Raw genomic sequence first — 229,634 nt, 5'->3', positions numbered from 1 at the left:
GCGGCGCTGCTCGGCTGGGCGGTCAGCGGCGCCGGCATGCTGATGCTGGCCTTCGTGTTCCAGGCCCTGGCCAACCGCCGGCCGGATCTCGATACCGGCATCTACGCATACGCGCGCGAAGGCTTCGGCAACTACATCGGCTTCTCCGCCGCGTGGGGCTACTGGGTTGCCTCGGTGCTCGGCAACGCCAGCTTCTTCGTGCTGATCTTCAGTGGCCTCGGCCACTTCATGCCGGTCTTCGGTGAAGGCAATACCCCGGCCGCCGTGGCCGCTTCGTCGCTACTTCTCTGGACCGTGCACCTGCTGGTGCTGCGCGGCCTGCGCACCGCCGCCATCGTCAACGGCCTGGTAACGGTGGCCAAGCTGCTGCCTATCACGTTGTTCCTGATCCTGGCCGCCGGTGCCTTCCGCATGGATGTGTTCCGCGCCGATTTCCTGGGCGCGCCCGCACTCGGCGATCTCGGCCAGCAGCTGCGCGGCATGATGCTGGTGACCGTGTGGGTATTCATCGGCATCGAAGGTGCCAGCATCTACTCGCGGCGTGCGGCCCGTCGCGCCGATGTCGGCCGCGCCACGGTGATCGGCTTCCTCGGCGTCTGGCTGCTGCTGGTGCTGGTCAGCCTGCTGTCGATGGGCGTGCTGTCGCAGGCCGAACTGGCGGGGTTGCCCAATCCGTCGATGGCTTACATGCTGCGCGCCATCGTCGGCGAGTGGGGCGCGACGGTGATCATCGTCGGCTCGATCATTTCGGTACTCGGCGCGCTGCTGGCCTGGGTGCTGCTGTGTGCCGAAGTGCTGTACGCCGCCGCAGGCGACGGCACCATGCCGGCCTTCCTGGGACGCGAGAATGCGCGCGGCGTGCCCGCCAACGCGCTGTGGCTGAGCAATGGCTTGATCCAGCTGTTCCTGCTGCTGGTGCTGGTCAACTCCGGCAGCTACACGGGCCTGGTGCTGCTGGCGGCCTCGATGAGCCTGGTGCCCTACTTCCTGTCCACCGCGTTCGGCGTGCAGTTGGCGTGGCGCGGGGACGCCTATGCGGGTGAACCGGGCGTGCGCTGGCGTGACTTCGCGGTGGCGCTGCTGGCCAGTGCCTACGCGTTGTGGCTGGTGTATGCAGGAGGCCTCGACAACCTGCTGCTGTCGGTGCTGCTGTATGTGCCCGGCGTCGTGGTGTTCGCACTGACCCGGCTGCAACGCGGTGAGCAGGTATTCACGCGTTGGGAATGGGTGTTGTTCGGCGCCATTCTGGTGGTGGCCATCGCTACGCTGGTGGCGTTCTCCAGAGGTGAGCTGGCACTGTAGAGTCGAGTGCGGGCTCAGCTCTACAACAACGCAAAAAAAAGACCTGCATCTTGCGATGCAGGTCTCTTCAAGGTGGCGCCCGAAGTTGGACTCGAACCAACGACCCCCTGATTAACAGTCAAGTGCTCTAACCGGCTGAGCTATTCGGGCAGACGACTAGTATAACCACTCTTCACGCGCGATGGTAGGGGTGATTCGCAATCATTGCGGCGGCCCGGTACAACTGCTCGGCCACCACCAGGCGCACCAGCATGTGCGGCAGCGTCAATGGTCCAATCGACCACTTTTCGTCGGCCAGCGCGGAAACTTCCGGCGAATGCCCTTCCGGGCCACCGATCAGGAAGGCAAGGTCCCTGCCCTGCCCACGCCAATGCTCCAGCCGCTGCGCCAGCTGTTCGGAACTGAGCTGGCGGCCCGGCACATCCAGCGCCACCACATAGGCATTCTTCGGCAGTGCGGCGATCACGCGCTTGCCTTCGTCTTCGGTGGCGCGGCGCGCATCGCGGCCCTTGCCGCGCAGGCCGGGCTCGATTTCCACCAGATCGAACGGCAGCCAGTGCGACAGCCGCTTCTGATACTCGGCGAAGCCCTGCGCCACCCAGCTGGGTGCGCGTTCGCCGGTAGCAATCAGGCGGGCTTTCATCAACGGTCCTCCAAAACGTCGACGGCGCCATCGGCGCCGTCGAAGGGATGCATCAACGTGCGGCTCAGGCCACTTCGTCGTCGCTGGACGGCGGCTGGTCGCCAACGGTCCACAGGCGCTCCAGGGCATAGAACTCACGCACGCGCGGCAGCATCACATGCACGATCACGTCGCCCAGGTCGACCAGCACCCACTCGGCTTCGCGCTCGCCTTCAACACCCAGCGGCATCACGTCGAGATTCTTGGCAAAGCGCACGACTTCATCGGCGATCGACTTGACGTGGCGGGTCGAGGTGCCCGAAACGACGATCATGTAGTCGGCAACGCTGGACCGGCCGCGCACATCGATCTCGACCAGGTCCTTGGCCTTCAGGTCTTCGGTGGCTTGGCGGACGCTGGCCAGCAGTTCCGGCACGGACGGCGGCGGGCTGGGCAGATCGACCTTGATGGTCTGGGGCTGGGTCTGGTTGCTCAAAGTGGATCGACTCGATAAACGTGGGGCGATTATACGGGCAAGCCGGGGCGGCGGCATTCACGGCGTAGGGGAGCGGTACAGGCCATGGGCGGCCACATAGTCGGCCACGGCCGGCGGCAGCAGCGCCCGCCAGGGGCCGCCGGCGGCGATCTGCGCACGCACGGCACTGGCCGATTCCTCGCGCAGCGGATGATGCAGGCGCAGGATGCGCCCGGCCGGACTGGCGAACAGGGCCTGCTCGTTGTCGGCCCAGCGCCCTTCCAGGGCGCGGCCAAGTTCGCCATCCACCGAGGCCTGAAGGGGACTGCCCGGGCGCTCGGCCACCACGAAATGGGCCAGCCCGAACAGTGCCTCCCATTCATGCCAGCGGGTCAGGCCCAGCAGGCTGTCGGCCCCGACCAGCCAGGCCAATGGCCGGCTGGGGCCCAACTCGCCGCGCAGTTCGCGCAGGGTGTCGACGGTATAGGACGGGCGGCCGGGAAAGCGTATGGCGCGGTCCAGTTCACGATGGTCCAGCAGCAGGCCTGGCTCATCGCCGATGGCCAGCGAGAGCATGGTGAAGCGCTGGTCAGCGGTTGCGCCCGGCACCGCGCGATGCGGCGGATCAGCCGCTGGCAGCATGCGCACAGCGACCTGCAGTTCGTCACGGGCAGCACGCGCGATGGCGAGGTGCCCGAGGTGCACCGGATCGAAGGTGCCCCCGTAATAGATCCGCAGGCTCATCACTCAGGCCCGCGCCAGCAGGCGCACGGCACGCGGTTCGGCCACGGCCACCAGCAGGCGCTCCAGCGCCAGCCAGGCATCACCGTCGGCGCGCCCCTTGGCGATGCGGTCGACCAGTCCGGCCTCGGCCACGAAACGCTCCCAGCGCTTGCCCTCGGGGTGCCGCTGCAGCGCACGCTTGTAGGGCGCTTGCCGCGATTCCCAGATGCCGCGCGATTTCATTTCGGCGGCCAGATTGCCGCCACGCGCCTGTACCCGGGCCAGGCCGGCACCAGCCAACAGCTCGCGGATCACCATTGGCATCAGTGCGGCCACCGCCTCGCCTTCGCCGCGCAGGCCCGCCAGCATGCGCAGCACCGCCGGCGGCTGGCCGGAGAACGTGGCTTCCAGCAGCCGGAAAACGTCATAGCGGGCGGCGTCGGCCACCAGCGATTCCATCCGTTCCACGTCCAGCGGCTGGCCGTCGGCCAGCAACGCCAGCTTGTCGATTTCCTGCGCAGCGGCCAGCAGGTTGCCCTCGACCCGCTCGGCCAGGCGCTGCACGGCGGCCGGATCGGCACGCAGGCCCTTGCCACGCAGGCGGCGCTCGATCCAGTCCGGCAGTTCGTGCGGCTTGATCGCCCACGCCACCGACAGCACGCCGATGCGATTGACTGCCTCGGCCCACTTGCCCTGGTGGGCCTTGCTCCATTCGCTGGCGGTAATCATCAGCACCACGTCCGGCGCCGGGTTGGCGCAGAACTGGCTGATCACCTCGGCCCCGTCCTTGCCCGGCTTGCCGCTGGGCAGGCGCACCTCGACCAGGCGGCGGGCACTGAACAGGCTGGGCGCGTTGAAGCTGGCGTCGAGCTGGTTCCAGTCGAAATCACGCCCATCGGCGTCGAACACTTCCCGCTCGGCGATGCCGGCGGCGCGTGCGCGTGCACGGATGGCGTCGGCCGCCTCAAGCACGCGCAGGGTTTCCGGGCCGGCAATCAGGTAGACCGGCGCCAGCGGGGTGTCAGCGCCCTGGCTGGCCAGCTGCTCCGGACGCAGTTCCATCGTCGCGACTCAGTGCTTGGCTGCGGGAACCGGCTCGGCCGGCTCCGCCCCTTCGATCGGCTTGGCCTTCGGCGCCGTCAGGCTGCCGCCCTTCTCGATCTCGGCGCGCACCACGCTGTCGATGCGGCGGATGATCGACGCGGACATTTCCCGTCGCAGCTCATCGGCCAGGATTTCGCGTTCGGTGGTGGTACCGGTGGCGTCGGTCGGCGGCGACACGTAGTCGCGCGACAGTTCGATCACCTGCTGCGGCACCAGCTCGCTGCCATCCTCGCGACGGAAGATGAAGATCACCGCATAGCGCAGGCTGTACTCCTGCGCACGGCCCTGCGAGTCGATGGCGATCGGCAGGTCGCCCCAGCGTTCGGACAGCACCTGGAGCTGGGTACTGGGCCCCTTGCTGTCCTCGTCGGCCAGCTTGGCACCGGAAGCCAGCAGGCTGCGATTGAGCAGCTTGACCAGTTCGCTGTAAGGCGCGGTGGAGACCACCTTCACCGGCGCCGTGTCGGTCGGCAGCATCAGCTTGTTGCGCAGATGGAAACCGCAGCCGGCAAGGCCGAGGACAAGAACGAGGGCAAGCAGGATTCGGGTCATGGAGACAGTCTGGCGGAGCCGGGCGATCACGGCAACACACAGCCTGCCCGAAGCCGCGTGAATGCAGGGCCATCAAGTGCATGGCCCCGCACCGGGAAGGTACCGGCCACCGCGTGGGTGACCGGCCCAGGATGCATCAGGCAGCGACGATGTTCACGATCTTGCCCGGCACGATGATGATCTTGCGCACGGTCAGGCCTTCCATGAACTTGGCCGCATTCGGCTCGGCCAGAGCCAGTGCTTCGACCTGCTCGCGTGCAGCATCGGCGGCCACCTCGATGGTGCCACGCAGCTTGCCGTTGACCTGCACGGCCAGGGTCAGCGCGTCGCGCACCAGCGCACCGGCGTCGGCCTGCGGGAACGGCTGGTCTTCCAGCAGCGTCTCGCCATGGCCCAGCACCTGCCACAGGGCGTGGCTGGCATGCGGGGTGATCGGGTTCAGCAGCAGTACGATGGCCTGCAGCGCTTCCTGGCGCACCGCACGGCCCTGCTCGCTGCCGTCCTCGAACTTGGCCAGCGCGTTCATCAGTTCCATCACCGCCGCGATGGCGGTATTGAAGCTGTGGCGACGGCCATAGTCGTCACCGACCTTGCCGATGGTCTCGTGGGTCTTGCGGCGCAGTGCCTTCTGGTTGGCGTCCAGCGCGGCCACGTCCAGCGCCGGGGCGGCACCGTCGGCGGCGTGCTTCTGCACCTGGGCCCACAGGCGGCGCAGGAAGCGCGCCATGCCGTCCACGCCGGCTTCGTTCCACTCCAGCGACTGTTCCGGCGGGGCGGCGAACATCGAGAACAGGCGCACGGTGTCGGCACCGTACTTGTCGACCATCGCCTGCGGGTCCACGCCGTTGTTCTTCGACTTGGACATCTTTTCAGTGCCACCGACCACCACCGGCTGGCCGTCGGCGATCAGCGTGGCGCCAGTGATGCGGCCGCGCTCGTCGCGCTGCACTTCCACATCGGCCGGATTGATCCAGTCCTTCGAGCCGTCCGGGTTCGGGCGGTAGTAGGTCTCGGCGATCACCATGCCCTGGCACAGCAGGTTGCGTGCCGGTTCGTTGCTGTCCACCATCCGCGCGTCGCGCAGCAGCTTGTGGTAGAAGCGGAAATACATCAGGTGCAGGATCGCGTGCTCGATGCCGCCGATGTACTGGTCGACCGGCAACCAGTAATTGCCGCGCTTGTCGACCGCATCACGGGCACCCGGCGAGGTGTAGCGGGCGTAGTACCAGCTCGACTCCATGAAGGTGTCGAAGGTGTCGGTCTCGCGCTCGGCCGCGCCGCCGCATTCCGGGCAGGTGGTCTTGCGCCATTCCGGATCGGTCTTGATCGGCGAACCAGTCCCCGAGAACGCCACGTCCTCCGGCAGCACCACCGGCAGCTGCTCTTCCGGCACCGGCACCGCACCGCACTTGTCGCAGTAGATCACCGGAATCGGGCAACCCCAGTAGCGCTGGCGGCTCACGCCCCAGTCGCGCAGGCGATAGTTGACGCGGCGCTGGCCCTGGGCCTTGCGCTCGAAGCGTTCGGCCAGGGCTTCGAAGGCGCCCTGGAAATCCAGCCCATCGAATTCGGCCGAGTTGACCAGCTCGAAGGCACGGTTCTTGTCGCTGTACCAGTCCTGCCAGCGGGCACCATCCCAGGTGCGCTCGTCGTCGTTGCGCGGATCCTTCAGCGCGATCACCTGCTTGATCGGCAGGCCGTACTTGTTTGCCACTTCATTGTCGCGCTGGTCGTGGCCCGGAACAGCCATCACCGCACCGGTGCCGTAGCCCATCAGCACGAAGTTGGCGACCCACACCGGCACCTTTTCGCCGGTGACCGGATGGATGGCACGCAGGCCGGTGTCCATGCCGCGCTTTTCCTGGGTTTCCAGCTCGGCCTCGGACACGCCACCCTGCTTCATTTCCGACAGCAGCGCAGCCAGTTCCGGGTTGTTCTTCGCCGCATGCAGGGCCAGCGGATGTTCGGCGGCGATCGACACGAAGGTCACGCCCATCACGGTATCCGGACGGGTGGTGAACACGCGCAGCGGATCCAGCGCAGTGCCGTCGACATCACGCACGTCGAACTGGATTTCCAGGCCTTCGGAGCGGCCGATCCAGTTGCGCTGCATGGTCTTGACCGAATCCGGCCAGCCGTCCAGTTCATCCAGGCCGTCCAGCAGTTCCTGGGCGTAATCGGTGATGCGCAGGAACCACTGCGGGATCTCGCGCTTCTCGACCAGCGCACCGGAACGCCAACCACGGCCATCGATGACCTGCTCGTTGGCCAGCACGGTCTGGTCGACCGGATCCCAGTTCACCACCGCATTGCGGCGGTAGGCCAGGCCCTTGCGCATCAGGCGCGTGAACATGCGCTGTTCGTGGACATAGTAGTCCGGGCGGCAGGTGGCGAATTCGCGCGACCAGTCCACCGCATAGCCCATGGCCTTGAACTGGCCACGCATGTGCTCGATGTTCTTGTAGGTCCAGGCCGCCGGTGCGGTCCTGTTCTTGATTGCCGCGTTCTCCGCCGGCAGGCCGAACGCGTCCCAGCCCATCGGCTGCAGCACGTTGTGGCCGGTCATGCGCTTGTAGCGGCTGATCACGTCGCCGATGGTGTAATTGCGCACGTGGCCCATGTGCAGCGCACCGGACGGGTACGGAAGCATCGACAGGCAGTAGTACTTCGGCTTGTCCGAAGTCTCGTCGACTTCGAAGGCACGGGTGGCGTCCCAGTACTTCTGGGCGGCGGATTCAACCTGCTGCGGGTCGTAGGCGTTGGTTTCAGCGCTGGTCATGGAACACGCGGATGCGGCGGCAAAGCGGTACAGCGTACCGCAGTGCGGCAAACGTCTCCAATCCTGCCCGCCGACCGCCGGCGTCGCCAGCGCCCGGAGCCGATCTCAGCGCGGTCGCGACAGAGGCAGGGCCAGCGCCAGCCAGACCGCCCAGCAGGCGAATGCAAGCCGTTGTGCCAGCGGCGCCGGCAGCACGCCCTGCAGCGCAAAGGCAGCCAGCGCCGCCAGCACGCCACAGGCGAGCGCCACCCCGCCCAGGGCGCGGCCGTGCGTCTGGCGCAGCTGCGAGATGCCCAGCAACAGGGTGCCGGCGACGAAGCCCAGCACCCAGATCATCCAGGCACTGGCGTGCAGCTGGCTGGCCGGCCCGTGCAGATCGTCCACATCCAGCGGCATCAAGCCCATAGCGGTGAAGGCCAGTCCGCCCAGCAACAGCATCTGGCTGCCCACCCGCGGCGCCCAGCCAGCACTGGCCGGCAGCTGTCGGCGCAGGCACTCGGCCGCTACCACCGCCAACAGGCCCGGCAGTACGAAGCCCAGCAGATTGAAGGCCAACGCGTGCGGCACGCCGTGTGCGCCCAGCAGGGCCACCGGGTGACTGGCCTGTGCATAGCCGTCCAGGCCGGCGCCGAAGCCCAGCACCGCCAGCACGAACAGCAGTGCGGCGGCGGGGCCGGACAGACGCGACAGGGAAGACGGGGAGGTCATGCAGGCTCCAGGAGCAACGGCGGCGGGAACGACGCATTGTCGGGCATTTGCCGCAGTCCGGGTTGAGACTGGCATCGATCGTCACCATAGAATCGGTCTCCAGACGCCAATCGATGCCTCCCCCATGACCGAGACGACCTACGTATTCGACGCCACCACTGCGACCTTCGAGGCCGAAGTCCTGCAGAAGTCGCTGCAGACGCCGGTGCTGGTCGACTTCTGGGCCACGTGGTGCGGCCCCTGCAAGACCCTGGGGCCGATGCTGGAAAAGCTGGCCGCCGAATACAACGGCGCCTTCGAGCTGGCCAAGGTCGATGTCGACAAGGAACAGCAGATCGCTGCCGCCTTCCAGATCCGCTCGGTGCCGACCGTGTTCCTGGTCAAGGGCGGCCAGCTGGTGGACGGCTTCCCCGGCGCCATCCCGGAAGGCCAGCTGCGTGAGTTCCTGGCCCAGCACGGCATCGTGCCGGCCGACGTCGGCGACACTGCCGCCGACGACGAAGCGCCGTTGGATCCGCAGGCACAGGTGGATGTACTGCGTGCGCAGATCGCCGCCGAGCCGGACAAGGACGAGCTGAAGCTCGACCTGGCCCTGGCCCTGCTGCAGATCGGCGGCGTGGACGAAGCCGGTACGCTGATCGACGGCCTGCCCGCCAACCTGGCCACCGACGACCGCGCCGTGCGCGCCCGCGCCCGGCTGTCCTTTGCCGCTGCCCTGAAGGACGCCCCGGCCGCCGAGGTGCTGGACGCGCGCATCGCCGCCAACGGCAATGACCTCAAGGCCCGCCACCTGCGAGGCGTGCAGCTGCTGCTCGGCGGCCATGACGAAGCCGCGCTGGCGCAGTTCCTGGACATGCTGCGGATCGACCGGAGTTTCGAGGAAGGCCTGCCGCGCAAGGCGCTGATCGATGCCTTCAATGTGATCTCCGACGAGGACCTGGTCGGCCAGTACCGCCGCAGGATGGCCTCCCTGCTGTTCTGAACGGAAGCCGGGTTCGTTCAGAATCCCTGCACTGGACGCGGGCAATAATGCGCACGATGGCGGCCGTAGGGCCGCCACGATCCGTTCGGGGGGATGAGGTCGGGGCCATGGGGTCTTGCAGCTGCACCCCCGCATTGCCGGGATTGCAAAACTGTGACCTTCGTCCGCTCGCTGTTGTTTGCCATGCGCTTCCAGGGCGCCCTGCTCTGTGCCCTGCTTCTGCTGCCGGCCATCGCCGCCGCGCAGGACTGGAACTACCGGGTCCGCCCCGGCGACACCCTGTGGGATCTGGGTGGCGTGTATCTGAAACCCTCGGTGCGCTGGCAACAGCTCCAGCAGCACAACCGAATCGACAATCCCTACCGGCTGCCGCCCGGCCAGCTGCTGCGTTTCCCCATCAGCTGGCTGCGCATCGAACCGGCACCGGCGCGGGTGCTCTCGGTCCGCGGCAAAGTCGAACTGTCCAGTGGAGACGGCAGCGCCAGCCGCGCCATCCAGGCCGGCGAGCAGCTGCATATCGGAGACACCGTACAGACCGAGGGCGAATCCAGCGTCACGCTGGAATTTGCCGATGCGTCGCGCCTGCAGCTGCGTGAGTACTCGCGCCTGCGCCTGGACCAGCTCAGCCGCTATGGCCACACCGGCATGGTCGACACCCGCCTGCGCCTGCAGCAGGGCCGCGCCAGCAATCGGGTGACGCCCGCGCGCGGCCCGGCATCGCGCTACATCATCGATGCGCCCACCGCCACCAGCAGCGTGCGCGGCACCGTCTTCCGGGTCAGTGCCGGCGACGGTCGTGATGTCGCGGCCACCGAGGTCCTGCAGGGCAAGGTGCAGGTCGGCAACGCCCATGGCCAGCGCATGGTCCAGCCCGGACAGGCCACCCGCAGCGCCAGCGCAGACGCCGCTCCGGACGCAGTCTCCGTACTGCTGCCGGCACCGCAGCTGCGCAACGATGAACTGCGCCTGGCCCCGTTGCCGACGCTGCTGGCATGGACTCCGGTCGCCGGCGCCGCGCATTACCGCGTTGAAGTGGTGGAGGCAGCCACGCCGGAGATCCTGCTGTTCGCTGCCACCACCCCCGATACCCGCCTGGCCATCGGCGATCTGCCGCCGGGCCAGCTGCGCATCCTGCTGCGCGCGGTCGATGCGCAGGGTGTGGAAGGCATCGACGCCAGTGCCGACTTCGAACTCAGCGACCAGCCTCCACCGCCGCTGACCCTGGCCCCGCTGCATGGACAGACAATCAACAGCGACCGCCCGCGTTTCCGCTGGAGCCAAGCCCCCGGTGCGCGCAGCAGCGTGCTGCAGATCGCGGCTGATTCCACCTTCGTACAGCCACTGCAGGAACAGACCAGCACCGGCACCGACCTGCGCCTGGCGCAGCCATTGCCGCCGGGTCACTACTTCTGGCGGATCGCCTCCCGCAGCGCCGATGGGCACCAGGGGCGCTATGGCCAGGCCCTGCCACTGCAGCTGAGCAACGAGCCGGTGGATCCTGCGCTGCAACCGCCCGAGGCCGCGCACGGTGAGCTGACCCTGCGTTGGCAGGCCGGCAGCGAAGGCCAGCGCTATCGCGTGCAGGTCGACCGCCGCGGCGACTTCAAGGCACCCCTGGTCGACGAAACCGTGGCCGAACCGCAGGTCAGCTTCAAGCGTCCGTGGCGCGGCACCCTGCATGTGCGCGTGCAGTACATCGACGATGACGGCCATGCTGGCGAGTTCTCGCCTGCCCAGAAGATCGCCCTGCCGTGTCGCCTCTGCTATGGCACCGGCGGCGGTGCCCTGCTGCTGTGGCTGCTGTTGTGAGGCGTTCGCCGCTGCCGTGGTCGAAGCGGATCCTGCTGGCCATGCTGGCCGGGATACTGACCCTCGTCGCCAGCCAGGGCCAATGGCTGTGGCGGCAGGACGAGGCCACCTACGACGCGATGGTCGGCAACTGGGACTATCGACCCGACCCGAGCGTGCTGATCGTGGCCATCGACGAAGGCAGCCTGCAACGCATCGGCCAATGGCCGTGGCCGCGCTCGGTCCACGCCCGGTTGCTGGATCGCCTGACCGATGCCGGTGCCGAACGGGTCGCGCTGGATCTGATGCTGTCCGAGCCGGACCGCCGCGACAGCCGCCAGGATGAGGCGCTGGCCGCGGCCATCCGTCGCAATGGCCGGGTGGTGCTGCCGGTGCTGGCCGCACCGGCAGCCGGTGATCGCATGGCCGAGGAAATGCTGCCGGTTCCGCAGATCGCGGCCAGTGCCGCCGCCATCGGCCACACCGACGTTGAGGTGGACAGCGACGGCGTCGCCCGCGGCATCTACCTGCATGCGGGCATCGGCAAGGCGCATTGGCCGGCGCTCGGGCTGGCCCTGACCGGCCTGCCTGCGGGCGCGGTGCGCGGACTGCCCGACCCTGATCCCGAGGTGGGCTCGCCTTATCAATGGCGGCGCAACGACTACGTGCGGGTGCGCTATGCCGGACCTCCCGAGCAGTTGCCGCAGGTTTCCTACGCAGACGTACTCGATGGCCACGTGGACATGGCGATGCTGCATGGCCGCCGCATCATCGTCGGCATGACCGCCAGCGGCATCGCACCGCGCCTGCTGACCCCGACCACCCGCGAGTTCTGGATGAGCGGCAGCGAGTACCAGGCCAACATCGCCTCGATGCTGCTGCAGCACAAGCAGATCGAGGTGCTGCCCCGCTTCTGGCAGCACACCATCAGCGCGGTGCTGGTGGCGCTGTGTGTGATCCTGCTCGGCCTGCGCCTGCCGTGGCTGGCGGCGCTGTGTTCGCTGCCGCTTGCTCCTCTGCTGAGCTGGTTGCTGTTGCGCACCAGCAACCTCTGGTGGGCGCCAGCCACCGCCCTGCTGGGCGTCCTGCTGGTACTGCTGGCCTGGGCGATCTGGCGGATTTCGGCCTGGCACCGGCAGGCCAACCGCGACGCACTGACCGGCCTTGGCAATCGCCTGCGTTTCGAACAGGCGCTGCAGCAGGAATGCGACGCCGCACGACGCAACGGCAAGCCACTGAGCCTGGCGCTGATCGATGTCGACCACTTCAAGCGCCACAACGACCGCCATGGCCACCAGGTCGGCGACCGCGTGCTGCGGGACGTCGCCCGGTTGATCGGCGCGCATGCGCGGCGGCCGCGCGACATGGCCGCGCGTTACGGTGGCGATGAATTCGCACTGGTACTGCCCGATACCCCGGCCGAAGGCGCGCGGCTTGTCATCCAGGACCTGATCGACTGCGTACGTGCGTTGCCGGTACACGGTGACGGCAGCGACGACCGGGTGACGCTCACCATCGGCGTGTTCACCCGGGTACCGGAAGGCGAGCTGCAACCCCATCATTTCGTCGAAGGGGCCGACACCGCGCTGTACCAGGCCAAAGCGAATGGACGCGACGGGTATGTGATCGACGGCGGCGCGTGACCGGTGCCACCGGGTGCAACATACGCATGCGAATGGTTAGACTGGACACCTCGCCCAGCGCCCCCGGATCCGCATGAACGCCCGTCTGTTCCGCTTCGGCATCAACCTCTGGCCGCCCTTCCTGTTCACCGGCATCCACGTCACCCGCATCACCCCCGACTACCGGCAGATCGATGTCGAGCTGCGCCTGCGGCCATGGAACCGCAACTACGTCGGCACCCACTTCGGCGGCAGCCTGTTCGCGATGACCGATCCGTTCTGGATGCTCGGCCTGCTGCACATCCTCGGCCGCGACTACTACGTGTGGGACCGCGCCGGCGCCATCGACTTCCTCACGCCGGGCCGTGGCATCGTGCGGACGTCGTTCCGCATCGACGACGCGCTGCTGGATGAACTGCGCGCCGAAGCGGCCAGTGGCGAGAAGGTGCTGCGCTGGTTCAGCAACGACGTGATCGATGAAAGCGGCGAGGTGGTCGCACAGGTCCGCAAGCAGGTGTACCTGCGGTTGAAGCCACACGCACGCTGAGCGCACCTCAATCGCGCGCCAACGCAGTCGAAGCTGGCTCCGCCTGCAGCGGCACCGACAGCCACGGGCTTTCGTCGTTGCTGCGGGACGGCGAGCGGCGCGGCACCTGCAGATGGCGGCCATCCGCCGACAAGCGCGGCACCCGCACCGGCGAGGCGAACTGTGCCGGCAACCGCTGCAGGGCATCCACCGGATCCCCCGGCTGCTGCCGCAGCCAGCGCTGTGCACCCAGCAGGCGCAGCATCGCCGCGGCGTCCTGGGTGCGCGACGAATAGGCCGGATAGACCGGACCCGCAATGTCGGTCAACAGGCAACCCATGACGTTCGACAGGCAACCAAAGTCACGCTGCGGCGGCGCCGGTGCCGGCAACGGACGGTCCGCCTCCAGCGCAGCGGTCGCCGTCGCGCCACAGGCCCAACCGAGATTGCCGGCCGCACGGGCCAGGGTGCTGCTGCGGTCCAGTACCAGCGCGCCGCCGAATTCCCGCGCCGAGGTCTCGATCGCCACCCGGTTCATCGCATACTCGCCCTGCATCGCACGGCACAGGCTCTGCTCGTCGGCCCGCATCGGCTGCATGGCCTGTTCGCATTCGGCCGGCAGCGGGTGATCGGCAGGCAGTTCGACCAGCATGTCGGCCAGCAGCTGCGCGTTGGCCTGTACCAGGCTGGCGCCGATGATGCTTTCGACCAGATAGCTGCCACCGGGCACCAGCCGCCGGCCCAGCTGCACTCCCCGGCAGCTGCCGCGCAGGGCACCGTCGATGTCACCCTGTACGAACGCCAGCGCGCGTGCGCTGGTGGCATCGACCACCAGCCCGTAGGTCGGCATCGGCACCAGGATGCCCTCGCCCTTCGGCTGGAACGGCGATACGAAGTAGTCTGCTTCGGCCAGCTGATCCAGCCGCGCGTGCAACTGCTGGTGCCCGGCATGGGCCTCCACGAAGCGTTGCGGGTCCGCGCGGACCTGGGCGAGGCAGCCGCGGGCGGCCGGCCCGCAACTGGCACCGGGCCGCGAGCGCAGCTCGGCATGGTTGGCCACCAGGTGTGTCTGGCCGCCGCTGCTGCCCCGCAGGTCGGCCTCCCAACGGCGCACGTCCTCGGCCAACGCCTGCTCGCGCTGGCGAGCATCCAGATCGTCGAACGGCAGCGTCCACAACAGGGCATAACCGTTGCGCCCGCTCGCCGGCAGCCGCGCTTCCAGCCGTTGCTGCGCCTGCAACCGCGATTCCGGCACCGGCCACATGCGTGAGGCGCACCACACCACGATGGTCAACAGCAGCAGGCCCGCCAGGGTCCAGCCCAGTCCGCGCAGAATCTTCAACACAGCTTCCCTTCCATGGCTCGTTGCCGCAGTCGATCCACCAGCGTAATCGACCGGCAGTGACCGCTACAATGCGCACATGTCGCTCGAAGCCCCCGCCCTGGTCCCCCGCCCCTCCCTGCAGCGCCTGTTCCTGACCGGCCTGCTGACCCTGCTGCCGATCTGGCTGACCTGGGTCGTGGTCAAGTTCGTGTTCGTGTTGCTGTCGGGCATTTCCAGCCCGCTGGTGGTACCGCTGTCCGAGCAGATCGCGACAAGCTTCCCGCACTACCTCGGCTGGGTCCGCGCCGAATGGATCCAAGACACCATCGCCCTGCTGGCCACCCTGCTGGTGATCCTGGCGGTGGGCGTGGCCAGCCGCCGCGTGCTCGGCCAGCGCCTGCTGCGCTGGGTGGGCGCGGTCATCAAGCGCATTCCGCTGGCCAGCATCATCTACGACAGCGCAAAGAAGCTGCTGGACATGCTGCAGACCGAACCGGGCAGCACCCAGCGCGTGGTGCTGATCGACTTCCCGCACCGCGACATGAAATCGGTCGGACTGGTCACCCGCGTGATCAAGGAACACGGCACCGACCGTGAGCTGGCCGCGGTGTATGTACCGACCACGCCGAACCCGACCTCGGGCTACCTGGAAATCGTGCCGGTGGAACTGCTGACCCCGACTGACTGGACCGTCGACCAGGCCATGAGCTTCATCATTTCCGGCGGCGCCGTCGCACCGTCCAGCGTGCCGTTCACCCGCGCCGGCGAACGCACCGGCGAACGCACCGAATGACCCCGGCGCCGATCGAGCGCCCGCTGCAGGACCGCGCGGTCCTGCTGTTCATCGTGCTGGCCGCGTTCTTCTGCGGCAATGCGGTGCTGGCCGAGCTGATCGGGGTGAAGATCTTCGCGTTGGAAGACACCCTGGGCATCGCCCCGCTGAACTGGAACCTGTTCGGCCAGACCGGCTCGCTCAGCTTCACCGCCGGTACCCTGCTGTGGCCGGTGGTGTTCATCATGACCGACACCATCAACGAGTTTTTCGGCAAGCGCGGCGTGCGCTTCATCTCGTGGCTGGCGGTGGTGCTGATCGGCTACGGCTTCCTGTTCGCCTTCGCGGCCATTTCGCTGGCGCCGGCCAGCTGGTGGGTCACGTCGATGGATGGCCACGGTGTGCCCGACTACCAGGCCGCGTTCGCAGCCGTGTTCGGCCAGGGCATGTGGACCATCGCCGGTTCGCTGGTGGCCTTCCTGCTCGGCCAGCTGATCGACGTGGCGGTGTTCCATCGCATCCGCCAGGCCACCGGCGAACGCCACGTGTGGCTGCGTGCGACCGGATCGACCGCGATCTCGCAGGTGGTGGACAGCTTCGTGGTGATCTGGATCGCCTTCGTGCTGGGCCCGCAACACTGGCCGACCTCGTTGTTCCTTGCGGTCGCCAGCGTCAACTACGTGTACAAGATGGGCTTTGCGATTGCCCTGATTCCGTTGCTCTACCTGATGCGGCGTGCCATCACCCGCTATCTGGGCGCCGATCGCGCGGCGGCACTGCGCGCCGCCGCTGCGGCTGACTGAAGCCCCAGCGCCACCAAGCTGACTGCGTCTTCACGCTGGCCGTACGCGCGCGGATCGTGCAAGCTCCACGATCTGTGTTCCACGGAAGCTTCTTGATGCCGTATTCCCCCCGCGTCCTGGCCGCTGCCATTGCCGCGTTGTTCCTGTTCAGTGCCGTGCCGTCGGCCGAAGCAGCGAAGAAGAAGGCCAGCCGCCCTGCCGCTGCGCAGACCCGCCAGGCCGCCAAGCCCAAGGCCAGGCCCGCCCGGGCCACCGCACCGGCCCGTGGCAGTTCGGCGCGCCGCGCTGCGCCGCGTCCGGTCGCTCCGGCCCGTGCCGTGCCCAAGCAGGTGCAGCTGGAACGGCTGTACGACGAGTACTGGGATGCCTCGATGCGGTTGAACCCGCTGCAGGCCACGTTCCAGGGCGAACCGCGCTACAACGACCAGCTGCCCAACATCCTGTCCGCCGCCTGGCGCCAGCAGTCGCACGACTTCACCACGCAGTGGCTGGGCAAGGTCGAAAAACTCGGCAGCGATGGCCTGCAGGGCCAGGACCTGCTCAGTTACGAGATCTTCGTACGTGACGCGCGCGCCTCGCTGGCTGCCGAGCGCTACCCGAGCTGGATGATGCCGATCAGCCAGTACTACAACATCGGCAGCATCATGGCGATCCTCGGCTCCGGCGCGGGCGCGCAGCCGTTCAACACCGTGCAGGACTATGACACCTGGTCGCGCCGCTCGCTCGGCATTCCCGAACTGTTCGACCAGGCCATCGACAACATGCGCCAGGGCATGAAGGCCGACGTGGTGCAGCCGCGCGACCTGATGGAGAAGGTGCTGCCGCAGCTGGATGCAGTGATCAAGCCGACCGCTGAAGAGAGCATCTTCTGGTCGCCGATCCGCACCATGCCGAACACGATTGCGGCCGAAGACAAGGCGCGCATCAGTGCCGAGTACAAGCGCATGATCGAACTGCGCATCATGCCCGCCTACCGCGCCCTGCGCGGCTTCATCGCCACCGAGTACCTGCCGGCCACGCGCGCCAGCAGCGGCATGGGCGCGCTGCCCGACGGCCAGGCCTGGTACGCCAACCTGATCGTGCAGACCACCGCCAGCGACCAGACCGCCGCGCAGCTGCACGCGCTGGGCGAGCAACGCGTGCAGGAACTGCAGGCACAGATCGCCACGGTGATGAAGGACGCCAAGCTGCGTGGCACGCCGGCAAAGCTGCTGCGCAGCATGCGCAACGATCGCCAGTTCCAGTACAGCGATGCCAATGCACTGATCAGCCGCTACCGCCAGGTGCAGCAGCAGGTTAACGCGCGCCTGCCGCAGGTGCTCGATACGCTGCCGAAGTCCGCGCTGGAAGTACGCGCAGTGGAACCGGAACGGGCGCTGACCGCCGCCGCTGCCGCCTACCAGCCGTCGCCGCCCGGGCAGCCCGGCGTGCTGTACATCAACACCCGCGACCTGCCCAGCCGCAAGCGCTGGAGCGTGCCGGTGCAGTACCTGCATGAAGCGATTCCCGGCCATCACGTGCAACTGGGCCTGCAGCAGGAGCTGGCCAAGCTGCCACGCTTCCGTCGCCTCGGTGGCGATCTTGCGTTCGTCGAAGGCTGGGGCCTGTACGCCGAAACGCTGGGTGAAGACCTCGGCGTCTACACCGATCCCTACGACCGTATCGGCTACCTGTACTCACGCCTGTTGCGCGCCGCGCGCGTCGTCGCCGACACCGGCGTCAATGCACAGGGCTGGAGCAAGCAGCAGGCCGTGGCCTACCTGCAGAAGACGGTGGACATGAGCAGCGATGACGCCAACGCCGAAGTCGAGCGGATCATGGCCCAGCCCGGCCAGGCACTGTCGAACGTCGCCGGCCTGACCACCATCGTTGCCCTGCGCGACAAGGCCAAGGCACGCCAGGGCGCAGCCTTCGATCTGCGCCGCTTCCATGCAGAACTGCTGAAAGACGGCTCGATGCCTCTGGACGTGCTGGACCGCAAGATGGAGCGCTGGATGGCACAGCCGGCCAGCGCTGCGCCCACACCTTCGCCGTGACGCTTCCGGAGCCACCATGCGCCCTGCCGTCGCCCTGTTCGCCGCCGTGCTGGGCCTGCTGCCTCTGGCGGGCGCCGCCGCACCGGTGCTGACCCCACCGGATGCCGGTATCGACGGCCTGATGCAGGCCTACGATGGCCAGGTGCCCGGCGCCGCAGTGCTGGTGCTGCATGACGGGCAGCCGGTGTTCCGCCGTGGCTACGGCCTTGCGGTGGTCGAAGACGGCACCCCGGTCACAGCCGCCAGCAATTTCCGGCTGGCCTCGGTCAGCAAGCAGTTCACCGCTGCGGCGGTGCTGCTGCTGGTGGAAGACGGCCGGCTCGGGCTGGACCAGCCGGCCCGGCAGTGGCTGCCCGAGCTGCCACCGGCTGCAGCGGGCATCACCCTCCGCCACCTGCTCTCGCATACCAGCGGCCTGCTCGACTACGAAGACCTGATGGACCCGGCAGACACGCGGCAGGTACACGATGCCGATGTGCTGGCCCTGCTGTCGCGCCAGGACCGGCTGAACTTCGCGCCGGGCACGCAGTACCGCTACAGCAACAGCGGCTATGCACTGCTGGCACTGATCGTGGGCCGCGCATCCGGCCAGGATTTCGCCGCCTTCCTGCAACAACGCATCTTCCGCCCGCTGGGCATGACGCATACCGTGGCCCACCAGGACGGCGTGGACACGGTCGCCGCACGCGCCTATGGCTACAGCAGGATCGATGGCCGCTGGCAGCGCACCGACCAGAGCACTACCAGCGCCGTACTGGGAGACGGCGGGATCTACTCCTCGCTGGACGACCTGGCCCGCTGGGATGCGGCGCTGTACGACGACCGCCTGCTGTCGAAGGCCTCGCGCCGCGCGATGTTCAGCCCGGCGACGACCACATCGGAACCGGACGTGCCGCATTACGGCTTCGGCTGGCGGCTGAATGGTCCGGTGCAATGGCACAGCGGCGAGAGCATCGGCTTCCGCAACGTGATCGTGCGCCACCCGGAGAAGCACCTGACCGTGATCGTGCTGACCAACCGCAACGACCCCGAACCCTATCCGCTGGCGCAGAAGATCGCCCAGCGCTGGCTGGACACCCTGCAATGACCCCCGGTTCTGACGCCCTGCTGGGCATCCACCACGCCGCACTGATCTGCAGCGACTACGCACGCTCGAAGGACTTCTACGTGCGCATCCTCGGCCTGCGCGTGCTGGCGGAGAACCACCGCGCCGCACGCGATTCCTGGAAGCTGGACCTGGCCCTGCCCGACGGCGGCCAGCTGGAACTGTTCTCCTTCCCCTCGCCGCCGCCCCGTCCCAGCCGCCCAGAGGCCCAGGGTCTGCGCCACCTCGCGTTCCGGGTGGCTGCACTGGAACCCTTCATCCAGCGCCTGGCCGCGCATGGTGTCGCCTGCGAACCGATCCGCGTGGACGAATACACCGGCCGACGCTTCACCTTCTTCGCCGACCCCGACGACCTGCCGCTGGAGCTGTACGAGATCGCGTGAGCGATTTTCAATCGCGGAGGCCCATCCACGCATGGCGTGGATCTACGTGTCGACCAAGGTCGACACCCACCAAGAGCAGGCCGTGGCATTCCAACAGATCGCGGAGACCTGTCGAAGGCGGGGTGGGTCCGGTTGCGGGGGCGTGAGCCGCATGGGCCCGAGGCATGCCTCGGGCGGGTTGGGCAGGACGCCCAACCCCGGTCTTGCCGTGTGCGCAGGACTGCGCCCACGAGCAAGCGGCGACCGAGCTTACATGGGTGAGGGCGCTTTGCTTGCGAAGCACTGCTTCGCAAGCGCCCGAACGCACAGCCGCCAGCGGCTGGGCCGGGCCCCGGAGGGGGACTTGCAGCGCCCCCCGCAACCGGACCCACCCCGCCATCCCACGGATAGCCCGCTGTTGCTGTTGCTGTTGCTGTTGCAGTTGCAGTTGCTGTTGCCCCCGCGGGTGCAGGGCGCAGCCCTGCAAAGCCCCCCTTCCCCATACCCCGCCGAATGGGTATACAGTCGACCCGTACCGGCATCGTGCCGGAATGAACCCTGGGAGGGGACCATGCGCAAGACCTTCAAGACCCTGCTGCTGGCACTGCCGCTGTGCCTGGCCGCGCTCTCGGCGCAGGCCGCCGATGGCGCCGCCGGCCGCTGGAAGACCATCGACGACAAGACCGGCAAGGTGAAGTCGATCGTCGAGATCACCCAGGCCGCCAACGGCACCCTGATCGGCAAGGTGGTCGACATCCTGCACTCGGACAAGGGCCCCAACCCGGTCTGTGACGGCTGTGAAGGCGCCAACAGGAACAAGCCGGTGAAGGGCATGACCATCCTCTGGAACCTGAAGGCCGACGGCGCCAACAAGTGGTCCGGTGGCACCATCCTCGACCCGGCCAACGGCAAGACCTACAAGTCGAAGATGGAACTGCAGCCCGGCGGCACCCGGCTGGACGTGTCCGGCTGCATCGCCTTCATCTGCCGCGCGCAGACCTGGCAGCGCGAATAAGCGCCCCGGCCCCCGCTTCATCCCCGTGACCCGGCCTCGGCCGGGTCACCTCGTTGCGGGCATGCGATACTCTGCGGTTCCCCTCGGCTTCACCCCGCGACCATGACCCGTACCGCGCTCGTCACCACCGCCCTGCCCTACGCCAACGGCCCGCTGCACCTGGGCCACCTGGTCGGCTACATCCAGGCCGACATCTGGGTGCGTGCGCGGCGAATGAGTGGCGGCAAGGCCTGGTTTGTCTGCGCCGACGATACCCATGGCACGCCGATCATGCTGGCCGCGGAAAAGGCCGGGGTCACCCCGGAAACCTTCATCGCCAACATCCAGGCCAGCCACGAACGTGACTTCGCCGCCTTCGGCGTGGCCTTCGACCACTACGACTCGACCAATTCGGCGGCCAACAAGGCGCTGACCGAGCAGTTCTACCTGAAGCTGGAAGCGGCCGGCCACATCAGCCGCCGTTCGGTGGCGCAGTTCTACGACCCGGCCAAGGGCATGTTCCTGCCCGACCGCTACGTCAAGGGCATCTGCCCGAACTGCGGCAGCCCCGACCAATACGGCGACAACTGCGAAGTGTGCGGCGCTACCTATGCGCCGACCGATCTGAAGGAACCGCGTTCGGTCATCTCCGGTGCCACGCCGGAAATGCGCGATTCGGAGCACTTCTTCTTCGAGGTGGGCCACTTCGACGCGTTCCTGCGCGAATGGCTGGCCGGCGACGTCGCCCTGCCGGGCGTGAAGGCCAAGCTCGGCGAGTGGCTCAACGCCGAAGGTGGCCTGCGCGCGTGGGACATCTCGCGCGATGCGCCGTACTTCGGCTTCCAGATTCCCGGCCAGCCGGGCAAGTACTTCTACGTCTGGCTGGACGCGCCGATCGGCTACCTGTCCAGCTTCCAGACCCTGTGCGGCAGGATCGGCGAGGACTTCGAAGCGCACCTGCGCGCCGGTACCAGCACCGAGCTGCACCACTTCATCGGCAAGGACATCGTCAACTTCCACGGCCTGTTCTGGCCGGCGGTGCTGCACGGCACCGGTCACCGCGCGCCGACCCGCCTGCACGTCAACGGCTACCTGACCGTGGACGGCGCCAAGATGAGCAAGTCGCGCGGCACCTTCGTGATGGCGCGTACCTTCCTCGATGTCGGCCTGGAGCCGGAAGCGCTGCGCTACTACTACGCCGCCAAGTCCGGCGGTGGCGTCGACGATCTCGACCTGAACCTGGGTGACTTCATCGCCCGCGTCAACGCCGACCTGGTCGGCAAGTTCGTCAACCTGGCCAGCCGCTGCGCCGGCTTCATCAGCAAGCGCTTCGACGGGCAGCTGGCCGCGCAGCTGCCCGATGCGGCGCAGTACCAGCGCTTCGTCGATGGCCTGGCGCCGATCCGTGAAGCCTACGAGCGCAACGACCCGGCCGCGGCGATCCGCCTGACCATGACCCTGGCCGACGAAGCCAACCGCTACATCGACGACGTCAAGCCGTGGGTCATCGCCAAGCAGGAAGGCGCCGATGCGCAACTGCAGGCCGTATGCAGCCAGGGCCTGAACCTGTTCCGCGTGCTGGTCACCGCCCTGAAGCCGGTGCTGCCGGCCACCGCCGCGCAGGCCGAAGCCTTCCTGGCCGCGCCGGTGAACGACTGGACCGAACTGGCACAGCCGCTGCTGGGCCACCGCATCACCGACTACACCCCGCTGTTCACCCGTATCGACCCGAAGAAGATTGACGCCATGATCGACGCCTCCAAGGACACCCTGCAGCCGGCGGCTGCCGCTGCCCCCGCCGCCAAGCCGGCCGCCCCGGCCCCGGCCAAGGACGAAGCAAAGAGCGCCGACGCGCCGGCCTACATCGGCATCGACGATTTCGCCAAGCTCGACCTGCGCATCGGCAAGGTGCTGGTCTGCGAGTTCGTGGAAGGATCGGACAAGCTGCTGCGCTTCGAGCTGGATGCAGGTGAACTGGGCAAGCGCCAGATCTTCTCCGGTATCCGTGGCAGCTACGGCGAGCCGGAGAAGCTGGTCGGCCGCAGCGTGGTGTTCATCGCCAACCTGGCCCCGCGCAAGATGCGCTTCGGCCTGAGCGAAGGCATGATCCTGTCGGCCGGCTTCGACGGCGGTGCGCTGGCGTTGCTGGACGCCGACAGCGGCGCGCAGCCGGGCATGCCGGTCCGCTGATGCCCGCAGCGGGCGTGGCCTCGGCCGCGCCCGCCGGCAGCATTGGCCAGCGGAGGCAACGCGATGGGAGGCAACGGAATGGAACTGGCGCTGTTCGACTTCGACCACACCGTGACCACCTGCGATACCTATGGCCGTTTCCTGCGCCGCGTGGCCACCGCCGAACAGCTGGCGCAGGCGTGGTGGAAGGTCGGCCCGTGGCTGCTCGCGTACAAGCTGAAGCTGATCTCGGCCGAACGCATCCGCGCGCGCGTCACCCGCCTGACCTTCAGCGACCGCCACAGTGACGACATCGCCACCCTGGCCGCCGGCTTCTCGCGTGAGTTCCTGCCCGACGTGGTGCGCCCGGAAATGCTGGAGCAGATCCGCTGGCACAAGGAACAGCAGCACACCGTGGTGATCGTGTCCGGCTCGCTGGACCTGTACCTGCGGCCGTGGTGCGAGCAGCTGGGCCTGCAGTTGATCTGCAACCGGCTGGAATGTCAGGACGGACGCCTGACCGGCCGTTACGCCGGTGGCGACTGTGGCCCGCGCAAGGTCGAGCACATCCGTCGCCAGTTCGATCTGTCGCGTTACGTGCGCATCCATGCCTACGGTGACAGTTCCGAAGACAAGCCGATGCTGGCGCTGGCCCACGAGCGCTGGTTCCGCGGCAAACCCCTGAAGTAACCCGACGCGCAGCCTTCGCCACGCATGAGCCTGATCCCGCCCCTGACCGAACGCCTCGACCGCCTGCTGCCGCAGACCCAATGCGGGCAATGCGGCTACGACGGTTGCCGACCGTACGCGCAGGCGATGGCGCGCGGCGAGGCAGGCGTCGACCGCTGCCCACCCGGTGGCGATGCCGGTGCACGCGCGCTGGCCCAGGTTCTGCGCGTACCGGCGATTCCTTTTGATCGTTCGCGCGGCGAGCACAAGGCGCCGCAGGTGGCGTTGATCGTGGAAGCCGACTGCATCGGCTGCACCAAGTGCATCCAGGCCTGCCCGGTGGACGCCATCGTCGGCGGCGCCAAGTACATGCACACGGTGATCGCCGATCTGTGCACCGGCTGCGAGCTGTGCATCCCGCCGTGCCCGGTGGACTGCATCGAGCTGGTGCCGGCCTAGCCACCAGACCAACCGGCGGTGGAGCGGCGGGGTAGAGTCGGCTGTTAGTCGACTGCTCTTCGTTCCGGCGGCGCAAAACCCCGCGCTGCGCGCGACAGTCGACTCTACCCCCCCTCCACTGCTGGGAGGTGACCTTGCCGTTACGGCACTGCCGCCGTCACCACGATCTCGACCTTCCAGTCGGCGTGGGCCAGCTTGGCCTCGACCGTGGCGCGCGCCGGGGTCGCACCTTCCACCACCCACTCATCCCATGCCTTGTTCATACCGTCGAAATCGGCCATGTCGGCCAGGAACACTTCGGCGCGCAACACGTGCTGGCGATCACTGGCCACCAGCGCCAGCAGCTTGTCGATCTCGGCCAGCACCTGCCGGGTCTGCCCGGTGATGTCCTGGCTGGTGTCTTCCGGAATCTGGCCGGAAAGGTAGGCGACCTTGTTGTACACGGTCATTTCGGACATGCGCGGTCCGACGTCGTAACGCTCCATCATGGGCGTGGCTCCTGCGGGTGATCAGGCCTGCATTGTCCTCCAAACCGGTCAACGATGGGTGCAGGGCAGCCATCCACACACGGTCACTACCGGCTTCCGACAGCGACGCTGGTCAAATGCCAGCGACAGGCGCACGATGCGCCACGGCTGCATTGACACCGCCCTCGCCCTCCCTGACGCACCCTTGCGCCGATGACCGAAACCACCGACCCCGCCACCGCTCCCTCCACCCCGGCATGGAAGCGGGTCCTCACCATCGTCATCCCGCTGCTGATCCTTGCGTTGGCGCTGCACGGCCTGGCCAACGAGTTCGATGAGAACGGCTACCGCGCCATCCGCCATGCCTTCCACCAGCTCAGTGGCACGCAGATCGCGCTTACTGTCGTGCTGGGCCTGGCCAGCTATGCCTGCCTGATCGGCTTTGATGCCATCGGCCTGCGCCGCAGCGGCATCCGCGTGCATCCGGCGCGCATCGGCATCACCGCGTTCCTGGCACACACGCTCGGCCAGACCGTGGGCTTTGCCGCGCTCACCGGCGGTGCGGTGCGCCTGCGCGGCTACCGTACCGCCGGCCTCGACCTGGCGCAGATCGGCCAGGTCGTGCTGATGAGCACGCTCGGCTTCGTGTTCGGTGCGTGGCTGCTGATCAGCGTGGCGCTGTGCATGGAACCGGCGGCAGCGGCGCTTGCCCTGCCGCTGGACCCGGATGCGGTGCGCGTGGTCGGCATCGTCGCGCTGCTGGCCTATGCGGCCACCCTGCTACTGGTCGGCCGCGATGGACGCCAGTTCAGCGTGTTCGGCCATGCGCTGTGGCTGCCCGACCGGCGCACGATGATCGGGGTGACCGTGCTCAGCGTGATCGAGCTGGTGCTGGCCAGTGCCGCGTTCTATGTGCTGCTTCCGGACTCGACGCCGACCGGCCTGCCCGGCTTCGTCGGCCTGTACCTGGTCGCGGTGCTGGCCGGCCTGGTTTCGACCGTGCCCGCCGGCCTCGGCGTGTTCGAATGGAGCCTGCTGAAGCTGCTGCCACAGGTGGCACCGGCTGCGGTGCTGGCGGCGGCGTTGATCTACCGCGTCACCTACTACGTGCTGCCCCTGCTGCTGGCCACCCTGCTCGCGCTTGCACCCGCGCTGCGCCAGCCGCTGCAGGCCAGTGCCGGGGCAACCCGTGCCGGCTGGAACGCGCTGCGCCCATGGTTGCCGCAGATCATCGCGCTGGCGGTGTTCAGCATCGGTGCTGCGCTGGTCATCGACGGCACGTTGCCCACGCCGCGCCGTCACTTGGTCAACGCATCACTGCCGATCCTGGAAACGTCCCATCTGATCGGCAGCCTCAGCGGCGTCGCCCTGCTGCTGATCGGCCAGGGCCTGGCCCGGCGCAGCCATGCCGCATGGATGCTGGCGATGGCCGTGTGCGTGATCACCCCGTTGCCACTGTGGCTGCGCGGTGGCCAACCGTTGATCGCGGTCTCCGCCCTGCTGGTGGCGATGGCGCTGTGGGCCGCACGCCGCGAGTTCTACCGCCAGGGCGCGCTGCTGGATGAAGCATGGTCGTGGCCATGGCTGCGCAACCTCGGCCTGGTACTGGTGGCGGTCACCTGGCTGTTGTTCTTCACCTACAGCCATGTCGAGTACCAGAACGAGCTGTGGTGGCAGTTTGCGATATCCGGCAACGCACCGCGTGCGCTGCGTGCGCTGCTGGTGGTGGCGATCGCGCTGGTGATGTTCGGCCTGGCGCGGCTGCTGCACAGTACGCGCAGCCCGCTGCCAGCCGCCGACGAGGCCACGCTGCAATCATTGGCGCCGGTACTGGCCGGTGCCACCGATACCCAGGCCTGCCTGGTACTGACCGCCGACAAGGCGGTGCTGCGCGATGATGCGAAACAGGGCTTTGTGATGATGCAGCGCTACGGCGGTTCGCTGATCGCGATGGGCGATCCGGTCGGCCCGCCTGATGTGGCGCGCGCGCTGATATGGCGCTTCCGCGAGGAAGCTGACCGGCTCGGCCTGCGCCCGGTGTTCTACCAGGTGGGCGAGACCTACTGGCAGACCTATCTCGACCTGGGCCTGGGCCTGGTCAAGCTGGGCGAGGAAGCGATCGTGCCCTTGCACGACTTCGGCCTGGAAGGCCGCGAACGCGCCGATCTGCGCCAGGCCTGGAACCGTGGCAAGCGCGGGGGCCTTTCGTTCCGCGTGGCACCGGTGGAAGAGATTCCCAGCCTGCTTCCCCGCCTGCACGCGATCTCCAACGCGTGGCTGGAAGACAAGGCCGGCGACGAGAAGGGTTTCTCGCTGGGCAGCTACGATCCGGATTACCTGGCGCGCTTCCCGGTGGCGCTGGTCGAAGCCGAGGGCCAGATCGTGGCATTCGCCAACCTGTGGCAGGCACCGGCCGGTGCCGAGCTGTCGGTGGACCTCATGCGCCACGTCAACGAGGCACCGAAGGGCACGATGGACTTCCTGTTCATCGAGCTGTTCCTGTGGGGCCGCGCGCAGGGCTATGCGCGCTTCTCGCTGGGCATGGCGCCGCTGTCCGGGCTGGCCCAGCATCGCCTTGCTGGTCGCTGGAACCGACTGGCCGGCCTGCTCGCGCGGCATGGCGAACGCTTCTATGGCTTCAGTGGCCTGCGCCGCTTCAAGTCGAAGTTCGACCCGCAGTGGCGACCGCGCTATCTGGCAGCACCCGGCGGCATGCATCTGCCGGCCGCGTTGCTGGATGCCACGCGCCTGATCTCGCTGGACCCGCGGCGTAACTGAAGCCCTGAGCCGCCGGGCATGGCCCGGCGCTGCAAACCACCCGGTAGGTGTCGACCTTGGTCGACACGGCGGCGACAGCGTTCGGGCGTGGCCCGGCGCTACGCCCCGCCCTTGAGGATCACTTCGGCCAATCGGTCGTAATCACCATTGAAGTGATGGTCGCCCGGCAGCTTCACCTTCTGCACGCCGTCGTTGGCCGGCAGGCCGGGGCACAGCGCGTCGTCATCCTTGTCGCCATACACGCAGAGGGTCTTCGCCGCCGGCAGCTTCGCCACTTCCGGCGCGATCGGCAGACCATCGCCGCCACCACCCAGCCAGTTGCTGACGTGGAATTCAAAGTCGGCCTTCCTGCCTACCGACAACAGCACGATACGATCCAGCGCTGCGCGGGTATCGGCATCGAGCTGGTTGATGGTGGCCGGCAGCACGTCGGCACCCTGCGAGAAACCGATCAGCATCACCTTGTCGCGATGCCACTGCTGGCGGTAGTGATCGATGATCTTCTGCAGGTCAGTGGCAAATCCCTTCGGCGTGCGTTCGCTCCAGAAGTAGCGCAGTGAGTCGATGCCGACCACGGCCACGCCATGCTCGTTGAGCGACGATGCCACGTCCTTGTCCAGGCCGGCCCAGCCGCCATCGCCGGAAACGAACACGGCCAGCGTGTCGCCATTACCGGCAGCGGGTACTTCCACTATCGGCAGGCCCTTCAGCGCGGCTGGTGGCGGTGCCAGGCTGACGCCGGCCTGCGCGCCGATCACCCGCGCCGCCGCCACCAGGCCGGGTGAAGCATCACCGCGCGCGGTGCGCTTGAACTCGCGTGCCATCGCCACCTGCTGCACGAAGCGGCTGGCCTCGCCAACCTTGCAGCCATGGTCGCCGGCGGCGCTCAGCCACGGGGAATTCAACTCGGCAGGCTGCAGCTTGTTGTGCTTCACGCCATCGCCGCAGACCATGCGCTCGTGGCTGCGATCCGGGCAGAAGCCAGTGGTCAGCAGGCCGGCGAACACTTGGGTGTCGGCCTGTGCGGCCAGCGTGTAGGCCATCTCGGCGCCTTCACCATCACCACCGACCAGCGGCAGGTGGTAGCCAGGCAGGTGCAGGGAGGCCTGCAACCAGCGCGAGAAGTTCTCGACGTCGCCGGAACCGAACGAACAGGTCGGATTCCCCTCGCGCTTGAGCACGCTGCGCAGATGCGCGATGTCCACGGCAGCGACCATCGCGCCATCGGCACGCAGGGCCTCGATCGGAAGGCGGCTGGTATCACCACCGGCGGTGGGTTCATGGAACCAGATCACCACACGCTGCGGCGTGCCAGCCGGCATGTGCACCGGAATCTGCTCGAACCGCCCGTGGCTGAACTGCTGCACGTTGGCCGCCGCCATTGCCGGCAGTGCTGCCAACGCCAGAACCACACCCATTGCCCTGCCCAGCCCTGCACGCTTCATGTCGCATCCCCGATGGAATGCGCACACGATACGCCGCCGCCGCGTGCACGGCACGTACCGGCGCAGGCCGTTGGGGATTCAGTGGGCTACGGCCCGACGGCTGCGCCGGTACAGGGCCATCGCCAGATACAGCAGCCAGCCAACGATCACCGCGATCACCACTTTCTGTCCCAGCCCACGCGGTGGTCCACCACGCCACAGCACATGCAGCCACAGCAGCACGAAGGCCAGCCATGCCCAGCCCCAGAGCAGGCCCGCGGCGGACTGCCAACCCGGTTCGCGGCGCAGGTACCAGGCCTGCAGCAGCATGCCGACGCTGGCACACAGGAACGCGGTGTTGGCTGCCAGTCCATGGATGAACGGTGCAAGCAGCGGGGTCGCTTCAGGCAGCCAGCTGTCACCGATGGCGACCGTCGCCAGCCCCAGCGCAGAGACAGTGAACAACAGCGGCGCCGCCGCACTGCGGCGCGGCCCGATGCTGCCGCGATACAGCGCAATGCCAAGCGCCGCAATGGCCAGCGCCAGCAGGCAGTAGGCAGCGCGCAATGCCAGGCCCCACGGCCCGTGCAGGTACAGGCTCAAGGTTGCCCGCACCCAGTCCAGATCACTGCGCGCGACCTGGGTCCACAGCGCGGTGGTCACGAACAGCAGCAGCGCCACCAGTGCCAGCACCGCCGCCGGACGCGCACGGCTCATGGCGTTGCCTCCGGATGCCGCGTCTTCCACTCGGCCAGCGCCTTGCGATAGCGCTGCAGCTCATCGGCATACAGATCCAGCACGCACAGCGGACAGCCGCTGCCACAGCACTCGTTGGGACCGGGCTCTTCGGGGGGCAGCGGGCGGGGGTCGGGATCAGGGACGGACACAGTGGGAAGCGACAATCGGTGAGAGCAGGCCCAAGTGTACCGGTCCAGCTCAGCGGGCCAGCTGTCGACGCAGGTTTTCCCGAGCCGCCGCATCCAGGCGCTGGTGGAAGAAGTCACTGAGGAAGATGCGCGGCGCCCGCAGCAGCCCCTGCAGGAAACGGCGACGCCCGGCGCGGTACAGGAAGCCCGGCACGACCCCTTTGTACTCTTCGGCCACGCCACGATCGTAGGCGGCGAACACCGGCTCGGGCGCGGCCAGGATCGCCATGTCGCAGTCCAGGAACAGCGCGGCCTCGGCATCAACGTCGTCCGGGCCCAGATCGCCATGGCGGGCTGTCAGCAGGATCAACTGCTCGACCCGCGCGGCGTCGACGCCGGCCAGTTCCGGGGCCCGTGCGATTGCCTGCAGGGCCAGCGCCGCCGAACGCGCTTCGTTATCCTTGCGGCCCGCCACATAGATCGCGTCGTGGTAGAGCACGGCCAGGTACACCTCGGCGGGCCTCTGCCAGCCCGGGCCGTCAGCCACGTCCTGGCAGTGCTGCAGCACCGCGCGTACGTGTCCGAAGTGGTGGTAGGCGCGGGGCGGCGTTGCGTAGCTGTCCTGCAGCGCCTGCCACTGCGCAGGAGCCAGCGTCAGCGGAGAGAAATCCATACCCGGATCATCCCGCCTGCGCAGCCCCGCGGCAAGCTGATGGTTTTTTCACCACATACTCACAACGCTTGCCCGGTGAGGCCTGGACGCGGTTGTCCACAGCTTTGTCGAGCGCTGGTCCACATCGGTTGTGGATGAAACGCCGTACCGGCCACGCGCCGACCAACGGTCACTGCAGCGCGGCGCCGCCGGGTCTACACTCGCCGCAGGCGGGAGCGCCCGCCGCTGCCGGGAACTGTCATGTATCGCCCTGCCGCCCGCATCTTCGTCGTGGTCCTGGCCGCTTTGATGGCCGCGCCGCTCTGCGCACAGAACCACCCGCGCACCGATGCACTCCCGCCCATCGGCAGCGTCCCCCCGGTGGAGGTCCCCTCACCGGAACAGGTCTTCGCGATTCCTCCCGCAATGCGCGCGATGCTGCAGGCGCAGGTGATCGACCGCAGTTCATCGCGCGAGCAGCGGCTGCAGGCACTGGTGGAAATGATCTTCGGCCGCCAGGGGCTGGACCTGCAGTACGACGCGAACGCGACCTATACCGTGGACGAAGTCTGGCAGCAGCGCCGCGCCAACTGCCTCGCCTTCACGCTGATGTTCGTGGCACTGGCGCGCGAGGCTGGCATCCAGGCCCGCGTCCAGGAAGTCGGCCAGGTCGTGTCCTGGTACCAGGACCAGGACGCCGGCGTGGTCTACAGTGTGGGCCACGTCAACGCGGGCGTGGAGATCGCGGGGCGTTACGCCACGGTCGACCTCGATCGCAACGTACTCTACGACCGCCGCGGCCCGCAGCCGGTCAGCCGCGCGCGTGCACTGGCGCATTTCTACAACAATCGAGGTGCCGAACGCATGGCCGAAGGAGACCTCCTCGGCGCCCGCGCGTTCTTCGATGCCTCGGTCGTGCAGGACCGCGCGTTCCCCTCGGTCTGGAACAACCTGGGTGTGCTCGACAACCGTGAGGGCAACACCGGTGCGGCGCGGGAGGCACTGGACCGCGCCCTGCGCCTGGACGGCCGCCAGGATGCGGCGCTGACCAATGCCAGCGCGCTGTATCGGCAGCTTGGGCTGGATGCGCAGGCCAAGGCCCTGGAGCGACGCTTGAAGTCGGTGCAGCGTGAGGACCCGTTCGCGCAGTACATGCTGGGCACGCAGGCCGAGCAGGCCGGAAAGCTGGCCGAAGCCATCCGCTATTACCGGCAGGCCGTACGCCTGTATGACACCGCGCACCAGTTCCACTTCGGGCTGGCGCGCGTGTATTTCCTGTCCGGGCAGCTTGAACGCGCCGACCGTGAACTGACCCGCGCGCAGCTTCTGGGTGGTGCACCGGAGCAGGCACGCTACCAGGCCAAGCTCGACAGCCTGGCCCGCTGGCGCGCGCAGCAGCAGGCCAGGCGCTGAGACCGATCAGGCCTTCTTGAGGAAGCAGGTCTTCAGGACCAGGCCCTTGATCTTGTCCGAGTTGCCTTCGATGTGCTCGGCATCATCTTCGACCAGGCGGATGTTGCGGATCACGGTGCCCTGCTTCAGCGGGATCGAAGACCCCTTCACCTTCAGGTCCTTGATCACGGTGACGGTGTCGCCGGCCTGCAGGGTATTGCCGTTGCTGTCACGCACGACCAGGGTCGAACCGGCACTTTCCTCGGCGGTCCATTCGAAACCGCAATCGGCGCAGATCCACAGCGCGCCATCGGCATAGGTGTTTTCCAGGGTGCACTGCGGGCAGGCGGGAACAGACGACATCGGCAAGTACCTCAAAGTGAATCAACAGCCGCCATTGTAACCGCCCGGTCCGGGGCCCCGGCTCCCTGGCAGGTGCCCGGCCGCCGCCATGACCACGGCTGGAGCAGCCGCGACGCTGGAACTTGCAGTCGGCGGCGAACTGCAGCAGAGTGCGCGGCCCCTGACCGCCCCCGGAACTCCCCATGCGCCTCGGCATCGACTTCGGTACCAGCAATTCCGCCGCCGCCATCGTGCATGAGGGGAAACTGCTGCCGATCCGTTTCGGTGACGCCGAACAGTTCCGCACCAGCGTGTACTTCCCCGGCGTGGTGCCCGACCCGGACGACTTCCAGCTCGACGACGGCCAGGAACACCAGCTGCAGCAGATGATCGACAGCGCCGCGCGTGCAGCTCGTGCCGCCGGCCAGGAACGCACGCCGCAGGCGCTGCGCCGTGAAGCCCTGCGCGCCCTGCGCCGGGAATGGATGGAAGCCCGCGCCGGCAAGGAACGCAGTGCCAGCGACCTGCTGCAGAACGCGGTCTACGGCGACGACGCGCTGGAAGCCTATTTCGAGGAACACGAAGGCAACCTGGTGCAGAGCCCGAAGTCGATGCTGGGCTACAACCTGCACCCACGCGCGAAGCAGACCATCACCGGCATCGCCGCGCACATCCTCGAACACATCCGCCTGACCGCCAGCGCCCAGCTTGGCCAGCCGCTGCGTGCCGCTCTGCTCGGCCGCCCGGTGCAGTTCCGCAGCTCGATCGGCGCGGCCGGCAATGACCAGGCACTGGATATTCTGCGCGAGGCCGCCACCCAGGCCGGCTTCGACCAGATCGATTTCCTCGAAGAACCCGCCGCGGCGGCCATGCACTACCACGCCGAAAGCCGCGAGCGGCACCAGGCGGTGATCGTCGACATCGGCGGCGGTACCACCGATATCGCGCATGCCGAAGTCGGCGGCGACGACGCCCCGCGTATCCACCGCGCGTGGGGTATCGCCCGCGGCGGTACCGACATTGATCTGGCGCTGAGCCTGTCCAGCTACATGCCGCTGTTCGGCCGCGGCATCACCCGCGTGCCCGCCCACCACTATGTGGAAGCAGCCACCGTGCAGGACATGACGCGCCAGCGCGACTTCCGCCAGCACAAATACGATCACGTCGACGAGCCGTGGTGCGGGCGCCTGCAGGCCCTGCAGGACACCGGCAATACCGCCCGCCTGTACCGCGATGTCGAACGCGCCAAGATCGCCCTCAGCGCCGCCAGCGAGCACCGCAGCACGCTGGACTACATCGCCCGCGACCTGCATGCCGACAGCAGCGCCGATGGCCTGGCCGCCGCCGCCCACGGCTACCTGGAGCAGATCCGGGAACTGCTGGCCCAGGTCCGCAGCGACATCGGGGGCGACCCGGATGCGGTGTTCCTGACCGGGGGCATGTCCCGTGCCGGCTACCTGCGCCAGGCCGTGGCCGAGGCCTTCCCGGGGGCCCGCATGGTCCACGGCGAGCCCTCGCTGGGCGTGGTCCAGGGCCTGGCGTTGGCGGCAGCCAGCCAGGATTAACAAAACGTTACGCGGTCTAAGTTACTCTTGGTCGGCTAGAACCCCGCTGCACCTTCCACCGGCCACGCCGGTGTGTGTCCACGGTGCAGCCTGGCCCGCCCTGCGGGCCTAGCGGCCATGCCTTCCTGGCTCGTTCATGGTCCGCGCAGCACCTGAGCCGCCATCGAGACCCGCTTTGGGCACCCGCCAGGCCCCCGTGGCCTTACAACCTGACGCAGCACCTGCACCCATCGACTGCCGCCGTTGTGACGCGGTCTGTTGCCGGCTGCCCGTGCTGCTGCAGCCCGGCGACCACGTGCCTGGCCAGTTCCTGTCACGCGACACCCACGGCCGTGCCGTGATGGCGCGCAACGAGGAAGGCTGGTGCGCGGCGATCGATCCCTATCACCTGCGCTGCACGATCTATTCGCAGCGCCCGGCGATCTGCCGCCAGTTTTCGATGGGCGGCGATGACTGCCGCCGCGAGCGGCAGGACTACCTGCGCCAGGCCGACGCCTGGGCGCTTTCCTCCCCTTCCACCTGACAGGAGCAACCATGCCCCGCAAGGCAAAGACCCCCGCGAAGGCCAGCAACAGCATCCGCAGCGAACGCAAGGGCGCGGCCGCCAGCACCGTGGTCAGCAGCGATTCGATCGCTTCGGACCTGGCAGCGTTCCGCAAGGCCGGTGGCAAGATCGAAGTCCTCGGCACCACCTGGGCGCTGAAGAAAGCCAGCTGACCCAGTACCGACCGCGGCGGCGCTGCCGCCGCGGCCTGCCGGACCGTGCTCAGCGATCCAGGCGTACCCGCACACTGCCCGAATGCGACTGGATGCGGATGTCTCCATCACCGCCCCCCAGACGCGTATCGAGATGGCTGCCCGGCCCATAGCGCGGCCGCTCCACCTGACCGGCGTCGCTGTTGATCGAGCCGCTGAAGCTGTTCACCGACAGCTGTGCCGACACCGTGCGTGGCAGGCTCAGCGTGACCGAGGCACTGACCGATTCGACATTGATGCGGCCGCCGGGCGCCAGCCCGGCCGCTGCCAGATCGATGCTGCCAGAGACGGTTTCCACCGCCAGTCGCTGCACGCGCCCGGCGTCGACCTGGACCCGTCCGGACACCGTCTGCGCACCGATATCACCGGACACGCCGCCGCCGGCCTCGATGCGGCCACTGACGGTGTTCACATCCAGCTTCGGCGTCTGCAGGCGTGCGCTGACGCTGCCACTGACCGTGTTGAGCTTGCTGTCGCCACTGCGGCCAGCCGCGCTCAGGCTGCCGCTGACCGTGTCGGCCTGCAGCCGTCGCACATCGATACCACTGATGTCCTGGCTGGCGCTGACCGTGCTCAGCAGCAGCTCCACAGATCGCGGCACGTTCAGCACCAGCGTTGCACCGCCGTTGTTGCTGCGGCGCGGATATTCGATCTCCCAGCGCACACGGTTGGCGCTTTTTTCCTGACGCAACTGCAGGCCGTCGCTGAGCGTGCCTGTGAGCTGCACGTCATTGCGGTCCCAGCCACGCACGGTCACCTTGCCGGCCACGTTGCTCAGCTCGATGCGCCCCCCCGCAGCCAAGGTGTGGCGCTCGTCGATGCGGGTGTCGGCCAGCGCCACGGCAGGGGCCAACAGCAGCGCGACGCAACAGGAAATCAGGGTTCGGGTCATGGGGGTCTCCTCAGGTCGTCAAGCCGGACTCGGCGGCATAGGCCGCCTGCCGGGTCAGTTCCAGCCGCAGCGCATAGGTGCGCTTGAGCTGGCCAAGCAGGTGCGGCGCACGCGGGTCCTGCGCCAGGGCGGCACGGATCTGCGCCGCGCTTTCATCCAGTTCATGCAGGGCCGGCTGCCATTCCGGCGCCCGTCCATCGGGCAGCGCGGCCACGGCCTGCTGGTACTGCTCGGTCATCGCCGCGGCCTGCAGCTGCAGGGCGGACGGCGCCGGCGTATCCGGCTGCGCATGCCGCCACGGCGCCACCGCATACAGTGCCAGGCTGGCAGCCAGGGCAGCGCCGGCCGGCCACCACCAGCGGCGCCGCGAACGCACCGGCAGGACCACCACGTTGTCCGTTGGCGCGGGTGCTGCCTGCGATTCACGCGGCGGCAGCCGGGCGGACAGGCGTGCCCAGCCATCGGCGGGTACATCGCGCTCGTTCGGCAGCGCGCGCAGCCGGGCCAGCAGGTCGTGATCGGAATCGTGTTCGTGTGTACTCATGTCATGTCTCCCAGCCGTGCGCGCAACAGGCCGCGCGCACGATGCAGCTGTGCCTTGGAACTGCCGACAGCCATCTGCAGCTGCTCGGCGATTTCCTGGTGTTTCCAGCCTTCGATATCGTGCAGCACCAGTACCGCACGCGCCCGTGGTGGCAGTGTCGACAATGCGCGCTCCAGGTCACGCTCGGTACCCGCGCAACGGTCATGCACCGCCAGTTCCAGCAGGCCGCCATCGACATCCTCCAGACTGTCGTGATCCTGCCCTGCGGCGCGACCACGCAGTTCCATCAGTGCGGCGTTGACCCCCAGCCGATGCAGCCAGGTGGACAGGCTGCTCTCGAAACGGAACCCTGGCAGGGCTTTCCAGGCCTGCAGGAAGGCCTCCTGCAGCGCATCCTCGGCACGTGCCTGCTGGCCGCCACACAACCGCCACAGGACAGCGAATACACGCGGCGCGTGACGCCGGTACAGCAGTTCGTAGGCAGCGGTGTCGCCGGCGGCCGCCGCCCGTACCAGAGCGGGTTCGTCGACGGCGTCGTTGGCGGCGGGCGGCGCGGGCATGGTGGTGTCGAGCATATCGCTTGGATGCGGCGACCCGGGAAAAGGTTTAGAGCCGATCGACGGCCGATGCCATGCAACCTTTTCGACGGCTGCTGCATCCATGGAAGGTCCTTCGCGAATCTGCCGTCCGGGAGTCCTGCCATGTCCAGCCCTTCCTGCGCCGCCCTGCTGGTGATCGCTGCCTGCGTCCTGCTGCAGGCGCTGGGCCTGTCACTGCAGCTGCGCCCCGACAACGGCCGCGCCTGCCTGCAGCAGCACCGCCAGGAGCTGGTCTGCCTGGCCTGGACCCCGGCGGTCGAATCCCCCGCACGCGCCGGGTAACATCGAGGGCCGTTATTGCCACCCGTCGTCGCCCCCATGATGTTGTCGCTGAAGGATCACCTGCCGGCCTGGACCTACCCTTGGCTCCACGACGCGGGTATCGCCGTGAAGATCCTGCTCACCCTGCTGGCCGCGTGGCTGCTGCGAGTGCTGGCACGGCGCTTGATCCGCCGCTTCGCCGAGCACTACACGCTGCCACCGGAAATGGTGATGGGCGCGCGCCGGATCACCAGTTTCGTGGTCTATTTCAGCGCGGTCCTGTACATCCTCAGCCTGCTCGGCGCATCGCCGTCGGTACTGTGGACCGCGTTCACCGGCTTCGCGGCGGTGGGTGCGGTGGCCTTCTTCGCGGCCTGGAGCGTGCTCTCCAACATCTTCTGCACGCTGCTGATCTTCACCACGCGCCCGTTCCGCCTGCATGACTACATCGAGGTGCTGGAGAACGGCGAGAAACCGGGCCTGAAGGGGCGGGTGATCGACGTGAACCTGATCTACACCACGCTGCAGGAGACCGGCGACGGCCACGAGGGCACGGTGCTGCAGCTGCCGAACAACCTGTTCTTCCAGCGCACGGTGCGGCGCTGGCGCGACCCGGCACAGGCCCCCGGCAGCATCCAGGGCGACGGCTGAGGGAGGTTCTTCTTTGCAGGGCTGCACCCTGCACCTGCAGAGGCCGAAGCCGAAGCAAGATCAAGAGCGGCATTCCGTGGGATGGCGGGGCGGTGTGGGTGGTCAGGACACGCCGTAAACCCGTCCATGGGGGCTCGATGGCGCCATCCATGGCGCCAACGGTCCTGCCCACCCACACCGCCCCACCTCTGACAGATTCCGTGCGCTGTTGGTGGGTGCCGACCGTTGGTCGGCACATCTGTCAGATGTCGATAGTCAAAATTGAATCCGACCCCGTGCCGACCAACGGTCGGCATCAGCAGCGGGTTCCAACAGATCGCGGAAATCTGTCAGAGGCGGGGCGGTGTCGGAGTGCGGGGTGTCCGCGGCATGGATGCCGCGGCCAAGCCCCCATGGACGGGTTCACGGCGTCCCCGCACTCCGACATCGCCCTGCCAACCCACGGAATGCCAGCTTTTGCTGTTGCTGTTGCCTTGGCTTGAAGGCTTCGGCGGGTGCAGGGCGCAGCCCTGCCGAACAACCTTTACCTCAGCTGGCTGTCCTTGCTGCCACGCCGGTTGTAGCCGGCATGCGCCTGCTCTTCGTCGTCATGCGCCTGCTGGCACGCCACGCACAGCCGTACCCCAGGCACGGCCTGGCGCCGCGCCAACGGAATCGGTGCGTCGCATTCCTCACAGTGTTCCAGACCAGGGCCCTGCCGCAGCTGGCGCCGCGCGCGGGCAATCGCATCGTCGACGGTGGCGTCGATCTGGTCCTGGACCGCGCCGTCTCCCGCCCAACCGGTGGCCATGGCCATCCTCCGCAGGTGTGTCGCCTGATATGGGGACGATACACCCGCGCACAAAGGAGCGGACCTGTGTTGAGCCGAGCCATGCCCGGCTGATCTTCAGCAATCTGAGCAGAACGTGGAGGGCTTCAATCAGGTCGATCGCGACTTAATCCCCTCCGTCCCCTTTTCGCTTACCAGACCAGGTCGTCGGGCACCTGGAACTGCGCGTAGTAGGCGTCGTCCTCGGCGTTGCCGGTGGAGATCTCCGCGGTCGAGCCCGGCTGGCCGTGGTCGACGATGATCGCTTCCGGGGCGCGCTCACGCACCTTCTCGGCAGCAGCACGTGGCAGCAGCGCGTAACCGTCGCCGTGGGCAACGATGACCAGCACGCCCACCGACAGCGCCTTGCGCAGCTTGGGGTCGATCAGCAGGGTGCGGATCGCCGCGCCATCGCTGAAGCGGTACTCGTCATCGCCCTTGTGGGGCACGGCATGGGCCGCGATGATCTGCTTCGCCTGCGCCTTCTGTTCAGCCTGCCTGGCCTGCGCATTGCGCTCGGCGGCCAGCGCGCGGTCGCGCTCGACCTTCTCGGCACGGGCCCGTTCAGCCTCGCGCTGGACGTCGGCCGAGGTCGATTCGGCCTTGCCCTGCCGGGCCTTGGCCTGCTCGCGCGCGGCGGCGCTGGCCTGCGACTTCTTGGCCAGGCCGGCCTTGAGCAATTGTTCCTGCAGCGCGTTGGGCTTTGCCATGGTCGGTGCGTACCGCGTGTAATCTTGGATGCCCCATTCTACCGACGCCCCGCCGCCCCTGCATGGCAGTCCTGAAGTACCTCACCGGCTATCCCGAACCCCTGGTCGCCCAGGTCAGCGAACTGCTGGCGCAAGGCAAGCTCGGCCCCTGGCTGCAGCAGCGCTATCCCGACCCCCACGAGGTGCGCAGCGACCGCCAGCTGTACGACTACACCCAGGAGCTGAAGGACCGCTACCTGCGCAAGTCGGTGCCGCTCAACAAGGTCTGCTACGACAACACGCTGGAAGTGATCAAGCACGCGCTGGGCACTCATACCGCCATTTCCCGCGTGCACGGCGGCCGCCTCAAGGCCAGCCGCGAGATCCGCATCGCCACCGTGTTCCGCCAGGCACCAGCAGCGTTCCTGCGCATGATCGTGGTGCATGAGCTGGCCCACCTGAAGGAAGCCGACCACAACAAGGCCTTCTACCAGCTGTGCCAGCACATGGAGCCGGAGTACCTGCAGCTGGAGTTCGATACCCGTCTGTACCTGACGGAGCTGGCCAACCGCGGCCAGCGCTGACCGGCCGCAGCAGCTACACTGCGCGCCCCCTGCCCGACCTTTCCGCCATGGAACCGATCCGTCTCGACAAACGCCTGTCCGCCCTGCTCGGCATCCCGCGCGGCGAAGCGCGACGCTACATCGAAGGCGGCTGGGTCACGGTCAACGGCGACGTGGTGGAGCAGCCGCAGCGCCTGGTCGATGACAGCGCGGTGATCGTTGTGGCCGAGCAGGCCAGCGATGAAAAGGCCGAGCGGGTCAGCATGCTGTTGAACAAGCCGGCCGGTGTTGCCGCTGAGACCCTGTGCGCGCTGGTCAGCAGTGACAGCCGCAGCGAACTCGATGCCAGCGACATCCGTCCGCTGCAGCGTCACTTCCATGGCCTGCAGCTGGCCGCCTCGCTTCCGGCCAGCGACAGCGGCCTGGTGGTGGTCAGCCAGGATCCGGCCACGCTGGCCCATCTGCAGCGCAATCTTGGCCGCACCGAACAGGAATACCTGATCGAAGTGGCCGAAGGCGGCCCGGAGCGTGGGCCATGGCTGATGGCGCGTCTGCAGCAGGAGGCCGGCGGCGGCAAGGTCAGCTGGCAGAGCGAACAACGCCTGCGCTTTGCCGGCAAGGGGCTTACCGCCAAGGGCCTGCGTGCAGCGGTGACAGCCGCCGGGCTGCAGGTGACCGGGGTGCGCCGCCTGCGTATCGGACGCGTGGCGCTGGGGCCGCTGCCGCCGGGGCAGTGGCGCTACCTGGGCAGCGACGAGCGGTTCTGAGGTGTGCGGGTCAGAGCCCTTTCCTGTGGAAAGGGATCCGACCCCATCGGTGACGCCCCCTCGGGGTGGGATTCCGTGCCGAAGGCAAGGGCTCTGACCCCCTGTCGATCCTGCAGGCATTCCTTCACGCATGGCGTGGCTCTACCATCGGGGCATGAGCCTGCCCAAGCCGCTGTGGCGACGCCTGCTGCGTGTTGCTGCGATCATCCTCGCCGTGCTGGTGCTGCTGGTGCTGTCCGGCCTGCTGCTGGCCGACCACCTCACGCCGCAGGCACGGGGCACGCCTTCGCATGTGCTGCCACTGCAGCCGGCGCAGACCCGCATCGACCAGCAGATCGTGCCATTGCAGGAGGCCCATCCCGGCCAGTCCGGCGTGGCCTTCCTCAGTGATGGCATGGATGCCTTCGCCGCACGCGCGATGATCACCACGCACGCAGGCCGCAGCCTGGACCTGCAGTACTACATCTGGCACGACGACCTGATCGGCCACCTGATGGCCAAGGCGCTGTATGACGCCGCCGAGCGCGGCGTGCGCGTGCGCATCCTGCTTGATGACATGAATGCCAAGGACAAGGACGCGCTGATGATGGCGCTCGATGCGCATCCGAACATCGAGATCCGCCTGTACAACCCGTTCCGCAACCGGACCGGCATCCTGCGCATGGTGGAGATGGTGCAGCGCTTCTTCAGCGTGAACCACCGCATGCACAACAAGAGCTGGATCGCCGATGGCCGCGTCGCGATCGTCGGTGGCCGCAACATCGGCGAGGAGTATTTCAGCGCGCGCACCGATGTGAACTTCCAGGATCTGGACCTGCTGGTCGCCGGCCCCGCCGTGGAGCAGGCCAACCGCATCTTCGACGACTACTGGAACAGCGAAACCGCCATTCCGGTATCCGCGCTTGCCTTCCATACCGACGCACAGCTGCGCCTGCTGGTGCGCGAATCGGACCATGAGGCGCAGCGGGACGTGGCCCGGCCGTACCTGGCGCGCGTAGCCGAATCACGCAAGCGGCAGCGCCCGAGCCCCGAGCCGCTGCGCTGGAGCGGTGCAGTGCGCATCGTGTCCGACCCGCCGATGAAGCACCGCAAGGACGATCGCGCTGCCTGGCTGGTGTCGACCCTGATCAGCGAGCTGCAGGCCGCCAGGCACAAGGCCCTGTTGATCTCGCCCTACTTCGTTCCCGGCAACGAGGGCCTGGATGGCTTTTCGGCCATGTCCGGGCGGGGCGTGCAGGTCGGCGTGGTCACCAACTCACTGGCCGCCAATGACGTCGCCGCCGTGCATGGTGGCTACATGGGCTACCGCGTGCCGTTGCTCGAAGCCGGCGTCCACCTTTACGAATTGAAGGCACAAGGGCAGTCCGGCGATGCCGGCGTGTTCGGCAGCAGCGGCGCCAGCCTGCATACCAAGGCGTTCCTGGTCGATGACCGCCGCGGTTTTGTCGGTTCGTTCAACCTCGACCCGCGCTCGGCCTATCTGAACACCGAGATGGGCGTGCTGTTTGACGATCCGGTGCTGGGCGCGCAGCTGCGGGACGAGTACCTGCGCCTGGCTGATCCCAGGCACAGCTGGTGGCTGGCGCTGGATGACCGTCGCCGGTTGCGCTGGCTGGAGCGCGAACCGCCACCGCACTGGGTGGAGGAGGAGCCGGGGGCAACGGCGCGCAAACGCTGGTTGTCGCGGGTGATCAGCTGGCTGCCGGTCGAATCGCAGCTGTAGCGCTCAGGGCGTTGGACCCGCCTCTTCCTGTCCGGCCTCATCACGTGTTTCCACGCTGCGTCCATGCAGGCGCCGCCAGATCCAACGCAGGGCATGCGGCGGCGCTGAAGGCAACTGTTCGAGCAGGGCCAGCATGCGGCTCTGGCCGGCATGTCCATGCCGGCACAGCAGGCTGGCTGCCGCCGCAGCGCTGGCCAGACGCAGGCTGTCGGCGAGTGGGCCATCGGCCTCCGGCGCCAGTGCCTGGTGCACGGGCTCGGGCAGCTCCCAGGCTGCAGCCACGCGTTGTGCCAGCGGCAACGACCATTGTTGGAGCAGTTGCAGGGCCAGCGCCGGCTCCACGGTTTCGTCGCGTGCCTGCGCTTCCTGCAGCAGCTGGCGCATCACCAGCGCTGACCCCAGCCCCTGCACCAGGCCCAGCCACTGCGCAGCGAAGGCATCACCGAAGGTGACCGTGCGCGCATGATCGGCGGCCGCACGCGAAGCCAGCAGTGCGTGCTCCCAGATGATCGTGCTGAACTGCGGAAACATGCCGCACTGCACCTGCATCACCGGCTGCACCAGCACCGCGCTGATGATCTGGCGCACGCCCTCGGTACCGACCAGGGTCACCGCACGCTGCAGGCTTTCCACCGGCCGCTCATGCACCTTGTAGGCCGGGCTGTTGGCGATGCGCAGCAGATTTCCGGTCAGCACCGGGTCCTGGCCGATGATGGCCGCCATCACCCGTGCCGAGGCGGCATCGTCGTTGACGGTCTGGATCAGCTGCGGCAGCAGTTGCGGGCGCCGCGGCAGGTGCCGGGCGGCCCAGTCACGGTCCTGCAGCGCGCGCGCCACCGCTTCGCCCAGTGCCGGATCCTGCACGGGGGCAGGCTCGCCGGCCAGCCGTGGGTACAGGGCAAGTGCATGCAGGCCGCGCTGCAGGTGGGCGGCGATCTCACCGGCCTGCAGCGCCTCGCCCTGAAGGCTGGCTGCGGCAGCAGCGACCGCCTGTCGCGATACGGCCGCCAGGCGCAACGGAGCCGCCCCGGTCGAACGCGCCAGCCAGCCGCGCAGCGATCGCCACCAGGCCGGCGTCATCGCCGCCTGCCCTGTCGTTGTGGTGCCCTTGCCGTCACTGACCGCCCTGCCTCTTCACGCGAATCCGGCCACCCGCCGTCGTCGCAGCATCGGCCGCACTTTCATCTTCTTTAACCGGAAGGGCGCCGATGTCGACGGCAGCGACCGGGGGAATGGACTAGAATGGCGCCGCGCGACCCGTCCCCCTGCACTGACGACGTCGCTTTTTTTGTTTTTGGGACCCTACCGTTCACTGGCCGTTCGCTGCAGTTCGCCGCGGTTCGCGCCATCGGAGACGCCATGCTATTCGAAACCCTCGCCACCACCGGCCACGAACAAGTGGTGTTCTGCCACAACCACGATGCCGGCCTGAAGGCGATCATCGCCATCCACAACACCACCCTGGGCCCGGCCCTGGGCGGCGTGCGCATGCGCCCTTACGCCAGCACCGACGAGGCGCTGGCCGATGTGCTGCGGCTGAGCCGGACGATGACCTACAAGAATGCGCTGGCCGGGCTCAACGTGGGCGGCGGCAAGGCGGTGATCATCGGCGACCCGAAGACGGACAAGACCGAGGTACTGTTCCGCGCCTTCGGCCGCTACGTCGATTCGCTGGGCGGCCGCTACATCACCGCCGAGGACGTTGGCACCGACGTCAACGACATGGAGAACATCTACCTGGAGAGCCAGTTCGTGACCGGCGTGCACCAGGTCCATGGTGGCTCCGGCGATCCGGCGCCTTTCACGGCCTACGGCGCACTGCAGGCACTGATGGCGTCGATGCGCTTCAAGTTCGGCCATGAGGAAGTAGGCAAGACCAGCATCGCGGTGCAGGGCCTGGGCCACATCGGCATGGAACTGGTGAAACTGCTGCGTGACCGCGGTGCCAAACTGTATGTCACCGACCTGGACAGTGCCCTGGTTGATCGTGCAGTCAGCGATTTCGGCGCCGAGGCGGTCAAGCCGGACGAGATCCACGAAGTGAACGCCGATGTGTTCGCACCGTGTGCGCTGGAAGGCGCGATCAACGCCGATACGCTGCCGCGGATCAAGGCCAAGATCATCTGCGGCACTGCCAACAACCAGCTGTCGAGCCTGGAGATCGGCGACGAACTGCATGCGCGCGGCATCCTCTACGCCCCGGACTACGCTGTCAACGCCGGCGGTGTGATGAACGTGTCGCTGGAGATCGACGGCTACAACCGCGAACGCGCGATGCGCCTGATCCGCAGCATCTACCACAACCTCACCCGCATCTTCGAACTGTCGCAGCGCGAGAACATCGCGCCGCAGCGGGCCGCCGATCGCATTGCGGAAAGCCGCATCCTGTCGATCGGCAAGCTGAAGATGCCGCTGGGCCGCAGCACTCCGCGCCTGGGCAACCTGCGCGGCGGCTGAGGCTGCAGACGTCGCGCCGGGAGCCTTCCCGGCGCGACCGATTGCTCAGAACCCGGTGCTGTAGCGCAACGCAGCCTGCCGCGCGCCCTCGCCACCGATACGCTGGTCGAAACCCAGGCTCAAGCGGCCATTGCGGCCCCACCACGATTCCAGCGCGACGCCGATCAGCGCACTGCCGCGCGGCGCATTCCAGCCTGCCAGCGGCGCCCAGGCATCCACGCCGACAAAACTGGCCTGCCAATCGGCGTCACCGCCGTCCAGCCGCTGCTGCCACTCGGCGTGTCCGCGCAGGTTCCAACGCCCCCAGCCCCGCTCGCCACGGATGCCGGCCAGCATCTGGCTGCGCTGCGCGCGGGTGGCATCACCCCGCAGGCCGAAGCCGAAACCGCCCAGCTCATTGAACGCATCGGTATCGACACGCGTGGTGCTGGCACCGAGGTAGGGCGTCACCGAAGCCCCTGCGCGGCCCAGGCGATATCCGCCTTCCACGCTGGCGCTGCTGAAACGCCCGCCGTAACGCGCCGAGACACCATAGGCGCCCGCACCCAGCAGCAGCTGGCGATCCAGCGCGCGGGTGAACTGGCCACTGCCGAACTGGGCCAGCGCATAGCCACGCCCCAGGTTCCAGCCAGCGTACAACTGTGCCTGCGCCTGGCGATCACGCCCGCGATCGCCGCCGAAACTGCTGCCACCATTGCTGCGGGTCTCACCGAAGGCGACGCCCATCAGGCCGTTGCCGCCCAGCGGCAGATCCTGGCCGGCCATCCAGCCCCGGCTGTCGGCGGCGTTGCCGGCGAAGCTGCCCTGCCCCGCCTCACCCAGCGCGCTCTGCCAGCTCCCGCGCAGGCGCGGGGTGGCCTGTACACGATCGAAGCGCTCGGCAATCGCACGCCGCGACATGTCGATGCTGTCGAAGGTGGCGGCCTCGGCGCGGGCATGCGCCTGGCCGGACAGGCTCTGCAGGCTGTCGGCCAGGCCCTGCTGGCCGCCTCCGGCCCACTGCAGCGCACCGGCTGCCGCACCGAAGGGCGATCCCTGCAGGCCGGTGTTGCCGTCGAGCACTGCGAATGCGCCTTCCAGGCGCTGCGCTGCGGCCTGTGCGGAGGCGCTCAGGCCACTGGCTGCGGCGGTGACGCTGACCTGGTTCACGTTCAACCAGGCGTTGTTGCTGTCGTAGCCATACGTGGGTGCCACCAGGGTCAGCCCCTGCAGGCCGGTGGAAGTGGCTTGGGTACTGAAGGTGCCGTTCAGGCCACCCGCGGCGTGGATGAGGTCCTGGCGCGCTCCGTTCTGCGGCACATAGCCGGAGACGAAGCCGTGCACACGCACACCGCCATTGATCGTTGCGTTGCCGGTGACCTGAAGTGCGTTGGCACCGAGCGCGATCATCAGCTGCGCGCCGGGCTGCTGGGTGTAGTTGCCCTCGATGGTGCCGGTGGTGTTGCCGGTGGTGAGGAACACGCTGCCGCCGTTGACCACATTGCCGATCACCCGCGGCGTGCCACCGTTGAACTGCAGACCGGTGGAGTCCGGGTCGGGCTGGGCGAGGATCGTCACATTTGAACGGATCACGCCACCGTTCTGCAGCGTCAGGATGCCGCGCTCGATGCGGGTGGCGCCGGAATAGCTGTTGTTGCCGGCCAGTACCAGCTTGCCTCCGCCCTGCTTGACCAGGCCACCGCTGCCGGTGATGTCGTTGCTCCACATCGAGTTGGTCGAGCCGGCATCAACGTTGGCAACCACATCGCCCCAGTCGAAGCGGCCGGGACCGTTGATCGCGCGACCGATGTCGAGCAGGCCATAGCCGAACACTGGATCCACGCCGGGCGCACCGATGTCCTTGGCAGTGCCCAGCAGGGTCTGCCTCACCAGATCGTTGTTGAAGTAGGGGAAGCGCTGCCAGACCAGCGCCGCCGCACCGGAGACCAGCGGCGCGGCGAACGAGGTGCCGTAGTTCCAGTAGTAGCTGCCACCGTTGGCATCCGGGTAGACCGCGCTGCCCGGCGCCGCCAGGCAGTAGCGGGCCGCCTGGCCGCAGGCATTCGAATAGCTGGCCAGCGCGCCCGGCGTAAACGGGTCCACCGCCGTGGCCACCAGCCAGCCGCGCTCCAGATCGGCCGCCGGAAGCGTGCCTGCCACGCCCTTCTGGCTGGGCAGCGCGGCCAGGCTGCTCGGCTCGCTGCGGCCGTCATTGCCGGCGGCGAACACCACCAGGCCACCGTGGTTGATCACGAACGGCCGGTATTCGGCGGCTACCTGCGCGGTGGTCGGCAGGTCGGTCCAGTACAGGCCGCCCCACGAGTTGTTCATCACCTTCACGTTGTAGCTGATCAGGTCCTGGTGGACCTGGGCCACGCCCAGCGGCCCACTGAAGGCATTGCCCTGGCCACTGCCGTCATCGGTCGGCGGCTTGTCGGAAATGATCCTTGCCGAGACGATCTGGGCGCCTGGCGCGATACCGCCCGGCCAGGTCCCCACTGCTGCGCCGGCGGCGAGGCTGGCCACGGCGGTGCCATGCCCGACCACGTCATCAACCGCCAGGTTGTTCCTGGCGGGATCGATGTAATTGAAGTTGGCCAGCACGCGACCATTCAAGGCCACCGCGTTGCGCTGCACGCCCGAATCGACGATGCCGATGCGCACGCCCTGCCCGGTCAGGCCGGCGGCCTGTGCGGCACGCGCGTTGGTGACTGAAAGATGCGCATCAAAGGCCGGCTCCTGCGGCTTGGCCGGCGGTGGTGTCGTCGGCGGAGGCGTGGTTGGAGGCGTCGGCGTGGTCGGGGGCGGGTCGACGCGCACGTTGCTGCCGCCTCCGCCGCCTCCACCACAGGCCGTCAGCGCCATCGCCAGCGCGGTTGCCAGCACAGACCTCACCATCATCGTTCGCTCCATCGATTCCTTCCCGTGAACGTTGGCCTGCCTTCATCCCGGCAGGCGTTCGGCGCCGCACAGCGGCAGCCCTCCCCGACCCTCTATACTTGGGCCGACCCCCACGCAGTCTGCCGGGAAACCGGGGCGCATCCAACGGCCTCCGGTCTCCTTTCCGAACATTGCTTACGCATCAACGAGATTGCCATGTCCAACATCGTCATCGCCGCCGCCAAGCGCACCGCCATCGGCTCCTTCCTCGGCCAGTTCAACGGCGTGCCGACCCCGACCCTCGGCGCCGCAGCCATCGCCGCCGCCCTGGAACAATCGGGTGTCCCGGCCAGCGACGTTTCCGAAGTCCTGATGGGCTGCGTGCTGCCGGCCAACCTCGGCCAGGCGCCCGCCCGCCAGGCGGCGATCGCCGCCGGCATCCCGCTGTCGGCCGGTGCCACCACGCTGAACAAGGTGTGCGGCTCGGGCATGAAGACCATCATGCTCGGCCATGACCTGATCAAGGCCGGCTCGGCCAGCATCGTGGTCGCCGGCGGCATGGAATCGATGTCCAACGCCCCGCACATGCTGCCGAACTCCCGTACCGGCAACCGTTTCGGCAACTTCCAGGCGGTCGACCACATGGCCCACGATGGCCTGGTCAACGCCTATGACGGCAAGGCCATGGGCGAATTCGCCGAGTGCGCGGTGGACAAGTACCAGTTCAGCCGCGAAGAGCAGGACGCCTATGCGATCGAGTCGGTCAAGCGCGCGCAGGCTGCCCAGGCCAATGGTGCGTTTGCCGATGAGATCGTCGCGGTGAAGGTAGCCACCCGCAAGGGTGACGTCGAGGTCGCCATCGACGAGCAGCCGGGGCGCTCGGACATCGCCAAGATCCCGACCCTGCGCCCGGCCTTCAAGAAGGACGGCAGCGTGACCGCCGCCAGTTCCTCCAGCATCTCCGACGGCGCCGCCGCGGTGGTCCTGCTGACCGAGGAAGACGCGGCCGCACGTGGCATCACCCCGCTGGCCCGCATCGTCGGCCACGCCACCCACTCGCAGGAACCGGAGTGGTTCACCACCGCGCCGATCGGCGCGCTGCACAAGCTGCTGGGCAAGACCGGCTGGTCGCTGGACCAGGTCGATCTGTTCGAAATCAACGAAGCCTTTGCTGTGGTGGCGATGGCCCCGATGCGCGAACTGGGCATCCCTCACGACAAGCTCAACGTGAATGGCGGCGCCTGCGCACTGGGTCACCCCATCGGGGCCTCCGGCGCACGTCTTGTGGTGACCCTGGTCAACGCTCTGCGCACGCGTGGTGGCAAGCGCGGCATTGCCACCCTCTGCATCGGCGGCGGCGAAGCAACGGCAATCGCCATCGAATTGATTTAAAAAGATTTAACGATGATTTCGCAAAAATGAATGCGGGATCGCTTGACACCCAATCTTGGCTTGTCATCATGTTGTCGGCGCGCAGCATGCGCGTTGCCTAATTCTAACGACGAGGATTTACACAATGAGCATCAACAAGCTGCTGGTCGCGATGTCCCTGGCTCTGGCCCTGGCCGCCTGCTCGAAGCAGGAAGCTGCCCAGGACGCCGCTGCTTCGGCCAACGAAGCCGCCACCGAAGCCCAGGCTGCTGCCGACCAGGCCGCCGCTGCTGGCGCCCAGACCGCCGACGCTGCCCAGCAGGCCGCTGACACCGCCGCCACCGCTGCTGACGCCGCCACCGACGCCGCTGCCCAGACCGCCGGTGCTGCCACCGACGCTGCTGCCGGCGCTGCTGCTGACGCTGCCAAGGCTGCTGAAGGCACCGCTGAGAAGGCCAAGGACGCTGCTGAAGAAGCCAAGAAGTAATAACTTCTTTCTTCACGCTGTTCCGGAAAAGCCGCTGGTTCGCCAGCGGCTTTTTCTTTGCGTGGATGCCGGCGATCAAGCCCCTGCATCGCGACCCGGTCTTCACAACGGCATGAATAGGCTGGCGTCCCCATCCATTGCAGTGCCGGAGACCGCCATGAAGATTCGTCCGATCACCACCACCCTGCTGGCCGCCTCCCTGCTGCTGGCCCTGGCCGCCTGCAAGGGCCCGGAAGCCGAACAGGCCAAGCAGGACGCGCAGCAGGCGGCCGACAGCGCCGGCGCTGCCGCCCGCGACGCCGTCGACAAGGCTGCTGCCGCCACCCGCGAAGCCGCCGACAAGACCGCCGCCGCTTCCGAGCAGGCCGCCGCCGATACCCAGCAGGCGCTGGACAAGGCCGCAGACGCCACTGCCAACGCCGCCGATAAGGCCAAGGACGCCGCAACCGACGCCGCCGCGCACGCCAGCGACGCCACCGCCGACGCCGCGCAGAAGGTCGCCGACAAGGCCCGCGATGTCGCCAATGACGCCAAGGCCAACGCCGCCAAGGAAGAAGCCAAGCACTAAGCCCTACCGGCAGCCGAGCACCGGCTCGGTTCCACAGGAAAAGCCGCGGCACCGCCGCGGCTTTTCTGCTTTTCGCTCCCTGCTTCTTCTGTTGATTCCGTGGTGTGCGCCTACGGAAAGTGTCCAAGGACGCGCGGGCAGGTTGCGCAGGGGCGTAAGCGCGATGGATGGCGCGCCCGAGCCTTATCTGATGAAAATCTGTCAGCGTAGGTGTCGAGAGCCGGCGTGGGCCGCCGCTACGGCAGCGCGCGCGCCAGCATCGCCGTCAGCTCCAGCCCCGCCGGCAGCGTCCCGAACGCCAGCCCATGCTCCCCTTCCAGCCGGCTACGCACGAACGCCTCCGCCATCGGACTGCGCGCACGCAGCAGCAGCGCCGCCTGCAGCAGCAGCGCAGTGCGCTCGCAGAACAGCCGCGCCTGCGCTTCCTCCGGTGGCGGCGCCGCTGCCCAACGCTGCAATGCCGCTGCATAGCGCGCATCACGGTCAGCCACCGACGCCAGCTCACCGCGCAACGCCGCCATCGCCTCCGGTTCACGCGCCAGCGCACGCAGCACATCCAGGCACTGGATGTTGCCGCTGCCCTCCCAGATCGAATTCAACGGTGCCTGCCGGTACAGGCGGGGCAGCATCGACTCCTCCACGTAGCCGGCACCGCCCAGGCATTCCTGCGCTTCATTGACGAAGGCCGGCGCACGCTTGCACAGCCAGTACTTGCCCAGCGCCGTCCCCAACCGCGCCATCGCCGCTTCATTGGCATCCACACCGGCACGATCCACCGCGCGTGCGATGCGCATCGCCAACACCGTGGCCGCTTCCGACTCCAGCGCCAGATCAGCCAGCACGTTGGTCATCAGCGAGTGCTCCACCAGCAGCTTGCCGAAGGTGCGCCGATGGCGTGCATGATGCAGCGCCTGCGCCAGCGCCATGCGCATCTCCGCGGCCGCACCCAGCATGCAGTCCAGGCGGGTCATCATCACCATCCCGATGATGGTCGCCACGCCACGCCCTTCTTCGCCCACGCGCCATGCCTGCGCGCCACAGAACTCGACCTCGCTGGACGCATTGGACCAGTCACCCAGCTTGTCCTTCAGCCGCATCAGCCTGAATGCATTGCGGTCGCCATCGGCCAGCCGGCGCGGCATCAGCAGGCAGGTCAGCCCGCCCGGCGCCTGCGCCAGCACCAGGAAGCCATCGCACATCGGCGCGGAAAAGAACCACTTGTGCCCGACCAGGCGGTAACGTTCGCCATCGATCGGCTCGGCGCGCGTGCTGTTCGCACGTACATCCGAGCCGCCCTGCTTCTCGGTCATGCCCATGCCCAGCGTGATGCCGGTCTTGTCCGCCACCGGCACGTCGCGCGGGTCATAGACCGGCGCGGCGGCCTTGCGCGCCCATTCGGCCAGGTGCGGCTGCGACTGCAGCACTGCCACCGCCGCATGGGTCATGGTCAAGGGGCAACTGGTGCCGGCTTCGGCCTGGTGGTGCAGGTAGCTCAGCGCCGCACGCGCGACGTGTGCGCCGGGCTGCGGCTCGTGCCAGGACAGACCCGCCACGCCATGCTGCTTCGCTGCGGACATCAGCTGGTGGTACGCAGGGTGGAACTCGACCGTATCAATGCGGTGGCCCTGCGCATCGTGCGTACGCAGCCGCGGGCGATCACGGTTGGCATCGAAGCCGAGCCGGTACAGCTCGTCGCCGGCCAAGGCTCCGTACACGGCCAGGCGTGGCGCTAAGGCACCGGCACCCTCGCGATGCACCGCCTCCGCCAACGCCACATCGTCGGTCCACAGCTGGCGTCCCGCGAACGGTGGCGGCTGGTTCAGCACCACATGGGTTTCAAACGGCGCGTTGCTGCTGAAGCTGGGTCCACTCATCCGGTCCATCCTGGCGGCAAGAGGTATGCGGTCCGATTGTGCCGCATGCCCCGCCAAGCCCGTGTTCAGGCCGGTTCTCACCGCCTGCACGAAGCGCAGGCCACAGTGGCCGCATGGAAGGCAATGACGATCTGGTGGTGCTGCGTCCGGAGGGGCTGTACTGCGCTGCGGGAGATTTCCACATCGATCCCTGGCGCCCGGTGCCGCGCGCGGTCATCACCCATGGCCACGGCGACCACGCGCGCCCGGGCATGGGCGAATACCACTGCAGCGAAGGAAGCCTGCCGATCCTGCGCTGGCGGCTGGGCGATGTTGGCGTGCAGGCGCACGCCGAGGGGGTGCCGTTCCGCTTGGGCCGGGTGCAGGTATCGCTGCATCCGGCCGGTCATGTGCTCGGTTCGTCCCAGGTGCGCATCGACGATGGTGAACGGGTGTGGGTGGCGTCCGGCGACTACAAGCGCCAACCCGACCCGACCTGCACGCCCTTCGAAGTGGTGCCCTGCGATACGTTCATCACCGAAGCGACGTTCGCGCTGCCGATCTATCGCTGGCCGGACACCCCGGCGGTCGCCGCAGAGATCGTGGCGTGGCGCCGCGAATGCGAACAACGTGGCGAAGCGGCGATCCTGCTGTGCTATGCACTCGGCAAGGCGCAGCGGGTGCTGGCCGAGTTGTTGCCACTGGACGACCGCCCCGCGTGGCTGCACGGCGCCATCGCCAATGGCGTGTCGGTCTACCGGCAGGCCAACATCCCGATGCTGGAGACGCTCACCGTCGCCGAACAGGGGCGTCAACCCGATGCCGCCGGCCAGTTGATCCTGGCCCCACCCTCGGCCGCAGGCACGCCGTGGATGCGCCGCTTCGGACCGCATCAACTGGGGTTCGCCTCGGGGTGGATGCAACTGCGCGGCAACCGGCGGCGCCGCAACGTCGACCGGGGCTTCGTCATTTCCGATCACGCTGATTGGCCCGCGCTGCTGCAGACCATCGAACAGACCGGCGCGCAGCGGGTCATCGCCACCCATGGCAATACCGATGCATTGATTCCGTTCCTGCGCGAGCGCGGCGTGGCGGCTGAAGCCTTTCGCACCGACTTCGGGAGCGAGGAATGAAGGCGTTCGCCGCGCTCTACCAGCGCCTGGACCGCAGTACTGCGACGCTGGACAAGCGCGCCGCACTGGTCGACTACTTCCGCCACGCAGCGGCGCACGATGCGGCGTGGGCGCTGTACCTGCTCAGCGGCGGCAAGGTCGGCGGCGCACGCCGCAGGATCGCCGCCAGTGGTGAGCTGCGCAGCTGGATTGCCGAGGAATCCGGACTGCCCGCCTGGCTGGTGGAAGACAGCTACGCTCAGGTCGGCGATCTGGCCGAAACACTGACACTGCTGCTGGATGACCCCTTGCATCCCGCCGCCGACCGGCCGTTGTCGGACTGGATCGAACAGCATCTGCTGGCGGTGGCCAACCAGCCCGAAGTGGTGCGCCGTGCGGCGGTCGTCGCCGGCTGGCGGCAGCTGCGGAGCGGCGAGCGCCTGGTGTTCAACAAGCTGCTCACCGGCGCGCTGCGCGTGGGTGTCTCGCAACGGCTGGTGCAGCAGGCGCTGGCAGAATGGTCCGGCCTGGACATCGCGCGCATCGCCCAGCGCATGCTCGGCGAGTGGGTGCCCTCTCCCGGGTTGCTGGGGCAGCTGCTGTCGCCGGATGAACTGCCACTGGACCGGCAGCAGCCGTACCCGTTCTTCCTGGCCTCACCGCTGGAGGGCGAACCGGGCGAACGGCTGGGTCCGGTCGAAGACTGGCTGCTGGAGTGGAAATGGGATGGAATCCGTCTGCAGCTGCTGCGCCGACGCGGTGAAGTGGCGCTGTGGTCACGTGGCGAGGAACGGCTGGATGGCCGCTTCCCGGAAATTGAACAGGCCGCGATGGCGCTGCCCGACGGCTGCGTGCTGGACGGAGAACTGCTGGCCTGGGACGAGAGCGACGACCTGCCGCGCGCCTTCACCGCGCTGCAGACCCGCATCCAGCGTCGCAAGCCCGGTGCAGCGACCTTGCGCAACACCCCGGTACGCGTGCTTGCCTACGACCTGCTTGAACGCGATGGCGAGGATCTGCGCGGGCTGCCACTGCAGCAACGGCGTGCACAGTTGGCCGAGGTCATCGGTGCCCTGGGCGACACACGCATCCAGCTGTCGCCCGACGTACCCGCTGGAGACTGGCTGCAGGCGGCCACGTTGCGGGAGGCCGCCCATGAGCGGGGCGTGGAAGGGTTGATGCTGAAACGCCGGACGTCCGCCTACCAGTCAGGGCGACGGCGCGGCGACTGGTGGAAATGGAAGGTCGACCCCCTGACCATTGATGCCGTGCTGCTGTACGCGCAGGCCGGCCATGGACGGCGCAGCACGCTGTACACCGATTACACCTTCGGCGTCTGGGACGGCGATACGCTGGTGCCGGTGGCCAAGGCCTATTCGGGCCTGGATGACAAGGAAATCCTGGCCCTCGATCGCTGGATCCGCGCCAACACCCGTGAACGGTTTGGCCCGGTGCGCAGCGTGCGTGCCGAACAGGTGTTTGAACTGGGCTTCGAGGCAGTCAACCGCAGCAGCCGGCACAAATCCGGCATCGCCGTGCGCTTTCCCCGCATCCTGCGCTGGCGCCACGACAAGCCCGCCGCCGAAGCCGATCAGCTGGCCACGCTGCAGGCGCTGGCGCGATGAACCGCCGCCAGGCGTTGCGCCGGCTGGAAGACTGGTTCGCTGCGCGCGGCTGGCGCTCACTGCCGTTCCAGCGCGCGATGTGGCGGCACTATCTGGCAGGCGACTCCGGGCTGCTGCACACCCCCACCGGCAGCGGCAAGACGCTGGCCATGTTCGGCGGCCCGCTGCTGCAGGCGATGCTCGATCCACCGTCGGCACCGCGCCGGGCCAGCGCGGTGCGGCCGCTGCAGGTGCTGTGGGTGACGCCGCTGCGGGCATTGGCCAGTGATACCGCACGTGCACTGCAGGCAGTGGTCGACGGGCTGGGCTTGGGCTGGCGGGTCGGCCTTCGCAGCGGCGATGCCAGCAACCGCGAGCGCCGGCAGGCCCGCGAAGGCCGCGTCGACGTACTGGTGACCACGCCGGAATCGCTGGCACTGCTGCTGAGCTATCCCGACACACTGCCACGCATGCGCCAGCTGCGCTGCGTGGTGGTGGACGAATGGCATGAACTGCTGGGGAACAAGCGCGGCGTCCTGCTGCAGCTGAACCTGGCGGTGCTGCGCGACGCCGCCCCTTCCCTGCAGCTTTGGGGACTGTCGGCCACGCTGGGCAACCTGCCGCAGGCCCGCGACGTGCTGCTGCCTGGCCAACAGGATGCACCGATCGTACAGGGCGTTCGTCCGCGCGCGATCAGCGTGCGCAGCCTGCTGCCGGAACCGGGTGAACGTTTCCCTTGGGCGGGGCATCTCGGCCTGGCGCAGCTGCCGCGCGTGCTGGACGCGCTGATGGCCGTACGCAGCAGCCTGCTGTTCACCAACACCCGCGCGCAGGCCGAGCTGTGGCACCAGGCGCTGGCTGCGGTATGGCCGGAAGACGCGGACACGCTGGCACTACATCATGGCTCGCTGGATCCAGCACTGCGCCAGCAGGTGGAAGACGGCCTGCGCGCAGGCGCGTTGCGCTGCGTGGTGGCGACCTCCAGCCTCGACCTCGGTGTGGATTTCCCGGAGGTTGAACAGGTACTGCAGCTGGGCAGCCCCAAGGGCGTGGCGCGGCTGCGCCAGCGCGCCGGGCGCGCACGCCATCGCCCCGGCGCCGGGGGGGCCATCGTCTGCATACCCAGCCACGCACTGGAACTGGCCGAATATGCAGCGGTGCGCCGCGCACTGCACGAAGGCGTGGTCGAAGCGCGTCGACCGCCGACGTTGTCACTGGACGTGCTGGCACAGCATGCGGTCAGCCGCGCCCTCGCTGGGGGCTTTGACAGTGATGCGCTGCTGGCGCAGGTGCGTCGCACCCATGCCTTCGCCACGCTGGGCGATGAACAATGGCGGGCCGTGCTGGACTTCATCGTGCAGGGTGGGCAGGCGCTGGCGCAGTACCCCGATTTCCACAAGGTCGTGCGCGATGCCGATGGCAGCTACCGCATGCACGATCGCCGCCAGGCGCTGCGGCACCGCCTGTCGATCGGCACCATCAGCAGCGATGGCAGCGTGCGCGTGCAGTTCCTGCGCGGTGGCGGGCTTGGTGCAGTGGAGGAGCAGTTCGCCAGCCGCCTGCGTCGCGGCGACCGTTTCCAGTTCGCCGGGCGCCTGCTGGAACTGGTGCAGCTGCGCGACATGACCGCTTTCGTGCGGCTGGCACGAGGGCGCGGTGATGGTGTGGTGCCGCGCTGGCAGGGAGGCCAGTTGCCGCTGTCGATGCCACTCGGCCGTGAGCTGGAGTGGGTGCTGTCCGGCGCCGACGACAGTGCCGAATCCCGCTGGTTGTCACCGTTGCTGGCACTGCAGCAACAGCTGTCAGCGCTTCCCGGCCCAGAGCACCTGCTGGTGGAAGAGGTGCGGCGCCGCGAAGGCCAGTTCATGTTCGTCTACCCCTTTGCCGGCCGCCACGTACACGAGGCACTGGCCGCGCTGTTGGCGCTGCGCTGCACCCGCCAGCAACGCAACAGCATTGGCTATGCGGTGAACGATCATGGCCTGGTGCTGGCGCCGGCGCGGCCGATCGATCTGGATGAGGCGCAATGGCGTGCGTTGTTCGGCAATGACCGGTTGCTGGACGATCTGCGCGCTGCAGTGAACCTGGGCGAGCTGGCGCGACGTCAGTTCCGGGGCATCGCACGCGTAGCAGGCCTGCTGGTGCCCAGCCTGCCCGGTGGCATGCCACGGTCGCTGCGCCAGCTGCAGGCGTCCGCGGGCCTGCTGTTCGACGTGCTGCGCGAGCACGATCCGGAACACCTGCTGCTGGCGCTGGCGGAACATGAAGTGCTGTACGACAGCCTCGACCTGCCGGGGGTGCAGCAGGTACTGGAGCGGATCGGCACGCAGCAGCTGTCGCTGCAGCGACCGTCATCACTCACGCCGCTGGGCTTTCCATTGTGGGCCGAACGCCTGCGCGGTCAGTTCAGCAATGAAGACTGGCGTATGCGCGTGCAGCGCGCGGCCCAGCAACTGGAGCGCCGCCATGACCGATGAATTGCCGCTGCTGCTTGCTGGTGAGTCCGTGGTCCTGGTGGGCGCGCGTGCGCTGTACTGGCCCGCGCGGCAGGCACTGCTGATCGCAGACCTCCATCTGGGCAAGGCCGATGTGTTCCGTCGCGCCGGCATCGCGTTGCCCAGCGGCGGCACCGGCGAAGACCTGCAACGCTTGCAGCGGCTTCTGGACCTGCATGCCTGCCGCGAGCTGTGGATCCTGGGCGACATCCTGCATGGGCCGGCGCATCGCGCTGGGTGGTACCAGCAATGGCTGGGATGGCGTGAACGCAATGCTTCGCTGGACGTGCATGTCCTGCGCGGTAATCACGACCGCCAGCTGCCGCACGCGCAGTTGCAGGTCCAGATCCACGATGAAGTACGACTGCAGCCGTTCCTGCTTCGGCATGAGCCGATGCCCGATGCGGCGCTGCATGTGATCGCCGGGCATCTGCACCCGCAGGTTGCCTTGAGGCCACTGCGACGGCGCTTCCCCGCGTTCTGGCTGCGTGACCGGATGACGGTCCTGCCGGCCTTCTCCGCATTCACTGCAGGCATCGTGCCTGCCCCCGCCCGCGGCGAACAGATGATCGCCTGCGTGGAAAGCGGCCTGGTGGAACTGCCGGTCGCCTGACTCAGGCCGGGCCAATGCCCAGCTGCGGCATCAACTGGAAATCAGGGGTGTCATTCTCACGCCGCCGCGGCAAGGCCTGGATTGCCGCCAGCATCTCCTGCGCGCAGGTCCGGATGCGTGCGTGGTGTTCCGGCGACGCATGGCTGACCAGGCTGCCAACATGGAACTCGAATACATCCTCCAGTACGTCGGGCTGGTCCTCGTGCAGCATCTGCAGCAGTCCACGCAGCTTGCAGATTTCCGACTCCAGCTCCTCGACCGCGAACAACATGGCATCCTCCTCTTCAACATCAGGCGGCACGTCCGGGCCGCAACAGGCCGCAACGGCAGCGCCGCCCGGGCCACGCGCGATGTTGATCACGGAAAGGAAAACGGGCGACGCGCAGTCGCGTGCAACCTACTTCTCGCACATCCGCGGTGAGGCAACCGTTAATTCACGTGACGGCACGCTTCACGCGCCGGCCGTGATCGCGTTGCTGCGAGGTATTTCCATCGTCGTCGCCAATGCGTCGATGAAGGCCGGATCCAGCGTAAGCGAACCGAACCACCCCTGCTGCGTGCCGCTGAGCACGCGCAGCATGTGGCCACGGCCTCCCGGCAGGCGCCCCATCGGGCCCAGCAGCACGTCGCGCGTCTTCGCCCAGGCATCGCGATCGGACTGGAACAGCGGCGTCAGCCAGCGACTCCAGCGCTGGTAGACCGCCACGTGGGCCCTGCGTTGCGCCTGGTAGGCCTGCAATGCAGCGGCACCACCGCCATGCGTGCGCACCGCATCGCGCAGCGCCAGCGCATCGAGCAGCGCCATGTTCACCCCCTGTCCCAGCTGCGGGCTCATCGCGTGCGCCGCATCACCTGCCAGCACCATGCGGCCCTGGTGCCAGCGCGTCATCACTGCATCGCGATAGACCGCGCGCGCCAGCTGGCCGGCATCGCGCAGGTGGGCGAAGCGCGCACTGGCCTGCGGCCACAGCGCATGCAGCTCGTCCAGCCAGGGCGTCATGCCATCGGCCTGCCAGCGCTCGAAGTCGGTGCGTGGCAGGCTCCAGAAGAAACTCAGGCGCGGCGTGTCATCGCCGGGGCGCGTGCCGACCGGCAACAGGCCGATCATCTTGCGCGCGGCCACGTAGCGCTGCCGCAGCTCCTGCACATGCGGCCAGTCTTCGGCCGGCAACAGGCACCACAGCGCTCCCCACGGATACACGCGGTCCAGCCCGGCACCGCCGGCAATGGTGCTGCGCAGCGTAGAGGCCGCGCCATCGGCGGCCACCACCAGGTCGAACGGGCCATGCAGGCGCCCTTCGCTGTCGCGCAGGCGGCCCTGCTCGGCATCCACGGCGGCGATGGTGACGCCCGCATGCAGATTGCCTGCCCCCGCGCGCGCCTGGTCCAACAGCGAGAACAACGCCCCACGCTGCATGCCCAGGCCATGCAGGCGCGCATCCAGACCGTCGTAGCGCATGTCCATCACCGCGCGCTCGCATGGCGTGTCGCCATACAGGCGGTGCACCGGCGCGGCATGCGCGCGCACCGCATCCAGCAGGCCCATCTGCCACAGCACCTGCAGGCCGCTGGGCTGCAGCAGGAAACCGGCACCCACCGGTCCCGGCGTCGGCACGCGTTCGAATATCTCCACTTCGTGGCCGTCACGGGTGAGGAGGATGGACACCGCCTGTCCAGCGGTGCCGTAGCCGATCACGGCAATACGCAGTCGTTCCGTCATGGCCACATTGTGCCCGAGGCGGGTGGACCGCGAACCGGCCGCGGGCACGCCGCGCAAAAAAAAACCCCGCCGAAGCGGGGTTTTCAACGCACTGTCGAGTGGATCACTCGGCCGGCGTGATGTTCGAAGCCTGGGCACCCTTCGGGCCCTGGGTCACGTCATAGGTGACACGCTGGCCTTCCTGCAGGCTGCGGAAGCCCTTGGAGTTGATGGCGGAGAAGTGCGCGAACACGTCGGCGCTGCCATCCTCCGGCGAGATGAAGCCAAATCCCTTGGCGTCGTTGAACCACTTGACGGTACCGTTCGGCATGGTGATGCGAGACCTTATGCAATGAATGGGTGGTGTACGCTGAACCCGCGCACAAGCTGAGTATGCAAAGCTTGCTCGGGGAAGACAATCACCCCCGCGCCAATTCGCCCACCAGTTCCGGAAGTCCGTTGCTGGCCGCCTGTACGTTGGCCAGCACTTCGGCCATCGTAATCTCCTCGCCATCACCACAGCCGGCAGCCCAGTTGGCGATGATCGCCAGGCAGGCGTAATCCAGCCCCAGTTCGCGTGCCAGCGCGGCTTCCGGCATGCCGGTCATGCCCACCAGGTCGCAGCCGTCGCGGCGCATGCGGGCGATTTCAGCGATGGTTTCCAGGCGCGGGCCCTGCGTTGCGCCGTAGCAGCCACCGTCATGGACCGTGACGCCGGTCACTTTGGCCGCCGCCAGGATCTTGCTGCGCAGCATCGGCGTGTACGGGTGGCCGAAATCGACGTGGACCACATCGGTCCCCTCTTCTTCACAGATGGTGCTGATGCGGCCCCAGGTGTAGTCGATGATCTGGTCCGGGCAGGCCAGCACGCGCGGGCCGAAGTTCTCGGTGACGCCACCGACCGTGTTCAACGCCAACACGCGCTGCGCGCCCAGCTGCTGCAGCGCGGCCAGGTTGGCGCGGTAGTTGATCTTGTGCGGCGGCAGCGAGTGGCCTTCACCATGGCGCGCCAGGAACGCCACGCGATGGCCGAGCAGCGTACCGACGCGCACCGGGCCCGACGGACGGCCGAAGCGGGTGTCGACCTCGTGGGTCCGCACGTCGTCAAGCTTGGCCAGGTTGTAGACACCGGTACCGCCGATCACGGCCAGGGCGATCTGTTGCATTCGAAGCACTCCATGAAAAGACGAACGCCGGCACCCGAGGATGCCGGCGGCAGAAGAAGACGCGCCGCGGGCGGCTGCGCCGTTATTCCTTCATCGCGTAGATGGCCGGCACGCAGCGCAGGGTTTCGTTGACGTCCATGCCGAAGCCGAACACGTAGCGGTCCGGCAGTTCGATGCCGGCGTAGTCGGCGGTCACGTCCGGCAGCGCGCGGTCGTGCTTCTTCACCGTCATCGCGGCGATGCGCACGTCGGTTGCGCCCTGTTCCAGGCACCAGGTGCGCACGCCCTGCAGGGTGTAGCCCTCGTCAAGGATGTCGTCGACCAGCAGCACGCGGCGGCCGAACAGCGAGGTGGCCGGCTTGTGCTTCCAGACCAGGTCGCCGCCGGTGGTTTCACCGCGGTAACGGGTGGCGTGCAGGTAATCAAACTGCACGTCCTGGCCGCGCGCGCCCAGTTCCAGCGCCAGCTGGCCGGCGAACGGCAGCGCACCGTGCATGATGGACAGGAACAGCGGCACCTCGCCCTTGTAATCGCGCGCGATGGCGTCGGCGATACCAGCGATGGCCTTGTCGATGGTGGGGCGGTCGACCAGCAGGTCAGCCTGGGCCAGGGCCTGGGAAATGGTGAGGTTGGGCATCAGACGGTTCTTCCAAGGGTTTCAAGCAGACGGGTTTGGGTGTCGCCATGGCGGGCATCGGCCAGCAGGCCATCCCAGCCAAGCGCGCCGCGGCCGATCAGGCCCAGCAGCGCAGCGGTATTGAGGGAGCGCCCCTGCACCGCGTGCAGGGCTTCATCGACCAGCTCCGGGTGGCAGACGAGCACCACGTCGCAGCCGGCGTCCAGATGGGCGTGCACGCGCGCCGGCACGCCGCCGGCGCTGTGCGAGGCGGCCATGCCGATGTCGTCGGAGAACACCACGCCACGGAAGCCGAGCTCGCCGCGCAGGATGTCCTGGATCCAGCGCGGCGAGTAACCTGCCGGTTCAGGCGCAATCTGCGGGTAGATCACGTGTGCCATCATCACCGCATCGGCACCGGCGGCGATGCCGGCCTGGAACGGCACCAGGTCCTGCGCGCGCAGCTCGTCCAGCGCGCGCGGATCGATCGCAGTATCGACGTGGGTGTCTTCCAGCACGGTGCCGTGGCCGGGGAAATGCTTGAGCGTGGCGGCCATGCCGACCGAGTGCATGCCACGCACGTAGGCGGCGGTGAACGCGGCCACCACCTGCGGGTCTTCACTGAAGGCGCGGTTGCCGATGGCACGGTTGCCACGGCCAAGGTCGACCACCGGCGCGAAGCTCAGGTCCAGGCCGCTGGCGCGTACTTCGCTGGCCATCAGCCAGGCGTGCCGTTCGGCCAATGCCAAGGCCTGCTGCGGGTCGGTGGCATACAGGGCACCAATGTCCTGCAGTGGCGGCAGATCGCTGTAACCCTCGCGGAAACGCTGTACACGACCGCCTTCCTGGTCCACGCAGATCAGCTGCGGGCGCGGCGCGGCGGCGCGGATCGCCGCGCTAAGATCGGTCACCTGCTGGCGGGAGGCGAAGTTGCGCTTGAACAGCACCACCCCGGCCACGGCATCGTGCTGCAGCCAGTCACGTTCCTGGGCGGTCAGTTCGGTGCCGGCAACGCCGATCAGCAGCATGGTCGATCTCCACAACGCGCGCCCGCATGGCGCAGTGCCGCATTGTCGCAGAACCGGCCGACAGGCGCAGTGGTCAGAAAAAGGGGAGTGTGCGGTCAGAGCCCCTGCGGGGATCTGACCCCGGGGCCGGATCCCCGCAGGGGCTCTGACCCCGATCTGCTCAGACCTTGCAGCCGTCCGGGCCGCAGGCCTCGTCGTCGCCAGCCGGGGTGGCCGGGGCGCCCTGTTCGGCGGCAATCTGGCGCAGGGCGTTGGCGAAGGCCTCGGGGGGCTGCGCCCCGGAAATGGCCCACTTTCCATCGATGACGAAGGTCGGCACCGAGGAGATGCCCAGCGCATGCGCCTCCGCCAGCTTGGCTTCGACCTCGGCCAGGCCGCGGTCGGAGGCCAGCATCTGCGCGATTTCGCCGCCGTCCAGGCCGCCCGCCACACCGGCCTTGATCAGCACCGCGCTGTCCGCCAGGTTCTGGCCAAGCTCGAAGTGGGCGCGGAACAGCGCCTCCCCGACCGCGTCCTGCACGCCGTGCTGGCCGGCCAGCCACAGCACCCGATGTGCCGGCAGCGTGGTCACCCGCACCTGGCCCCGGCTGAAGTCCATCGGCAGGCCTTCCGCACGCGCCGTGGTCTGGGTCTGGCCGAGGATCTGCTCGGTGCGCTCGACGCCACCGAACTTGCGCACATAGGCCTCGCGCAGCGGCACCGGGGTGTCGTCCGCGTCCGGGTCCAGCTGGAACGGCTGCCAGTGGATATCGAGTTCAGGCGCATCGGCGCCCAGCAACTGCACGCCCTGCTGGAAACGATGCTTGCCGATCCAGCACCAGGGACAGACCACGTCGGAGTAGATGTCGATTCTCATCCCACCGACATGGGGCCCGCCCCCGCCGAAAAAAGGGGACGGAGGGGATTAAGTCGCTTTCCGCACAGGCGGGGTAAAGACGACTTAATCCCCTCCGTCCCCTTTTCAGGGTTTCACCACTGTGAATAGGGATGACTGGCGAGCGCGACGTTGTAGTAGCGGGCGTCGTCGGTGACTTCCGCGCCGGCCCAGTCCGGCAGCTCGATGGCCTGGTCGGCGCTGTCCAGTTCCACCTCAGCCACGACCAGGCCGGCGTTGTCGCCGAGGAACTCGTCCACTTCCCAGGTCAGGCCGGCGTGCTCGACCAGATGGCGACGCTTGTCGATCAGGCCACCCACGCACAGCGCCAGCAGCGCGCGCGCGTCCTCCACCGGAATCGGGTAATCGAATTCCTGTCGGGTGTGGCCGATGGTGCGCGACTTCAGGTTCAGCGCAGCATGGTCGCCCTCGATACGCACGCGCACCGAGGCGTTCTGGGTACCGCGATCCAGCGCGCCCATGTCGTTGATGTAGCCCTGCGCCATCGGGATCACCCGGTGCGCAGCGGATCGCCAGCCATCGTTGATGACCAGGAATTTGCGTTCGATTTCAATGCCCATGGCGCGATTATGCGCCATGGGTGATGACAGCCGCTCAGCGCTTCTCGAACACCGCGATGCTTTCCACGTGCGCGGTGTGCGGGAACATGTCCATCGCACCGGCACTGACCAGGGTGAAGCCCTGTTCGTTGACCAGATAGCCGGCATCGCGCGCCAGCGAACCCGGGTGGCAGCTGACGTAGACGATGCGCTTGAACTGCTTCAGCGGCAGCTGCTGCAGCACTTCGATGGCGCCCGAGCGCGGCGGGTCCAGCAGCAGCTTGTCGAAGCCCTGGCGCATCCACGGCGTGCTGCGCTGGTCCTGGGTCAGGTCGGCGCTGAAGAACTGGGCGTTGGCCAGCCCGTTGCGCACGGCATTCTCACGGGCACGCGCGACCAGGCCGGCATCGCCTTCCACACCCACCACTTCGCGCACTCGGCGGGCCAGCGGCAGGGTGAAGTTGCCCAGGCCGCAGAACAGGTCAAGCACGCGTTCGTCCTCGCCCGGCTCAAGCAGGTCCAGGGCGTGGGCGATCATCTTTTCGTTGAGCTTGGCGTTGACCTGGATGAAGTCCAGCGGGCGGAACGCCAGTTCCACGTCCCAAGGCGCCAACCGGAACGACAGCGGCACGCCCTGCCCGTCCAGCGGCTGCACGGTGTCCACGCCGCCGGATTGCAGGTAGATCACGAAACCATGCTGCTGGCCAAAGGCGGCCCAGGCGGCGCGGTCGGCATCGCTGAGCGGCTGCAGGTGACGTACGGTCAGCACCACCGCCTGATCGCCGGCGATGAACTCGATCTGCGGGATCTCGCGCTTGCCATCGAGCGAATCGATGAAGGTCGACAAGGCCTCGACCTTGGTACCGATCTCCGGGATCACGGTCAGGCACTGGCTGAGGTCGGCGACGAAACGCGGGTCCTGTTCACGGAAACCGACCAGGGTCTTGTCCTTCTTCTCGACCCGGCGCACCGAGAAGCGGCCCTTGCGGCGATAACCCCAGCTCTCGCCGACCAGCGGCGCCAGCACCGTGCCCGGCTTCACATGGCCGATCCGCTCAAGGTTGTCCATCAGCACGCGCTGCTTGGCGACGATCTGCTGGTCTTCGTCCAGGTGCTGCAGCACGCAGCCGGCGCAGGTACCGAAATGCGGGCACTTCGGGGTCACGCGCTGGGGCGATGCCTGCAGCACTTCCACCGTGCGTGCCTCGTCGAAATGGCGGCTGCGGGCGGTCTGTTCGGCCATGACCACCTCGCCCGGCAGGGCGCCGCTGACGAAGGTGACCTTGCCGCCCTCGCCTTCACGGCGGGCGACGCCGCGACCATCATGGCTGAGGTCGAGGATCTCGGTCTGGAACGGGGTACGGTCGATACGGGAGCGGGATCGGGCCACGTGGCAACAGGCTGCGGGCAAAAATGGGGGCACATTGTCGCAGATCCTGACTGGCAGGGTCCGGACCCGCTTGCGCCCGCCGCCGCCGTGCTTGATGATTGCAGCAGCTGACATGGAGGCAGCCCTGATGCAGATGACCCCGCAGGCCAGCCGGCCCCGCTTCCTGCTTGTCGAGGACGACATCATCAGCCGCGGTTTTTTCAAAGCGGCGTTGGAAACGTTACCGGCGGACGTGGACACCGCAGATTCATTGGCCAGCGCGCTGGCCAGCGCCGAGCCCGGCGCGCATGACCTGTGGCTGATCGACGTCAACCTGCCGGACGGCAATGGCGCGCAGCTGCTGCGTGAACTGCGCCGTTCACACCCCGATACCCCGGCATTGGCGCATACCGCCGATGGCGACACCTCCATCCATGCCCGCCTGCGCGAAGCTGGCTTCAGCGACACGCTGGTCAAGCCGCTGGGCCGCGACCAGTTGCTGAAGGCCGTGCGCCGGGCACTGGTGAACAGCCCGGCGGGGATCTCCGTTGCCCCGGCTCCGGCAGCGGTCGAGCTGCAGGTACAGGACTGGGACGAGACCGCGGCACTGGCCGCGCTCAATGGCCAGCGCAACCACTTGATCGCGCTGCGCGAGCTGTTCCTGGCCGAGTTGCCGGGCGTACGCGACGCGGTCGAGCAGGCCGTGGACCAGCACGACGAGCGCCAGCTGCGCAGCCAGCTGCACCGGTTGCAGGCGAGCTGTGGGTTTGTCGGCGCGGCACGGCTGGGACGGGCGGTGCGGCAGCTGCATCATGCGCCCGAGTCCGGGCAGGCCCAGGCGGGGTTCCGCGACGCGGTGGCGGCCCTGCTGCATTGAGGGTTTTCGGCAGGGCTGCGCCCTGCACCCGCAGAGGCTTCAGGCCAAGGCAACAGCAAAAGCAAAAGCTGGCATTCCGTGGGGTGGCGGGGCGGTATCGGAGTGCGGGGACGCCGTAAACCCGTCCATGGGGGCTTGGCAGCCGCATCCATGCGGCTGACACCCCGCCCTCCGACACCGCCCCACCTCTGACAGTTTTCCGCGATCGGGTAGATCCACGCCGTGCGTGGATGAATCTCTGTCAGATATCGAAATCAATCTGGGGTCGGATCCGTTTTCCTGTGGAAAACGGATCCGACCCCGTGCCGTCCCGACAGCTCGCGGAAAAACTGTCGAAGGCGGGGTGGGTCCGGTTGCGGAGGCGTGAGCCGCATGGGCCCGAGGCATGCCTCGGGCGGGTTGGGCAGGACGCCCAACCCCGGTCTTGCCGTGTGCGCAGGACAGCGCACACGAGCAAGCGGCGACCGAGCTTACATGGGTGAGGGCGCTTTGCTTGCGAAGCACTGCTTCGCAAGCGCCCGAACGCACAGCCGCCAGCGGCTGGGCCGGACCCCGGAGGGGGACTTGCAGCGCCCCCCACAACCGGACCCATCCCGCCATCCCACGGAATGCATGCTGTTGCTGTTGCTGTCGCTTTGGCCTCGGCAGGTGCAGGGCTGCAAGCCCTGCCCAACACCCCCTACCTGCGGGGCGCGAGCTGCTCGAGCATTTCCCAGGACTTCAGGCCGCGTGGCCCGAGGTGATGGGCCAGCACCCGCCGCATCGGCAGGCGCAGGCTGGCCAGGTCGGCGGCAGCGGGCTCTTCGTCGGCCGCCAACGCCAGCAGGGCCGAGCCAGTGGCCGCCGCCCGGCGCTCCCCACCGCGCTCACTGAGCAGGCGCTGCGCGCCTTCCTGTGGGTCCAGCTCGTAGCGCGCGGCCGGGTCGATCGGCTGGCCGTCGCTGGCACTGTCCAGTTCGAAACCCAGGCCCAGCGCGGTCAGCAGCTCGCGCTCGAAACGACGCAGCGTCCAGGCCAGGCCGGCACCGACCGCCAGCCGCGCGCGCGCTTCGCCATAGGCCAGATACAACTCAGGCAACGGATCCTGGCGAGGTGCCAGGCGCAGGGTCAGTTCACTCAGATAGAAGCCGGCCAGCATCGCCTGGCCGACCAGGCGCGGGGCCGCATCCAGCGCTTCAGCGCCGCGCAACTGGGCCAGTTCACCGCGCTGCTGGGCGCTGAAGCGGATCCACTGCAATGGCTGCAGGGCAGCGCGCAGCACCTGGCCCTTCGCGGTTGACACACCACGCGCGAGCAGGCCGACGCGGCCATGCTGCGCGCTCAACACCTCGACCAGCAGGCTGGTCTCGCGGTAGGCCCGCGCATGCAGCACGAAGCCGGTGTCGTCCTCGATCATCATCGAAGCGACCGCAACGGCTTACTCGTAACCGAAGGCCTTCAGCGCGGCCTCGTCATCGGACCAGCCTTCACGCACGCGCACCCAGGTCTCAAGGAACACCTTGGCCCCGAACAGACGCTCCATCTGCAGGCGGGACTTGGCGCCGATCTCCTTGAGGCGGGCGCCGCCCTTGCCGATCACGATGGCCTTCTGGCCTTCGCGCTCGACCCAGATCACCGCGCCGATGCGCAGCAGGTTGCCGTCCTCGGTGAAGCGCTCGATCTCAACGGTGGTGGCGTACGGCAGCTCCTCGCCGAGCTGGCGCATCAGCTGCTCGCGTACCAGCTCGCCGGCCAGGAAACGCTGGCTGCGGTCGGTGATCTCGTCCTCGCCGAACATCGGCGGCGCTTCCGGAAGCAGCTTCAGCACGTCGCGCACCAACGCTTCCAGGCCATTGCGCTTCTGCGCCGAGATCGGATGCACGGCAGCGAAATCACGGCCTTCGGTCACCTGCTGCAGGAACGGCAGCAGCGCGCCCTTTTCCTTCAGGCGATCGATCTTGTTGACCACCAGCACCACCGGAATGCCGGCATCGCGCAGCACATTGAAGGCCAGGCTGTCTTCTTCATCCCAGCGACCGGCCTCGATCACCAGCAGGCCGGCATCGACGCCCTCCAGCGAGCCGCGCGCGGCACGGTTCATCACCCGGTTCATCGCCCGCTTCTGCACCTTGTGCAGGCCGGGGGTATCAACCAGCACCAGCTGGCCTTCCGGGTAGGTGGCGATGCCCAGCAGGCGATGGCGCGTGGTCTGCGGACGGTTGGAAACGATGCTGACCTTCGCACCGACCAGGGCATTGGTCAGGGTCGACTTGCCCACGTTCGGGCGGCCGATGACGGCCACGCTGCCGCAATGATGAGGAGTTTGTTCGCTCACTTGGAATCCAGTTGTTCTAGGACGGCCGCAGCCGCCTGTTGTTCGGCAAGCCGCCGCGAGGCGCCTTCGCCCTCGGTGCTGGCGGCCGGGTCGGCTACGTTGCAGCGTACCCGGAAGTGCTTGGCATGGTCGTCACCGGATTCTGACACCAGTTCATACTGCGGCAACGCCTTCTGTCGGGCCTGCAGCCATTCCTGCAGGCGGGTCTTGGGGTCCTTCTCGGGACGGCCGGAGGCCGGCAGCGCCTCGATCGAAGCGCTGAACCAGGGCAGTACCACCGCCCGGCAGGCCTCGAAGCCGGCATCCAGGTAGATCGCCGCCACCACGGCTTCCACTGCGTCGGCCAGGATCGAGTCGCGGCGATGACCGCCGGACTTCATTTCGCCCGGACCCAGGGTCAGCCGCTCGCCCAACTGCAGGGTGCGCGCGATCACCGCCAACGCGCCTTCGCGCACCAGCTCGGCACGGGCACGGGTCATCGCCCCTTCGTCAGCCTTGGGCCAGCGTCGGTACAACGCCTCGGCCGCCATCATGTTGACGATGCTGTCGCCGAGGAACTCCAGGCGCTCGTTGTGCGGCGCACCGGCACTGCGATGCGTCAGCGCCTGCTTGAGCAGGGCCGGGTCGCTGAAGGCATGACCGATCAGGTCGCCACGTTGGATGAATTTACTGGGCACCGCTTCGTGTCAGGTCCTGGGAAGAATCGAATTTGCCAACCACATCGAGGTTGCCGATCAGCTGGCGACGCACTTCGTAGTTGACCTTGAGGGTCCAGCCATTGTCGCGACGGTCGAACTTCACGTTGGCCGGCTTCACATTGTCCGAGTAGTTGATGTACAGGCGCTTGAAGAACAGGTCCTGGATCCGCGACGGCTCCATGCTGCCCACGCCCGGCTCGTTGGCCAGGCTCTTCATCGCCGAGCGCACGGCGTAGTACTCCTGGTACATCGGGAACAGCTTCATGCCGATGTAGAGGAAGAAACCGACCACGATCAGGACCGTCAGGAACGAGGTCAGGGTCATGCCGCGCTGCGTGTTCATCGTCTTCATTGCGTTCTCCCCAGATACGCGTTGGATGTGAAGGTACTCAGTTGATGCCCGATCAGTTGATGCTCGAGCCGATCCGCGACGGCTCGAAGCCATCCTTGCAGAACCAGCCCTGGCAGTTCAGCCAGATCAGGAAGGCCTTGCCGCGCAGGTTCTCTTCCGGCAGCAGGCCCCAGAAACGGCCATCGTCGCTGTTGTCGCGGTTGTCGCCCATCACCAGGTACTTGCCGGCCGGCACCGTCCACTGGCCCTGGCCGCGCGGGTAGTCGGTCTCCAGCACGGTGTGGGTGCGGCCCGGCAGGTGCTCGACCAGCAGGTTGGCGCCTTCGCCCTGACCCTTGTGGCCGGCGTAGATGCCCTTGTTGTCGTACTTCAGCGGCTCGCCATTGAGGATCACGCCGTCGCCTTCGAAGACCACGGTGTCACCCGGCACGCCGATCACGCGCTTGATGAAGTTCTCGCCCTTGGCCGGGTCGTTGTCGCTGTGGCCGGGGAAGTGGAATACCACCACGTCGCCACGCGAGGGCTCGCCGAACGGCACGATCCTGGTGTTGCTGATCGGCAGGCGCAGGCCGTAGGAGAACTTGTTGACCAGGATGAAATCGCCGATCAGCAGGTTCGGCATCATCGAGCTGGACGGGATCTTGTACGGTTCGGCAATGAAGCTGCGCACGATCAGCACGATCGCCAGCACCGGGAAGAACGCACGCGAGTAATCCACCAGCACCGGCTCGGAATCGAGCAGGCCGGCGCGCTGGGCGCGACGCTTGGCGAGGTACAGCTTGTCCGCAAGCAGGATCAGGCCCGAGGCCAGGGTCAGCACGACCAGGAGGATCTCAAACAGTTTCATTCAGGGTCCTTTGCAACGTCACCGGACGACCGGCCCCGCAGGGCCGGTGCGGGATTACTTGTTGTCCATCTGCAGCACGGCCAGGAACGCTTCCTGCGGGATCTCCACGCGGCCGACCTGCTTCATGCGCTTCTTGCCTTCCTTCTGCTTTTCCAGAAGCTTCTTCTTGCGCGAAACGTCGCCACCATAGCACTTGGCCAGCACGTTCTTGCGCATGGCCTTGACCGTGGTACGGGCGATGATCTGCGAGCCGACCGCAGCCTGGATGGCGACGTCGAACATCTGGCGCGGAATCAGGTCCTTCATCTTCTCGCACAGCTCACGGCCACGACGGTCGGCATGGCTGCGGTGCACGATCAGCGACAGTGCGTCGACCTTGTCGCCGTTGATCAGCACGTCCACGCGCACGAACGGGCCGGCGTCGAAGCGGACGAAGTGGTAGTCCAGCGAGGCGTAGCCACGGCTGACCGACTTCAGCTTGTCGAAGAAGTCCAGCACTACCTCGGCCATCGGCAGCTCATAGCTGATCTGCACCTGGCTGCCCAGGTAGTTGATGCCGATCTGGCTGCCGCGCTTTTCTTCGCACAGCTTGATGATGTTGCCGATGTACTCCTCGGGAGTGAGCACGTTGGCACGGATGATCGGCTCGCGGATCTCCTCGACCTGGTTCACCGGCGGCAGCTTCGCCGGGTTGTCCATGTTGATGATCGAGCCATCGGTCTTCAGGACTTCATACACCACCGTCGGCGCGGTGCTGATCAGGTCCAGGTTGTACTCGCGCTCCAGGCGTTCCTGCACGATTTCCATGTGCAGCATGCCCAGGAAGCCGCAGCGGAAGCCGAAGCCCATCGCCTCGGAGCTTTCCGGCTCGAAACGCAGCGCGGCATCGTTCAGGCGCAGCTTGTCCAGCGCTTCGCGCAGGTCCGGGTAATCTTCGGCATCGACCGGGAACAGACCGGCGAACACGCGCGGCTGCATTTCCTGGAAGCCCGGCAGCGGCTTCGGTGCCGGGTCGCCGGCCAGGGTCAGGGTGTCGCCGACCGGCGCACCGTGCACGTCCTTGATGCTGGCGGTGACCCAGCCCACTTCACCGGCACGCAGCGCAGGCAGCACTTTCCGCTTCGGCGTGAACACGCCGACGTTGTCGACCTGGTGGTTGCGGCCGGTGGACATCACCTGCAGCTTGTCACCGGCCTTGATCTCGCCCTGCATCACGCGTACCAGCGAGACCACGCCCAGGTAGTTGTCGAACCAGGAGTCGATGATCAGCGCCTGCAGCTTCTCGGTGTCGCGCGGTGTCGGCGGCGGGATGCGATGCACGATCGCTTCCAGCACGTCCTGCACGTTCAGGCCGGTCTTGGCACTGACCGGCACGGCGTCGGAGGCGTCGATGCCGATCACGGCCTCGATCTCGGCCTTGGCGCGCTCGATGTCGGCGGTCGGCAGGTCGATCTTGTTGATCACCGGCACCACTTCCAGGCCCTGCTCCACTGCGGTGTAGCAGTTGGCCACCGACTGCGCTTCCACGCCCTGGGCCGCATCGACCACCAGCAGCGCGCCTTCGCAGGCGGCCAGCGAGCGACTGACTTCATAGGAGAAGTCGACGTGGCCGGGGGTGTCGATGAAGTTCAGATGGTAGGTCTGCCCGTCCTTGGCCAGGTACGGCAACGACACCGACTGCGCCTTGATCGTGATGCCGCGCTCGCGCTCGATCGGGTTGGAGTCGAGCACCTGCGCTTCCATCTCGCGGGCCTGCAGGCCACCACAGAGCTGGATGATGCGGTCGGCCAGCGTGGACTTGCCGTGGTCGACATGGGCGATGATGGAGAAGTTGCGGATGTTCCGCATCGAATCAGAAGACATAGGTGGCGGCGGCGCGCGGCGTCGTCAGGGTAACGGTCGATTATCGCATGCCCGGCGCCCCACCGCGAAAGCGGACTGCTCGGGCCCCGCCCGGAAAGGCCGAAGCCCCGCCAGAGCGGGGCTTCAGGGGAGAAACACGGGCCGCCGAAGCGGCCCCGGCAGGCCTTACTGGCCGGCCTTGACCGCCACGAAGGCGCTGTTGCCGTTGCCGGTGCGCACCAGCAGCATCACCACGTCGTCCTTCTTGTAGCTGGACAGCGCCCGGTTCAGGCTCTCCACGCTGCCGACCGGGGTGCGGCCGACCTGCAGGATCACCATGCCCGGAGACAGGCCGGCATCACGCGCCGCCTGGCCCTTGACTCCGGTGATGCGCACGCCTTCGTTGCCATCCAGGCCGAACTGCTTGCGCTGCGGTGCGGTCAGGTCGCTCACGTCCAGGCCCAGCAGGGCATTGGCGCCGGCCTGCGGTGCCGCATCGGGCCTGGCGGCAGACGCCGCACGGGCATTGCCCTGACCGTCTTCGCTCAGCGCCGTGAGCGTGGCGCTGAGGTCGCGCGGCTTGCCGTCGCGGATCACCCCCAGCGTGACCCGGCTGCCCGGTGCCATCGCACCGATCAGCGGCGGCAGGTCGGACCAGCTGTTGACCGGGCTGCCGTTGACCGAACGCACTACGTCGCCGATCTGCACACCGGCCTTCTCTGCGGCACTGCCGGCGACGATCTGGTTGACCAGCGCGCCACGACTGTCGGGCAGGCCCAGGCCCTGCGCCTTCAGCGCATCGATCGGCTCGACCACCGCACCCAGCTGGCCACGGGTGACCTTGCCACTCTTCTTGATCTGCTCGACCGCGCTCATCGCCAGGTCGATCGGGATCGCGAAGCTGATGCCCATGTAGCCGCCGGAGGCGGAGAAGATCTGCGAGTTGATGCCGACCACTTCGCCGCGGGTGTTCAACAACGGACCGCCGGAGTTGCCCTGGTTGATCGCCACGTCGGTCTGGATGAACGGCACGTAGCGCTGGTCGGCGCCACCCGTGCTACGTCCCAGTGCACTGACGATACCGGCGGTGACCGAATGGTCGAGACCGAACGGCGAGCCGATCGCGACAACCCACTGGCCGGGCTTCAGCGTATTGGAATCACCCACGCGCACGGTCGGCAGGTTCTTGCCATCGATCTTCAGCAGCGCCACGTCGTACTGCTGGTCGCTGCCCACCACCTTGGCGTTGAACTCACGGCTGTCGCCCAGCTTGACCTTCACGTCGCTGGCATCGGCCACCACGTGGTAGTTGGTCAGCACATAGCCATCGGGCGAAATGATGAAGCCCGAGCCCATGCCGCGGCCCTTGATGCTGGGGCCACCGTCCGGGCCGCCCGGGCCCTGCCCCGGCATCGGGAAGTCCGGGCCGAAGAAGCGACGGAAGAATTCCGGCATGTCGTCGTCACCGCCCATCGGGCCCCGCGAAGCCTGGCGGTTGGTGCGGACGATGGTGGTGTCGACGTTGACCACACCCGGCCCGACCTGTTCAACAAGGTTGGTGAAATCGGGCAGGCCGGTAACCAGCGGCTGTGCCGGTGCCCTTGGCGCGGTGGCTGGAGCAGCCTGGGTCGGGGCGGCCGGAGCCGGTGCCTGCGCGCAGGCCACCAGCGGCAGGGTCAGGGCCAACAGGCCCATGGCCTGCGTGCGGAGTCGGGGAGTCATCGGACGGCAACCTCCGGATCGGATGGAAAGAGGAATACGGGCCCCGCTGACGGCGGGGCGTGAAAGCGCCCGGCTCAGTCGCGCGGGCGCGGCGGCACCGGCAGGTCGTCCTGCAGGCGCGGCTCGAACGGGTAGAAGGCGGCGCCACCGGTATGGGCCGGGAAGCTGGCATTGAGCGCCCCGCCGGCGGCAGGCGCCAGGCTGGAACGCGGCCACGGCCGCGCCTGCAGCCCACCGACCTCGCCAAACGGCATGTTGCGGCTGCCATTGGCCGGTATGGTCGGGGTCAGCGGCGCCTGCGCAGCAGCCACCGCGCGTTGCGGCACGTCCTCACGCTGGGCGGCACGCGCGGCCTGCTGGCTGCGGGTGGCACTGGCGCGGCGGGTGTCCTGGCGGCGACCGGCAGTGGCCATCGCCAGGGCGGGAGCCGCCGCCACAGCCATCGCGGCCGTGTCTGCAGAGGCTTCGGTAACCGGGGCAGGATCGGTCGGCACGGTCGGCAGCTCCGCCTGGCTGGCGATCACCTGAGGTGCCAACGGCTCGCCCGGGGTGGCTTCCTTCAGCTTCTCACCGCCCATGAACAGCGCCACCGCTGCCACTGAAGCGGCCAGTGCGGCACCACCGCCCCAGGCCCGCCAGCCACTGCGACGCACCTGACGGCGCGGCTCGGCCTGCGGCGCAGGCTCGGCGGCGATGGCAGCAGCCACGGCGGAACTGAACCCGGCCGGGGCCAGTGCCGACGCCTGCCCACGCATCACGTCGCCCAGCAGCTGCCAGCGCTCCTGGCAGCCGGCCAGTTCGGGGTCATGCTCCATCCGCCGCAGCAGGAAGCGCGCTTCATCGGCGCCCAGCTCGCCATCGACCAGGGCCGACAGCTGCTCGCGATGGCGCTGGTCCAGGCGCTGCCCGGCGGGCGATTGATGGTTCTGCGATTCGTTGAACGGGTTACTGGTCATACGCGGCTCTTCTCACGGGTGGCGCTGCCGATGTCCAACAGCGGCCGGAGTTCGGTGTCGATCGCCTCGCGCGCCCGGAAGATCCGTGAACGCACGGTGCCGATCGGGCACCCCATTTTCTGCGCGATTTCCTCGTAGCTCAGGCCTTCCACCTCGCGCAGGGTGATCGCCGACCGGAGCTCTTCCGGCAGCGCGTTGACGGCCTTCATCACCGTCTGTTCCAGCTCCTGGCGCATCAACTCGCGTTCGGGCGTGTCGGTGTCGCGCAGGCGCGTACCACTGTCGAACTGTTCGGCATCGCCGATGTCGATGTCATCGGTCGGCGGCCGTCGATTGTGTGAAGCCAGGTAGTTTTTGGCGGTATTCACGGCGATTCGATGCAACCAGGTTGAGAACTGGGCGTCGCCACGGAAACTTCCGATCGCGCGATAGGCGCGGATGAAAGTGTCCTGGGCGACGTCCTGACATTCGCTCCAGTCGGCGATGTAGCGGCCGACAAGGGCCACCACGCGATGCTGGTACTTGCGCACCAGGACATCGAACGCGGCGCTCTCGCCGTGCTGCACGCGCCGGACCAGTTCCAGATCCAGCTCCTGTGGTGTATCAACCTCGGCCATGAGGGGCCGCACTCCTGTCAGCCCAACCGACGTCGGGCAATGAGACTGCCAATCCCGGGAAAAGTTCAGTCGCCGATCACCCGGCGCCGCACCAGCTTTTAACCAACGTTCCGTTAGCGTTCCGGTCCACGGCCATGGATCCGGGGTCGCCACTCCCCTGCTATTGGGATTTGACGCGGGGGAAACAACCTCTGGATCATAGCCGCTTCTCCATACACAACCGGATGGAACGTCCATGCTCTCAGGCTTCGATGGTCTCCGCTTCAGCCACTGGCACCCCGAGATCCGCGACGACGGCGTGGTGGTCCTCTCCCTGGATCGCCAGGACAGCAGCGTCAATGCCATGTCGCAGGATGTGCTGCTGGAGCTGGGTGACCTGCTTGAGCGCATTGCATTGGACCCGCCCAAGGGCGTGGTGATCCAGTCGCTGAAGAAAGCCGGCTTCATTGCCGGGGCGGACCTGAAGGAGTTCCAGGAGTTCGACCGTCGCGGCACCGTTAACGACGCCATCCGCCGCGGCCAGGCTACCTACCAGAAGCTGGCCGAGCTGCCCTGCCCCACCGTGGCGGCCATCCACGGCCATTGCCTGGGCGGCGGCACCGAGCTGGCGCTGGCCTGCCGCTATCGCGTGGCCTCCAATGACAGCAGCACCCGCATCGGCCTGCCGGAAACCCAGCTGGGCATCTTCCCGGGCTGGGGCGGCAGCGCGCGCCTGCCGCAGCTGGTCGGCGCGCCAGCGGCAATGGACATGATGCTGACCGGCCGTACGCTGTCGGCCTCGGCCGCGCGTGGCATCGGGCTGGTCGACAAGGTGGTGGCACCGGCCGTGGTGCTCGACACCGCCGTGGCGCTGGCGCTGTCCGGCACCACGCGCCCGTTCAAGCAGCGCGCAACGGCCTGGGCCACCAACACCTGGCTGGCACGCACGCTGCTGGCACCGCAGATGGTCAAGCAGGTCGCACGCAAGGCCAAGAAGGACCAGTATCCGGCGCCCTACGCGCTGATCAGCACCTGGCAGCGCAGTGGCGGCAAGCCGATCCAGGCGCGTCTGGACGCCGAGCGCCGCGCGGTGGTGAAGCTGGCCAGCACCCCGACCGCGCGCAACCTGATCCGCATTTTCTTCCTCACCGAACGCCTGAAGGGCCTCGGTGGTGGTGATTCCGGCATCCGCCACGTGCACGTGGTCGGCGCCGGCGTGATGGGCGGTGACATCGCCGCCTGGGCCGCCTACAAGGGCTTTGAAGTGACTCTCCAGGACCGCGAGCAGCGCTTCATCGACCCCGCCATGGAGCGCGCGCAGGCGCTGTTCGCCAAGAAGGTGCGCGACGAGAGCAAGCGCCCCGCCGTGGCCGCGCGCCTGCGTGCCGACCTGGAAGGCAACGGCGTGGCCGAGGCCGACCTGGTGATCGAAGCGATCATCGAGAACCCGGAAGCCAAGCGTGCGCTGTACCAGACGCTGGAACCGAAGATGAAGCTGGACGCGCTGCTGACCACCAACACCTCGTCAATTCCGCTGGTGGAACTGCGCGACCACATCCAGCGCCCGGCGCAGTTCGCTGGCCTGCACTACTTCAACCCGGTGGCGCAGATGCCACTGGTGGAGATCATTCACCACGACGGCATGGCGCCGGAGACCGAGCGCCGCCTGGCCGCGTTCTGCAAGGCGCTGGGCAAGTTCCCGGTACCGGTGGCCGGCAGCCCGGGCTTCCTGGTCAACCGCGTGCTGTTCCCTTACATGCTGGAAGCCGCCACCGCGTATGCCGAAGGCATTCCGGGCCCGGTGATCGACAGGGCCGCGGTGAAGTTCGGCATGCCGATGGGCCCGATCGAACTGATCGACACCGTCGGCCTGGACGTGGCCGCCGGCGTCGGCCGCGAACTGGCGCCGTTCCTCGGCCTGCAGATTCCGGCCGCGCTGCAGACGGTGGAACCGGACAAGCGCGGCAAGAAGGATAGCCAGGGCATCTACACCTGGGAGAACGGCAAGCCGAAGAAGCCGGACGTGGCCAGCGATTACCAGGCCCCGGCGGATCTTGAGGACCGCCTGATCCTGCCGCTGCTGAACGAAGCGGTGGCGTGCCTGCACGAAGGCGTGGTGGCCGATGCGGACCTGCTGGATGCCGGCGTGATCTTCGGTACCGGCTTTGCCCCGTTCCGCGGTGGTCCGATCCAGCACATCCGTGCGGTCGGTGCCGATGCGATCGTCGAGCGGCTGAAGGCACTGCAGCAGCGCCACGGCGACCGTTTCGCCCCGCGCCCGGGCTGGGACAACCCCACCCTGCGCGAACCAGTGGTTTGAGTTTATCGGCCGGGCCTGCGGCCCGGCACCCGCGGTAGTGCCGGCCGCTGGCCGGCAACCTCAAAAGCCAGAGCCAGAGCAACAGCCGGCTCTGGCTTTTCTGTTTGTTGGGCGGGGCGGTGTGGGCAGGCAGGACACGCCGTAAACCCATCCATGGGGGCTCGATGGCGCCATCCATGGCGCCAACGGTCCTGCCTGCCCACACCGCCCCACCCCTGACAGTTTCCCGGTGACGGTCGGTGAATCTCGATTCCGGTGTGGATCACTACGAACGGGTGGGTGGCTACCTGGGCCGCCACCAGGAGCGAAGCAACCAGCGTTTGATTTTGACTTTGATTTTCTTTTTTCTTCTCCGTGGCTGGACGCACACGGAAACTGTCAGAGGTCGGGCGGGGTGGATTCGCGGGGGTGTCCGCGGCATGGATGCCGCGGCCAAGCCTCCACGGACGGATTCACGGCGTCCCCCGCGAACCCACCCCGCCCGGCCAAGCGCGGCTTTTGCTTTACGCGACCAACCCCACAGCCACGAGGGGCTGCGCAGTTGGCTGGAACACCCTGTTACCCATACGGGGCATGTGCCCGTCACAGCTGCATGCGATGCTGACCGCCTGATCCCTGCCAGCGAGAACGCCCGCATGACCACCATCATCGCCCCGCGCGTGCACGACATCGGCGGCCTGGAAGTCCGTCGCGCCGTCCCCACCCTGCAGGCGCGCAGCATCGGCTCGTTCGTGTTCGTCGACCAGATGGGCCCGGCACTCATGCACCCCGGTACGGCCATCGACGTGCGCCCGCATCCGCATATCGGCCTGGCCACCGTCACCTATCTGTGGTCGGGCGCCATCGGCCATCGCGACACACTCGGTTCGGACCAGGTGATCCGACCCGGAGACGTCAACTGGATGACCGCTGGCCGCGGCATCGCCCATTCCGAGCGCACGCCGCAGCCGGACCGCGATCACGACAACCCGATCCACGGCATGCAGACCTGGGTGGCGCTGCCGAAGTCACATGAAGAGATCGAGCCGGCGTTCTACCACCACGCCGCGGCCACCCTGCCCGAGCAGCGCCGCAACGGTGCCTGGCTGCGCGTCATCGCCGGCCGCGCCTATGGCGAGGAATCGCCGGTGAAGGTGTTCGCCGACACCCTCAACGTGGCAATCGATCTCGACCCGGATGCGGAAATCGATATCGACGACGGCCACCGCGAGCGCGCGCTGTACATCCTCGAAGGCGACGCACAGCTGGATGGCGTGGACATCCCTGCACAGCATCTGGTGATTCCCGAAGCCGGCGCACGTGGCCGCCTGCGCGCGAAGACGCCGGTGAAGGCGATGCTGTTCGGTGGCGAGCCGCTGGATGGCCCGCGTCACCTGTGGTGGAACTTCGTGTCCAGCTCGAAGGAACGCATCGAGCAGGCCAAGCACGATTGGGAGGCCGGCCGCTTCGGCACCATTCCGGGCGACGACAAGGAATTCATCCCGCTGCCGCAGTACTGAACATCGCGTGTTGCACACATCCGAAGGTGTATGCCTGCACCCGGCGTTGACGCTACAGTCACCCGCTGATCATTGAAATGTGACATAAATCACACTTTCGACCGTCAAAGGAGTGCAACACATGAGCATGGGTAAACGCTTGTCCGCCGAATTCCTCGGCACGTTCTGGCTGGTTCTGGGTGGCTGCGGCAGTGCGGTGCTGGCCGCCAAGTTCGGCGGTGACAGCAATCCGCTGGGTATCGGGTTCCTCGGCGTGGCGCTCGCCTTCGGCCTGACCGTGGTGACCGGCGCCTATGCGTTCGGCCATATCTCCGGCGCGCACTTCAATCCGGCGGTCAGCGTCGGCCTGTGGGCCGGTGGCCGCTTCCCGACCAAGGACCTGATCCCCTACATCATCGCCCAGGTGGCTGGCGGCCTGCTGGCCGGCTTCATCCTGCTGCAGATTGCCTCCGGGGCCAGCGGCTTCGCCATCGACGGCAGCCAGGCCGGTGCGTTCGCCAGCAATGGTTATGGCGCGCTGTCGCCCGGCGGTTACAGCGTGGCGGCGGCCTTCCTGTGCGAAGTGGTGCTGACCGCCGTGTTCCTGATCGTGATCATGGGCGCCACCCACGGCAAGGCACCGGCTGGCTTCGCGCCGCTGGCGATCGGCCTGTCGCTGACCCTGATCCATCTGATCAGCATCCCGGTCACCAACACCTCGGTGAACCCGGCCCGCTCCACCGCCGTGGCCTTCTTCGCCGGCAGCGGGGCGGTCAGCCAGCTGTGGCTGTTCTGGGTCGCCCCGCTGCTGGGCGGTGCGATCGGCGGCATCATCTACAAGTGGCTCGGCAACGACCGCTGAGGCCTGTGCGGACCATTGCGGCTGACCTTCGGCCGCAATGGTTACGCTTGTAACCGCAATTTGTGCGATCGCTCACGTTCCGTTAAGCTTGAGTTGACCGTCCGTGCACATGCCGGCCGGCGGGGCATCCGGGGATGGGATGCCAAGGCCGCCGGTCCATCCGACGGAGCCACGACACACCACCTTGGGGGATGCATGAAGTTCGCGCCTGTAGTGTTGTCGAGCCTGCTTTTCGCTGCGGCCCAGGCCGCCGCGCAGGCTCCCACCGAATGTCCTTCATTGCCGGCCAACAGCGGCCTGCAGTGGCAACAGCAGGCACAGGCCGATTTCCTGGTCTGCCGCGCCAGCACCAGCGATGGCCGCGAGGTACTGAGCCTGATGCTCAGTGCACGCGATCCCAACCTTCCATTGAACCGCTCGCTGCGCCACGAAAAGGGCAGCTTCGGCGGTGAATCACTGTACTGGTACCAGCCCGATCTGGGAGGCCAGCAGCCGCCCGGTTATGCCGAGCGCCGCATCAGCGTGGTCAAGCTCGACAAAGGGCGTTACGCGCAGATTTCGCTGTATCCGGACAGCGCGCAGGAACTGGGTTCGCTGCAACAGCTGGCGCAGGGGATGAGCCTGACCCCGTCGGCCGTGGCTGCCGGGAACTGACGATGGCGGGGATGACTGCCTTGCAGCATCCCCGCAATGCGAGCCGACCTGACGGTAGTGCCGGCCGCTGGCCGGCACCTCGATCCGCCGTGACCGCAGGCAGTTGCCGGCCAGCGGCCGGCACCGCCTCAGAACTTGCCTTCCTGGAAATCGACGAAGGCCTGCATCAGTTCCTGCCGCGTGTTCATCACGAACGGGCCATGGCGCATCACCGGTTCTCGCAACGGACGACCAGCCACCAGGATCAGCCGCGCACCCTCGCTGCCGGCCGACAGATGCAGCTGCTCGCCCCCGCCCAGCACCGCCAGTTCCTGGCGGGCGACGTCGCGCGCCGCGTCCTGCTCACCCACCGTCACCGCACCTTCGAACACATACGCGAAGGCGTTGTGCCCTTCCGGCAAGGCATAGGTCCAGGCGCGATCCGGGGCCAGCGTGATGTCCAGGTACAGCGGATCGGTGGCCGGCTGCACGATCGGGCCCTGCGTGCCATCCACGTTGCCGGCGATCACCTTCACTTCCACGCCCGCGTCCGGCTGCACCACGGGAATGCGCTCGGGCGCGAACTCCTGGTACTTCGGCTCGGTCATCTTCTCTTTCGCCGGCAGGTTCACCCACAGCTGGAAGCCGCGCATCTGACCGCTTTCCTGCTCGGGCATTTCCGAATGCACCAGGCCACGGCCTGCGGTCATCCACTGCACGCTGCCCGGGGTAAGCAGGCCCTCGTTGCCGTGGTTGTCGCGATGCCGCATGCGCCCGTCGAGCATGTAGGTGACGGTCTCGAAACCGCGATGCGGATGCTCCGGGAAGCCGGCGATGTAGTCCTCGGCACGGTCGGTGCCGAATTCATCGAGCAGCAGGAACGGGTCCAGGTCAGGCAACGTCGGGCCGCCGATGACGCGGGTCAGGCGCACGCCGGCACCGTCGGAGGTGGGCATGCCACGGATGGTCCGCAGTACGCGGACCGGTTCGGGAAAGCTCATGGCGACTCCTGTTGGATGGATGCCACTGAAGATGGACGCCACATGGCCGCACGCCAATGGACGGCGCCGCAACCGATTGTTCCATCCCTGATGTTCGCTGCATGTCAGCACAACAAGCGTACGACCAAAGTACTACCGCCGATTCGTCCTGTGCCAATTGACCCTGCCGAGGGCACGCGGGACTCTTTGACTGTCTTTCCGGGAGAGAGCACCTCATGAAAGGGTTTTCCAAAATAGGCTGGGCGGTACTCGCCCTGCTCGGCGCCTTCTGTCTGGGCACCGTGGCCCTGCGCCGCGGCGAACACATCAATGCCCTGTGGATCGTCGTCGCCGCCGTTTCGCTGTACCTGGTGGCCTACCGCTTCTACAGCCTGTTCATCGCCAACAAGGTGATGCAGCTGGATCCGACCCGGGCCACCCCGGCGGTGATCAACAACGATGGCCTGGACTACGTGCCGACCAACAAGCACGTGCTGTTCGGTCACCATTTCGCCGCCATTGCCGGTGCCGGCCCGCTGGTGGGACCGGTGCTGGCCGCACAGATGGGCTACCTGCCCGGCCTGCTGTGGCTGGTGGTGGGCGTGGTGCTGGCCGGCGCGGTGCAGGACTTCATGGTCCTGTTCCTGTCCAGCCGCCGCAACGGCCGCTCCCTGGGCGATCTGGTGCGGGAAGAGATGGGCCAGGTGCCCGGCACCATCGCGTTGTTCGGTGCGTTCCTGATCATGATCATCATCCTGGCGGTGCTGGCGATGGTGGTGGTCAAGGCGCTGGCCGAAAGCCCGTGGGGCATGTTCACGGTGATCGCGACGATGCCCATCGCGATCCTGATGGGCGTGTACATGCGCTACATCCGCCCCGGCAGGATCGGCGAGATTTCGGTGGTCGGCCTGATCCTGCTGCTGGCCGCGATCTGGTACGGCGGCAAGGTCGCCGCCGATCCGGTCTGGGGCCCGGCCTTCACCTTCACCGGCACCCAGATCACCTGGATGCTGATCGGTTACGGCTTCGTTGCCTCGGTGCTGCCGGTGTGGCTGCTGCTGGCCCCCCGCGATTACCTGTCGACCTTCCTCAAGATCGGCACCATCATCGCGCTGGCCGTCGGCATCCTGATTGTGATGCCGGAACTGAAGATGCCGGCGCTGACCCAGTTCGCTGCCAGTGGTGATGGCCCGGTGTGGAAGGGCGGCATGTTCCCGTTCCTGTTCATCACCATCGCCTGCGGTGCGGTCTCCGGCTTCCACGCGTTGATTTCCTCCGGCACCACGCCGAAGCTGCTGGCCAATGAAGCGCACATGCGCTACATCGGCTACGGCGGCATGCTGATGGAATCGTTCGTGGCGGTGATGGCGCTGGTGGCGGCCTCGATCATCGATCCGGGCATCTACTTCGCGATGAACAGCCCGGCGGCGGTGATCGGTGCCGATGCGGCCTCGGCGGCGCACTACATCACCAACACCTGGGGCTTCACCATCACGCCCGAGCAGCTGACCGCGACCGCGGCGGCCATTGGTGAACCGACCATCCTGCATCGCGCAGGTGGCGCACCGACACTGGCGGTGGGCATCGCGCAGATCCTGCACGAAGCGATTCCCAGTGGCAGCGACGCGATGATGGCGTTCTGGTACCACTTCGCGATCCTGTTCGAAGCGTTGTTCATCCTCACGGCAGTCGACGCTGGCACCCGTGCCGGTCGCTTCATGCTGCAGGACCTGCTGGGCAACTTCGTGCCGGCCCTGAAGAAGACCGAATCGTGGACCGCCAACATCATCGGTACCGCCGGCTGCGTGGCGCTGTGGGGCTACCTGCTCTACACCGGCGTGGTCGATCCGTTCGGTGGCATCCAGACGCTGTGGCCGCTGTTCGGCATCTCCAACCAGATGCTGGCGGGTATCGCGCTGATGCTGGGCACGGTGGTGCTGTTCAAGATGAAGCGTGACCGCTATGCGTGGGTGACGGCCGTGCCGGCCATCTGGCTGCTGATCTGCACCACCTACGCCGGCTTCATCAAGATCTTCGACAGCAATCCGGCGCAGGGTTTCCTGGCCCAGGCACACAAGTTCCAGGCCGCCCTCGCCAGCGACACCATCACGGCACCGGCCAAATCGGTGGCGCAGATGAAGCAGATCGTGGTCAACGCCTACGTCAACACCGGCCTGACCGCGCTGTTCCTGCTGGTGGTGGGCGCAGTGCTGGTGTATTCGATCAAGACCATCCTGGCGGCCCGCCGCAATCCGCAGCGCAGCGACCGCGAGACCCCGTACGTGGCGCTGAAGCCGCATGAAATGGTGGATCTGTGATGAGCACGCAACTGGTTCCCGCCGGCCAGTACCAGGCACACCGCCGCATCTGGCGGCGCCTGGTGCAGACCGCCCGACTGTGCTGTGGCATTCCTGATTACGACAACTACGTCCGGCACATGCTGGAAAAGCATCCGGACCAGGAGCCGATGGATTACAAGACGTTCTTCCGCGAGCGCCAGGAAGCGCGCTACGGCGGACGCAACGGTGGTCGCTGCTGTTGAGGTTCCAGGGTGGGTGCCGGGCTTGCAGCCCGGCGCCCGCAGAGGCCGGAGCAACGGCAACAGCTGAGGCGTCGGCTCTGGGTTTCTGTGTGGTTGGCGGGGTGGTGTCGGATGGCGGGGACGCCGTAAATCCATCCCTGGGGGCTTGGCCGCGGCATCCATGCCGCGGACACCCCGCCATCCGACACCACCCCACCTTCGACAGATTTCCGGTGACGGCGAGATGCATCAGGGGTCAGATCCGTTTCCTCCGGGAAACGGATCTGACCCCTTCCATGTTCATGGAGGCCCATGAAATGCATCCACGCATGGCGTGGATCTACGCAAGCATGACGCCGGGGCGGCCCGGACTCAGCCGTTGGCCATCCACTTCAGGATCAGGCCAGTGACATAGGCCAGCCCGGTGCCGGTGGCGTAGCCCACCGTGCCCAGCAGCACGCCCACCGGAGCCAGCGTCGGATGGAACGCCGCGGCCACCACGGGGGCCGAAGCGGCTGCGCCGATGTTGCCCTGCGAACCGATCGCGAAGAAGAACAGCGGCGCGCGCAGCAGCTTGGCCACCACCCACAGCACCAGCACATGCGTGGCCATCCAGATCGCGCCGAGCAGGAACAGCCACGGCCGGTCCAGCAGCGACAGCAGGTTCATCTGCATGCCGATGCAGGCGATCAGGAAGTACAGGAACACCGTGCCCAGCCGCGAAGCGCCTGCGGCTTCCAGCCGGCGCGCACGAGTGAAGCTCAGGCCCAGGCCCATCGCTGTCGACAGCAGGATCACCCACACGAACTGGCTATCCAGGCTGAACTGGCTGGCCCAGCTGACATTGGTCTTGAACCAGCCCGCCAGCGGCGCGGCGATGGCATGGGCCAGGCCGACGCCGCCCAGTGCCACGCCGACGATCACCATCAGGTCGGTCATGCTGGGAATGCGCGCGTTCTGCGCCTCGTAGGCACTGATGCGCGCCTTCATCTCGTCGATGGCACGGGTATCGGCACCGTTGCGGGTATCGATCTGCTGCGCGCGGTTGGCCAGGAACAGCAGGATGGCCATCCACAGGCTGGCGCAGGCCACGTCGACCACCGCGAACTGGCCGAAGGTGGTGGCATCGGTGCCGAACACTTCGCGCATGGCCACCATGTTGGCGCCGCCGCCGATCCAGCTGCCGGCCAGCGCCGCCATGCCGGCCCAGGTATCACCGGCCACGGTTTCGGGGTGGATCAGCTTCATCAGCTGGAACGAGACGATGGCGCCGAGCATGATGCCGGCGGTACCGGCGCAGAACACGATCAGCAGTTTCGGGCCGAGCTTGGCAATACCCTTGAGGTCGATCGACAGGGTCAGCAGGACCAGCGCGGCCGGCAGCAGCACGTCACGCGCGACCGGGTTGTACAGCGAGGTGTTGTGGCCGTCGATGACACCGGCGGTGTTGTAGATGGCGGGGACGAAGTAGCACAGCAGCAGCGCCGGCACCCAGGCGAAGATCTTCTTCAACAACGGGGTCGGGCCACTGGCAGCCCAGAAGATCAGGGCCAGGGTGGCGGCAATCAGGCCCAGGCCAACGATGTCGTTGCTGATCAGGGCAGTAGCGGGTTCGGTCGGCATGGGATCCTCTGTCGATCGAAAGAGCGGGAAAAAAAAAGCGCCGCATGAAGCGGCGCACCCCGAGATTAACATTGTCTTCACGCCGGGTCATGCTGCAGTGCCGGCTGCCCTTTCCCGGAGCCACTCCCATGCAGCTCGGCGCCTTCTCCGTCAGCCTCTCGGTCAGGGACCTGGCGGCCTCCCGCAGCTTCTACGAAGCACTGGGCTTCTCGGTGACCGGTGGCGAGCCGGCGCAGAACTGGCTGGTGATGCGCAACAACGGCATTGTCATCGGCCTGTTCCAGGGCATGTTCGAGGGCAACCTGCTCACCTTCAACCCGGGCTGGGACCAGCACAAGCAGGAACTGCCCCACTTCCAGGATGTACGTGAACTGCAGGCGGAACTGGATGCGAAGGGCATTGAACTGGCGGTGCGTACCGACCCTCATGGGCGGGGCACCGGCTACCTGCAGTTGGCCGATCCCGACGGCAATGTGATCCTGATCGACCAGCATGTGGCGCGGCCGAACGGCTGGTAATGCGAACGGACATTGCGTGGGCAGGCGTCGACCTTGGTCGACGGGCAGCATGCCAACCAAGGTTGGCATCTACCAGGACGGCCGGTTCAGGCCGGACGTGAAGCGCTGAAATCGAGCGTGGCGCGCGTGCCACGCGGCTCGCAGGGCTGCAGCTGCAGGGTCCAGCCAAGGTGCTCGCAGAGCCGGGCGATCAGGTCCAGGCCGATGCCGCCGCCACGGTCGGCGCGCTCGCCACGGGCCATCCGCGCGTGGATCGCCGCAATCTCCTCCGGGCTCATGCCATGTCCCGGATCCTGCAGGGTCAGCACCGCCGACGAGCTCAGGCGCAACTCAATGTGGCCACGCCCGCTGTTCTCGATGGCATTGCGCAGCAGGTTGCCGATCGCGGCCTGCACGACGGCCAGCGGCGCGACAATATCCACCGGGGCCGCCTGGATGCCGATGCTCAGGTCCTTGTCACCGAGCAGGTGACGATGGTCGTCGACGATTTCCGGCAGCAGCTGGTCCAGGGCGATGCGCTCGGCGCGTGCGGCCAGGCGCGCCGGGTCACGCGCCAGCACCAGCAGCAGTTCGATCAGCTGCTCCACGCTCTGCGCGGTGCGCAGCACGCGTTGCATCTGCTGGCGCGCGCGCTCGGGCAGGCCCGGCTGTTCCAGTGCCAGCTCTGCGGCACCGGTCATCACCGCAATCGGCGTACGCAGCTCGTGGCTGGCGGTGCTGATGAACACCCGCTCGCGTTCGACAAACTGCTCGTTGCGGTCCAGATAGTCGTTCAGTGCATCGGCAATGGTATGCAGCTCGGAGCTGCCACGCGGGTCGACCTCGATGCGCTGGCCCTGGACACCCGGCCGCAGCGCCGCGATGTGCTGCGCCAGCAGGCTCAACGGGCGCACCATACGTTCCATGCCGAACGACGCCATCAGCACGGTGACGAAGATCATGATCACCCCGGCCAGCATCACCCAGCGCGTGGCGAACTGTTCCAGGTCATGGAAGTCGGAAATGTCCAGCGCCAGCGCCACCCGCCCCATCGAGCCGGTGTCACGCACCATCACCGCAGTCTGCCGCCCCTTGATCGGCACCCCGTCATGCAGCCCCGGGTGCAGCAGGCGCACGCTTTCCGGCATGTTGCCTTCATCGAAGCGGAACAGGCTGAGCGTGTCCGAGTCCTGCCAGCGATAGTGCGGCTCGTGCTCGGTGTGCTCGACGATGCTGTCCAGTTCGGAATTGAGCAGCGCGCGCCAGGCAGCGTGCTCCGCATGTTCATGCACGTAGTTGCCGACGCTGAACACCGCGATCGACAGCAGCGCCAGATAGCCCAGCAACCACCACACCACGCGCCGGTACAACGGCCCCGGCTTACTCGCCTTCATCATCATCCTTGCCGGCATCGCTGGGCGTGGTCACGGCCAAGCGGTAACCCACCCGCGGCAGGGTATGGATCAGTTTCTCGGCGAACGGTCCGTCCACACTGCGGCGCAGCTCGTAGACATGCGAACGCAGCAGGTCGCCATCCGGCGGTTCGTCGCCCCACAGAGCGAATTCCAGCTGCTGGCGGGTCACCGCGCCGGGGCTGGCGCGCATGAGCACTTCCAGCAGCTTGCGGCAGGCCGGGTACAGGTGCAGCACCTGGGTGCCGCGCTGGGCTTCCAGGGTGGCCAGATCCAGCACCAGATCGCCCACCTGCAGGCGCTTGCGCGGGTTGCGGCCCTGCGCACGCAGCAGCAGCGCTTCCAGCCGCACTTCCAGCTCCGGGAGTGCGAACGGCTTGGTCAGGTAGTCGTCGGCACCGGCGCGGAAGCCGGCAATCTTGTCCGGCAGCTCGTCACGCGCGGTCAGCATGATCACCGGCACTTCCGATGCATGCTCGGCGCGCAGCCGGCGCAGCACCTCCGGGCCCTCCATGCGCGGCAGCATCCAGTCCAGGATGACGGCGTCATACGGATGGCTCCCGGCCAGGTGCAGTCCGGTGATGCCATCCGGCGCCACGTCGAGCACGTGCCCGCGCGACTCGAAATAGTCGAACAGGTTGGCCACCAGCTGGCGGTTGTCCTCGATCACCAACAGACGCATGCACGAAACACCCACGGAAGTTCGTACCATGGTAGCGCCGCACATGTCGGAATGCGGTCGCCCCGGCGCCGCTCTGACGCTTTTCCCACCCCCGCCACCTCAGAATGGCCGTTTTGCTCCCGGAGCCTGCCGTGCCCGTAGCCCTGCCCCGCCGTTGGCGCCTGCCCCTGTTGTGGCTGCTGATCATTGCTGCGCTGGCAGCGGGGATCGGCCTTCGGCAGCCGCAGCCGCCGGACGAGCCGCGCTTCGTGCTGGCGGCCCGGACCATGGTCGAGAGCGGGCAATGGCTGCTGCCGCACCGTGGCGTGGAACTGTATGCGGAGAAGCCACCCGTCTTCATGTGGCTGCAGGCCGCCGCCTACGAGATCGTCGGCAGCTGGCAGTGGTCCTTCCTGCTGCCGTCGTTGCTGGGCGCCCTGCTCAGCCTGTGGCTGGTGTCGGACCTGGCGCGGCGGCTGTGGTCGCCACGACATTCCATCTACGCCCTCGCTGCGCTGTTCTGCACCCTGCAGTTCGGGCTGATGGCCAAGCGCGCGCAGATCGACATGGTGCTGGTGGGCATGACCACCGTGGCCCTCTGGGGCCTGATGCGTCATCTGTGTGAACGCCGCAACCTGCCTGCCCTGTGGCTGGCCGGCTTCGCCGCAGGCGTCGGCACGGTGACCAAGGGCGTGGGTTTCCTGCCGCTGCTGATGGTGCTGCCCTGGTTCGGCTGGTGGCTGTACCAGCGCCGCCGCGGACGCACGGTGGAGGGTCCGCATCCGGCAACCCTGCTGTGGCTGATCCCGGCCTTCCTGCTGGGTGTCGGGGTGTGGCTGGCGCCGCTGGGCTGGGCCCTGCTGCACACGCCCAGTGCCGAACTGCAGGCTTATGCGCACGAGCTGCTGTTCAAGCAGACCGGCACCCGTTATGCCAATGCGTGGCACCACCGGCAGCCCGCCTGGTATTACCTGCAGGTGATCCTTACCCTGTGGCTGCCGGGCAGCCTGCTGCTGCCGATGCTGTTCAAGCCCTGGTGGCGCCGTATCCGCCGTGGCGACCGCCGCCAGTGGCTGCTGCTGGGCTGGGCCGTGCTGGTGCTGGTGTTCTTCAGCGCCAGCCCGGGCAAGCGCGAGGTGTACCTGCTGCCGATGTTGCCGGCGATGGCGCTGGCCGTAGCCCCGCTGCTGCCCGGCCTGCTGCGCCGCCTGTGCGTTCGCCGCTACCTGTTCGGCTACAGCGTGGTGCTGATGCTGGCCACTGGCACGCTGGGCGTGATGCTGCTGACCGAACACGCTTGGGCGGTGGCCCAGCTGGAACGCCGCGCCATGCCCGATACCCTGCTGCCGGTGCTGGGCGATGGCCTGCTGACCTTCGCCATCGCGCTGGCCACGCTGATCGTGTGGCTGCGGGTGCGCCGCGCGGCGACGCTGGTGCTGCTGACCCACGGCATGCTGTGGATGCTCTACGGCCTGGTACTGATCCCGGCGCTGGATCCCTATGCATCGGCGTCAGCGCTGATGCGCCGGGTCGGCGCGCGGATCGGACCGGATACCGAACTGGCGCTGGTGGCCTGGCGCGAGCAGAACCTGCTGCAGGCCGACCGCCCGGTACGCGAATTCGGCTTCAAGCGGCCCTGGGCAGAGCAATGGCATGACGCCGGCCCTTGGCTCGCTGAGGCGCCGGACAAGCGCTGGCTGCTGGTGCTGGACGATGCGATGAGCCCCTGCGTGGATCCGGCCAAAGTGATCGACATCGGTGTTGCCAACAGGAATCGTTGGCAACTGCTTCCCGGTACCGCATGGAACCCGGAGTGCCACGCCGAGCGGACAGGATCGACTGCCGAAGAAGACTGAACGTTGACATGCGCCGAGGACTCATTAACCCGGCGCGAACGGGCGTCCGACCCTTCTCCGACATCCAGGTGACGAGCATGACTGCGGATTCCCGAACCGCCCCTTCCCAGCATGCCCGTCCGTCCCCTTGATTCGGTAGCGCCGCTTGCGACATCACCACTGGCGTCTCGATTTGCCGTAACTCACCTCTGGCTGCCTGTCGCAATCGGCCTGCCGTTGTTTACGCTGCTGATGGGCTTCGGCGGCGATCAATGGGTGGCCGATCACCTGTTCCGTCTTGAAGGCAGCCACTGGGCGCTGCAGGACGCCTGGATCACCCGCAGCGTCGTGCACAAGGCCGGCAAATGGTTGAGCACGGCGGCGGCGCTGGTCGTGATCCTGCTGTGCTTCCACCACTGGCGTAAGGGTCGCGATCGCACCCTGCAATGGGCGCTGCTTTATGTCGTAATTGCCATGGCACTGGGCACCGGCGTGATCTCCCTGCTGAAGTCGCTGGTGCCGATGGAATGCCCGTGGGACCTGCTGCGCTACGGTGGCCACCAGCCTTTCATCGGTCTGTTCACCCTGCGCCCGGAAGGCATGCCGGCACAGGCCTGCTTCCCGGCAGGCCACGCCAGCGCAGGCTATGCGTGGCTCTGCCTGTACTTCTTCGCGTTGCTGTGGCGGCCGTCCTGGCGGTGGACCGGGCTCTGGATCGGCCTCGGCACCGGCCTGGTGTTCGGGATCAGCCAGCAGTTGCGGGGCGCCCATTTCCTTTCGCATGACATTGCCACCGCGTTGATATGTTGGCTGCTTTCGTTGGGCCTGTATGTTCTGATCCACCGTCAGCTGGACCGTCCCCACCGCCAGGAGGCAAACGCATGAGTGCATCGGTCCAACGCCCCGCCCGCCTCCCCGCCCTTGCGGGTCTTCGCAACTGGCGGCCGCAGCTCTCCACGGAAGCACTGATCGCGCTGACCAGCCTGTTCTTCGCGGTGGCCGGCAACGGCCTGTTCTGGCACAGCGCGATGGCGAGCCATCCAGGCAGCCTGCGTTACGCGCTTTCACTGCTGCTGTTGCTGCTGGGTGCGCACGGCGTGCTGCTGGGCATCCTGGTCTGGCGCTGGAATGCCAAAGTGGTAATCGGCCTGTTGCTGCTGGTGACGGCGTTCGCTGCGCACTACATGAGCCGCTACCACATTTATCTGGATGCGGACATGCTGCGCAACGTGCTGGCGACCGACCCCAAGGAGAGCCGCGAGCTGATGACCGTATCGCTGCTGTGGCCGGTGCTGCTGCTGGCCGTGCTGCCGATGGTGGTGCTGTGGCGCGTGCAGCTGCGCCGACGCAGTTGGGGCCGCAGCCTGCTGTGGCGACTCGGCTTCCTGGTCGTGGCGGCGACGACCGCAGTTGGCGGTGCGCTGATCTCGTTCCAGGATGTCTCGGCGCTGATGCGCAACCAGCGCGAAGTACGCTATCTCGCCACCCCGGCCAACGTGCTGCTCGGTATGCCGCGCGCGCTGCGTGGCGACAACCCGGTGCAGCGCGCGCCGAAGCTGCCGATCGGCACCGACGCCAAGGCCACGCCACGCGCCCCGGCCAGCAAGCCGCGCCTGCTGGTGATCGTCATGGGCGAGACCGTGCGTGCACAGAACTGGGGGCTCAACGGTGGCCGTAACACCACCCCGGAGTTGGCCCAGGCACCGGTGATCAACTTCCCCGACATGCACTCCTGCGGCACCAGCACCGAAGTGTCGCTGCCGTGCCTGTTCTCGCCGTGGGGACGCCACGACTACGATGAAAAGAAGATCCGTGCACACCAGTCGCTGCTGCACGTGCTGAACCGCGCCGGCATCGCACCGTTGTGGCGTGACAACCAGTCCGGCTGCAAGGGCGTCTGCGAAGGGCTGGAGTTCCAGTCGCTGTCCGATGCGACCACGCCGGGGCTGTGCGCCGATGGCCGCTGCATGGACGAGATCCTGCTGCAGGACCTGGCCGCCCAGGTGCGTGCCAAGCCCGGCGACCGCGTGGTGGTGCTGCACCAGCTGGGCAACCACGGCCCGGCCTACTTCGAGCGTTACCCGGCAGCCTTCGCGCGCTTCAAGCCAACCTGCGACACCCGTGACATCGGCCGTTGCTCTCGCGAAGAGATCACCAACAGCTATGACAACGCGGTGTTGTACACCGATCATTTCCTGAGCAAGACCATCGGCACCCTGCAGGGCATGCAGGATTACGACACGGCGATGATCTACCTGTCCGATCATGGTGAATCGCTGGGCGAGAAGGGCCTGTTCCTGCATGGCGTGCCGTATGCGATCGCTCCGGCCGAGCAGACCCGCGTACCGATGACGATGTGGTTCTCGCCGGGCTTCGCCAGCAGCCGTGGGTTGGACCTGCAGTGCGTGCGCAAGCGTTCGGCGGCGTATACCGACCACGACAACCTGTTCCCGTCGGTGCTGGGCCTGATGCAGGTGAAGACCTCGCTGTACGAGCGCGATCGCGACCTGTTCGCCAACTGCGAAGGTTGAGGGTTGTTCGGCAGGGCTTGCAGCCCTGCACCTGCGGTAGTGCCGGCCGCTGGCCGGCAGCCTCGACAGCAACAGCAACAGCAACAGCAAAAGCAAAAGCAAAAGCAAAAGCTGGCATTCCGTGGATTGGCGGGGTGGGTCCGGTTGCGGGGGACGCTGCAAGTACGTCCATGTAAGCTCGGTCGCCGCATCCATGCGGCTCACGCCCCCGCAACCGGACCCACCCCGCCTTCGACAGATTTCCGCGATCTGTTGGAACGACCTTGGGGTCGGATCCGTTTTCCTGAGGAAAACGGATCCGACCCCATTTTGATTTTCGATACCTGACAGATGTGTCGACCAAGGTCGACACCCACCAACGGCCGCCGCGATCTGTCAGAGGTGGGGCGGTGTGGGCTTGCAGGACCGTTGGCGCCATGGATGGCGCCATCGAGCCCCCATGGATGGGTTTACGGCGTGTCCTGCAAGCCCACACCGCCCCGCCATCCCACGGATAGCCCGCTTCTGCTGTTGCTTTGGCCGTTGCCGTTGCTTCTGCGGGTGCAGGGCGCAGCCCTGCCGAACCCTACCGACTTCCGCCACTTGCGGTGGCAGCGACGGCCCACTAGCCTTCGGCCGTCGTTCACCACCCAAGGACCGCCCGTGAAACACCGTCATCTCCTGCTGGCCTCGGCAATCGCCGCCGCCACGCTGGCCCTGGCCGCCTGCAAGAAGGAAGCTGCCCCAGGCACCGATACCGCCAGCAGCAGCGCCCCGGCCGGCGAAACCGCCGACCAGTTCGTGGCCCGCATCAATGCCGAATTCAAGGCCGCCTACCCGGAGATGACCTCGGCGCAGTGGCTGTCTTCCACCTACATCAACAGTGATTCGGAACGCATCGCGGCCAAGGCCAACGAGCGCTCGCTGACCCAGCTCAACAGCTGGATCGAGCAGGCCGCCAAATTCGATGGCAAGCCGATGAGCGAGGACAGCAAGCGTGCGATCCACCTGCTGAAACTGATGTCCTCGATGCCGGCGCCGCGCGATCCGGCCAAGCTGGCCGAGCTGACCCAGATCGCCACCCGCATGGAAGGCAGCTACGGCGCCGGCAAGTACTGCACCGACGCCAACGATCCGAACTCCTGCCGCCAGCTGGGCGAGCTGGAACAGGTACTGGCGCGCAGCCGCGACTACGACAATCAGCTTGACGCCTGGCAGGGCTGGCACAGCACCACCAAGAGCATGCGCGGCGACTACCAGAAGTTCGTCGGCCTGGTGAACGAAGGCGCCAAGGGCATGGGTTTCACCGATGCCGGCCAGATGTGGCGCAGCGGCTACGACATGCCGCCGGAGCAGATCGGCCCGGAAACCGACCGCCTGTGGGAACAGGTCAAGCCGATGTACGAGCAGCTGCACTGCTACGCGCGCGGCAAGCTGGACAAGACCTATGGCAAGGACAAGGCCGAAGTGGGGAATGGCCTGATCGCCGCGCACCTGCTGGGCAACATGTGGCAGCAGGACTGGTCGAACCTGTGGGACCAGCTGGAACCGTACCCGGGCGCCGGCAGCCTGGACATCACCGCGGCGCTGGAAAAGCAGTACCAGACCAACCTGAGCGCGGCGCTGGCCAAGGCCGGCAAGGATGCGAACGTGGCCGCGCAGTACAAGGCGCAGCGCGAGGCCGAACTGCGTACCGCCAAGCAGATGACCGAGCGCGCGCAGGACTTCTACGTGTCGCTGGGCATGCCGTCGCTGCCGCAGTCCTACTGGGAAAAAACCCAGTTCATCAAGCCTGACGACCGCGACGTGGTCTGCCACGCCAGCGCCTGGGACATGAACATGGAAGGCGACGTGCGCACCAAGATGTGCATCAAGCCGAACGAAGAGAACTTCACCACCATCTACCACGAGCTGGGCCACATCTATTACGACCTGGCCTACAACCCGCTGCCACCGCTGTTCCAGGGCGGTGCCAACGATGGCTTCCATGAAGCGATCGGCGACACCATCGTGCTGGCGATGACGCCCAAGTACCTCAGCTCGATCGGCCTGGTCGATGCGCCGACCGAAAGCCGCGAGGCGGTCATCAACAACCAGATGCGCATGGCGCTGTCAGGCGTGTCGTTCCTGCCGTTCGGGCTGATGATCGACCGCTGGCGCTGGGGCGTGTTCGATGGCTCGATTACTGCCGACAACTACAACAAGGCGTGGTGGGACCTGAAGGCCAAGTACCAGGGCGTGGCGCCGGCCAGCACCCGTGGCGAAGAGTTCTTCGATCCGGGCGCGAAGTACCACGTGCCGGGCAACACTCCGTACACCCGCTACTTCCTGGCGCGCATCCTGCAGTTCCAGTTCTACAAGGGCCTGTGCGACGCGTCCGGCTACAAGGGCCCGCTGCATGAGTGCACCTTCTACGGCAACAAGGAAGCCGGCCAGAAGTACTGGGCGATGCTGAGCAAGGGTGCCAGCCAGCCGTGGCAGGCCACGCTGAAGGAGCTGACCGGTACCGACAAGCTCGATGCCGGCCCGATGATCGAGTACTTCACCCCGGTCAACGAGTGGCTGAAGCAGCAGAACGAAGGCCAGATGTGCGGCTGGCAGGCCAACGCGGCTCCGGCGGCGAAATGAGAAAAGGGGCGGGTCCGCGAGGATCCGTCCCTTTCTGGTAGTGCCGGCCGCTGGCCGGCAACTGCACGGTGGAAATCCATCTGGCAGCCGGCCAGCGGCCGGCTCTACCGAAACAGCAGTCAAAGGCCAGATGTGCGGCTGGCAGGCCAACGCGGCCCCGACGGCGAAATGAAAAAAGGGGCGGGTCCGAAAGGATCCGCCCCTTTCCGGTAGTGCCGGCCGCTGGCCGGCAACTACGCGATGAAGACCCAACCGGCAGCCGGCCAGCGGCCGGCTCTACCGAAACAGCAGTCAAAGGCCAGATGTGCGGCTGGCAGGCCAACGCGGCCCCGGCGGCGAAATGAGAAAAGGGGCGGGTCCGCGAGAATCCGTCCCTTTCCGGTAGTGCCGGCCGCTGGCCGGCAACTGCACGGTGGAAATCCGTCTGGCAGCCGGCCAGCGGCCGGCTCTACCGCAACAGCGGTCAGCTGTTCTTCTTCGCGGCCATCGCTGCGGCCAGCTCGGCCTTGAATTCCTCGAAGGTCTGGCCCTTCTCCCTGGCTTCGGCCTGTGCGGCATCGCGCAGCGCGTCGGAGTACATCAGGCGCACCGGCGTGCCATTGCGTTCGTGCAGCTCACCGGCCTGCATGATCAGCGCCAGCACCTGTGCGGCGCTTTCGCTGTGGCCGGCAATGCGGCCATCCATGCCCAGCACCCATTCGCCGTCGCGGCGCACGACACCGGCCAGCAGGGTGCGCTGTGCATCGCGCAGTTCCGCATGCGGCTCCACCGGCGAGGCCTGCGCGGCGGCCTTGTTGGCGGCCTGCTTTTCCTGGCGACGGCGCTGGTCGCGGCGGGTCTTGGAGCTGGTGGACATGGTGCGGTACCGCTGCGAAGGGGGGCGCAAGGATAGCGCACCCCGCCCGCAGCACCGCTTCACACCCCTCAGTCCAGCACTTTGCCGTGCCGCCAGTAGCCCATGAAGGTGATCGCGCGGCGGTCCAGCCCGCAGTCGCGCACCAGATGGCGACGGATCGCCATCACGGCCCCCGCCTCGCCCGCCACCCAGGCATACAGCGGTCCGGCCACCCGGGTATCGGCCTGCTCCCAGAGGATCTGCGTATCGACGTCGATCTCCTCCAGCGCATCGCCGGCAGTCACGCCCAAGGTCGCTGCCAACCGCGCCTGGACCGCCTGCAGCAACCGCTGTCCGTAGGCGGCCTGCCCGCGCGGCAGCCAGACCAGCTCGGCGCTGGAGGGCGCCTTCAGGTGCACCGCATCACCGGCCTGCGCCACCTCCAGCAGCGCCAGCGTGCGCGGTGGGTCGACCATGGCCGCCAGCTCCTCGAGGATGCCGGCCACCGCAGGCAACGCGGTTTCATCGGCCACCAGCAGCACCTGGCCGACACCGGCCGGTGGCTTCCACTCCCAGCCCTCGCTGCTCCCGGCACAGTCGGCGTCCGGGGCCAGCAGCACCACGCGGTCGCCAGGGCGGGCGTGCATGGCCCAGCGCGAGGCGGGGCCGGTTTCGCCATGGATGACGAAATCGACGTCGACCTCGCCCTGCTCGGCGCGCAACTGGCGGATGGTGTAGGTACGCATCGGCGGGCGCTTGTCGTCCGGCAGGGCCCGGTAGCGTGGGTACCAGTCTTCACCGCTGGGGACCTGCGGCACCTCCTGGCCGGGCAAGGGGAAGAACACCTTGATGCGCTGGTCAGGGCCTTCGGTCTTCATCCGCGCCACGTCGGCACCGGTGAACACCATGCGGTCAAGGGAAGGGGAAAGAACGCGGCGCTCCTTCAGCGCCACCTCGAACAGGCGGTAGGTCTGCTGCGCAGCCATGGGGAACCTCATGCAACGACATCGGATTGGCTGGCTGTCGTGCATCCACGCACCGGCTGGCTGGAGTGCCCAGCCTAGTCCGGTCGTTCCTCTTCGCAAGCGTTGCGGGCAAAGCGGCCGGCCCTACCCCTGCGCGCTGCTCAATGGCCCGTGCAGGCCGCCTGTGCCGCGCGTTCACGCTGGTGTTCCCAGTACCAGAACACGAAGCCGGCGGCGAAGAACGCGGCCTGCCCCAGCGCCAGGTGCAGCGGGCTGGCGCTGAGCAGCGGCGACACCACGCCGGCCACCACCGTGCTGATCATCAGCTGCACGAAGGCCTGCAGCGACGAGGCCAGGCCGCGCTGGTGCGGGTACATGTCCAGCACCGCCAGCGCCAGGATCGGGAAGATCAGCGCCATGCCCATGCCACCCAGGAAGATCGGCAGCACCGCCCACGGCAGCACGAACTGCGGCGACAGCGCCACGTAGCCGACATTCAGCAGCACCGACAGCGCACACAGGCCGAAACCAATGGACACCTGGCGGGTGGGCGTGGTGTGCCCGGCCATGCGCCCGGACAGGAACGAGCCGGTGGTCATGCCGCCGATGGTGGGGATGAACAGCCAGGCAAAACCACCCTCGCCCAGATGCAGGTGCTGCATCACGAACACCGGCGCCGAGGAGATGTACAGGAAAATGCCGCCGAAACCGATGCTGCCGGCCAGCGCCAGGCGCAGGAACCGCGGGTTGAAACCGATGCGCACGTAATCACGCAGCAGCACGCGCGGCGACAACGGCACCCGTGCCTCCACCGGATGGGTTTCCGGCAGGTAGCGTGCGGTGGCCGCCAGCAGGAGCAGCGCAAACACCACCAGGAACCAGAAAATCAGTGGCCAGCCGGCGCCACTGAGCAGGATCCAGCCGCCAATGATCGGTGCGATGGCCGGAGCGATGCCGAACAGCATCGATACCTGGCTCATCAGGCGCTGCGCATCGTGGCCGTGGTACAGGTCGCGGATCACCGCGCGGCCGACGATCATGCCGACGCCTGCTGACAGGCCCTGCAGCGCACGGAACGCCAGCAGCGTGGTCAGGTCGGTGGACAGCGCGCAGCCGACCGAAGCGCCGACGAACACCACCAGGCCACCGAGGATCACCCGCTTGCGGCCCCAGGCGTCGGACAGCGGACCGTGCGCCAGGCTCATCAGGCCGTAGAACAGCAGGTACACGCTGATGGTCTGCTGCACCGCCACTTCGTCCACCGCCAGGCGCTGGGCCAGCTGCGGGAACGCGGGGAAGATGGTGTCGATCGAGAACGGACCGAACATGGCCAGGCCGGCGAGCAGCAGGGCCATGCGGCGGGTGGAGGGAGCAACAGCGGCGGTCATGGGAAAGGCGTCCGGCAGGGCCATGCGCGGCACGCACGGCGGGCGCCGGTCCCCTGCAGCAGGGACGGCGCCAGATGAATTCGGGTATCCGCCCATCATAGGTGGGGAATGCGCCTGATGCCATGCAGCAGTGCACAAAACGCACGGACGGGCCATCGGCCATTCAGGCGCGGCCGCCAGGTCCGAAGGCGGCCGCCGCGCCCGCAACGGGCTATAATCGGCGGGCAACACGGTGGGAGAAGCGGAACACCGCTGCCGAAGGCGCAACGCCCGTAATCGCTCAGGCCCGATACCACCCGTAACACAACTCTGGAGAGACCGGTTCGATCCGGCGCCGAAGGGGCACGAAGCTGCGGTCCGCCGCGCTTTTAAACTCTCAGGCAAAAGGACAGAGGGGCGCCCCGCAGACCGCCGACCGGCGGCTTGTGCCCGTGCGTGTGCCCTTTCCTGACGGATCCTTCGCCATGTCCCAGAACACCCCTTCCCTGCGTGAGCTCGAGCACCACAACGCGTTCGTCGAGCGCCACATCGGCCCCAACGACGCCGAGATCGCGCAGATGCTCGACGTCGTCGGCCACGCGTCGCTGGATGCGATGACCGACGCCATCGTGCCGGCCAAGATCAAGTCGCCGGCACCGCTGGCACTGCCGGAGTCGATGACCGAAGTGCAGGCACTGGCGAAGATCCGTGCGATCGCCGACAAGAACACCGTGCTGCGCAGCTTCATCGGCCAGGGTTACTACGGTACCCACACGCCGAACGTGATCCTGCGCAACATCCTGGAAAACCCGGCGTGGTACACCGCCTACACCCCGTACCAGGCGGAAATCTCGCAGGGCCGCATGGAAGCGCTGATCAACTTCCAGACCCTGTGCGCCGACCTGACCGGCATGGAAATCGCCAACGCCTCGCTGCTGGACGAAGCCACCGCCGCCGCCGAAGCGATGACCCTGGCCAAGCGTTCGGCCAAGTCGAAGTCGGACACCTTCTTCGTGCACGACGCCGTGCACCCGCAGACCCTGGAACTGCTGCGCACGCGCGCCGAGCCGATGGGCATCGTGCTGCGCGTCGGCACCCCGGCCGAAGCGCTGGAGTCGGAAGCCTTCGGCCTGCTGCTGCAGTACCCGGATACCTTCGGCCAGGTCGGCGACTACAAGGCGCTGGTCGACGCTGTGCACGCACGTGGCGGCCTGGTGGCCGTGGCCACCGACCTGTTGGCACTGACCCTGCTGGCCGCCCCGGGCGAATGGGGCGCGGACATCGTGGTCGGCAACAGCCAGCGTTTCGGCGTGCCGTTCGGCTTCGGTGGCCCGCACGCCGCCTTCATGGCCTGCCGTGACGCCTACAAGCGCTCGATGCCGGGCCGCCTGATCGGCGTTTCGATCGATGCCCAGGGCAACCCGGCCTACCGCCTGACCCTGCAGACCCGCGAACAGCACATCCGCCGCGAGAAGGCCACCTCCAACATCTGTACCGCGCAGGTGCTGCTGGCGGTGATGGCCTCGATGTACGCCGTTTACCACGGCCCGGAAGGCCTCACCCGCATTGCCCGCCGCACCCATCGACTGGCCTCGATCCTGGCCGCAGCGCTGCGCAATGCCGGCGTGAAGGTCGGTGGCGACTTCTTCGACACCCTGCACGTCACCGGCGTGCATGCCGATGAAATCCATGCCAAAGCACGCGCCACCGGTTACAACCTGCGCGCGATCGACAGCGACTCGGTCGGCATCAGCCTGGACGAGACCACCACCCGCGCCGACATCGTCGCCGTGGCTGCGGTGTTCGGTGCCTCGCTGGACGTCGACGCGCTGGATGCCAGCACCGCCGACGCGCTGCCGGCCGGCCTGCTGCGCCAGTCCGCGTTCCTGACCCACCCGGTGTTCAACACCCACCACAGCGAGCACGAACTGCTGCGCTACCTGCGTTCGCTGGCCGACAAGGACCTGGCGATGGACCGCACGATGATCCCGCTGGGTTCGTGCACCATGAAGCTCAACGCCACCGCCGAGATGATCCCGGTGACCTGGCCGGAGTTCTCGCAGATCCACCCGCTGGTGCCGGCCGACCAGGCGCTGGGCTACAAGGAACTGATCGACACGCTGGAAGCGATGCTGGTCGAATGCACCGGCTACGACGCGGTCAGCCTGCAGCCGAACTCCGGCGCACAGGGCGAGTACGCCGGCCTGCTGGCGATCCGCGCCTACCACCGCTCGCGCGGCGAAGGCCACCGCGACATCTGCCTGATCCCCGATTCGGCGCACGGCACCAACCCGGCCTCGGCGCAGATGTGCGGCATGAAGGTGGTGGTCACCAAGACCGATGCCAACGGCAATGTCGATGTTGAAGACATCCGCCTCAACGCCGAGAAGTACAGCGACCGCCTGGCCGCGATCATGATGACCTACCCGTCCACGCACGGCGTGTTCGAGGAAGAGGTGGTCGAGATCTGCGAGATCATCCACCAGCACGGCGGCCAGGTGTACACCGACGGCGCCAACATGAACGCCCTGGTCGGCGTGGCCAAGCCCGGCAAGTGGGGTTCGGACGTTTCGCACCTGAACCTGCACAAGACCTTCTGCATCCCGCACGGCGGCGGCGGCCCGGGCGTCGGCCCGTGCGCGGTCAAGGAACACCTGGCCCCGTTCCTGCCGGGCAAGCTGGGTGACAACGGCCCGGTCGGCATGGTCAGCGCCGCCAGCTTCGGCAGCGCCTCGATCCTGCCGATCAGCTGGATGTACATCGCGATGATGGGCCGCGAAGGCCTGCGCAAGGCCACCCAGGTCGCGCAGCTCAACGCCAACTACATCGCCAAGCGCCTGGCCCCGCACTTCAAGACCCTGTACACCGGCCGCAACGGCCTGGTGGCACACGAGTGCATCCTCGACGTACGCCCGCTGGAGAAGACCAGCGGCATCGGCGCCGAGGACGTCGCCAAGCGCCTGATCGACTTCGGCTTCCACGCCCCGACCCTGAGCTTCCCGGTGGCCGGCACGCTCATGGTCGAACCGACCGAGAGCGAATCGCTGCACGAGCTGGACCGCTTCATCGACGCGATGATCCAGATCCGCGAGGAGATCACCGCGATCGAAGACGGCCGCCTGGACCGCGAGGACAACCCGCTGAAGAACGCGCCGCACACCGCCACCGCGGTGACCGCCAGCGAGTGGACCCACGCCTACCCGCGCGAACTGGCTGCCTTCCCGCTGGCCAGCCTGAAGCAGAGCAAGTACTGGCCGCCGGTGGCGCGCGTCGACAACGTGTACGGCGACAAGAACGTGATGTGCGCCTGCATCCCGGTCGATGCCTACAAGGATGATGAAGTCGAGGCTTGATTCCTCGCGGCATCGGTAAAGAGAACGGCCCGCGCAAGCGGGCCGTTTTCATGAGGGCGGGTGGACCAGGGTCCACATCCACGGTAATCCCGATCACGGGTCCGGCATCTGCCCCAGGCTCAACTGCCACGACACGCCGAAGCGATCCTGCACCCAGCCGTAGCGGTTGCTGAAGTCATAGTCGCCCACCGGCATCAGCCAGTGGCCGCCCTCGCCCAGCACGCGCGCGGCGCGCTCGAACTGCTCGGCGCCGGAGCACTCGACGAACAGCGAGATCGACGGGCTGAAGGTGAAATCGTGCACGTCCAGGCTGTCAAAGCACAGGTAGTGGGTGCCACCGAGCAGGAAGATGGCCTGTCGGACCTGCCCGGGCACGCCGGCACCGGCGCCGTCCGGATGGCGCTGCATTGCCAGCAGGCTGAAATCGGCGAAGGCCTCGGCGTACAGGGCCAGCGCGGCCTCGGCCTGGCCGGTAAACATCAGGAAGGGGCGACTGCGCAGCATGCGGTACTCCCGGTCGACGGGCCGATGACGGCCCACACGATCAGGATGGCACGGCAGATGTGCAGCCCCCGTGGTAGTGCCGGCCGCTGGCCGGCAGCTCCAGTCACGCCTCGCGCATGCGCCGTGCGATGGCGCTGCCGGCGGCGATCGTGGCGGTCAGCGCCACCATCGACAGGAACTGCAGGCGGGTGTGCGACTCGCTCAGCAGCAGGCCGAAGATCAGCGCCAGGATCGCCAGCGCGCAGCAGGTCAGCCACGGGAAGCCCGCCATGCGGAACGGCAGCCGGGTACCCAGGCGATCTGCGCGGCGGCGCAACACCAGTTGCGAGACCAGCGACAGCGTCCACACCAGCAGGCAGGTGGAACCGACGATGTTCAGCAGCACCGGCAGCACCCGGTCCGGGAACAGCAGTTCCATCACCGTGGCGGCGAAACCGAACAGCACGCTGGCCAGCACGGCAATCACCGGCACCTGGCGCGGATCGGTCCAGCCCAGCACGGCCGGGGCTTCGCGGCGCTGCGCCAGTGAATACATCATGCGCGAGGCGCCGTAGAGGTTGGCATTGAGTGCCGACAGCAGCGCGATCACCGCGATCAGGGTGATGGCGGTGCCGGCGCCCGGAATACGGGCAATGTCCAGCACGGCGGCGAACGGCGACTTCAACGCTTCGCTGGTCCACGGCACGACGGCGATGATCACGCTCAGCGAGCCGATGTAGAACACCAGGATGCGCCACGCCACGGTGCGGATGGCACGGGCGATGCTGCGCTCCGGATCTTCGGTCTCCGCCGCCGCAACGGCCACGATCTCGGTGCCACCGAAGGCAAAAACGACAACCAGCAGTGCAGCGCCAATACCCGCCAGGCCCTTCGGCGCGAAGCCACCATGCTCGGTGAAGTTGCTCAGGCCCGGCGAGGTCACCTGCGGCAGCCAGCCCATCAGCAGCGCCACGCCGATGGCGATGAAGGCCAGGATCGCCGCCACCTTGAGGATGGCGAACCAGAATTCGAACTCGCCGAAGTTCTTCACCCCGAGCAGGTTGATCGCGGTGAAGAACAGCATGAAGGCCAGCGCCGCCATCGGTACAGGTACTGCTGGCCAGACCGTGGCCAGCAGCCCGGCCGCTCCCACCGCCTCGGCGGCGATCACGATCACCAGCTGCACCCACCACAACCAGCCGACGGTGGCACCGGCGGTGGCGCCCATGGCATCGGCGGCATAGACCGAGAACGCGCCACTGGTCGGTTTGGCCGCCGCCATTTCGCCCAGAGCGTTCATCACGATGATCACCAGCGCGCCGGCGACCAGATACGACACCAGGACCGCCGGACCGGCCGCCTGCACACCCACGCCCGAGCCGAGGAACAGGCCGGCGCCGATGGCGCTGCCCAGGCCCATCATGATCAGCTGGCGGGGCTTGAGCGAATGTCCGAGGCGGGACGGCGAAGCGGTCGGAATCGAGTTGGGCATCGGCAGGGCTGGCGGCGGGCTACAGGGGCGACACCTTACCCTGTCCCATGCCCGCGGGGATAGGCACAGCGCAGCAGGCGGCTCAGGCCAGTGCCGGCTCTCCGACACTGCCACCAATACGGGCGCGGTAGGCACGCGGCGAGAAACCGGTTTCAGCCTTGAACTTGCGGGTAAAGGCGCTCTGGTCGCTGAAACCGCAGGCCTGGCCGATGCTGGCGATGCTCTCGTCACCGTGCAGCAGGTGCATGGCCATCTGGATCCGCAGCCGGGTCAGCACCTGCTGCGGGGTCATCTGGAACACCTTGCGGAAGCTGCGCTCCAGCTTGGACAGCGAGAAGCCGGTGATGTCCAGCAGGGTCTGCATGCGCACGTTTTCGGCGTAGTGCGCGTTGAGGTGGGCCAGCGCCAGCCGCAGCTGCTCGTACTGGGTACCCAGGCTGTCCTTCTGGCCAAGGTCGCGGGAAATGCCGATCAGGCCCTCGATGGCCCCATCGACCACCAGCGGGCGCTTGCAGGTCAGGCACCAGCCCGGTTCGCGGTTGGCGAACAGGTGCAGCTCCATCAGGTTCTCGATCACCTCACCGGCCAGCACGCGGGCGTCCTGGTCCACGTAGTCGGCGCTCAGCCCGGTCGGGTAGATCTCCGCCGCGGTACGCCCGATCACGTCCTTGCGGGCGCGCAGGCCCAGCCGCCGCAGCATGGTCTGGTTGACGTGGGTGTAACGCCCCTGAAGGTCCTTGATGAAGAACAGCACATCCGGGATGGCGTCGAACAGGGCTTCGATGTCGGCGGGCTCGACTCGCATGGAGCAAGCATACCCGAGCCTGCTTTTGCCTGTACGTTCACCTTTGCCGGACCTCGGTTTAACGGGCCCGGTTCCAGTGTCGTGGTTCTCTTTGAGCATCCGGAGCCAACGTCAATGGCCGCCAGCAAGCCGACCGGCAAGCGCGCAACCACCCACGCCGAGAACCATCACCGCGGCAACGGCGATGAACTGCACCAGCAGGCCGGGGGCAGTCATCCGGCGATGACCACCGATCAGGGCATCCCGGTGGCAGACAACCAGAACTCCCTGCGGCAGGGACCTCGGGGGCCTACGCTGCTGGAGGACTTCATCCTGCGCGAGAAGATCACCCACTTCGACCATGAGCGCATTCCCGAGCGCATCGTGCACGCCCGCGGCAGCGCTGCGCATGGCTACTTCGAGTTGACCCGATCACTGAAGGCGCATACCCGCGCGCGCATCCTGACCGAGGTTGGCGTGAAAACACCCGTGTTCACCCGCTTCTCGACCGTGGCCGGTGGCGCAGGTTCAGTGGACACCCCGCGCGACGTGCGCGGCTTCGCGGTGAAGTTCTATACCAGGGAAGGCAACTGGGATCTGGTCGGCAACAACATCCCGGTGTTCTTCATCCAGGACGCCATGAAATTCCCGGACCTGGTGCACGCGGTGAAGATGGAACCGGACCGTGCCTTCCCGCAGGCCGCGTCGGCCCATGACACGTTCTGGGACTTCATTTCGCTGATGCCCGAATCGATGCACATGATCATGTGGGCGATGAGCGACCGCGCCATACCGCGTTCGCTGCGGATGATCGAAGGCTTCGGTGTGCACAGCTTCCGCCTGCTGAACGAGGCCGGCGAGTCAACGTTCGTCAAGTTCCACTGGCGGCCCAAGCTGGGTATCCAGTCCACGGTCTGGGACGAAGCGCTGAAGCTGCAGTCGGCCGACAATGACTTCCATCGCCGTGACCTGTTCGAGGCCATCCAGCGCGGCGACTTCCCGGAATGGGAACTGGCGGTGCAGTTGTTCACCGAAGAAGACGCCGACGCATTCCCGTTCGATCATCTGGACCCGACCAAGATCATTCCCGAATCGCTGGTGCCGTTGCAGGTCATCGGGCGCATGGTGCTGGACCGCTGGCCGGACAACTTCTTCGCCGAGACCGAGCAGGTGGCTTTCTGCCCGGCCAACGTGCCACCGGGCATCGACTTCAGCAACGACCCGCTGCTGCAGGGGCGCCTGTTCTCCTACCTGGACACCCAGCTGCTGCGCCTGGGCGGCCCGAACTTCCACCAGATCCCGGTGAATGCGCCCAAGTGCCCGTTTGCCAATCATCAGCGCGACGGCCACATGCAGATGCAGGTTCCCAAGGGTCGGGTGGCCTACGATCCCAGTTCGCTGCAGGAGGACACCCCGCGCGAGACGCCTGCCGGATTCCGCAGCCATGCCAGCGCCGACGATGGCCGCAAGGGTCGCACCCGCGCGGAGAGTTTCGCCGACCACTACAGCCAGGCCCGCATGTTCTTCCGCAGCCTCGAAAAGCCGGAGCAGGCGCACTTGGCATCGGCGCTGGTGTTCGAGTTGTCCAAGGTGGAAACGCTGAAGGTGCGGGTACGCACCGTCAGTCACCTGCGCAACATCGATGACTCACTGGCGCAGCGCGTGGCCGATGGTCTGGCGTTGCCTGCACTGCCCGACCCGGCGCCGACCGCTACCCCAGTGCGGGACATGCCCCCCGCCCCCGAAGTGCGGGTGATCGGTCGCAACAAACCCACCCTGCAAGGGCGCTGCATCGGCATCCTGTTCGATGAGGGTTCTGATGCCCGGATCATTGCCAGCCTGAGCAAGGCAGCCAGGAAAGCAGGTGCGGATGTGAAGCTGGTCGCCCCCAGAGTGGGTGGCGCCACGCTCAGCGATGGCGCGCTGCAGGCGGCGGATGGGCAACTGGCGGGCACCCCGTCGGCCGTGTTCGATGCAGTAGCCGTGGTGCTCAGCCCGGAAGCGGCGAAGGCCTTGTCGAAAGAGAGTGCAGCTATCGAATTCGTCAGCCAGGCGTGGGCGCACCTGAAGGCCATCGCCAGCGACGCGGGCGGCCAGGCGCTGCTGAAGGCGGCAAGGGTCGGCAACGACGCCGGCATCGTCGAAGCGGAAGACGCCAAGGCATTCCTGGCGGCGGCCGCCACCCGCCAGTGGGCGCGCGAACCCAAGCTGCGCCTGCTGGCCTGACTACAACAACAGGAGAACTGTCATGCCCCGTGGTGACAAATCCGCATATTCCGATAAACAGAAGCGCCAGGCCGAGCACATCGAGGAAAGCGAGCGCGAGCGCGGTGCCAGCGAAGGCACGGCCGAGCGCATTGCCTGGGCGACCGTGAACAAGCAGGATGGTGGTGGCAAGCGTAGCGGCAGCGCGCGCAAGGGTACGAAGAAGGCGACCAGCAAGAAGGCTGCCAAGAAGGCGCCTGCCAGGAAGTCGGGCACAAAGAAGGCCACGACCAAGGCGACGGCGGCGAAGAAGGCACCTGCGAAGAAGACGACAGCCAGGAAGGCGGCAAAGAAGGCACCGGCTCGCAAGACAGCCACAAAGAAAACCGCAAAGAAGACAGCGGCCAAGAAGGCCGGTACAGCCGCCTCGCGCAGTGCTGCAGCGAAGAAGGCGGCGAAGACACGTGCGGCGAAGAAGACCGTGCGCAAGGTGGCGGCGAAGAAGGCCGCGCGTATCCGCGCGCGCGGCTGAGTCCTTCGATCAGGGCGACAGCGTCCTCATCCACGCGGCAACTTCGGCTGCGGCTGCGTCAGCGCGTGCCTGCAGCAGCAGATGCGGCCCTTCCAGCGAAACATGCCGGGCATCCGGCAAAAGGGCCTGCAGTTCTGCCACGCTGGGCGGCCACAGCAGGCGGTCATGGCACGCGTGCAGGCACAGCGTCGGCACGTCGATTGCCGGCAGCAATGCGCGTATGTCGACGCGCAGGGTCGCTGCGGCGCGTTGCCGCAATGTGGCCGCCGGAATCCGGGCCAGCGCATCGCGCAGCATCGACAGGTGCTCGCGGGTGCGCCACCGCCCCAGCAGCAGGCGCGCCAGCAACGCCACGGGAGGCAGAGGCCAGGCCGGCGTCAGCAGGGCTGCGCTGGCTGCCGGCAATGGCACCGGTCGACGCGCAAAGGTCGCGGCAAGCACCAGTCCGCGCAGCCCGGCGGGCTGTCGCGTGGCCAGTTCAACCGCCAACGGGCCCGAGAAGGACTCGGCAAGCAGGATGAAGGGATGGCCGGGCAGCTGCGACCACAGCCGTTGGGCCAGCGTGGCGTGATCCTGCCCTCCCTGCGCAGGCAGCGTAATCGCCTGCGTCGTCAGCCCATGAGCCTGGAGTGCTGACAGAAACGGGATCGACAGCCTGCCGGAGCCATCCAGCCCGGGCAGCATCAGCACGTGCTGCGGCGTGGGTGATGCTGAATCACAGCCCGGCTTTTCCTCGCGCCCGATTCCCATGTCACCTCCTTTGCTGGCAAGCATCGCCCACATCGGCAGGCAGCGGAACCTTCGCTCCGGCTCTCCTGCTGCTTTGCCGGTCAAGGTTGAGCGATACTCCCCGCTCTGCTGCGGGACGCGGCTGCCAAGGAGAGCCTCTGATGCGATGGACCTACGCGCTGGCCATGATGGCCATGATGCTGCCACTGAACAGTTCCGCCAGCGATGGCTGGATAAACGGGGCAGGCAAGGCGATGCCGGAGACCGATGCCATGAAATCCAGCGGTGGCTTTGCGGCATCGCTGCTGGTCACCTCCGATGCCGACTGGCGGGCCAAGTGGGAAACCCCACCAGAGACCACTCCCGGTTTTACCCAGGCCGACGAAGTCCACCCGGGCGGTGAATTGTTCCTGCTGACATTCCTGTCCAACCCGCAACTAGATGAGAACCGCGTACCCAAGGTGCACTGCGATCTGCGCATGCTGCGCCCGGACGGCAGTACCAGCATCGACGAACGCGATGTTCCCTGTTTCACCGCTGCCCTGCCCGGCCCGCCAACCCTGTTGTACATGACCAACCTGCACCTGAAGTTCGTGGCCGAGGCCAGTGATCCGAAAGGCACGTGGACTGCGCAGGTGGTGGTCAGGGATCTGCTGCGGAATGTGAGCCTGCCTCTGCAGGCTCACTTCGACGTCCGTTGAACGGAGGCGTGCGGATGAAGATGCGGCGATTACTGAGCTGGACCGGTCTTGCGCTTTGCGTGGTCTACCTGCTGTTGACCGCATGGCTGGTTCACGGCGCGCAGTCGGATGCGGACCCGAAGGGGGCCTATATCCTGATGTCGCTCCCCATCACCCTGCAGTCTGCTGCACTCGATGCCATCGGCGCAGGCAGCCTGCTGTACGGCAAACCCTGGTCGACCGCGTATGCAGTACTGGTTCCGCCAACACTGCTGTTGCTGTACGCAGCCGGCTGGCTGATCGAACGCGCCGCGGGCGGCCGCTAGCCAGCGGCACCGACCGGTTGCGTGCATGCGGTGCCCTGCATGCGGGGCATCGCATGCAGGGCGTCATCCAACATCCAGTCGCAGGTTGCTTACGCCGCCTGCGCAGGCACGATGGGCATGCGCGCGCCCTGCTCCACCTTGAACACCGCCACCGACGTGGTCAACGCATGCGCCTGTTCTTCCAGCGCGCGGCTGGCGGCAGTGGCTTCTTCCACCAGCGCAGCGTTCTGCTGGGTCACCTGGTCCATCTGCACCACCACCTGGTTGACCTGCTCGATACCGGCGGCCTGTTCCTTGCTGGCCGCTGCGATGTCGCTCATCAGCTGCGTGGTGCGCGAGCTGGCCTGGGCCACGCGGGCGATCGCGGCTTCCGATTCAACGGTCACCGCCAGGCCGCTCTTCACCTTGGCAGCGGCGTCTTCGATCAGCTCCTTGATTTCCTTGGCGGCGACACCGGCACGCTGTGCGAGCGTGCGTACCTCGCTGGCGACCACGGCAAAACCACGGCCCTGCTCACCTGCACGCGCGGCTTCAACCGCAGCATTCAGCGCCAGGATGTTGGTCTGGAACGCGATGCCGTCGATCACGGTGGAGATTTCCGAGATGCGTGCCGAGGACTGATCGATCTCACCCATCACCGACGCCATCTGCGCCATCGCCTGCTCGGTTTCGCGTACGGCGGCACCGGCGGCATGCGCTTCACTGTCGGCCTGACGAGCGAGCTCGGCATTCTGGCGCACAGTCGAGGTCAGTTCCTCCATCGATGCGGCGGCTTCTTCCAGGTTGGCGGCCTGCTGCTCGGTGCGGCGCGACAGGTCGTTGTTGCCGGCGGCCAGTTCCTGCGCCGCGTTGTTGATGCTGTCGGCGGCAACCTGGATGCCACGCACGATGCCGGTCAGCTGCGCGGTGGTGGTGTTGGCGTCGTCACGCATGCGGGCGAATACACCGTCGTACTCGCCGTCCATGCGTGCAGTCAGGTCGCCGTGCGAGATCGCGCGTAGCACGTCGGAGACATCAGCTATGCTGGCCTGCGAACTGGCCATCATGCCGTTGAGGTGCTCGACCATCGCCTTGAACTGGAACTGGAACGCAGCGGCATCGCCACGCATGCTGAAATCACCGGCGCGCGCGGCCCGGGCCAGTGCATCGATCTGCGCGTTGATCGCCATCAGGCTCTGCTTCACTGCGGCCAGAGTGCGGGTCAGCGTGCCCTTCTCGCCCGGGTAGTCCGGCAGGTCGCGGCTGAGGTCACCGATGGCATAGCGCTGCATCACTTCGGCCATCAGCAGTTCCACCTGCACGTGCGATTCGACCAGGCTGTTGGTGGCCTGCACCATGCGGCCGAAATCGCCGGGGAAGGCGCTGGCGTCCATGCGGTAGCGGATCGCACCGGCCTCGTGCTGTTCGGCCATCTGCAGCTGCGCGCCGATCGCCGCCTGCACACTCTGGCGCACGCTGGCCATCGCCTCGCCCAACTGGGTCAGTTCGTCACGGCCGCCGAGGCGGAACTCCTGATCCAGCTGGCCCCTGGACAGGCGCTCGGCCAGGTTCACCGCGCGGGCCAGCGGGCCGGTCAGGCTGCGGCCGATCATCACCGAGGCACCGATGCCCACCAGCAGCGCGACGCCGCCCAGCACCAGCAGCTGCAGCAGGCTGCGCTCGCCCAAGCGGATCGCCTCGGCGGCCGCCTCACGGCTTTCCTTCTCCTCGAAGTCCACGCCATCGGACAGCGCCTTGTTCCAGCCGTTGGCGGCTTCCTGCACCGGGCCCAGGGTCAGCGCCACGGCGCCCGGGTAGTCGCCCTGCTCCATCAGTTCGCTGGTCTGCTTGTTGAGCGGACGCGCGATGGCACGCTTGGCGGCGATGGTTTCGGCAATGGCCTTGCCCTCGGCGTCGCTGGGCAGCGCCTGGTAGGCCGTCCAACTGGCCTCATAGCGCTTGACCAGATCGGCGATGCGCTGCTCATCATGGCCACGGTCATCGCCCTGGCGGATCAGCATCTCGCGGCGAACGACCATCATCTGGTTGTTGGCATCGAGCATCTGCGAGAGCAGGCGCACTTTGGCCACGCTGACATCGACCACCTGCTGCATCGCGCGCTTCTGCACGACACTGGCGGTGGCGCCGGTGGCCACCACGGCCGCAACCAACAGCAGCAACAGGCCAAAGCCCAGCCCAAGACGCCAGGCAACCCTGACATTCCTCAAGTAGTTCATCGGTACATCCAAAACGGGGGGATGTGGCGTTATCGGCGGCCCGCCAGGCAATCTTGATCGCCAACCGCCAATGGCGTGGGGCACCATTCACCTTGGTGAGCCCTTGGCCGGCGGCACCCGCGCGGGGACGGTGGCGCAACGACCCGACTGCTCATGCAGACGTCAGATCTCTTTCACGGTGGCTCGGCGCGGCCTGCAGGCAAGGTGGTGGCGTCATCTGCTGGAGTTCCCAATGCCATTACCCGTGTACCGATCCACCCTGCTCGCTCTCTCGCTGCTGGCATCGCCGGCGTTCGCGCAGGCACCGCCCCCTGGACTGCCCGCCCCCATTGCCGAGAAGGCCGGACCGGACACCGCAGCACGTTCCGCCCTGCATGCCCAGGTGCTGCTGGATCGTGCGAATTTCTCGCCCGGCCAGATCGACGGTGAAGTGGGCAGCAACCAGCGGCGCGCGGTGTCGGGTTTCCAGGCGGCGCACGGCCTGACCGTCACCGGTGAACTGGACGACGCGACCTGGCAGGCCCTGCGGGCCGATACGGTCCCCCCCCTGGCCAGCTACACGCTGACCGGCGAGGATGTCGCCGGGCCGTTCCAGGCGGTGCCAAAGGGCCCCGCCGCACAGGCCAAACTGAAATCGCTGGGCTTCAACAACGTCGAAGAGTCGCTGGGCGAACGCTTCCACGCATCCCCTGAGCTGTTGAAGCTGCTCAATCCGGGCGTGGATCTGAGCAAGGCGGGCAACCGCATCCAGGTGCCCAATGTCGCACCATCGCCGCTGCCGAAGGCGGCCAAGGTGGTCGTCGACAAGTCCGATTCCAGCCTGCAGCTGCTGGATGCGCAGGGCAAGGTGATCGCTCAGGTGCCGGTTTCCTCCGGCAGCCAGCATGATCCGCTGCCGATTGGCGAATGGAAGATCCTGGGCGTGTATCGCGACCCGCCGTTCCACTACAACCCCAAGCTGTTCTGGGATGCGCGCAAGGGCGAAAAGAAGGCGACACTGCCGCCGGGCCCGAACAATCCGGTCGGCCGGGTCTGGATCGACCTGTCCAAGCCACACTACGGCCTGCATGGCACGCCCGAGCCCGGCCATGTCGGCAAGACCGAGTCACATGGTTGCGTGCGCATGACCAACTGGGATGCGCTGCGCGTGGCCGATGCGGTGGATACCTCCGTCCCCGTGGTGATGCAGGAGTGAGCGGATGCGTCTTTCGCAGCTGATCGTGCTGGGTGTTCTGCTGGGACTGGGGGCAGGCTGGTGGCTGCGCCGCGATGCAGGCGAGCCGGTAGCCGCCTCGCTGCCGGAAGCACAACCGGCAGCAGCTGTGTCGCCGGCCAAGGGATCCCTAGCGCCGCTCGACACGGCCCCTGCCCCCGCCGCCACCGCACCGTCAGCCGCGCGGACTGCGGATGCGCCGTCGGGTCTGCTGCTGCCGGTACAGGGCGTCCTGGCCTCCCAGCTGCGCGACACGTTCACCGATGCGCGCAGCGAAGGCCGCGTGCACGATGCCATCGACATCATGGCCGATGCCGGTACGCCGGTGCTGGCAGTGGCCGATGGCACGGTGGAAAAACTGTTCGACAGCGAGCGCGGTGGACTGACGGTCTACCAGTTCGAGCCCAGCGGACGCTGGTGCTACTACTACGCGCACCTGCAGCGCTATGCCGACGGCCTGACCGAAAAGCAGGTGATCAGGCGCGGGGAGGTGATCGGTTACGTGGGCAGTACCGGCAACGCCAGCGCTGAGGCTCCGCATCTGCACTTTGAAGTGCACGTGCTGGGGCCGGAGAAGCAGTGGTGGAAGGGGGAATCGATCAATCCGTATCCACTGCTGAATCCGCCTGCTTCGAAGCCCGGTGCTGCCAGCGCCGCAAAGTGAACGTGAACACCGCCAAGGCAGCTCCTGGAATCAGCAGGAGCAGTGCCGCCACTTTCCAGAAGAAGAACGGCCACAACCAGACATAATCCAGGTCAGTCAGCTTCAACAGGTCCAGTGGCGGCTGCAGCTCGACGGTGGCCGCGCGATCGGCCAGCGCCGGGTCCACCTCCAGCACGGTTAGCCGCACCCATGAGCGGCCGCGTGGCAATGCATCGCCGCGACCATAGCCGAAGTAGGACGCCATGAGGCCGCTGGACTCAACCGAAGCCAGCCCACGATTGATGCCCTGTCCGGCCACTCCCGAACGCTCCCCTGCGCGGAAGTCTCCATGATCGGTCGGAGTTTCGATGCGCAGCAGCACCTCGGGGTCAGCGTCCGTACCGTCCGCGGCATAGCGCAGGCGCAGCCGCAGTTGATCATCGATGAGGCGGTAGACGGTGATCTGGGCGGTTGCGCCAGGGCTCAGCACCAACGGCACCGTCTGCGTGCGCGAAGCCAGGGTATTGGCTGCCGCGCCCAGCACCAGTACCAGGCAGGCGATGCCCCACAGGCTCCACAACACCCACAGGGTGATCCGCACGACCGTTTCGCCCTTCACGCTGACGTCCTGGTCATCGCTTTGCTTCCCCGCTGGCCCTGGCGACACAGTAACGAAAAAGCCCCGCTTGCGCGGGGCTTTTCATGTCACCTACGCCGGGCAGCGCCCGGCGTTATCTCAGGCAAACGGATCCTGCAGGACCATGGTGTGGTCGCGGTCCGGGCCGGTGGAGACGATGCTGATCGGGCAGCCGGCCAGCTCTTCCAGCGAACGCAGGTAGGCGCGCGCAGCCGGCGGCAGGTCGTCCCAGTTGGTGATGCCGTGGGTGTTCTCGCTCCAGCCCGGGAACTCCAGGTACACCGGCGTGCACTCTTCCCAGCCCTGCGCGTCCAGCGGCGCGTACTCGGTGCGCTTGCCGTTGTATTCGTAGGCGATGCAGACCTTCAGCTTTTCCATGCCGTCCAGCACGTCCAGCTTGGTGATGCACAGGCCGCTGATGCCGTTGATGGCCACGGCACGCTTCAGCGCGACGATGTCCATCCAGCCGCAACGACGCGGACGGCCGGTCGACGCACCGTACTCGGCGCCGCGGTCACGGATGCCCTGGCCGACTTCGTCGTCCAGCTCGGTCGGGAACGGGCCACCGCCGACGCGGGTGGCGTAGGCCTTGGCGATGCCCAGCACGTAGTCGATCGAATCGGCGCCGACGCCGGAACCGGCCAGCGCGCCACCGACGGTGGTGTTGGAGCTGGTGACGTACGGGTAGGTGCCGTGGTCGATGTCCAGCAGCGCGCCCTGTGCGCCTTCGAACAGCACGCGCTTACCCTGCTTGCGCAGGTCGTGCAGGATGCCGGCCACGTCGGACTTCATCGGCTGCACGTATTCGCCGAAGGCCAGCGCTTCGTCGAAGGTCTTCTGGAAGTCGACCGCATCGGTGTTCAGATACTTGGTCAGCACGAAGTTGTGGTAATCCAGCGCGGTGCGCAGCAGCTCTTCCAGCTGCTTCGGGTAATGCAGGTCGGCGATGCGGATGCCGCGACGCGCCACCTTGTCTTCGTAGGCCGGGCCGATGCCACGGCCGGTGGTGCCGATCGCCTTGCCACCGGCAGCGCGCTCGCGCGCCTGGTCCAGGGCGATGTGGTACGGCATGATCAGCGGCGCGGCCGGGGAGATCTTCAGGCGCGACCGCACTTCCACGCCGGAGGCTTCCAGCTCGGCGATTTCCTTCTGCAGCGCGGCCGGCGAGATCACCACGCCGTTGCCGATCAGGCACAGCGCGTCGTCACGCAGGATGCCCGACGGGATCAGGTGCAGGACGGTCTTCTTGCCGTTGATGACCAGGGTGTGGCCGGCGTTGTGGCCGCCCTGGAAGCGCACGACGGCGCCGATTTCCTCAGTGAGCAGATCGACGATCTTGCCCTTGCCTTCATCGCCCCACTGGGCACCCAACACTACGACAGACTGACCCATGACGGGCTCCTCGATTTGTTGCGGCCATCGGGGCCGCGGACGGGTAAACCGTGGCGGGGCTGGCCAGCACCTGCAAGGCGGCTCCAAACGGGGAGCGGCCGGCGATGGAAGGCCCAGACACGGAAAAAGCCGAACGGGGAGGCCCGTCCGGCTTTTGTGCATTATCCGGGTTTCCGGGGTCGGGTGCCACCTTTCCGACGGGCGGCTTTACCGGCCGGTCAGCCGCCCCGCCCGGTAGTGCCGGCCGCTGGCCGGCAACGCCAACCAAGGTTGGCATCCACCAGAGCCGGGCCATGCATGTGAACGCAGGCGGTAGTGCCGGCCGCTGGCCGGCAATCCCGGGTTGCCGGCCAGCGGCCGGCACTACCCTTTCAGTGGCGGGCCCACCACAGCAGGCTCAGGCCGGCCAGCAGCACCAGCCCACCGAAGCTGCGCAGGGCCGAGCTGGGCAGGTCCAGCAGACGTTCGGCCATGCGCTTCCAGGCGAACGGTGCGACGAACAGGAACAGGCCTTCCAGCACCGCGACCAGGCAGACAGCGGCAAACAGATCTTTCATGGGGGACTCCGGAAAAAGCACGGGGCCCGGCATCTGGCCGGGCCCCGTGGGGTACTGCCCTGCGACCTCAGCGGTCGTTCTTCAGGTACTGCAGGAACGGGTCGTTCTTGTCGAGCACGATCACGCCGTTGCCGTCGGTCATGGAGCCACGGTAGGCCTCCAGGCTGCGGTAGAACGCATAGAACGACGGATCGGCCGAGCCGGCCTTGCCGTAGATGCGCGCCGCCTCGGCATCGCCTTCACCGCGCAGGCGCTGGGCATCACGCTCGGCCTCGGCGATCAGCACGGTGCTGTCACGGTCGGCCTGGGCGCGGATGGTCAGCGACTGCTCCTCGCCCTCCGCGCGCAGCTTTGCGGCTTCCTGCTTACGCTGGGCACGCATGCGCTCGTACACATCGTTGATCACCTGGCTGTCGGTCGGCAGGTCCACCTGCTTGATGCGCAGGTCGATCATCTGCATGCCCAGGCCGGCCACCGCCTCGTTGATCCCCTTCAGCTGCTCGGCGATCAGCTCGCTGCGGTCGCCGGAGACCAGCTGCTGCAGGGTGCGCGAGTTGATCTGGTTGCGCAGCGAGTCGGTGATGATCGGTGCCAGGCGGGCGTTGGCGATGCGCGGATCGCCGCCGGTGGCACGGAAGTAGTCACCCACGTTGGAGATGTAGCCGATGGCGAAGAAGTCGACGCTGACGTCCTTCTGCTCGGCGGTGAAGTAGCGCGCCGGCGCGGTGTCGAGCACCTGGAAGCGGCGGTCGAAGACCTTCACCGTTTCCACCACCGGCACCTTGAAGTGCAGCCCCGGCTTGATGTCCGAACGCACCACCTTGCCCAGGTTCAGCACCATGGCGGTCTGGTCCTCACGGACCACGTACACCGAGCCGAGCAGGCCCAGCACCACCGCCACGATCACGGCGATCCAGATAGGACTCTTCATCGGCTGCCCTCCTCACGGCCGCTCGGTCGCCCGGTCGGGCGGCCCACCGGCCGGCCCGGATCACGGGAAGCTTCCGTCGCTGCACCCGGCAGCGACGGCATCACCACGTCCGGGTTGGCCACTGCGGCCGGAGCCGACGTGCTCGGACGGGTATCGCCGGTCATCGGCACGTAGATCAGCTGGCGGCCATCGCCACCGATCACCTTGCGGTTCTCGCTCAGTACCTGCTGCACGGTCTCCAGCCACAGGCGCTTGCGGGTCACTTCCGGGGCGTCCTTGTACTGGGCCTGCAACAGGCTGAAGCGCTGCGCGTCACCCTCGGCCTTGGACACCACGGCCTGCTTGTAGCCTTCAGCGGTGGTACGGGCGCGCGAGGCCTGGCCCCGGGCTTCCGGCACGACCTTGGCGGCGTAGGCCTGGGCTTCGTTGATCAGGCGTTCCTTGACCTGCTGGGCACCGTTGACCTCGTCGAAAGCCGGCTTCACTTCTTCCGGCGGACGGGCATCCTGCAGGGTCAGGCCGGTCACGGTCAGGCCGGTCTTGAACGCCTTCAGCAGCGCCTGCAGGCGCTCCTCGGCGGCCACGGCCAGCGGGCCACGGTTGTTCAGCACGGCGTTGAGATCAGCGCGGCCGACTTCCTCGCGTACGGCGCTCTGCGCCGACTGCTCCAGCACCTGGTTGGCATCGACGGTGCCGAACAGGTACTGCTGCGGGTCGTCGATGCGGTACTGGACGTTCAGCGAGACGTTGACGATGTTCTCGTCGCGGGTCAGCACCGGCACCTGGATCGAGAACGTCTTGATCTCGGTGGCGTTGACCTTGGTGACCGATTCGATCGGCCACGGCAGCTTGAAGTTCGGGCCGGGCTGCAGGATGCGCGAGAACTGGCCGAAGCGCAGCACCACGCCACGCTGCTGTTCGCCGATCAGCTGGAAGCTGGAGAACAGCACCAGCAGCACCACGGCTGCCACCACCCAACGCACGATGCCGCCGTCGAACAGGTCCTTCAGCGGCCCGGGCAACCCGCCCCAGCCACCACCATTGCCACCGCCGCGTGACCCGAACGGCCCGCGTCGATTGTCCTCGGGGCCTTGTCCGCCCTTGTTGCCGCCGGGTGTATTCCAGGCCATGCACGCTCCATCAAGATTTGGGCTGCGGCGCGGGCCCTTCCCGCACCGCCAGCCGTGAAACCATCACCGATCATACAAGATGGGGCGGATCGGCAGGATCGAAAGGGGGGCAACGGGGTAAGGTGGCGTTTTCCTCGAAGTCAGGCAACGCCGATGGCCCCCACCACCCCGTTCACCGCCTTCCGCATCGAAAACGACGACGCCGGCTACCGCAGCGGCCTGGTCCGGCTCGGGGTCGACGACCTCAACCCCGGCCAGGTGCTGATCCGCGCCCACTGGTCCTCGGTCAACTACAAGGACGCGCTGGCCGGTACTGGAAAAGGGAAGATCCTGCGCCGCTTCCCGCTGGTGGGCGGCATCGATGTGGCCGGCACCGTGGTCGCCAGCACCGACCCGGACTGGCGTGAAGGCGACGCGGTGCTGGCCACCGGCTGCGGCCTCAGCGAGACCCGCGACGGCGGCTACAGCCAGTACGTGCGGCTGGAATCGCGCGCGGTGATCGCCCAGCCGGCCGGGCTGACCCCACGCGAGGCGATGGTGCTGGGCACCGCCGGCTTCACTGCGGCGCTGGCCCTGCTGCGCATGCAGGACAACCGCCAGACCCCGGAACTCGGCCCGCTGGCGGTCACCGGTGCCAGCGGCGGTGTCGGTGCGCTGGCGCTGTCCATCTTCAGCCGTGCCGGCTACAGCGTGCACGCGGTCAGCGGCAAGCCGGACCAGGCAGGATTCCTGCGCAGCATCGGCGCCACCGAGGTACTGCCGCGCGACGCGCTGGCCGACACCGGCGCGCTGCAGTCGGCCCGCTTCGGGGGTGGCCTCGATAATGCCGGAGGCGACATGCTGGCCAGCCTGCTGGCGCAGACCGTGCCCTACGGCAGCGTGGTCAGTGCCGGCCTGGCTGCCAGTCCGACGCTGGACATGACGGTGATGCCGTTCATCCTGCGCGGTGTCTCGCTGCTGGGCGTGTCCTCGGCCAATGCGCCACGCGGACTGCGTGAGGAAGTGTGGTCGCGGCTGGGGAGTGACTGGAAGCCGCATCACCTGGACCGCATCTGCACCGCCGAAGTCGGCCTCGATGGCCTTCCTGCCGTATTCGAACGGATGCTGGCGGGCGGTTCGCTGGGTCGTACCGTGGTGCGGATCGACTGAACGTCGCAGGCAGGCGACGGACGGCAGACGCGGCCCTCCCGCCGGTAATGGGCCCGCACTACACTGCGGGCATTACATGGGGAACAACATGGCACGCATTCTGATCGTCGACGACTCACCGTCGCAGCTGTTGGGGATACAGCGCATCGTCGAAAAGCTCGGGCACCAGATCCTGACCGCCACCGATGGCGCCGCCGGGGTCGAAACCGCCAAGGCCGAGCTGCCCGACCTGGTCCTGATGGACGTGGTGATGCCCAACCTCAACGGCTTCCAGGCCACCCGTACCCTCGCCCGCGACGAGGCGACCCGGCATATCCCGGTGATCCTGGTGACCACCAAGGACCAGGACACCGACCGCATGTGGGGCATGCGCCAGGGCGCCAAGGCTTACATCACCAAGCCGTTCTCGGAGGACGAGCTGTCCGAGGTGCTGGAGCGCGTGTTCGCGGGCCAGGGCTGAGACGCGCGCGGTAGTGCCGGCCGCTGGCCGGCAACCACGCATCACCGTCCAGGGCAATGAAGTTGCCGGCCAGCGGCCGGCAGTACCTTCAAATGGTCTCGCCGAACGCCTTGGCCAGATTGCGGTACGCCTTCTTCTGCGCCTCATCGGTCGCAGCCGGGGCCACGATCTCGATCTCGACGATCTGGTCGCCATCCGGGTTGCCCGGCAGGCCACGCCCGCGCAGGCGCAGCTTGCGGCCGGCATCGGAATCGGCCGGAATCTTCAGTTCCACCGCGCCGCCCAGGGTCGGCACGCTGATGCTGGTGCCCAGCGCGGCCTGCCACGGCGTGAGCGGCAGCGTATAGAGGATGTTGCGGCCATCGACCTCGAACTGCGGGTGGGCGGCGTATTCCACTTCCAGCAGCAGGTTGCCGCCATGGTTGCCCTGCCCTGCCAGGCGGATCACCTGGCCCGGGCGGATGCCCTTGGGCACGCGCACGTCCAGCTGCTTGCCGTTGACGGTGATGCGCAGGCTGTCGCCGCTGTAGGCCGCTTCCAGTGGCACCGACAGCTTGGCGCGGGTATCGCGGTTGGGCGCATGGCCCTGGCTGCTGAAGCCCGGACCGGCCCCCGCGCCCGCTCCACCGCGCTGGCGCGCGAACAGGCTTTCGAAGAAGTCGCTGAAGCCGCCGTTGGGGCCGCCGCCACCGAACACTTCCTCGAAATTGAAACCACCGGCGCCGCCGTAGTTCGGCGGCACGTTGAACTCCTCGCCCGGGCGATAGCCCTGCGCGCGCAGCTGGTCGTAGGCCGCGCGCTTTTCCGGATCACGCAGCGCCTCGTAGGCCTCGTTGACCGCCTTGAACTTGTCTTCGGCCCCAGCCTCCTTGCTGACGTCCGGGTGGTACTTGCGTGCCAGCCGGCGGTAGGCGGTCTTGATCTCCGCCTCGCCCGCGCTCGGTTCCACCCCCAGGGTGGCGTAGTAATCCTTGAATTCCATCCAGCTACCTCGATTCGCTTCGGCCGCGCCGGTGGCGCCGCCCCGGGTTCATTCTACGCGCCTGCGAGGCTACGCCGCCCCTCGTGCGGCCCCGGTGAGGCCGACTGATCCTGCGCAATGCGGCTGCCATCCCCGTGCGCCACGCTGTGGCTGGAAGCCCCTGCCACAAAGCCGGAAGATGGGGCCTGCACACCGGGTTTCCAATGTCTTGACGCCCCTGTCCCATCCGGCCCACTAGCCTGCCCCAGCAAGGAGTTCCCATGACCATCCATGTCGGCGACCGCATTCCGGAAGTGACCCTCAAGCGCATCCGCGAGGGCATTGAAACGCTTGATACGCATTCGTTGTTCGATGCGCGCAAGGTGGTGCTGTTCGCCGTGCCCGGCGCGTTCACCCCGACGTGCTCGGCACGTCACCTTCCCGGCTACGTCGAAAAGTTCGAGGCCTTCCGCCAGCGCGGCATCGACGTCTACTGCATGGCCGTCAACGACCCGTTCGTGATGAAGGCCTGGGCCGCCGACCAGAGCGTGCCCGACGGCCTTCTGATGCTGTCCGACGGCAATGCCGAGCTGACCCGCGCCCTGGGTCTGGAGCTTGATGCGAGCGCGTCGGGCATGGGAATCCGCTCGCGTCGTTTTGCCCTGTACGTCGACGACGGCGTAGTTCGAGAGGCCTGGGTTGAACAGCCCGGCCAGTTCGAAGTGTCTTCGGCCGAGTACGTGCTGGAGCATCTCCCCACCTGATTCCCCACCGCAGAAGGAAACGGCCAGCCATGTCCAGCAAGCCAGCCAAAGCCAGCAAGCCCGCCGCGAACGTTCCTGGCATCAGCGCTCGCGCAACGCTGCGCGAGCGCGCCCGGCGCAACCTCGAAGACGGCGCGATCACAGACAGCTACAGCGCTGACCGCGAGGTGGTGATCAAGCTGCTCAACGACGCACTGGCCACCGAGTACGTCTGCGTTCTGCGCTACTACCGGCACTACTTCATGGCCAAGGGCATGCTGGCCGACGCGGTCAAGGCCGAGTTCCTGGAACATGCACAGCAGGAACAGGCGCACGCCGGCAAGCTGGCCGAGCGCATCGTCCAGCTGGGCGGCGAGCCCGACCTCAATCCGGATACGCTGACCGCGCGTTCGCACGCCGAATACAAGGAAGGCAGCGACCTGCGCGACATGGTGCGCGAGAACCTGGTGGCCGAGCGCATCGCCATCGACAGCTATCGCGAGATGATCAACTTCATCGGTGACCGCGATACCACCACCAAGCGCATCCTTGAAGAGATCCTGGCGCAGGAAGAAGAGCACGCCGACGAGTTCGCCGACCTGCTGGATGGGTGGATCGGGGAATAGCGGCCCCGCATACGCCTTGGTAGATGCCCACCCTGGTGGGCGCATTCATCGCGTGCCAACCAAGGTTGGCACCTACCGCAGGACGTTGAACCTTACCTGTGTCCAAGCGCCATCGGCCGCCAGCGCGGTCAAGGTGTGCGCGCCCGGCTCGGCGAACTCGCGCTGCATCAGCTGCGCACCGCGCGTCTGTGCGATCCAGCGTCCATCGAGCAACCAGTCCACCGCCTGCTCGCTGCCCAGCGCGCGCAGCTGCAGGCGTACGCCATGTTCCGAATTCGGCGCGCGCGCCAGCGTGGCGCCATCGTTGAGCCCATCGATGTGCAGCGCAACGCTGGCCTCGCGGCCATCATCACGGCAGTCCGGCGACAGCGCCGGCAGCTGCGAGGCTTCGCGCGTGGCCTTGGACAGCCACGGCGACAGCAACGCTGGCCAGCGCGCGATCTCGCGCGCGACTTCTTCGTGCGGCAAGCGGCAATCGGCTGACACGCGCAGACCGGTACGCGCATCGGCAAGGTAGCGCTGCCGACCCGGTTGCCAGCGCCGTGCCTCGCGTTCGGGGAAGGTCGGTGGTGCCGCGCCTTCCAGCAGATAGGCTGGCATCAGCCGCTGGCAGAGCGCAGCAGGCAGGCCTTCGGCACGCTCACCGGTCGGCCAGCAGATGTCTTCCTGGCTGACGCTGGCCGGCATCGGCGCAGCGGCCGAGTCACCGCGCTGGCGCGGCAGGCTGTCCACCACCTCGAACATCAGCGGCAGCGCGGTCACCGCGCCGTACTGGCCCGGTAGCGGTGTGCCGTCCGGCCGGCCCACCCACACGCCCACGGTGTAATGGCGGGTGCTGCCGATCGCCCACGCATCGCGGTACCCGTAACTGGTGCCGGTCTTCCACGCCACGCGCGGGCGGCCACCGACATCGAACGTCCCGACGCTATACCCCGGCCGCGGATTCGATTCCAGCATCTCGCGCACGATCCAGCTGGCGCCGGGCGAAGCGAGGCGCCGCTCGATCATCGGTTCGTCATCGGTGTAGCGCACGCGCCCGGCGATGCCGTTGCGGTTGAGCGCTGCGAACGCACCGACCAGATCTTCCAGCCGCGCACCGGTGCCGCCCAGGATCAGCGACAGGTTGGGCGTGCTGCCCGGCGGGAAGCGCAGCTGGATGCCGGAGTGCGACAGGCGCGCAGCAAAGCGCGCCGGACCGACCCGCTGCAACAGGTCCACCGAGGGCACGTTGAGTGACAGCCGCAGCGCGCTGGAGGCGCCGATCGGCCCATTGAAGGCCATGTCGAAGTTGCCGGGGCGGTAGCTGCCGAAACTCTGCGGCGCATCGACCAGCAGGCTTTCCGAATGGATCAGGCCATCGTCCAGCGCCATTGCATACAGGAACGGCTTGAGCGTGGAGCCCGGCGAACGCCAGGCCTGCACCATGTCCACGTGGCCGAGCCGCTGGCGGTCACCGAACGCCAGCGTGCCGACATAGGCACGCGCCTGCAGGGTCTGGTTGTCGACCACAAGCAGGGCCGCCGAAGTGCGCTCGGGCAGCGTGGAGAAGTAGCTGGCCACGCGTTCTTCCAGGGTGCGCTGCAGGCCGATGTCGATACTGCTCTGGATGCGTGCCTGGCCCGGATGCGCCGAGTGCAGGCGCTGCGCCAGCAACGCGGCATGCAGCGGCGGCCGCAGCGAGCGTGCAACCACGTTCTCGATGCGCGCATCTTCCACTTCTTCCGCTGTCCACGCGCCCAGCTCGGCCATGCGTGACAGCACCTTGTCGCGCGCCTTCTGAGCCGCTTCCGGATGGCGGTCCGGGCGCAGCCGGCTCGGCGCCTGCGGCAGCACCGCCAGCAACGCGGCCTCGGCATGCGACAGCTGCGCCGCCGGCTTGCCCAGGTAGGCCCAGCTGGCCGCTTCCACGCCCTCGATGGTGCCGCCGTAGGGTGCGCGCTCCAGGTACAGGGCCAGGATCTGCTGCTTGCTCAGGTGCACTTCCAGCTGCACCGCACGCAGCATCTGCTTGAGCTTGCCCCAGGGGGTGCGCGTATGCGGATCGAGGATGCGTGCGACCTGCATGGTCAGGGTCGAGCCACCGGACACGATGCGACCACCGCGCAACAGCTGGCCACTGGCACGCAGGATCGCCAGCGGGTTGATGCCCGGATGGCGCCAGAACCAGCGGTCTTCGTAGGTCAGCAGCGCCTGAAGGTACAGCGGCGAGACGCTGTCGGTCGATGCCGGATAACGCCACACGCCCTCGGCATCGGCGAACGCACGCAGCGGCGTGCCATCGGCAGCCACCACCAGGGTGCTGGTATCGCGCTGCTTCGGCAGCGGCGGCGGGAAGGCGAAATCCAGCACCAGCAGCAGTGCCAGCGTGGCGGCCGTACCCCAGCGCAGCCACGGCCACAGCGGCTGCAGCCGGCGGCGCAGGGCCGCCAGCCGGGCCGTCATCGTGTTCGTCATTGCAGCGTGCCGCATTGGAGCTTGCCAGCTGGACGGGCCGCACCGTCGCGGCCCGTCCGCGCGGTCACGGCTGTACCACCGTGATCGTGGTCGGGTTGCTGCGGCCGACGCCGCGCAGCTGCGGCCGGTACATGTCCTCCACCAGCGGCGGCGGCACCGAGTAGGTACCCGGGGTCACCGCGCGCACCAGGTAGAACACGTTGGCCTTGCTGCCACGCGAGAGCTTCAGCGCGGCCACGTAGCGGTCGTCGCGGAATTCCTCGTGCTTGGTATCGGCCGCTTCACCCCGGTCGCTGATGGTGATGCCATCGACCACCACGTCGGCCCACTGCTTGGCATCGCCCAGGTTGAAGTTCTCGATCTCCAGGCCGGCCGGCAGCAGGTCGGTCAGCAGTGCATCGGGCATCGTGGTGTCGGCAGCGACGGTGACGCGCACGATCAGGGCTTCGCCTTCCTTCAGCGGCCGCGGCGACCACGGCTTGCCATCGGTGCCGTAGTAGCTGCGCTCGACGCCCAGCACGCTGTTATCCGGTGCCGGCGCGCTACGCGGGATACCGGCCACGTCGATGCTGGCGAACATCGGCGGCTGGCCCTGCGGGGTGAAGCGCACGCCGCTGGCGAGTTCATTTGCACTGAAGTTGCGGCCGAACAGCTTGCGTTCGCCGATGGCTTCGGTGTTGCCACCGATCACCAGTTCACCGGCCACCAGCGCCTTCTGGTTGGCAGCAAGCGCCTTGCCAAGGCGGGCAATCGCTACCTGTTCCTGCGTGCTCAGCCACATCCAGCCGGCATTGCGGCGCGCATCCAGGCCACGGCCGAGGTCAACCGCACGTGCATCCCAGGCCGGCTTGGCCAGCTTGTTTTCGTGGGTCAGCGCGATCATCAGCGCGTCATCACGGATCGCACTGCCGTAGTCGCCGAAGTACGACGGGCGTTCGCTGCTGGACTTGGCGAAGGCCGCCGCCAGCGCGGCCTGGCCGCGCTTGGCATCGCCCTGCAACGACAGCGCCACGCCCAGGTGGACCAGCGACAGGCCGCCGACCGCCTTGCTGCGCTCGTTGTCGTACAGCGTGCGCAGGGTACCCAGCGGCGCACGGTTGACCCGGGCCAGCACGTAGCCCGAGTACGCCTGGTTGGCGAACTTCAGCTTCTCGCGGTCGTCCTGGCCATAGAACTGGTTGCCACCGGACAGCAGATCCTCGCTGAGGCGGTTGAGCGCCTTCTGCAGCACGTTGTCGGGCACGGCGAAGCCGGCGTCCTTGGCATCGAGCAGGAACTCGGTGATGTACGGGGTCAGCCACGGGTTCACGTAGCCGTCGTCACCCCACATCGAGAAGTTGCCATTGGCCACCTGCATCGACGCCAGGCGGCCAAACGCACCTTCCATGCGCTCGCGGCGGGTCTTGGCATCCAGCCCGTCGGCACCGAGCATCGACGATGTTGCCTGGTCCAGGATCAGCGCGGCGTAGCCCTTGCTGGTGGTCTGCTCGGCACAGCCATACGGGTAGTTCAATGCACCCTGCAGCGCACTGGCGAACGGGATCGGCGGCAGCGGGCTGACCAGCAGGCGGGCATTCACCGACTCGGCCATCAGGCCATCGGTCAGGCTGTTATCGAGGCTGACCGCGGCCAACGGATCAAGCGTGCGCACCTGCGAACGCAGCACCTGCGGCCACGCCGCACGCACCGGCAGGTCGTAACGGCGATCGGCCTTGAAGCCGTTGCCGTCCACCCGCACCCGCACCTTGGCCACGCTGTGGCCCTCGCGTGCCGAAAGCGGGAAGCTCAACGTGGTCTTGGCGTCGGCATTCAACTGCACGCTGCGGCTGCCCTCGCCCAGGTTCAGCGGGCCCTCGCTTTCCACCTTCACGTTGAACTGGCCCGGCTTGCCGGTGAAGTTCTGCACATCCAGGGTCACGGTGCTGCGGTCGCCCGGAGCGAGCACGCGCGGCATGCTGGCTTCGGCGAGGATCGGCGCACGCACCACGGTTTCCACGTCGCGCTTGCCGTACTGGTCATCGCTGTAGACCAGTGCCGACACCCGCAGGGTGCCGTTGAAGTCCGGCACCTTCAGGCGGATGCGGGCGATGCCCTTGGCATCGAGCTGCACCGGGCCAGAGAACAGGTCCACGGTCTGCACGCGCGCGGTCGGGCGCTTGGCCTGCGGCAACGCCTGCAGCGCCATGTCGCCACCGAACTTCAGCTTGCCGGCACCGCCGTCAAAGCTCTCGATCACCCGGCTGTAGATGTCGTAGGCATCAATGCCGAGACGACGCTGGGCGAAAAAGTGCGCACCGGCGTCGGGCACCGGGAAGCGGGTGATGTTGAGGATGCCCACGTCCACCGCCGAGACCGTGACGTGCGCCATTTTGCCGGCCAGCTGCGGTGCGCTGACCGTCACCGGCAGGTCCTGTTCCGGTCGCATCTGCTTAGGCGCTGCCAGGCCGACGGCCACGGTGCGCCCCTTGCGGTCCATCGGTACGTGCACCACGCCCACCGCACGGGCCGGGGTGATCTTGCTCGGCGCACTGCCGCCGCGGAACACCAGCGCGGTGATGTAGACGTCGTGGCGCTCCCAGTCAGCGGTGACCGGAATCTTGAAGGTCGAACCCGGCTTGGCGTCGATGTCCTGCACGTACAGCATGCGGTCGGTCTCGACCATCAGGATGCCCTTGCCGGCGTGCGGCGGGGTCACCGTCACCTCTAGCGTGTCGCCTGCCTTGTAGCCGGTCTTGTCCAGGCCCAGCTTGATCTTGTCAGGGCGCGCGTCCAGGCCGCGGTTGTCATCACCCCAGCTCCAGCCGGCGCGGAACGGGTAACGGCTGGTCAGGCCGGTGGACGGGTCGAACACGTCCACCCGGTACTCGCCCCACTCCACCGGGAAATCGAAGGCGACCGCACTGCTGCCGGCATCGACGGTGCGGGTTTCCTTGTTCTCGAAACGGCGGGTGAAATCGTAGTCCCAGCGATTGTCGTTGAAGGTCCAGTGGTAGTCGCGCAGCTCGCGCACCAGGGTGATCTTCAGGCCCTTGGCCGGCTGCGGCGTACCAGCAGCATCCACGCGCATCAATTCGAAGCGCGCGTTGCCGTTGGAATCGGCACCGTCCTCCGGGTTGAACAGCGGGCGTACACCAACCAGGGCGTTGGCCGGCCACATCACCCGCTTCAGGGTACGGGTGACCGTGCGGCCACCGGTTTCATACAGGCTGCCGGACAGCACTACGGCAATCGGCGCCTTGGCCTTGGCTGCCTCTTCCGGCAACACGACGTCCTCACGCAGCTGGCCGTTGCCCGGCAGCGTGGTATCGATCACGTCCTTGGCCTCGCGCGGCAGCTGCAGGGTCGGGTCACCGAAGAAATAGCCCGGCAGGCCTTCCACCGGCTTCTGCTCGGCGGCCACCGCCATGCGCGCGGTGAAGCGGTTGCCATCGGCCGGCGCGCCATACAGATAGGCGCCATTGGCCTGCAGGCGCAGGTCCTCACCCGGCTTCAGCGTCTTCTGCGCGCTGTCCAGGTCCAGCTTCATGCGCTCGGGCAGGAACTCCTCGATGCGCAGGGTCATGCCCTGGATCGCTTCCTTGCTGGCCGGGTCGGTGCGGAACTCGACCTGCCAGCGCCCGGTCGGCGCCTCGGCGGGAATGACCTGCTCGAAGTTGATGTAGCCCTGGTCGCCCGGCTGCAGGCGGGTCTCGCGGAAAGTCTTGCCGTCGGGCTGCTTCAGCCGCAGGAATACCGGCTGCGCCTTGACCGGCTTGCCGTCGTTGTCGCGCAGCAGGGCGGACAGGCGCACGGTCTCGCCCGGGCGGTACAGGTCGCGGCCGGACCAGGCGTAGACGTCGAACCACGCATTGTCACGGCCGGCCACGGCGAATTCGCTCAGATCCAGCGCCGGCTGGTTGAACGGCAGGAAGCTGGTGTCCTTGCCGGTGCTGGCGACCAGCACGTGGGTGGCATCCAGGGTGTAGTTCAACAGCGCGTTGCCATTGCCGTCGGTGCTGCCCTTCAGCACAACCTCGCCCTTGGCATCGAGCACGCGCAGGTCGATGCCCTTCAGCGGCGCGCCGTCCTTGAGGCCGGCGGTATGGACGAACAGCTTGTCCTTGTAGGCGCGGGTATGCAGGCCGATGTCGCTGACCGAGAAGAACGCGGTATCGAACTCGCCTTCGTAGTCACCGGTGCGCTTGAGCAGGGCGAAGTACAGGCCCGGCTCCTGCAGTTCCTTGATGTCCTGGGTCGGCAGGTAGGTCAGCACCCGCTCGTTCTTCTTGCCCCCCAGGATGAAGCGGTTGACGTAGACCGGCTCTGCCAGCTTGTTGATCGGGCTGCGCTCGTAGTCGCTGCTCAGCTCCCAGCTGCCGCGGCGGCCGCCGCGCTGGTACTGGCTGAAGAAGGTCGGCAGGTCCTTCTCGCGCACGCGCAGGAACTCGACATCGACCTCCGGCACGTTCACCGAGACCACCGGCAGGCCGCGGCTGTCCTTGGCCGGCAGCACGCTGCCCTGCGAGGCGAAACCGACCACCGGCTTCAGCTCGCCGCTGAACACCTTCTGCTTCAGTTCCTTGCCCAGGCGGCTGCCATCGGCGGCCAGCAGGTCCGGCGAGACCACCAGGCTGAACTCCTTGCCGGCCTCGACGAACGGGTAGCGCAGGGTCAGGCCGTCATCGGACAGCGTCCAACTGCTGTCGTCGGTGCCGACCTTCTCTTCGAAACGCACCAGCTTGTCGAAATCCTGGGTACCGACCAGCGGGCGCGAGAACTCCAGCGCCAGCGACAGGCCGTCATTCTTCTGGTCCGGGTAGGCACGCAGCAGGGTGAATTCCTTCACCTGCTCGGCCTTGGTGGTGATCGCCTCACCACTGGCCTTGGGCAGCTGCCCGCTGTCATTGCGGCAGCCGGCCAGCCCCAGCAACAGGCCTCCTGCCAGTACCGCCGCCGCCCATCCCCACCGCTTCCGCCGTGCCGGACCGCTCATGTCGTCACTCCTTGATCGAGGCGGCCATTATAGGCAGGCCGCGTCAAGGTGTTGACGCGATTTCGGCAATTGCCCCAAGTGCGGGTAGTGCCGGCCGCTGGCCGGCAACCGGCATGGCAGGTTGGATGGAATTGCCGGCCAGCGGCCGGCACTACCGATCGCCCTAGCCCGGCAGGTACAGGTCCACGTAGTCGGTCACCGGCATTGCCGCCAGCGCCACCGGGTCCAGCGATGCGGCCAGGATGCGCTGCTGCTGGCTGGTCGGGAAGCGGTGGGCCAAGTGCCGGCGGAACTTGTCCATCAGCAGCGGAATGCCTTCCTCGCGACGGCGGGCATGGCCGAGCGGGTACTCCACCAGCACCTCGGGCAGCTCGGTGCCATCGGTGAAGCGCACGCTCAGGCCGTTGGCGATGCTGCGCTTGTCAGGTTCCAGGTAATCGGCGCTGAGCTGCGGGTCTTCATGGCAGGTCATTTTCGCGCGCAGCGCATCGATGCGCGGATCCGCCGCCACATCGTCCTCGTAGTCCTCTGCCACCAGCCGCCCATGCAGCAATGCGATGGCGACCATGTACTGCACGCAGTGGTCGCGGTCGGCCGGGTTATGCAGTGGGCCCTGCTTGTCGATGATGCGGATGCAGGCTTCCTGGGTCCGGATCGCGATGTGCGCAATGTCCTCGACCCGCCGCCCCATCGCACGCAACTGCTGGTGCAGCATGACCGCGGCCTCCACTGCGGTCTGGCCGTGGAACTCGGCCGGGTAGCTGATCTTGAACAGCACGTTCTCCATCACATAGCTGCCTAACGGTCGCCCCAGCGTCAGTGCCTGACCGCGCATGGACACGGCCTCGAAGCCCCAGGTTGGCGCGCTGAGCACGCTGGGATAGCCCATCTCACCACTGGCCGCCATCAAGGCCAGGCGCACGCCACGGCTGGTCGCATCGCCGGCGGCCCAGCTCTTGCGCGAGCCGGTGTTGGGAGCGTGCCGGTAGGTGCGCAGCGCTTGGCCATCGACCCAGGCCAGCGACAGCGCATTGAGCATGCGCTCGCGGTCCAGCCCGAGCAGTTGGGCGACCACGGCAGTGGTGGCCACCTTGACCAGCACCACGTGGTCGAGCCCGACCCGGTTGAAGGAGTTCTGCAGCGCCATCACGCCCTGGATCTCGTGCGCCTTGATCATCGCCAGCAGCACATCGTGCACGGTCGGCGGCGGACGACGCAGGGCCTGCGCGTTGCGTCCCAGCCAATCGCAAACAGCCAAGATGCCGCCGAGATTGTCGGAAGGATGGCCCCACTCGGCAGCCAGCCAGGTGTCGTTGAAATCCAGCCAGCGCACCATTGCGCCGAGATTGAAGGCGGCCTGCACCGGGTCCAGCACGTAGTGCGTGCCCGGCACGCGCGCGCCGTTGACCACGCTGATGCCCGGCACCAGTGGACCGAGCAGCTTGCTGCAGGCCGGGAAAGAAAGTGCCTCCAGTCCGCACCCAAGCGTATCGAGCAGGCAGTGGTGCGCGGTCTGGAACGCCAGCGGTGAGTCGATGCGTGCGTCGCGCACGTAATCGACGATGTCCACCAGCAGCGCATCCCACGCTGCACGCTCGTTGGATGGGGTGTGGCTGTCGGACATCGTCAATCTCCTCGTTGCGGTGCACGGTTGCCCGTGCACCATGCCAACCAAGGTTGGCATCTACCAAAGCAATCGATCTCTGCGGCCCGGTAGTCGCCAACCTTGGTTGGCGTTTACCAACGCATCACTCGGCCGGTACCCGCACCTTGCCTTCCATCAATACGCGGGCGCTGCGGCTCATGATGGCCTTGGTCACTGTCCACTGGCCGTCAACGAGACCTGCCTGTGCACCCACGCGCAACGTGCCCGAGGGATGACCGAACGTCACCGCTTCGCGTTCGCCGCCGCCGGCGGCGCGATTGACCAGCGTGCCCGGGATCGCCGCCGCAGTGCCGATCGCTACGGCGGCGGTACCCATCATCGCGTGGTGCAGCTTGCCCATCGACAACGCGCGCGCATGCAGGTCGATCGCCGAGGCCGGGATGGCCTTGCCACTGGACGACACGTAGTCCTGTGCCGGTGCCACGAAGGCCACCTTCGGCGTGTGCTGGCGGGTCGCCGCGTCTTCCAGGCTCTTGATCAGCCCCATGCGCAAGGCGCCGTAGGCGCGGATCTTCTCGAAGCGCTCCAGTGCTCCCTTGTCCTCGTTGATCGCCGGCTGCAGCTCGGTGCCGGTGTAGCCCAGGTCGGCGGCGTTGAGGAAGATGGTCGGGATGCCGGCGGTGATCATGGTCACCTCGAAGCTGCCCACGCCGGGCACGTCCAATGTATCGACCAGATTGCCGGTCGGGAACATCGCGCCCGCATCACCGTCATCGGACGGATCGATGAATTCCAGCTGGATCTCGGCCGCCGGGAAGGTCACGCCATCCAGCTCGAAATCGCCGGTCTCCTGCACTTCGCCATCGCGCATCGGCACATGGGCGATGATGGTCTTGCCGATGTTGGCCTGCCAGATGCGTACGGTGCACAGGCCATCGCGCGGCACCCGGGCCGGATCGATCAGCCCATGGGCGATCGCAAACGGACCCACCGCGGTGCTGAGGTTGCCGCAATTGCCGCTCCAGTCGACGAAGGCGGTATCGATCGAGACCTGGCCGTACAGGTAGTCCACATCGTGGTCCGGCACAGAAGCAGTGGAGATGATCACGCACTTGCTAGTGCTGGAGGTGGCGCCGCCCATGCCGTCAGTCTGCTTGCCATACGGATCGGGCGAGCCGATCACGCGCATCAGCAGCGCATCGCGTGCTGCGCCCGGCACCCGCGCGGCCTCGGGCAGGTCCTGCAGGCGGAAGAACACACCCTTGCTGGTGCCACCGCGCATGTAGGTAGCGGGAATACGGAGTTGCGGGAGGAAGGTCATGGATCAGTATCCTGGATGCGACGAACCAATATCGGGGTTGAGCTTCTCGTCTTCGAACAGTGCTTCCATGCCCCGCGAAGCATTCCAGATGCGCACGATGGAAACGTGCGCAGGTAGCTCCACGTAGTAGACCAGGTAGCCGTCGAAGCGACGAACCGGATGAAAACGCAATGGCGCTGGCAGCGAGGGCAACAGATCCGCATGCAGTGCGGAACCAGCACCCGGGTGGGCCTCGATCAGCTTGACGACGGATTCCACCGCATCGATGAAGCCGATTTCCAGCACTTCTCCGCCCTGATCTGCATACCAAGCTGCTGCCTGGTCAAGATCTCGAACCGCTGCAGGGGACCAGTGCGAAGGTTTCACTTGCGGTTCCGTGCACGCTCACGGAGCTTGTCAAAGTGATCCGGCGCCAGAGGCGCCGAAGGTCCCGACGCCAGCCCCTCGGCAATCAGCTGCTTGAGCAGCTCTTCAGCCTTGCTGCGCTGGCGCTGGCGGATCAGGTCACGCACATAGTCTGACGTACTGGAGTAGCCGCCTTCGCGCACTTCTTCGTCCACGAACTGCTTGAGCGGATCGGTCAGCGAAATGTTCATGGTGGCCATGAAACCCTCCTTTGGCAGTTTTTGCCAAGCCAGTGTGCGCCCTGCCCTGGGGTCGGACAAGCCCGCCCCCGGCCTCCGGGGGCGGGCATTCAGCCGGCTATCACGCCACCTTGGCGCCTTCCAGGAAGTCCTGGGCGAAGCGCTGCAGCACGCCGCCGGCCTCGTAGATCGCCACTTCCTCGTCGCTGTCCAGGCGGCAGGTGACCGGCACCACCACGTCCTGGCCGTCACGGCGGTGGATGACCAGGGTCAGCTCGGCACGCGGGGTACGCTCGCCGATCACGTCAAAGGTCTCGGTGCCATCGATCCCCAGGGTCAGCCGGGTGGTGCCCGGCTTGAACTCCAGCGGCAGCACGCCCATGCCGATCAGGTTGGTGCGGTGGATGCGCTCGAAGCCCTCGGCCACGATCGCCTCCACGCCGGCCAGGCGCACGCCCTTGGCGGCCCAGTCACGCGAGCTGCCCTGGCCGTAGTCGGCACCGGCGATGATGATCAGCGGCTGCTTGCGCTGCATGTAGGTCTCGATCGCCTCCCACATGCGCATCACCTTGCCTTCCGGCTCCACGCGCGCCAGCGAACCCTGCTTCACGCTGCCGTCGTCATTGCGCACCATCTCGTTGAACAGCTTCGGATTGGCGAAGGTGGCGCGCTGCGCGGTCAGGTGGTCACCGCGATGCGTGGCGTAGGAATTGAAGTCCTCTTCCGGCAGGCCCATCTTCGCCAGGTATTCGCCGGCGGCACTGGACGCCAGGATCGCGTTGGACGGCGACAGGTGGTCGGTGGTGATGTTGTCCGGCAGCACCGCCAGCGCGCGCATGCCTGCCAGCGTGCGCTCGCCGGCCAGTGCGCCCTCCCAGTACGGAGGACGGCGGATGTAGGTGCTCTGCGGGCGCCAGTCGTACAGCGGGCTGACCGCGGCGCCGTGCTCCACGCGCACGTTGAACATCGGGTTGTAGACCTTGCGGAACTGCTCGGGCTTCACCGAGGCCTTCACCACCGCGTCGATCTCGGCATCGCTGGGCCAGATGTCCTTCAGGCGCACTTCGTTGCCGTCGGCGTCCACGCCCAGCACGTCCTTCTCGATATCGAAGCGGACGGTGCCGGCGATGGCATAGGCGATCACCAGCGGCGGCGAGGCCAGGAAGGCCTGCTTGGCGTACGGATGGATGCGGCCATCGAAGTTGCGGTTACCCGACAGCACGGCCGTGGAATACAGGTCACGGTCGATGATTTCCTGCTGGATCTTCGGATCCAGCGCACCACTCATGCCATTGCAGGTAGTGCACGCGAAGGCGACGATGCCGAAGCCGAGCTGCTCCAGGTCCGGCAGCAGGCCGGATTCTTCCAGGTACAGCTGGACGGCCTTGGAACCCGGCGCCAGCGACGACTTCACCCACGGCTTGCGCTGCAGGCCACGCGCTTTGGCGTTGCGCGCCAGCAGTGCGGCGGCGATCACGTTGCGCGGATTGGAGGTGTTGGTGCAGCTGGTGATGGCCGCGATGATCACCGCGCCATCGGGCATCAGGCCCTGCGCCTGCTCGGCCTTGCCCGCTTCCAGCTTGGCCTCGTCGGCGATGCCGCGCTCGGCCAGCTCGGCAGTGGCCACGCGCTTGTGCGGGTTAGACGGGCCAGCCATGTTGCGCACCACGCTGGACAGGTCGAAGTGCAGCACGCGCTCGTACTGCGCGGTCGCCAGATCGTCGGCCCACAGACCGGTGGTACGTGCGTAGTTTTCCACCAGCGCTACCTGCGACTCCTCGCGGCCGGTCAGGCGCAGGTAATCGATGGTCTGCCCGTCGATGTAGAACATCGCGGCGGTCGCGCCGTATTCCGGGCACATGTTGGAGATGGTGGCGCGGTCACCGATGGTCAGTGCCGCGGCACCCTCGCCGAAGAATTCAAGCCACGCGCCGACCACGCGCTCCTTGCGCAGGAACTCGGTCAGCGCCAGCACCACGTCGGTGGCGGTGATGCCCGGCTGCGGGCGGCCACTCAGTTCGACACCGACGGTGTCAGGCAGGCGCATCCACGACGCGCGGCCCAGCATCACGTTCTCCGCTTCCAGACCACCCACACCAATGGCGATCACACCCAGCGCATCCACGTGCGGGGTGTGGCTGTCGGTGCCCACGCAGGTATCCGGGAAGGCCACGCCGTCCTGCACGTAGATCACCGGAGACATCTTCTCCAGGTTGATCTGGTGCATGATGCCGTTGCCCGGCGGAATCACATCCACGTTCTGGAATGCCTGCTTGGTCCAGTCGATGAAGTGGAAACGGTCTTCATTGCGACGATCTTCGATCGCGCGGTTCTTCTCGAACGCCTGCGGATCGAAACCACCGCACTCCACCGCCAGCGAGTGATCGACGATCAGCTGCACCGGCACAACCGGGTTGACCTTGGCCGGGTCGCCACCCTTGTCGGCGATCGCATCACGCAGGCCGGCCAGGTCCACCAGCGCGGTCTGGCCGAGGATGTCGTGGCAGACCACGCGCGCCGGGAACCACGGGAAATCCAGGTCGCGACGGCGCTCGATCAGCTGCTTCAGCGAATCGCCGAGCGTGGCCGGATCGCAGCGACGCACCAGGTTCTCGGCCAGCACGCGCGAGGTGTACGGCAGGGTGGCGTAGGCGCCGGGCTGGATCGCATCGACAGCGGCACGCGCGTCGAAATAATCCAGCGCGCTGCCGGGGAGGTTCTTGCGGTAATCGGTATTCATGGGCTGGCGGAGTACTTGGGGCGGGCCGGGTGCCGGCGGTGCGGCGGCGAAAGCACCCGGCCGGCACGCGGCCGGCCGGATGGGTACGGCAGGTGGATCAGACGCGCTTGTCGATGGCGACGAAGTCGCGGTCTTCCGGACCGATGTAGTTGGCGCTCGGGCGGATGATCTTGCCGTCGATACGCTGCTCGACGATGTGCGCGCTCCAGCCGGCGGTGCGGGCGATCACGAACAGGGGAGTGAACATCGCGGTCGGCACGCCCATCATGTGGTAGCTGACGGCGCTGAACCAGTCCAGGTTCGGGAACATCTTCTTGATGTCCCACATCACCGATTCCAGGCGCTCGGCAATGTTGTACATCTTCATGCTCGACTGCTCTTCGGACAGCTCGCGGGCCACGTCCTTGATCACCTTGTTGCGCGGATCAGAGACGGTGTAGACCGGGTGGCCGAAACCGATCACCACTTCCTTGCGCTCGACGCGGGCCTTGATGTCTTCCTCGGCCTCATCGGGACTGTCGTAGCGCTTCTGCACTTCGAACGCCACTTCGTTGGCGCCGCCGTGCTTCGGACCGCGCAGCGCGCCGATGCCACCGCAGATCGCGCTGTACATGTCGCTGCCGGTGCCGGCGATGACGCGGCAGGTGAATGTCGAGGCGTTGAACTCGTGCTCCGCGTACAGGATCAGCGAGGTGTGCATCGCCTTCACCCACGATTCCTGCGGCTTCTCGCCGTGCAGCAGGTGCAGGAAGTGGCCGCCGATCGAGTCATCGTCGGTTTCCACGTCGATGGCACGGCCGTTGTGGCTCCAGTGGTACCAGTACAGCAGCATCGAACCGAGGCAGGCCATCAGCTTGTCGGCGATGTCACGCGCGCCCGGATGGTTGTGGTCGTCCTTCTCCGGCGCCACGCAGCCGAGCACGGACACGCCGGTACGCATCACGTCCATCGGGTGTGCCGACGGCGGAAGCTCTTCCAGCGCCGCCTTCACCGCAGCAGGAATGCCACGCAGCGACTTCAGTTTGGCCTTGTACGAAACCAGCTCGGCGCGGGTCGGCAGCTTGCCGTGCACCAGCAGGTAGGCGATTTCCTCGAACTCGCTGGTGTTGGCCAGGTCCAGGATGTCGTAGCCGCGGTAGTGCAGGTCGTTGCCGCTGCGGCCCACGCTGCACAGCGCGGTGTTGCCGGCGGCGGTGCCGGACAGGGCGACGGACTTCTTCGGCTTGAAGGTCGGGGTTGCGGTCGTATCGTTCATGTTTCCCTCCGAAAACTCGATGGTGCAGGGTACTGCTTATTTCTTGGCGGCGAACAGTGCATCGAGCTGCTGCTCGAAGGCGTGGTAGCCGATGCGGTCGTAGAGTTCTTCGCGGGTCTGCATGGTCTCCACCACGTTGCGCTGGTGGCCATCGCGGCGCACCGCCTGGTAGACGTTCTCGGCGGCCTTGTTGGCAGCGCGGAAGGCCGACAGCGGGAACAGCTGGATCGCAACGCCGGCAGAAGCCAGTTCATCGCGGCTGAACAGCGGGGTGGCGCCGAATTCGGTGATGTTGGCCAGCACCGGCACCTTCACCGCGTCGACGAAGCGGCGATAGGTGTCCAGGTCGTAGGCCGCCTCGGCGAAGATGCCGTCGGCACCGGCCTCGACACAGGCGATGGCGCGCTCGATGGCCTTGTCCACGCCGTCCACCTGGATGGCATCGGTACGCGCGATCAGGAAGAAGTCCGGATCGGTCTTGGCATCGGCAGCCGCCTTCACGCGGTCGACCATTTCACCCTGCGAGACGATTTCCTTGCCCGGGCGGTGACCGCAGCGCTTGGCGCCGACCTGGTCTTCGATGTGGCAGGCGGCCGCGCCGGCCTTGATCAGCGACTTCACGGTGCGCGCGATGTTGAACGCGCTCGGGCCGAAGCCGGTGTCGATGTCGACCATCAACGGCAGGTCGCAGACATCAGTGATGCGGCGCACGTCCACCAGCACGTCTTCCAGGGTGTTGATGCCCAGGTCCGGCAGGCCCAGCGAGCCCGCGGCAACACCGCCGCCGGACAGGTAGATGGCGCGGAAGCCGGCGCGCTTGGCCAGCAGGGCGTGGTTGGCGTTGATCGCGCCGATCACCTGCAGCGGCGATTCGGCAGCCAGCGCCTCACGGAAGCGGGCACCGGCGGAGAAAGGAGTGGAAGCGGTCATGCGGCAATCCAGGTTGAAGTACGGGAAAGAGAGCGCAAGCACCATGCCAAGCTGCAAGCCGTTGATTTCACGGGAATGACGCCCATGCAACAGCGAAACATATGAAACATTGAAACAGATGTATCATGAAACATCCCGTCCAACGCGCGCCGCCATGTACCTGCCCCGCTCGCCCCTGCGCCACGCCGATGCCGACCCCAGTCGGCCGGTGATCTGGACCGTCAGCGTCTCGCGGCTGACCGGTCTTCTCGGCGACGTCATTCCCGAGTTCGATCGCCGCGCGCGTATCGAGCAGATCAACCTCGGCTTCGAGGAAGCGGTGGACGTGATCGGCCAGCGCCTGCGCCGCGAGCACTGCGACGTGGTCATCGCCGGCGGCTCCAACGCGGCCTGGCTGCGCGGCCGGCTGGAGCTGCCGCTGGTGCCGATCCAGGCCAACGGCTTCGACCTGATGGAAGCCTTGGCGCGCGCACGGCGGATCGCCGGCCGTATCGGCCTGGTCACCCACGCCAGCGACGTGCCGGTGTTCAGCAACTTCCAGCAGAGCTTCGGCCTGGACATCGAGCATCGCCGCTTCGTCACCCGCGAGGACGCCCGCGACTGCATCGCCGACCTGCGCGCCAACGGCATCGAGGTGATCGTCGGCACCGGCATGGCCATCGACCACGCCGAACAGGCCGGCCTGCCCGGCGTGCTGCTGTACTCGGCAGATTCGGTACGGCAGGCGTTCGAGCACGCGTTGGAACTGACCCAGACCCTGGCCCGCTCCGGCGGCAGCCGGCCCGCGCCGCGCCGCCGCGCCGCACCGCGCAGCGATGCCCACGACCTGCTCGGCGACAGTGAGGCCATGGCACAGGTGCGCGCACAGATCGCGCTGTACGCCCCGCATGACAGCACCGTACTGGTCACCGGCGAAACCGGCACCGGCAAGGAACTGGTGGCGCGCCAGCTGCACGCCGCCAGCGGACGCCGTGGCCGCTTCGTGGCACTGAACTGTGGCGCGATCAGCGAATCGCTGCTGGAAGCGGAGCTGTTCGGCTACAGCGATGGCGCCTTCACCGGCGCACGCCGTGGCGGCCGCGTCGGCCTGGTCGAGGCCGCTGACGGCGGCACCCTGTTCCTGGATGAAATCGGCGAACTGCCGCTGCCACTGCAGACCCGCCTGCTGCGGGTGCTGGAAGAACGCGAGGTACTGCGTGTCGGTGCCACCGAGCCGACCCCGGTCGACCTTCGCGTGGTGGCCGCGACCCTGCAGTCGCTCGAGCAGCGCGTGGCGGCCGGCAGCTTCCGCCGCGACCTGTATTACCGCCTGGCGGCGCTGCGCATCGCCCTGCCCGCACTGCGTGCCCGGCGCGGTGACATCCCGCTGCTGGCGCAGCATTTCTTCCGCCAGCTGCGTGGTATCGACGCGCCACTGGATGCGGAGGCACTGGCGGTGCTGACCACCGCCGAGTGGCCAGGAAACGTGCGCGAATTGCGCAATCTGGTGGATCGGCTGCGCATCCATTGGCAACCCGGTGAAGGGCTGATTGATGCCGCGCGACTGCTGCAGCTGGCACCCGAACTGGTGAATGAGGGCGCCGCTGCGCTACCGGTGGAAAGCAACGGCAAGCGGCCGCCGCGTGCGCAGTTGGAAACGCTGTTGCAGGAACACCGCAATGACCGCGAGGGCATGGCACAGGCGCTGGGCGTATCACGCACCACGCTGTGGCGCTGGCTGCGCGCGGAGGGATTGTAACGTCCTGCCATCTGGCTGGTGCACACCGATCTCTGGCCGGGGCGAACCGATGCCGATGTCTGTTGAGGGCAACCCGATGCCTGGGCGGTGCGAAGCGATCCCCGGTGGGTGCGAACCTTGGTTCGCACCGCTTTTCCCAATCACCCCATCCACGCATGGCGTGGAACTACTGGAGCGTCCAGGCGCTACAGCACGCTCGTCGGCCGGGCGCCGAATAAAGTGCAATCAGCGTGTCCAACGCGCTTCGATCGCGAACCGTCCACTCCCCACTGCGGCAATCCACAACAGCAACACACCCAGCGGCACTTCGCTCAGGTAGAAGAACCAGCTCAACCAATCCGGCACGCTCAGTCCCGCAGGAATGCGCGCGATGCCATCGGTCAGCGCCGCCACCGCACAGATCCCCGCCAGCAGCAGGGCCGAAGGACGGCTGAGCAGGCCCAGCACCAGCAGGCCGCCCGCAATCCATTCAATGCCGCCGAGCACCGGCGCACTGAACACCGGGAACGGGATCCCCGCATCAACCAGCGTATGCACCATGCGTTCGCGGCCCGCATCGGTGAACACCTTGTTCCAGCCGGACACGCAGAACATCACCCCGGCGACGATGCGGGCGATCAACAGCAGGAACGCTTCCACGCCGTGACGCGGCGGCGGCACCGCAAACAGGCAACGCCAGGAGGGCATGGCAACTCCGGAAGTCGAGAACATCCGTCGGAGTGTGCCGGTTAAGGGCCTGCTCGCAGATGAAGCAAGCCGGTCCATTTGCGACAGCCTGCTCTTGTGGAGTCGAGCCCTGCTCGACTGCCTCATGCGTCGGAGCAGCAGCCGAGCAGGGCTCGACTCTACAAAAGGCGTGCGTCGGCCAGCAGAAGCTCGATCTCCTCCACCTGCACCACCGGCACCTGCCACGGATGATGCGGCACGATGCCCTGTTCGAAGATGCGCTGCAGCCGCTGCGGATCGCGCGGCAGGCAGAATTCCAAGCGTACGCTGTCGACCACTTCGGTGCGCCCCGCCTCACCCTGCACGGGCGACGCACCCACGCGCGGGCGGAACTGTTCGAACCCCGGCGCCGACCACCACATACCGTGCTCGTAGTCGCCGGCCGCCAGCGCGTCCACCGCCAGGATGCCCTGCTTCACCGCGCCCAGTGCTGCCGACGGCACGAACACCACCACGCGGTACAGCGCCACGCGATTCACGCCGATGGCTCCAGCGGCATGCGGAAATAGACGACCCGTTCGGTCTCTTCGAAGCCGCAGGCCCGATGCGCGGCGTGAGCCTGCACGTCTTCCACGCGACTGTCCGAAGCCAGTTCGCGGCAGCCCGCATCGCGCGTCCACGCCTGCACCGCCGCCAGCAGGGCGCGGCCGACGCCGCTGCCTTGCCACTGCGGCTGCACGTACCAGCCCTCCAGGAACCCCACCGGCGAAGACTCGGTACCGTTCACGTAGTCATGGCGCAGGCGCACTTCAGCGAAACCAACCGCCTCGCCATCCGCCGCACAGGCCAAGAACACAGCACCTTCGGCATCTGCCAGCGACTGCGCCAGTTCCTCCAGCGGATCATCGGCATCAGGCCACAGGCCGAGACGCAACTGCGCCCATGCGGCCGCATCGGCCGGCGTGGCCTGGCGGATCGTGGGCGCGCTGGCGATCACGGGTACAGCAGGCGCTTGCTCCAGCGCCCTTCGGCGCCGGCTTCATAGCACCAGCGTTCGTGCAGGCGGAACTGCGCGCCGTACCAGAACTCGATGCGGTCGGGCACCACGCGCAGGCCGCTCCAGCCCTCCGGGCGCGGCACGTCCTTGCCCTCGAAGCGGGCTTCGACCTCGGCCACGCGCGCATCGAATTCCTCGCGCGTTGCCAGCGTCTTCGACTGCTGCGAGGCCCACGCGCCAATCTGGCTCATGCGCGGGCGGCTGGCGAAATAGGCATCGGCTTCGGCATCGGCGACCTGCTCGACACGGCCTTCAATGCGCACCTGGATACCGGCTTCGCGCAGGCTGCGCCACAGGAACAACAGCGCGGCCTGCGGATTGGCCTGCAGCTCCTGGCCCTTATGGCTGTCCAGGTGGGTGTAGAACACGAAACCACGCTCATCGAACGCCTTCAGCAGCACGATACGTGCAGAGGGACGGCCGTGCGTATCGGCGGTGGCCACGGTCATCGCGTTCGGCTCGACCTCGCGGCTCTGTTTGGCCTCTTCGAACAGGCCGGCAAACGTGGACAGGGCTTCGGCGTACAGGTCGCTCATGATTGCGTTCTTCTCACACGGATTGGGCTATTGTGGCTGCATGGCCGCTGCTGCGTATATGCCCCAGGTGAAAGGATTCCCCGAAACATTGGCCGAACAGGTGCTGGACGATGCACTGGGCAACGCTGCAGCGGTTCCAGTATTGGCGATCAGCGGCCTGCAGGGGAGCGGCAAATCGACGCTGGCCGCGCAGGTGGTGGCGCGCGCCCAGTCGCGCGGCCTGAACGCCGCCACGCTGTCCATCGATGACGTCTACCTGACCCGCGCACAGCGGCAGCGGCTGGCCCGCCAGGTGCACCCGCTGCTGATCACCCGAGGCCCGCCGGGCACCCATGACCTGCCGTTGGCCCATGCAGTGCTGGACGCCGTGGCCACACGCCAGCCCTTCGCGATGCCGCGCTTCGACAAGCTGGCCGATGAACGCCTGCCCGAAGCGCACTGGCCGCGCCTGCAGCAACCGCTGGACCTGCTGGTCTTCGAAGGCTGGTTCCTTGGCACCCCCGCGCAGGATGACGACGCGCTGGACAGCCCGTTGAACGCACTGGAGCGCGAAGCCGACGCCGATGGTCGCTGGCGGCGCTGGTGCAACCAGGCGCTGGCCCGCGACTACCCGGCGCTGTGGCAGCGCTGCGACCGCCTGTGGTTCCTGCAGCCGCCGGATTTCTCGGTGGTACCGCGCTGGCGCTGGCAGCAGGAGCAGAACCTGCAGGCCGCGCAGCCCGGCCGGCACGGCATGAGCCGGCCACAGCTGGAGCGCTTCGTGCAGTACTACGAGCGGGTCAGCCGCCAGGCGCTGCATGCCCTGCCCGCCCTGGCCGACCACGTGGTGGTGCTGGACGGCCAGCGACAGGTGCAGGACGTGCGCTGAGCGCGCCTATTCCACCAGGAAGGTCACCCGCAGGTTGACCCGCCATTCGGTGATTTCGCCGCTGCCATTGGTCACCACCTTGGTCTCGTTCACCCAGGCGCCCTGGATGCCCTTGACCGTCTCGGAGACCTTCTTCAGACCGCTGCGCACGGCGTCCTCCACGCTCTTCGGCGAGGAGGCGGTGATTTCGATGACCTTCGCGACCGTCATGGCCTGTACTCCGGTTGGCGCGGGAAACCCCGCAGGAACGCCTACCCTGACGTGAAGGACGTAAAGGCCAGGGCACGGAGGTGTTAGCATCACAGGGCATGAATCCTGCTCCGAACCTGATCCTGATCGGCCCGATGGGCGCCGGCAAAACCTGCATCGGCCGCCGCCTGGCCGAGCGCTTCACGCTGGACTTCGTCGATGTCGACCAGGCCATCGTCGATGCCGCCGGCGCCAGCATCCCGACCATTTTCGAGCACTCCGGCGAAGCCGGCTTCCGCAGCCATGAACGCGAGGCGCTTGCCCGCGTGCTGGAAGGTCGCGGCCAGCTGGTCTCCACCGGCGGCGGCGCGGTGCTGGATCCTGGCAACCGTGCGTTGATCGCCCAGCGCGGCTTCGTGGTCTACCTGCGGGTCAGCGTGAACGCGCAGCTGGAACGCCTGGCCCGCGACAAAGGCAGGCCGCTGCTGCAGCGCCCGGACCGTGAGCAGGTGCTGCACGATCTGGCCGCGCACCGCGACCCGCTGTACCGCGAACTGGCCGACATCACCCTTAATACCGACCCGTACACCGCTGCCGACGCGACCGCCCACCTGGTGGTCAAGCTGGCCACGCAATGGCAGCGCCAGGACCTGACCCCATGACTTCCCCCGCCCTGCTTCAGGTCGCCGTCGGCGGCGACCATCCTTACTCCATCACCATCGGCGCCGGTGCGCAGGCCGACGGCACCGCGCTGGCCTCGCATGTGCGTGGCCGCCACGTGCTTTTGCTCAGCGACAGCGAAGTGGCCCCGCGCTATCTGGGTGCCGTGAAGCAGACCCTTCTGACCGCACGCCCCGACCTGATCGTCGGCGAGCATGTGCTGGCCGCGGGCGAAGCCTCCAAGACGCTGGCCGAATTCGGCCGTGCCATCGACGCCCTGGCCGCGCTCGGCGCCACCCGCGACGCCTGCGTGTTCGCCCTCGGCGGCGGCGTGGTCGGTGATCTCGCCGGCTTCGCCGCGGCCTGCTGGATGCGCGGCGTGGACTGCGTGCAGCTGCCGACCACCCTGTTGGCGATGGTCGATTCGTCGGTGGGCGGCAAGACGGCGGTCGACATCCCGGCCGGCAAGAACCTGGTCGGCGCGTTCCATCCGCCGCGCGCGGTGATCGCCGATACCCGTGTGCTGGCCACCCTGCCGCCGCGCGAGCTGCGTGCCGGCCTGGCCGAAGTGGTGAAGTACGGCGCGCTGGGTGATGCCGTGTTCTTCGAATGGCTGCAGCAGCATGCCGATGCGCTGCTGGCCGGCGAGGATGCGGTACTGGCCGAAGCCATCGCGCGCAGCTGCCGGCACAAGGCCGCCATCGTCGAGCGTGATCCGTTCGAGAAGGGCGAGCGCGCCCTGCTCAACCTCGGCCATACCTTCGGCCATGCCATCGAAACCGAGCAGGGCTACTCGGCCCCGGGCCGCGATGCGCTGAACCACGGCGAGGCGGTGGCGGTGGGCATGGTGCTGGCCGCGAAGCTGTCCACTCACCTGGGCCTGGCCGACGATGCCGATCGCGCACGCCTGCAGGCGCTGCTGGAACGGCTCGGCCTGCCGGTGTCGATCCCGGCCGGGCTGGACCCGCAGGCCCTGCTCGGCCGCATGCGGCTGGACAAGAAGAATGTGGCCGGCCGCCTGCGCCTGGTGCTGTGGCGCGGCGTGGGCCGCGCCGAAGTGGTGCCGAACGTGGATGAGGCGGCGGTGCTGAAGGTGCTGTCGGCCCGGTAGTCCGGCCGCTGGCCGGCAACGTCAGCAACGAGGAAGCCCGCCAGCCGCCGGCACGACCGCGTTGCGGCCGGGGTCACCCTGGCCCCGCTACAATCGGCCCATGCACGTCTACCTGCAACATCCCGACGCCGGTGCGCAGGCACCGCGCTTCCTGCGCCTGAGCCTGCAGCCGGACCTGTTCGGCGGCTGGGAGCTGCTGCGCGAGAGCGGCCGCGTCGGCAACCGCTCGCAGCTGCGGCGCGAGCTGTTCCTGCAGGCCGACGAAGCCCGTCATGCCTTCGAGAAGGCGCGCGATGCCGAACTGCATCGCGGCTTCCAGATCCTCTCGCACGGCGACTGACGCCGCTGCCAACTTTCGTCCAAGGAATGCCCATCGTGACCAGCCCTCTCCGCAACGATCGCCTGCTGCGCGCCCTGCGCCGCGAACCGGTGGACTGCACCCCCGTCTGGCTGATGCGCCAGGCCGGCCGTTACCTGCCGGAGTACCGCGCAACCCGGGCCAAGGCCGGCAGCTTCCTGGCCATGGCCAAGAACCCGGAGATCGCCTGCGAAGTCACGCTGCAGCCGCTGCGCCGATTCCCGCTGGACGCAGCCATCCTGTTCTCGGACATCCTCACCATTCCCGATGCGATGGGCCTGGAGCTCTACTTTGTTGAAGGCGAAGGCCCGAAGTTCCGTCATCCGGTGCGTGACGAAGCGGCCATCGCCCGGCTGGCGGTACCGGACATGGAGCAGGACCTGGGCTATGTGATGGACGCAGTGCGCCTGATCCGTCGGGAGCTGGACGGCCAGGTACCGTTGATCGGCTTCTCCGGCAGCCCCTGGACACTGGCCTGCTACATGGTGGAAGGCGGCGGCAGCAAGGATTTCGCGCGCATCAAGGCAATGGCGCTGAACCATCCGCAGGCCCTGCACTGCCTGCTGGAGGTCACCACCGACGCGGTGATTGCGTACCTGGGCGCGCAGCGCGCGGCCGGTGCGCAGGCGCTGCAGGTGTTCGACACCTGGGGCGGCGTGCTGTCGCCGGCAATGTACCGCGAGTTCTCGCTGCGCTACCTGCAGCGCATCGCCGAGGGCCTGGAGCGCGGCGCAGGCAGCGAGCGCACGCCGCTGATCCTGTTCGGCAAGGGTACCGGCCTGCACCTGGAAGCGCTGTCGCAGACCGGCGCCGATGCACTGGGCCTGGACTGGACGCTGGACCTGGACGAGGCGATGCGCCGCACCGGTGGCCGCGTCGCGCTGCAGGGCAACCTCGACCCGACCACGCTGTACGCCTCGCCGGATGCGATTGCCGCAGCCGCAGCGCGGGTGCTCGACACCTACGCCGCCGGCAATGGCGGTTCGCGCGAGGGCCACGTGTTCAACCTCGGCCACGGCATGTCGCCGGACATGGACCCGGCCCACGTGCAGGTGCTGGTCGACGCGGTGCACGCGCACAGCCAGCGCTGAGCATTCGGCATACGGTTGCGGCGCGATGTTGATCGCGCCGTGACCCACAGTGCGCGATCATGGCATCCCCCACGCTGCACCGGCCGCACCCCATGTCCACATCGCCATCGACCTACAACCGCCAGCGCCCCCTGCTGTGGCTGGTGTCCTTGGCGATCTTCATGCAGATGCTGGACTCGACCATCGTCAACACGGCATTGCCGGCGATGGCGGCCAGCCTGGGCGAAAGCCCGCTGCAGATGCAGTCGGTGGTGTTCAGCTACGCGCTGGCGGTGGCCACCTTCATTCCCGCCTCGGGCTGGATCGCTGACCGCTACGGCACCCGTCGCACCTTCCTGGTGGCGATCATTCTGTTCACCCTCGGCTCGCTGGCCTGCGCGCTGGCCCAGCACCTGCACCAGCTGGTCGGTGCGCGCGTGCTGCAGGGCATCGGCGGTGCCATGCTGCTGCCGGTCGGCCGGCTGGCAGTGATGCGATCAGTGCCGCGCGAGGATTTCCTGCGCGCGATGAGCTTCATCGCCATCCCGGCCCTGGTCGGCCCGCTGATCGGCCCCACGCTCGGCGGCTGGCTGGTGGAGATCGCCTCGTGGCACTGGGTGTTCCTGATCAACCTGCCGATCGGCGTGATCGGATTCATCGCCGCGATGAAGATCATGCCCGACCACTACGCCAGCCATCGCACCCGTTTCGACCTGCGTGGCTACATCATGCTGGCCTTCGCGATGGTGGTGCTGTCACTGGCGCTGGACGGCATCTCCGGACTGGGCACGCCACACGCGCTGGTGATGCTGATGACCGTTGCAGGGCTGGCGGCTCTGGTGGGTTACTGGCTGCACGCTGCCAATTCGACGGCGCCGTTGTTCTCGCTGGCGCTGTTCCGCGTACCCAGCTACCGCATCGGCATTCTCGGCAATCTTTTCTCGCGCATCGGCAGCAGCGCCATGCCGATGCTGATCCCGTTGCTGCTGCAGGTCGGCCTGGGCCTGGGCCCGATGAACGCCGGCCTGATGATGGTGCCGGTGGCAGCCGCCGGCATGGTCTCAAAGAAACTGGCGGTGAAGCTGGTGGAGCGCTACGGCTACCGCCGCGTGCTGATGGTCAACACCGTGCTGGTGGGCCTGGCGATGGCCAGCTTCATCCTGATGACACCCGGCCAGCACCTGGCCTGGCGCCTGCTGCAGCTGGCGTTCTTCGGCGCGGTCAATTCGCTGCAGTTCACCGTGATGAACACCGTGACCCTGCGCGATCTGGACCGTGAGTTCGCCAGTTCCGGCAACAGCCTGCTGTCGATGGTGATGATGCTCGCCGCCGGCTTTGGTGCTGCTGCGGCCGGCAGCCTGCTGGCCGCGTTCGGCAACCACCTGGACAGCAACAGCGCCACCGCCGCGTTGCACGCCACATTCCTGTGCGTGGGCGCGATCACCCTGACCTCGACGATGATCTTCTGGCAGCTGCCCGATACCAAGCCGGAGCCACGGCAGGTCGAGCACGTTGCGGAGTGAGGGTGGTTCGGCAGGGCCTGCGGCCCTGCACCTGCAGAGGCTTCAAGCCAAGGCAACAGCAACGGCAAAAGCAGGCATTCCGTGGGTGGTGGGGCGGTGTGGGCTTGCAGGACACGCCGTAAACCCGTCCCTGGGGGCTCGATGGCGCCATCCATGGCGCCAACGGTCCTGCAAGCCCACACCGCCCCACCTCTGACAGATTTTCGCGATCGGGTAGATCCACGCCATGCGTGGATGAATCTCCATCGAGATCGAATATGTCGAATTGAGATCGAAAACCATCCACGCATGGCGTGGATCTACTGCAGATCGCAGAATTCTGTCGAAGGCGGGGTGGTGTCGGAGTGCGGGGTGTCAGCCGCATGGATGCGGCTGCCAAGCCTACAAGGACGTACTTGCGGCGTCCCCGCACTCCGGCACCGCCCCGCCATCCCACGGGAAACCAGCTTTTGCTTCGGCTGTTGCTGTTGCTCCGGCTTGCAGCAGGTGCAGGGCTGCAAGCCCTGCAATAAACCCTACCTGCCCATGACCCTGGCGATCGCTTCCACCAGCAGCTCACCGGTCACCGGCTTGCGCAGGAAACCACCGATGCCGGCCGCTTCCACCTGCTGCTGCAGGTCTGGATCGGTCCGTGCCGTCACGGCGAGCAGTGGCAGCATGTAGCCCTGGTTGCGCAGGTGCTGGGCCAGCTCGAAGCCGCTCAGGCCCGGCAGGTCCAGATCCAGCAGGCCGACGTCGAAATCCCCTGCGCTGATCTCGCGCAGTGCCGCCAGCGCATGGCCCGCATGCACCACTTCATGGCCGCGCGCACTCAACAGCCCGCGCACCACATCAGCCACGGTTGCATCATCCTCGACCAGCAGCACGCGCAATGGCGGCATGTTGGCCGCATCCTCGCGGTGCACTTCGCCCTCGGACTCTGCATTGGCATCGACCACCAGCGGCAACGGCAGGGTCACGCCAAAACACGTGCCGCGGCCGAGCTGGCTCTCCACCTGGATACGCCCCTGCATCGCCTGCGCCAGTTCGCGGCAGATCGCCAGGCCCAGGCCGCTGCCGCCGTACTGCGCCGCGGTGCGGGCGCCATCGGCCTGCTCGAAGCGGCGGAACAGGCGCTGCTGCTGTTCCTGGCTGATGCCCGGCCCGGTGTCGCGCACTTCGAAATGCAACGCGCGCAGCTCGCCGTCGCTGCGCGCATGCAGGGTGATGGTTCCGCGGCTGGTGAACTTGACCGCGTTGGAGAGCAGGTTGAGCAGGATCTGCCTTACCCGCATCGCATCGCCGGTCGCCTGCAGGCCCGGCGGCAACTGGTTGTCGAGGGTGAAGCGCAGGCCCTTCTGCGCTGCCAGCGGTCCCATCAGCGCGGCCAGGTCCTGCAGCAGGCAGCTCAGCGCGAACGGCTTGGACTGCAGCTCCAGCCGTCCGGATTCGATCCGTGCCAGGTCCAGTGCATCGTTGACCAGGTGAAGCAGGTGTTCGCCGGCGTGCCGGATCGACTGCGTGTAGCCGCGCTGCTGCGGGTCCAGCGGCGAGGCCAGCAGCAGTTCGCTCATGCCGAGCACACCGGTCATCGGCGTGCGGATTTCGTGGCCGAGATTGGCCAGGAAGCGGGTCTTGGCCGCCGAGGCCTGTTCGGCCAGTTCCTGTTTATGCAGTGCCAGCTGATAGGCATGGCGCCGCTGCAGGCGACGGCGATACAACCAGGCAAACCAACTGGTCAGCAGAAGCGCGATCGAGGCCAGCACCAGCAGCCCGGACAGGCTGCGCCACCACGGTGGCTGTACACGGAATTCCAGGCTCTGCACCCGGGACCAGACATGGTCGGCCGAGCGCGCCTGTACCTCCAGGCGGTAGCTGCCCGGCGGCAGGCGCGAAAACAGGCGCTCACCGGCCGGCCCCACTTCCACCCAATCGGGGTCGTAGCCGGCCAGGCGGTAGCGGTAGCTGTTGGAGGCCGAATCGGCGAATGACAACAGTCGCGCGACGATGCGCAGGTCACGGTCACCATCGGCAATCTGCAAGGGCGTGTCGTGGGTCAGGTCGAGTACCTGCTCGTTGCGGCGGACTTCGACCCGTTCGATCACCAACGGCGCCCGCCGCACCGACGGCCGCACCTGTTCCGGGTCGAACACCACCACGCCGGCCGGGGTACCGGCCACCAGATGGCCATCGCCGGACATCGTCAACGTGTGCTCGCGGAACTCCTGGCTGGGCAGGCCGTCGTGGACGCCGTACAGGCGCACGCTCTGCCCGTCGGCGCCAACCCGGACCAGGCCGCGCGCACTGGTGGCCCAGGCCACCCCCTGTGCGTCGACCACCAGCCCGGAAGCGGAGATCGCCGGGTAGCCCTGCTCCGCGCCGACCACGGCCTGCCGTTCAAGCCGGCCCTGGCTCCAGCGGTAGCGCGACAGGCGGCCATCCTCCGACAGCCAGACCTGGCCATCGCGGCCCACGTGCAACGCATGGATCGCGGTCGCCGGCGCGCCCGGCACCGGCTGGAAGCGCTCGCTTTCCGGCAGCCACTGCAGCAGGCCACGGCTACTGGCCAGCCAGATGTGGTCCTGCGGCCCGCATTCCACATCCAGGTTGAGCTGGCCCTGCTGCAGGCCGCGCTGGCCGTTTTCCAGCTGGCGGCGCAGGCGACCGTCGAGGTCACGCTGCTGCAGGCCTGCAGGCAACATCAACCATAGACTGTCGCCGTCACAGGTCATCATCGACTCGATGACCCCTTCCATGGTCGCGTCGGCCCCGGCATCACGGCCCCAGCGACGTAGCTCACGTCGCTTCGGGTCATAGCGCAGCAACGCATCGGTCGAGCCGATCCAGACCTGGCCACGGCGATCCTCGCGTACCGAGGACAGCCAGTACATGCCATTGACCCAGGTGCGGTGCTGCTCGATCTTGCCCGTCCTGGGATCGAACCGGTCCAGCGCGCCGTGGCTGCCGACCGTCCATATGCCGCCATTGCTGGAAGGGCTGGTGCCGAGCACGAAGGCATTGCGCAGCGAACCGGTGTCGTCCTCCAATCGCGACAGCACCGAGAACTGCCACCAGCGCGGCAGCAGATGCCACAGGCCGGCATTGGTACTGGCCAACCAGATGCCGCCTTCGCGGTCCTCGTAGGCGCCCGTCCAGTTCGGCCGCACCGGCCCGCGCGCAACGGCGCTGTACAGCGGAACGGTCTGGTACTGCCCATCCACGGCCCGACCAAGCCCGGTACGGGTATCCAACCAATGCCCGCCCTGTTCATCGCGCAGCATCATGCCGAGCACCTGCTCGCCCGGCGGCAGTTTCCATGGCGGCGACTCAAAACGCCCGTCGGGGCGACGCACCGTGGCGCCGGCCATCGTACTGATCCACAGGCTGCCATCGGGTTCGCTGGTCAACCCATTGATCAGCAGGCTGGGAATGACGTCCGTACCGACCCGCTCGAAGTCGGTGCCGGTCCAGCGCGCCACGCCATGCTTTGTGCCGACCCACAGGCTGCCATCGGCCAGCGTGGCCAGGTACGGCACCGAGGCGGCAGGCAGGCTGCGGGGATTGTTGGCCTCGGGCAGGAAACGCTGCAGGCGGTCCTGGCTGTCCAGCCGGTACAGCCCACCTTCGTGGGTGCCGAACCAGATCGCACCGTCCGGCGTGGTCGCCAGGCTCCAGACCGTGTTGGTCCCCATCAACGGCTGGCTGCTGCGGTCGTAGAAATGCAGCTGGCGGCGGTCGGCCGACATCCGTACCAGGCCCGCGTTCTCGGTCCCGATCCAGAGCTGGTTGCGCGCATCGACCAGGACCGTCCAGATGCGGTTGTCGCGCAGGCCATCCTCAGAACGCCAGATCCGGTAGTTGCGCCCGTCGTAACGGGCCAGGCCGTCGTTGGTGGCGATCCACAGGTAGCCATAGCGGTCTTCGGCCATGCGGTTGACGGTATTGGACGGCAGGCCGTCGAATACCGTCACCTGGCGCGGGCTCGGTGGCACCGGCTGCGCGGCAGCGGGTGACAGGCCGCACAGGAGGATCAGCAGCAGCATTGCCGCCCGCAGATACACCACCGATTGCCTCCTCACGCTGCCTGATGATTCCCGCGCCGCGGGCGTCGGCATGGTAAACCGAAAGTCGCGCCGTTCACGCCCGGCGTCGACGTTTTCAAGTTGTGGTCTGTCGTTTGGCGCGAGCCTGGATGATCGCTGCCACCAGCATGTCGCCGGTCACCGGCTTGCGCAGGAAACCATCGAAACCGGCAGCGAGCACCTGCGATTCGGCATACGCATCGGAGCGGGCGGTCACCGCCACCAGTGGCAGTTCGTAGCCCAGGGTGCGCAGCTGGCGGGCGATCGCAGTGCCGTCCAGCGCAGGCAGGTCGAGATCGAGCAGGCCGACATCGAAGCCGTCGGTAGCGATCTCCGACAAAGCCCCCAGGCCATGCAGCACATGCACCACCTCATGGCCGCGGCTGCGCAGCAGGCCGGCGATGACCTCGGCCACGGTGGCATCGTCCTCCACCAGCAGGATGCGCAGTGGCGGCAGCATCGGCAGTGCCGGCGCTTCGCCCGTGGCGGCTGCCTGCCGGGTCCAGGGCAGCGGCAACCGCACCCGGAAACGCGCGCCCTTGCCTGGCTGGCTGTCCACTTCGATGCGCCCGCCCATCGCCACGGCCAGCTCCTGGCAGATCGCCAGGCCCAGCCCGCTTCCACCATAGCGCGAGGCCGTGCGCGGCCCCTCCGCCTGTTCGAATCGGTGGAACAGCCGCTCCTGCTGCTCGGCATTGATACCCGGACCACTGTCGTGCACTTCGAAGCAGAGACCGCCGCCGTTCTCTTCCAGGTGCACGGCCAGGCCGACATGACCGCGCTCGGTGAACTTGATGGCATTGCCCAGCAGGTTGAGCAGGATCTGCCGCACGCGCATCTCGTCGCCACTGATGCTGATCGGGCCGGGCGGATCGTCGCCACGCTGGAAATCCAGCTTGCGCTGTTTGGCCATGGGCTGCATCAGCGCCTGCACCTGGTCGAGCAGTCCGGCCAGGTCGAACGGACGCAGATCCAGCTCCAGTCGACCGGCTTCGATGCGCGCGAGGTCCAGCGCATCGTTGACCAACCGCAGCAGATGGCTGCCGGCCTGCTGGATGGAGCCGGCATAGCTGCGCTGCACCGGGTCCAGCGGTGTGGCCAGCAGCAACTCGCTCATGCCAAGCACGCCGGTCATCGGCGTGCGGACTTCATGCCCCAGCGTGGCCAGGAACCGGCTCTTGGCCTGCGAGGCCTGTTCGGCCAGCTCCTGCTTGTGCACGGTCAGCTGCCATTGCTGGCGACGGCGCAGGCGCGCACGGATCGACCAGACCAGGACGAGCAGCAGCAGCGAACCGATCAGGATGTAGCCGAAGATCGCCATGCCGCTGCGCCACCAGGGTGGCAGCACCTTCACCTGCAGCTGCTGCGAAGGCGTCCATGCACCATTGGCGGTGGCCGCCTGCACTTCGATGACGTAGCTGCCGGTCGGCAGTCGCGACAGCGTGCGCTGGCCGTCGCCGCCCTGCTCCACCCAGTTCTGGTCATACCCGCGTACCCGGAAGCGGTAGCGGTTGCCCTGGGGATTGGCATAAGACAACAACCGTGCATCGATCTGCAGGTCGCGATCATCCGGTCCCAGCAGCAGGGTGCCGGTGTTCGGCAGCGGCTGCCAGCCGCGTGCATCGTCGCGGCGCACGCGCACCTCGGCAATCACCAGCGACGACCCGGGCAGCACCACGTCGTCGGCATTCACGTCGAATGCAACCAGGCCGGTCTGGGCGACGGCCAGAACGCGACCATCGGCATTCACCGCTGGCGGCCGGCTGGTGAACTCGGCATCGGACAGGCCATCGCGTTCATTGAACAACTGCAGGCGTCGTGCTTTCGGGTCCCAGCGCAGCAGGCCGCGCGGCGTGGTCGCCCACACCCGGCCATTGTCGGCCAATGCCAGGCCCCCCATGCTGACCGGCGGCACACCGGCGCTTCCATCAATGCGCTGGATCAGGCGCAGGCTCATGCCATCCCACTGGTAGCGCTCCAGCGCGCCCTGGCGGGCCAGCCACAACTGCTGCGGATCCACCCACACCAGGTCGTAGATCAGCCCGCGCGAGACCCCCGGCACCGCTTCGAAGCGACCGGCCTGCTCACGCCAGATGCCCATGTCGCCCATCACCCATGCCTTGCCATGGGCATCGAAGCGGATCTGCTCGATGGGTGAGTCGGCCGCCTTGCGGAAATCGTCGAGAGGATAGCTGCGCAGCACCCGGCCCTCCGCACTGCGCTGCTGCAGGCCCAGGTTCATCACCGAAAGCCAGACCGTGCCATCGGGTGCCTGCCGCATCAGGTCGATGCGCTGGCGCAGATCGGCGCCTCCACCGATGTGCCAGTCGTGCAGCGCGCGGGTGGCCGGGTCATACACGCTGATGCGGCCGGCACGCCCCAGCCACAGGCGCCCGTCCGACCGCGGCAGTACCGACCACACCGCACCGCTGCCGATCTCGCGGTCGCTGGCCAGCAGGCGCAACGTGCCATGCGCGTCCAACTGATACACGCCGTGCGCCGAACCCACGTAGTAGTTCTGGCCATCACTGGCCGCACCCAGCAGGTACTGGCTGTCCAGCGGCTTGCCATCGAGCTGGTTCCAGATCGAGAAGCGGCGCCAATCCGGCGGGAGGTAGGCCAGTCCCTGGGTCAGCAGGGCGACCCACAATCCGCCCTCATGGTCCTGCAGCAGATCGAGCACACCGCTCTGTGCAGTGAGGAAACCACTGCCGCGGTCGCCGTCGAGCCGCCATAGCGCACTCGCGTCGCCACGCAGCAGGCCATCGGACGTGCCCGCCCAGTAGCCGCCCTGGCGATCGGCCAGCACCAGCGCCGAGCGCAGGCCGGCGCTGTCGCTCCAGCGCGGACGACTGACCCGGTCCTGCGCATCGATGCGGTACAGGCCATCGTTCTGGCTGCCGACCCAGATCGAGCCATCCGGATCGCGGCTCATCCGCAGCACGCTCAATGCGCCCAGCGCGTGCGGTGCCACGGGCTCGAAGTCACGGCCATTCCAGCGTGCGACGCCGGCCTCGGTACCGATCCACAGGCGCCCCCGCGCATCGACCAGGCTGCTGTAGATGGTGTTGCTGGGCAGGCCGTCGGCACGGGCCGGGTCGTGCTTGAAGAAGCGCAGGCTGCCGTCCTCCCCGAACCGGCAGATACCCTGGCTGCTGGTACCGATCCACAACGCATCCCCGGCGTAGGCCAGCGTCCAGAACTGGCCCAGGCACGGACCATTGACCGCATCGAAGGTCTTGAACCGCTCGCGGTCGGCATCCAGGCGGGCCACGCCCTTGCCATTGATGCCCACCCACACACGGTCCAGCGGATCGACCAGCAGGGTCTCGATCTCGTTGCCGGGCAACGAACCGGGCTGTTCCGGGTCATGTTCCCAGACCCGCAGCGAGCTGCCGTCGTAGCGCACCAGACCGCCATCGGTTGCGGCCCAGACATGGCCCTGGCGGTCCTCGGCCAGCGCCAGCACCATGCGCGAAGGCATGCCTTCGGCGGCACCGAAGCGCCGCAGGCGTGGTGTTTCTGCCATGTCCAGGGCTGCAGCCGCCGTGGCAGACGCCAACAGCAGCAGCCCCGTTGCCGCGATGCCCAGGCACCACAGGCGCCAGCTGCTCGTCATCCTGAACCCCCTGTCCTGTCCCGATTGTCACACAGGGCCGGGGTCATGGCTGCAACAGCCTGTTGCCGGGGCAGGACCACCACGAACTGTTGCAGCCATGCACGCATCCTTGGCAGGGGCCTGTGCGTATGATCACAGCGTCCCCCTTCCGGAGCCCGCCATCGATGCGTCCCTGCCTGGCCCTGCTGCCGATGCTGCTCGCCACCGCTCCCGCCTGGGCGGATGCAGATACCTATCGCCTCGATCCGGTGCACACGCGTGTGCTGTTCAGCATCGACCACGCGGGCTACTCGCAGGCGATGGGCACGGTCTCCGGCAGTGAGGGCCGGCTGCAGTTCGATCCCGACAACTGGCGCGAGGCCACACTGGATGTCGAGGTCCCCGTGTCGCGATTGGACCTTGGCGATGCCAAATGGAACCAGGCCACGCTGGCCCGCAGCCTTCTGGATGGCGAGCGTTTCCCGAAGGCACATTTCGTCTCCAGCCGGGTCGAACCGATCGATGCCAGGCGCGCCCGCGTGATCGGCACCCTGACCCTGCGCGGGGTCAGCCAGGAGATCACGCTGGACGTGACCCTCAACGCCATCAAGCGCTACCCCCTCCCCCCGTTCCGACGCACCGCCGGTTTTTCCGCCAGCACCACGCTGAGCCGGCGCGCGTTCGGCATCACCGCCTGGCCGGGCGTCATCGGTGATGCAGTACAGCTGAGGATCGAGGCTGAAGCCACCCTCGACCGCAGCGACGCCCCGGGAACTCCCGCTCCCGTTCCACACTCCGACCCCAAGACGGCCCCCTAGAGGACCCTTCATGACCGCCAAGAACACCCCCGCCGCCTGGGGGAGTGTCAGCCAGATCCTGCATTGGTTGATCGCATTGCTGATCCTCGCCCTGGGCGTGGTCGGCCTGACCATGGGCGAACTGCCCAAGACCCCCAAGTATTTCTGGGTCTATACCGCGCACAAGTCGATCGGCATCACCGTGCTGGCGCTCGTGCTCTTCCGCCTCGGCTGGCGCCTGTATGCCGGTGCCCCCAAGCCGGTGCCGGGCGTGCCCAGCTGGCAGGAACGCATCGCCAGTGCCACCCACGTGCTGCTGTATGTGCTGATGTTCGCCATCCCGCTGTCGGGCTGGCTGTACGACTCGGCCAGCGGCCTGCGCCCGTTCCGCTGGTTCGGCCTGGTCGACGTGCCCAAGCTGAGCGGTCCCGACCCGCAGGTGGTCGCGGTATCGCATGCCATCCACGAGTACGGCTTCTGGCTGTTGATCGCGGTGGTGCTGGCCCATGCCGGCGCTGCCTTCTACCACCACCTGTTCCAGCGCGATGCGACCTTGTCCCGCATGTTGCCGCGCGGCTGGCTCGCCTCCCCTCAGAAGGACTGACCGATGAACCTGAAACTGACCACTCCGGCCGCCGTGGCCGCCGCCCTGGCCGGCATGCTGGCCACCACCCCGGTGTTCGCCGCCGACTACGCACAGGCGCCCGGCGCCGGCTCGATCCTGGTGTTCGCCACCAAGTACGACGGCGAAGTGTTTACCGGCAGCTTCCCGGGCTTTGCCACCAAGCTCAGTTTCGACCCGGCCAATCCTGCGGCCGGTTCGCTGGACGTGGTGATCCCGCTGGCCGGCGCCAAGAGCGGCAACAGCGACCGTGACTCGACCCTGCAGACCGCCGACTTCTTCAATGTTGGCAAGTTCGCCACCGCACGCTACACCGCCAAGGGCTTCCGCGCGGTGGGCAATGACCAGTTCGCCGCCGATGGCACACTGGAGCTGCGAGGCGTCAGCAAGCCGGTCACCCTCACCTTCACCTGGAAGCCGGGCACCCAGCCGGTGCTGACCGGCAAGGCCACGGTCAAGCGCCTGGACTTCGGCGTCGGCGGCGGCGACTGGGCCGACACCAAGACCATCCCGGACGAAACCGCGATCAGCACGATCGTGAAGTTCGACGCGAAATAAACCGCCTCTGGTAGTGCCGGCCGCTGGCCGGCATCACCGGGCATCGCGGGGTTGCCGGCCAACGGCCGGCACTACCGATCGACGGCCAGCCAGGCCTGGACCGTGGCCGCGTCGAACGGCCAGTCCAGCTCACGGTCGCCGCGCTCGTCGCGCAGCACCGGCACCCGCGCGCCGTAGCGCGCTTCCAGCGCAGGCTGGTCATCCAGGAACACCGATTCGAACTCCGGTGCCCGCGCCTTGGCCAGCTCGGCCAGGGCCATGTCGCACAGGTGGCAGTCATCGCGCTGGAACAGGGTCAACACCGGTTTGCTCCCTTTGCCGAAATGCTGCGCCGCAGCCATGGAAGTGCGGCATGAACCGCTAGAATAGCGGTCTCCTCCGGTACCCGCAGTACGGCAACCATGGCTGTCAGCACGTTCGACGTTTTCAAGATCGGCATTGGCCCGAGCTCCTCGCACACCGTCGGGCCGATGAAGGCCGCCGAGCGATTCATCCATCGCTGGCTGCTTGACCCGGGTCGCCTGAACGAAGTCGCGCGCATCCGCGCCGATGTCTATGGCTCGCTGGCGCTGACCGGCCGCGGCCATGGCACCGACAAGGCGATCCTGCTGGGCCTGGAAGGCCAGCGGCCGAACCTGATCGACCCGGACATCATCCCGGCCACCCTGGAGCGTATCCGCAGCAGCAAGCGCATCCAACTGATGGGCCAGCACGAGATCGCCTTCGACGAGAAGCGCGACCTCGGCATGAACAAGCGCCAGAAGCTGCCGTACCACACCAACGGCATGCGCTTCACCGCGTACAACGCCGAGGACGAGGTGATCGCCACCCGCGACTATTACTCGGTCGGTGGCGGCTTCGTGGTCAACCAGGACGACGCGGCCGATGACCGCATCGTGCCCGACGAAACCCCGCTGCCCTACCCGTTCAAGAGCGGCGACGAGCTGCTGGCGCAGACCGCGCGCAGCGGCCTGAGCATTGCCCAGCTGATGTTCGAGAACGAGAAGTGCTGGCGCAGCGAAGACGAGATCCGCGCCAACCTGCGCGAGATCTGGAGTGCGATGCAGTCGTGCGTGGCGCGCGGCATCCGCGAGGAAGGCGTGCTGCCGGGTGGCCTGAAGGTCGGCCGTCGTGCACCGGCGCTGTACCGCGAGCTGTCGTCGAAGCCGGAAGCAGCGATGCGCGATCCGCTGACCACGCTGGACTGGGTCAACCTGTACGCGCTGGCGGTGAACGAAGAGAACGCCGCCGGTGGTCGCGTGGTGACTGCGCCGACCAACGGCGCTGCCGGCGTGCTGCCGGCGGTGCTGCATTACTTCGACCGTTTCTGCCCCGGCGCCAACGAACAGCGCGTATTCGACTTCCTGCTGACCTCGGCAGCGATCGGCATCCTGTACAAGGAAAACGCCTCGATCTCCGGCGCCGAAGTGGGCTGCCAGGGCGAAGTGGGCGTGGCCTGCTCGATGGCGGCCGGTGGCCTGGTCGCGGCGCTGGGTGGCAACCCGAGCCAGATCGAGAATGCCGCGGAAATCGGCATGGAACACAACCTCGGCCTGACCTGTGATCCGATCGGCGGGCTGGTGCAGATCCCCTGCATCGAACGCAATGCGATGGGCGCGGTGAAGGCGATCAATGCCTCGCGCATGGCGATGCGCGGCGACGGCAAGCACAAGGTGTCGCTGGACAAGGTGATCAAGACCATGCGCGATACCGGCCGCGACATGCAGGACAAGTACAAGGAAACCAGCCGTGGCGGCCTGGCGGTGAACGTCATCGAGTGTTGAGGTCGACCGGTCCCGGCGCGATGGCGCCGGGCCACAGGTAGAGTCGACCGTTGGTCGACTATCGCGCGCAGCGCGGGATTTTCGCTCGTTGTGGGGAAGGTAGTCGACTAACAGTCGACTCTACCCAGTCGACTCTACCCAGTCGCCCTTGCCCGGTCGGACGACACCGTCACTGCGTTCCGGTTAGGCTCGGGGCTCCCCTATCCAGGACCGCCCCATGCGCGTGATCGCTGCCGCCCTGCTTGCCTGCCTTCCACTGCCTGCGCTGGCCGCGCCCACTTACGGGCCGCGGCTGGAGGGTTTCGACTACGGCTATCCGGTGAAGACCTTCGCGCTGGAATCGCAGCGGCAGCCGCTGGAAATGGCCTACCTCGACATCGCGCCGAAGAAGGCACCCATCGGCGTGGTGGTGCTGCTGCACGGCAAGAACTTCTGTGCCGCCACCTGGAAGGAATCGATCAAGCCACTGGTTGCCGCCGGCTATCGGGTGATCGCCCCGGACCAGGTGGGCTTCTGCAAATCCAGCAAGCCCGAGCGTTACCAGTATTCGTTCGCGCAGCTGGCCGCCAACACCCATGCCCTGCTGCAACAGCTGCGACTGGGTGACGTCCCGGTGCACCTGGTCGGTCATTCGATGGGCGGCATGCTGGCGGTGCGCTACGCGCTGATGTTCCCGCAGGACCTGCGCAGCCTGTCACTGGTCAACCCGATCGGGCTGGAAGACTGGAAGGCGCTGGGTGTTCCCTGGCGCAGCGTGGACGCGTGGTACGCCGGCGAAATGAACATCAGCTATGACAGCATCCGCCGCTACCAGCTGGATGTGTACTACGACGGCAAATGGAAGCCGGCATATGAACCGTGGGCGCGGATGCAGTCGGGCATGTACGAAGGCCAGGGCAAGCAGGCCGTTGCATGGAGCCAGGCGCTGGCCTCGGACATGGTGTTCAACCAGCCGGTGGTCTACGAACTCAAGAATGTTCAGGTGCCGACCACGCTGTTCATCGGCCAGAAGGACCGCACCGCGATCGGTCGCGACCTGGCGCCACCAGCGGTGAAGGCGACGCTGGGCAACTATCCGGTGCTCGGGAAGGCGGCAGCCGCGGCGATTCCCGGCGCGACGCTGATCGAGTTCGCCGAACTGGGCCATTCGCCGCAGGTGCAGGACCCGAAGCAGTTCAACGCGGCGTTGCTGAAGGCATTGAAGGCGCATTGAACGGCAGCCCTCCCCTGTAGAGTCGAGCCATGCTCGGCTTATCCAGCAAGAGGGATCTCGCCAGTAGCAGCCGAGCATGGGCTCGGCTCTACAGAAGCAGTGCGATCAGCCGACGATCCGCAGCACGTCATCCAGCAGCGCGGCGGCGGTGACTTCCGCGCCCGCGCCCGGGCCCTGGATCAACAGCGGTTGGCGCCGATAGCGGTCACTGTGGATGGCCACGCGGTTGTCGGTGCCCGCGCCCTGCGCCAACGGGTGATCGGCAGGCAACTCACGCAGGCCCACCTGCGCACCCTCGCCATCGACACGGCCAACGAAACGCAGCACGCGGCCATTGTCATGCGCCTGCTGCCAGCGCGCCCGCAACGGCGCATCCAGCTGCTCGAGCGCCGCCACCGCATCCTCCAGCGGCAGCGCTGCCAGCGCTTCAGGCACCAGTGAATCCACCTGTACCTGCGACGCATCCAGCGCCAGCCCGCTGCTGCGCGCCAGGATCAGCAGCTTGCGGCGCACGTCTTCACCGGAAAGGTCCAGGCGCGGATCGGGCTCGGTGTAGCCGGCAGCCAGCGCCTCGCGCACCGCCGCCGAGAACGGCGACTGGCCGTCATAACGATGGAACAGCCACGCCAGCGAACCGGACAGCACGCCTTCGATGGCATGGATGTGATCGCCACCGGCCACCAGTGCACGCAGGCTGCTCAACAGCGGCAGGCCCGCGCCCACCGTCGCGCTGTCGCCATAGCGTGCGCCACTGTCGGCACAGCTTTCCGCAATGGCCTGCGCGCGGGCCAGCTGCGCACCACGTCCCAGCTTGTTGGCGGTCACCACATGCACGCCCCGCGCCAGCCACTGCACGTGGCGCGCGGCCACGTCTTCACTGGCGGTGGCGTCGACCACCACGTCGCCACGCTCCAGTCCTTCGGCACTCGCCCACGGTGGCGAACTCTGGCCATCGCGCGGTGCACGCCGTGCCAGTTCCAGCGGCAAGGCCAGGTCACGATCGATCTCCAGCGCAGTGCGTGAATTGGCCAGCCACTGCACGCTGGGCAGTTCCAGCCCACGCGCCCGCAATGCCTGGTAACGCTGTACGAAGGCCGAGCCGACCGTGCCGGTGCCCAGCAGCGCCAGGCGTCCCACGCCCAGAGCAGGAATTTCTGCGGCAAGCGCGCTCATGCATCCACCACCTGTTTGCGGCGCGCAGCCGCATCAATCACCGCTTCGGCACGCTGCAGCGCGGCGCCGAGATCGGCCAACAGGTCACGCTCGGCCTCGATGCCAACCGACAGGCGCAGCAGGCCTTCGCTGATGCCGGCCGCGGCACGCGCTTCGGCGGTCATCGCCGCATGGGTCATGGTGGCGGGGTGCGCGATCAGGCTTTCGACGCCGCCCAGCGATTCGGCCAGGGTGAAACAGCGCAGGCCATCGACGAACGCGCGCACCGCCGCGTGCGGATCATCACCCGCGCAGTGCGCCAGTTCGAACGACAGCATCGCGCCGAAGCCACTCTGCTGGCGAGCAGCGATGGAGTGGCCCGGGTGATCGGCCAGGCCCGGATAATAGACGCGGCCGACCGCCGGATGCTGGTCCAGCAGCGCAACGATCGACGTGGTGTTCTCCTGATGCACGCGCAGGCGCGCATCCAGCGTGCGCAGGCCGCGCAGGGTCAGGAAGGCATCAAACGGCGAACCCGTCAGGCCCAGCGCGTTGCCCCACCACACCAGCTGCTCATGCAGTGCCGGATCGCGCGCGACGACCGCACCACCCACCACGTCGCTGTGGCCGTTGATGTACTTGGTGGTGGAATGCAGCACCAGATCCGCCCCGAACGACAGTGGTTGCTGCAGGGCCGGCGACAGGAAGGTGTTGTCGACCACAACCAGAGCACCTGCCTTGTGCGCGGCATCGATGACGAAGCGCAGGTCGGTGATGCGCAGCAGCGGATTGGACGGCGTTTCCACCAGCACCAGCTTCGGCTGGGTGGCCAGCGCCTGCGACAGCGCGCGCGGATCGGTCAGGTCGGCGGTGACCAGTTCGAAATGGCCCTTCTTCGCCAGCGCATTGAACAGCCGCCAGCTGCCACCGTACGCGTCGTGCGGCACGACCAGGGTATCGCCCGGCTGAAGCAGCGCGTTCAGCACCAGGTTGATCGCGCCCATGCCGGTGGCGGTGATCACGCCGCCCGCACCGCCTTCCAGCTCGGCCAGCGCTTCACCCAACAGGTCGCGGGTCGGGTTGCCACTGCGCGTGTAGTCGTACTGGCGCTTGTTGCCGAAGCCTTCAAAACTGAAGTTCGACGACAGCACGATCGGCGGCGTGACCGCGCCATGCGCGGTGTCCCGATCGATGCCGGCACGGACGGCGGCAGTGGTGCGGCTACAGGACGGCTCGTTGGCGTGCAGGCTCATGCGGACTCTCCAGAGGTGCGGAAGGCGGTGGCGAGGATCGCGTCGATGCGATCGGTTTCTTTGAGGAAGGCGTCGTGGCCGTAGGGCGAGCGCAGCACGCGCAGGCTTCCGCGCGGCCCCAACCCCTCGACCAGGCCGACCAGGTCGGCCAGCGGCACCAGGCGGTCACCCTCCACCGCGACCACCACGGTCGGCGGCAGGATGGCGGCGGGGTCCACGCGGTGCAGGTCGATCGATTCGGACAGGCGCAGGTAGGCGGTCACCGGCGTGCGCGCGACGTACTGCGCGCCGGCGGCGTCGAGATAGTCCTCGGCGGCGACCCGCACGCGGCCGTTGATCACTTCCGGCGCGGCGTCGAAGCGCTCGCCGAACTCTTCCGGGGTGCGGTAGCTGAGCATGGCGAACTGCCGCGCCAGCGCCAGGCCGTGGTCTTCGCCGCACTGCAGTTGGCCGAGGGCGACGGCGCGGCGCTGCAGTGCGCGCCAGGCCGCGGCATACGGGTGCGGACGATGCGCGCCGCTGGCCAGCACCAGCTGGCGCACCCGGACTCGATGACGGATTGCGAACTGCTGGCCGACCAGCGCGCCATACGAGTAGCCGACGAAGGCCTTCAGCGTGCGGATACCCAGATGATCCAGCAGCAGTGCCAGCGCATCGGCCTGGTCAGCGGTATCGATCGGCACGTCCAACGCACCGTCGGCCCCGATGAAGTCGAACGCCAGTACGCGCAACTGCTGCGGATCCAGCGTGCGACCACTGCCGACCAGGTCTTCGGCCCAGCCCTTCTCGCTGAACTGTGCGTTGGACGCCACATGGCGATGGGCGGAAATGCCGCCGGCCAGCACCACAACCGGCGCATTGGCCGGGCCGACCCACTCATAGCGCAGGCGCACCGGGCTGGGGCCAGCGTGACGCATCGACAGCACCGCGGCGAACTCACCGCGCTCGGCATGCACGCGGTCTTCAACCGGCACGCTGACGGGGACAAAGGGTTCGGGGCGAACGGCGGTACTGGCAGCGAAGCTCATGGCGGGATCCGGTTGGGGAATCGGCCATCGAGCCTTCGCGGGGCTCGCGTTCGAGATGCACGTGCGGTGCATGGATCGAACCATCTTTCGGTGGACGCCACGGTCCCCGCAGGATTTGGCACCTACGCGGACGCTTTCGCATCCGCGGGCTGCCCCGGCTTCAAAGGGCCTGTCCCTCTGCCGGTCTCGATGGTGAGGCCACGATGCCAGCGCTTCCGGGCGCTGTCAATCCCTTCATGCGGATAAAGCGATGAATATTTTCGCGACAGGTATGCGAGAGGCGTCGCGGTCGCTCCGTTCAGGATCGGGTACAGTCCGGACGGTCCGTTTTCCTGAATCCGCTGATGCCACGCCTGCCCTTGACCTGCCTGCTCCTGCCGCTGCTGGCCAGCGCCTCTGCCGGCGCCAGCGACTGGCGCCAGGGCTGGGGGATGCTGCCGAAGGCGCCTGCCCCCGCCAGCGCGGAGGCGAAGGCCCCCCTTCCGATGGCCCAGCTGCGCCTGCAGTCGATCGGCGAACAGTGGCAGGCCCGGATCGACAACACCCTGGCCGGGCCGTTGCAGATCGAACTGCGCGCCGCCCCTGGGCACCTGGTCGACGGCTTGCCGGTGCAGTCACTGATACAGGGCGACAGCAGCCTGGTCGTCGGCCACCTCCCCGCGCCGGTCAATGGCCGGATGCTGGACCTGCGCCTGCAGTCGGTACCAGGCAACCCCGCCGCACAGGCCGAGGATGTGGCCTACCGCCTGCCCTTCGATGATGCACGCCCGCGCGTGGACCAGGCGCCGCAGGGCCGGTTCAGCCATGACGACGAGGAGAACCGCGACGCGGTCGACTTCGCACTGCCGGAGGGCACGCTGGTGCTGGCCGCGCGCGAGGGCACGGTGATGCAGATCCAGGATGGCTTCCGAGGCAACGGCCAGGACCGCGAACGTGATGGTGCCCGCGCCAACTTCATCCGCGTGCTGCACAGCGACGGCAGCATGGCCCTGTACGGCCACCTGCAGGCCGGCGGCATGCGCGTGCGTCGCGGCCAGGCAGTGGGCGCCGGGCAGCCCATCGGCCTGTCCGGCAACAGCGGCTTCAGCAGCGCACCGCACCTGCACTTCGTGGTACAGGTCAACCGCGGCATGGGCCTGCGTTCGGTGCCGGCACGCATCTTCGCCGAGCAGGGCCAGCTGCAGTTCGCCCGCCAGGGCGAGGCCGAGGGCGGCATCGGGCGCTGAACGGCCCCGGTCGGTATAATCGGGCGCTTATCTCTTTGAAAAGCGCCCCGGGCGGGCGCCACTGCCATGTCCGAAGTCGCCAACGAAGCGTCGCGTCGCCGCACCTTCGCCATCATTTCCCACCCTGACGCCGGCAAGACCACGCTGACCGAAAAGCTGCTGCTGTTCGGAGGCGCGATCCAGATGGCCGGTTCGGTCAAGGGCCGCAAGGCCGCCCGCCACGCCACCTCCGACTGGATGGCGTTGGAAAAGGAACGCGGCATCTCCGTCACCTCTTCGGTGATGCAGTTCCCGTACGAAGACAAGATCGTCAACCTGCTCGACACCCCCGGCCACGCCGACTTCGGCGAGGACACCTACCGCGTGCTGACTGCGGTGGACTCGGCGCTGATGGTGATCGACGTGGCCAAGGGCGTGGAAGAGCGCACCATCAAGCTGATGGAAGTGTGCCGCCTGCGCGATACCCCGATCATGACCTTCATCAACAAGCTCGACCGCGAGGGCAAGGACCCGATCGAGCTGCTGGATGAAGTGGAAACCGTGCTGGGCATCCAGTGCGCGCCGGTGACCTGGCCGATCGGCATGGGCCAGCGCCTGAAGGGCGTGGTCCACCTGCTGACCGGCGAAGTGCACCTGTACGAGCCGGGCCGCAACTTCACCCGCCAGGACTCGACCATCTTCCCGTCCATCGACGCCCCCGGCCTGGCCGAGAAGATCGGTGCACAGATGCTGGCCGACCTGCGCGACGAACTGGAACTGGTGCAGGGTGCCAGCCACCCGTTCGACCTGGAGGCCTACCGCGCCGGCAAGCAGACCCCGGTGTTCTTCGGCTCGGGCGTGAACAACTTCGGCGTGCAGCCGCTGCTGGACTTCTTCGTCGAGCATGCGCCGTCGCCGCAGGCACGCTCCACGACCGGCCGCGAGATCGCCCCGGAAGAAAACAAGCTGACCGGTTTCGTGTTCAAGATCCAGGCCAACATGGATCCGCAGCACCGTGACCGCGTGGCCTTCATGCGCGTCTGCTCCGGCCGTTTCAGCGCCGGCATGAAGACCTTCCACGTGCGCACCGGCAAGGAAATGAAGCTGGCCAACGCATTGACCTTCATGGCCAGCGACCGCGAGATCGCGGCCGAGGCGTGGCCGGGCGACGTGATCGGCATCCACAACCACGGCACCATTTCCATCGGCGATACCTTCACCGAAGGCGAAGCGGTCACCTTCACCGGCATCCCCAACTTCGCCCCGGAACTGTTCCGCCGCGCGCGCCTGCGCGATCCGCTCAAGCTCAAGCAGCTGCAGAAGGGACTGGCCCAGCTGTCCGAAGAAGGCGCGACCCAGTTCTTCCGCCCTCTCACCAGCAACGACCTGATCCTGGGCGCGGTGGGTGTGCTGCAGTTCGACGTGGCGGCCTATCGCCTGAAGGACGAGTATGGCGTGGAAGCCACCTTCGAGCCGGTCAGCGTGACCACCGCGCGTTGGGTCCACTGCAGCAACGAGAAGAAGCTGGAAGAGTTCCGCGAGAAGAATGCGCTGAACCTGGCACTGGATGCAGCCGGCCACCTGGTCTACCTGGCACCGACCCGGGTCAACCTGCAGCTGGCGCAGGAACGCTCGCCGGACGTGCGTTTCTCGGCCACCCGCGAAGCGGCCCATACCGTTTCGGTAGGCTGATGCCACGGGGTCGGATCCCTTTCCGGCAGGAAAGGGCTCTGACCCCAGCCAACGCAAGGCAGGCATTCACCCACCATACGGTGACAGGCGTGCACGCATCGCCCATCGCGGCGATGATAAGGGGGTGCGGGTCCCCCTCCCCGCGAACAATGCCTACGCCATGTCCACGACGTCCATTGCTTCGATCCGTGAAGAAATCGCCAGCGCCCTGACCCATGGCCTGGGCGCGGTATTCGCCCTGGCCGCCAGCGCGGTGTTGATCACCCTGGCTGCGATCTACGGCGACGGCTGGCAGCTGGCCAGCGCGATCGTGTTCGGTATCGCGCTGTTGCTGCTGTACACCGCCTCCACGCTGTACCACGCCATCCAGCATCCGGTCGCCAAGGGCCGGTTGAAGGTGTTCGACCACTGCGCGATCTATGTGCTGATCGCGGGCACCTATACCCCGTTCACGCTGATCGGCCTGCGCGGTCCGTGGGGCTGGGGCCTGTTCACCGCGATCTGGGCGCTGGCGCTGGGCGGCGTGGTGTTCAAGCTGTTCTACACCGGCCGTTTCAAGGTGCTCTCAACGGTGATCTACATCGCCATGGGCTGGCTGGTGGTCGTGGCGATCAAGCCGATGTGGGCCTCGATCGATGGCGGCACCCTCACCTGGCTGTTCGCCGGCGGCCTGTCGTATACGCTGGGGACCTACTTCTACCACCGTGAATCGATCCCGTACTCGCATGCCATCTGGCACCTGTTCGTGATCGGCGGCAGCGTCTGCCACTTCGTCGCGGTCACCATGCAGGTGCTGTAAACGGCCGCTCGAGGGCGGCGTGTGCACGCCATGCACATGGTCGCTTCGCGCCCTGTCCACGAACAGAGGGCAACCATGGCAGCGTGAATGCTGCCGCCTCCCCTGCCGCAAGGCGCACGCCCCGCTGGCGCCTCCGCCGCCCCGGCCCACGAGGCCGGCGCTGGCTCACGATCCTGGTTTTCCTGCTGGCGGCGATCCTGGTACTGCTCGCGTTGTGGGACTGGAACTGGTTCAAGGGACCGGTGGAGCGCGCGGTGCAGGCACGCACCGGCCGAGTGCTGCACATCGGGAACCTTGATGTCGACCTCGGCCGCACCAGCACGATCCGCGCCGATGCGATCACCTTCGCCAATGCCAGCTGGGCGAAACAACCTGAGATGGCCAGCGCAGACCGCGTCGAGATCGACGTGCGGGTCTGGCCCCTGCTGCGCGGCAGCGTGCAGCTGCCCGAGGTGCGCCTGACCCGGCCGGACGTGCTGCTGGAAACCGCCCCGCGCAAGGGCGAGCCGGGCAACTGGGACTTCCTCGGTGAGAGCGCCGGCGGCACAAGCCCGCAGCTCAAACGCCTGCGCATCGACGATGGTCGGCTGCAGTTCATCGATGCACTGGGCCGCACCGACATCCGCGTGGGCGTGCGCAGCGGTCAGCCGAAACAGGCCGATGCCTCGCCGCCGCTGCTGGTGCAGGGCAAAGGCCACTGGCAGGGCAACCCGTTCACCCTGCGCGGTGGAACCGAATCACCGCTGGAACTGACCGACAGCGACCACCCGTTCCGCATCCACCTCGACGGTCGCGCCGGCGCTACCCACGCGGTGGCCAGTGGCACGCTGACCAATCCGTTCCAGCTGCGGGTGTTCGACCTGCAGTTCGCACTCAGCGGGCAGGACCTGTCAGACCTGTACCCGCTGCTCGGCATTGCCATCCCGCCCTCACCGCCCTACGCCTTGGACGGACGGCTGAAGCGCGACCACAACGTCTGGCGCTACGACAGCTTCACCGGCAAGGTCGGTGACAGCGACCTCGCTGGCAACCTGCAGTTCGAGGTGGGACGCGACCGTCCACGGCTGACCGCGACACTGGAATCCAGGCGCCTGGACTTCGATGACCTGGCCGGCTTCGTGGGAGCGCCACCGAAGACCGGCGGCGGCGAAACCGCGAATGCGGAACAAAAGGCACAGGCCGCCCGTGTCGCCGCCAGCCGCCGGGTATTGCCCGACACGCCCTACAATCTGGGCAAACTGCGTGCGATGGATGCCGACGTGCGCTGGAAGGCCCACCGCATCAACGCGCCCTCGTTGCCACTGGACGACATGGACGCGCACCTGCTGCTGGATGACGGCGTGCTGCGGCTGGACCCGCTGAACTTCGGCGTGGCCGGCGGCGATATCCGCAGCACGATCCGCATGGATGCACGCCAGGCGCAGATTCGCACTGCGTTGAGGGCCAGCGTACGCGGCGTGCAGCTGGGCCAGCTTTTCCCGGATGCGAAGCTGGCCGAGCAGGCCAAGGGCGGCATCGGCGGCGAAGTGGACCTGAGCGGGCGCGGCAACTCGATCGCCGCCATGCTCGGCAGCAGCAGCGGCAAGGTCGGGCTGGCGATGGGCCGTGGCCATGTCGGCAACCTGGTGATGGAACTGGCCGGGCTGGATATCACCGAATCACTGAAGTTCCTGGTGACCGGTGACAAGCAGATTCCGCTGCGCTGCGCCTTCGCCGACTTCGGTGTGCAGGACGGTCTGATGACCAGCCAGGCACTGGCGGTGGACACCACCGATACCATCCTCATCGGCGAAGGCACGGTCAGCCTGCGCGACGAGACCCTGGACCTGCTGCTGAAACCGCGCCCGAAGGACAAGAGCATCCTGGTACTGCGGTCACCGTTGCATATCAGCGGCACGTTCAAGGACCCGTCGTTCCGCCCTGACTTCAAGGCGTTGGGTATTCGCGGCGCGGTGGCCCTGGCACTGGGCAGCATTGCCCCGCCGGCAGCGCTGCTGGCTACGATTGAACTGGGGCCGGGCAAGGATGCCAACTGCGGTGGGCAGTATGCGAAGTAGGGTTACAGCGTTGTTCGCGGCGCCTCCCTTCCCGCGCGTAGAGCCGGAGCAAGGCGACAGGCAGGACACGCCGTAAATACGTCCCTGTAGGCTCGGTCGGCGCATCCATGCGCCTCACGGTCCTGCCTGCCGCCTTGCTCCGGCTCCGGACAGTTTCCTGCGCGCGCGGAACGAGAGCGAAATTCAAAGTCAAAAAAAAAGCAAAGTCAAAAGCTGTTGCCAACCAAGGTTGGCATCTACCAGGAGCGGGGGATCGGCACTGAAACGCACCGCGCTCGCGGGAACGTGTCCAGAGGCGGAGGACCCTGCCCAGCCGCACCCTCCGCCTCCCAACGTATCAGGAAGGCGCTGCTTTGGCTTTGGCTTTGGCTTTGGCTTTGGCTTTAGCTTTGGCTTTGACTTTGGCTTTGAGCTTCGAAAAGCGGGCCGGCGGGCCGCAGGCCCGCCAGCGAAAAACTCATCCCGCCACGATGTACTGCTGCAGCTGATCCAGCTCCCAGCGCTGCGCATCGATCACCGACTTCACCAGGTCGCCAATGGAAATCACCCCCAGCACCTGCGCGCCCTCCACCACCGGCAGGTGGCGGATGCGGTAGTCGGTCACCAGCTGCAGGCAATGCTCCACCTGTTCGCCCGGCGACACCGTCACCACCTGCGTCGTCATGATCTCGGCCACCGCCGTATCGCGCGAAGAACGATCACGCAACACGATCTTGCGCGCGTAATCGCGCTCCGAAAGGATCCCGACCAACCGTGGCCCGTCCATCACCAGGACCGCGCCAATGCCCTTTTCCGCCATCAACCGGATCGCATCGATCACCGCCGCATCCGGCGCGACCGCATGTACTTCAGGAGACTTGCCGTCCAACAGTTGCCGTACCGTGGTCATCTGCCTGCCCTCCGAGGGTGGGTTGCAGGGCCGAGTCTGCCACGGCGGATGCTAGCCACGCGTCAACCAGGTACAACGGCCGCTGCTTGGACTCTTCGTACAGGCGCCCCAGGTACTCACCGATCAGGCCCAGCGCGATCAACTGCACCCCGCCCAGGAACAGGATCACCGCCATCATCGTCGGCCAGCCCGCCACCCGGTCGCCGTACAGCGCGGCCTTGACGATCACCCACATGCCGAACACGAAGGCCACCGCCGCGGTTGCCAGCCCCAGGTAGGTCGCCGCGCGCAGGGGCACGGTCGAGAACCCGGTAATGCCTTCCAGGGCGAAGTTCCACAGCCGCCACAGGCTGAACTTGCTGGTGCCGGCCACGCGTGCGTGGCGGTGATAGGGCACCGCCACGCGCTTGAAACCCACCCAGCTGAAAAGCCCCTTCATGAAACGATGGCGCTCACGCATCTCGCGCAGCGCACTCAGCGCGCGTGGTGACAGCAGGCGGAAATCCCCGGTATCGGCCGGGATCGGCGTACGCGAAAGGCGCCCCATCACGCGGTAGAAGATCGCCGCCGTGGCACGCTTGATCCAGGCCTCGCCATCGCGCGCCAGGCGCGTGCCATAGACGTTGTCATGGCCCTCGCGCCAGCGCGCGACGAACTGCGGCACAAGCTCCGGCGGGTCCTGGCCATCGGCATCCAGGATCATCGCCGCCCCTTCGCGCACCAGGTCCAGGCCAGCGGTCAGTGCGGCTTCCTTGCCGAAATTGCGCGACAGCTTCAGCGCGGAGACCCGCGCGTCGGATTGGGCCAGGCGGGCGATCACCTCCCAGGTCCCGTCATGGCTGCCGTCGTCCACGTACAGAATGTGGCCGTCGATGTCGGGCAGCGCGTCGAGCACCGCGCACAACCGCGGATGCAGCAACGGCAGTGCCAGGGCCTCGTTGTAGGCGGCGATGACGAAAGTGAGCCGTTCGCGGGTCATGCCCGGATTGTACGTTGCCGCCGCCCGTAGATCAGGCGGCGCGCGCTCACTCTTCCGAAAGGTACGCGGCCCCGCCCAGCTGCCGTGCCTGGCGCTGGATCCAGGCGGCGCGCCGCTGCACGTACGGCCCTGGCTTTGCGGCGTTGTAGCGCCGCGGTGCCGGCAGCACCGCCGCCAACCGCGCGCTATCGGCCGGGCTCAACCTGGCCGCGTCCTTGCCCCAGAACTTCTGCGCCGCCGCCTGAGCTCCGTACACGCCATCACCAAACTCGGCGATGTTGGCGTACATCTCCAGGATGCGCTCCTTTGGCCACAGCGCTTCGATCAGCACGGTGTACCAGACCTCCAGCCCCTTGCGGATCCAGCTGCGGCCCTGCCAGAGGAACAGGTTCTTGGCGACCTGCTGGCTGATCGTGCTGGCGCCACGCAGTCGCCCGCCCTTGGCATTGTGGTCGCGGGCCTTCTCGATCGCCTGCAGATCGAAGCCGTTGTGGTCGGGGAAACGCTGGTCCTCGGCGGCCACCAGCGAAATCGGCAGGCTCGGCGCCATCTGGTCAAGGTCGCGCCACTGGTAATGCAGGCGATAGGACCAATCGGCCTCGCCCACCGCCTCGCCATAGCGCCACAGCATCACCATGGACACGGGCGGGTCGATGAACCGCAGCACCAGGACCTGCAGGCAGCTGAAAGCGGCCAGCAGCACCGGCAGCCACAGCAGCCGTTTCCAGCGCCAGCGCCTGCGGCGCGGGCCTTCTACGACAGCTTCCACCTTGTGCTGCTCTCCCCCTGCCCCCATTACTGGTGCATCCTTCTTCTATCTGGTTGTCGGCGCATTATCCGGCAACTGCCCCCGTTTACGCGCGATGTGAGCCGATGACCGCCAACTCCGATTCCCTGATCCGCTTCCTGCTCCCCGACGCCGGCGTCCGCGGCGTCCACGTGCGCCTGCAGGCCACCTGGCAGGAGATCCTGTCCCACGCCGAGTACCCGGATACCGCCGCCGAACTGCTCGGCGAGGCCTGCGTGGCCTCGGCGCTGTTCACCGGCCATACCAAGATCGATGGACGCCTGTCGATCCAGCTGCGCAGCAGCACTGCCCTGCGCACCCTGTTCGCCGAATGCACCGCCGCCGGCACCCTGCGCGGCATCGCCCAGCTCAGCGAAGGCGGCGACGCGCCGCGCGACCTGTCCAGCCTGGGCGATGACGCGATCCTCGCCATCACCATCGAGAACCCCGGCCTGGATCCGCGTGAACCCCAGCGCTACCAGAGCCTGGTCGGACTGACCGCACCGGAGCTGGACGAGGCCTTCGAGGACTACTTCCGCCAGTCCGAGCAGCTGCCGACCCGCCTGCTGCTGGCGGCCGACCGCAATGGTGCCGCCGGCCTGCTGCTGCAGAAGCTGCCGGGCGACGAGGGCGACGAGGACGGCTGGGCACGCGCCAGCGCCCTGTTCGAAACCCTGGGCAAGGCCGAATTGCTGGCCACCCCGGCCGAGCAGCTGCTGCACCGCCTGTTCCACGAGGAGAAGCCGGCGCTGATGGGCGAAAAGCCGCTGTCCTTTGCCTGCTCCTGTTCCCGCGAGCGGGTGGCGGCGATGCTGCAGTCGCTGGGTGAGGAAGAGGCCCGTGCAGCGGCTGCAGACACCGGCGCCGTCGAGGTCCGTTGCGAATTCTGCGGGCGTGAGTATCACTTTCCATTGACGGAGTTCGGCATACTGTTCCACGGCGCCCAGGGGGCTGTACCGGCGCCTGAACGGCTTCAATGAACGGCAGTCTTGTACCTGGGGAGGATCAAGGCTTGTTAAGAATTCATAAACACCCTAGGATCAAGTTCCCGTCCCCACGGGAACTTCCGTTGTCCGTCCCTGTCTGAACTGGTCCGATGCGTACCTTCCTGCGTCTACCGCTGGCCATGATGATCGCCCTTGGCGCGATCACGGGCGTGCATGCGCAGAGCAAGGACACCCGCACCGTGCTGCCGGTATGGAACAAGGGCAGCGGCAAGGTCGAGGCCCTGCTGTACCTGGAGCCGACCGGTGAGCAGGCGGCCGGGGCGCGCTGGCATTTCGGCCGCAACTCGCTGGATGCGGCCTTTGGCCTGTCCTCCGGCGATTCACTGGGCCTGCTCTGCAGCAGCAGCGGGACCAGCATGAGCGGCCTGGCCAGCCACTGCATGCTGGCCAGCCTCGGCGACGAGGACGACCTCAACAGCCGGCGTTTCACCGGCACCGCCGCATTGAACCGTGGCAGCAGCCGCCTCGGCATCACCGCCGGCACCGGCCGTGAAACCCTGCCGGCATGGCTGGCAGGCCCGAACAAGACCCCTTCGCTGCGCGCCGAGCAGAATGACCTGACCGTGTTCGCGCAGAAGAACATCGGCCGCGAAGGCTTCGTGTCCATCGCCGGCACCTACGCCAAGGCCCGCCTGGTACCGCTGGCCGACGCCTCGCCGGCCATTGCCGACCGCTGGGACAGCAAGAGCCTGAGCATCGGCGCCGGCTACGGCAATTTCACCGGCAGCATCATCGGCCGCGTCATCGACGTGCCCGGCAAGCCCGGCAAGTGGGAAGGCCTGGGTATCGGCCTGACCTGGCGCACGCCATGGTCCGGCCAGCTCACCGTGGGCGCCGAGAACGTGATCAGCCGCGGCAAGAATCCGTTCTCGCCACGCAACGAAAGCAACGACGACGGCACCGTGCCGTACGTGCGCTACGAGCAGGACCTGTAAGCTCCCTGCCGCCTCACCGCGACGTTTCCGCGCGCGCTCCCTTCGCCCATCCCCGTAATGACACCTCGCCGCCACCACGCGGCGATGCGCAAGCGCCTGTGCGCGGCCTGGTCCAGCGCGGCTGCGTAGGGGTGCCTGCGCCATCAAGCCTGGCTGCCCCATGAAAAAAGCCACGCCCCTTTCGGGGCGTGGCCATGTCACACGTACATATTACGCCGCGATCAGAAGCGCTGGGTGTACTTCATGTACAGGAAGCGACCGATGTCGAAGCCACCGTAGTAGGAGACGTTCGCGCTCGGCTGGCTGTACATGGTCGGGCCCACGCGGCCGAACACGTTGTTGGCACCCACGGCCACGGTCGCATTCCACGGTGCGTTCCAGCGCAGCTGGACGTCGTTGAATACGGTCGCGCCACGCTGGTTGGTCGCGCTGCCCACCGCCACGCCCTGGTTGTTCGGCGAAGCGTAGTTCGGCAGGTTGCACTCTTCCGGGAACGTCACGGCGCTCAGGCACGATTCCTTCATGCCGGAGAAGTAACGGACGGTCCAGCTGGCGCCGAAGTCACCCATTTCCCAACCCAGGTTCAGGTTCGAACGCACGCGGAAGGCGCCGCCCGCCCAGCCCACGCCGGTGCGGGGATTCGGGTGGGTGACCGGGTTCTTGGTGGTGACCAGGTCATCACGCGAGGTGTAGGTGCTGGTCCACTGCGCGCTGAAGTTGCCGAAACGATCGGTCGGCAGGCGGTAGCTGACATCCAGGTCGAAGCCTTCCACCTCGCGGTAACCGGCGTTGATGCCGGTGCGCTTGAGGTTGTTGACGATGCCGGTCACCGGGTCACGCGTGAACGCCGAGCAGCGTGCCGCGATGTCGTTGATGTAGCAGTCGTTGAGGATCAGGTTGGCCGTGTCCGAGATGATGGTGTTCTCGACGCGGATTTCCCACCAGTCCAGCGACATGTTGAAGTTCTGGATGAAACCCGGGCTCCAGACGAAGCCCAGGGTCTTGGACGTCGAGGTTTCCGGGGTCAGCTGGTCGTTGGAGCCGGAGACGAAGGCCAGCGGGGTCTGCGACGATGCAGCGGTGGTCGGGGTGAAGCCCTGCTGCTGCTGGCGGAAGTTGGCTGCATTTACGCCGGCCGGCAGTGCGGCGGCGCAACGGGCACGCACCGCAGGATTGGTGCGCGCCGCACCGTAGACCGAATCGCACGGATCGGTGAAGAAGTCGAACGACTGCGAACCGCCGCTGTACAGGTCGGCGATGGTCGGGGCACGGAAGCCTTCCGCCCAGGTACCGCGGATGAGCAGCGAGTCGATCGGCTTCCACTTGAAGCCGAACTTGCTGTTCAGCGTGGTGCCGAAGGTGTCGTAGTCCGAATGGCGGGTGGCCGCGTTGAGGCTCAGCTCGCGGGCGCCCGGCAGGTCGGCCAGGATCGGCACGTTGAACTCGGCATAGACTTCGTCAACCTTGTAGCCACCACCGGTGGGGAAGTTGGCCAGGCCGGAGGTGTTGCCCGACTGCACCAGCGCGTCCGGGCTGAAGCTGCCGGTTTCCTTGCGGTGCTCGACACCCACGGCGAAGCCCAGGTCGCCGGCAGGCAGGGTGAACAGGCTGCCGGCCAGGTTGGCGGTGATGACCTTGGTGGTGGTCTCGGCGGTGGAGTGCGCGGACGGGAACAGCAGGTTCTGCAGGGCGGTGTTGCCGGTCAATGCGCCGTTGGCACCGTTGCTCTGGATGCCGGCGTGCAGGAACGGGTTGTACGGCACGCACTGGTTCAGCCCGATCGGGTTGGCCACGGTACCGCACTGCGCCACGCCGCTGCTGTTGATGAAGGACGGACCCACCGCCGCACGCAGCGCGGTCAGGTTGAGGTCGCCGGTGCTGGTCTGGACCAGCTTGTTGTTGTTGTACAGGTAGCCGACATCCCAGTCGAACAGGCGGTCGGAGAACTCGAAGCTGCCTTCCAGGCCGCCGCTGAAGCGGAAGGTGGTCAGCTCGGCGCGGGTGTTGCGCGGCACTTCCGAAGTACGACGCCACCAGTTGGCGATGTCAGCACCCAGCGGATTGAACACACTGCTGGCCGAAATCGGCGAACCGAAGGCCAGTGCGCCGTACGGGTAGCCGGCGATCTGGCGGTTCGAATCGCGGAAGCTGTACAGCATGTTGGTGCGCAGGCGCACGTTGTCGGTCAGGTCGTAGATGCCATCGACGAACACTGCACGGCGTTCCTGCGGGGTACGCAGGTCGGTCTGCAGGTTGGTGTTGGTCTTGTCCTTGGTGGAGAAGCTGTTGACGTTCTGCGCGACGTAGTCGGCCTTGTTGTTCGCGTTGCCACCCTCACGCAGGATCACGCGCACTTCGCGGTTCGGGTTGGATGCGCTGGCGGCCGGATAGGTGACGCCCGGCAGGCCATCGGCCGGACGGCTGACGAAACCGCCGAACTCACCCACGGTGGTCCAACCGAAGTCAGGGTGGTTGGAGCTGCGCGGGAACGCACCGTACGGACGATCGGCCGCCCGCACCTTGTCTTCCTTGGCGTACTCGGCACCGATGGTCAGCGAACCGCGCTCACCCTTCACGCCCATGGTGAAGTCCATGGTGCGGGTGGCACCGTCGCCTTCACTGTACTGGCCGTAGTAGACGCTGCCGGTGGCGCCTTCGAAGTTGGTACGGGTGATGATGTTGATGACGCCGGCGATGGCATCGGAACCGTAGATCGACGAAGCGCCGTCCTTCAGCACTTCGATGCGCTCGATGGCCGAGACCGGCACGGTCGAGATGTCCTGCAGGCCACCGGTTGTGATGCCCAGGCGCTTGCCGTTGAGCAGCACCAGGGTGCGGGTGGCGCCCAGGTCACGCAGGCTGATGTAGGTGCCGCCGACGGCTTCGCCCGAGGACAGCGGCTGGGCACGGCTGATCGGCGGCGTACCCACGGCGCTGATGTTCTGCAGGATGTCAGCGACCGACGAGAAGCCCTGCTTCTCGATGTCAGCGCGGTTGAGGGTCAGGACCGGCTGGGCGGTTTCGACGTCGACGGTACGGATGCGCGAACCGGTGACTTCGATGCGGTCCAGGTTGGTGGCGGTCTGGGCAGACGCCACCCCGGTACCGGCAACGGATGCGGCGCTGGCGGCCAGCGCAACGCACACTGCATCGCGCAGCTTGTTGCTGTTCAACTTCATGGGCTCTCTCTCCATGGATCTTGGGTTGTGTGCTGAGTCCAACCGACGTGCCCCAAAAGGGAGGCACAAAAAACGGCTGGTGACCCGATAGTAGCCACACTTGATCTGGAATTAAAGAGTCGTTAAGAAAATGCCCAAATCGCGTGAAACCAGCCTCACCACGACATACGTTGGCGCATTGAGGTCGCCTGCAAGGCGCATTCGGCACTTGCAGGGCGCCATTCTCCCATTCAGCTGGGAATGAGCGTCTCGATCAGATGCTCGACATAGGCCTCGAAATCCTCGCGGGCCTGCTTGGGTTGCTGCAGCTGCAGCGACAGCTGCAGGAAGCCGACGTAGGCGGCATAGGCCAGGCGCGCGCGATGCCGTGCATCGGTGGAGCTGAGCCCGGCCTGGCGGAACGAAGCAACCAAATAGTCGAGCCGGCGCTGCGAAACGCGGTCGATCACCGGGCGCACCATCGGGTGGTCCAGCGCCTTCAGCAGTTCGCTGTAGATGATGTGCGGCTGCACTTCGTGCGCGACCATCTGGAACAGCTGGCGCAGGCGCACGCGCGGATCCGGCACGTCCTCCAGGCTGCCGAACACCTGTTCCTGTTCGAACAGTTCCCAGCGTTCCAGCGCCGCCTGCAGCAGTGCATCACGCGAGGGGAAGTGCCAGTAGAAACTGCCCTTGGTCACACCCAGGCGCCGCGCCAACGGTTCCACCGCGACGGCCCCCACACCTTGTTCAGCAATCAGATCGAGAGCGGCCTGGGCCCAGTCTTCGGCACTCAGGCGGCTGTTGCGGCCGGCGCGCGGTTCGCCGGCGGAAGCGTCAGGTTGATTCATGGGCTGATTTAACCATACGCCGGGGTTCGTTGCAGTACGCGGTTGCGGCCGAAACCGTCGCGACGCCCGCCTGGGCACCTGCCGCAGCGCACCATACCGTGCAGTATTGACTTCCCTCACAAGCGATCCATACTAGCAAGTATGGTTACGTCCCCTACTCCCGCTGCGTTCCATGATCTTCGCCTGGAGGCCGCCCATGGCGCACGCCTGGCCGCAACCGCCAGCGACCACGGCCGCCGTGGCCGCGTGTTGTTCGCGCACGGCTTCGGCCAGACCCGGCACGCATGGAACGCCACCGCGCGGGCCCTGTCTGCGGCGGGGCTGCAGACGCTGGCCTACGACGCCCGTGGCCACGGCGATTCGGACTGGAATTCTGCCGAACTGCCCTATCACGGCGAGCAGTTCGCTGATGACCTGATCGTGCTGGCCGGGGAACAGCCACGCCCGCCGGTGCTGGTCGCAGCCTCGATGGGCGGCCTGTTCGGCCTGCTGGCCGAATCGCGCTGGCCGGGCCTGTTCTCGGCGATGGTGCTGGTGGACATCACCCCGCGTTGGGATACCGCCGGTGTTGAACGCATTCTGGCCTTCATGACCGCCCATCCCGACGGCTTTGCCTCGCTCACCCAGGCCGCCGATGTGATCTCGGCCTACATGCCGCACCGTCCGCGCAAATCCGAGCAGTCGCTGCGCGCACTGCTGCGCGAGGACGGCCACGGCCGCTGGCGTTGGCACTGGGACCCGCGCCTGGTGGCCGAACTGGCGCGCGACAGCGAGCAGCACCAGGATGCACTGGCCGAGGCCGCACGCCAGGTGAAGTGCCCGCTGCTGCTGGTCAGCGGCGGCCGAAGCGACCTGGTCACGCCACAGACCGTCGCCGAATTCCTGGCGTTGGCGCCGCACGCGCGTCATGTACAGCTGCCGCAGGCCACGCACATGGTCGCCGGCGATGACAACGACGCCTTTACCGCTACTGTGTTGGACTATCTGGACGTGTTGCCCGCAGCGGATGCTGCAGCTTCGTCCGCCACAAACGAGCACGTCACCGGAGCACGCTCATGAGCATCGTTCTTCCCTTCCTCGCCCTGCTGCTGGCAGGCGCGTTCGTCGCCTACCACCGCATGCGGCTGGTTACCTGGACGCTGATCAGCGTGGCCCTGCTGGTCGCCTGCTGGTTCATTCCCTACGTCAACCAGACCGCCACGATCGTGGCTGCCGCCATATTGGCCGTCATCGCCGTGCCGCTGCTGCTGCCGTTCATCCGCAAGCCGCTGCTGACCGGCCCGATGATGAAGGTGTTCCGCAAGGTGCTGCCGCCGCTGTCGCAGACCGAGCGCATCGCGCTGGAAACCGGCTCGGTTGGCTTCGAGGGCGAACTGTTCACCGGTGATCCGGACTGGAACATCCTGCTCAATTACCCCAAGCCGCAGCTGACCGCCGAAGAACAGGCCTTCCTCGATGGCCCGGTCGAAGAGCTGTGCACGATGGTCAACGACTGGGAAATCACCCACGTCCACGCTGACCTGCCGCCGGAGCTGTGGGCCTTCATCAAGAAGAACAAGTTCTTCGGCATGATCATCCCGAAGGAATATGGCGGCCTGGGCTTCTCTGCGCTGGCCCACCACAAGGTGATCCAGAAGCTGGCCTCGGTGTCCTCGGTGGTCAGCTCCACCGTCGGTGTGCCCAACTCGCTGGGCCCGGGTGAACTGCTGGTGCATTACGGCACCCAGGAACAGAAGGACCAGTACCTGCCGCGCCTGGCCGATGGCCGCGAAGTGCCCTGCTTCGGCCTGACCGGTCCGTTCGCCGGCTCCGACGCCACCTCGATTCCGGACTACGGCATCGTCTGCAGGGGCGAGTGGAACGGCGAGCAGGTGCTCGGCGTCAAGCTGACCTTCGACAAGCGTTACATCACCCTGGCCCCGGTCGCTTCGCTGATCGGCCTGGCCTTCCGCATGTACGACCCGGATGGCCTGATCGGCGACACCCGCGACATCGGCATCACCCTGGGCCTGCTGCCGCGCGACACCGCCGGCGTTGAAATCGGCCGTCGCCACTTCCCGCTGAACTCGACGTTCCAGAACGGCCCGATCCGCGGCAAGGACGTGTTCATTCCGCTGACCCAGCTGATCGGTGGCGCGGCCATGGCCGGCAAGGGCTGGAACATGCTCAACGAGTGCCTGGCCGTGGGCCGTTCGATCACCCTGCCGTCCACCGCCAGCGGCGGTGCCAAGGCCGGTGCCGCCGTGACCGGCGCCTATGCACGCATCCGCAAGCAGTTCGGTCTGTCGGTCGGCCGCTTCGAAGGCGTGGAAGAAGCGCTGGCCCGCATCGGCGGCAAGGCGTACAAGATCAGCGCGCTGTCGCAGGCCACCGCTGCTGCAGTCGACCGTGGTGACGTGCCGTCGGTACCGTCGGCCATCGCCAAGTACCACTGCACCACCATGAGCCGCGAAGTGATCTCGGACATGATGGACGTGATCGGCGGCAAGGGCATCATCCTGGGGCCGCGCAACTTCGCCGGCCGCAGCTGGCAGGCCGCGCCGATCGCGATCACCGTGGAAGGCGCCAACATCATGACCCGCAGCCTGCTGATCTTCGGCCAGGGTGCGATCCTCTGCCACCCGTGGGTGCTGAAGGAAATGAAGGCCGCGCAGGATCCGGATACCCGTGCCGGCCTGCAGGACTTCGACCGCAGCCTGTTCGGCCACATCCGCTATGGCATCTCCAATGCCGTGCGTTCGTTCTGGTTCGGCCTGACCGGGGCACGCTTCGGTGCCGCCCCGGGTGACGCCTACACCCGCCGCTACTTCCGCAAGCTGGACCGTTACTCGGCCAACCTGGCGCTGATGGCCGACATCTCGATGATGACCCTCGGCGGCAAGCTGAAGTTCAAGGAATCGCTGTCCGGCCGCCTGGGCGACGTGCTGAGCCACGTCTACATGACCAGCGCCATGCTCAAGCGCTACCACGACGAGGGCGCACCGCAGGCCGACCAGCCGCTGCTGGCCTGGGCCTTCCATGACAGCGTGCACAAGATCGAGGAATCGCTGTCGGCGGCCCTGCGCAACTTCCCGATCCGTCCGATCGGCTGGCTGATGTGGGCGCTGATCTTCCCGCTGGGCCGTCGTGCCGAGGCCCCGGGCGACCGCCTGAGCCGCCGCGTCGCCGCCCTGCTGATGGCGCCGAACGAAGCCCGCGACCGCCTGGCCAGTGGCGTGTTCCTGACCCCGTGCGAGAACAACCCGGGTGGCCGCATCAACAGCTACCTGAGCAAGGCGATCATGGCCGAGCCGGTGGAACGCAAGTTCCTGAAGGCGCTGAAGAGCAAGGGCATCGAGGCGCTGGACTTCAAGAGCCAGCTGGACGAAGCCGTGGCCGAGGGCGTGATCACCCAGGACGAGCGCAGCCTGCTGGAAGAGCTGCGCACGCTGACCCTGGACACGATCACCGTGGACGACTTCGACACCCACGAACTGCGCGCGGCCAGCTACTACGACCGCCAGCACAAGGATCCGCATTCGCAGGCCGCCTGATCGCCCGCGATACGCGTTGCCTTCGACGGCGGGCCTCGGCCCGCCGTCGCTCTATCCGACGACCGGAACACCGACCATGTCCACGCCCCTGCTCTCGCTCTACAACCGCCTGCAGCGCTGGCCCGCCGGCAACTGGCTGTTCTCGCGCGCGGTGTGTTTCAAGGCGCCCTACTTCGCCAGCATCGCGCCGCGCATCACCCGCCTGGAACACGGCCGCTGCGAAGGCACGCTGGCCGACCGCCGCAGGGTGCGCAACCACATCGGCACGGTGCACGCGATCGCGATGTGCAACCTGGCCGAACTGACCGCCGGGCTGATGGTCGACGCCTCGCTGCCGAAGGGCATGCGCTGGATTCCGAAGGGGATGCAGGTGCAGTACCTGGCCAAGGCACGGGGCATGCTGCAGGCGGTGGCATTGCCGGCCCAGCCGATCGTGGCCGCTGCCGAGGGCTATGCACTGCCGGTGACGGTGAGTGTGCGCGACCGCGCGGGGACGGAGGTGTTCAGCGCGGTCATCGACATGTGGATGTCGCCGGCGAAGTAGTGTTCCGGCGAACGGCGCAGCCCCTCGTGGGTGGACGGTTGATCGCGGAAAGCCTTGGTTTGGCTGGGGGCGGTGAGTTCGCGGGGGACGCCGTGAACCCGTCCTTGGGGGCTTGGCCGCGGCATCCATGCCGCGGACACCCCCGCGAACTCACCGCCCCCAGCCTCTGACAGATTTCTGCGGCGTCCACCCACGCAAGAAAAAAATAAGAACAAAAGCAAAAGCGGCCCACTGGCCGCTTTTTTCGTGCGCGCAGAACCCACGAGCGCAGCGACCCGCTGTTGCTCTTGATCTTCTTTTTCTTCTCCGTGGGCTGGCCGCACACGGAACCTGTCCGGGGTCGGGCGGATGGGCTGGGCAGGGGTGTCCGCGGCATGGATGCCGCGGCCAAGCCCCCAGGGACGGGTTTACGGCGTCCCCTGCCCAGCCCATCCGCCCGGCAAGATCCACGACCCGCATTCCGCGACCAACCCACGAGGGGCTGCGCCGTTGGCTGGAAACTACGCCAGCGCGCGAAACACCAACGCCAGGATCGCCGGCACCGCCTGGATCATGAAAATGCGCCGGCTCACGCTGTACGCGCCATAGCACCCCGCCACCATCACACAGGCCAGCGAGAACGTCACCAGCACCGGCTGCCCGATCACCAGCCCCACCACGATGCCTGCCGCCAGGAAGCCGTTGTACAAGCCCTGGTTGGCCGCCAGCACCCGCGTGGTCTCCGCCTTCTCCGGCGTGTTGCGGAAGGTCTTCAGGCCCAGCGGGCGGGTCCACAGGAACATCTCCAGCACCAGGAAATAGACGTGCAGCAGGGCGACGAGCAACGTCAGGGTGAGTGCGATCCAGTACATGGGCAGTTCCTTGGACAGGGATGGGGATCGGGCCCCGGAAAATCAGCGGTCGCGCGGCAGTTTCTTTTCTTCGCGCAGTACACCGAACGCGGCTGCGGTCATGCACGCGGCCACCAGCATGCCGCCGATGAACACCACGTGCGAGCCGAACAATGACAGGCCCTTGTGCACCCAGGCAAAGCTCAGGTCCGCACCGCGGTAGACCACGGTGTCGATCGCTGCGCCGGCCTTGTAGCGCCACTGCCGGTCCACGCGCGTGTAGATGGTCTCGCGCGCCGGCTTGGCCAGTGCAAATTCGCTGGCGCGGGTCATCACCTGCACCACCGCGACCATCAACGGCATCGGCGAGGCTGCCAGCACCGAGAAGCCGATCAGGATCGCGAAACCGGGAATCAGCAGCGCCGGCGCGATGCCGTGGCGCGACAGCAGCCAGCGGGTCAGGCCCACCTGCATCAGCAGCGCCAGCGCGTTCACCGCCAGGTCGATGCGCGAGAAGAACGCGGTACTGGCCGCCGGGTCAGTGAACGCCGCACGCACGATCGCGGCCTGCTGGTTGTAGAGCAGCGTCCCCACGCCCACGCCGAACACCACCATGATCGCCAGCCAGCGCAGCAACGGCTCGCGCACGATCAGTTTCAGGCCATCCAGCACGCTGCCGCCCATCGGCTTCTCACCCGATACCAACTGCTGCTCCTGCTCGCGCAGCACCGCCCAGTGCCGCAGGCGCCAGATGCAGAACAAGCAGATCGCCAGGAAACCGGCCGACACCAGCATCAGGTTGGCGATGCCCACACGCTGCACCAGCGCACTGGTGATGACCGGACCAAGGAACGCGCCGACGGTGCCCGCCGCGCCGATGTAGCCGTAGTACGCCCGCGCCTGCGCGTTGGAGAACACGTCGGCCATGAAACTCCAGAACACCGCCACCGCGAACAGGTTGAAGACGGTGATCCAGAAGAAGAAAGCCATGCCGCGGCCAGGCACGCCGCTGTCGAACATCATGTAGAAGCCAAGCAGGGTCACGATGAAGAAGCCATACACCGCCGGCAGGAACACCCGTCGCGGGAAGCGGCTGACCAGCCAGCCGTACACCGGCTGCAGCACCAGCATGATCACGAACACGCAGGAGAACAGGAACTGCAGGACGAAGTCCTTCAGCGCGATGCCGTGACCGGCGAACCAGGCAATCAGCGCGGGCGGGAACACCGTTTCCAGGTCCGCCGAGGCGGCCATGGCTTCACGCACCGGACGCAGCACGTAGTAGCCGCTGAGCAGGCAGAAGAAGTACAGGAACGACCACCACAGCGCCGGGGACTCGCGCAGTGCCGCCATCAGCCCCTGCAGCGGGCCCTTCCCTCGTACCGCGCTCACGCGGCGTCCCTCGCCAGATGACGGCGGTTGGACAGCGGCATGGCAGGCTCCGGGGCGGTGAAGCGCGTACGTTATCCAATGCACTGCAACATCGCCAGCAGGTAGCCGTTTGAAGGCCGCAACGCGGTGTCATGACCGGGTCCGGATGACACGTTCCGATACACGCTTTCGAGGCGTCAAAATCCCAACTTTTTCAACGAGATGCGCATTCATCTTCGCTTTGTTTGTGCACAGAGGAAAAGCGGCGCTAGAATCGCCATCAGCAGTCGCGCACGGGTCCCACCGATGAAAAAGAACAGCCTGCGTCGTCCGATCCGTTCGGCGGCCACCGGTTTGCTGGGCATGTTGATGCCCGTTGCCTTGTCCACCACCGCGCAGACCCCGCCGCCGTTGCCGCCGATGCCGGCCAACATCGAGTCCGCTGCGGCCACCGCCGTTGCCCACACCCAGCCGGCGGCCTACCGTACCGGGCTGGTGCCGCAGGTGCAGGCGCCCGCCGCAGGCTTCAACGTCGCCAATATCGAATCGATGGCGCAGCAGCTCACCTATGGCGAGCGCGTGCCCGGCATGGCCGTGGCCATCGTGCAGGGCGGCCGCATCCTCAGCGCGCGCGGCTATGGCGTTACCGACGTCAACAATCCGCTGCCGGTCGATGCGCACACCGTGTTCCGCCTGGCGTCGCTGTCCAAGGCCTTCGCCGGCACCATGGCCGGCCTGCTGGTCAACGACGGCACGCTGCGCTGGGACAGCAAGGTCACCGACTATGTGCCGGGCTTCCGTCTCAACTCGCCCGAAGCCACCGACCGCCTGACCGTGGCCGACGTGCTCAGCCATCGCGTCGGCCTGCCGTACAACGCCTACGACCGCGACATCGAAGGCAACGCCGAGTACTACGCGCTGACCCAGAAGCTGGCCAACACCAGCCTGAAGTGCCTGCCGGGCGACTGCTACGCCTACCAGAACGTGGCCTTCAGCCTGATCGGCGACGTCGTCTATGCCGCCTCCGGCAGCTTCTACGAGCAGTCGGTCGAGCGCCGCATCTTCAAGCCGCTGGGCATGAACGATGCCAGCCTCGGCCTGGCCGGCATCCAGGCCAGCTCGCGCTGGGCGCGCCCGCACGTGCGCAGCCGCAACGGCTGGGTGTCGCTGACACCGAAGCCGACCTACTACCGTGTTGCCCCGGCGGCTGGCGTCAACGCCAGCGCCAGCGACATGGCGCAGTGGCTCCTGGCGCACACCGGCCATCGCCCCGATGTGCTGCCGGCACCGTTGCTGGCTACCCTGCATTCGAGCCTGATCAACACCCCCGGCGAGATGCGTTCGGGCTGGCGCCGCGAGCGCCTGCACTCGGCCGGCTACGCGCTGGGCTGGCGCACCTTCGACTACGCCGGCCACGACGTGGTGTTCCATGCCGGTGCCGTACAGGGCTACCGCGGCCTGGTCGCGCTGGTCCCCGAACGCGATCTCGGCATCGCCATCATGTGGAATGGCGAGAGCGGCCTGCCCAGCGGCCTGCTGCCGACCGTGCTCGATTCCGCGCTCGGCCTGCCGGCACAGCGCTGGCTGGATGTGGACACCGACTTCGGCAGCGACAACCTGATGGCCGAAGGCGCGAGCCCGGCGCAGCAGGACAAGCGCAAGGGCAAGGGCGCTTCCAGCAACCGCGCGGTGGCGTCGCCGCGCTGATCAGGCGGGCGCGACCGTGAGCATGAAGGGCGGCCTGCGGGCCGCCCTTTTTGTTGGCTGTTGTGGAATCGAGCCGCGCTCGCCTCTACAAACGCAGCGCTAATGCGCGAAGTAGTGCATGCCGCCGTCCACCGGAATCACTGCACCGGTGATGTAACCGGCCAGCGGCGAGGCGAGAAATGCCACCAGCGGCGCCACTTCTTCCGGCTCACCGAAGCGCCCGATCGGGATGTTACTGGCGATGAACGCGCGTCGGCTTTCCTCGGTGGGATGCAGGCGGTCCAGGATCTGCGGGCTGTTGATCCGACCCGGCGCAATGGCATTCACCGTGATGCCCTGCCCGGCCACCTCCGACGACAGCCCCTTGCTCCACAGATGCAACGCTGCCTTCGCCGCGGTGGCGGCATTCACCGAACGTGGCTCCATCGAACCGCTGAAGTTGATCACCCGCCCCCATCCCTGCGCCTGCATCGCCGGCAGCAGTGCCTGGGTCAGCCGTCGTGCGGCAGAGAAGTTCAGCGCCAATGCCTCCTCCCAGATCGTGTCGGCTGCATCGACGGTCGTTGGCCGCGAACCGCCAGCCGCGTTGACCAGGATGTCCACCCGCTGCAACGCCGCCAGCGACGCGTCAGCAATGCGTCGCACGTCCCCGGCGTCAGTGACATCGCCCAGCAGGATGATCGGCGCGGGTGCGCCCGCCGCTTCGATCCCTGCCGCCAGCGCCTGCAGCGGTGCCTGCCGCCGTGACGAGATGGCAACACGTACGCCCTGCGCGGCCAGTTGCCTGGCGACAGCGCCACCGATGCCACTGCCCGCCCCGGTGACCAGCGCTGTGCGTCCCTCAAGATTCAAATCCATCGTGTTCTCCTTTCAGCACGGCCGGTGGATCCGGCCCCTGCAGTGCATGCTGTTTGATCACCCGTGATTGATAAACTCCGCAAAAGTTTCAGCATTCAACACCCGGAGTTTCAGATGAACCTGCTGGAAAGCATGCAGGTGTACGTGCTGATCGTGGACAAGGGCAGCCTCAGCGCTGCAGCGGCAGCACTGGCCATCTCCCCGACGATGGCCGGCAAGCACCTGCGTGCGTTGGAGGCGCGGCTGGGCATGCAGTTGCTCAGTCGTACCACCCGGCGCCAGCACATGACGCCGTTCGGGGAGGACTACTACGCCCGCTGCCGGGAGATCCTGCGGCTGGTGGAGGAAACCGATGCTCAGGCCCAGTACCAGCACCTGGCACCTGCAGGCACGCTGCGCATCAGCACGCCGGTGATCTTCGGCACGCATGCGCTGGTACCGGCGTTGGCCGATTACATGGCGCGCTACCCCGACGTGCGTGTCGACGCGGTGCTGACCGACCGCGTGGTCGACCTCGCAGAGGAGGGTTTCGAAGCAGCCCTGCGCATCGGCACGCTGGCCGACAGCAGCGTGCTGGTGGCGCGTGCATTGGCACCGTATCGCTTGATGATGTGCGCCTCGCCCGGATACCTCGCCCGGCACGGTACGCCCTCCGACCTGCTGGCGCTTGCCCGGCACCAATGCCTGTCCTTCGAACCCAGCGCGCTGGCGCAGTGGCTGCAGGCCGATGCTGGCGGGCTCGGCCATGTGCCCACAGGTCGACTGCAGATCAACAACGGCGAAGCGCTGCGTACAGCGGCGCTGCATGGGCTGGGCATCGTGCTGCAATCGGCACTGCTTCTGGCCGCGGATGTCGAGGCTGGGCGGTTGGTGCAGCTGTTTCCCGAACACGGCCACGCGGGGCGGCCGATGCACGTGGTCTACGCCCACGACAGCTACCCCTCGACCCGCCTGCGCAGCTTCATCGATTTCCTGGTGGAGCGCTTTCCACCGGCGCCGCACCGCTAGCATCGACCGTCAGCAAGGCGGTCGAGCATGGCTCGACGCTACCAATGGCCCCATAAAAAAACCCCCTCCCCGCTGGGCAGCCAGGGAAGGGGTTTCAGGATGCGGCTATCGGGAAGTACTTAGATCAGCGGCGCCGGGGTTGCCGGCAGAGCGACCGGAGCGGCCTTCTTCTTGCGGGCGGCCGGCTTGCGCTTGGCAACCTTCTTCGCCGCCTTCTTGGGGGCAGCCTTCTTGGTGGCCTTCTTCGCGGTCTTCTTCACTGCCTTCTTGGCGGTCTTCTTGACGGCCTTCTTGGCAGTCGCCTTCTTCGCGACCTTCTTGGCCGGCTTGCGGGCCGTTGCCTTCTTGGCAGTCTTCTTGGTGGCCTTCTTGGCTACCTTCTTGACGGCCTTCTTCGCGGTCTTCTTGGCAGGAGACTTCTTGGCTACCTTCTTCGCCGCCTTCTTCACTGCCTTCTTCGCAGTGGCCTTCTTGGCGACCTTCTTCGCAGCCTTCTTCACTGCCTTCTTGGCAGTCGCCTTCTTCGCGACCTTCTTCACTGCCTTCTTGGCAGCGGCCTTCTTCGCGACCTTCTTCACCGCCTTCTTGGCGGCGGGCTTTTTCTTCGCAGCTTTCTTGGTTGCCATGGGATGGCTCCTCGTCAGTGATAGGGAGTTGAAACGCCCAGGTGGATCAAACCCGCGGATGCTGCGTGCGGGGACCGCCGGCGCGTCAAGCGCGCCGTTACGGATGCGGCAATGCCCGCCTCGATCGGCGGAGCGGGCATCGGAACGGGAGGTGCCTTGCATTTCTCCGGGGGAAGCGGGGCCATGTCCACCGTCATCTGGGTCGCGGTGGTCTTGAAGGGGCTGCTTCGCATCGGACGATTGATTCTGCGCACTCGGTTTGGCAGGCAAGGTCTGCTGAGGCGAAACCTAATCACGGTTTTTTTTACTGTCAACAACCCCCGCGAAAAATTTTCACATCCGCGCCATCCGCGGTGTTGCCTGCACGGTCGCGACGCTCCGCCCTCGACGACCAACAAAGCACCACGCACGCGCGTTGCCTGCAGCAACAACAACGCAAGCGTTGAACAAAAACCACTTGAAATAGGCACTCTGCGCATATGCATGCATGTTGGCGGCCACTGCATGCACGCAACGCCGGCACCGGCCGGCGCCGGCATCAGCGCCAGCACAACGGCACCGCAACGGGGGGCGAAAAGTTTTCACATCCGGACGCGTCGGCGCGGGGCGGAAACGCGGATTTGCGCAAAACTGCGCACGCCCCTCGGTACCGTTCGCGGGTCTGCTGATGCCGCGTCGAGGGCGCGCAGCAAACCCTGCGTCATGAGCCGACGTACTCGCCAAAACAAAAACGGCCACCCGAAGGTGGCCGTTGCAGAACCCGGAAACGACGACTCAGTGGTCGTCGTTCTCCAGGGCTTCGGCGTACGCGTCCGGGTCCAGCAGCTCGTTGACCTCTTCAGCGTTGGTCAGTTCGACCACGAACATCCAACCTTCGCCGTAGGCATCTTCGTTGATGGTTTCCGGCTTGTCGGACAGGGCCGAGTTGACCTCGACAACCTTGCCGCTGATCGGGCTGTAGACGTCCGAGGCGGCCTTCACCGACTCGACGACGGCGATCTGTTCGCCGGCCTTGGCGTCGGCGCCGACTTCCGGCAGTTCGACGTAGACCAGGTCACCCAGCAGGCCCTGGGCATGGTCGGAAATACCGACGGTGACGCGGCCATTGCCTTCGACACGGGCCCACTCATGGGACTTGAGGAACTTGAGGTCGCCGGGGATCTCGCTCATGGGACTGCTCCAGAGATATGCAGGGGTGGAAAAAACGGGGCTAGTGTAACCAACCGGCCGCCACTGCTGTCAGTGACGACCGGCATGTCCGGATCAGGCGTCGGCGAGCACGCCTGGCTGGGCCTGGCCTTCGCGCACGAACGGGAACTTGACCACGCGCACCGGCACCTGCCGGCCGCGGATGTCGACGGTGACCTCGCCGAGTTCACCGGCGGGCACGCGGGCAAAAGCGATGCCCTTGACCAGGGTCGGCGAGAAGGTGCCGGACAGGATCTCGCCCTGGCCGCCAGCGGTGGTCACCGCCTGGCCGTGGCGCAGCACGCCCTTCTCGTCCATCACCAGGCCGATCATCTGGCGTGCTGTGCCGGCAGCCTTCTGCGCTTCCAGCGCGTCGCGACCGATGAAGTCGCGGCCTTCGTCCAGCGACACCGTCCAGGCCAGCGCCGCTTCGTACGGGCTGATCTCTTCGTCCATGTCCTGGCCGTACAGGTTCATGCCGGCTTCCAGGCGCAACGTGTCGCGTGCGCCGAGACCGGCAGGCTTCACGCCCGCCGCCAGCAGGCGGTTCCAGAACGCGACCACCGCGTCCTGCGGCAGCAGGATTTCGAAGCCGTCTTCGCCGGTGTAACCGGTGCGGGCGACGAACAGCTCGACGCCGTCGTCGGACTGCACCTGCAGGGCGGCGAAGCGGCCCAGCTTGGTCAGCGCCTCGCGCTCGGATTCGCGGGCCAGGCCGATCACGATCGCGCGCGCCTGCGGGCCCTGCACGGCCAGGATGGCCAGGTCCGGGCGCTGCTTGACGCTGACGCCGAACGGCGCGGCCTGCTCGCGCAGCCAGGCCAGGTCCTTTTCGCGGGTGGATGCGTTGACCACCATGCGGAAGAAATCGTCGCCCAGGTAGTAGACGATCAGATCGTCGATGACGCCGCCGCGCGGATTCAGCATGCACGAGTACAGCGCCTTGCCCGGCACCTTCAGCTTGTCGACCGAGTTGGCCAGCAGGCGGCGCAGGAACGGCTTGACCTGGTCACCGCGCAGGTCGACCACGGTCATGTGGCTGACGTCGAACACCCCGGACTCGCGACGCACCAGGTGGTGCTCGTCCAGCTGCGAGCCGTAGTGGATGGGCATGTCCCAACCCCCGAAATCGACCATCTTGGCGCCGAGGGCGCGGTGGGTATCGTTGAGCAGCGTCTTCTGGGTCATGACCGGGTCCGGCAGCAGAGGAAACAAGAATCCCCATTATCCCAGATCGGTCGCCCGCAGGCGTGCCGCAGCGCAGCGCCGGAGCTGCAGAGCCGAGCCCATGCTCGGCGGCTCTTCGTGTGCGCGCCGAGCGCGGGTCCGGCTCTACAGGGGGCGGTCTGCAGCCTCGACCCGTAGCGTGCTGCCCTGCACCGCCACCACCCGCACCAGGCTGCCGGCCTGCAGTTCCGGGCCGCTGACCTGCCAGTACGCGTCGTCGATGCTGACCCGGCCCTGCCCACCAACGATACCCTGCTGCAACGGCACCACCCGTCCGACCAGTTGTTCGGCGCGGCGGTTGAGCAACGGTGCATCGCTGGGTCGCGCCCTTGCCTTGCCCCAGCGCCGGTAGCACTGGATCGAGACAACGCTCAGCACGACGAAGGCAACGACCTGCCACAGCAATGGAATGCCGCTGAACACCGCAACCAGTACGAACACCGCCGCCGCGCCAATGCCGATCCACAGCATGAATGCCCCGGGCGCCAACGCCTCGGCGGCAAACAGCAGCAGCGCCAGCGCGCCCCAACCGACGACTTCCCAGCGCATGTCAGCCTCCGAGCGGCGGCGGCCGCTTGCCGGCGGCCTTGTTGTCCTGGCTGGCCAGCGCCTGCTTCGCCAGTTCGGCCACGCCGGCGATCGAACCGATCACGCCACTGGCCTCCATCGGCATCAGCACCAGCTTCTGGTTAGGCGAACTGGCCAGCTCCTTGAACGCTTCCACGTACTTCTGCGCAACGAAGTAGTTGATCGCCTGCACGTCGCCCTCGGCAATCGCCGCCGACACCACCTTGGTCGCCATCGCTTCGGCCTCGGCCAGGCGTTCGCGCGCCTCGGCATCGCGGAACGCAGCTTCGCGACGGCCTTCGGCCTCCAGCACGGTGGCCTGCTTTTCGCCATCGGCACGCAGGATCTCCGACTGGCGGGAACCCTCTGCCTCTAGAATCTGCGCGCGCTTCTCGCGCTCGGCCTTCATCTGCCGCGCCATCGCATCCAGCAGGTCGCGCGGCGGTTGGATGTCGCGGATCTCGATGCGGTTGACCTTCACGCCCCAGGGATTGGTGGCATGGTCGACCACGCTCAGCAGCTGGGCATTGATCACCTCGCGCTGGCTGAGCGATTCATCCAGGTCCATCGAACCGATCACGGTACGGATGTTGGTCTGCACCAGGGCGATCATCGCCACTTCCAGGTTGGCCACCTCATAGGCAGCCTTGGCGGCATCCAGGACCTGGAAGAACACCACGCCGTCCACCCGCACGGCGGCGTTGTCCTTGGTGATCACTTCCTGGCTGGGTACATCCAGCACCTGCTCCATCATGTTCACCTTGCGCCCGACCCCGTACACGATCGGAATCAGGAAGTGCAGGCCGGGGGTCATGGTGTGCGTGTAGCGCCCGAAGCGCTCGACGGTCCACTCGTAGCCCTGGGGCACCATCCGTACCGCCTTGAACAGGATCACCACGGCCACGAAGGCCAGCACCACGGTAAAGAACATGGTCGGGAACATCTTGCTTTCCTTATCTATGACGTCCAGGCCCCAGCATAGCGCGTGAAGGCCGCATGCACAGCGGAGCTACCAGGGCATGCGCCCGCGCAGGATGTCGGCGAACATCACCCAGTCGCCCATGAACGAGTACAGCGGGTGCTGGAATGTCGCCGGGCGGTTCTTCTCGAAAAAGAAGTGACCGACCCAGGCGAAGCCGTAACCGCAGAACAGGGCAGCCAGCAGCAGCACCGGCTGCCCACGCAGGATCGCCGCCACGACCAGCAGCAGTACGCCGCAGCTGCCGATGAAGTGCAGCCGGCGCGAGACCGGGTGGCGGTGCTCGCTGAGGTAGAACGGATAGAACTCGCGGAAGCTGGCGAAGCGGGACATGCGCGTGCTCCGGGGACCGGGGTCGTCGCCATCATGCACCATCGCTGACCTTGTGGCGCCGAGCGATGCCCGGCTTGCGCGCGCCAGCGCGGTCGGAAGGAGGCGCAGCCACGCATGGCCCGGCGCTACCCTGATGAGGTGCGCGGCCCGAACATGATCACCGCCATGCCGGCCAGGCACAGCGCAGCGCCCAGCAGGTCCCAGCGGCTGGGGCGGATGCCGTCGACCAACCACAACCAGAACAGCGCGGTGCCGATGTACACGCCACCGTAGGCCGCATAGACCCGCCCACTGGCGGTCGGGTGCAGGGTCAACAGCCACGCGAACAGGGCGAGGCTGGCCGCGGCCGGCAGCAGCAACCAGACGCTGCCTCCCTTGCGCAGCCACAACCATGGCAGGTAACAGCCGACGATCTCGGCCAGCGCGGTCAGCAGGAACAGGCCAAGCGTCTTCACGCTTTTTCTGCTGCCTTGGCGTGCTGCCACAGCGCTTCCTGCGCATCCAGGTCCATCGCAGCCAGCGCCCCACCCTGCGCGTCGGCCTGCGCTTCCATCGCGCGGAAGCGCCGCTCGAACTTGTGGTTGGCCCCGCGCAGCGCCGCACCCAGGTCGATGTCGGCATGGCGCGCCAGGTTGGCGCAGACGAACAGCAGGTCGCCCAGTTCTTCCTGCAGCCGCGCCTTGTTGCCGGCGATATCGCCGCGCTCGAACTCCTCGCGCAGTTCCTGCAGTTCCTCGGCCGCCTTGTCCAGCACCGGCAACGGGCCGGGCCAGTCGAAGCCGACCTTGGCCGCACGCGACTGCAGCTTCACCGCCCGCTGCCATTCCGGCAGCCCGCGCGAAATGCCGGCCAGCTCGGAGGTGTCCTGCTCGCCCTTGGCGGCACGCTCGGCACGCTTGATCGCGTCCCAGTTGCGCGTCACGCCGTCGGCATCGTCGACGCTCACGTCGGCGAACACGTGCGGGTGACGGCGCTGCATCTTGTCGCTGATCGCGCGTGCGACCTCGGCGAAGGCAAAGGCCCCCTGCTCTTCGGCCATGCGCGCATGGAACACCACCTGCAGCAGCAGGTCGCCCAGCTCGTCACAGAGATCGTCGAGATCGCCACGGTCGATCGCATCGGCCACCTCGTAGGCTTCCTCGATGGTGTACGGCGCGATGGTTGCGAAGTTCTGCTCCAGATCCCACGGGCAGCCGCCCTGCGGGTCGCGCAGGCGCGCCATGATCGCCAGCAGGCGCTCCAGCTCGTGGGCGGCGGCGCTGCCGGTGGTGGGGGTGTCGTGCGCGCTCATGCGGCCTCCAGGGTCAGTCGGACAACCAGTCGCGCCACGGCAGGCTGGTATCACCAAGGGCAATGAAATCGCCGTTCAACAGGGTTTCCCGGCGGTTGTAGCGGAACGGCTTGCCGGTCGCGGCCGACAGTACCGCACCGCCGGCGGCGTGCAGTACGCATTGGCCGGCAGCGGTATCCCATTCGGAGGTCGGGCCCAGCCGAGGGTAGACATCCAGGCCGCCTTCGGCGATCCGGCAGAATTTCAGCGACGAGCCCTGCGCGATGGTCTCGATGCGGCCCATGCGCGCCAGCAGCGCCTCGGTTTCCGGCGAGCGGTGCGAACGGCTGGCGGCAACGCGCAGCGGGGCGGTGGCCGGCGTGCGGGTGCGCAGCACGGTGTCGTGCAGGCCCTGCCGGCGATAGGCCAGCTCGCCACGCATGGCGTGCCAGACGATGCCGGTGACCGGCGCCAGCACCACGCCGAAAGCCGGTGCGCCCTGGTAGATCAGGGCGATGTTGACGCTGAACTCGCCATTGCGCTTGACGAACTCGCGGGTGCCGTCGAGCGGATCCACCAGCCAGTACGCGCCCCAGTGGCGGCGGTGCTCCCAAGGCACCTGCGCCGATTCCTCCGACAGGATCGGCAGGTCCGGGGTCAGCTGGCGCAGGCCCAGTTCGATGACCTGGTTGGCGGCCAGGTCGGCGGCGGTGACCGGGCTGTCGTCGTCCTTGATCTGCACCTCGAAGCCATCGGCGTACACCTGCATGATGGCCTGTCCGGCTTCCTGGGCGATGGCGATGGCGGTCTCGCGCAGGTCCGTGGTCAGTTTGATCATCGCGTTCCCTGCAGCCACTGGCGAGCGATGAACAGCGCCGCCAGCGAGCGTCCCTCGGAGAAGTCCTCGCGCAGCATCAGCTGGTCCAGTTCGGCCAGCTTCCACGGCACCACCTCCAGTTCTTCCGGCTCGTCGCCGGCCAGCTTTTCCGGATACAGGTCGCGTGCCACCACCAGCCACGACTGGTGGCTCATGTAGGTGGGGGCCAGGGTCATCGCGCGCAGCACGTCGACCCGGCGTGCACCGTACCCGGCCTCTTCCTTCAGCTCGCGGTCGGCGGCCTCCCCGGGGGTTTCGCCGGCGTCGATCCGGCCCTTGACCAGGCCCAGTTCATAGCGGTGCATGCCAGCGGCGTATTCACGAACCAGCAGCACCGTCTCGTCATCGAGCATCGGCACCACCACCACCGCACCATGGCCACGGCTGACCAGGCGTTCGAAGCGGCGGCGTTCACCGTTGGAGAACTCCAGGTCCAGGTGCTGGCGCTGGAAGGGGCCGTTCTCCTCATCGGTGATCCGATGGATGATCGGCAAGCGCCGGCCGGCACGGTCATCGTTCATGCGGAATCTCCGCGGCGGCCGGCGCCAGCGCCGGGGCCGATAGAATGTGCAGGCAGCAACATGTTCATGAGCCCGAAATGCTAGCAGACCCAACCCCCTCCCCGCTGGCCCAGCACTGGCGGCAACGCGACCTGCAGGTGCTGTGGCATCCGTGCACGCAGATGCGTGAGCACCCGCATACCCTGCCGCTGGTGCCGATCGCCCGTGGTGAAGGCGCATGGCTGATCGACCACGACGGCAACCGCTATCTGGACGCCGTCAGCAGCTGGTGGACCAATCTGTTCGGCCATGCCGAGCCGCGCATCGGCGGCGCCATCGCGGCGCAGGCCGGGCAGCTGGAACAGGTGATGCTGGCTGGCTTCGGCCATGAGCCGGCGATCACCCTGGCCGAGCGCCTGCTGGCGCTGGCGCCACGCCAGCCCGGCCGCGAGCCGCTGGCCAAGGTGTTCTACGCCGACAACGGCTCGGCCGGCGTTGAAGTCGCGCTGAAGATGGCCTTCCAGTATTTCCAGAACCGCGGCGAGCCACGGCGCACGCGCTTCATCGCGCTGGAGAACGGCTACCACGGCGAGACCCTTGGAGCGCTGGCGATGGCGGACATTCCGCTGTACCGCCGCGTCTACGCGCCGCTGCTGGCCGAAGGCCTGTTCGCGCCCTCGCCCGATGCCTACCTGGCCGAGCCGGGCCAGAGTGCGGCTGATCGCGCACGCCAGGCCGCTGATGGTCTGGCCACCCTGTTTGACCAGCATCCCGGCGAGATCTGCGCGGTGATCCTGGAGCCGCGCCTGCAGTGCGCCGGCGGCATGCGCATGCATGACCCGGTGTACCTGCAGCGGGTGCGCGAACTGTGTGATGCGCACGGCGCATTCATGATCGCCGACGAGATCGCCACCGGCTTCGGCCGCACCGGCACCCTGTTCGCCTGCGAGCAGGCCGGGGTGATGCCGGACCTGATGTGCCTGTCCAAGGGCCTGACCGGCGGCTTCCTGCCGCTTGCCGCGGTGCTGGCCACGCAGGCGCTGTACGACGCCTTCCTTGATGACTCTCGCGAGCGCGCCTTCCTGCATTCGCACAGTTACACCGGCAACCCGCTGGCCTGTGCGGCTGCGCTGGCGACGCTGGACATCTTCCGCGACGACGATGTGATCGCCCGCAACCGTGGCATCGCCTCGGTGATGGGCGCGCTGGCTGCGCCATTGAGCGACCATCCGCACGTGGCCGACGTCCGCCAGGCCGGCATGGTGGTGGCCTTCGAGCTGTCGCGGGATGGCAACAAGCGCACGCCGTTCGATCCGGCGCTGCGACTGGGCCTGCACGCCTACAAGGCTGCGCTGAAACGTGGCGTGGTGCTGCGTCCGCTGGGCGACGTGCTGTACTGGATGCCACCCTACTGCGTGGATGACGAACAACTGGAGCTGCTGGCACATACCACGCTGGCGGCGATTGACGAGGCGATTGCATGCGCGTGACCCGCTGCCCCATCGACCTGGCGCTGCACAGCGGCCAGACCGTGACCCTGCCGGAAGAGACGGCCAACCATCTGGTGCGGGTGATGCGCCTGCGCGAGGGTGATACCTGCGTGCTGTTCAACGGCGATGGCCACGACTACAGCGCCACGCTGACCGCCGCCGGCAAGCGCGAGGTGCAGGTGCGCATCGATGCGGTGCAGGCGGTGGACAACGAATCGCCGCTGGCGATCACTCTGCTGCAGGGCATTGCCCGAGGCGAGAAGATGGACCTGATCCTGCAGAAGGCCACCGAGCTGGGCGTGAGCGCCATCGTTCCGGTGAATGCCGAGCGCACCGAAGTGAAGCTGGATGCCGCGCGCGCGGAGAAGCGCGTAGCGCACTGGAACAACGTGGTGACCTCGGCCTGCGGCCAGTCCGGGCGCGCGCGCATTCCGCAGGTGGGCTCGCCGGTGTCATTGGCGCAGGCGGCGGCAACGCTGCCGGCCGATACGCTGCGGCTGACGCTGGACCCGCACGGTGCCCATCGCCTGTCGACGCTCGACGCGGCGCCGACGGGCGGCATCGTGATCGCGATCGGCCCGGAAGGCGGCTGGTCGCCGCGCGACCGGGATCAGCTGGCAGCGGCAGGATTCCAGGGCCTGCAGCTGGGGCCGCGCATCCTGCGCACGGAGACCGCCGGGCTGGCCGCGATCGCGGCATTGCAGGCGCGGTTGGGCGACCTGGGGTAAGGTTGATTGGTGGTAGTGCCGGCCGCTGGCCGGCATCCAAGGGATCACGAGGTTGCCGGCCAGCGCCCGGCACTACCGGGAACCCGACCGGCGGATTGCCGATCAGGCCGCCAGCGAATCCAGCGCGGCTTCCAGCGCATCCAGGTTCGGCAGCAGCGCGCTCTGCTCACCCAGCAGCACGCGCATGTGCACGATCTGCGGCAGGGTTTCCTCGGAAGCATCGGCCAGCAGGCCATCGCGCGGCACCGAGATCAACTGCGGGAAATTCTGCGTCAGCAGCGCGTAGTAGGGGCGCTGCGCGTTGCCGCTGAGGGCCTTCAGCACGACGACCTTGTTGTGGCCGCCCACGGCTTCCTCGCCCAGGCCGGAAAGGCGCGCGAACGACACCAGCGGCACCTGCCAGCCGTGCCAGCCGATTTCGCCGACCAGCCAGCGCGGGGCGTCGGAAACCGGCTGCACCGGCACCCGCGACATCATTTCGGCCACGGTGGCATTGGGCAGCAGCACGCGCTCGTTGCCGGCCTGGATCAGGACGCCGCGGATTTCGTCATTGCTGGCATAGCTCATGGTGCCTCTCCGTTATCGTTTTCCACGCCCCAGCGCGAGGCGATGGCCTGCGCCAGTTCCTGTGGCTCACCCGCCACCATGCCAGCGGCGACCACCGCCGTGGCTGCGGCAGGGTCATAGCAGCCCTCGCCGACCTGCCCGGCCACCCAGGCACCGGCGGCGGCCAGATCCAGCGCCGGACCCACATGCGCAAGGTCGGCGCCGCTGAGCAGGACCAGCGCAGTGTGGTCGGCCGGCAGCCCGGCAATCGAAATGCCTTGCGCGTCGCTGACGAAATGCAGGCCGTCGCTGGCGGCCTGCACGCCGATGTCATCGGCCAGCACGTGCACTTCACCGGGTGTTGCACGCTGGCCGGCTTCGGCCAGCTGCACCGGCAGCGGCGACACCCGTGCCATCTGCTTGACCAGGTTGCCGTAGCGGCCACCGTCCAGGCGCATGTGCACCAGCACCGGCACGCTCAGCGACGATGGCAGCGCACCGAGCAGGCGGCGCAGCGCATCCGGGCCGCCAATGCCGGCCAGCACCAGCAGCGAGCCGGCACGTGCGCCCGCAGGCGCCGCAGTGTCCAGGTCCACCAGGCTGAGGTGGTCGGTATCGAAGGACGGCAGCGGGGCTTCCATCGCGGCGCTGTACCCGGTGGCTGCGGGTGCGTCTGCTACGTCCTCGACCAGTGACCACGCGGTGTGGTCGAAGGACACCGGCGGCGTTGCCGGTGCGGCAACCGGCTGCATCGGCGCTGCCTCCAGCGGCTCCGGCACCACCGGCTGCAGCGCGGCCAGTGCCTGCTCCAGCGCGATCGGTTCGTGCAGGTGCGCCGGTGGCGCATACAGGCTGTCCGCCGGTACCTCGTCGGCCCAGCTCAATGCCTGGTCCAGATGCGGCTGGAGCGCTTCTTCCCGTGGTGCCGGCGGCGGTGCCGGGTGGCCCGGTTCCAGCTGCAGGGCGGGTTCGTCTTCCGCACCCGGCGGCAGCACCTGCTGGTGGCCGTGCAGCTTGGCGGCCAGGTGGCGGCCCCAGCGCTGTGCCTCCCAGCCATCACGGCGCGCCGCCAGCTCGGCTTCGTCGAAGACCAGGGTCAGGCCTGGTGCGGACAGCACCGCTTCAAGCCGCTCCAGAGCATCCTCGATGGCCGCTTCCAGCGCGATCACCACGAACTGTGGACGCGCGTCCTGCAGCAGCTGCGGCTCCAGGCCGTTGGGGTCGTCTTCCAGCACCAGCTGCACATCGGCATGCGACAACGCCTCGCGCAGGCGCTCGCGCGCTGCGCCAGGACGGGCCAGCAGGGCGACGGCCGGGGCCGCCTGGGCTTCACTCACGGACACGGGCGATCCCCAGCAGGTCGTACACGTTACGCATCAGGTCCAGCTCCTGGTACGGCTTGCCCAGGTAGCGCTGCACGCCGATCTCGAAGGCGCGCTGGCGGTGCTTGTCGCCGCTGCGCGAGGTGATCATCACGATCGGCACGTCCTTGTAGCGCGGGTCGGCGCGCATCGCGGTGGCCAGCTCGTAACCATCCATGCGCGGCATCTCGATGTCCAGCAGCATCAGGTCGGGCACGCGTTCTTCCAGGCGCTCCAGTGCTTCCACGCCGTCGCGGGCGACGCTGACCTCGAAGTTGTGGCGTTCGAGGATGCGCCCGGTCACCTTGCGCATGGTCAGCGAATCGTCCACCACCATCACCAGCGGCACCTGTCGCTCCTGGCGCGGTGCGTTGGCCAGCACAGGCAGCGTCGGGTTGGCGAGGAAGCGGCGCACCAGCGGCGCTACGTCCAGGATCACCACCACGCGGCCATCGCCGGTGATGGTTGCACCGTAGATGCCCGGCACCGACGCGATCTGCAGGCCGACCGGCTTGACCACGATTTCGCGGTTGCCCAGCACCTGGTCGATCGCCACGGCGGCACGCAGGTCACCAGCACGGACCAGCAGCAGCGGTACCTGGTCCTGGCCATCGGCACGCGCCGGGGCCTGCCCGACCAGGCTGCCGAGGTCGTACAGCGGATAGTCCTCGCCGCTGTAGCGATAGCTGCTGTCGGCCGCTTCGAAACGCTCGCGCGACAGGCGGCCGATGCCACTGACCGATGCGACCGGCACCGCAAAGGTGGTTTCGCCGATCTGCACGAACACCGCCTGGGTGACCGCCAGCGTCTGCGGCAGGCGCAGGGTGAAGCGCACGCCCTGGCCACGCACTGACTGGATATCGACCGAACCGCCCAGCTGGCGCACTTCGTTGCGTACCACGTCCATGCCCACGCCACGGCCGGCCAGCTGGCTGACCTGGTCGGCGGTGGTGAAACCAGAGGCGAAGATCAGGTTGTCCAGTTCCTGCTCGTTCGGCTGCGCATCGGCAGCCAGCAGGCCACGGTCGATGGCGCGGCGGCGGATCGCCTCGCGGTCCAGGCCGGCGCCGTCGTCGGCCACTTCCAGCACGATTTCCGAGCCTTCGCGGTGCAGCCGGATGGCGATCTCGCCCTCCTCCGGCTTGCCGGCGGCGCGGCGCTGTTCCGGCGCTTCCAGACCATGCGCCACGGAGTTGCGCAGCATGTGTTCCAGCGGCGCGACCATGCGGTCGAGGACGTTGCGGTCCAGTTCGCCGTGGGTACCTTCCAGGGTCAGGTGGACCTGCTTGCCGGTATCCATGCCGGACTGGCGGACCACGCGGCGCAGGCGCGGCACCAGACCGTCGAACGGCACCATGCGCGCGCGCATCAGGCCATCCTGCAGTTCCGAGCTTACGCGCGACTGCTGCTGCAGCAGGGAGTCGTACTGGCGCGACAGATCGTCCAGGACGCCCTGCAGGCCACCAAGGTCGGCGGCGGACTCGTTCAGCGCACGGCTGAGCTGCTGCAGGGTGGAGAAACGGTCCAGTTCCAGCGGATCGAACTTCTGGTCCGCCTGGTCCTGCTCGCGCTGGTAGCGGGCGACGATCTGCGCCTCGGTTTCCAGGTCAAGTCGGCGCAGCTGGTCGCGCAGTCGCGCATTGGTGCGCTCCAGTTCGGCCATGGCACCACGGAAGGCACCCAGCTGCTGTTCCAGACGCGAGCGATAGATCGCCACTTCACCGGCATGGTTGACCAGGCGGTCGAGCAGGTCGGCGCGCACCCGCACCTGCTCCTGCTGCGGACGCGCCAGCGGATCTTCGTCGGCCACGCCTTCGGCCGGCAGTGGTGCCGACAGCGGGGCATCGGCCGGCGTCGTCAGCGGGCCCACAGCCTGTGCCGGCACGGCCTCGGCCTCGCTGGCCGCACGCGGGGACGCAGCGGCCGCCGCGATATCGGTGGTGGTGCGGACCTCGAAGGCCTCCACCAGGTCCTGTGCAGGCGCCACCACGCGGTGGGCACCGGTCCGCGTCAGCAGCTGGTGCAGGCGGTCGAAGCCGCGCTCCAGCAGCTGCACGTCGCGGCGATCAATCTCGGTGCGGCCGGCCGCCACGGCTTCCAGCAGGGATTCGATGCTGTGGCCAAGGTCGCCGATGGCATTGATGCCGGCCATGCGTGCGCCACCCTTCAGGGTATGCAGGTCACGCTGCAGGCCGGCCAGCACCTCGCGATCCTGCGGCGCATTGCGAAGCTCGCTGATCAGGCCATCGCAGTGGTCGAGCAGGTCCTTGCCTTCCTCGACGAAGATGTCGACCAGTTCGCGGTCGTACACACTGAAGTCGAGCGCATCGGCGCCATCCGCGGTGTCTTCCAGGGTGGAGGCTTCATCGTGGAGCGGCGCCCGCTCCCCGGCGTCGGCCTCGGCAGGTTCGGCATCGGTGTTGGCCGTGCCCTGCCCCGGCGCTTCTTCCAGTTCGAAGAACCGCACCGGCTCGGCGGTGGCCTGCAGTGCTTCGGCAGCGCTCGCCTCGTTCACCGTCGCCGGGGACGGCTGATCGGCGCTCTCTCCTTCGCCGACCGCCGCCTCCCCGCCGACGTCCGCATCCTCGGCAAAGGCTTCCGCCTCGCCCGGCGCGAGTTCGCTGGCCTGGAGGCCGAGCACGGGCCATTGCCCGTCGTCGTCCAGGGTCTGCTCTTCTTCGATCACGTGCAGGCCGGCCTCGAGCGCGGCTGCCAGCGTGACCGGTTCTGCAAAACCCGGCGCAGCCATTTCATCCTGCAGGCTCGACAGCCCGCTGTCGAGTGGCAGTGCAGCAGCGGCGTCAATGACGCTGTCATCGCCACTGCCCGAATCAAAGGACAACGGCGTATTCAGGTCGATCGCGTCAACTTCCGCAGGCACCGGCCACTCTTCCGCGTCGCGGTCATCCACCGGCAGCGCACTGGCGTCGAGGTAGGGCGACAGATCGTCGGCCATGGTCAGATCAGCGTCGTCGACCGTCGCGATCGTGGGCACGGCATCTGCTTCGGCCACTTCGACAACAGGCGCACTCTCGACCGGCTGGATCGATTCAATCGCGCCGGTGTCCGCCACGGCAGGTTCACCTTCGCCCGGCACCGACGGCCAGCCGGCGTCGAAGTAACGCGAAAGATCGTCGCTGGCGGTCAGCTCGCCCACGTCCAGGCCGCTGTCGGCCGCGATGTCCAGCGTCTGCGGGTCGGTTGCAGCTGGAACCGGTTCCAGCGCATCTTCGGCAAGCGGCTGCGGCTCGGCAATGAGATCGGGCGCCACATCGAAAGCGGACGCCATGCTGGTTTCGTCCAGCGTGTCCAGCCCGGCCAGCGGCGCTTCGGCTTCGGATGCCCGCCCGACATCGGGCGCCAGCTCGATGCCCTCTTCATCCTCGTCCTCCAGCCCGACCATCGGCCAGCGCGCTTCCGGCAGTTCACCGGCCAGCGCCTGCAGGCGCTGTACCAGCGCTTCCTGTGGCGTGATGCGCGGCTGCTCGGCCTGCAGCGCTTCCATGGTCGCGGTGATCGCCTGCGCGGTCGCATCCAGCGCGGCCACGCCCTCGTCGCCCGGCACCACGTCTGCAGCCAGCGCGCGCTTGATGTAGGACTCGGCACCGCCGGTAACGGCAGTGATTTCCGGCACTTCGGTCATCGCGAAGGCGCCGTTCATGGTGTGCACCGCGCGCAACAGCGCGTCGCTGACCGGCTGCGGCGCCTGCTGTGCCAAGCGCAGCCAGTCCTGCAGGGTCGCCTGGTGGACTTCCACTTCGGCTTCCAGGATCTCGCGCAGCACGCTGTCGATGTTGGCCGGCGTGCCCAATGCTTCGGGCGCCGGGTCCGCATCGGCTTCAGCCTGCACCGACGCCATTGCTTCGGCTTCGAGGATGCGGCTGATCTCGTCCTCGCCATCGGCTTCGACCACCGGCGCGGCGGGAGCGGCCGCAACCGGCAGCGGTACGTAATAGGTTTCCTCACCCGCGCCGACGCGATCGGCAATGGCCTGCATCGCCTGCAGGTCCACGCTGATCCGCTGGCCATGACGCAACGCGGCGTTCAGCTGCGGCAGCGCGGCATGCGCGTTGTCGACCATGGCCAGCACGGCTGGCGTCGCCGGGCGGCTGCCGTCGAGCACGCGGTTGAGCATGCCCTCGATCTTCCACGCAAATTCGCCCAGGGTGCGTGCACCGACCAGTCGGCCACTGCCCTTGAGCGTATGGAAGATGCGGCGGATGGGACGCAGACGGTCCATGTTGTCCGGCTGCATGCGCCATGCCGGCAGCAACGTTCCGAGGTTGGCCAGTTCGTCGTCGAACTCTTCCAGGAACACCTCGCGGATGTCCTCGTCGATGTTCTCGGCATCGTCGTCGAAGCCGGCCTCGAAGCCGGCGTCTGCATCTTCCGCGCTGCCCACGGCGACTGGCGCTTCCGCATCGGCCGGCGTCGGGGTCGCCTGCGGATTGAAGTCTGCGGCGGCAGCGCTCAGCTCGGCAAAGAACTGCGCGTCGGCTTCGCTGAAATCAATCGGTGCGATGGTGTCGATGTCGATCATCGACACCGCCGCTGCCGGCACATCGGCAAGCGGTGCGGGCGCTTGCACCGGCACATCCACGGGGGTGATGTCCGTCTCTGCGGCAGCCGGGCTCTCTTCCACCACCGCAGGGGCAGCGGCATCGACGCTCTCCAGCGACGGATGCAGCCCGGCAGCGTCCTCCAGCGACAATGCCTCCATCGCATGCAGCGACAACACGTCGTCGGCATTGTCCAGCGCATCGGCATCGAAACGGAACACGACGTCGTCACTTGCAGAAACCGCGTCATGTTCGGCGGCCACCGGGTCGAACCCCGGTGCGGCATGCGCGCCGGTCTCGATGGACAGCGAGGCGTCGGCGGCGTCCTCTACGTCCAGGCCGGTTGTCGCATCGGACTGCACTGGCAGAGCCGCCTCCGACAGCGTCCAATGGGCGGCGGCGCCCTGCCCTGCATCGAGCTGTTCGAAACTGACCGGATCGAAGCTGGCAAACGTCGGACTGCGCTCATCGTCCGCTGGAGCGAGCGGATCGGCCTCAGGATGGAACGGTGCCAGATCCCATTGCGGGACCTCGGGTGCAGGTGCACTGGAGGCGGCAAAGACCAGCGGTGCATCCGACTCGTCACGCAGCGACAGCGGCGCGGAGGCGACGGATCCCAGCCCACCGAACATCAAGCTGTTGTCCGCCGCTGCCGGCGAAGGCGTGGCCGGTGGCGGATGGAAGGTGAAGTCCGGCAGCGGTACCGGCACCTCACCGGGTGCCGGCGCGGCCGACTGTACCGGGACCTCGATGTGCTCTGGCTGCAGTGCCTCGCCCTGCAGCACGACCGGCTCACGCTCGATCGACTGTGGCACGGACGCTGCCGGCTCAGCCGCATCGTGGTCCGGCAACGGCCAGTAGCGCAGCGCCTCAAGGCTGCTGCGGGTGATGTCGAGGATGTCCTCGCGACCCGGACGACGGTCGCGCAGGGCTTCCAGGTAGTACTCCAGGCTGGCCATGGCGTCGGCCAGCGTGTCCAGCTGGCGGCCACTCGGCACGCGCTGGCGACCGATCAGCTCGGCTTCGATGTACTGCTGCACACCGCGCAGGTAATCGGCGGCGGTACCCAGGTCGAGCATGCGCAGCGCACCGGACACATCGCCCAGCAGGCGCGGCACGTCGTGCAGCTCGGCATGGTTCCAGCTGGTTTCAATGAACGCGACGAAGTGCTCGCGCGCGGCGGCGAAGTTGGCGATGGCCTCGTGCGCCAGCACCTCTACCGTGCGCCGGTTCTCCACTGCGCTCGGATCGTCCTGGCCACTGCCGCCGGCGCCCAGATGGGCGACCTGGTCATCCAGCGACGCATCCACGTAGAGCAGCGCCCCGGCGATATCCAGCAGCAGGTTTTCGTCGATCTGCTGGCGGCCCTCGACCACGCCACGCAGGGCATCACGTTGCTGCACGACCACGCCGCGGGCCACGCCCAGGCCCATCATGCCCAGCGTATCGGCGACCGCACCGAGCTCGTTGGCCTGGGTCTGCAGCTGCTCCGGCGCACCGCCGGTACGCAGGTGCAGGTCCAGCGCATCCTTGATGCGCAGCAGTTCTTCCTTCACTGCACTGCCCACGGTATCGAGCAGCTCGCGGTTGCGCCCGCTCAGGCTGCCACGGGCATGGTCCAGCTCGGCCTCGGTGGCGGTGATGCTGTCCGGTGCGAATGCCAGCAGCACGCTGTCATGCACGCCCTCTTCGCCACGTGCGGCACGGATCTCGTTCAGCAGCGGCATCAGCACGATCGGGATGTCACGGTGACCGTTCTGCAGGCGCTCCAGGTAATCGGGCAGCAGCACGCTGCCACGCATCAGGGTCGCGCAGGCTTCATCCCGATCGGCCACGCCACCGGCGCCGATGGCATTGGCCAGCTGTTCCAGCTCCTCGGCCACCATGGCCGGGGCGTACAGCTCGACCATGCGCAGGGTGCCCTGTACCTGGTGCAGGTAGCCGGCGCAGATGCGCATGCGGCTGGCGTCGGTCGGGTCTTCCGCGTAGTACTCGACTTCGTTGCGCACCTGGCGCAGGGTCTCGTCCAGCTCGGGCTTGACCCAGCCCAGCGCTGCGTGGCTCATCGCATCGCGCAGACTGCTCATGGACGCGCTCCGTTCGCCGCCGCGCGGAAGCCGCGCGAGTTCTGGCGTGGGGAATGGAAATGCTTCATCGACTGGTTCCTTGCTCGCCGCCCTGCCCGCGTCACGCCGGCAGCTTGAAGTCGGCGACCGAACGACGCAGGTCGGCCGCCAGCTGCGCGAGGTGGCCGATCGATTCGGCGGTCTGCCCGGCACCCTGCGAGGTCTGGCCGGTGATCTGCCGGATCACGCCCATGGTGCGGGTGATGTCCGAGGCCGCAGCCGACTGCTGCTGGGCGGCGATGGAGATGTTCTTGATGAGGGTGTTCAGTGCATTGGACACGCGCTCGATCTCAGTCAGCGCGGTGCCGGCATCCTCGGCCAGGCGTGCACCGGACACCACTTCGGCGGTGGTCTGTTCCATCGAGGTGACCGCTTCGTTGGTATCGGCCTGAATGGCCTGCACCAGGTTCTCGATGCGTCGGGTCGCGCCGGAGGTACGTTCTGCCAGGCGCTGCACTTCGTCGGCCACGACCGCGAAACCGCGGCCCGCTTCACCTGCCGAGGCCGCCTGGACCGCTGCGTTCAACGCCAGGATGTTGGTCTGTTCGGAAATGTCGTTGATCAGTTCCACGATCGAGCCGATTTCCTGCGACGACTCACCCAGGCGCTTGATGCGCTTGGAGGTTTCCTGGATCTGGTCACGGATCTGGTCCATGCCCTGGATGGTCTCGCGCACCACGCCGGCACCTTCGGCGGCGATCACCACCGAACGTTGTGCCACGTCGGCCGACTCGGCCGAGTTGCGCGACACCTGTTCGATGCTCGCCGCGATTTCGCCGATGCGGTCCGACGCCGAGGTGATCTGGTTGGCCTGGTGGCCCGCCGCCTCTGCCAGCTGCATGGCGGTGGCCTGGGTTTCCTGGGTGGACAGCGCGACCTTGGCCGAGGTGTCGTTGATGGTGGTCACCAGGTGGCGCAGCTCGTCGACGGCGTAATTGATCGCGTCGGCGATGGCGCCGGTCATGTCCTCGGTCACCGAGGCCTTCACCGTCAGGTCGCCCTCACCCAGCGAGGAGATTTCGTCCAGCAGCCGCATGATCGCCTGCTGGTTGCGGCTGTTGAATTCCACCTGGGTCTGGTAACGCAGTTCCTGCTCGCGCGAGCGGCTGCGCACGTTGGTGGAAACGAAGCCGATGATCGCGATCAGCGACAGCGCACCGGACACCACACCGATCCAGAAGTTCGGGAACAGGCGGGTGTCCGACACCGAGCCGAACGAGGAGAACGCGTCGAACAGCTTGCGGCTGTCATCCAGCATGTGGGCCGAACCCTGGCCCAGCGCGGTGGCGGCGGACTGCGCCGCGAACAGCTGGCGCGAGCTGGCCAGGATCGCGTCAGCGTCCTGCTTCATCGCTTCCCACTTCTGCTGCGACTGCTCCAGTGCGGCGACGGCGGCGGCACCGCGCACGGCGGTGATACCCAGTTCCTCGTTGCCGTTGCGCAGGCCGTCGAGCACCTGCGAGAACACGGTGATGTCGCGTGCCAGTGCATCGCCGGACGTCGCTGCGGCGCTGCCACCGGCGCGCATTTCGGTCACGCGACGGGCCATGGAGCCGGCCACCACCACCTGCTGCAGGGCGCTGTACACCTGCGACGACGGCGCGCCGGAGGCCGACATCGCACGCACCAGCTCGTTCAGCTGGGCCTGCAGGCCCGGCACCGCACCGGTGAAGTTGTTGGCGTTGCCAGCCAGCGCCAGCACCGCCGGTTCACTGGCGACCAGCTGCCCGGCCTGCTTGCCCAGCGGCGCCCAGGTCTCGCCCAGGGTGGCGATGGCACCGGACACGCCCGGCTCCTTGCCGTAGCGCCCCTGCAGTGTCGACACGTTCTGTTCGATCGCGTTGCGGGTCGCCTTGAAAGCGGTGAACGCCTGCGCGTTGCCGCCCACCGCGTCACGGCCCTGGTTGGCCAGCTGCTGTGACAGCACCTGCAGGTCGGCCGCCTTGGAACCGGCATCGGCCAGGCGACTGCCCTGCCAGGTGGCGACGCCGGTGTTGACGCCGAACAGGATCATCGATGCCAGCAGCAGGAACAGCCAGAGGTTGCTGCCGCCCAGCCGCAGCTTGCCGGTCTTGGTGGCGTCCGAAGCAGTACTCATCGTTCAACCTCGATCTTCAATGCAGGGGGCGATGCCCGGCCTCAGGCCGCGGCTTGCCGGAATTCAGGGGTACGCGACAGCAGCGAGAGGGAGAACACGCCCCAGTCGTGGCCGTCGGCGTGGAAGGCGCGATCGACGAAGTGGCCGTAGCGCCCTTCGGCCAGCGTGCCGGCCGCGATCTGCTGGTCCAGTTCAAAGCTGCGCTGGCCGAACAGTTCATCGATGGTCAGGGCGACGTCGCCGCCGGCCTGGCGCATGATCAGCACGCGCTGGCCTTCCTGCTGCACGGTACGCGTGCCTTCCAGGAAGTACTTCAGGTCGACCACCGGGAACAGGTTGCCGCGCAGATTGCCCACGCCCAGCAGCCACGGCTGCGCGCACGGCACCGGGGTCACCGGCGGCATCGGCACGATTTCAACCACTTCGCGGAAATCGGACACCAGCCGGCGCTGGCCGACGCGGTAACCCACGCCACGCCAGAGGTCCTGGGCGAACTGCCGCTCGGGCAGCTGCACCGCGTGGGCCAGGCTGCGCCGTTCGTAGGCTTCGAGAATGTCGAAGGGCGAGCGCATCAGGCCACCAGTTCGTTGATCCGCGCGATCAGTTCATCCTCGCGCGGCGGCTTGACGATGTAATCGGCCGCGCCCTGGCGCAGGCCCCATGCCTTGTCGGTTTCCATCGCCTTGGTGCTGACGATGATCACCGGGATGTGCTTGATCGCCGCATCACGGGCCATCGCGCGGGTGGCCTGGAAGCCGCTCATGCCGGGCAGTACCACGTCCATCAGCACCAGCTGCGGCACCTGGTCGCGGACCAGCTGCAGTCCATCCTCGGCATTGTCCGCCTCCAGCACCTCGTGGCCGGCACGGCGCAGCCACTGGGTGAACACCGCGCGGTCGGTCGGTGAATCCTCGATCAGAACGATACGAGCCATTGTGCCTTTCCCCCCTGGTCAGGCGTTGACGTATGTGCGGATGGCACCCAGCAGTTCTTCACGCGTGAAAGGCTTCGTCAGGTACTGCTCCGAGCCGACGATGCGTCCCCGCGCCTTGTCGAACAGGCCATCCTTGGACGAGAGCATGATGACCGGGGTCGCCTTGAACAGCTGGTTGCCCTTGATCAGCGCACAGGTCTGGTACCCGTCCAGGCGCGGCATCATGATGTCGACGAAGATGATCTGCGGCTGCTGGTCTGCGATCTTCGCAAGCGCTTCGAAGCCGTCGGTGGCGGTGACCACCTCGCAGCCTTCGCGCTTGAGCAGCGTTTCCGCAGTCCTGCGGATGGTCTTCGAATCATCGATGACCATCACCCGGAGTCCTGCGAGTTCCCCGCCCGCAGTCGTGTTTTCAGTCATTGCCTATCCCCAAGCGCACGGCCCGATCTCTGGCGGGGGCCGCTACGAAAGCGTATCTATATCGCACTTTCCGCGCCCGCTTCAAGGCCGCCCCATGGCGCGGGGCATGGCACCCTCCTGAACGTGACGGGTTTCGCAATGCGTGCGCGACCGCCGGGCGGACGCTGCGTTGCAGGACGGCGGGGAGGCGCGCGAGCGGCGTTGCCGCTACCATCAACGCCTTGCCTGACAGGTGCGCCCATGCCGTTGAACGTCATCGTGGTGATGGATCCCATCGCCCACATCAAGATCGCCAAGGACACCACCTTCGCCATGCTGCTGGAAGCCCAGCGCCGCGGCCATGCCCTGCACTACGTGCGCCCGGGCGGCCTGGCCCTGGAGGGTGGCGTAGCGGTGGCCCAGACCGCGCCGCTGCAGGTGCGCGACGACCCGGCCGGCTGGTATGAGCTGGGCGCGTTCAGCCGCACCGAGTTCGGCCCCGGCCAGATCGTGCTGATGCGCAAGGACCCGCCGGTCGACGCCGAATACATCTACGACACCCAGGTGCTGGACGTGGCCGCAGCGGCTGGCGCCTGCGTGGTCAACAACCCGCAGGGCCTGCGCGACTACAACGAGAAGCTGGCCGCGCTGCTGTTCCCGCAGTGCTGTCCGCCGACCCTGGTCAGCCGCGACGCGAAGGTCTTGAAGGCCTTTGCGCTGGAGCACGGCCAGGCCGTGCTGAAGCCGCTGGACGGCATGGGCGGCCGCTCGATCTTCCGCAGCGGCCAGGGCGATCCGAATCTGAACGTGATCCTGGAAACCCTGACCGACGGCGGCCGCAAGCTGGCGCTGGCCCAGAAGTTCATTCCCGACATCACCGCCGGCGACAAGCGCATCCTGCTGGTCGATGGCGAACCGGTCGACTACTGCCTGGCGCGCATCCCGCAGGGTGATGAATTCCGTGGCAACCTGGCCGCCGGCGGCCGCGGCGAAGGCCGCCCGCTGAGCGAGCGCGACCGCTGGATCGCCGCCCAGGTCGGCCCGGAGATGAAGCGCCGCGGCATGCGCTTCGTCGGCCTGGACGTGATCGGCGATTACCTGACCGAGGTCAACGTGACCAGCCCGACCTGCGTGCGCGAACTGGACGCGCAGTACGGCCTGAACATCGCCGGCACCCTGTTCGACGCACTCGAGGCCGGCCTGCGCTGATGTCTGCCGCACCTGCCGTCCTGCCCCCGCCGCCGCGCGAAGCGCAACGGCTGGGGGCGACCATCGCGCTGTCGGTGCTGGTCCACGCCCTGCTGATCCTGGGCGTGGGCTTCGCCGTGAAGGGCGATGCGCCGCTGGTGCCGACACTGGAAGTCATCTTCAGCCAGACCCGCACCGCGCTGACCCCGAAGCAGGCCGATTTCCTGGCCGCGGCCAACCAGGAAGGCGGTGGCGAGCACGACCGCGCACAGCGTCCGCGCGACAGCCAGGCCGGCATCGTGCCGCAGGCCCAGTCCGGAATCAGCCCGGTTCCACAGCAGCAGCAATCGGCCGCGCCGGTTCCGCCGCCACAGGCACGGGTGGTCAGCAGCCGCAATGGCGAAGAGGTGGTGGCGCAGGCGCAGTCCCGCCCCACGCCGGATCAGCCCGAACCGGATGCGCCCTTGAGCGCACGCGAACAGCGCGACGTGGAGATGGCGCGGCTGGCTGCCGAAGTACATCTGCGCTCGGCGCAGTACGCCAAGCGCCCGAACCGCAAGTTCGTGTCGGCCAGCACGCGTGAGTATGCCTATGCCAATTACCTGCGCGCCTGGGTCGACCGTGCCGAGAAGGTAGGCAACCTGAATTACCCGGATGAGGCGCGGCAGCGCCGCCTCGGCGGCCAGGTAGTGATCAGCGTGGGCGTGCGCCGCGATGGCAGCGTGGAGAGCAGCCGGATCCTGCGTTCGAGCGGGACGCCATTGCTGGATGAGGCCGCCCTGCGGGTGGTGCAGCTGGCGCAGCCGTTCCCGCCGTTGCCGAAGACCGAGGATGAGATCGACATCCTGCAGGTTACCCGTACGTGGGTGTTCCTGCCGGGCGGCACCCTGCACGACGACCGGTAGGGTTTTGTTGCCCGGGCCTGCGGCCCGGGACCCGCTGGAAGGCTAGAGCAACGGCAACAGCGGCGGTTGGTGTACTGAAGCGTGGCGAGGCGGTGTCGGGCGGCGGGGACGCCGCAAGTACGTCCGTGTAGGCTTAGCCGCGGCATCCATGCCGCGGATACCCCGCCGCCCGGCACCGCCCCGCCTCTGACAGATCGCGGCGCACCATTGCTTTGGTAGGTGTCGACCTTGGTCGACACACATCCACGCCACGCGTGGATGCGAGCGAAGCGACCCGCTTTTGACTTTGACTTTTCTTTTCTTGATTTTCCGTGGCGGACGCACACGGAAACTGTCAGAGGCCGGGCGGGTGGGCTGCGCAGGGGCGTGAGCCGCATGGGCCCGAGGCATGCCTCGGGCGGGTTGGGCAGGACGCCCAACCCCGGTCTTGCTCGTGTGCGCAGGACTGCGCACACGAGCAAGCGGCGACCGAGCTTACAGGGACGTACTTGCAGCGCCCCCTGCGCAGCCCACCCGCCCGGCCAAACCACGGCTTTTGATCTACGCGACCAATCCCGCCACGAGGGGCTCAGCCGTTGGCCTTCGCCTTCGCCTCGCGCGCGGCCTGCTGCTCGACCAGGGTCAGTGCCACGTTGTCGCGCAGGTACGCCGGCTCGACCTTCTCCGGTGCAATGGCTTCGCCGCGAGCGAACGCCGGCACCGCCAGTGCCAATACATCCGATGCCCGCGGCAGCGCCGTCGCATCAAAGCCGCGCAGGCCGTTGCCCAGCTGGGTCACCAGTGCCCCCTCGGCTGCACCGAAACCGGTGCCGACACCGTAGGCCGACATCCCTTCCGGCAGCGCAACCGCAGCGGGTGCGCACACGCGCTCGGCATCGCGTGCCACCGGCAGGCCGTCTACACGTTCGAAGCGCGCGACATACAGCTCGCCCATCCGTGCATCGATCGCCGACAGGATCTGCGTTTCGTCCGCCGGTGCCCGCAGCGCCAGCACCTGCAGTGTCGAGACCGGCAGCAACGGCCGATCCAGTGCCAGCGCAATGCCTTGCGCGATGGCGATCGCCAGGCGCACGCCGGTGAACGCACCCGGGCCGCGGCTGAGCGCGATACCGTCCAGCTGGCGGCGGCTGATGCCTGCTTCGGCCAGCAGCGCCTCGGCCCACGGCAGGCTCAGTTCGGCATGCCGGCGTGGGGCGATCTCGAAGCGTTCCAGCACCTGCCCATCGACATGCAGGGCAACGGAACAGGCTTCGGTGGCGGTTTCAAAGGCGAGCAGTTTCATCGGATCGGGTCAGAACAGGGGGAACGTGGCACCGGGCGCCGGCTCGGGGCCGGTCGCAACGGCGGCCGGGGCAGCCGCATCATCGGCCACGGGCGCCCATTGTGGCGTAAAGAAGGCCTGCACATCGGCCAGACTGCGGGTACGGCGGAATGGCGGCAGTGAATCGAGAAAGACCCGGCCATAGCCACGGTTGAGCAGGCGCGGGTCGCACAATACCAACACACCACGGTCGCTCTCGCTGCGGATCAGGCGACCGACGCCCTGTTTCAGCGCAATCACCGCCTGCGGCAGCTGCTCATCGCGGAACGGATTGCCACCCTGGCTGCGGATCGCCTCCAGCCGTGCCTCGTACACCGGATCGTCCGGTGCCGCGAACGGCAGCTTGTCGATCATCACCACGCTCAGCGCCTCGCCCACCACGTCCACGCCCTCGCGGAAACTGGCCGAGCCCAGCAGCACGCCATTGCCCGATTCGCGGAAGCGCTGCAACAGCGTCGCGCGCGGCGCCTCGCCCTGCACGAACAACGGCCATGGCCCATCACGCAGTGCCTCGGCGGCCTCGCGCAATGCACGGTGCGAGGCAAACAACAGGAATGCCCTGCCCTGCGACGCCTGCAACACCGGCCGCAGGGTCTGGATCAACGCAGTACCGAAGCCCCGCGCAGCCGGATCAGGCAGGCCTTCGGGCAGGTAGCACAGCGCCTGCTCCGGCCAATTGAACGGGCTTGGCTGGACCAGCGTGTGCGGATCGTCCAGGCCCAGGCGGGTGGCGATGTGGTCGAAGCCACCGCCCACGGTCAGCGTCGCCGAGGTGAAGATCCATGCCGCGCGACTGCGTTCGCGATGCTCACGCAACGGGCCGGACACATCCATCGGCGTGCGCTGGCAGCGAAAACCACGTGGCGTGAGCTCGTACCAGAGCACATCAGCGGCAGTGGCGGTTTCCGCCGGGTCGGTATCGAAATCGAGGGCAGGTTCGTCATCGCCCAGCCAGCGGCTGAGCCGCGAGACCGCCTCGCGCGCCCGCGCATGGCAGGCATCCAGGCCCGCCCCGGCTTCGCGCAGCGGCTGCAGTGCCTGCTCCAGCGTCACCAACCCCGCCATCACCGTATCGAATCCGTCGCGCACCTGCGGCATCGCCAACGCGCGCCATTGCGTGCCACGCGGCGGCAGTCCGTCCATCGCCGAACGCAGGGCCAGCAGCGCCTGCTGCAACTGGTCGACCGGTTCCTGCAGCGCCGACTGCGCGCCGCCGACGCCACGCGCTTCGGCCAGGCAGTCGCGGCCCAGTTCCTGCCACGGGCGCATGCCGAAACCTTCGCCGAAGAACTGCGCGGCCAATTCGGGCAGCTGGTGTGCCTCGTCGATGACGAAGGCCTGCGCCCCCGGCAGCAATTCACCGAAGCCATCCTGCTTCAGAGCCAGATCGGCCAGCAGCAGATGATGGTTGACCACCACCACGTCGGCGGCCTGCGCACGCTGCCGCGCGCGCACCACGAAGCAGTCATCCCAGAACGGGCAGTCGGTACCCAGGCAGTTGTCGACCGTGGAAGTGACCATCGGCAGCAGCGGCGAGTCATCGGCCAGGCCTTCCAGTTCGGCGATGTCACCGAACTCCGAACGACCGGACCAGGCCAGGATGCGCTGGAACTGCGCCGCCTGTTCGGGGCTGGAAAAACGCGGCTCGCCACGCGCCTGCTGCAGGCGATAGCGGCACAGGTAGTTCGCGCGCCCCTTCAGCAGCGCACTGCGCAGGCCGACACCCAGCGCCTGACGCACCCGTGGCAGATCGCGGTGGTAGAGCTGGTCCTGCAGCGCGCGGGTTCCGGTGGAAATGATGGTACGCAGCCCGGACAGCAGCACCGGCACCAGATAGGCAAAGGTCTTGCCAGTGCCGGTACCGGCCTCGGCCAGCAGCAGGTCACGCTGCTGCAGCGCATCGGCGATGGCTTCGGTCAGGTGCAGCTGTGCCGGACGCGGGACGAAGGCATCCAGGTGCGAGGCGAGCGCGCCGCCGTCGCTGAGGGCTTCGCGGCTGGCATGGACAAGGTCGGACATCAGAGGGAAAGGATACCCGGCCGGGCGCTGCCCGGCACCCGTTTCAAGCCGGAGCACCAGCAACAGCAACAGCGGTGTTCATGGCTCTGGGTTGTACTGGGGACTGGCGGGGGACTGTGGGTTTGCGGGGACGCCGTAAACCCGTCCCTGGGGGCTTGGCCGCGGCATCCATGCCGCAGACACCCCGCAAACCCATAGTCCCCCGCCTTCGACAGTTTCCCGGTGACGGAGGGGACAGACTTCGCAAAGCCGAGCCTGCTCGACTGGCAGCTCAGAAGCGATGGGAGTAACGGGGAAAGAAGAAAAGAAATGGCAGCGAGCGCGCGCAGCGCGCGACCCGCTTTTGATTTTGATTTTGTTCTTGCCTGCGGCCCGCGCGATGTATGGCGGACCGGGTGGGTGGGGCGTGCAGGACCGTTGGCGCCATGGATGGCGCCATCGAGCCCCCAGGGATGGGTTTACGGCGTGTCCTGCACGCCCCACCCACACGGCCCATCACGACCATCCATCAGTGCGAGCGCTTGCCGCAGAGGGGGCAGCGCCCGATGGAGTGGAATACCTCAGTACCGCTTGATCCCCGGCACCGTGCAGCCCTCAATCTGCGCATGCGCCGACACCGCATTCTCCTTCTCGCCCCGCGCCAGGCGCGACTGCTCGATCGTCGCCCAATGCCGGCGGCACAGCGGCCCTGTCTTCGAGCCCAGGTCGACCGCCTTGCGCGCAAACGCCTCCGCCTGTGCCCACTGCCCCTGCAGCAGCGCCAGCTCGGCGCGCTCCTGCAGCACCGCCGGGTCACCGGCGACGATTTCCAGCGCGTGGTCCAGGCTGCTGGCGGCACCGGCCAGATCGTTGGCCTGGCGTTGTGCCTGCGCGGTCACCCGCAGATCTTCCACCTGCGAATCACGCAACGGCTGCACCGACAGCTCCTTGTCATCCGGGCCAGCGGCTGCGTCAACTGCGGCCAGGCGCTGCGCCGGCGTGGTGGTATCGACCGGTTTGACCACCGGCGGCGCACTGCTCACGCAGGCGGCCAGGGCCAGGCTGAGGCCGGTCAGGGCCAGGGGCTGCAGCAGGGATCGCATGTTCATCGGCATCATCGGCTCGGGGGAGGAGTGGCGGCGGCGGGCGTCGCGGCAGGTTCGGCAGGCGCTTCCGGCTTGCGGTCCAGGCCGAACCAGCTGCGCCAGCCGCCACCCTCGCCTTCGGCCTCGCCCTGCCCGTCCGGCGACACCGCCGGTGCACAGGGCGCATAGGCCGGCGCATAGCCGACCACGAACGGGAAGCGGCGCGCTCCCGGGCAGCCCTCGTCGGTCGTGTTGAGGCCGCTGGCGGCCACCGGCTGCCAGTCCAGGCCCTTGTTGCTGACCCGCAGCGGCGCACTGGGAAGACGCTGGAAGATGCCCGACCAGACCCGCATCGCGCCGGTGGCACCGTACAGGCCAGCCTGCTCGTTCTGGTCGTTGCCGATCCAGATCACCGCCAGGTGATCCCCGGTGTAACCGGCATACCAGCTGTCACGACCATCGTTGGTGGTACCGGTCTTGCCGGCCGGCTGCAGGCGGCTGAGGCCATCGGCGTTGAGCCGCTGCGCGGTGCCGCTGGCAACCACCTGCTGCAGGCCGACACTGATCAGGTTGGCGGCAATCGAATCGCCTTCCTGGGCCGGTGCCGGGGTCTTGTCGTAACGCTTGAGCAGCTTGCCCTGCGGATCGAGCACGCCACGCACCGCATGCAATGGCTGGATTTCGCCACCGGACGCGAGGAACTGGTACAGCTGTGCCATCGCGTAAGGGCTCTGGTCGGTCGAACCGAGGATCACCGCCGGATTCGCTTCGGCCTTGATGCCGGCCAGCACGTGGATCAGCTGGGTCACACGCTCGGGGCCGACCTGCATGCCCACGCGCACCGTGGCCTGGTTGTAGGAATGCGCCAGCGCGTCGATCAGGCGCACGGTGCCGTGGCTGCGGTTGTCCGCGTTGCCCGGGCTCCAGTTGCGGCCACGGCCGAGCTGCACCGTCACCGGCGAATCGTCGACCCAGCTGGCCAGCGAGTAGCGGTCCGGCTGCGCCAGCGCCAGCAGGTACACGAACGGCTTCAACAGCGAGCCGACCGGGCGCTGTGCTTCGATCGCTCGATTGAACCCCACCTCGGACACCTCACGGCTGCCGATCACCGCCAACACGTCACCGTTGTGCACGTCGGTCAGCACCATGCCGGCCTGCAGTTCGGGACGGCGCTTGCTTTCCAGCGACTTGATGGTGCGGGTCACCGCGCCTTCGGCATAGGCTTGCGCAGACGGCGACATGCCGGTCATCACGCTCAGGCCGGCGCCCTGCAGCGCCGATTCCGGATAGTCATGGCCGAGCTGGCGACGGACCAGGTCCACATAGGCCGGGAAGCGGTTGGCCGCCACCAGGCCCGGCGTTTTGGGCACGCCCAGCGGCGCCTTCAACGCACGCTGGTACTCGGCATCGTCGATCAGCGTCGCCTCATGCAGCTTGCCCAGCACGAAATTACGGCGATCCAGCGCGCGTTCCGGGTTGCGCCGCGGATCGTAGTAGGACGGGCCCTTGACCAGGCCGATCAGCAGCGCGATCTGCTCAGTTTCCAGCGATTGCAGGTCACGGCCGAACCAGAACTCGGCGCCGGAAGACATGCCGTGGATGGCCTGGCTGCCGCGCTGCCCCAGGTACACCTGGTTGAGATAGGCCTCGAAAATGGTGCGCTTGTCGTAGCGCGCCTCCATGATCAGCGCGTACAGCACTTCGTTGAATTTGCGGGTGACCGTCTGTTCCTTGCCGATCCCGAGCAGGCCGCTGCGGGCCAGCTGCTGGGTCAGCGTGGACGCCCCCTGGCGACTCTGGCCACCGGAACGGACCGTCACCCACACCGCGCGCGCGATGCCGGACAGATCGATGCCGTGGTGACGGTTGAAGTCCTTGTCCTCCACCGCCTGCAGGCCGGTTACCAGCAGGTCCGGCGCCTCGTCCATGCGGATCAGGCGGCGTTCTTCCTGCTTCTGCCCGTACAGGGTGGCAATACGTGCCGGGTCCAGGCGCGCAGCCTTCAGCGCCTTGCGGTTGTCGGCATCACGCAGCGACGCAACCGCACCGTCTGCCAGCGACAGTTCCAGCCGACGCGGTGCGACGCGGCCATCCACATCGTTGTAGCCACGGCTGGAAATGACAAAGCGCCCGCCATTCACCGCATAGGTCGCCGGCTCCTTGCCCTGCCCGTCATCGCGGTAGGCAGATGCGGCGAGTTCGGTCTTCAGGGTCGCCGCGTCCATCGCCTTGCCGGGCGTGAGCACCAGCGGCCGCGCATATACCCGGGTCGGGATCTGCCAACGCAGTTCACCGAAGCGCTGGGTCACCTGTTGGTTCAGGTACAGCGTATAAGGGATCAGGAAGCCCAATCCCAACGCGACCGCAGCCATGCTCCAGGTGATCAGGCGACGCCGCCACAGCGGGCTGTCGTCCTGCTGGTCGTCGTCGAAATCGTCGATGTCGTCGGAATCGTAGCGTCGGGGCACGGGCATGCAGGCAGGTAGGGTCTGGCGAGTCTAACGCAGGCGCCGCGGTGGCTGGCAGGCGATGGCCCGCGGTTTCACTGCAGTTCAAGCAGCGCGCGGCGCCCGCCACCCGGCCCACGCGCCCGCAAGCGCTGCCCAGCCCCCTTTCCAGCCGCCCCCCGCCAGGCAGACGTTGGCCAGGCGTGCGATCAACCGCGGCGCATCATGGGCGATCCAGCCTGCCGGCACATCCACACGGCGATACAGCTGCAGGCGCGACCAGGCCATGCGCCAGGCGAGCGCGTGAAGTCCCTGGAAGCGCTCCGGCGCCACCACCACGCCGCGCTGCCCCAGCAGATCGGCCAGGGCCAGCAGGCGCCCGGCCGTGCGCTGGCGCGCCTGTGAATCGAACAGATCGAGATGGCGCAGGCGTTGCAGGAAACCGCGGCGACTGGCACCGATCTGGTTGTTGCCATGCTGCCGGTAGTCGATGGTCGGTTCGGCCAGCATGTCCAATCCTCCACGCAGCGATGCGTGGACCGCCAGCCATTCGTCGTGGCTCCAGCCCGGCGGGACCGGCAGCGATCCGGCAAGCAGCCCGCGGCGCAGCGCGCAGGTGGCACCGGTGATGAAGTTGCGCAGCAGGATCGCGTCGATCGCAAGGCCCGAGCGTTCCAGCTCGACCTCGGCCGGATGGACCACCAGTACCTCCAGCAGCCGCTGGCCAAGCAGCGCGCCCTGCGCGTCCACCAGCCATGCATCGCTGTGCAGCAGCAACAGGCCCTGATCGGCGTGGAAGCGCTCCACGTAGCGGCGGACACGCCCCGGATGCCAGACATCATCCTGGTCGCACAGGAACAGGATGTCGGCCTGGCAACGCATCAGTGCATCGGCGAAATTGCGCACATAGCCGAGATTGCGCGCGTGCTGGACGATCTCGACACGGATGCCCAGCGCCTTTGCACGCGGCACGAAGGCCTGCAGCAGCTGCAGCGTCTGGTCGCTGGAACCGTCATCGCCGATCATGACTTCGTTCACCGGAAGATCCTGGTCGAGGATGCTGTCCAGCTGCGCCTGCAGGTAGCGCGCACCGTTGTAGGTGCACAGCGCGACGCCAATGCGCTCGGCAGGGGCCGATCGGGATGGCGCGTCAGGCATCGAACGTACTCGCGGAAACAAGGGCCGGGGGATGGTAGCAGAGCCCCCCAAGAGGATGGATATGGTGGCTGGCTAGCCGTTGCCGGGATACGCAGCGATCCGCTGCACGGCCTGGGCCGCGCTCATCGGTCGCCACGTGCCAGCGTCGGGCTGGAATGGCCGCGGATGTACGTCCAGCAGCGCCTGCAGCGGGCCATTGTCCGCAATCAGATCCTGCTGCAGGCGTGACACCGGACCACGCGCCCGCGGCAGCACCGCGGCCAGGCCCCGCAGTGCCGCGCCCGGCAACGGCAGCGCCAATGTCGGCTGTGCCAGACTGGCGTGCACGCGGCGGAACATCGCGTGATAGGGCAGGCGCTCGCCACCGCCGATTTCCAGCACCCGTGCCGACGCTGCACCGGTGGCGATGCAGGCCACCACGGCGCGGGCGATATCGTCGGCATGCACCGGTTGGCGCAGGCCTCCCACCAGCGGAATCGGAAACAGGCGCAGACGCAGCGCACGCTGCACGATCGGGGTGATGCTGCGGTCGATGCCGGCCCCATAGATCAGGGTCGGCCGCAGGATCGTCCAGCCCATGCCAAGACGCTCGGCCTGCGCGATCAGGCCCGCTTCGCCCCGCTGCAGCATCGCCACGACGTCCTGCTCGTCGGCCTGCTCGGAATTCTGCTTGCTCAGCACGCTCATCGAACTGGTGGCGATAACCTGCCGCGCGGGGGCCGCCGTCTGCCGCGACAACCACTGCGCCAATGCTTCAAGGGGGCCGAAGCTGGCAATCGCCTGCCAGTCCGGAGACGGCACGCTGTCCAGCGCAGCCGCCAGGTCCCCGCACAGCCACTGCACGCTGTCCTGTGCCGGTTGCGGTTGCCGGCTCACCGCCTGTACCCGCCCATGCGCCTGCACCAGGCGCGGCAGCAGGAACCGGCCGATCTGGCTGGTGGCTCCGGAAACGAGGACGGTCATCGGCACTCCGTGGGGATGTTGCGAGGGGTGGCTACTATAGCGGTCCCTCCGGCAGCGGCGGGCTCAGGGCGACGACACCCCGATGTCGCGCAGGCGCTGCCGCAACTGCTGGTACTCGCTGCTGGAAGGGCCGACGCCAAGCTCGCCCGCCTGCTGGAGCGCGCGTTCGGCAAAGGCGACATCTCCGTTGCCCAATCGTTCGCTGCCAATCGCAATCCAACGCTGCGCGAGGCGCTGGCGGGCCGCAGGCAGGCCGCCGGCGGTGGGAGCCAACGTCTGCCAGGCCTGCAGGCAGGCACCTGCAGCCTGCACCCGGTTCTGCCGGAGGTTGTCGTCGAAACAACGGCGACTGGCAGGCAGCAGGCGCGCGGCTGCGGCCTTCACCCGTGAATCGCGCGGTGCCAGCGCCTGTGCTTCGCGAAGGGCATCGAATGCGCTGTGCCCCGGAGGGCTGATCCATTGGCCTGCGCGCTCGGCGCGTTCGATCCGGCGCAGGTGATCGCGCAGTTCGCGTTCCCGCTGCGCGTTGCTCACTGCGGGCTGCTGCAGTGCCGCCCGGGCCTGCCGTGCACGCTGCAGGCGCTGCACCAGTTGCTGTCGTGCCGCCTGCGAAGCGCCCAGTGCATCGGCCAGCACGGCATCACGCTGCGCCGCCTCGAACTGGAAATCGTCGGCCTGGATCTGGCTTCGCGCCAGCACCGCCTGCAGCACCTGCTCGCGGCCCCGCTGGGCAGTGGGATCGTCCGGCGCCACCGCCAGCACGGCCAGGAACCCCTTTGCGGCACGTTCCAGCTGCTGTCGCTGAAGTGCGCGCTGTGCCTGCCGCAAGCGCTCGTCGACCGCCCGTGCCAGGGCCTCCTGGCTGGCGGGAAGATCGGCGTGGCCTGCATCGAACAGGCGCGCGCGCTGCAACGTCGCAGCGGCTTCAGCCAGTTCCCCGCGTCCGGCCAGCGCGCGCGCATGCTGCAGCAGATCGCTCAGTGCATCCTCGCGCCCCTCCAGAGCGGGCAGGTTCTCCGGCTGCAGTGCCAGGATGCGCTGGAACAGCGGCAACGCACTGCTGTCGCCATCGTCCAGCCGGCCGGCCGCGAACGCATTGCGGGCCTGGGCCAGCAACGCGCCGATACCGGCGCCGGCGCTACGCCGCGCCTGCAGTTGGCGGGCCACGGCGTCGGCGTCGCCCTGCGGCACCTGCAGCTCGCGGGCCAGCGCCAGTGACTGCGCGCTGCCCTCCAGATCGTCGCCCTGCAGCTTGTCGCGGGCCTGCTGCAGTGCTGCCGCGGCGGTTCGTGCAAGGCCCTGGCGCGCCTGCGGCCGATCGCCATCCAGTGCCAGCACCGCCTGGTAGCGCTCCCGCGCACCACTGCCGTCGGCCGCACTCAGCCGGCCGGCGGCGAGCGCGCGATCGCCTTCGACCAGCAGCTGTTCGATCTGCGGCTCGTCCCAGAACCAGTCGGCCAGCGGCTTGCGCAGCAGCACCAGCAGCACGAACACCGCCAGCGCCGCGACCAGCGCCCATCGCCAGACCCGCCGCGCATGACGTGCCTGCAGCCACCACCAGCGGCCTTCGCGGCGGACGCGATCCAGCGCAGGGTGTTCAGCGCCATGCGGGCGATGCGGGGGCTCGCGTTCCATGCGTGCAGGGTAGCCGGGGCGGCGTGAAGCTCAGCCGAGGCGACGCGCCTCGCTCACACCCGGCAGCGCGTCCAGCTTGCCCAGCAGGTTCGACAACTGGTCGTAGTCGCTGACCTTCAGCCTCAGGCGCAGATGGGCACGGCCACTGTTGCGCACGTTGTCACTGTGGATGTCGAGCACGTAGGCGTCTTCCTGGGCGATCAGGTTGGTGATGTCCTTCAGCAGCCAGCGGCGGTCGACCGCATTGACCACCACGTCCACCTCGTAGCCGCCCCCGGCCTGGCCCCATTCCACCGGCAGGATGCGCTGCGGGCTGGTGGCCGCCAGCCGGGCCAGCGCGGCACAGTCTGCCCGGTGCACGGTGACACCACGGCTACGGGTGAGGTAGCCGACGATCGGTTCGCCGGCCACCGGCTGGCAGCAGCGCGCCAGCTGCACCAGCAGATTGCCCACGCCCTGCACCGTGAACTTGGACTTGCCCAGGTTCTCGCGGCGGGCGGTCGGGCGCGGAAGCGCCGGCGCAGGGGCCGGCTGGCTGGCCGCGCGCTCTGCTTCCAGCAGCGTACGGCTGACCTGGTTCGGGCCGGTGTCGCCCAGCGCCACCTGGATGTAGAGGTCGTCAACGCTGTCGGCATGGAACTTCTTCGCCGCCACCGCCAGATCCGAATGCTGCAGCCCCAGGCGCTTCAGCTCGCGCTCGAGCAGTTCGCGCCCGGCCTGCACGTTGCGCGCGCGGTCCAGCTTGTGGAACCAGCTGCGTACCTTTTCGCGCGAGCGGTTGCTGGCCAGGAAGCCCAGCGCGGGCATCAGCCAGTCGCGGCGGGGGTCGGCCTCCTTGCCGGTGAGGATCTCGACACGGTCGCCGCTGCGCAGGCGATAGGTCAGCGGCACGATGCGGCCATTGACCTTGGCGCCGCGACAGCGGTGGCCCACCATCGTATGTACCTGGTAGGCGAAATCGAGCGGCGTGGCCCCCTGGGGCAGGTCCAGCACCTCGTCCTTCGGGCTGAGCGCATAGACCCGGTCCTCGGTCAGCTCGGCGTCGAGTGCCCCGGCCAGTTCATTGCCCTGCCCGTCCTGCGCCTGCTCCAGCAGCTGGCGCATCCAGGTGATCTTGCGATCGAACGACTTTTCCGCGCCCTTGCCGCCTTCCTTGTACTTCCAGTGCGCGGCCACGCCCAGCTCGGCCTGGGAATGCATCTCGTGGGTGCGGATCTGCACTTCGATCGTGCGCCCTTCCGGGCCGACCACGGCGGTGTGCAGCGAACGGTAGTCGTTGGCCTTCGGGCGTGCGATGTAATCGTCGAACTCGCTCGGCACCGGGGCCCACAGCGCATGCACCACACCCAGCGCGGCGTAGCAGGCGGCGACGTCGTCGACCATCACCCGCACCGCGCGGATGTCGTACAGCTGGTCGAACGCCAGCCGTTTCTTCTGCATCTTCCGCCAGATGCTGTAGATGTGCTTGGGGCGGCCACTCACTTCGGCATGGATGCCCTGTGCGGCCAGCTCGCGCGACAGCTGTTTCTTCACGTTCTGCACGTAGCGCTCGCGCGCCACGCGGGTTTCGTCCACTTCGCGCGCGATGCGGCGGTAGGTTTCCGGCTCCAGGTGGCGGAACGCCAGGTCCTCCAGCTCCCACTTCAGCTGCCAGATGCCCAACCGGTTGGCCAGCGGCGCGTGTATGTCGCGGGTCAGCTGCGCCAGCGCCCGGCGCTGCTCGTCGTCCAGCTTGTCGGCAGCGCGCATTCTCGCCAGCTGCCGGGCCAGCAGGATCGGCACCACGCGCAGGTCGCGGATGATCGCCAGCAGCAGGCGGCGCAGGCCCTCGCTGTTGCGCCCGGCCTCGCGGCCAGCATGCAGCGCCCAGACCGGATCGGCGGCGTCCTGGCCGTCGAGCAGGCCGATCACCGCCGCCTTGTGGTTGCCCAGCGGCAGCTGGTCCAGGCTGGCGCGCAGGCCGGGCAGGTCGAACAACAGCGCGGCAACCACCGCGCCTTCGTCGGCCGAGAGCATCGACAGTGCATCGAGGGTATCGCCCAGCACCGACCAGCTGGCGCGCATCTGGTGGTCGCACTCCGGTGCTTCCCAGTGTTCGCGCAGGGCTTGGCGCAGCGGAGCGGGCAGCACCGCGGCGGAGGGACGGTTCAACAAGGCATCCAGGCCGGGGACAGAAGCGCGGTTCACAGCATCGAGCAGGCAAGACAGAGGTTCCTACACTAGCGCCGGCGCCGTTCAGGGACAATCACCGCAGCCACCATCACCCGGCATGAAGACATGCCGCTACACTCGCCGGCAAACCCAGGAGAGTTCCGCCATGCCCTCGATCGCCCCACGTTTCCGTCCACGGCTGCTGGCCTGCGCCGCACTGCTGCTGTCCCTGTCGGCGCCTGCGCTGGCCCAGCGCGTGGTGGACGGTGACCTGCAGCAGCAGATGTCGCCGACCGAATTCAAGGCGGCCGGCCTGGACAAGCTGAGCGCGCAGGAACTGGCCACGCTCAACCGCTGGCTGCAGGGCAAGGTTGAAGCGGCGACGACCCAGGCTGTGGCAGCGGTACGCGAAGAAGCCCGCGAACAGGGCCGCCAGGAAGTGATCGTGAAGAACCGCGGGTTCTTCGATTTCGGCAGCAACGAGCCGATCACCGGCGTGCTGCAGGGCGAGTTCCGTGGCTTCGGCAAGGGCCGCGTCTACGTGCTGGACAACGGCCAGGAATGGGAGCAGACCGACAGCACCAGCGTGGTCGGCGTGCGCAAGCAATCGCCCAAGGTCAGCATCAAGCCCGGCGTGATGGGCGTGTGGTACATGAAGGTGGAAGGCGTGAACAGCCAGCCCAAGGTGCGCCGCTCCAAGTAGTGGATCCACGCCACGCGTGGATGACATCCCACCGTACCCCGCCGGTCATCGTCCGGCGGGGTCGGTCGGGGGTTACGAGGCCTGGCGCAGTGCCGTCACCCGCTGCGCCAGCTTCTTCGCCGAAATGCCGGTACGTGCCCCCAGCTCCTGCGCGAACAGTGACACCCGCAGCTCTTCCAGATCCCAGCGCAGCGCCTGCCATTGCGGGCGATCGCGCAGGCCCTGCTGCTCCGCCGTTTCCAGCGCTTCCAGGAACGGATGCAGTTCCAGCATGCGTGCCTGGTCACGTGGCGGATCACGCTTGGCGCGTTCGGTGCGCAGGATCATCGCCTTCAGGTAGCGCGGATACTGCGCCAGCGCGTCGGCCGGCGTATCGCGCAGGAAGCCGGGGTGGATCAGCCCGGACAGCTGCGCTTCCATGTCGTCCAGGTTGCCGCGCGCCCAACCCATCAACGGTGCTTCCAGCATCGGCTTCAGTTCCGCCACCAGCGCCAGGATGGTTTCGGCCAGTTTCAGCCGCGACATGGCCTCGCCGAACAGGGCCTTGGCCGCATGCTCACGGCGCTGTTCGAAGGCCGCCGCATCGCGGATGTCTTCCAGGCCCTCCGCCAACACCGCGTTCATCGCCGCATCCACCAGGTCACCACGCAGGCGCTCCTGCGACTCGATCGCCGCATACAACAGGCCGGTCTTGGCGCCCACCGGCAGCTGCTTGCGCGCCTGCTTGACCTTCTCGGCCAGGGCGATCTCCAGCAGCCGGCGCACGCCCAGCGGGTGAGCCTCCTGTGCCTGCTGCCGATCGGCGAAGATGCGCAGCGCCACGCTGTCACCCTCGTCCAGCAATGCCGGATAGGCCGGAACGCCGGCTTCACCGGGCACCTGCAGCGGTATCGGCGTGGCCGGGAACGTGCGCAGGCCATCGGCCGCCATCTCGCGGCCAGCGCGTGCAGCGAAGGCGTCGCCGGCACGACCGCCGAATTTCGCGCGCAGTGCGTCCAGATCACGCGAAGTGGCCAGCACCTTGCCCTGCTCGTCGCGCAGCCGCAGGTTCATGTGCAGATGCGGCTCGATCGAACCGGGCTCGAAATCGAGCGCGGTCACGGTGGCACCGGTTGCACGTGACAGGAAACGCGCCAGTTCGCCGGTGATGGCATCGGCGCTGGGCTGCGGAAACGCCTCGTAGAACGCGCGGCCGAAGTCCGGCGCCGGCACGTAGTTGCGGCGCATTGCCTTGGGCAGGCTGCGGATCAGTGCCGAGGCCTTGTCGGCGACGAAGCCCGGCGCCAGCCAGCCCAGCTGCACCGGGTCCAATGCATTGAGCAGGTGCAGCGGCACGTCCAGGGTCACGCCGTCATCGTCGGCACCCGGCTCGAAGCGGTAGTGCAGCGGCAACCGCGCCTGGCCCAGCGCCAGGTATTTCGGGTAGCGCTCCTGCTCACTGCCCTCGCCGGGCAGCAAGTCTGCGAGCGACCAATGCAGCGCCTTGCGCTGTTCCGGTGCCAGTCCCTTCCACCAGGTATCCAGGCCCGCAGCCGAATGGATCTGCGGCGGCACCCGGTCCAGGTACCAGCGCGCCTGCCAGTCCTCGTCGGCGACGATGCCGGCGCGACGCAGCTTGGCTTCCTCCTCGCGGGCGACCTCCAGCACTTTCTGGTTGTCGGCCACGAAACTGGCGCGGGTGTTGATCTCGCCGGTCACCAATGCCTGGCGCACGAAGATGTCATGTGCCTCGCCCGGCTCGATGCGGCCGTAATGCACCGGCTTCTTCGGCGCCAGCACCAGGCCGAACAGGCTGATCTGCTCGGAGGCCAGCACCTGTCCCTGCGCGCGCGACCAGTGCGGATCGAAGTGCTTGCGCAGCAGCAAGTGCGGCAGCTCGGCAATCACCCAGTCCGGTTCGATCGCGGCCAGGGTCATGCCCCACACCTTCTGCGTATCCAGCAGGTTGGCCACCAGCAGCCACGGCGGCGGCCGCTTGGACAGCGCCGAACCCGGGAACGGCAGGAACCGGCGCTGGCGTGGCGCCTGGAAATCGCCCTTCTCGGTGCGGTGGCCGATCTGCGTCGGCAGGCCCGCCACCAGCGCCCGGTGCAGGGTCTGGTAGGCGGCGGCGCGCACTCGTTCGCTGAAACCGCCGCCAACCGGCGCCTGTTCCTTCTGCGCGCGCACGGCCACCGGCGCCGGTGCGGCCTCGGCCTTGCCTTCGCGGGCCAGGCGCGCGGCGCGGTGCAGCTGGCCCCGGGTGGCTTTCACCGCCGCCGCGTCGTCACGCGCCGGTGCCGGCGCACTGCTGCCGGCCAGCAACGGCGCCATCGACGCCTCGCTGGCCTCTTCCTTCCAGCCCAGTTCCTCGCACAGCAGCCGCAGCTGGCGATGCAGCTCGCGCCACTCGCGCATGCGCAGGAAGCCGAGGAAATGACGTCCGCACCAGTCGCGCAGCTTGGACTGGGTCAGGTCTTCATGGGCCTGCCGGTAGGCATCCCACAGGCGCAGCACGCCAACGAACTCGGAGCGGCCATCGGCGAACTGCGCGTGCGCGCTGTCGGCCGCACCACGCGCTTCGGGTGGGCGTTCGCGCGGGTCCTGGATGCCCAGGAACGAGGCGATCACCAGCATCGGCCGCAGGCAGCCTGCGGCCTGCGCGGCCACCAGCATGCGCGCAAGCTTCACGTCCACCGGCAGGCGTGCCATCTGCTTGCCGATGGTGGTCATGCGCCGCTCGGCGTCGATCGCGCCCAGTTCGGTCAGTTGCTGCCAGCCATCGGCCACCGCACGCTCGTCCGGTGCCTCCAGGAACGGGAATTCCTCGATCCGGCCCAGGCCCAGCTGCAGCATGCGCAGGATCACCCCAGCCAGGCTGGAGCGGCGGATTTCCGGATCGGTGAATTCGGGCCGCGCCTGGAAATCGGCTTCGGCGTACAGGCGGTAACAGATGCCCTCGGCAATACGGCCACAGCGACCTTTGCGCTGGTTGGCGCTGGCCTGCGAGATCGGCTCGATGTGCAGGCGGTCCAGCTTGTTGCGCGGGCTGTAGCGCTTGACGCGGGCGAAGCCCGGATCGACCACGTAACGGATGCGCGGCACCGTCAGCGAGGTTTCCGCCACGTTGGTGGCCAGCACGATGCGCCGGTTCGGCCCGGGGTTGAACACCCGGTCCTGGTCCTGGTTGGACAGCCGCGCGTACAACGGCAGCACCTCGGTATTGCGGTACTTGCGCCGTTCCAGCGACTGGTGCGCATCGCGGATCTCGCGCTCGCCCGGCAGGAAGATCAGCACGTCGCCGCGCGCATCCAGGCGGGTGATCTCGTCGATGGCCGACACGATGGCGTCGTTGACGGTGCGTTCGCCCTGGTCTTCGCCCTCGCCTTCCAGCGCGCGGTAGCGCACTTCCACCGGATAGGTCCGGCCTTCGACGCTGATCACCGGCGCATTGTCGAAATGCTGGGCGAAGCGCTCAGTGTCGATGGTGGCCGAAGTGACGATCAGCTTCAGGTCCGGGCGCTTGCGCAGCAGCTGCTTCAGGTAGCCCAGCAGGAAATCGATGTTGAGGCTGCGTTCGTGCGCCTCGTCGACGATGATCGTGTCGTAGTTCGACAGCCAGCGGTCACTGGCGATCTCCGCCAGCAGGATGCCGTCGGTCATGAACTTGATGCGGCTGTCTTCGCTGACCTTGTCATTGAAGCGCACCTGGTAGCCGACCAGCTGGCCCAGTTCACTCTGCAGTTCCTGTGCCACGCGGCTGGCCACCGCACGTGCGGCAATCCGTCGCGGCTGGGTGCAGCCGATCATGCCGGCCTGGCCACGGCCGGCGGCCAAGCACAGTTTCGGCAGCTGGGTGGTCTTGCCCGAGCCGGTTTCACCGGCGATCACCACCACCTGATGTTCGCGGATCAGCGCGATGATGGCGTCGGCTTCACGCGCAATCGGCAGCTGCGGGTCCAGAGTAATGGACGGCTGCTGTTGCGCCCGCACCTGCCGGCGCTGCACCGACGCCTGCAAGGCCTGCTCGAAGGTGGCGGCCAGTGCCGCATCCTGTGGCTTGGCCTGGCAACGCGAGAGCATCCCCAGCAAACGGCCCCGGTCGCGGCTCATGGCGCCGTCGATGGCGGCACGCTGTTGGCGCAGGCGGGGCGATGGATTTTTATCGATAGAGTTCATCAATCGGTTCGTTCAAAACTTTGAAAGCGACCAGTCATCACGACCGGTTTATTGTGAAGGCCAACGATTCCACAAGGAGGAACCCCATGGCGAAGACCAAGAGCACGACCAAGGCCAAGACCGGCAAGCAGAAGCTTGCTGCGGCGGCACCGTCGGCACCGAACATCGATATCGGGATCACCCAGGGCGACCGCAAGAAGATCGCCGACGGTCTGTCGCGGTTCCAGGCCGATGCGTTCACGCTCTACCTGAAGACGCACAACTTCCACTGGAACGTGACCGGGTCGATGTTCAACTCGCTGCACACCATGTTCGAGACGCAGTACACCGAGCAGTGGGCGGCACTGGACGACGTGGCCGAGCGCATCCGCGCGCTGGGCTTCAATGCCCCGGGCTCCTACCGGGAATTCGCTGCGCTGACCTCGATCGCCGAGGAACCGGGCCTGACCGACAGTGCGGACTGGCGTGAAATGGTACGCCAGTTGGTGGTCGCCAACGAAGCGGTCTGCCGTACGGCACGTGAAGTGCTGGAGGTGGCGGCCAAGGGGGACGACGCCCCGACCGAGGATCTGATGACCCAGCGGCTGCAGACCCACGAGAAGTACGCCTGGATGCTGCGTTCCCTGCTCCAGTAAGGGTTGGGGGTGTTCGGCAGGGCTGCGCCCTGCACCCGCAAAGGCCTTAAATCAAAGGCCAGAGCCAGAGCAGAAGCTGGTTTCCTGAGGGTTGGCGGGGTGGATCCGGTGGCAGGGGACGCCGTAAACCCGTCCATGGGGGCTTGGCCGCGGCATCCATGCCGCGGACACCCCTGCCACCGGACCCACCCCGCCTTCGACAGATTTTCGCGATCTGCCGGCAAAGCCATTGGGGTCGGATCCGTTTTCCGTCGGAAAACGGATCCGACCCCATTTTGTTTGTCGATATCTGACAGATTTCATCCACGCATGGCGTGGATGGATCCACCGTCACCGGGAAACTGTCGGGGGTGGGGCGGTGTGGGCTTGCAGGACCGTTGGCGCCATGGATGGCGCCATCGAGCCCCCAAGGACGGGTTTACGGCGTGTCCTGCAAGCCCACACCGCCCCGCCCAGCCAGAAGACACCCCAGAGCCGGCTGTTGCCTTTGACGTTGCTCTGGCTTGTAGCAGGTGCAGGGCGCAGCCCTGCCGCCGCCTCCGGGAGGTAAACTAGCCGGATGCCTTCCCGTCCCGCGCACGACCTGCTCCAACGCGTCTTTGGTTACGACGATTTCCGTGGTCCGCAGCAGGACATCGTGGAGCAT

At 67.4% G+C, this 229,634-nt stretch carries 197 protein-coding genes, 1 tRNA gene and 2 riboswitches (2 of these 200 only partly in view); of the genes, 85 read left to right on the top strand and 113 right to left on the bottom strand.

Annotation, left to right across the window (positions count from 1 at the left end; all coding sequences use genetic code 11):
* A protein-coding gene (locus tag AC5P5X_RS02245) for a basic amino acid/polyamine antiporter (protein WP_329762636.1) crosses the window boundary here: on the top strand, positions 1–1,302 show its 3' portion. The gene continues 120 nt to the left of window position 1, outside the view; 1,302 of the gene's 1,422 nt are visible here — the last part of the coding sequence; its start codon lies beyond the left edge, outside the window; it ends in the stop codon at positions 1,300–1,302.
* Positions 1,303–1,375: 73 nt separating this feature from the next.
* On the opposite strand, the gene AC5P5X_RS02240 is transcribed toward AC5P5X_RS02245, so the two are convergent.
* The 8 genes from AC5P5X_RS02240 to AC5P5X_RS02205 form a co-directional block, all read right to left on the bottom strand.
* A tRNA-Asn gene (locus tag AC5P5X_RS02240) sits at positions 1,376–1,452 on the bottom strand.
* A gap of 22 nt (positions 1,453–1,474) precedes the next feature.
* A complete protein-coding gene (gene rlmH / locus AC5P5X_RS02235; RefSeq protein ID WP_062606137.1) occupies positions 1,475–1,945 on the bottom strand; it encodes a 23S rRNA (pseudouridine(1915)-N(3))-methyltransferase RlmH in 471 nt (156 codons plus the stop codon).
* A 64-nt stretch (positions 1,946–2,009) separates the two neighbouring features.
* The gene (gene rsfS, locus AC5P5X_RS02230; protein WP_005410536.1) at positions 2,010–2,420 is read right to left on the bottom strand and encodes a ribosome silencing factor; all 411 of its coding nucleotides are present in this window, start codon (positions 2,418–2,420) and stop codon (positions 2,010–2,012) included.
* Between the two features lie 57 nt (positions 2,421–2,477).
* On the bottom strand, positions 2,478–3,146 hold the full coding sequence (gene nadD, locus AC5P5X_RS02225; RefSeq protein WP_005410537.1) for a nicotinate-nucleotide adenylyltransferase: 669 nt from the start codon (positions 3,144–3,146) through the stop codon (positions 2,478–2,480).
* Positions 3,147–4,184: a DNA polymerase III subunit delta gene (gene holA / locus AC5P5X_RS02220; protein WP_012480930.1), complete on the bottom strand. Its 1,038-nt coding sequence runs from the start codon at positions 4,182–4,184 to the stop codon at positions 3,147–3,149.
* A 9-nt stretch (positions 4,185–4,193) separates the two neighbouring features.
* Positions 4,194–4,778 carry an LPS-assembly lipoprotein LptE gene (locus tag AC5P5X_RS02215; RefSeq protein ID WP_005410539.1) on the bottom strand — a complete coding sequence of 195 codons (585 nt, stop codon included), beginning with the start codon at positions 4,776–4,778 and terminating at the stop codon, positions 4,194–4,196.
* Positions 4,779–4,914: 136 nt separating this feature from the next.
* Entirely contained in the window at positions 4,915–7,557 is a 2,643-nt protein-coding gene (gene leuS, locus AC5P5X_RS02210; protein ID WP_111189442.1) for a leucine--tRNA ligase, read from the bottom strand.
* 105 nt (positions 7,558–7,662) lie between these two features.
* On the bottom strand, positions 7,663–8,265 hold the full coding sequence (locus AC5P5X_RS02205; RefSeq protein WP_111189439.1) for a DUF998 domain-containing protein: 603 nt from the start codon (positions 8,263–8,265) through the stop codon (positions 7,663–7,665).
* 124 nt (positions 8,266–8,389) lie between these two features.
* On the opposite strand from AC5P5X_RS02205, the gene trxA reads away from it, so the two are divergent.
* The 4 genes from trxA to AC5P5X_RS02185 all read left to right on the top strand — a co-directional run bounded on the left by trxA (position 8,390) and on the right by AC5P5X_RS02185 (position 13,204).
* Positions 8,390–9,247 (top strand): thioredoxin, encoded by an 858-nt coding sequence (gene trxA / locus AC5P5X_RS02200; RefSeq protein WP_012480933.1) that lies wholly within the window; start codon positions 8,390–8,392, stop codon positions 9,245–9,247.
* A gap of 153 nt (positions 9,248–9,400) precedes the next feature.
* A complete protein-coding gene (locus AC5P5X_RS02195; RefSeq protein ID WP_111189440.1) occupies positions 9,401–11,056 on the top strand; it encodes a FecR family protein in 1,656 nt (551 codons plus the stop codon).
* Entirely contained in the window at positions 11,053–12,678 is a 1,626-nt protein-coding gene (locus AC5P5X_RS02190) for a CHASE2 domain-containing protein (protein ID WP_100438797.1), read from the top strand. The genes AC5P5X_RS02195 and AC5P5X_RS02190 overlap by 4 nt, the downstream gene beginning before the upstream one ends.
* A gap of 73 nt (positions 12,679–12,751) precedes the next feature.
* Positions 12,752–13,204, top strand: a complete 453-nt coding sequence (locus tag AC5P5X_RS02185; RefSeq protein WP_100438798.1) for a DUF4442 domain-containing protein — start codon at positions 12,752–12,754, stop codon at positions 13,202–13,204.
* A gap of 7 nt (positions 13,205–13,211) precedes the next feature.
* Here the strand turns inward: AC5P5X_RS02185 and AC5P5X_RS02180 are convergent, their stop codons facing one another.
* Positions 13,212–14,528, bottom strand: a complete 1,317-nt coding sequence (locus AC5P5X_RS02180) for a hypothetical protein (RefSeq protein ID WP_099472663.1) — start codon at positions 14,526–14,528, stop codon at positions 13,212–13,214.
* A gap of 76 nt (positions 14,529–14,604) precedes the next feature.
* Here AC5P5X_RS02180 and AC5P5X_RS02175 point away from each other — a divergent pair, with 76 nt between their 5' ends.
* The 9 genes from AC5P5X_RS02175 (at position 14,605) to rnfB (ending at position 23,876) form a co-directional block, all read left to right on the top strand.
* Positions 14,605–15,300, top strand: a complete 696-nt coding sequence (locus tag AC5P5X_RS02175) for a DUF502 domain-containing protein (protein ID WP_005414135.1) — start codon at positions 14,605–14,607, stop codon at positions 15,298–15,300.
* Positions 15,297–16,082: a queuosine precursor transporter gene (locus AC5P5X_RS02170; protein ID WP_005414136.1), complete on the top strand. Its 786-nt coding sequence runs from the start codon at positions 15,297–15,299 to the stop codon at positions 16,080–16,082. Before AC5P5X_RS02175 ends, AC5P5X_RS02170 begins: the two co-directional genes overlap by 4 nt.
* Before the next feature lie 95 nt (positions 16,083–16,177).
* Complete coding sequence (locus AC5P5X_RS02165; protein WP_100438799.1) at positions 16,178–18,118, top strand: DUF885 domain-containing protein; 1,941 nt, start codon at positions 16,178–16,180, stop codon at positions 18,116–18,118.
* A gap of 16 nt (positions 18,119–18,134) precedes the next feature.
* Positions 18,135–19,205, top strand: coding sequence for a serine hydrolase domain-containing protein (locus AC5P5X_RS02160; RefSeq protein WP_062606126.1), 1,071 nt, complete (start codon positions 18,135–18,137; stop codon positions 19,203–19,205).
* The gene (gene gloA2, locus AC5P5X_RS02155; protein ID WP_005410551.1) at positions 19,202–19,606 is read left to right on the top strand and encodes an SMU1112c/YaeR family gloxylase I-like metalloprotein; all 405 of its coding nucleotides are present in this window, start codon (positions 19,202–19,204) and stop codon (positions 19,604–19,606) included. Before AC5P5X_RS02160 ends, gloA2 begins: the two co-directional genes overlap by 4 nt.
* Before the next feature lie 550 nt (positions 19,607–20,156).
* Positions 20,157–20,600 (top strand): DUF2147 domain-containing protein, encoded by a 444-nt coding sequence (locus AC5P5X_RS02150; protein WP_111188871.1) that lies wholly within the window; start codon positions 20,157–20,159, stop codon positions 20,598–20,600.
* A gap of 102 nt (positions 20,601–20,702) precedes the next feature.
* Complete coding sequence (gene metG / locus AC5P5X_RS02145; protein WP_043035451.1) at positions 20,703–22,769, top strand: methionine--tRNA ligase; 2,067 nt, start codon at positions 20,703–20,705, stop codon at positions 22,767–22,769.
* 78 nt (positions 22,770–22,847) lie between these two features.
* Positions 22,848–23,438 carry an HAD family hydrolase gene (locus tag AC5P5X_RS02140; protein ID WP_005414141.1) on the top strand — a complete coding sequence of 197 codons (591 nt, stop codon included), beginning with the start codon at positions 22,848–22,850 and terminating at the stop codon, positions 23,436–23,438.
* A 24-nt stretch (positions 23,439–23,462) separates the two neighbouring features.
* Positions 23,463–23,876 (top strand): Rnf electron transport complex subunit RnfB, encoded by a 414-nt coding sequence (gene rnfB / locus AC5P5X_RS02135; protein ID WP_012480943.1) that lies wholly within the window; start codon positions 23,463–23,465, stop codon positions 23,874–23,876.
* Between the two features lie 140 nt (positions 23,877–24,016).
* On the opposite strand, the gene AC5P5X_RS02130 is transcribed toward rnfB, so the two are convergent.
* On the bottom strand, positions 24,017–24,364 hold the full coding sequence (locus tag AC5P5X_RS02130) for a RidA family protein (RefSeq protein WP_005410556.1): 348 nt from the start codon (positions 24,362–24,364) through the stop codon (positions 24,017–24,019).
* Between the two features lie 192 nt (positions 24,365–24,556).
* Between AC5P5X_RS02130 and mprF the strand changes: the two genes are divergently transcribed.
* Entirely contained in the window at positions 24,557–27,121 is a 2,565-nt protein-coding gene (gene mprF / locus AC5P5X_RS02125; protein ID WP_005414230.1) for a bifunctional lysylphosphatidylglycerol flippase/synthetase MprF, read from the top strand.
* 98 nt (positions 27,122–27,219) lie between these two features.
* Here the strand turns inward: mprF and AC5P5X_RS02120 are convergent, their stop codons facing one another.
* The 4 genes from AC5P5X_RS02120 to AC5P5X_RS02105 form a co-directional block, all read right to left on the bottom strand.
* Positions 27,220–28,566, bottom strand: a complete 1,347-nt coding sequence (locus AC5P5X_RS02120) for a virulence factor family protein (protein WP_223846435.1) — start codon at positions 28,564–28,566, stop codon at positions 27,220–27,222.
* Positions 28,567–28,644: 78 nt separating this feature from the next.
* Complete coding sequence (locus AC5P5X_RS02115; protein ID WP_043035448.1) at positions 28,645–29,262, bottom strand: DUF998 domain-containing protein; 618 nt, start codon at positions 29,260–29,262, stop codon at positions 28,645–28,647.
* Complete coding sequence (locus AC5P5X_RS02110; RefSeq protein ID WP_012480947.1) at positions 29,259–29,447, bottom strand: oxidoreductase-like domain-containing protein; 189 nt, start codon at positions 29,445–29,447, stop codon at positions 29,259–29,261. The genes AC5P5X_RS02115 and AC5P5X_RS02110 overlap by 4 nt, the downstream gene beginning before the upstream one ends.
* 34 nt (positions 29,448–29,481) lie before the next feature.
* Positions 29,482–30,084, bottom strand: coding sequence for an HD domain-containing protein (locus AC5P5X_RS02105; RefSeq protein ID WP_005410561.1), 603 nt, complete (start codon positions 30,082–30,084; stop codon positions 29,482–29,484).
* Positions 30,085–30,324: 240 nt separating this feature from the next.
* Between AC5P5X_RS02105 and AC5P5X_RS02100 the strand changes: the two genes are divergently transcribed.
* On the top strand, positions 30,325–31,476 hold the full coding sequence (locus AC5P5X_RS02100) for a transglutaminase-like domain-containing protein (protein ID WP_099485078.1): 1,152 nt from the start codon (positions 30,325–30,327) through the stop codon (positions 31,474–31,476).
* Positions 31,477–31,482: 6 nt separating this feature from the next.
* Here the strand turns inward: AC5P5X_RS02100 and AC5P5X_RS02095 are convergent, their stop codons facing one another.
* Entirely contained in the window at positions 31,483–31,818 is a 336-nt protein-coding gene (locus AC5P5X_RS02095; protein ID WP_005414225.1) for a zinc ribbon domain-containing protein YjdM, read from the bottom strand.
* A 182-nt stretch (positions 31,819–32,000) separates the two neighbouring features.
* Here AC5P5X_RS02095 and AC5P5X_RS02090 point away from each other — a divergent pair, with 182 nt between their 5' ends.
* The 3 genes from AC5P5X_RS02090 to AC5P5X_RS02080 all read left to right on the top strand — a co-directional run bounded on the left by AC5P5X_RS02090 (position 32,001) and on the right by AC5P5X_RS02080 (position 34,079).
* Complete coding sequence (locus tag AC5P5X_RS02090; protein WP_099485077.1) at positions 32,001–33,362, top strand: Hsp70 family protein; 1,362 nt, start codon at positions 32,001–32,003, stop codon at positions 33,360–33,362.
* Between the two features lie 229 nt (positions 33,363–33,591).
* Positions 33,592–33,885, top strand: a complete 294-nt coding sequence (locus AC5P5X_RS02085; RefSeq protein WP_053462562.1) for a YkgJ family cysteine cluster protein — start codon at positions 33,592–33,594, stop codon at positions 33,883–33,885.
* An 11-nt stretch (positions 33,886–33,896) separates the two neighbouring features.
* Positions 33,897–34,079 (top strand): hypothetical protein, encoded by a 183-nt coding sequence (locus AC5P5X_RS02080; protein ID WP_005410566.1) that lies wholly within the window; start codon positions 33,897–33,899, stop codon positions 34,077–34,079.
* 49 nt (positions 34,080–34,128) lie between these two features.
* Here AC5P5X_RS02080 and AC5P5X_RS02075 read toward each other — a convergent pair whose 3' ends face one another.
* Genes AC5P5X_RS02075 through AC5P5X_RS02065 form a run of 3 tightly spaced genes read right to left on the bottom strand, consistent with a single transcriptional unit; the run spans position 34,129 to position 36,129 of the window.
* A complete protein-coding gene (locus tag AC5P5X_RS02075; RefSeq protein ID WP_043035445.1) occupies positions 34,129–35,010 on the bottom strand; it encodes a DUF4097 family beta strand repeat-containing protein in 882 nt (293 codons plus the stop codon).
* Between the two features lie 10 nt (positions 35,011–35,020).
* Positions 35,021–35,554, bottom strand: coding sequence for a hypothetical protein (locus AC5P5X_RS02070; RefSeq protein WP_005414222.1), 534 nt, complete (start codon positions 35,552–35,554; stop codon positions 35,021–35,023).
* Entirely contained in the window at positions 35,551–36,129 is a 579-nt protein-coding gene (locus tag AC5P5X_RS02065) for an RNA polymerase sigma factor (RefSeq protein ID WP_033834331.1), read from the bottom strand. The genes AC5P5X_RS02070 and AC5P5X_RS02065 overlap by 4 nt, the downstream gene beginning before the upstream one ends.
* A 126-nt stretch (positions 36,130–36,255) precedes the next feature.
* Here AC5P5X_RS02065 and AC5P5X_RS02060 point away from each other — a divergent pair, with 126 nt between their 5' ends.
* Together AC5P5X_RS02060 and AC5P5X_RS02055 are read left to right on the top strand one after the other, a co-directional pair.
* Positions 36,256–36,435, top strand: a complete 180-nt coding sequence (locus tag AC5P5X_RS02060; protein WP_005410570.1) for a hypothetical protein — start codon at positions 36,256–36,258, stop codon at positions 36,433–36,435.
* Positions 36,436–36,471: 36 nt separating this feature from the next.
* Entirely contained in the window at positions 36,472–37,065 is a 594-nt protein-coding gene (locus AC5P5X_RS02055) for a mechanosensitive ion channel family protein (protein ID WP_081113742.1), read from the top strand.
* A 523-nt stretch (positions 37,066–37,588) separates the two neighbouring features.
* Here the strand turns inward: AC5P5X_RS02055 and AC5P5X_RS02050 are convergent.
* Positions 37,589–37,855, bottom strand: a complete 267-nt coding sequence (locus AC5P5X_RS02050) for a DksA/TraR family C4-type zinc finger protein (protein ID WP_005414219.1) — start codon at positions 37,853–37,855, stop codon at positions 37,589–37,591.
* A gap of 170 nt (positions 37,856–38,025) precedes the next feature.
* Positions 38,026–38,583: a DUF2058 domain-containing protein gene (locus AC5P5X_RS02045; RefSeq protein WP_062607877.1), complete on the bottom strand. Its 558-nt coding sequence runs from the start codon at positions 38,581–38,583 to the stop codon at positions 38,026–38,028.
* A 62-nt stretch (positions 38,584–38,645) separates the two neighbouring features.
* Between AC5P5X_RS02045 and AC5P5X_RS02040 the strand changes: the two genes are divergently transcribed.
* The 3 genes from AC5P5X_RS02040 (at position 38,646) to AC5P5X_RS02030 (ending at position 41,615) form a co-directional block, all read left to right on the top strand.
* Entirely contained in the window at positions 38,646–39,146 is a 501-nt protein-coding gene (locus tag AC5P5X_RS02040; RefSeq protein WP_005414217.1) for a M48 metallopeptidase family protein, read from the top strand.
* A gap of 47 nt (positions 39,147–39,193) precedes the next feature.
* The gene (locus tag AC5P5X_RS02035; protein ID WP_049396640.1) at positions 39,194–39,892 is read left to right on the top strand and encodes an RNA pseudouridine synthase; all 699 of its coding nucleotides are present in this window, start codon (positions 39,194–39,196) and stop codon (positions 39,890–39,892) included.
* 130 nt (positions 39,893–40,022) lie between these two features.
* Positions 40,023–41,615, top strand: a complete 1,593-nt coding sequence (locus AC5P5X_RS02030) for a phospholipase D family protein (protein ID WP_111118436.1) — start codon at positions 40,023–40,025, stop codon at positions 41,613–41,615.
* A gap of 3 nt (positions 41,616–41,618) precedes the next feature.
* On the opposite strand, the gene AC5P5X_RS02025 is transcribed toward AC5P5X_RS02030, so the two are convergent.
* Positions 41,619–42,695, bottom strand: a complete 1,077-nt coding sequence (locus AC5P5X_RS02025) for an HDOD domain-containing protein (RefSeq protein WP_111118437.1) — start codon at positions 42,693–42,695, stop codon at positions 41,619–41,621.
* Between the two features lie 279 nt (positions 42,696–42,974).
* Between AC5P5X_RS02025 and AC5P5X_RS02020 the strand changes: the two genes are divergently transcribed.
* Positions 42,975–44,072, top strand: coding sequence for a Glu/Leu/Phe/Val dehydrogenase dimerization domain-containing protein (locus tag AC5P5X_RS02020; RefSeq protein ID WP_005410578.1), 1,098 nt, complete (start codon positions 42,975–42,977; stop codon positions 44,070–44,072).
* 45 nt (positions 44,073–44,117) lie between these two features.
* Here AC5P5X_RS02020 and AC5P5X_RS02015 read toward each other — a convergent pair whose 3' ends face one another.
* The gene (locus AC5P5X_RS02015; RefSeq protein WP_111118438.1) at positions 44,118–46,964 is read right to left on the bottom strand and encodes an autotransporter serine protease; all 2,847 of its coding nucleotides are present in this window, start codon (positions 46,962–46,964) and stop codon (positions 44,118–44,120) included.
* Between the two features lie 183 nt (positions 46,965–47,147).
* Here AC5P5X_RS02015 and AC5P5X_RS02010 point away from each other — a divergent pair, with 183 nt between their 5' ends.
* The 3 genes from AC5P5X_RS02010 (at position 47,148) to AC5P5X_RS02000 (ending at position 49,357) form a co-directional block, all read left to right on the top strand.
* Positions 47,148–48,323, top strand: a complete 1,176-nt coding sequence (locus AC5P5X_RS02010; RefSeq protein WP_111189523.1) for a thiolase family protein — start codon at positions 47,148–47,150, stop codon at positions 48,321–48,323.
* A 124-nt stretch (positions 48,324–48,447) separates the two neighbouring features.
* The gene (locus AC5P5X_RS02005; RefSeq protein ID WP_005410581.1) at positions 48,448–48,789 is read left to right on the top strand and encodes a hypothetical protein; all 342 of its coding nucleotides are present in this window, start codon (positions 48,448–48,450) and stop codon (positions 48,787–48,789) included.
* Between the two features lie 157 nt (positions 48,790–48,946).
* Complete coding sequence (locus tag AC5P5X_RS02000; protein ID WP_005410582.1) at positions 48,947–49,357, top strand: hypothetical protein; 411 nt, start codon at positions 48,947–48,949, stop codon at positions 49,355–49,357.
* Between the two features lie 236 nt (positions 49,358–49,593).
* On the opposite strand, the gene AC5P5X_RS01995 is transcribed toward AC5P5X_RS02000, so the two are convergent.
* Positions 49,594–51,231: an acyl-CoA dehydrogenase family protein gene (locus AC5P5X_RS01995; protein WP_065183435.1), complete on the bottom strand. Its 1,638-nt coding sequence runs from the start codon at positions 51,229–51,231 to the stop codon at positions 49,594–49,596.
* Positions 51,232–51,344: 113 nt separating this feature from the next.
* Between AC5P5X_RS01995 and AC5P5X_RS01990 the strand changes: the two genes are divergently transcribed.
* From AC5P5X_RS01990 to pdeM, 4 genes are read left to right on the top strand one after another with little or no spacing between them, the layout of a single operon-like run.
* Entirely contained in the window at positions 51,345–52,343 is a 999-nt protein-coding gene (locus AC5P5X_RS01990; RefSeq protein ID WP_005414211.1) for a ligase-associated DNA damage response exonuclease, read from the top strand.
* Positions 52,340–53,947: an ATP-dependent DNA ligase gene (locus tag AC5P5X_RS01985; RefSeq protein ID WP_111189524.1), complete on the top strand. Its 1,608-nt coding sequence runs from the start codon at positions 52,340–52,342 to the stop codon at positions 53,945–53,947. Before AC5P5X_RS01990 ends, AC5P5X_RS01985 begins: the two co-directional genes overlap by 4 nt.
* A complete protein-coding gene (locus AC5P5X_RS01980; protein WP_111189525.1) occupies positions 53,944–56,403 on the top strand; it encodes a ligase-associated DNA damage response DEXH box helicase in 2,460 nt (819 codons plus the stop codon). Before AC5P5X_RS01985 ends, AC5P5X_RS01980 begins: the two co-directional genes overlap by 4 nt.
* Entirely contained in the window at positions 56,393–57,034 is a 642-nt protein-coding gene (gene pdeM / locus AC5P5X_RS01975; RefSeq protein WP_111189526.1) for a ligase-associated DNA damage response endonuclease PdeM, read from the top strand. The genes AC5P5X_RS01980 and pdeM overlap by 11 nt, the downstream gene beginning before the upstream one ends.
* Position 57,035: 1 nt before the next feature.
* On the opposite strand, the gene AC5P5X_RS01970 is transcribed toward pdeM, so the two are convergent.
* From AC5P5X_RS01970 to rlmD, 9 genes are all read right to left on the bottom strand, one after another.
* Entirely contained in the window at positions 57,036–57,305 is a 270-nt protein-coding gene (locus AC5P5X_RS01970; protein WP_024958257.1) for a hypothetical protein, read from the bottom strand.
* A gap of 180 nt (positions 57,306–57,485) precedes the next feature.
* Positions 57,486–58,754, bottom strand: coding sequence for an FAD-dependent oxidoreductase (locus AC5P5X_RS01965; protein ID WP_111189529.1), 1,269 nt, complete (start codon positions 58,752–58,754; stop codon positions 57,486–57,488).
* 103 nt (positions 58,755–58,857) lie between these two features.
* On the bottom strand, positions 58,858–59,064 hold the full coding sequence (locus tag AC5P5X_RS01960; protein ID WP_005410590.1) for a cold-shock protein: 207 nt from the start codon (positions 59,062–59,064) through the stop codon (positions 58,858–58,860).
* Between the two features lie 88 nt (positions 59,065–59,152).
* Positions 59,153–59,899, bottom strand: coding sequence for an S-methyl-5'-thioinosine phosphorylase (locus tag AC5P5X_RS01955; protein WP_111189527.1), 747 nt, complete (start codon positions 59,897–59,899; stop codon positions 59,153–59,155).
* A gap of 82 nt (positions 59,900–59,981) precedes the next feature.
* Positions 59,982–60,536: a hypoxanthine-guanine phosphoribosyltransferase gene (locus AC5P5X_RS01950; protein WP_005410592.1), complete on the bottom strand. Its 555-nt coding sequence runs from the start codon at positions 60,534–60,536 to the stop codon at positions 59,982–59,984.
* On the bottom strand, positions 60,536–61,543 hold the full coding sequence (gene nagZ / locus AC5P5X_RS01945) for a beta-N-acetylhexosaminidase (RefSeq protein ID WP_005414204.1): 1,008 nt from the start codon (positions 61,541–61,543) through the stop codon (positions 60,536–60,538). The genes AC5P5X_RS01950 and nagZ overlap by 1 nt, the downstream gene beginning before the upstream one ends.
* A gap of 160 nt (positions 61,544–61,703) precedes the next feature.
* Complete coding sequence (locus AC5P5X_RS01940) at positions 61,704–62,399, bottom strand: DsbA family oxidoreductase (protein ID WP_005414203.1); 696 nt, start codon at positions 62,397–62,399, stop codon at positions 61,704–61,706.
* Positions 62,400–62,512: 113 nt separating this feature from the next.
* Positions 62,513–62,998: a CYTH domain-containing protein gene (locus tag AC5P5X_RS01935; RefSeq protein WP_012480971.1), complete on the bottom strand. Its 486-nt coding sequence runs from the start codon at positions 62,996–62,998 to the stop codon at positions 62,513–62,515.
* A gap of 34 nt (positions 62,999–63,032) precedes the next feature.
* Entirely contained in the window at positions 63,033–64,367 is a 1,335-nt protein-coding gene (rlmD, locus tag AC5P5X_RS01930) for a 23S rRNA (uracil(1939)-C(5))-methyltransferase RlmD (protein ID WP_111189528.1), read from the bottom strand.
* 127 nt (positions 64,368–64,494) lie between these two features.
* Here rlmD and AC5P5X_RS01925 point away from each other — a divergent pair, with 127 nt between their 5' ends.
* Positions 64,495–65,223, top strand: coding sequence for a response regulator (locus AC5P5X_RS01925; protein WP_111189530.1), 729 nt, complete (start codon positions 64,495–64,497; stop codon positions 65,221–65,223).
* A 679-nt stretch (positions 65,224–65,902) separates the two neighbouring features.
* Here AC5P5X_RS01925 and recO read toward each other — a convergent pair.
* The 9 genes from recO to rpoE form a co-directional block, all read right to left on the bottom strand.
* On the bottom strand, positions 65,903–66,622 hold the full coding sequence (gene recO, locus AC5P5X_RS01920; protein WP_005410598.1) for a DNA repair protein RecO: 720 nt from the start codon (positions 66,620–66,622) through the stop codon (positions 65,903–65,905).
* An 18-nt stretch (positions 66,623–66,640) separates the two neighbouring features.
* Complete coding sequence (era, locus tag AC5P5X_RS01915; protein ID WP_005410599.1) at positions 66,641–67,537, bottom strand: GTPase Era; 897 nt, start codon at positions 67,535–67,537, stop codon at positions 66,641–66,643.
* Positions 67,534–68,214 (bottom strand): ribonuclease III, encoded by a 681-nt coding sequence (rnc, locus tag AC5P5X_RS01910; protein ID WP_005410600.1) that lies wholly within the window; start codon positions 68,212–68,214, stop codon positions 67,534–67,536. Before rnc ends, era begins: the two co-directional genes overlap by 4 nt.
* Positions 68,204–68,587: a DUF4845 domain-containing protein gene (locus tag AC5P5X_RS01905; protein WP_005410601.1), complete on the bottom strand. Its 384-nt coding sequence runs from the start codon at positions 68,585–68,587 to the stop codon at positions 68,204–68,206. The genes rnc and AC5P5X_RS01905 overlap by 11 nt, the downstream gene beginning before the upstream one ends.
* A 52-nt stretch (positions 68,588–68,639) precedes the next feature.
* Complete coding sequence (gene lepB / locus AC5P5X_RS01900) at positions 68,640–69,434, bottom strand: signal peptidase I (RefSeq protein WP_005410602.1); 795 nt, start codon at positions 69,432–69,434, stop codon at positions 68,640–68,642.
* A 54-nt stretch (positions 69,435–69,488) separates the two neighbouring features.
* Complete coding sequence (gene lepA / locus AC5P5X_RS01895) at positions 69,489–71,282, bottom strand: translation elongation factor 4 (RefSeq protein ID WP_005410603.1); 1,794 nt, start codon at positions 71,280–71,282, stop codon at positions 69,489–69,491.
* A 180-nt stretch (positions 71,283–71,462) separates the two neighbouring features.
* On the bottom strand, positions 71,463–72,998 hold the full coding sequence (locus AC5P5X_RS01890) for a DegQ family serine endoprotease (RefSeq protein WP_005410604.1): 1,536 nt from the start codon (positions 72,996–72,998) through the stop codon (positions 71,463–71,465).
* 74 nt (positions 72,999–73,072) lie between these two features.
* A complete protein-coding gene (locus tag AC5P5X_RS01885) occupies positions 73,073–73,954 on the bottom strand; it encodes a sigma-E factor negative regulatory protein (RefSeq protein ID WP_049402273.1) in 882 nt (293 codons plus the stop codon).
* Positions 73,951–74,571, bottom strand: a complete 621-nt coding sequence (gene rpoE / locus AC5P5X_RS01880) for an RNA polymerase sigma factor RpoE (protein WP_005414197.1) — start codon at positions 74,569–74,571, stop codon at positions 73,951–73,953. Before rpoE ends, AC5P5X_RS01885 begins: the two co-directional genes overlap by 4 nt.
* 235 nt (positions 74,572–74,806) lie before the next feature.
* Here rpoE and AC5P5X_RS01875 point away from each other — a divergent pair, with 235 nt between their 5' ends.
* From AC5P5X_RS01875 to AC5P5X_RS01860, 4 genes are all read left to right on the top strand, one after another.
* The gene (locus AC5P5X_RS01875; protein ID WP_329762634.1) at positions 74,807–76,870 is read left to right on the top strand and encodes a 3-hydroxyacyl-CoA dehydrogenase NAD-binding domain-containing protein; all 2,064 of its coding nucleotides are present in this window, start codon (positions 74,807–74,809) and stop codon (positions 76,868–76,870) included.
* A gap of 635 nt (positions 76,871–77,505) precedes the next feature.
* Positions 77,506–78,369, top strand: a complete 864-nt coding sequence (locus tag AC5P5X_RS01870; protein WP_005410608.1) for a pirin family protein — start codon at positions 77,506–77,508, stop codon at positions 78,367–78,369.
* 121 nt (positions 78,370–78,490) lie between these two features.
* A complete protein-coding gene (gene aqpZ, locus AC5P5X_RS01865; RefSeq protein ID WP_099596886.1) occupies positions 78,491–79,210 on the top strand; it encodes an aquaporin Z in 720 nt (239 codons plus the stop codon).
* 195 nt (positions 79,211–79,405) lie between these two features.
* Positions 79,406–79,864, top strand: coding sequence for a hypothetical protein (locus AC5P5X_RS01860; RefSeq protein ID WP_005410610.1), 459 nt, complete (start codon positions 79,406–79,408; stop codon positions 79,862–79,864).
* A gap of 128 nt (positions 79,865–79,992) precedes the next feature.
* Here AC5P5X_RS01860 and AC5P5X_RS01855 read toward each other — a convergent pair whose 3' ends face one another.
* Complete coding sequence (locus AC5P5X_RS01855) at positions 79,993–80,844, bottom strand: pirin family protein (RefSeq protein ID WP_005410611.1); 852 nt, start codon at positions 80,842–80,844, stop codon at positions 79,993–79,995.
* Between the two features lie 215 nt (positions 80,845–81,059).
* Here AC5P5X_RS01855 and AC5P5X_RS01850 point away from each other — a divergent pair, with 215 nt between their 5' ends.
* Both AC5P5X_RS01850 and AC5P5X_RS01845 read left to right on the top strand, forming a co-directional pair.
* Positions 81,060–83,141 carry a carbon starvation CstA family protein gene (locus tag AC5P5X_RS01850; RefSeq protein ID WP_005410612.1) on the top strand — a complete coding sequence of 694 codons (2,082 nt, stop codon included), beginning with the start codon at positions 81,060–81,062 and terminating at the stop codon, positions 83,139–83,141.
* Complete coding sequence (locus AC5P5X_RS01845; RefSeq protein ID WP_005410613.1) at positions 83,141–83,365, top strand: YbdD/YjiX family protein; 225 nt, start codon at positions 83,141–83,143, stop codon at positions 83,363–83,365. Before AC5P5X_RS01850 ends, AC5P5X_RS01845 begins: the two co-directional genes overlap by 1 nt.
* 351 nt (positions 83,366–83,716) lie before the next feature.
* On the opposite strand, the gene AC5P5X_RS01840 is transcribed toward AC5P5X_RS01845, so the two are convergent.
* Entirely contained in the window at positions 83,717–84,967 is a 1,251-nt protein-coding gene (locus tag AC5P5X_RS01840; protein WP_012480981.1) for a DUF819 family protein, read from the bottom strand.
* A gap of 128 nt (positions 84,968–85,095) precedes the next feature.
* Between AC5P5X_RS01840 and AC5P5X_RS01835 the strand changes: the two genes are divergently transcribed.
* A complete protein-coding gene (locus AC5P5X_RS01835) occupies positions 85,096–85,485 on the top strand; it encodes a VOC family protein (protein ID WP_012480982.1) in 390 nt (129 codons plus the stop codon).
* An 86-nt stretch (positions 85,486–85,571) separates the two neighbouring features.
* Here the strand turns inward: AC5P5X_RS01835 and AC5P5X_RS01830 are convergent, their stop codons facing one another.
* A complete protein-coding gene (locus AC5P5X_RS01830; RefSeq protein WP_012480983.1) occupies positions 85,572–86,858 on the bottom strand; it encodes a sensor histidine kinase in 1,287 nt (428 codons plus the stop codon).
* Complete coding sequence (locus AC5P5X_RS01825) at positions 86,845–87,558, bottom strand: response regulator transcription factor (protein WP_005410617.1); 714 nt, start codon at positions 87,556–87,558, stop codon at positions 86,845–86,847. Before AC5P5X_RS01825 ends, AC5P5X_RS01830 begins: the two co-directional genes overlap by 14 nt.
* 131 nt (positions 87,559–87,689) lie before the next feature.
* Between AC5P5X_RS01825 and AC5P5X_RS01820 the strand changes: the two genes are divergently transcribed.
* The 4 genes from AC5P5X_RS01820 (at position 87,690) to AC5P5X_RS01805 (ending at position 94,510) form a co-directional block, all read left to right on the top strand.
* Entirely contained in the window at positions 87,690–89,393 is a 1,704-nt protein-coding gene (locus AC5P5X_RS01820) for an ArnT family glycosyltransferase (protein WP_044570690.1), read from the top strand.
* 111 nt (positions 89,394–89,504) lie between these two features.
* Positions 89,505–90,257, top strand: coding sequence for a phosphatase PAP2 family protein (locus AC5P5X_RS01815; protein WP_012480985.1), 753 nt, complete (start codon positions 89,505–89,507; stop codon positions 90,255–90,257).
* A complete protein-coding gene (locus tag AC5P5X_RS01810) occupies positions 90,254–91,903 on the top strand; it encodes a phosphoethanolamine transferase (protein ID WP_111189649.1) in 1,650 nt (549 codons plus the stop codon). Before AC5P5X_RS01815 ends, AC5P5X_RS01810 begins: the two co-directional genes overlap by 4 nt.
* Before the next feature lie 642 nt (positions 91,904–92,545).
* On the top strand, positions 92,546–94,510 hold the full coding sequence (locus AC5P5X_RS01805; protein ID WP_111189069.1) for a M2 family metallopeptidase: 1,965 nt from the start codon (positions 92,546–92,548) through the stop codon (positions 94,508–94,510).
* Positions 94,511–94,973: 463 nt separating this feature from the next.
* Here AC5P5X_RS01805 and AC5P5X_RS01800 read toward each other — a convergent pair whose 3' ends face one another.
* The 3 genes from AC5P5X_RS01800 to AC5P5X_RS01790 form a co-directional block, all read right to left on the bottom strand.
* On the bottom strand, positions 94,974–95,366 hold the full coding sequence (locus tag AC5P5X_RS01800; protein ID WP_005410623.1) for a hypothetical protein: 393 nt from the start codon (positions 95,364–95,366) through the stop codon (positions 94,974–94,976).
* Positions 95,367–95,434: 68 nt separating this feature from the next.
* Entirely contained in the window at positions 95,435–96,331 is an 897-nt protein-coding gene (locus tag AC5P5X_RS01795) for a siderophore-interacting protein (protein WP_049395149.1), read from the bottom strand.
* 140 nt (positions 96,332–96,471) lie between these two features.
* Complete coding sequence (locus AC5P5X_RS01790; RefSeq protein ID WP_032966071.1) at positions 96,472–97,698, bottom strand: multidrug effflux MFS transporter; 1,227 nt, start codon at positions 97,696–97,698, stop codon at positions 96,472–96,474.
* A 299-nt stretch (positions 97,699–97,997) separates the two neighbouring features.
* Positions 97,998–98,100, top strand: a riboswitch (glycine riboswitch).
* A gap of 62 nt (positions 98,101–98,162) precedes the next feature.
* Between AC5P5X_RS01790 and gcvP the strand changes: the two genes are divergently transcribed.
* Entirely contained in the window at positions 98,163–101,030 is a 2,868-nt protein-coding gene (gene gcvP, locus AC5P5X_RS01785; protein ID WP_111189068.1) for an aminomethyl-transferring glycine dehydrogenase, read from the top strand.
* A gap of 93 nt (positions 101,031–101,123) precedes the next feature.
* Here gcvP and AC5P5X_RS01780 read toward each other — a convergent pair whose 3' ends face one another.
* From AC5P5X_RS01780 to AC5P5X_RS01770, 3 genes are all read right to left on the bottom strand, one after another.
* Entirely contained in the window at positions 101,124–101,534 is a 411-nt protein-coding gene (locus tag AC5P5X_RS01780) for a VOC family protein (protein WP_111189067.1), read from the bottom strand.
* Positions 101,535–101,637: 103 nt separating this feature from the next.
* Positions 101,638–103,005, bottom strand: coding sequence for an amino acid permease (locus AC5P5X_RS01775; RefSeq protein ID WP_005410628.1), 1,368 nt, complete (start codon positions 103,003–103,005; stop codon positions 101,638–101,640).
* 82 nt (positions 103,006–103,087) lie between these two features.
* Positions 103,088–103,810: a helix-turn-helix transcriptional regulator gene (locus AC5P5X_RS01770; protein ID WP_005410629.1), complete on the bottom strand. Its 723-nt coding sequence runs from the start codon at positions 103,808–103,810 to the stop codon at positions 103,088–103,090.
* Between the two features lie 114 nt (positions 103,811–103,924).
* Between AC5P5X_RS01770 and AC5P5X_RS01765 the strand changes: the two genes are divergently transcribed.
* On the top strand, positions 103,925–106,015 hold the full coding sequence (locus AC5P5X_RS01765; RefSeq protein ID WP_049459390.1) for a catalase: 2,091 nt from the start codon (positions 103,925–103,927) through the stop codon (positions 106,013–106,015).
* A gap of 22 nt (positions 106,016–106,037) precedes the next feature.
* Complete coding sequence (locus AC5P5X_RS01760; protein WP_049459391.1) at positions 106,038–106,526, top strand: hypothetical protein; 489 nt, start codon at positions 106,038–106,040, stop codon at positions 106,524–106,526.
* Between the two features lie 9 nt (positions 106,527–106,535).
* On the opposite strand, the gene AC5P5X_RS01755 is transcribed toward AC5P5X_RS01760, so the two are convergent.
* Positions 106,536–107,276, bottom strand: coding sequence for an alpha/beta fold hydrolase (locus tag AC5P5X_RS01755; RefSeq protein WP_111189065.1), 741 nt, complete (start codon positions 107,274–107,276; stop codon positions 106,536–106,538).
* A gap of 167 nt (positions 107,277–107,443) precedes the next feature.
* Here AC5P5X_RS01755 and AC5P5X_RS01750 point away from each other — a divergent pair, with 167 nt between their 5' ends.
* Together AC5P5X_RS01750 and AC5P5X_RS01745 are read left to right on the top strand one after the other, a co-directional pair.
* Positions 107,444–107,956 (top strand): hypothetical protein, encoded by a 513-nt coding sequence (locus tag AC5P5X_RS01750; protein ID WP_241895582.1) that lies wholly within the window; start codon positions 107,444–107,446, stop codon positions 107,954–107,956.
* A 14-nt stretch (positions 107,957–107,970) separates the two neighbouring features.
* Positions 107,971–108,261 carry a hypothetical protein gene (locus tag AC5P5X_RS01745; protein WP_044570698.1) on the top strand — a complete coding sequence of 97 codons (291 nt, stop codon included), beginning with the start codon at positions 107,971–107,973 and terminating at the stop codon, positions 108,259–108,261.
* An 89-nt stretch (positions 108,262–108,350) separates the two neighbouring features.
* Here AC5P5X_RS01745 and AC5P5X_RS01740 read toward each other — a convergent pair whose 3' ends face one another.
* Positions 108,351–110,477, bottom strand: a complete 2,127-nt coding sequence (locus AC5P5X_RS01740; RefSeq protein ID WP_049396059.1) for a methyl-accepting chemotaxis protein — start codon at positions 110,475–110,477, stop codon at positions 108,351–108,353.
* 232 nt (positions 110,478–110,709) lie between these two features.
* Here AC5P5X_RS01740 and AC5P5X_RS01735 point away from each other — a divergent pair, with 232 nt between their 5' ends.
* Both AC5P5X_RS01735 and AC5P5X_RS01730 read left to right on the top strand, forming a co-directional pair.
* Entirely contained in the window at positions 110,710–111,672 is a 963-nt protein-coding gene (locus tag AC5P5X_RS01735) for a L,D-transpeptidase family protein (RefSeq protein WP_087802785.1), read from the top strand.
* A gap of 4 nt (positions 111,673–111,676) precedes the next feature.
* On the top strand, positions 111,677–112,354 hold the full coding sequence (locus tag AC5P5X_RS01730; protein WP_111189064.1) for a M23 family metallopeptidase: 678 nt from the start codon (positions 111,677–111,679) through the stop codon (positions 112,352–112,354).
* Here the strand turns inward: AC5P5X_RS01730 and AC5P5X_RS01725 are convergent.
* From AC5P5X_RS01725 to hflK, 5 genes are all read right to left on the bottom strand, one after another.
* Positions 112,290–112,952, bottom strand: a complete 663-nt coding sequence (locus AC5P5X_RS01725; RefSeq protein WP_111189063.1) for a hypothetical protein — start codon at positions 112,950–112,952, stop codon at positions 112,290–112,292. The two genes, AC5P5X_RS01730 and AC5P5X_RS01725, sit on opposite strands and share 65 nt — an antisense overlap.
* A 117-nt stretch (positions 112,953–113,069) precedes the next feature.
* Positions 113,070–114,362 carry an adenylosuccinate synthase gene (locus AC5P5X_RS01720; protein WP_005410639.1) on the bottom strand — a complete coding sequence of 431 codons (1,293 nt, stop codon included), beginning with the start codon at positions 114,360–114,362 and terminating at the stop codon, positions 113,070–113,072.
* A gap of 371 nt (positions 114,363–114,733) precedes the next feature.
* Positions 114,734–114,919 (bottom strand): DUF2065 domain-containing protein, encoded by a 186-nt coding sequence (locus AC5P5X_RS01715; RefSeq protein ID WP_111189062.1) that lies wholly within the window; start codon positions 114,917–114,919, stop codon positions 114,734–114,736.
* A gap of 67 nt (positions 114,920–114,986) precedes the next feature.
* Positions 114,987–115,850, bottom strand: a complete 864-nt coding sequence (hflC, locus tag AC5P5X_RS01710) for a protease modulator HflC (protein ID WP_005414169.1) — start codon at positions 115,848–115,850, stop codon at positions 114,987–114,989.
* Entirely contained in the window at positions 115,847–116,980 is a 1,134-nt protein-coding gene (gene hflK, locus AC5P5X_RS01705) for an FtsH protease activity modulator HflK (RefSeq protein WP_005414168.1), read from the bottom strand. Before hflK ends, hflC begins: the two co-directional genes overlap by 4 nt.
* A gap of 153 nt (positions 116,981–117,133) precedes the next feature.
* On the opposite strand from hflK, the gene AC5P5X_RS01700 reads away from it, so the two are divergent.
* The gene (locus AC5P5X_RS01700; RefSeq protein WP_111189061.1) at positions 117,134–118,129 is read left to right on the top strand and encodes a YhdH/YhfP family quinone oxidoreductase; all 996 of its coding nucleotides are present in this window, start codon (positions 117,134–117,136) and stop codon (positions 118,127–118,129) included.
* An 88-nt stretch (positions 118,130–118,217) separates the two neighbouring features.
* Positions 118,218–118,589 (top strand): twitching motility response regulator PilH, encoded by a 372-nt coding sequence (gene pilH / locus AC5P5X_RS01695; RefSeq protein WP_005410644.1) that lies wholly within the window; start codon positions 118,218–118,220, stop codon positions 118,587–118,589.
* Positions 118,590–118,677: 88 nt separating this feature from the next.
* On the opposite strand, the gene AC5P5X_RS01690 is transcribed toward pilH, so the two are convergent.
* Positions 118,678–119,571 (bottom strand): DnaJ C-terminal domain-containing protein, encoded by an 894-nt coding sequence (locus tag AC5P5X_RS01690; RefSeq protein WP_005410645.1) that lies wholly within the window; start codon positions 119,569–119,571, stop codon positions 118,678–118,680.
* Positions 119,572–119,831: 260 nt separating this feature from the next.
* On the opposite strand from AC5P5X_RS01690, the gene AC5P5X_RS01685 reads away from it, so the two are divergent.
* Both AC5P5X_RS01685 and AC5P5X_RS01680 read left to right on the top strand, forming a co-directional pair.
* Complete coding sequence (locus AC5P5X_RS01685) at positions 119,832–120,314, top strand: peroxiredoxin (RefSeq protein ID WP_005410646.1); 483 nt, start codon at positions 119,832–119,834, stop codon at positions 120,312–120,314.
* Between the two features lie 29 nt (positions 120,315–120,343).
* Positions 120,344–120,919, top strand: a complete 576-nt coding sequence (locus tag AC5P5X_RS01680; RefSeq protein ID WP_049431659.1) for a ferritin-like domain-containing protein — start codon at positions 120,344–120,346, stop codon at positions 120,917–120,919.
* Positions 120,920–120,991: 72 nt separating this feature from the next.
* Here AC5P5X_RS01680 and pbpC read toward each other — a convergent pair whose 3' ends face one another.
* The 9 genes from pbpC to prpB all read right to left on the bottom strand — a co-directional run bounded on the left by pbpC (position 120,992) and on the right by prpB (position 136,781).
* On the bottom strand, positions 120,992–123,373 hold the full coding sequence (pbpC, locus tag AC5P5X_RS01675) for a penicillin-binding protein 1C (protein ID WP_060381195.1): 2,382 nt from the start codon (positions 123,371–123,373) through the stop codon (positions 120,992–120,994).
* Positions 123,374–123,437: 64 nt separating this feature from the next.
* Positions 123,438–128,345 (bottom strand): alpha-2-macroglobulin family protein, encoded by a 4,908-nt coding sequence (locus tag AC5P5X_RS01670; protein WP_060381196.1) that lies wholly within the window; start codon positions 128,343–128,345, stop codon positions 123,438–123,440.
* A 163-nt stretch (positions 128,346–128,508) separates the two neighbouring features.
* Entirely contained in the window at positions 128,509–129,969 is a 1,461-nt protein-coding gene (locus AC5P5X_RS01665; protein ID WP_012481005.1) for a bifunctional 2-methylcitrate dehydratase/aconitate hydratase, read from the bottom strand.
* Between the two features lie 124 nt (positions 129,970–130,093).
* Positions 130,094–131,272, bottom strand: a complete 1,179-nt coding sequence (gene prpF / locus AC5P5X_RS01660; protein WP_111189059.1) for a 2-methylaconitate cis-trans isomerase PrpF — start codon at positions 131,270–131,272, stop codon at positions 130,094–130,096.
* A gap of 3 nt (positions 131,273–131,275) precedes the next feature.
* On the bottom strand, positions 131,276–131,638 hold the full coding sequence (locus tag AC5P5X_RS01655) for a type II toxin-antitoxin system RelE/ParE family toxin (RefSeq protein WP_024956932.1): 363 nt from the start codon (positions 131,636–131,638) through the stop codon (positions 131,276–131,278).
* Positions 131,635–131,877 (bottom strand): type II toxin-antitoxin system ParD family antitoxin, encoded by a 243-nt coding sequence (locus AC5P5X_RS01650; RefSeq protein WP_005410653.1) that lies wholly within the window; start codon positions 131,875–131,877, stop codon positions 131,635–131,637. The genes AC5P5X_RS01655 and AC5P5X_RS01650 overlap by 4 nt, the downstream gene beginning before the upstream one ends.
* Positions 131,878–131,977: 100 nt before the next feature.
* Positions 131,978–134,596 (bottom strand): Fe/S-dependent 2-methylisocitrate dehydratase AcnD, encoded by a 2,619-nt coding sequence (gene acnD / locus AC5P5X_RS01645; protein WP_088430813.1) that lies wholly within the window; start codon positions 134,594–134,596, stop codon positions 131,978–131,980.
* A 97-nt stretch (positions 134,597–134,693) separates the two neighbouring features.
* Complete coding sequence (gene prpC, locus AC5P5X_RS01640) at positions 134,694–135,851, bottom strand: bifunctional 2-methylcitrate synthase/citrate synthase (protein ID WP_005410655.1); 1,158 nt, start codon at positions 135,849–135,851, stop codon at positions 134,694–134,696.
* A 36-nt stretch (positions 135,852–135,887) separates the two neighbouring features.
* A complete protein-coding gene (gene prpB / locus AC5P5X_RS01635) occupies positions 135,888–136,781 on the bottom strand; it encodes a methylisocitrate lyase (RefSeq protein WP_010482769.1) in 894 nt (297 codons plus the stop codon).
* A gap of 154 nt (positions 136,782–136,935) precedes the next feature.
* Between prpB and prpR the strand changes: the two genes are divergently transcribed.
* Positions 136,936–138,519 carry a propionate catabolism operon regulatory protein PrpR gene (gene prpR / locus AC5P5X_RS01630; RefSeq protein ID WP_049461033.1) on the top strand — a complete coding sequence of 528 codons (1,584 nt, stop codon included), beginning with the start codon at positions 136,936–136,938 and terminating at the stop codon, positions 138,517–138,519.
* Between the two features lie 225 nt (positions 138,520–138,744).
* Here the strand turns inward: prpR and AC5P5X_RS01625 are convergent, their stop codons facing one another.
* From AC5P5X_RS01625 to pdxH, 4 genes are all read right to left on the bottom strand, one after another.
* Positions 138,745–139,206: a DoxX family protein gene (locus AC5P5X_RS01625; RefSeq protein ID WP_049461031.1), complete on the bottom strand. Its 462-nt coding sequence runs from the start codon at positions 139,204–139,206 to the stop codon at positions 138,745–138,747.
* Between the two features lie 158 nt (positions 139,207–139,364).
* On the bottom strand, positions 139,365–139,724 hold the full coding sequence (locus AC5P5X_RS01620) for a YqfO family protein (protein ID WP_049431676.1): 360 nt from the start codon (positions 139,722–139,724) through the stop codon (positions 139,365–139,367).
* Positions 139,721–140,182 carry an aminoglycoside N-acetyltransferase AAC(6')-Iz gene (aac(6')-Iz, locus tag AC5P5X_RS01615; RefSeq protein WP_080356689.1) on the bottom strand — a complete coding sequence of 154 codons (462 nt, stop codon included), beginning with the start codon at positions 140,180–140,182 and terminating at the stop codon, positions 139,721–139,723. Before aac(6')-Iz ends, AC5P5X_RS01620 begins: the two co-directional genes overlap by 4 nt.
* Complete coding sequence (pdxH, locus tag AC5P5X_RS01610) at positions 140,179–140,778, bottom strand: pyridoxamine 5'-phosphate oxidase (RefSeq protein WP_049461029.1); 600 nt, start codon at positions 140,776–140,778, stop codon at positions 140,179–140,181. Before pdxH ends, aac(6')-Iz begins: the two co-directional genes overlap by 4 nt.
* A gap of 40 nt (positions 140,779–140,818) precedes the next feature.
* On the opposite strand from pdxH, the gene AC5P5X_RS01605 reads away from it, so the two are divergent.
* Positions 140,819–141,646, top strand: coding sequence for a hypothetical protein (locus AC5P5X_RS01605; RefSeq protein WP_060380704.1), 828 nt, complete (start codon positions 140,819–140,821; stop codon positions 141,644–141,646).
* 6 nt (positions 141,647–141,652) lie between these two features.
* On the opposite strand, the gene AC5P5X_RS01600 is transcribed toward AC5P5X_RS01605, so the two are convergent.
* On the bottom strand, positions 141,653–141,856 hold the full coding sequence (locus AC5P5X_RS01600; RefSeq protein WP_005410663.1) for a dodecin family protein: 204 nt from the start codon (positions 141,854–141,856) through the stop codon (positions 141,653–141,655).
* A gap of 98 nt (positions 141,857–141,954) precedes the next feature.
* On the opposite strand from AC5P5X_RS01600, the gene AC5P5X_RS01595 reads away from it, so the two are divergent.
* The 5 genes from AC5P5X_RS01595 (at position 141,955) to mdtD (ending at position 146,557) form a co-directional block, all read left to right on the top strand.
* Positions 141,955–142,497 (top strand): shikimate kinase, encoded by a 543-nt coding sequence (locus tag AC5P5X_RS01595; RefSeq protein ID WP_495215884.1) that lies wholly within the window; start codon positions 141,955–141,957, stop codon positions 142,495–142,497.
* A complete protein-coding gene (aroB, locus tag AC5P5X_RS01590) occupies positions 142,494–143,606 on the top strand; it encodes a 3-dehydroquinate synthase (RefSeq protein ID WP_099497730.1) in 1,113 nt (370 codons plus the stop codon). Before AC5P5X_RS01595 ends, aroB begins: the two co-directional genes overlap by 4 nt.
* A gap of 100 nt (positions 143,607–143,706) precedes the next feature.
* Positions 143,707–143,946, top strand: coding sequence for a WGR domain-containing protein (locus AC5P5X_RS01585; RefSeq protein ID WP_005410666.1), 240 nt, complete (start codon positions 143,707–143,709; stop codon positions 143,944–143,946).
* Positions 143,947–143,972: 26 nt separating this feature from the next.
* A complete protein-coding gene (hemE, locus tag AC5P5X_RS01580) occupies positions 143,973–145,055 on the top strand; it encodes a uroporphyrinogen decarboxylase (protein ID WP_065183418.1) in 1,083 nt (360 codons plus the stop codon).
* Between the two features lie 92 nt (positions 145,056–145,147).
* Entirely contained in the window at positions 145,148–146,557 is a 1,410-nt protein-coding gene (gene mdtD / locus AC5P5X_RS01575) for a multidrug transporter subunit MdtD (RefSeq protein ID WP_010482759.1), read from the top strand.
* 515 nt (positions 146,558–147,072) lie between these two features.
* On the opposite strand, the gene AC5P5X_RS01570 is transcribed toward mdtD, so the two are convergent.
* Complete coding sequence (locus AC5P5X_RS01570; protein ID WP_032966941.1) at positions 147,073–150,600, bottom strand: hybrid sensor histidine kinase/response regulator; 3,528 nt, start codon at positions 150,598–150,600, stop codon at positions 147,073–147,075.
* A 94-nt stretch (positions 150,601–150,694) separates the two neighbouring features.
* Entirely contained in the window at positions 150,695–154,237 is a 3,543-nt protein-coding gene (locus AC5P5X_RS01565; RefSeq protein ID WP_088611228.1) for a sensor histidine kinase, read from the bottom strand.
* Positions 154,238–154,401: 164 nt separating this feature from the next.
* On the opposite strand from AC5P5X_RS01565, the gene AC5P5X_RS01560 reads away from it, so the two are divergent.
* Genes AC5P5X_RS01560 through AC5P5X_RS01550 form a run of 3 tightly spaced genes read left to right on the top strand, consistent with a single transcriptional unit; the run spans position 154,402 to position 156,193 of the window.
* Positions 154,402–155,034 (top strand): YceI family protein, encoded by a 633-nt coding sequence (locus AC5P5X_RS01560; RefSeq protein ID WP_043034508.1) that lies wholly within the window; start codon positions 154,402–154,404, stop codon positions 155,032–155,034.
* Between the two features lie 10 nt (positions 155,035–155,044).
* Positions 155,045–155,617 carry a cytochrome b gene (locus AC5P5X_RS01555; protein WP_005410672.1) on the top strand — a complete coding sequence of 191 codons (573 nt, stop codon included), beginning with the start codon at positions 155,045–155,047 and terminating at the stop codon, positions 155,615–155,617.
* Positions 155,618–155,620: 3 nt separating this feature from the next.
* A complete protein-coding gene (locus AC5P5X_RS01550; protein WP_005414145.1) occupies positions 155,621–156,193 on the top strand; it encodes a YceI family protein in 573 nt (190 codons plus the stop codon).
* Positions 156,194–156,264: 71 nt separating this feature from the next.
* On the opposite strand, the gene AC5P5X_RS01545 is transcribed toward AC5P5X_RS01550, so the two are convergent.
* Positions 156,265–156,495 carry a glutaredoxin family protein gene (locus AC5P5X_RS01545; protein ID WP_005414144.1) on the bottom strand — a complete coding sequence of 77 codons (231 nt, stop codon included), beginning with the start codon at positions 156,493–156,495 and terminating at the stop codon, positions 156,265–156,267.
* Positions 156,496–156,594: 99 nt separating this feature from the next.
* Between AC5P5X_RS01545 and AC5P5X_RS01540 the strand changes: the two genes are divergently transcribed.
* Together AC5P5X_RS01540 and AC5P5X_RS01535 are read left to right on the top strand one after the other, a co-directional pair.
* Positions 156,595–157,977 (top strand): L-serine ammonia-lyase, encoded by a 1,383-nt coding sequence (locus AC5P5X_RS01540; RefSeq protein ID WP_005410675.1) that lies wholly within the window; start codon positions 156,595–156,597, stop codon positions 157,975–157,977.
* Positions 157,978–158,194: 217 nt separating this feature from the next.
* Positions 158,195–159,190: an alpha/beta fold hydrolase gene (locus AC5P5X_RS01535; protein WP_049461391.1), complete on the top strand. Its 996-nt coding sequence runs from the start codon at positions 158,195–158,197 to the stop codon at positions 159,188–159,190.
* A 105-nt stretch (positions 159,191–159,295) separates the two neighbouring features.
* Here AC5P5X_RS01535 and AC5P5X_RS01530 read toward each other — a convergent pair whose 3' ends face one another.
* From AC5P5X_RS01530 to metX, 3 genes are read right to left on the bottom strand one after another with little or no spacing between them, the layout of a single operon-like run.
* Positions 159,296–160,363: a homoserine dehydrogenase family protein gene (locus AC5P5X_RS01530; protein ID WP_049461209.1), complete on the bottom strand. Its 1,068-nt coding sequence runs from the start codon at positions 160,361–160,363 to the stop codon at positions 159,296–159,298.
* Positions 160,360–161,595 carry an O-succinylhomoserine (thiol)-lyase gene (locus tag AC5P5X_RS01525; protein WP_005410678.1) on the bottom strand — a complete coding sequence of 412 codons (1,236 nt, stop codon included), beginning with the start codon at positions 161,593–161,595 and terminating at the stop codon, positions 160,360–160,362. The genes AC5P5X_RS01530 and AC5P5X_RS01525 overlap by 4 nt, the downstream gene beginning before the upstream one ends.
* Positions 161,592–162,623: a homoserine O-succinyltransferase MetX gene (gene metX, locus AC5P5X_RS01520; RefSeq protein WP_049461211.1), complete on the bottom strand. Its 1,032-nt coding sequence runs from the start codon at positions 162,621–162,623 to the stop codon at positions 161,592–161,594. Before metX ends, AC5P5X_RS01525 begins: the two co-directional genes overlap by 4 nt.
* A 77-nt stretch (positions 162,624–162,700) precedes the next feature.
* Positions 162,701–162,819, bottom strand: a riboswitch (SAM riboswitch).
* 148 nt (positions 162,820–162,967) lie between these two features.
* On the opposite strand from metX, the gene AC5P5X_RS01515 reads away from it, so the two are divergent.
* From AC5P5X_RS01515 to AC5P5X_RS01500, 4 genes are all read left to right on the top strand, one after another.
* A complete protein-coding gene (locus AC5P5X_RS01515; protein WP_060380136.1) occupies positions 162,968–163,849 on the top strand; it encodes a M23 family metallopeptidase in 882 nt (293 codons plus the stop codon).
* Between the two features lie 66 nt (positions 163,850–163,915).
* Positions 163,916–165,520 (top strand): peptide chain release factor 3, encoded by a 1,605-nt coding sequence (locus AC5P5X_RS01510; RefSeq protein WP_005410681.1) that lies wholly within the window; start codon positions 163,916–163,918, stop codon positions 165,518–165,520.
* Positions 165,521–165,680: 160 nt separating this feature from the next.
* Entirely contained in the window at positions 165,681–166,319 is a 639-nt protein-coding gene (trhA, locus tag AC5P5X_RS01505) for a PAQR family membrane homeostasis protein TrhA (RefSeq protein WP_005410682.1), read from the top strand.
* An 83-nt stretch (positions 166,320–166,402) separates the two neighbouring features.
* Positions 166,403–168,376 carry an AsmA family protein gene (locus tag AC5P5X_RS01500; RefSeq protein ID WP_043034504.1) on the top strand — a complete coding sequence of 658 codons (1,974 nt, stop codon included), beginning with the start codon at positions 166,403–166,405 and terminating at the stop codon, positions 168,374–168,376.
* 457 nt (positions 168,377–168,833) lie between these two features.
* Here the strand turns inward: AC5P5X_RS01500 and AC5P5X_RS01495 are convergent, their stop codons facing one another.
* The 3 genes from AC5P5X_RS01495 to mtgA are packed head-to-tail and all read right to left on the bottom strand — an operon-like array spanning position 168,834 to position 171,040.
* Positions 168,834–169,265, bottom strand: coding sequence for a CBS domain-containing protein (locus AC5P5X_RS01495; RefSeq protein WP_100438341.1), 432 nt, complete (start codon positions 169,263–169,265; stop codon positions 168,834–168,836).
* The gene (locus AC5P5X_RS01490; RefSeq protein WP_005410685.1) at positions 169,225–170,244 is read right to left on the bottom strand and encodes a glycosyltransferase family 2 protein; all 1,020 of its coding nucleotides are present in this window, start codon (positions 170,242–170,244) and stop codon (positions 169,225–169,227) included. Before AC5P5X_RS01490 ends, AC5P5X_RS01495 begins: the two co-directional genes overlap by 41 nt.
* Before the next feature lie 46 nt (positions 170,245–170,290).
* Positions 170,291–171,040 (bottom strand): monofunctional biosynthetic peptidoglycan transglycosylase, encoded by a 750-nt coding sequence (gene mtgA, locus AC5P5X_RS01485; RefSeq protein ID WP_062607958.1) that lies wholly within the window; start codon positions 171,038–171,040, stop codon positions 170,291–170,293.
* A 77-nt stretch (positions 171,041–171,117) separates the two neighbouring features.
* On the opposite strand from mtgA, the gene hslO reads away from it, so the two are divergent.
* Both hslO and AC5P5X_RS01475 read left to right on the top strand, forming a co-directional pair.
* On the top strand, positions 171,118–172,011 hold the full coding sequence (gene hslO / locus AC5P5X_RS01480; protein WP_005414237.1) for an Hsp33 family molecular chaperone HslO: 894 nt from the start codon (positions 171,118–171,120) through the stop codon (positions 172,009–172,011).
* A 149-nt stretch (positions 172,012–172,160) separates the two neighbouring features.
* Positions 172,161–172,973: an XOO1806 family protein gene (locus AC5P5X_RS01475; protein WP_024956328.1), complete on the top strand. Its 813-nt coding sequence runs from the start codon at positions 172,161–172,163 to the stop codon at positions 172,971–172,973.
* A gap of 221 nt (positions 172,974–173,194) precedes the next feature.
* Here AC5P5X_RS01475 and AC5P5X_RS01470 read toward each other — a convergent pair whose 3' ends face one another.
* Both AC5P5X_RS01470 and AC5P5X_RS01465 read right to left on the bottom strand, forming a co-directional pair.
* The gene (locus AC5P5X_RS01470) at positions 173,195–176,152 is read right to left on the bottom strand and encodes a TonB-dependent receptor domain-containing protein (protein WP_005414239.1); all 2,958 of its coding nucleotides are present in this window, start codon (positions 176,150–176,152) and stop codon (positions 173,195–173,197) included.
* Between the two features lie 230 nt (positions 176,153–176,382).
* On the bottom strand, positions 176,383–176,982 hold the full coding sequence (locus AC5P5X_RS01465) for a TetR/AcrR family transcriptional regulator (RefSeq protein ID WP_005410690.1): 600 nt from the start codon (positions 176,980–176,982) through the stop codon (positions 176,383–176,385).
* A 141-nt stretch (positions 176,983–177,123) separates the two neighbouring features.
* On the opposite strand from AC5P5X_RS01465, the gene AC5P5X_RS01460 reads away from it, so the two are divergent.
* From AC5P5X_RS01460 to AC5P5X_RS01450, 3 genes are all read left to right on the top strand, one after another.
* Positions 177,124–178,041, top strand: coding sequence for an alpha/beta fold hydrolase (locus AC5P5X_RS01460; protein WP_005410691.1), 918 nt, complete (start codon positions 177,124–177,126; stop codon positions 178,039–178,041).
* Positions 178,038–180,515, top strand: coding sequence for an acyl-CoA dehydrogenase (locus AC5P5X_RS01455; RefSeq protein ID WP_024956326.1), 2,478 nt, complete (start codon positions 178,038–178,040; stop codon positions 180,513–180,515). Before AC5P5X_RS01460 ends, AC5P5X_RS01455 begins: the two co-directional genes overlap by 4 nt.
* 76 nt (positions 180,516–180,591) lie before the next feature.
* Positions 180,592–181,059 carry a hotdog fold domain-containing protein gene (locus AC5P5X_RS01450; RefSeq protein WP_111189057.1) on the top strand — a complete coding sequence of 156 codons (468 nt, stop codon included), beginning with the start codon at positions 180,592–180,594 and terminating at the stop codon, positions 181,057–181,059.
* Positions 181,060–181,559: 500 nt separating this feature from the next.
* On the opposite strand, the gene AC5P5X_RS01445 is transcribed toward AC5P5X_RS01450, so the two are convergent.
* A complete protein-coding gene (locus AC5P5X_RS01445; RefSeq protein ID WP_111189609.1) occupies positions 181,560–181,910 on the bottom strand; it encodes a DUF1304 domain-containing protein in 351 nt (116 codons plus the stop codon).
* A 42-nt stretch (positions 181,911–181,952) separates the two neighbouring features.
* On the bottom strand, positions 181,953–183,242 hold the full coding sequence (locus AC5P5X_RS01440) for an NTP/NDP exchange transporter (protein ID WP_181453403.1): 1,290 nt from the start codon (positions 183,240–183,242) through the stop codon (positions 181,953–181,955).
* A gap of 324 nt (positions 183,243–183,566) precedes the next feature.
* On the opposite strand from AC5P5X_RS01440, the gene AC5P5X_RS01435 reads away from it, so the two are divergent.
* The gene (locus AC5P5X_RS01435) at positions 183,567–184,967 is read left to right on the top strand and encodes a serine hydrolase domain-containing protein (RefSeq protein ID WP_005410697.1); all 1,401 of its coding nucleotides are present in this window, start codon (positions 183,567–183,569) and stop codon (positions 184,965–184,967) included.
* A gap of 99 nt (positions 184,968–185,066) precedes the next feature.
* On the opposite strand, the gene AC5P5X_RS01430 is transcribed toward AC5P5X_RS01435, so the two are convergent.
* On the bottom strand, positions 185,067–185,825 hold the full coding sequence (locus AC5P5X_RS01430) for an SDR family NAD(P)-dependent oxidoreductase (protein ID WP_111189610.1): 759 nt from the start codon (positions 185,823–185,825) through the stop codon (positions 185,067–185,069).
* A 114-nt stretch (positions 185,826–185,939) separates the two neighbouring features.
* Between AC5P5X_RS01430 and AC5P5X_RS01425 the strand changes: the two genes are divergently transcribed.
* Entirely contained in the window at positions 185,940–186,833 is an 894-nt protein-coding gene (locus AC5P5X_RS01425) for a LysR substrate-binding domain-containing protein (RefSeq protein WP_111189611.1), read from the top strand.
* A 119-nt stretch (positions 186,834–186,952) separates the two neighbouring features.
* Here the strand turns inward: AC5P5X_RS01425 and AC5P5X_RS01420 are convergent, their stop codons facing one another.
* The 10 genes from AC5P5X_RS01420 to nudE form a co-directional block, all read right to left on the bottom strand.
* Entirely contained in the window at positions 186,953–187,459 is a 507-nt protein-coding gene (locus AC5P5X_RS01420) for a hypothetical protein (RefSeq protein ID WP_005410700.1), read from the bottom strand.
* A gap of 774 nt (positions 187,460–188,233) precedes the next feature.
* Entirely contained in the window at positions 188,234–188,629 is a 396-nt protein-coding gene (gcvH, locus tag AC5P5X_RS01415; protein WP_005410701.1) for a glycine cleavage system protein GcvH, read from the bottom strand.
* A 93-nt stretch (positions 188,630–188,722) separates the two neighbouring features.
* Positions 188,723–189,835 carry a glycine cleavage system aminomethyltransferase GcvT gene (gene gcvT, locus AC5P5X_RS01410; RefSeq protein ID WP_099523531.1) on the bottom strand — a complete coding sequence of 371 codons (1,113 nt, stop codon included), beginning with the start codon at positions 189,833–189,835 and terminating at the stop codon, positions 188,723–188,725.
* A 144-nt stretch (positions 189,836–189,979) separates the two neighbouring features.
* The gene (locus tag AC5P5X_RS01405) at positions 189,980–190,423 is read right to left on the bottom strand and encodes an NfeD family protein (RefSeq protein WP_049459289.1); all 444 of its coding nucleotides are present in this window, start codon (positions 190,421–190,423) and stop codon (positions 189,980–189,982) included.
* Between the two features lies 1 nt (position 190,424).
* Complete coding sequence (locus AC5P5X_RS01400) at positions 190,425–191,384, bottom strand: SPFH domain-containing protein (protein WP_005410704.1); 960 nt, start codon at positions 191,382–191,384, stop codon at positions 190,425–190,427.
* 66 nt (positions 191,385–191,450) lie between these two features.
* Positions 191,451–191,753, bottom strand: coding sequence for an Mpo1-like protein (locus AC5P5X_RS01395; RefSeq protein WP_111189612.1), 303 nt, complete (start codon positions 191,751–191,753; stop codon positions 191,451–191,453).
* Positions 191,754–191,878: 125 nt separating this feature from the next.
* Complete coding sequence (locus AC5P5X_RS01390; protein ID WP_005410706.1) at positions 191,879–192,208, bottom strand: YnfA family protein; 330 nt, start codon at positions 192,206–192,208, stop codon at positions 191,879–191,881.
* Positions 192,205–193,044, bottom strand: a complete 840-nt coding sequence (gene mazG / locus AC5P5X_RS01385; protein ID WP_111189613.1) for a nucleoside triphosphate pyrophosphohydrolase — start codon at positions 193,042–193,044, stop codon at positions 192,205–192,207. The genes AC5P5X_RS01390 and mazG overlap by 4 nt, the downstream gene beginning before the upstream one ends.
* Positions 193,045–193,057: 13 nt before the next feature.
* A complete protein-coding gene (gene cysQ / locus AC5P5X_RS01380; RefSeq protein WP_005410708.1) occupies positions 193,058–193,861 on the bottom strand; it encodes a 3'(2'),5'-bisphosphate nucleotidase CysQ in 804 nt (267 codons plus the stop codon).
* The gene (nudE, locus tag AC5P5X_RS01375; RefSeq protein ID WP_005414246.1) at positions 193,858–194,421 is read right to left on the bottom strand and encodes an ADP compounds hydrolase NudE; all 564 of its coding nucleotides are present in this window, start codon (positions 194,419–194,421) and stop codon (positions 193,858–193,860) included. The genes cysQ and nudE overlap by 4 nt, the downstream gene beginning before the upstream one ends.
* Positions 194,422–194,498: 77 nt before the next feature.
* Between nudE and bioA the strand changes: the two genes are divergently transcribed.
* Entirely contained in the window at positions 194,499–195,890 is a 1,392-nt protein-coding gene (gene bioA / locus AC5P5X_RS01370) for an adenosylmethionine--8-amino-7-oxononanoate transaminase (protein ID WP_033833434.1), read from the top strand.
* A complete protein-coding gene (locus tag AC5P5X_RS01365; RefSeq protein WP_005414248.1) occupies positions 195,881–196,618 on the top strand; it encodes a 16S rRNA (uracil(1498)-N(3))-methyltransferase in 738 nt (245 codons plus the stop codon). Before bioA ends, AC5P5X_RS01365 begins: the two co-directional genes overlap by 10 nt.
* 102 nt (positions 196,619–196,720) lie before the next feature.
* Here the strand turns inward: AC5P5X_RS01365 and AC5P5X_RS01360 are convergent, their stop codons facing one another.
* The 7 genes from AC5P5X_RS01360 to pilG all read right to left on the bottom strand — a co-directional run bounded on the left by AC5P5X_RS01360 (position 196,721) and on the right by pilG (position 208,662).
* Positions 196,721–197,185 carry a chemotaxis protein CheW gene (locus tag AC5P5X_RS01360; protein ID WP_005410712.1) on the bottom strand — a complete coding sequence of 155 codons (465 nt, stop codon included), beginning with the start codon at positions 197,183–197,185 and terminating at the stop codon, positions 196,721–196,723.
* Positions 197,182–198,507, bottom strand: a complete 1,326-nt coding sequence (locus AC5P5X_RS01355) for a chemotaxis protein CheB (protein WP_049448759.1) — start codon at positions 198,505–198,507, stop codon at positions 197,182–197,184. The genes AC5P5X_RS01360 and AC5P5X_RS01355 overlap by 4 nt, the downstream gene beginning before the upstream one ends.
* A complete protein-coding gene (locus tag AC5P5X_RS01350) occupies positions 198,494–205,171 on the bottom strand; it encodes an Hpt domain-containing protein (RefSeq protein WP_111189614.1) in 6,678 nt (2,225 codons plus the stop codon). Before AC5P5X_RS01350 ends, AC5P5X_RS01355 begins: the two co-directional genes overlap by 14 nt.
* Before the next feature lie 100 nt (positions 205,172–205,271).
* Complete coding sequence (locus tag AC5P5X_RS01345) at positions 205,272–207,308, bottom strand: methyl-accepting chemotaxis protein (protein ID WP_005410715.1); 2,037 nt, start codon at positions 207,306–207,308, stop codon at positions 205,272–205,274.
* 41 nt (positions 207,309–207,349) lie between these two features.
* Positions 207,350–207,880 (bottom strand): chemotaxis protein CheW, encoded by a 531-nt coding sequence (locus AC5P5X_RS01340; RefSeq protein WP_005410716.1) that lies wholly within the window; start codon positions 207,878–207,880, stop codon positions 207,350–207,352.
* Positions 207,880–208,242 carry a response regulator gene (locus AC5P5X_RS01335; RefSeq protein ID WP_005410717.1) on the bottom strand — a complete coding sequence of 121 codons (363 nt, stop codon included), beginning with the start codon at positions 208,240–208,242 and terminating at the stop codon, positions 207,880–207,882. Before AC5P5X_RS01335 ends, AC5P5X_RS01340 begins: the two co-directional genes overlap by 1 nt.
* Positions 208,243–208,260: 18 nt before the next feature.
* Positions 208,261–208,662: a twitching motility response regulator PilG gene (pilG, locus tag AC5P5X_RS01330; RefSeq protein ID WP_005418455.1), complete on the bottom strand. Its 402-nt coding sequence runs from the start codon at positions 208,660–208,662 to the stop codon at positions 208,261–208,263.
* Positions 208,663–208,902: 240 nt separating this feature from the next.
* Here pilG and gshB point away from each other — a divergent pair, with 240 nt between their 5' ends.
* Positions 208,903–209,850: a glutathione synthase gene (gene gshB, locus AC5P5X_RS01325; protein ID WP_005410718.1), complete on the top strand. Its 948-nt coding sequence runs from the start codon at positions 208,903–208,905 to the stop codon at positions 209,848–209,850.
* Positions 209,850–210,734, top strand: coding sequence for an energy transducer TonB family protein (locus tag AC5P5X_RS01320; protein WP_049459282.1), 885 nt, complete (start codon positions 209,850–209,852; stop codon positions 210,732–210,734). Before gshB ends, AC5P5X_RS01320 begins: the two co-directional genes overlap by 1 nt.
* A gap of 568 nt (positions 210,735–211,302) precedes the next feature.
* Here AC5P5X_RS01320 and tsaB read toward each other — a convergent pair.
* From tsaB to AC5P5X_RS01280, 8 genes are all read right to left on the bottom strand, one after another.
* Positions 211,303–212,016, bottom strand: a complete 714-nt coding sequence (gene tsaB, locus AC5P5X_RS01315) for a tRNA (adenosine(37)-N6)-threonylcarbamoyltransferase complex dimerization subunit type 1 TsaB (protein WP_111189831.1) — start codon at positions 212,014–212,016, stop codon at positions 211,303–211,305.
* Between the two features lie 9 nt (positions 212,017–212,025).
* A complete protein-coding gene (gene yoaA / locus AC5P5X_RS01310) occupies positions 212,026–214,074 on the bottom strand; it encodes a DNA repair helicase YoaA (protein ID WP_005414254.1) in 2,049 nt (682 codons plus the stop codon).
* 560 nt (positions 214,075–214,634) lie between these two features.
* On the bottom strand, positions 214,635–215,171 hold the full coding sequence (locus AC5P5X_RS01305) for a hypothetical protein (protein ID WP_005414256.1): 537 nt from the start codon (positions 215,169–215,171) through the stop codon (positions 214,635–214,637).
* Positions 215,168–217,606, bottom strand: coding sequence for a penicillin-binding protein 1B (gene mrcB / locus AC5P5X_RS01300; protein ID WP_065184011.1), 2,439 nt, complete (start codon positions 217,604–217,606; stop codon positions 215,168–215,170). The genes AC5P5X_RS01305 and mrcB overlap by 4 nt, the downstream gene beginning before the upstream one ends.
* 84 nt (positions 217,607–217,690) lie before the next feature.
* Positions 217,691–218,743 carry a glycosyltransferase family 2 protein gene (locus AC5P5X_RS01295; RefSeq protein WP_099562831.1) on the bottom strand — a complete coding sequence of 351 codons (1,053 nt, stop codon included), beginning with the start codon at positions 218,741–218,743 and terminating at the stop codon, positions 217,691–217,693.
* Between the two features lie 72 nt (positions 218,744–218,815).
* Complete coding sequence (locus tag AC5P5X_RS01290; protein WP_111189261.1) at positions 218,816–219,706, bottom strand: NAD-dependent epimerase/dehydratase family protein; 891 nt, start codon at positions 219,704–219,706, stop codon at positions 218,816–218,818.
* 63 nt (positions 219,707–219,769) lie between these two features.
* A complete protein-coding gene (locus AC5P5X_RS01285) occupies positions 219,770–221,341 on the bottom strand; it encodes a hypothetical protein (RefSeq protein ID WP_076739532.1) in 1,572 nt (523 codons plus the stop codon).
* A 30-nt stretch (positions 221,342–221,371) separates the two neighbouring features.
* A complete protein-coding gene (locus AC5P5X_RS01280; RefSeq protein ID WP_043035705.1) occupies positions 221,372–223,528 on the bottom strand; it encodes a bifunctional (p)ppGpp synthetase/guanosine-3',5'-bis(diphosphate) 3'-pyrophosphohydrolase in 2,157 nt (718 codons plus the stop codon).
* A 130-nt stretch (positions 223,529–223,658) separates the two neighbouring features.
* Here AC5P5X_RS01280 and AC5P5X_RS01275 point away from each other — a divergent pair, with 130 nt between their 5' ends.
* Positions 223,659–224,195 (top strand): hypothetical protein, encoded by a 537-nt coding sequence (locus tag AC5P5X_RS01275; protein ID WP_012481055.1) that lies wholly within the window; start codon positions 223,659–223,661, stop codon positions 224,193–224,195.
* 72 nt (positions 224,196–224,267) lie between these two features.
* Here AC5P5X_RS01275 and hrpA read toward each other — a convergent pair whose 3' ends face one another.
* Positions 224,268–228,353, bottom strand: coding sequence for an ATP-dependent RNA helicase HrpA (hrpA, locus tag AC5P5X_RS01270; RefSeq protein ID WP_111189262.1), 4,086 nt, complete (start codon positions 228,351–228,353; stop codon positions 224,268–224,270).
* Between the two features lie 86 nt (positions 228,354–228,439).
* On the opposite strand from hrpA, the gene AC5P5X_RS01265 reads away from it, so the two are divergent.
* Positions 228,440–228,988: a Dps family protein gene (locus AC5P5X_RS01265; protein ID WP_005410730.1), complete on the top strand. Its 549-nt coding sequence runs from the start codon at positions 228,440–228,442 to the stop codon at positions 228,986–228,988.
* Positions 228,989–229,547: 559 nt separating this feature from the next.
* Positions 229,548–229,634, top strand: partial view of a DNA helicase RecQ gene (gene recQ / locus AC5P5X_RS01260; RefSeq protein ID WP_099524734.1) — the start only. Its footprint extends 1,719 nt past the window's final position; only the first 87 of its 1,806 coding nucleotides appear in the window; the start codon lies at positions 229,548–229,550; its stop codon lies beyond the right edge, outside the window.

The sequence above is a fragment of the Stenotrophomonas sp. YJH_SMC_91 genome (genome assembly GCF_059368495.1).
This window is presented reverse-complemented; position numbering and strand designations above follow the sequence as displayed.

Bases quoted from the DNA above. Each gene is read 5' to 3' on its own strand.
- rlmH (WP_062606137.1), bottom strand. From the start codon at position 1,945: ATGAAAGCCCGCCTGATTGCTACCGGCGAACGCGCACCCAGCTGGGTG.
- holA (WP_012480930.1), bottom strand. From the start codon at position 4,184: ATGGAACTGCGTCCGGAGCAGCTGGCCAGCCAGGGCGCTGACACCCCG.
- AC5P5X_RS02215 (WP_005410539.1), bottom strand. From the start codon at position 4,778: ATGACCCGAATCCTGCTTGCCCTCGTTCTTGTCCTCGGCCTTGCCGGC.
- leuS (WP_111189442.1), bottom strand. From the start codon at position 7,557: ATGACCAGCGCTGAAACCAACGCCTACGACCCGCAGCAGGTTGAATCC.
- AC5P5X_RS02205 (WP_111189439.1), bottom strand. From the start codon at position 8,265: ATGACCTCCCCGTCTTCCCTGTCGCGTCTGTCCGGCCCCGCCGCCGCA.
- trxA (WP_012480933.1), top strand. From the start codon at position 8,390: ATGACCGAGACGACCTACGTATTCGACGCCACCACTGCGACCTTCGAG.
- AC5P5X_RS02185 (WP_100438798.1), top strand. From the start codon at position 12,752: ATGAACGCCCGTCTGTTCCGCTTCGGCATCAACCTCTGGCCGCCCTTC.
- AC5P5X_RS02175 (WP_005414135.1), top strand. From the start codon at position 14,605: ATGTCGCTCGAAGCCCCCGCCCTGGTCCCCCGCCCCTCCCTGCAGCGC.
- AC5P5X_RS02170 (WP_005414136.1), top strand. From the start codon at position 15,297: ATGACCCCGGCGCCGATCGAGCGCCCGCTGCAGGACCGCGCGGTCCTG.
- AC5P5X_RS02165 (WP_100438799.1), top strand. From the start codon at position 16,178: ATGCCGTATTCCCCCCGCGTCCTGGCCGCTGCCATTGCCGCGTTGTTC.
- AC5P5X_RS02160 (WP_062606126.1), top strand. From the start codon at position 18,135: ATGCGCCCTGCCGTCGCCCTGTTCGCCGCCGTGCTGGGCCTGCTGCCT.
- gloA2 (WP_005410551.1), top strand. From the start codon at position 19,202: ATGACCCCCGGTTCTGACGCCCTGCTGGGCATCCACCACGCCGCACTG.
- AC5P5X_RS02150 (WP_111188871.1), top strand. From the start codon at position 20,157: ATGCGCAAGACCTTCAAGACCCTGCTGCTGGCACTGCCGCTGTGCCTG.
- metG (WP_043035451.1), top strand. From the start codon at position 20,703: ATGACCCGTACCGCGCTCGTCACCACCGCCCTGCCCTACGCCAACGGC.
- AC5P5X_RS02140 (WP_005414141.1), top strand. From the start codon at position 22,848: ATGGAACTGGCGCTGTTCGACTTCGACCACACCGTGACCACCTGCGAT.
- rnfB (WP_012480943.1), top strand. From the start codon at position 23,463: ATGAGCCTGATCCCGCCCCTGACCGAACGCCTCGACCGCCTGCTGCCG.
- AC5P5X_RS02130 (WP_005410556.1), bottom strand. From the start codon at position 24,364: ATGATGGAGCGTTACGACGTCGGACCGCGCATGTCCGAAATGACCGTG.
- mprF (WP_005414230.1), top strand. From the start codon at position 24,557: ATGACCGAAACCACCGACCCCGCCACCGCTCCCTCCACCCCGGCATGG.
- AC5P5X_RS02120 (WP_223846435.1), bottom strand. From the start codon at position 28,566: ATGAAGCGTGCAGGGCTGGGCAGGGCAATGGGTGTGGTTCTGGCGTTG.
- AC5P5X_RS02115 (WP_043035448.1), bottom strand. From the start codon at position 29,262: ATGAGCCGTGCGCGTCCGGCGGCGGTGCTGGCACTGGTGGCGCTGCTG.
- AC5P5X_RS02105 (WP_005410561.1), bottom strand. From the start codon at position 30,084: ATGGATTTCTCTCCGCTGACGCTGGCTCCTGCGCAGTGGCAGGCGCTG.
- AC5P5X_RS02100 (WP_099485078.1), top strand. From the start codon at position 30,325: ATGTATCGCCCTGCCGCCCGCATCTTCGTCGTGGTCCTGGCCGCTTTG.
- AC5P5X_RS02095 (WP_005414225.1), bottom strand. From the start codon at position 31,818: ATGTCGTCTGTTCCCGCCTGCCCGCAGTGCACCCTGGAAAACACCTAT.
- AC5P5X_RS02090 (WP_099485077.1), top strand. From the start codon at position 32,001: ATGCGCCTCGGCATCGACTTCGGTACCAGCAATTCCGCCGCCGCCATC.
- AC5P5X_RS02080 (WP_005410566.1), top strand. From the start codon at position 33,897: ATGCCCCGCAAGGCAAAGACCCCCGCGAAGGCCAGCAACAGCATCCGC.
- AC5P5X_RS02075 (WP_043035445.1), bottom strand. From the start codon at position 35,010: ATGACCCGAACCCTGATTTCCTGTTGCGTCGCGCTGCTGTTGGCCCCT.
- AC5P5X_RS02070 (WP_005414222.1), bottom strand. From the start codon at position 35,554: ATGAGTACACACGAACACGATTCCGATCACGACCTGCTGGCCCGGCTG.
- AC5P5X_RS02065 (WP_033834331.1), bottom strand. From the start codon at position 36,129: ATGCTCGACACCACCATGCCCGCGCCGCCCGCCGCCAACGACGCCGTC.
- AC5P5X_RS02060 (WP_005410570.1), top strand. From the start codon at position 36,256: ATGTCCAGCCCTTCCTGCGCCGCCCTGCTGGTGATCGCTGCCTGCGTC.
- AC5P5X_RS02055 (WP_081113742.1), top strand. From the start codon at position 36,472: ATGATGTTGTCGCTGAAGGATCACCTGCCGGCCTGGACCTACCCTTGG.
- AC5P5X_RS02050 (WP_005414219.1), bottom strand. From the start codon at position 37,855: ATGGCCACCGGTTGGGCGGGAGACGGCGCGGTCCAGGACCAGATCGAC.
- AC5P5X_RS02045 (WP_062607877.1), bottom strand. From the start codon at position 38,583: ATGGCAAAGCCCAACGCGCTGCAGGAACAATTGCTCAAGGCCGGCCTG.
- AC5P5X_RS02040 (WP_005414217.1), top strand. From the start codon at position 38,646: ATGGCAGTCCTGAAGTACCTCACCGGCTATCCCGAACCCCTGGTCGCC.
- AC5P5X_RS02035 (WP_049396640.1), top strand. From the start codon at position 39,194: ATGGAACCGATCCGTCTCGACAAACGCCTGTCCGCCCTGCTCGGCATC.
- AC5P5X_RS02030 (WP_111118436.1), top strand. From the start codon at position 40,023: ATGGCGTGGCTCTACCATCGGGGCATGAGCCTGCCCAAGCCGCTGTGG.
- AC5P5X_RS02025 (WP_111118437.1), bottom strand. From the start codon at position 42,695: ATGACGCCGGCCTGGTGGCGATCGCTGCGCGGCTGGCTGGCGCGTTCG.
- AC5P5X_RS02020 (WP_005410578.1), top strand. From the start codon at position 42,975: ATGCTATTCGAAACCCTCGCCACCACCGGCCACGAACAAGTGGTGTTC.
- AC5P5X_RS02015 (WP_111118438.1), bottom strand. From the start codon at position 46,964: ATGGAGCGAACGATGATGGTGAGGTCTGTGCTGGCAACCGCGCTGGCG.
- AC5P5X_RS02010 (WP_111189523.1), top strand. From the start codon at position 47,148: ATGTCCAACATCGTCATCGCCGCCGCCAAGCGCACCGCCATCGGCTCC.
- AC5P5X_RS02005 (WP_005410581.1), top strand. From the start codon at position 48,448: ATGAGCATCAACAAGCTGCTGGTCGCGATGTCCCTGGCTCTGGCCCTG.
- AC5P5X_RS02000 (WP_005410582.1), top strand. From the start codon at position 48,947: ATGAAGATTCGTCCGATCACCACCACCCTGCTGGCCGCCTCCCTGCTG.
- AC5P5X_RS01995 (WP_065183435.1), bottom strand. From the start codon at position 51,231: ATGAGTGGACCCAGCTTCAGCAGCAACGCGCCGTTTGAAACCCATGTG.
- AC5P5X_RS01990 (WP_005414211.1), top strand. From the start codon at position 51,345: ATGGAAGGCAATGACGATCTGGTGGTGCTGCGTCCGGAGGGGCTGTAC.
- AC5P5X_RS01985 (WP_111189524.1), top strand. From the start codon at position 52,340: ATGAAGGCGTTCGCCGCGCTCTACCAGCGCCTGGACCGCAGTACTGCG.
- AC5P5X_RS01980 (WP_111189525.1), top strand. From the start codon at position 53,944: ATGAACCGCCGCCAGGCGTTGCGCCGGCTGGAAGACTGGTTCGCTGCG.
- pdeM (WP_111189526.1), top strand. From the start codon at position 56,393: ATGACCGATGAATTGCCGCTGCTGCTTGCTGGTGAGTCCGTGGTCCTG.
- AC5P5X_RS01970 (WP_024958257.1), bottom strand. From the start codon at position 57,305: ATGTTGTTCGCGGTCGAGGAGCTGGAGTCGGAAATCTGCAAGCTGCGT.
- AC5P5X_RS01965 (WP_111189529.1), bottom strand. From the start codon at position 58,754: ATGACGGAACGACTGCGTATTGCCGTGATCGGCTACGGCACCGCTGGA.
- AC5P5X_RS01960 (WP_005410590.1), bottom strand. From the start codon at position 59,064: ATGCCGAACGGTACCGTCAAGTGGTTCAACGACGCCAAGGGATTTGGC.
- AC5P5X_RS01955 (WP_111189527.1), bottom strand. From the start codon at position 59,899: ATGCAACAGATCGCCCTGGCCGTGATCGGCGGTACCGGTGTCTACAAC.
- AC5P5X_RS01950 (WP_005410592.1), bottom strand. From the start codon at position 60,536: ATGCCCAACCTCACCATTTCCCAGGCCCTGGCCCAGGCTGACCTGCTG.
- nagZ (WP_005414204.1), bottom strand. From the start codon at position 61,543: ATGCTGCTGATCGGCGTTGCCGGCACCGAACTGACCGCCCAGGAACGT.
- AC5P5X_RS01940 (WP_005414203.1), bottom strand. From the start codon at position 62,399: ATGAGAATCGACATCTACTCCGACGTGGTCTGTCCCTGGTGCTGGATC.
- AC5P5X_RS01935 (WP_012480971.1), bottom strand. From the start codon at position 62,998: ATGGGCATTGAAATCGAACGCAAATTCCTGGTCATCAACGATGGCTGG.
- AC5P5X_RS01925 (WP_111189530.1), top strand. From the start codon at position 64,495: ATGCAGATGACCCCGCAGGCCAGCCGGCCCCGCTTCCTGCTTGTCGAG.
- recO (WP_005410598.1), bottom strand. From the start codon at position 66,622: ATGATGATCGAGGACGACACCGGCTTCGTGCTGCATGCGCGGGCCTAC.
- AC5P5X_RS01905 (WP_005410601.1), bottom strand. From the start codon at position 68,587: ATGAAGACGATGAACACGCAGCGCGGCATGACCCTGACCTCGTTCCTG.
- lepB (WP_005410602.1), bottom strand. From the start codon at position 69,434: ATGAAACTGTTTGAGATCCTCCTGGTCGTGCTGACCCTGGCCTCGGGC.
- lepA (WP_005410603.1), bottom strand. From the start codon at position 71,282: ATGCGGAACATCCGCAACTTCTCCATCATCGCCCATGTCGACCACGGC.
- AC5P5X_RS01890 (WP_005410604.1), bottom strand. From the start codon at position 72,998: ATGACTCCCCGACTCCGCACGCAGGCCATGGGCCTGTTGGCCCTGACC.
- AC5P5X_RS01885 (WP_049402273.1), bottom strand. From the start codon at position 73,954: ATGACCAGTAACCCGTTCAACGAATCGCAGAACCATCAATCGCCCGCC.
- rpoE (WP_005414197.1), bottom strand. From the start codon at position 74,571: ATGGCCGAGGTTGATACACCACAGGAGCTGGATCTGGAACTGGTCCGG.
- AC5P5X_RS01875 (WP_329762634.1), top strand. From the start codon at position 74,807: ATGCTCTCAGGCTTCGATGGTCTCCGCTTCAGCCACTGGCACCCCGAG.
- AC5P5X_RS01870 (WP_005410608.1), top strand. From the start codon at position 77,506: ATGACCACCATCATCGCCCCGCGCGTGCACGACATCGGCGGCCTGGAA.
- aqpZ (WP_099596886.1), top strand. From the start codon at position 78,491: ATGAGCATGGGTAAACGCTTGTCCGCCGAATTCCTCGGCACGTTCTGG.
- AC5P5X_RS01860 (WP_005410610.1), top strand. From the start codon at position 79,406: ATGAAGTTCGCGCCTGTAGTGTTGTCGAGCCTGCTTTTCGCTGCGGCC.
- AC5P5X_RS01855 (WP_005410611.1), bottom strand. From the start codon at position 80,844: ATGAGCTTTCCCGAACCGGTCCGCGTACTGCGGACCATCCGTGGCATG.
- AC5P5X_RS01850 (WP_005410612.1), top strand. From the start codon at position 81,060: ATGAAAGGGTTTTCCAAAATAGGCTGGGCGGTACTCGCCCTGCTCGGC.
- AC5P5X_RS01845 (WP_005410613.1), top strand. From the start codon at position 83,141: ATGAGCACGCAACTGGTTCCCGCCGGCCAGTACCAGGCACACCGCCGC.
- AC5P5X_RS01840 (WP_012480981.1), bottom strand. From the start codon at position 84,967: ATGCCGACCGAACCCGCTACTGCCCTGATCAGCAACGACATCGTTGGC.
- AC5P5X_RS01835 (WP_012480982.1), top strand. From the start codon at position 85,096: ATGCAGCTCGGCGCCTTCTCCGTCAGCCTCTCGGTCAGGGACCTGGCG.
- AC5P5X_RS01830 (WP_012480983.1), bottom strand. From the start codon at position 86,858: ATGAAGGCGAGTAAGCCGGGGCCGTTGTACCGGCGCGTGGTGTGGTGG.
- AC5P5X_RS01825 (WP_005410617.1), bottom strand. From the start codon at position 87,558: ATGCGTCTGTTGGTGATCGAGGACAACCGCCAGCTGGTGGCCAACCTG.
- AC5P5X_RS01815 (WP_012480985.1), top strand. From the start codon at position 89,505: ATGCCCGTCCGTCCCCTTGATTCGGTAGCGCCGCTTGCGACATCACCA.
- AC5P5X_RS01810 (WP_111189649.1), top strand. From the start codon at position 90,254: ATGAGTGCATCGGTCCAACGCCCCGCCCGCCTCCCCGCCCTTGCGGGT.
- AC5P5X_RS01800 (WP_005410623.1), bottom strand. From the start codon at position 95,366: ATGTCCACCAGCTCCAAGACCCGCCGCGACCAGCGCCGTCGCCAGGAA.
- AC5P5X_RS01795 (WP_049395149.1), bottom strand. From the start codon at position 96,331: ATGGCTGCGCAGCAGACCTACCGCCTGTTCGAGGTGGCGCTGAAGGAG.
- AC5P5X_RS01790 (WP_032966071.1), bottom strand. From the start codon at position 97,698: ATGACCGCCGCTGTTGCTCCCTCCACCCGCCGCATGGCCCTGCTGCTC.
- gcvP (WP_111189068.1), top strand. From the start codon at position 98,163: ATGTCCCAGAACACCCCTTCCCTGCGTGAGCTCGAGCACCACAACGCG.
- AC5P5X_RS01780 (WP_111189067.1), bottom strand. From the start codon at position 101,534: ATGCTGCGCAGTCGCCCCTTCCTGATGTTTACCGGCCAGGCCGAGGCC.
- AC5P5X_RS01775 (WP_005410628.1), bottom strand. From the start codon at position 103,005: ATGCCCAACTCGATTCCGACCGCTTCGCCGTCCCGCCTCGGACATTCG.
- AC5P5X_RS01770 (WP_005410629.1), bottom strand. From the start codon at position 103,810: ATGCGAGTCGAGCCCGCCGACATCGAAGCCCTGTTCGACGCCATCCCG.
- AC5P5X_RS01765 (WP_049459390.1), top strand. From the start codon at position 103,925: ATGGCCGCCAGCAAGCCGACCGGCAAGCGCGCAACCACCCACGCCGAG.
- AC5P5X_RS01760 (WP_049459391.1), top strand. From the start codon at position 106,038: ATGCCCCGTGGTGACAAATCCGCATATTCCGATAAACAGAAGCGCCAG.
- AC5P5X_RS01755 (WP_111189065.1), bottom strand. From the start codon at position 107,276: ATGGGAATCGGGCGCGAGGAAAAGCCGGGCTGTGATTCAGCATCACCC.
- AC5P5X_RS01750 (WP_241895582.1), top strand. From the start codon at position 107,444: ATGGCCATGATGCTGCCACTGAACAGTTCCGCCAGCGATGGCTGGATA.
- AC5P5X_RS01745 (WP_044570698.1), top strand. From the start codon at position 107,971: ATGAAGATGCGGCGATTACTGAGCTGGACCGGTCTTGCGCTTTGCGTG.
- AC5P5X_RS01740 (WP_049396059.1), bottom strand. From the start codon at position 110,477: ATGAACTACTTGAGGAATGTCAGGGTTGCCTGGCGTCTTGGGCTGGGC.
- AC5P5X_RS01735 (WP_087802785.1), top strand. From the start codon at position 110,710: ATGCCATTACCCGTGTACCGATCCACCCTGCTCGCTCTCTCGCTGCTG.
- AC5P5X_RS01730 (WP_111189064.1), top strand. From the start codon at position 111,677: ATGCGTCTTTCGCAGCTGATCGTGCTGGGTGTTCTGCTGGGACTGGGG.
- AC5P5X_RS01720 (WP_005410639.1), bottom strand. From the start codon at position 114,362: ATGGGTCAGTCTGTCGTAGTGTTGGGTGCCCAGTGGGGCGATGAAGGC.
- AC5P5X_RS01715 (WP_111189062.1), bottom strand. From the start codon at position 114,919: ATGAAAGATCTGTTTGCCGCTGTCTGCCTGGTCGCGGTGCTGGAAGGC.
- hflC (WP_005414169.1), bottom strand. From the start codon at position 115,850: ATGAAGAGTCCTATCTGGATCGCCGTGATCGTGGCGGTGGTGCTGGGC.
- hflK (WP_005414168.1), bottom strand. From the start codon at position 116,980: ATGGCCTGGAATACACCCGGCGGCAACAAGGGCGGACAAGGCCCCGAG.
- AC5P5X_RS01700 (WP_111189061.1), top strand. From the start codon at position 117,134: ATGGCCCCCACCACCCCGTTCACCGCCTTCCGCATCGAAAACGACGAC.
- pilH (WP_005410644.1), top strand. From the start codon at position 118,218: ATGGCACGCATTCTGATCGTCGACGACTCACCGTCGCAGCTGTTGGGG.
- AC5P5X_RS01690 (WP_005410645.1), bottom strand. From the start codon at position 119,571: ATGGAATTCAAGGATTACTACGCCACCCTGGGGGTGGAACCGAGCGCG.
- AC5P5X_RS01685 (WP_005410646.1), top strand. From the start codon at position 119,832: ATGACCATCCATGTCGGCGACCGCATTCCGGAAGTGACCCTCAAGCGC.
- AC5P5X_RS01680 (WP_049431659.1), top strand. From the start codon at position 120,344: ATGTCCAGCAAGCCAGCCAAAGCCAGCAAGCCCGCCGCGAACGTTCCT.
- pbpC (WP_060381195.1), bottom strand. From the start codon at position 123,373: ATGACGAACACGATGACGGCCCGGCTGGCGGCCCTGCGCCGCCGGCTG.
- AC5P5X_RS01670 (WP_060381196.1), bottom strand. From the start codon at position 128,345: ATGAGCGGTCCGGCACGGCGGAAGCGGTGGGGATGGGCGGCGGCGGTA.
- AC5P5X_RS01665 (WP_012481005.1), bottom strand. From the start codon at position 129,969: ATGTCCGACAGCCACACCCCATCCAACGAGCGTGCAGCGTGGGATGCG.
- prpF (WP_111189059.1), bottom strand. From the start codon at position 131,272: ATGACCTTCCTCCCGCAACTCCGTATTCCCGCTACCTACATGCGCGGT.
- AC5P5X_RS01650 (WP_005410653.1), bottom strand. From the start codon at position 131,877: ATGGCCACCATGAACATTTCGCTGACCGATCCGCTCAAGCAGTTCGTG.
- acnD (WP_088430813.1), bottom strand. From the start codon at position 134,596: ATGAATACCGATTACCGCAAGAACCTCCCCGGCAGCGCGCTGGATTAT.
- prpC (WP_005410655.1), bottom strand. From the start codon at position 135,851: ATGAACGATACGACCGCAACCCCGACCTTCAAGCCGAAGAAGTCCGTC.
- prpB (WP_010482769.1), bottom strand. From the start codon at position 136,781: ATGACCGCTTCCACTCCTTTCTCCGCCGGTGCCCGCTTCCGTGAGGCG.
- prpR (WP_049461033.1), top strand. From the start codon at position 136,936: ATGTACCTGCCCCGCTCGCCCCTGCGCCACGCCGATGCCGACCCCAGT.
- AC5P5X_RS01625 (WP_049461031.1), bottom strand. From the start codon at position 139,206: ATGCCCTCCTGGCGTTGCCTGTTTGCGGTGCCGCCGCCGCGTCACGGC.
- pdxH (WP_049461029.1), bottom strand. From the start codon at position 140,778: ATGAGCGACCTGTACGCCGAAGCCCTGTCCACGTTTGCCGGCCTGTTC.
- AC5P5X_RS01605 (WP_060380704.1), top strand. From the start codon at position 140,819: ATGGCCGCTGCTGCGTATATGCCCCAGGTGAAAGGATTCCCCGAAACA.
- AC5P5X_RS01600 (WP_005410663.1), bottom strand. From the start codon at position 141,856: ATGACGGTCGCGAAGGTCATCGAAATCACCGCCTCCTCGCCGAAGAGC.
- AC5P5X_RS01595 (WP_495215884.1), top strand. From the start codon at position 141,955: ATGAATCCTGCTCCGAACCTGATCCTGATCGGCCCGATGGGCGCCGGC.
- aroB (WP_099497730.1), top strand. From the start codon at position 142,494: ATGACTTCCCCCGCCCTGCTTCAGGTCGCCGTCGGCGGCGACCATCCT.
- AC5P5X_RS01585 (WP_005410666.1), top strand. From the start codon at position 143,707: ATGCACGTCTACCTGCAACATCCCGACGCCGGTGCGCAGGCACCGCGC.
- hemE (WP_065183418.1), top strand. From the start codon at position 143,973: ATGCCCATCGTGACCAGCCCTCTCCGCAACGATCGCCTGCTGCGCGCC.
- mdtD (WP_010482759.1), top strand. From the start codon at position 145,148: ATGTCCACATCGCCATCGACCTACAACCGCCAGCGCCCCCTGCTGTGG.
- AC5P5X_RS01565 (WP_088611228.1), bottom strand. From the start codon at position 154,237: ATGACGAGCAGCTGGCGCCTGTGGTGCCTGGGCATCGCGGCAACGGGG.
- AC5P5X_RS01560 (WP_043034508.1), top strand. From the start codon at position 154,402: ATGCGTCCCTGCCTGGCCCTGCTGCCGATGCTGCTCGCCACCGCTCCC.
- AC5P5X_RS01555 (WP_005410672.1), top strand. From the start codon at position 155,045: ATGACCGCCAAGAACACCCCCGCCGCCTGGGGGAGTGTCAGCCAGATC.
- AC5P5X_RS01550 (WP_005414145.1), top strand. From the start codon at position 155,621: ATGAACCTGAAACTGACCACTCCGGCCGCCGTGGCCGCCGCCCTGGCC.
- AC5P5X_RS01540 (WP_005410675.1), top strand. From the start codon at position 156,595: ATGGCTGTCAGCACGTTCGACGTTTTCAAGATCGGCATTGGCCCGAGC.
- AC5P5X_RS01535 (WP_049461391.1), top strand. From the start codon at position 158,195: ATGCGCGTGATCGCTGCCGCCCTGCTTGCCTGCCTTCCACTGCCTGCG.
- AC5P5X_RS01530 (WP_049461209.1), bottom strand. From the start codon at position 160,363: ATGAGCGCGCTTGCCGCAGAAATTCCTGCTCTGGGCGTGGGACGCCTG.
- AC5P5X_RS01525 (WP_005410678.1), bottom strand. From the start codon at position 161,595: ATGAGCCTGCACGCCAACGAGCCGTCCTGTAGCCGCACCACTGCCGCC.
- metX (WP_049461211.1), bottom strand. From the start codon at position 162,623: ATGAGCTTCGCTGCCAGTACCGCCGTTCGCCCCGAACCCTTTGTCCCC.
- AC5P5X_RS01515 (WP_060380136.1), top strand. From the start codon at position 162,968: ATGCCACGCCTGCCCTTGACCTGCCTGCTCCTGCCGCTGCTGGCCAGC.
- AC5P5X_RS01510 (WP_005410681.1), top strand. From the start codon at position 163,916: ATGTCCGAAGTCGCCAACGAAGCGTCGCGTCGCCGCACCTTCGCCATC.
- trhA (WP_005410682.1), top strand. From the start codon at position 165,681: ATGTCCACGACGTCCATTGCTTCGATCCGTGAAGAAATCGCCAGCGCC.
- AC5P5X_RS01495 (WP_100438341.1), bottom strand. From the start codon at position 169,265: ATGACCACGGTACGGCAACTGTTGGACGGCAAGTCTCCTGAAGTACAT.
- AC5P5X_RS01490 (WP_005410685.1), bottom strand. From the start codon at position 170,244: ATGACCCGCGAACGGCTCACTTTCGTCATCGCCGCCTACAACGAGGCC.
- mtgA (WP_062607958.1), bottom strand. From the start codon at position 171,040: ATGGGGGCAGGGGGAGAGCAGCACAAGGTGGAAGCTGTCGTAGAAGGC.
- hslO (WP_005414237.1), top strand. From the start codon at position 171,118: ATGACCGCCAACTCCGATTCCCTGATCCGCTTCCTGCTCCCCGACGCC.
- AC5P5X_RS01475 (WP_024956328.1), top strand. From the start codon at position 172,161: ATGATCGCCCTTGGCGCGATCACGGGCGTGCATGCGCAGAGCAAGGAC.
- AC5P5X_RS01470 (WP_005414239.1), bottom strand. From the start codon at position 176,152: ATGAAGTTGAACAGCAACAAGCTGCGCGATGCAGTGTGCGTTGCGCTG.
- AC5P5X_RS01465 (WP_005410690.1), bottom strand. From the start codon at position 176,982: ATGAATCAACCTGACGCTTCCGCCGGCGAACCGCGCGCCGGCCGCAAC.
- AC5P5X_RS01460 (WP_005410691.1), top strand. From the start codon at position 177,124: ATGGTTACGTCCCCTACTCCCGCTGCGTTCCATGATCTTCGCCTGGAG.
- AC5P5X_RS01455 (WP_024956326.1), top strand. From the start codon at position 178,038: ATGAGCATCGTTCTTCCCTTCCTCGCCCTGCTGCTGGCAGGCGCGTTC.
- AC5P5X_RS01450 (WP_111189057.1), top strand. From the start codon at position 180,592: ATGTCCACGCCCCTGCTCTCGCTCTACAACCGCCTGCAGCGCTGGCCC.
- AC5P5X_RS01445 (WP_111189609.1), bottom strand. From the start codon at position 181,910: ATGTACTGGATCGCACTCACCCTGACGTTGCTCGTCGCCCTGCTGCAC.
- AC5P5X_RS01440 (WP_181453403.1), bottom strand. From the start codon at position 183,242: ATGGCGGCACTGCGCGAGTCCCCGGCGCTGTGGTGGTCGTTCCTGTAC.
- AC5P5X_RS01435 (WP_005410697.1), top strand. From the start codon at position 183,567: ATGAAAAAGAACAGCCTGCGTCGTCCGATCCGTTCGGCGGCCACCGGT.
- AC5P5X_RS01430 (WP_111189610.1), bottom strand. From the start codon at position 185,825: ATGGATTTGAATCTTGAGGGACGCACAGCGCTGGTCACCGGGGCGGGC.
- AC5P5X_RS01425 (WP_111189611.1), top strand. From the start codon at position 185,940: ATGAACCTGCTGGAAAGCATGCAGGTGTACGTGCTGATCGTGGACAAG.
- AC5P5X_RS01420 (WP_005410700.1), bottom strand. From the start codon at position 187,459: ATGGCAACCAAGAAAGCTGCGAAGAAAAAGCCCGCCGCCAAGAAGGCG.
- gcvH (WP_005410701.1), bottom strand. From the start codon at position 188,629: ATGAGCGAGATCCCCGGCGACCTCAAGTTCCTCAAGTCCCATGAGTGG.
- gcvT (WP_099523531.1), bottom strand. From the start codon at position 189,835: ATGACCCAGAAGACGCTGCTCAACGATACCCACCGCGCCCTCGGCGCC.
- AC5P5X_RS01405 (WP_049459289.1), bottom strand. From the start codon at position 190,423: ATGCGCTGGGAAGTCGTCGGTTGGGGCGCGCTGGCGCTGCTGCTGTTT.
- AC5P5X_RS01400 (WP_005410704.1), bottom strand. From the start codon at position 191,384: ATGTTCCCGACCATGTTCTTTACCGTGGTGCTGGCCTTCGTGGCCGTG.
- AC5P5X_RS01395 (WP_111189612.1), bottom strand. From the start codon at position 191,753: ATGTCCCGCTTCGCCAGCTTCCGCGAGTTCTATCCGTTCTACCTCAGC.
- mazG (WP_111189613.1), bottom strand. From the start codon at position 193,044: ATGAGCGCGCACGACACCCCCACCACCGGCAGCGCCGCCGCCCACGAG.
- cysQ (WP_005410708.1), bottom strand. From the start codon at position 193,861: ATGATCAAACTGACCACGGACCTGCGCGAGACCGCCATCGCCATCGCC.
- nudE (WP_005414246.1), bottom strand. From the start codon at position 194,421: ATGAACGATGACCGTGCCGGCCGGCGCTTGCCGATCATCCATCGGATC.
- bioA (WP_033833434.1), top strand. From the start codon at position 194,499: ATGCTAGCAGACCCAACCCCCTCCCCGCTGGCCCAGCACTGGCGGCAA.
- AC5P5X_RS01365 (WP_005414248.1), top strand. From the start codon at position 195,881: ATGCGCGTGACCCGCTGCCCCATCGACCTGGCGCTGCACAGCGGCCAG.
- AC5P5X_RS01360 (WP_005410712.1), bottom strand. From the start codon at position 197,185: ATGAGCTATGCCAGCAATGACGAAATCCGCGGCGTCCTGATCCAGGCC.
- AC5P5X_RS01350 (WP_111189614.1), bottom strand. From the start codon at position 205,171: ATGAGCAGTCTGCGCGATGCGATGAGCCACGCAGCGCTGGGCTGGGTC.
- AC5P5X_RS01345 (WP_005410715.1), bottom strand. From the start codon at position 207,308: ATGAGTACTGCTTCGGACGCCACCAAGACCGGCAAGCTGCGGCTGGGC.
- AC5P5X_RS01340 (WP_005410716.1), bottom strand. From the start codon at position 207,880: ATGCGCTCGCCCTTCGACATTCTCGAAGCCTACGAACGGCGCAGCCTG.
- AC5P5X_RS01335 (WP_005410717.1), bottom strand. From the start codon at position 208,242: ATGGCTCGTATCGTTCTGATCGAGGATTCACCGACCGACCGCGCGGTG.
- pilG (WP_005418455.1), bottom strand. From the start codon at position 208,662: ATGACTGAAAACACGACTGCGGGCGGGGAACTCGCAGGACTCCGGGTG.
- gshB (WP_005410718.1), top strand. From the start codon at position 208,903: ATGCCGTTGAACGTCATCGTGGTGATGGATCCCATCGCCCACATCAAG.
- AC5P5X_RS01320 (WP_049459282.1), top strand. From the start codon at position 209,850: ATGTCTGCCGCACCTGCCGTCCTGCCCCCGCCGCCGCGCGAAGCGCAA.
- tsaB (WP_111189831.1), bottom strand. From the start codon at position 212,016: ATGAAACTGCTCGCCTTTGAAACCGCCACCGAAGCCTGTTCCGTTGCC.
- yoaA (WP_005414254.1), bottom strand. From the start codon at position 214,074: ATGTCCGACCTTGTCCATGCCAGCCGCGAAGCCCTCAGCGACGGCGGC.
- AC5P5X_RS01305 (WP_005414256.1), bottom strand. From the start codon at position 215,171: ATGATGCCGATGAACATGCGATCCCTGCTGCAGCCCCTGGCCCTGACC.
- AC5P5X_RS01295 (WP_099562831.1), bottom strand. From the start codon at position 218,743: ATGCCTGACGCGCCATCCCGATCGGCCCCTGCCGAGCGCATTGGCGTC.
- AC5P5X_RS01290 (WP_111189261.1), bottom strand. From the start codon at position 219,706: ATGACCGTCCTCGTTTCCGGAGCCACCAGCCAGATCGGCCGGTTCCTG.
- AC5P5X_RS01285 (WP_076739532.1), bottom strand. From the start codon at position 221,341: ATGGAACGCGAGCCCCCGCATCGCCCGCATGGCGCTGAACACCCTGCG.
- AC5P5X_RS01275 (WP_012481055.1), top strand. From the start codon at position 223,659: ATGCCCTCGATCGCCCCACGTTTCCGTCCACGGCTGCTGGCCTGCGCC.
- hrpA (WP_111189262.1), bottom strand. From the start codon at position 228,353: ATGAACTCTATCGATAAAAATCCATCGCCCCGCCTGCGCCAACAGCGT.
- AC5P5X_RS01265 (WP_005410730.1), top strand. From the start codon at position 228,440: ATGGCGAAGACCAAGAGCACGACCAAGGCCAAGACCGGCAAGCAGAAG.